188 protein-coding genes and 13 pseudogenes (1 of these 201 cut by a window edge) are annotated in these 230,686 nt (G+C 57.4%); 92 read left to right on the plus strand and 109 right to left on the minus strand.

What is annotated here, in order from left to right; genetic code table 11:
• The 4 genes from ACTF4R_RS16085 to ACTF4R_RS16100 all read right to left on the minus strand — a co-directional run.
• On the minus strand, positions 1-374 hold a 374-nt coding region (locus ACTF4R_RS16085; protein WP_440008874.1), incomplete at its 3' end, for a DUF2267 domain-containing protein.
• Between the two features lie 231 nt (positions 375-605).
• Complete coding sequence (locus ACTF4R_RS16090; RefSeq protein WP_440008875.1) at positions 606-1,463, minus strand: universal stress protein; 858 nt, start codon at positions 1,461-1,463, stop codon at positions 606-608.
• 222 nt (positions 1,464-1,685) lie between these two features.
• Positions 1,686-2,135 (minus strand): hypothetical protein, encoded by a 450-nt coding sequence (locus tag ACTF4R_RS16095; protein ID WP_440008876.1) that lies wholly within the window; start codon positions 2,133-2,135, stop codon positions 1,686-1,688.
• A 669-nt stretch (positions 2,136-2,804) separates the two neighbouring features.
• Complete coding sequence (locus ACTF4R_RS16100; RefSeq protein ID WP_440008877.1) at positions 2,805-3,122, minus strand: hypothetical protein; 318 nt, start codon at positions 3,120-3,122, stop codon at positions 2,805-2,807.
• 53 nt (positions 3,123-3,175) lie between these two features.
• Between ACTF4R_RS16100 and ACTF4R_RS16105 the strand changes: the two genes are divergently transcribed.
• Positions 3,176-4,333: a glutathione-independent formaldehyde dehydrogenase gene (locus ACTF4R_RS16105; protein WP_440008878.1), complete on the plus strand. Its 1,158-nt coding sequence runs from the start codon at positions 3,176-3,178 to the stop codon at positions 4,331-4,333.
• Positions 4,334-4,722: 389 nt separating this feature from the next.
• On the opposite strand, the pseudogene ACTF4R_RS16110 reads toward ACTF4R_RS16105, so the two are convergent.
• Positions 4,723-4,959, minus strand: a pseudogene (locus ACTF4R_RS16110) (nitric-oxide reductase large subunit); the annotation flags it as partial.
• Positions 4,960-4,970: 11 nt separating this feature from the next.
• On the opposite strand from ACTF4R_RS16110, the gene ACTF4R_RS16115 reads away from it, so the two are divergent.
• Positions 4,971-5,090: a winged helix-turn-helix transcriptional regulator gene (locus tag ACTF4R_RS16115; protein ID WP_440009305.1), complete on the plus strand. Its 120-nt coding sequence runs from the start codon at positions 4,971-4,973 to the stop codon at positions 5,088-5,090.
• A gap of 106 nt (positions 5,091-5,196) precedes the next feature.
• Here ACTF4R_RS16115 and ACTF4R_RS16120 read toward each other — a convergent pair whose 3' ends face one another.
• The 3 genes and pseudogenes from ACTF4R_RS16120 to ACTF4R_RS16130 form a co-directional block, all read right to left on the minus strand.
• Positions 5,197-5,805, minus strand: a complete 609-nt coding sequence (locus ACTF4R_RS16120) for a trimeric intracellular cation channel family protein (protein ID WP_440009307.1) — start codon at positions 5,803-5,805, stop codon at positions 5,197-5,199.
• A gap of 222 nt (positions 5,806-6,027) precedes the next feature.
• Positions 6,028-6,648 (minus strand): annotated as a pseudogene (locus ACTF4R_RS16125) (transcription initiation factor IIB); the annotation flags it as partial.
• A 49-nt stretch (positions 6,649-6,697) separates the two neighbouring features.
• The gene (locus tag ACTF4R_RS16130; RefSeq protein WP_440008879.1) at positions 6,698-8,335 is read right to left on the minus strand and encodes a potassium channel family protein; all 1,638 of its coding nucleotides are present in this window, start codon (positions 8,333-8,335) and stop codon (positions 6,698-6,700) included.
• Between the two features lie 257 nt (positions 8,336-8,592).
• On the opposite strand from ACTF4R_RS16130, the gene ACTF4R_RS16135 reads away from it, so the two are divergent.
• Positions 8,593-8,793 (plus strand): DUF8118 domain-containing protein, encoded by a 201-nt coding sequence (locus ACTF4R_RS16135; protein WP_440008880.1) that lies wholly within the window; start codon positions 8,593-8,595, stop codon positions 8,791-8,793.
• Positions 8,794-9,635: 842 nt separating this feature from the next.
• On the opposite strand, the gene ACTF4R_RS16140 is transcribed toward ACTF4R_RS16135, so the two are convergent.
• Complete coding sequence (locus ACTF4R_RS16140) at positions 9,636-10,055, minus strand: universal stress protein (RefSeq protein ID WP_440008881.1); 420 nt, start codon at positions 10,053-10,055, stop codon at positions 9,636-9,638.
• Positions 10,056-10,245: 190 nt separating this feature from the next.
• Between ACTF4R_RS16140 and ACTF4R_RS16145 the strand changes: the two genes are divergently transcribed.
• Positions 10,246-11,160, plus strand: coding sequence for a universal stress protein (locus ACTF4R_RS16145; protein ID WP_440008882.1), 915 nt, complete (start codon positions 10,246-10,248; stop codon positions 11,158-11,160).
• Between the two features lie 719 nt (positions 11,161-11,879).
• On the opposite strand, the gene ACTF4R_RS16150 is transcribed toward ACTF4R_RS16145, so the two are convergent.
• Entirely contained in the window at positions 11,880-12,125 is a 246-nt protein-coding gene (locus ACTF4R_RS16150; RefSeq protein ID WP_440008883.1) for a hypothetical protein, read from the minus strand.
• A gap of 699 nt (positions 12,126-12,824) precedes the next feature.
• Between ACTF4R_RS16150 and ACTF4R_RS16155 the strand changes: the two genes are divergently transcribed.
• A complete protein-coding gene (locus ACTF4R_RS16155; RefSeq protein WP_440008884.1) occupies positions 12,825-14,078 on the plus strand; it encodes an RNA-guided endonuclease InsQ/TnpB family protein in 1,254 nt (417 codons plus the stop codon).
• 24 nt (positions 14,079-14,102) lie between these two features.
• Here the strand turns inward: ACTF4R_RS16155 and ACTF4R_RS16160 are convergent, their stop codons facing one another.
• A complete protein-coding gene (locus tag ACTF4R_RS16160; protein WP_440008885.1) occupies positions 14,103-15,371 on the minus strand; it encodes a hypothetical protein in 1,269 nt (422 codons plus the stop codon).
• 217 nt (positions 15,372-15,588) lie between these two features.
• On the opposite strand from ACTF4R_RS16160, the gene ACTF4R_RS16165 reads away from it, so the two are divergent.
• On the plus strand, positions 15,589-16,146 hold the full coding sequence (locus ACTF4R_RS16165) for a helix-turn-helix domain-containing protein (RefSeq protein ID WP_440008886.1): 558 nt from the start codon (positions 15,589-15,591) through the stop codon (positions 16,144-16,146).
• 13 nt (positions 16,147-16,159) lie between these two features.
• On the opposite strand, the gene ACTF4R_RS16170 is transcribed toward ACTF4R_RS16165, so the two are convergent.
• From ACTF4R_RS16170 to ACTF4R_RS16195, 6 genes and pseudogenes are all read right to left on the minus strand, one after another.
• Positions 16,160-16,663, minus strand: a complete 504-nt coding sequence (locus tag ACTF4R_RS16170) for a halocyanin domain-containing protein (RefSeq protein WP_440008887.1) — start codon at positions 16,661-16,663, stop codon at positions 16,160-16,162.
• A gap of 326 nt (positions 16,664-16,989) precedes the next feature.
• Positions 16,990-19,506 (minus strand): efflux RND transporter permease subunit, encoded by a 2,517-nt coding sequence (locus ACTF4R_RS16175; RefSeq protein WP_440008888.1) that lies wholly within the window; start codon positions 19,504-19,506, stop codon positions 16,990-16,992.
• A gap of 155 nt (positions 19,507-19,661) precedes the next feature.
• Positions 19,662-20,108, minus strand: a complete 447-nt coding sequence (locus tag ACTF4R_RS16180; protein WP_440008889.1) for an ester cyclase — start codon at positions 20,106-20,108, stop codon at positions 19,662-19,664.
• A 1,755-nt stretch (positions 20,109-21,863) separates the two neighbouring features.
• A complete protein-coding gene (locus ACTF4R_RS16185) occupies positions 21,864-22,586 on the minus strand; it encodes a hypothetical protein (protein WP_440008890.1) in 723 nt (240 codons plus the stop codon).
• A gap of 252 nt (positions 22,587-22,838) precedes the next feature.
• On the minus strand, positions 22,839-23,078 hold the full coding sequence (locus ACTF4R_RS16190) for a hypothetical protein (RefSeq protein WP_440008891.1): 240 nt from the start codon (positions 23,076-23,078) through the stop codon (positions 22,839-22,841).
• Positions 23,075-23,294 (minus strand): annotated as a pseudogene (locus ACTF4R_RS16195) (DUF4177 domain-containing protein). Before ACTF4R_RS16195 ends, ACTF4R_RS16190 begins: the two are co-directional and overlap by 4 nt.
• A 317-nt stretch (positions 23,295-23,611) precedes the next feature.
• Here ACTF4R_RS16195 and ACTF4R_RS16200 point away from each other — a divergent pair.
• Both ACTF4R_RS16200 and ACTF4R_RS16205 read left to right on the plus strand, forming a co-directional pair.
• A complete protein-coding gene (locus ACTF4R_RS16200) occupies positions 23,612-24,652 on the plus strand; it encodes a DUF7972 family membrane protein (protein WP_440008892.1) in 1,041 nt (346 codons plus the stop codon).
• Positions 24,653-24,796: 144 nt separating this feature from the next.
• Complete coding sequence (locus ACTF4R_RS16205) at positions 24,797-26,776, plus strand: PAS domain-containing protein (RefSeq protein WP_440008893.1); 1,980 nt, start codon at positions 24,797-24,799, stop codon at positions 26,774-26,776.
• Between the two features lie 206 nt (positions 26,777-26,982).
• Here the strand turns inward: ACTF4R_RS16205 and ACTF4R_RS16210 are convergent, their stop codons facing one another.
• The gene (locus ACTF4R_RS16210; protein ID WP_440009309.1) at positions 26,983-27,288 is read right to left on the minus strand and encodes a MaoC/PaaZ C-terminal domain-containing protein; all 306 of its coding nucleotides are present in this window, start codon (positions 27,286-27,288) and stop codon (positions 26,983-26,985) included.
• On the opposite strand from ACTF4R_RS16210, the pseudogene ACTF4R_RS16215 reads away from it, so the two are divergent.
• The 4 genes and pseudogenes from ACTF4R_RS16215 to ACTF4R_RS16230 all read left to right on the plus strand — a co-directional run.
• A pseudogene (locus ACTF4R_RS16215) lies at positions 27,286-27,612 on the plus strand (AMP-binding protein); the annotation flags it as partial. The gene ACTF4R_RS16210 and the pseudogene ACTF4R_RS16215 overlap by 3 nt on opposite strands.
• A 102-nt stretch (positions 27,613-27,714) precedes the next feature.
• Positions 27,715-28,860, plus strand: coding sequence for an acyl-CoA dehydrogenase family protein (locus ACTF4R_RS16220; RefSeq protein WP_440008894.1), 1,146 nt, complete (start codon positions 27,715-27,717; stop codon positions 28,858-28,860).
• A 2-nt stretch (positions 28,861-28,862) separates the two neighbouring features.
• Positions 28,863-29,708, plus strand: coding sequence for an alpha/beta fold hydrolase (locus ACTF4R_RS16225; protein WP_440008895.1), 846 nt, complete (start codon positions 28,863-28,865; stop codon positions 29,706-29,708).
• A gap of 8 nt (positions 29,709-29,716) precedes the next feature.
• Positions 29,717-30,232: a winged helix-turn-helix domain-containing protein gene (locus ACTF4R_RS16230; RefSeq protein WP_440008896.1), complete on the plus strand. Its 516-nt coding sequence runs from the start codon at positions 29,717-29,719 to the stop codon at positions 30,230-30,232.
• Here ACTF4R_RS16230 and ACTF4R_RS16235 read toward each other — a convergent pair.
• Together ACTF4R_RS16235 and ACTF4R_RS16240 are read right to left on the minus strand one after the other, a co-directional pair.
• A complete protein-coding gene (locus ACTF4R_RS16235; RefSeq protein WP_440008897.1) occupies positions 30,229-32,181 on the minus strand; it encodes a 3-hydroxyacyl-CoA dehydrogenase/enoyl-CoA hydratase family protein in 1,953 nt (650 codons plus the stop codon). The two genes, ACTF4R_RS16230 and ACTF4R_RS16235, sit on opposite strands and share 4 nt — an antisense overlap.
• 248 nt (positions 32,182-32,429) lie before the next feature.
• Positions 32,430-32,615 (minus strand): annotated as a pseudogene (locus ACTF4R_RS16240) (phosphotransferase family protein); the annotation flags it as partial.
• 102 nt (positions 32,616-32,717) lie between these two features.
• Here ACTF4R_RS16240 and ACTF4R_RS16245 point away from each other — a divergent pair.
• Positions 32,718-33,932: an acyl-CoA dehydrogenase family protein gene (locus ACTF4R_RS16245; RefSeq protein ID WP_440008898.1), complete on the plus strand. Its 1,215-nt coding sequence runs from the start codon at positions 32,718-32,720 to the stop codon at positions 33,930-33,932.
• Positions 33,933-35,061: 1,129 nt separating this feature from the next.
• Here the strand turns inward: ACTF4R_RS16245 and ACTF4R_RS16250 are convergent.
• From ACTF4R_RS16250 to ACTF4R_RS16265, 4 genes and pseudogenes are all read right to left on the minus strand, one after another.
• Positions 35,062-36,321 carry an RNA-guided endonuclease TnpB family protein gene (locus tag ACTF4R_RS16250; RefSeq protein WP_440008899.1) on the minus strand — a complete coding sequence of 420 codons (1,260 nt, stop codon included), beginning with the start codon at positions 36,319-36,321 and terminating at the stop codon, positions 35,062-35,064.
• 2 nt (positions 36,322-36,323) lie between these two features.
• Positions 36,324-36,715, minus strand: a pseudogene (tnpA, locus tag ACTF4R_RS16255) (IS200/IS605 family transposase).
• 866 nt (positions 36,716-37,581) lie between these two features.
• Positions 37,582-37,767: a hypothetical protein gene (locus tag ACTF4R_RS16260; protein ID WP_440008900.1), complete on the minus strand. Its 186-nt coding sequence runs from the start codon at positions 37,765-37,767 to the stop codon at positions 37,582-37,584.
• A gap of 347 nt (positions 37,768-38,114) precedes the next feature.
• Positions 38,115-38,504, minus strand: a complete 390-nt coding sequence (locus tag ACTF4R_RS16265; RefSeq protein WP_440008901.1) for a hypothetical protein — start codon at positions 38,502-38,504, stop codon at positions 38,115-38,117.
• A 558-nt stretch (positions 38,505-39,062) separates the two neighbouring features.
• Here ACTF4R_RS16265 and ACTF4R_RS16270 point away from each other — a divergent pair.
• The gene (locus ACTF4R_RS16270; protein ID WP_440008902.1) at positions 39,063-39,434 is read left to right on the plus strand and encodes a hypothetical protein; all 372 of its coding nucleotides are present in this window, start codon (positions 39,063-39,065) and stop codon (positions 39,432-39,434) included.
• A gap of 345 nt (positions 39,435-39,779) precedes the next feature.
• Positions 39,780-40,922: a DUF1214 domain-containing protein gene (locus ACTF4R_RS16275; protein WP_440008903.1), complete on the plus strand. Its 1,143-nt coding sequence runs from the start codon at positions 39,780-39,782 to the stop codon at positions 40,920-40,922.
• 1,497 nt (positions 40,923-42,419) lie between these two features.
• Here the strand turns inward: ACTF4R_RS16275 and ACTF4R_RS16280 are convergent.
• Positions 42,420-43,040 (minus strand): glutathione S-transferase N-terminal domain-containing protein, encoded by a 621-nt coding sequence (locus tag ACTF4R_RS16280; RefSeq protein ID WP_440008904.1) that lies wholly within the window; start codon positions 43,038-43,040, stop codon positions 42,420-42,422.
• 310 nt (positions 43,041-43,350) lie between these two features.
• Between ACTF4R_RS16280 and ACTF4R_RS16285 the strand changes: the two genes are divergently transcribed.
• The 4 genes and pseudogenes from ACTF4R_RS16285 to ACTF4R_RS16300 all read left to right on the plus strand — a co-directional run bounded on the left by ACTF4R_RS16285 (position 43,351) and on the right by ACTF4R_RS16300 (position 48,992).
• Positions 43,351-44,628 carry an LVIVD repeat-containing protein gene (locus tag ACTF4R_RS16285; protein ID WP_440008905.1) on the plus strand — a complete coding sequence of 426 codons (1,278 nt, stop codon included), beginning with the start codon at positions 43,351-43,353 and terminating at the stop codon, positions 44,626-44,628.
• Positions 44,629-45,006: 378 nt separating this feature from the next.
• Positions 45,007-45,672 (plus strand): annotated as a pseudogene (locus tag ACTF4R_RS16290) (RNA-guided endonuclease InsQ/TnpB family protein); the annotation flags it as partial.
• A 189-nt stretch (positions 45,673-45,861) separates the two neighbouring features.
• Entirely contained in the window at positions 45,862-48,297 is a 2,436-nt protein-coding gene (locus ACTF4R_RS16295) for an MEDS domain-containing protein (RefSeq protein ID WP_440008906.1), read from the plus strand.
• Positions 48,298-48,659: 362 nt separating this feature from the next.
• Entirely contained in the window at positions 48,660-48,992 is a 333-nt protein-coding gene (locus ACTF4R_RS16300) for a DUF7344 domain-containing protein (RefSeq protein ID WP_440008907.1), read from the plus strand.
• A gap of 225 nt (positions 48,993-49,217) precedes the next feature.
• Here ACTF4R_RS16300 and ACTF4R_RS16305 read toward each other — a convergent pair whose 3' ends face one another.
• Positions 49,218-49,490, minus strand: coding sequence for an AbrB/MazE/SpoVT family DNA-binding domain-containing protein (locus ACTF4R_RS16305; RefSeq protein ID WP_440008908.1), 273 nt, complete (start codon positions 49,488-49,490; stop codon positions 49,218-49,220).
• Between the two features lie 298 nt (positions 49,491-49,788).
• Between ACTF4R_RS16305 and ACTF4R_RS16310 the strand changes: the two genes are divergently transcribed.
• The gene (locus ACTF4R_RS16310) at positions 49,789-51,561 is read left to right on the plus strand and encodes an asparagine synthase-related protein (protein ID WP_440008909.1); all 1,773 of its coding nucleotides are present in this window, start codon (positions 49,789-49,791) and stop codon (positions 51,559-51,561) included.
• Between the two features lie 80 nt (positions 51,562-51,641).
• Here ACTF4R_RS16310 and ACTF4R_RS16315 read toward each other — a convergent pair whose 3' ends face one another.
• On the minus strand, positions 51,642-52,178 hold the full coding sequence (locus ACTF4R_RS16315) for an NUDIX hydrolase (protein ID WP_440008910.1): 537 nt from the start codon (positions 52,176-52,178) through the stop codon (positions 51,642-51,644).
• A 458-nt stretch (positions 52,179-52,636) separates the two neighbouring features.
• Here ACTF4R_RS16315 and ACTF4R_RS16320 point away from each other — a divergent pair, with 458 nt between their 5' ends.
• The 4 genes from ACTF4R_RS16320 to ACTF4R_RS16335 all read left to right on the plus strand — a co-directional run bounded on the left by ACTF4R_RS16320 (position 52,637) and on the right by ACTF4R_RS16335 (position 55,731).
• Complete coding sequence (locus ACTF4R_RS16320) at positions 52,637-53,095, plus strand: MaoC/PaaZ C-terminal domain-containing protein (RefSeq protein WP_440008911.1); 459 nt, start codon at positions 52,637-52,639, stop codon at positions 53,093-53,095.
• Entirely contained in the window at positions 53,092-54,720 is a 1,629-nt protein-coding gene (locus ACTF4R_RS16325) for a class I adenylate-forming enzyme family protein (protein ID WP_440008912.1), read from the plus strand. Before ACTF4R_RS16320 ends, ACTF4R_RS16325 begins: the two co-directional genes overlap by 4 nt.
• 338 nt (positions 54,721-55,058) lie before the next feature.
• Positions 55,059-55,214 carry a DUF7563 family protein gene (locus tag ACTF4R_RS16330; RefSeq protein WP_440008913.1) on the plus strand — a complete coding sequence of 52 codons (156 nt, stop codon included), beginning with the start codon at positions 55,059-55,061 and terminating at the stop codon, positions 55,212-55,214.
• Between the two features lie 226 nt (positions 55,215-55,440).
• Positions 55,441-55,731, plus strand: coding sequence for a HalOD1 output domain-containing protein (locus ACTF4R_RS16335; RefSeq protein ID WP_440008914.1), 291 nt, complete (start codon positions 55,441-55,443; stop codon positions 55,729-55,731).
• Between the two features lie 409 nt (positions 55,732-56,140).
• Here the strand turns inward: ACTF4R_RS16335 and ACTF4R_RS21200 are convergent, their stop codons facing one another.
• From ACTF4R_RS21200 to ACTF4R_RS16350, 4 genes are all read right to left on the minus strand, one after another.
• On the minus strand, positions 56,141-56,389 hold the full coding sequence (locus ACTF4R_RS21200; RefSeq protein WP_473965271.1) for a DUF8059 family membrane protein: 249 nt from the start codon (positions 56,387-56,389) through the stop codon (positions 56,141-56,143).
• Between the two features lie 15 nt (positions 56,390-56,404).
• Positions 56,405-57,037, minus strand: coding sequence for a DUF5305 domain-containing protein (locus ACTF4R_RS16340; protein WP_440008915.1), 633 nt, complete (start codon positions 57,035-57,037; stop codon positions 56,405-56,407).
• A 99-nt stretch (positions 57,038-57,136) separates the two neighbouring features.
• Entirely contained in the window at positions 57,137-57,655 is a 519-nt protein-coding gene (locus ACTF4R_RS16345) for a DUF7970 domain-containing protein (RefSeq protein ID WP_440008916.1), read from the minus strand.
• The gene (locus tag ACTF4R_RS16350; protein WP_440008917.1) at positions 57,652-58,650 is read right to left on the minus strand and encodes a ParA family protein; all 999 of its coding nucleotides are present in this window, start codon (positions 58,648-58,650) and stop codon (positions 57,652-57,654) included. The genes ACTF4R_RS16345 and ACTF4R_RS16350 overlap by 4 nt, the downstream gene beginning before the upstream one ends.
• Positions 58,651-59,965: 1,315 nt before the next feature.
• Between ACTF4R_RS16350 and ACTF4R_RS16355 the strand changes: the two genes are divergently transcribed.
• Together ACTF4R_RS16355 and ACTF4R_RS16360 are read left to right on the plus strand one after the other, a co-directional pair.
• Entirely contained in the window at positions 59,966-60,391 is a 426-nt protein-coding gene (locus tag ACTF4R_RS16355) for an EamA family transporter (protein ID WP_440008918.1), read from the plus strand.
• A gap of 154 nt (positions 60,392-60,545) precedes the next feature.
• Positions 60,546-61,703, plus strand: a complete 1,158-nt coding sequence (locus ACTF4R_RS16360; RefSeq protein WP_440009311.1) for a glutathione-independent formaldehyde dehydrogenase — start codon at positions 60,546-60,548, stop codon at positions 61,701-61,703.
• A gap of 473 nt (positions 61,704-62,176) precedes the next feature.
• On the opposite strand, the gene ACTF4R_RS16365 is transcribed toward ACTF4R_RS16360, so the two are convergent.
• Positions 62,177-63,781: a BCCT family transporter gene (locus tag ACTF4R_RS16365; protein WP_440008919.1), complete on the minus strand. Its 1,605-nt coding sequence runs from the start codon at positions 63,779-63,781 to the stop codon at positions 62,177-62,179.
• 235 nt (positions 63,782-64,016) lie between these two features.
• Between ACTF4R_RS16365 and ACTF4R_RS16370 the strand changes: the two genes are divergently transcribed.
• From ACTF4R_RS16370 to ACTF4R_RS16385, 4 genes are all read left to right on the plus strand, one after another.
• The gene (locus ACTF4R_RS16370; RefSeq protein WP_440008920.1) at positions 64,017-64,805 is read left to right on the plus strand and encodes a hypothetical protein; all 789 of its coding nucleotides are present in this window, start codon (positions 64,017-64,019) and stop codon (positions 64,803-64,805) included.
• Positions 64,806-64,886: 81 nt separating this feature from the next.
• Positions 64,887-66,020 carry an aromatic ring-hydroxylating oxygenase subunit alpha gene (locus ACTF4R_RS16375; RefSeq protein ID WP_440008921.1) on the plus strand — a complete coding sequence of 378 codons (1,134 nt, stop codon included), beginning with the start codon at positions 64,887-64,889 and terminating at the stop codon, positions 66,018-66,020.
• A gap of 71 nt (positions 66,021-66,091) precedes the next feature.
• Positions 66,092-66,451, plus strand: a complete 360-nt coding sequence (locus ACTF4R_RS16380; protein WP_440008922.1) for a hypothetical protein — start codon at positions 66,092-66,094, stop codon at positions 66,449-66,451.
• Between the two features lie 358 nt (positions 66,452-66,809).
• On the plus strand, positions 66,810-67,196 hold the full coding sequence (locus ACTF4R_RS16385; protein WP_440008923.1) for a zinc ribbon domain-containing protein: 387 nt from the start codon (positions 66,810-66,812) through the stop codon (positions 67,194-67,196).
• Here the strand turns inward: ACTF4R_RS16385 and ACTF4R_RS16390 are convergent.
• Entirely contained in the window at positions 67,179-68,426 is a 1,248-nt protein-coding gene (locus tag ACTF4R_RS16390) for a DUF8073 domain-containing protein (protein ID WP_473965267.1), read from the minus strand. The two genes, ACTF4R_RS16385 and ACTF4R_RS16390, sit on opposite strands and share 18 nt — an antisense overlap.
• Positions 68,427-68,561: 135 nt before the next feature.
• On the opposite strand from ACTF4R_RS16390, the pseudogene ACTF4R_RS16395 reads away from it, so the two are divergent.
• The 7 genes and pseudogenes from ACTF4R_RS16395 to ACTF4R_RS16425 form a co-directional block, all read left to right on the plus strand.
• Positions 68,562-68,780, plus strand: a pseudogene (locus ACTF4R_RS16395) (anthranilate synthase component I); the annotation flags it as partial.
• 116 nt (positions 68,781-68,896) lie between these two features.
• A complete protein-coding gene (locus ACTF4R_RS16400) occupies positions 68,897-69,013 on the plus strand; it encodes a glutamine amidotransferase-related protein (RefSeq protein WP_440008925.1) in 117 nt (38 codons plus the stop codon).
• Positions 69,014-69,234: 221 nt separating this feature from the next.
• The gene (locus ACTF4R_RS16405; protein WP_440008926.1) at positions 69,235-71,808 is read left to right on the plus strand and encodes a GcvT family protein; all 2,574 of its coding nucleotides are present in this window, start codon (positions 69,235-69,237) and stop codon (positions 71,806-71,808) included.
• 341 nt (positions 71,809-72,149) lie between these two features.
• Positions 72,150-73,043 carry a tetrahydrofolate dehydrogenase/cyclohydrolase catalytic domain-containing protein gene (locus ACTF4R_RS16410; protein WP_440008927.1) on the plus strand — a complete coding sequence of 298 codons (894 nt, stop codon included), beginning with the start codon at positions 72,150-72,152 and terminating at the stop codon, positions 73,041-73,043.
• 231 nt (positions 73,044-73,274) lie between these two features.
• Positions 73,275-75,827 (plus strand): GcvT family protein, encoded by a 2,553-nt coding sequence (locus ACTF4R_RS16415; RefSeq protein WP_440008928.1) that lies wholly within the window; start codon positions 73,275-73,277, stop codon positions 75,825-75,827.
• A gap of 30 nt (positions 75,828-75,857) precedes the next feature.
• Complete coding sequence (gene ilvA / locus ACTF4R_RS16420; protein WP_440008929.1) at positions 75,858-77,117, plus strand: threonine ammonia-lyase; 1,260 nt, start codon at positions 75,858-75,860, stop codon at positions 77,115-77,117.
• 248 nt (positions 77,118-77,365) lie between these two features.
• A complete protein-coding gene (locus ACTF4R_RS16425; RefSeq protein ID WP_440008930.1) occupies positions 77,366-78,991 on the plus strand; it encodes a BCCT family transporter in 1,626 nt (541 codons plus the stop codon).
• Between the two features lie 206 nt (positions 78,992-79,197).
• Here ACTF4R_RS16425 and ACTF4R_RS16430 read toward each other — a convergent pair whose 3' ends face one another.
• The gene (locus tag ACTF4R_RS16430; RefSeq protein ID WP_440008931.1) at positions 79,198-80,448 is read right to left on the minus strand and encodes a serine hydroxymethyltransferase; all 1,251 of its coding nucleotides are present in this window, start codon (positions 80,446-80,448) and stop codon (positions 79,198-79,200) included.
• Between the two features lie 137 nt (positions 80,449-80,585).
• Here ACTF4R_RS16430 and ACTF4R_RS16435 point away from each other — a divergent pair, with 137 nt between their 5' ends.
• Positions 80,586-80,966, plus strand: coding sequence for a Rid family detoxifying hydrolase (locus ACTF4R_RS16435; protein ID WP_440008932.1), 381 nt, complete (start codon positions 80,586-80,588; stop codon positions 80,964-80,966).
• A gap of 437 nt (positions 80,967-81,403) precedes the next feature.
• On the opposite strand, the gene ACTF4R_RS16440 is transcribed toward ACTF4R_RS16435, so the two are convergent.
• Both ACTF4R_RS16440 and ACTF4R_RS16445 read right to left on the minus strand, forming a co-directional pair.
• A complete protein-coding gene (locus ACTF4R_RS16440; RefSeq protein ID WP_440008933.1) occupies positions 81,404-82,375 on the minus strand; it encodes a formyltetrahydrofolate deformylase in 972 nt (323 codons plus the stop codon).
• A gap of 327 nt (positions 82,376-82,702) precedes the next feature.
• Positions 82,703-83,902, minus strand: a complete 1,200-nt coding sequence (locus ACTF4R_RS16445; protein ID WP_440008934.1) for an alanyl-tRNA editing protein — start codon at positions 83,900-83,902, stop codon at positions 82,703-82,705.
• A gap of 254 nt (positions 83,903-84,156) precedes the next feature.
• On the opposite strand from ACTF4R_RS16445, the gene folP reads away from it, so the two are divergent.
• Positions 84,157-86,565: a dihydropteroate synthase gene (gene folP, locus ACTF4R_RS16450; RefSeq protein ID WP_440008935.1), complete on the plus strand. Its 2,409-nt coding sequence runs from the start codon at positions 84,157-84,159 to the stop codon at positions 86,563-86,565.
• Between the two features lie 78 nt (positions 86,566-86,643).
• Here the strand turns inward: folP and ACTF4R_RS16455 are convergent, their stop codons facing one another.
• Both ACTF4R_RS16455 and rdfA read right to left on the minus strand, forming a co-directional pair.
• Positions 86,644-88,602: an archaea-specific SMC-related protein gene (locus ACTF4R_RS16455; RefSeq protein WP_440008936.1), complete on the minus strand. Its 1,959-nt coding sequence runs from the start codon at positions 88,600-88,602 to the stop codon at positions 86,644-86,646.
• Between the two features lie 342 nt (positions 88,603-88,944).
• Entirely contained in the window at positions 88,945-89,550 is a 606-nt protein-coding gene (gene rdfA, locus ACTF4R_RS16460; RefSeq protein WP_440008937.1) for a rod-determining factor RdfA, read from the minus strand.
• A gap of 358 nt (positions 89,551-89,908) precedes the next feature.
• Between rdfA and ACTF4R_RS16465 the strand changes: the two genes are divergently transcribed.
• The 3 genes from ACTF4R_RS16465 to ACTF4R_RS16475 all read left to right on the plus strand — a co-directional run bounded on the left by ACTF4R_RS16465 (position 89,909) and on the right by ACTF4R_RS16475 (position 92,352).
• Complete coding sequence (locus ACTF4R_RS16465; protein ID WP_440008938.1) at positions 89,909-90,562, plus strand: helix-turn-helix domain-containing protein; 654 nt, start codon at positions 89,909-89,911, stop codon at positions 90,560-90,562.
• Between the two features lie 284 nt (positions 90,563-90,846).
• On the plus strand, positions 90,847-91,140 hold the full coding sequence (locus ACTF4R_RS16470) for a DdfA family disk-determining factor (protein WP_440008939.1): 294 nt from the start codon (positions 90,847-90,849) through the stop codon (positions 91,138-91,140).
• A 93-nt stretch (positions 91,141-91,233) separates the two neighbouring features.
• The gene (locus ACTF4R_RS16475) at positions 91,234-92,352 is read left to right on the plus strand and encodes a CobW family GTP-binding protein (protein ID WP_440008940.1); all 1,119 of its coding nucleotides are present in this window, start codon (positions 91,234-91,236) and stop codon (positions 92,350-92,352) included.
• Between the two features lie 143 nt (positions 92,353-92,495).
• Here the strand turns inward: ACTF4R_RS16475 and ACTF4R_RS16480 are convergent, their stop codons facing one another.
• Entirely contained in the window at positions 92,496-92,918 is a 423-nt protein-coding gene (locus tag ACTF4R_RS16480; protein ID WP_440008941.1) for a GlcG/HbpS family heme-binding protein, read from the minus strand.
• A 123-nt stretch (positions 92,919-93,041) separates the two neighbouring features.
• Positions 93,042-94,331: an L-lactate MFS transporter gene (locus tag ACTF4R_RS16485; protein WP_440008942.1), complete on the minus strand. Its 1,290-nt coding sequence runs from the start codon at positions 94,329-94,331 to the stop codon at positions 93,042-93,044.
• A 227-nt stretch (positions 94,332-94,558) separates the two neighbouring features.
• Here ACTF4R_RS16485 and ACTF4R_RS16490 point away from each other — a divergent pair, with 227 nt between their 5' ends.
• The 4 genes from ACTF4R_RS16490 to fdhF all read left to right on the plus strand — a co-directional run bounded on the left by ACTF4R_RS16490 (position 94,559) and on the right by fdhF (position 101,020).
• Positions 94,559-94,705 carry a DUF2080 family transposase-associated protein gene (locus tag ACTF4R_RS16490; protein ID WP_007543159.1) on the plus strand — a complete coding sequence of 49 codons (147 nt, stop codon included), beginning with the start codon at positions 94,559-94,561 and terminating at the stop codon, positions 94,703-94,705.
• Between the two features lie 3 nt (positions 94,706-94,708).
• Positions 94,709-95,938 carry an RNA-guided endonuclease InsQ/TnpB family protein gene (locus ACTF4R_RS16495; RefSeq protein ID WP_440008943.1) on the plus strand — a complete coding sequence of 410 codons (1,230 nt, stop codon included), beginning with the start codon at positions 94,709-94,711 and terminating at the stop codon, positions 95,936-95,938.
• 235 nt (positions 95,939-96,173) lie between these two features.
• Complete coding sequence (locus ACTF4R_RS16500; RefSeq protein ID WP_440008944.1) at positions 96,174-97,697, plus strand: NADH-ubiquinone oxidoreductase-F iron-sulfur binding region domain-containing protein; 1,524 nt, start codon at positions 96,174-96,176, stop codon at positions 97,695-97,697.
• Positions 97,694-101,020 (plus strand): formate dehydrogenase subunit alpha, encoded by a 3,327-nt coding sequence (gene fdhF / locus ACTF4R_RS16505; RefSeq protein ID WP_440008945.1) that lies wholly within the window; start codon positions 97,694-97,696, stop codon positions 101,018-101,020. Before ACTF4R_RS16500 ends, fdhF begins: the two co-directional genes overlap by 4 nt.
• 1,399 nt (positions 101,021-102,419) lie before the next feature.
• Here fdhF and ACTF4R_RS16510 read toward each other — a convergent pair.
• From ACTF4R_RS16510 to ACTF4R_RS16540, 7 genes are all read right to left on the minus strand, one after another.
• Positions 102,420-103,814 carry an orc1/cdc6 family replication initiation protein gene (locus tag ACTF4R_RS16510; RefSeq protein WP_433634223.1) on the minus strand — a complete coding sequence of 465 codons (1,395 nt, stop codon included), beginning with the start codon at positions 103,812-103,814 and terminating at the stop codon, positions 102,420-102,422.
• A 318-nt stretch (positions 103,815-104,132) separates the two neighbouring features.
• Complete coding sequence (locus tag ACTF4R_RS16515; protein ID WP_440008946.1) at positions 104,133-104,516, minus strand: hypothetical protein; 384 nt, start codon at positions 104,514-104,516, stop codon at positions 104,133-104,135.
• A 564-nt stretch (positions 104,517-105,080) separates the two neighbouring features.
• The gene (locus tag ACTF4R_RS16520) at positions 105,081-106,175 is read right to left on the minus strand and encodes an ABC transporter ATP-binding protein (RefSeq protein WP_440008947.1); all 1,095 of its coding nucleotides are present in this window, start codon (positions 106,173-106,175) and stop codon (positions 105,081-105,083) included.
• Positions 106,172-107,350, minus strand: a complete 1,179-nt coding sequence (locus tag ACTF4R_RS16525; protein ID WP_440008948.1) for an ABC transporter ATP-binding protein — start codon at positions 107,348-107,350, stop codon at positions 106,172-106,174. The genes ACTF4R_RS16520 and ACTF4R_RS16525 overlap by 4 nt, the downstream gene beginning before the upstream one ends.
• Positions 107,350-108,273, minus strand: a complete 924-nt coding sequence (locus tag ACTF4R_RS16530) for an ABC transporter permease (protein ID WP_440008949.1) — start codon at positions 108,271-108,273, stop codon at positions 107,350-107,352. The genes ACTF4R_RS16525 and ACTF4R_RS16530 overlap by 1 nt, the downstream gene beginning before the upstream one ends.
• A complete protein-coding gene (locus tag ACTF4R_RS16535; protein ID WP_433634247.1) occupies positions 108,270-109,286 on the minus strand; it encodes an ABC transporter permease in 1,017 nt (338 codons plus the stop codon). Before ACTF4R_RS16535 ends, ACTF4R_RS16530 begins: the two co-directional genes overlap by 4 nt.
• A 44-nt stretch (positions 109,287-109,330) precedes the next feature.
• The gene (locus ACTF4R_RS16540; RefSeq protein WP_440008950.1) at positions 109,331-110,989 is read right to left on the minus strand and encodes an ABC transporter substrate-binding protein; all 1,659 of its coding nucleotides are present in this window, start codon (positions 110,987-110,989) and stop codon (positions 109,331-109,333) included.
• A gap of 226 nt (positions 110,990-111,215) precedes the next feature.
• Between ACTF4R_RS16540 and ACTF4R_RS16545 the strand changes: the two genes are divergently transcribed.
• From ACTF4R_RS16545 to ACTF4R_RS16575, 8 genes and pseudogenes are all read left to right on the plus strand, one after another.
• Positions 111,216-113,255: a hydantoinase/oxoprolinase family protein gene (locus tag ACTF4R_RS16545; protein ID WP_440008951.1), complete on the plus strand. Its 2,040-nt coding sequence runs from the start codon at positions 111,216-111,218 to the stop codon at positions 113,253-113,255.
• Positions 113,252-115,084 (plus strand): hydantoinase B/oxoprolinase family protein, encoded by a 1,833-nt coding sequence (locus ACTF4R_RS16550; RefSeq protein WP_440008952.1) that lies wholly within the window; start codon positions 113,252-113,254, stop codon positions 115,082-115,084. Before ACTF4R_RS16545 ends, ACTF4R_RS16550 begins: the two co-directional genes overlap by 4 nt.
• The gene (locus ACTF4R_RS16555; protein ID WP_440008953.1) at positions 115,077-116,195 is read left to right on the plus strand and encodes a M24 family metallopeptidase; all 1,119 of its coding nucleotides are present in this window, start codon (positions 115,077-115,079) and stop codon (positions 116,193-116,195) included. Before ACTF4R_RS16550 ends, ACTF4R_RS16555 begins: the two co-directional genes overlap by 8 nt.
• 195 nt (positions 116,196-116,390) lie before the next feature.
• On the plus strand, positions 116,391-116,618 hold the full coding sequence (locus ACTF4R_RS21205; RefSeq protein WP_473965268.1) for a DUF8066 domain-containing protein: 228 nt from the start codon (positions 116,391-116,393) through the stop codon (positions 116,616-116,618).
• Positions 116,619-116,671: 53 nt separating this feature from the next.
• Positions 116,672-116,830, plus strand: a pseudogene (locus ACTF4R_RS16560) (IS200/IS605 family transposon protein TnpB); the annotation flags it as partial.
• A gap of 230 nt (positions 116,831-117,060) precedes the next feature.
• Positions 117,061-119,118, plus strand: coding sequence for a hydantoinase/oxoprolinase family protein (locus tag ACTF4R_RS16565; RefSeq protein WP_440008954.1), 2,058 nt, complete (start codon positions 117,061-117,063; stop codon positions 119,116-119,118).
• 2 nt (positions 119,119-119,120) lie between these two features.
• Positions 119,121-120,881 (plus strand): hydantoinase B/oxoprolinase family protein, encoded by a 1,761-nt coding sequence (locus ACTF4R_RS16570; RefSeq protein WP_440008955.1) that lies wholly within the window; start codon positions 119,121-119,123, stop codon positions 120,879-120,881.
• Positions 120,878-121,210 carry a cupin domain-containing protein gene (locus tag ACTF4R_RS16575; protein ID WP_440008956.1) on the plus strand — a complete coding sequence of 111 codons (333 nt, stop codon included), beginning with the start codon at positions 120,878-120,880 and terminating at the stop codon, positions 121,208-121,210. Before ACTF4R_RS16570 ends, ACTF4R_RS16575 begins: the two co-directional genes overlap by 4 nt.
• A 333-nt stretch (positions 121,211-121,543) precedes the next feature.
• Here ACTF4R_RS16575 and ACTF4R_RS16580 read toward each other — a convergent pair whose 3' ends face one another.
• The 3 genes from ACTF4R_RS16580 to ACTF4R_RS16590 form a co-directional block, all read right to left on the minus strand.
• Entirely contained in the window at positions 121,544-121,807 is a 264-nt protein-coding gene (locus tag ACTF4R_RS16580; RefSeq protein ID WP_113276468.1) for a hypothetical protein, read from the minus strand.
• Between the two features lie 116 nt (positions 121,808-121,923).
• Positions 121,924-122,577, minus strand: coding sequence for an AsnC family transcriptional regulator (locus ACTF4R_RS16585; RefSeq protein ID WP_440008957.1), 654 nt, complete (start codon positions 122,575-122,577; stop codon positions 121,924-121,926).
• Between the two features lie 73 nt (positions 122,578-122,650).
• Positions 122,651-123,703, minus strand: coding sequence for a S66 family peptidase (locus ACTF4R_RS16590; RefSeq protein ID WP_440008958.1), 1,053 nt, complete (start codon positions 123,701-123,703; stop codon positions 122,651-122,653).
• Positions 123,704-124,111: 408 nt separating this feature from the next.
• Here ACTF4R_RS16590 and ACTF4R_RS16595 point away from each other — a divergent pair, with 408 nt between their 5' ends.
• The 3 genes from ACTF4R_RS16595 (at position 124,112) to ACTF4R_RS16605 (ending at position 127,207) form a co-directional block, all read left to right on the plus strand.
• On the plus strand, positions 124,112-124,609 hold the full coding sequence (locus ACTF4R_RS16595; protein ID WP_440008959.1) for a DUF1214 domain-containing protein: 498 nt from the start codon (positions 124,112-124,114) through the stop codon (positions 124,607-124,609).
• A gap of 379 nt (positions 124,610-124,988) precedes the next feature.
• The gene (locus tag ACTF4R_RS16600; protein WP_440008960.1) at positions 124,989-125,474 is read left to right on the plus strand and encodes a DUF1254 domain-containing protein; all 486 of its coding nucleotides are present in this window, start codon (positions 124,989-124,991) and stop codon (positions 125,472-125,474) included.
• A 77-nt stretch (positions 125,475-125,551) separates the two neighbouring features.
• Complete coding sequence (locus tag ACTF4R_RS16605) at positions 125,552-127,207, plus strand: SulP family inorganic anion transporter (protein WP_440008961.1); 1,656 nt, start codon at positions 125,552-125,554, stop codon at positions 127,205-127,207.
• Between the two features lie 1,089 nt (positions 127,208-128,296).
• On the opposite strand, the gene ACTF4R_RS16610 is transcribed toward ACTF4R_RS16605, so the two are convergent.
• Together ACTF4R_RS16610 and ACTF4R_RS16615 are read right to left on the minus strand one after the other, a co-directional pair.
• Positions 128,297-131,131, minus strand: a complete 2,835-nt coding sequence (locus ACTF4R_RS16610; RefSeq protein ID WP_440008962.1) for an MEDS domain-containing protein — start codon at positions 131,129-131,131, stop codon at positions 128,297-128,299.
• Positions 131,132-131,610: 479 nt separating this feature from the next.
• On the minus strand, positions 131,611-132,921 hold the full coding sequence (locus tag ACTF4R_RS16615) for an MFS transporter (protein ID WP_440008963.1): 1,311 nt from the start codon (positions 132,919-132,921) through the stop codon (positions 131,611-131,613).
• A gap of 225 nt (positions 132,922-133,146) precedes the next feature.
• On the opposite strand from ACTF4R_RS16615, the gene ACTF4R_RS16620 reads away from it, so the two are divergent.
• The gene (locus ACTF4R_RS16620) at positions 133,147-134,385 is read left to right on the plus strand and encodes an MFS transporter (protein ID WP_440008964.1); all 1,239 of its coding nucleotides are present in this window, start codon (positions 133,147-133,149) and stop codon (positions 134,383-134,385) included.
• Here the strand turns inward: ACTF4R_RS16620 and ACTF4R_RS16625 are convergent.
• The 3 genes and pseudogenes from ACTF4R_RS16625 to ACTF4R_RS16635 form a co-directional block, all read right to left on the minus strand.
• Positions 134,382-134,552 carry a hypothetical protein gene (locus tag ACTF4R_RS16625; protein WP_440008965.1) on the minus strand — a complete coding sequence of 57 codons (171 nt, stop codon included), beginning with the start codon at positions 134,550-134,552 and terminating at the stop codon, positions 134,382-134,384. The two genes, ACTF4R_RS16620 and ACTF4R_RS16625, sit on opposite strands and share 4 nt — an antisense overlap.
• Positions 134,553-135,219: 667 nt before the next feature.
• Positions 135,220-135,786, minus strand: coding sequence for a DoxX family protein (locus tag ACTF4R_RS16630; RefSeq protein WP_440008966.1), 567 nt, complete (start codon positions 135,784-135,786; stop codon positions 135,220-135,222).
• 980 nt (positions 135,787-136,766) lie between these two features.
• Positions 136,767-137,078 (minus strand): annotated as a pseudogene (locus ACTF4R_RS16635) (IS5/IS1182 family transposase); the annotation flags it as partial.
• A 361-nt stretch (positions 137,079-137,439) separates the two neighbouring features.
• Here ACTF4R_RS16635 and ACTF4R_RS16640 point away from each other — a divergent pair.
• On the plus strand, positions 137,440-137,748 hold the full coding sequence (locus tag ACTF4R_RS16640) for a thioredoxin family protein (protein WP_440008967.1): 309 nt from the start codon (positions 137,440-137,442) through the stop codon (positions 137,746-137,748).
• Positions 137,749-137,770: 22 nt separating this feature from the next.
• Positions 137,771-138,523 (plus strand): plastocyanin/azurin family copper-binding protein, encoded by a 753-nt coding sequence (locus ACTF4R_RS16645; protein ID WP_440008968.1) that lies wholly within the window; start codon positions 137,771-137,773, stop codon positions 138,521-138,523.
• 126 nt (positions 138,524-138,649) lie between these two features.
• On the opposite strand, the gene ACTF4R_RS16650 is transcribed toward ACTF4R_RS16645, so the two are convergent.
• Positions 138,650-140,035 (minus strand): permease, encoded by a 1,386-nt coding sequence (locus ACTF4R_RS16650; RefSeq protein ID WP_440008969.1) that lies wholly within the window; start codon positions 140,033-140,035, stop codon positions 138,650-138,652.
• 179 nt (positions 140,036-140,214) lie between these two features.
• On the opposite strand from ACTF4R_RS16650, the gene ACTF4R_RS16655 reads away from it, so the two are divergent.
• From ACTF4R_RS16655 to ACTF4R_RS16665, 3 genes are all read left to right on the plus strand, one after another.
• On the plus strand, positions 140,215-140,595 hold the full coding sequence (locus tag ACTF4R_RS16655) for an SHOCT domain-containing protein (RefSeq protein WP_440008970.1): 381 nt from the start codon (positions 140,215-140,217) through the stop codon (positions 140,593-140,595).
• A gap of 14 nt (positions 140,596-140,609) precedes the next feature.
• Complete coding sequence (locus tag ACTF4R_RS16660) at positions 140,610-141,242, plus strand: hypothetical protein (RefSeq protein ID WP_440008971.1); 633 nt, start codon at positions 140,610-140,612, stop codon at positions 141,240-141,242.
• Between the two features lie 423 nt (positions 141,243-141,665).
• Positions 141,666-142,085: a hypothetical protein gene (locus tag ACTF4R_RS16665; protein WP_440008972.1), complete on the plus strand. Its 420-nt coding sequence runs from the start codon at positions 141,666-141,668 to the stop codon at positions 142,083-142,085.
• 131 nt (positions 142,086-142,216) lie between these two features.
• On the opposite strand, the gene ACTF4R_RS16670 is transcribed toward ACTF4R_RS16665, so the two are convergent.
• From ACTF4R_RS16670 to ACTF4R_RS16680, 3 genes are all read right to left on the minus strand, one after another.
• A complete protein-coding gene (locus tag ACTF4R_RS16670; RefSeq protein ID WP_440008973.1) occupies positions 142,217-143,239 on the minus strand; it encodes an LLM class flavin-dependent oxidoreductase in 1,023 nt (340 codons plus the stop codon).
• Positions 143,240-143,370: 131 nt separating this feature from the next.
• Positions 143,371-143,754: a hypothetical protein gene (locus ACTF4R_RS16675; RefSeq protein ID WP_440008974.1), complete on the minus strand. Its 384-nt coding sequence runs from the start codon at positions 143,752-143,754 to the stop codon at positions 143,371-143,373.
• Between the two features lie 261 nt (positions 143,755-144,015).
• Entirely contained in the window at positions 144,016-144,795 is a 780-nt protein-coding gene (locus ACTF4R_RS16680) for a DUF7847 domain-containing protein (RefSeq protein ID WP_440008975.1), read from the minus strand.
• Between the two features lie 384 nt (positions 144,796-145,179).
• Here ACTF4R_RS16680 and ACTF4R_RS16685 point away from each other — a divergent pair, with 384 nt between their 5' ends.
• Complete coding sequence (locus tag ACTF4R_RS16685) at positions 145,180-145,776, plus strand: hypothetical protein (RefSeq protein WP_440008976.1); 597 nt, start codon at positions 145,180-145,182, stop codon at positions 145,774-145,776.
• On the plus strand, positions 145,773-146,435 hold the full coding sequence (locus tag ACTF4R_RS16690) for a DUF2238 domain-containing protein (protein WP_440008977.1): 663 nt from the start codon (positions 145,773-145,775) through the stop codon (positions 146,433-146,435). The genes ACTF4R_RS16685 and ACTF4R_RS16690 overlap by 4 nt, the downstream gene beginning before the upstream one ends.
• A 291-nt stretch (positions 146,436-146,726) precedes the next feature.
• On the opposite strand, the gene ACTF4R_RS16695 is transcribed toward ACTF4R_RS16690, so the two are convergent.
• Complete coding sequence (locus tag ACTF4R_RS16695; RefSeq protein ID WP_440008978.1) at positions 146,727-147,344, minus strand: GAP family protein; 618 nt, start codon at positions 147,342-147,344, stop codon at positions 146,727-146,729.
• Positions 147,345-147,801: 457 nt separating this feature from the next.
• Positions 147,802-149,334: an MFS transporter gene (locus tag ACTF4R_RS16700; protein WP_440008979.1), complete on the minus strand. Its 1,533-nt coding sequence runs from the start codon at positions 149,332-149,334 to the stop codon at positions 147,802-147,804.
• A 1,186-nt stretch (positions 149,335-150,520) separates the two neighbouring features.
• On the opposite strand from ACTF4R_RS16700, the gene ACTF4R_RS16705 reads away from it, so the two are divergent.
• Positions 150,521-150,796, plus strand: coding sequence for a HalOD1 output domain-containing protein (locus tag ACTF4R_RS16705; RefSeq protein ID WP_440008980.1), 276 nt, complete (start codon positions 150,521-150,523; stop codon positions 150,794-150,796).
• A gap of 195 nt (positions 150,797-150,991) precedes the next feature.
• Here ACTF4R_RS16705 and ACTF4R_RS16710 read toward each other — a convergent pair whose 3' ends face one another.
• Both ACTF4R_RS16710 and ACTF4R_RS16715 read right to left on the minus strand, forming a co-directional pair.
• Entirely contained in the window at positions 150,992-151,126 is a 135-nt protein-coding gene (locus ACTF4R_RS16710; RefSeq protein WP_440008981.1) for a hypothetical protein, read from the minus strand.
• A gap of 91 nt (positions 151,127-151,217) precedes the next feature.
• Positions 151,218-151,673, minus strand: coding sequence for a hypothetical protein (locus ACTF4R_RS16715; protein WP_440008982.1), 456 nt, complete (start codon positions 151,671-151,673; stop codon positions 151,218-151,220).
• 215 nt (positions 151,674-151,888) lie between these two features.
• On the opposite strand from ACTF4R_RS16715, the gene ACTF4R_RS21210 reads away from it, so the two are divergent.
• A complete protein-coding gene (locus ACTF4R_RS21210) occupies positions 151,889-152,215 on the plus strand; it encodes a DUF8154 family protein (protein WP_473965269.1) in 327 nt (108 codons plus the stop codon).
• A 119-nt stretch (positions 152,216-152,334) separates the two neighbouring features.
• Here ACTF4R_RS21210 and ACTF4R_RS16720 read toward each other — a convergent pair whose 3' ends face one another.
• The 3 genes and pseudogenes from ACTF4R_RS16720 to ACTF4R_RS16730 all read right to left on the minus strand — a co-directional run bounded on the left by ACTF4R_RS16720 (position 152,335) and on the right by ACTF4R_RS16730 (position 154,736).
• Positions 152,335-153,132, minus strand: coding sequence for a DUF4396 domain-containing protein (locus ACTF4R_RS16720; protein WP_440008983.1), 798 nt, complete (start codon positions 153,130-153,132; stop codon positions 152,335-152,337).
• Positions 153,133-153,521: 389 nt separating this feature from the next.
• Positions 153,522-153,674: pseudogene (locus tag ACTF4R_RS16725) on the minus strand (ATP-binding protein); the annotation flags it as partial.
• 114 nt (positions 153,675-153,788) lie between these two features.
• Positions 153,789-154,736: a zinc-binding dehydrogenase gene (locus ACTF4R_RS16730; RefSeq protein WP_440008984.1), complete on the minus strand. Its 948-nt coding sequence runs from the start codon at positions 154,734-154,736 to the stop codon at positions 153,789-153,791.
• Between the two features lie 598 nt (positions 154,737-155,334).
• Between ACTF4R_RS16730 and ACTF4R_RS16735 the strand changes: the two genes are divergently transcribed.
• Complete coding sequence (locus tag ACTF4R_RS16735; protein ID WP_440008985.1) at positions 155,335-155,985, plus strand: helix-turn-helix domain-containing protein; 651 nt, start codon at positions 155,335-155,337, stop codon at positions 155,983-155,985.
• Here ACTF4R_RS16735 and mntA read toward each other — a convergent pair.
• Genes mntA through ACTF4R_RS16750 form a run of 3 tightly spaced genes read right to left on the minus strand, consistent with a single transcriptional unit; the run spans position 155,982 to position 157,180 of the window.
• Positions 155,982-156,416 (minus strand): type VII toxin-antitoxin system MntA family adenylyltransferase antitoxin, encoded by a 435-nt coding sequence (gene mntA / locus ACTF4R_RS16740; protein ID WP_440008986.1) that lies wholly within the window; start codon positions 156,414-156,416, stop codon positions 155,982-155,984. The genes ACTF4R_RS16735 and mntA overlap by 4 nt on opposite strands.
• Positions 156,417-156,446: 30 nt before the next feature.
• Entirely contained in the window at positions 156,447-156,932 is a 486-nt protein-coding gene (locus tag ACTF4R_RS16745) for a PIN domain-containing protein (RefSeq protein WP_440008987.1), read from the minus strand.
• Positions 156,929-157,180 (minus strand): hypothetical protein, encoded by a 252-nt coding sequence (locus tag ACTF4R_RS16750; protein WP_440008988.1) that lies wholly within the window; start codon positions 157,178-157,180, stop codon positions 156,929-156,931. Before ACTF4R_RS16750 ends, ACTF4R_RS16745 begins: the two co-directional genes overlap by 4 nt.
• 1,035 nt (positions 157,181-158,215) lie before the next feature.
• On the opposite strand from ACTF4R_RS16750, the gene ACTF4R_RS16755 reads away from it, so the two are divergent.
• Positions 158,216-159,184, plus strand: coding sequence for an NADP-dependent oxidoreductase (locus ACTF4R_RS16755; RefSeq protein ID WP_440008989.1), 969 nt, complete (start codon positions 158,216-158,218; stop codon positions 159,182-159,184).
• 6 nt (positions 159,185-159,190) lie between these two features.
• On the opposite strand, the gene ACTF4R_RS16760 is transcribed toward ACTF4R_RS16755, so the two are convergent.
• From ACTF4R_RS16760 to ACTF4R_RS16770, 4 genes are all read right to left on the minus strand, one after another.
• Positions 159,191-159,907, minus strand: a complete 717-nt coding sequence (locus ACTF4R_RS16760) for a helix-turn-helix domain-containing protein (protein ID WP_440008990.1) — start codon at positions 159,905-159,907, stop codon at positions 159,191-159,193.
• A gap of 106 nt (positions 159,908-160,013) precedes the next feature.
• A complete protein-coding gene (locus tag ACTF4R_RS21215) occupies positions 160,014-160,139 on the minus strand; it encodes a DUF8105 family protein (RefSeq protein WP_473965272.1) in 126 nt (41 codons plus the stop codon).
• Positions 160,140-160,364: 225 nt separating this feature from the next.
• A complete protein-coding gene (locus ACTF4R_RS16765) occupies positions 160,365-160,937 on the minus strand; it encodes a hypothetical protein (RefSeq protein ID WP_440008991.1) in 573 nt (190 codons plus the stop codon).
• On the minus strand, positions 160,934-161,302 hold the full coding sequence (locus ACTF4R_RS16770; protein ID WP_440008992.1) for a hypothetical protein: 369 nt from the start codon (positions 161,300-161,302) through the stop codon (positions 160,934-160,936). Before ACTF4R_RS16770 ends, ACTF4R_RS16765 begins: the two co-directional genes overlap by 4 nt.
• A 40-nt stretch (positions 161,303-161,342) precedes the next feature.
• Between ACTF4R_RS16770 and ACTF4R_RS16775 the strand changes: the two genes are divergently transcribed.
• Entirely contained in the window at positions 161,343-161,744 is a 402-nt protein-coding gene (locus ACTF4R_RS16775) for a hypothetical protein (RefSeq protein ID WP_440008993.1), read from the plus strand.
• Between the two features lie 41 nt (positions 161,745-161,785).
• Here the strand turns inward: ACTF4R_RS16775 and ACTF4R_RS16780 are convergent.
• The 6 genes and pseudogenes from ACTF4R_RS16780 to ACTF4R_RS16805 form a co-directional block, all read right to left on the minus strand.
• Positions 161,786-162,309, minus strand: a pseudogene (locus tag ACTF4R_RS16780) (PIN domain-containing protein).
• Between the two features lie 9 nt (positions 162,310-162,318).
• Complete coding sequence (locus ACTF4R_RS16785; RefSeq protein WP_440008994.1) at positions 162,319-163,053, minus strand: DUF7437 domain-containing protein; 735 nt, start codon at positions 163,051-163,053, stop codon at positions 162,319-162,321.
• Between the two features lie 368 nt (positions 163,054-163,421).
• Positions 163,422-165,146: an outer membrane protein assembly factor BamB family protein gene (locus tag ACTF4R_RS16790; protein ID WP_440008995.1), complete on the minus strand. Its 1,725-nt coding sequence runs from the start codon at positions 165,144-165,146 to the stop codon at positions 163,422-163,424.
• 1,703 nt (positions 165,147-166,849) lie between these two features.
• The gene (locus tag ACTF4R_RS16795) at positions 166,850-167,986 is read right to left on the minus strand and encodes a hypothetical protein (protein ID WP_440008996.1); all 1,137 of its coding nucleotides are present in this window, start codon (positions 167,984-167,986) and stop codon (positions 166,850-166,852) included.
• A complete protein-coding gene (locus ACTF4R_RS16800) occupies positions 167,987-168,301 on the minus strand; it encodes a hypothetical protein (protein WP_440008997.1) in 315 nt (104 codons plus the stop codon). It lies immediately after the preceding gene.
• The gene (locus ACTF4R_RS16805) at positions 168,294-168,689 is read right to left on the minus strand and encodes a hypothetical protein (protein ID WP_440008998.1); all 396 of its coding nucleotides are present in this window, start codon (positions 168,687-168,689) and stop codon (positions 168,294-168,296) included. The genes ACTF4R_RS16800 and ACTF4R_RS16805 overlap by 8 nt, the downstream gene beginning before the upstream one ends.
• 744 nt (positions 168,690-169,433) lie before the next feature.
• Here ACTF4R_RS16805 and ACTF4R_RS16810 point away from each other — a divergent pair.
• From ACTF4R_RS16810 to ACTF4R_RS16820, 3 genes are all read left to right on the plus strand, one after another.
• On the plus strand, positions 169,434-169,703 hold the full coding sequence (locus ACTF4R_RS16810) for a winged helix-turn-helix domain-containing protein (protein WP_440008999.1): 270 nt from the start codon (positions 169,434-169,436) through the stop codon (positions 169,701-169,703).
• A 45-nt stretch (positions 169,704-169,748) separates the two neighbouring features.
• Positions 169,749-171,104 carry a class I SAM-dependent methyltransferase gene (locus ACTF4R_RS16815; RefSeq protein ID WP_440009000.1) on the plus strand — a complete coding sequence of 452 codons (1,356 nt, stop codon included), beginning with the start codon at positions 169,749-169,751 and terminating at the stop codon, positions 171,102-171,104.
• A gap of 227 nt (positions 171,105-171,331) precedes the next feature.
• Complete coding sequence (locus tag ACTF4R_RS16820) at positions 171,332-171,574, plus strand: hypothetical protein (RefSeq protein ID WP_440009001.1); 243 nt, start codon at positions 171,332-171,334, stop codon at positions 171,572-171,574.
• Positions 171,575-171,696: 122 nt separating this feature from the next.
• On the opposite strand, the gene ACTF4R_RS16825 is transcribed toward ACTF4R_RS16820, so the two are convergent.
• The 8 genes from ACTF4R_RS16825 to ACTF4R_RS16860 all read right to left on the minus strand — a co-directional run bounded on the left by ACTF4R_RS16825 (position 171,697) and on the right by ACTF4R_RS16860 (position 176,612).
• Entirely contained in the window at positions 171,697-172,251 is a 555-nt protein-coding gene (locus ACTF4R_RS16825; protein WP_440009002.1) for a DUF7342 family protein, read from the minus strand.
• 718 nt (positions 172,252-172,969) lie between these two features.
• Entirely contained in the window at positions 172,970-173,311 is a 342-nt protein-coding gene (locus ACTF4R_RS16830) for a type II toxin-antitoxin system PemK/MazF family toxin (protein WP_440009003.1), read from the minus strand.
• Positions 173,308-173,682 (minus strand): MarR family transcriptional regulator, encoded by a 375-nt coding sequence (locus ACTF4R_RS16835; protein WP_440009004.1) that lies wholly within the window; start codon positions 173,680-173,682, stop codon positions 173,308-173,310. Before ACTF4R_RS16835 ends, ACTF4R_RS16830 begins: the two co-directional genes overlap by 4 nt.
• A gap of 159 nt (positions 173,683-173,841) precedes the next feature.
• Positions 173,842-174,969 (minus strand): hypothetical protein, encoded by a 1,128-nt coding sequence (locus ACTF4R_RS16840; RefSeq protein ID WP_440009005.1) that lies wholly within the window; start codon positions 174,967-174,969, stop codon positions 173,842-173,844.
• The gene (locus ACTF4R_RS16845) at positions 174,970-175,278 is read right to left on the minus strand and encodes a hypothetical protein (RefSeq protein WP_440009006.1); all 309 of its coding nucleotides are present in this window, start codon (positions 175,276-175,278) and stop codon (positions 174,970-174,972) included.
• Complete coding sequence (locus ACTF4R_RS16850) at positions 175,271-175,660, minus strand: hypothetical protein (protein WP_440009008.1); 390 nt, start codon at positions 175,658-175,660, stop codon at positions 175,271-175,273. Before ACTF4R_RS16850 ends, ACTF4R_RS16845 begins: the two co-directional genes overlap by 8 nt.
• Positions 175,657-175,995, minus strand: a complete 339-nt coding sequence (locus ACTF4R_RS16855; protein ID WP_440009009.1) for a hypothetical protein — start codon at positions 175,993-175,995, stop codon at positions 175,657-175,659. The genes ACTF4R_RS16850 and ACTF4R_RS16855 overlap by 4 nt, the downstream gene beginning before the upstream one ends.
• Before the next feature lie 92 nt (positions 175,996-176,087).
• Positions 176,088-176,612 carry a hypothetical protein gene (locus ACTF4R_RS16860; RefSeq protein ID WP_440009010.1) on the minus strand — a complete coding sequence of 175 codons (525 nt, stop codon included), beginning with the start codon at positions 176,610-176,612 and terminating at the stop codon, positions 176,088-176,090.
• A 282-nt stretch (positions 176,613-176,894) separates the two neighbouring features.
• On the opposite strand from ACTF4R_RS16860, the gene ACTF4R_RS16865 reads away from it, so the two are divergent.
• On the plus strand, positions 176,895-177,140 hold the full coding sequence (locus ACTF4R_RS16865) for a MarR family transcriptional regulator (protein ID WP_440009012.1): 246 nt from the start codon (positions 176,895-176,897) through the stop codon (positions 177,138-177,140).
• 335 nt (positions 177,141-177,475) lie between these two features.
• Here the strand turns inward: ACTF4R_RS16865 and ACTF4R_RS16870 are convergent, their stop codons facing one another.
• The 3 genes from ACTF4R_RS16870 to ACTF4R_RS16880 form a co-directional block, all read right to left on the minus strand.
• Positions 177,476-178,414, minus strand: a complete 939-nt coding sequence (locus tag ACTF4R_RS16870) for a ComEC/Rec2 family competence protein (RefSeq protein WP_440009014.1) — start codon at positions 178,412-178,414, stop codon at positions 177,476-177,478.
• On the minus strand, positions 178,407-179,294 hold the full coding sequence (locus tag ACTF4R_RS16875) for a hypothetical protein (protein ID WP_440009015.1): 888 nt from the start codon (positions 179,292-179,294) through the stop codon (positions 178,407-178,409). Before ACTF4R_RS16875 ends, ACTF4R_RS16870 begins: the two co-directional genes overlap by 8 nt.
• A 721-nt stretch (positions 179,295-180,015) precedes the next feature.
• Positions 180,016-181,020 (minus strand): hypothetical protein, encoded by a 1,005-nt coding sequence (locus tag ACTF4R_RS16880; protein WP_440009017.1) that lies wholly within the window; start codon positions 181,018-181,020, stop codon positions 180,016-180,018.
• Positions 181,021-182,016: 996 nt separating this feature from the next.
• On the opposite strand from ACTF4R_RS16880, the gene ACTF4R_RS16885 reads away from it, so the two are divergent.
• Positions 182,017-184,728: a hypothetical protein gene (locus ACTF4R_RS16885; RefSeq protein ID WP_440009018.1), complete on the plus strand. Its 2,712-nt coding sequence runs from the start codon at positions 182,017-182,019 to the stop codon at positions 184,726-184,728.
• Positions 184,729-184,829: 101 nt separating this feature from the next.
• Positions 184,830-186,167 (plus strand): DNA cytosine methyltransferase, encoded by a 1,338-nt coding sequence (locus ACTF4R_RS16890; protein WP_440009020.1) that lies wholly within the window; start codon positions 184,830-184,832, stop codon positions 186,165-186,167.
• A 10-nt stretch (positions 186,168-186,177) separates the two neighbouring features.
• Here ACTF4R_RS16890 and ACTF4R_RS16895 read toward each other — a convergent pair whose 3' ends face one another.
• The gene (locus ACTF4R_RS16895; protein ID WP_440009021.1) at positions 186,178-188,415 is read right to left on the minus strand and encodes a DNA cytosine methyltransferase; all 2,238 of its coding nucleotides are present in this window, start codon (positions 188,413-188,415) and stop codon (positions 186,178-186,180) included.
• A gap of 283 nt (positions 188,416-188,698) precedes the next feature.
• On the opposite strand from ACTF4R_RS16895, the gene ACTF4R_RS16900 reads away from it, so the two are divergent.
• Complete coding sequence (locus ACTF4R_RS16900; RefSeq protein ID WP_440009023.1) at positions 188,699-189,346, plus strand: hypothetical protein; 648 nt, start codon at positions 188,699-188,701, stop codon at positions 189,344-189,346.
• A 325-nt stretch (positions 189,347-189,671) separates the two neighbouring features.
• Here ACTF4R_RS16900 and ACTF4R_RS16905 read toward each other — a convergent pair whose 3' ends face one another.
• From ACTF4R_RS16905 to ACTF4R_RS16915, 3 genes are all read right to left on the minus strand, one after another.
• Entirely contained in the window at positions 189,672-191,783 is a 2,112-nt protein-coding gene (locus tag ACTF4R_RS16905; RefSeq protein WP_440009024.1) for a hypothetical protein, read from the minus strand.
• 2 nt (positions 191,784-191,785) lie between these two features.
• Positions 191,786-195,688 carry a helicase-related protein gene (locus ACTF4R_RS16910; protein WP_440009025.1) on the minus strand — a complete coding sequence of 1,301 codons (3,903 nt, stop codon included), beginning with the start codon at positions 195,686-195,688 and terminating at the stop codon, positions 191,786-191,788.
• Between the two features lie 66 nt (positions 195,689-195,754).
• A complete protein-coding gene (locus ACTF4R_RS16915; RefSeq protein WP_440009026.1) occupies positions 195,755-198,469 on the minus strand; it encodes a DrmE family protein in 2,715 nt (904 codons plus the stop codon).
• Between the two features lie 262 nt (positions 198,470-198,731).
• Between ACTF4R_RS16915 and ACTF4R_RS16920 the strand changes: the two genes are divergently transcribed.
• The gene (locus ACTF4R_RS16920; protein ID WP_440009028.1) at positions 198,732-199,442 is read left to right on the plus strand and encodes an HNH endonuclease; all 711 of its coding nucleotides are present in this window, start codon (positions 198,732-198,734) and stop codon (positions 199,440-199,442) included.
• A gap of 82 nt (positions 199,443-199,524) precedes the next feature.
• On the opposite strand, the gene ACTF4R_RS16925 is transcribed toward ACTF4R_RS16920, so the two are convergent.
• Positions 199,525-199,809, minus strand: a complete 285-nt coding sequence (locus ACTF4R_RS16925) for a hypothetical protein (protein WP_440009330.1) — start codon at positions 199,807-199,809, stop codon at positions 199,525-199,527.
• A 530-nt stretch (positions 199,810-200,339) separates the two neighbouring features.
• A complete protein-coding gene (locus ACTF4R_RS16930; protein WP_440009029.1) occupies positions 200,340-200,603 on the minus strand; it encodes a hypothetical protein in 264 nt (87 codons plus the stop codon).
• 231 nt (positions 200,604-200,834) lie between these two features.
• Between ACTF4R_RS16930 and ACTF4R_RS16935 the strand changes: the two genes are divergently transcribed.
• The 4 genes from ACTF4R_RS16935 (at position 200,835) to ACTF4R_RS16950 (ending at position 210,120) form a co-directional block, all read left to right on the plus strand.
• Positions 200,835-203,591, plus strand: coding sequence for a P-loop NTPase fold protein (locus tag ACTF4R_RS16935; protein WP_440009031.1), 2,757 nt, complete (start codon positions 200,835-200,837; stop codon positions 203,589-203,591).
• A complete protein-coding gene (locus ACTF4R_RS16940; RefSeq protein ID WP_440009033.1) occupies positions 203,584-205,461 on the plus strand; it encodes a 5-methylcytosine-specific restriction endonuclease subunit McrB in 1,878 nt (625 codons plus the stop codon). Before ACTF4R_RS16935 ends, ACTF4R_RS16940 begins: the two co-directional genes overlap by 8 nt.
• Positions 205,462-206,063: 602 nt before the next feature.
• Positions 206,064-208,775, plus strand: coding sequence for an AAA family ATPase (locus ACTF4R_RS16945; RefSeq protein ID WP_440009035.1), 2,712 nt, complete (start codon positions 206,064-206,066; stop codon positions 208,773-208,775).
• On the plus strand, positions 208,768-210,120 hold the full coding sequence (locus tag ACTF4R_RS16950) for a hypothetical protein (protein WP_440009036.1): 1,353 nt from the start codon (positions 208,768-208,770) through the stop codon (positions 210,118-210,120). Before ACTF4R_RS16945 ends, ACTF4R_RS16950 begins: the two co-directional genes overlap by 8 nt.
• A 292-nt stretch (positions 210,121-210,412) precedes the next feature.
• Here ACTF4R_RS16950 and ACTF4R_RS16955 read toward each other — a convergent pair whose 3' ends face one another.
• Together ACTF4R_RS16955 and ACTF4R_RS16960 are read right to left on the minus strand one after the other, a co-directional pair.
• The gene (locus ACTF4R_RS16955; protein WP_440009037.1) at positions 210,413-211,099 is read right to left on the minus strand and encodes a hypothetical protein; all 687 of its coding nucleotides are present in this window, start codon (positions 211,097-211,099) and stop codon (positions 210,413-210,415) included.
• 15 nt (positions 211,100-211,114) lie between these two features.
• Positions 211,115-211,780 carry a helix-turn-helix domain-containing protein gene (locus ACTF4R_RS16960; protein ID WP_440009313.1) on the minus strand — a complete coding sequence of 222 codons (666 nt, stop codon included), beginning with the start codon at positions 211,778-211,780 and terminating at the stop codon, positions 211,115-211,117.
• A 429-nt stretch (positions 211,781-212,209) separates the two neighbouring features.
• Between ACTF4R_RS16960 and ACTF4R_RS16965 the strand changes: the two genes are divergently transcribed.
• Positions 212,210-213,196, plus strand: coding sequence for an HNH endonuclease (locus ACTF4R_RS16965; protein WP_440009038.1), 987 nt, complete (start codon positions 212,210-212,212; stop codon positions 213,194-213,196).
• A gap of 221 nt (positions 213,197-213,417) precedes the next feature.
• Here the strand turns inward: ACTF4R_RS16965 and ACTF4R_RS16970 are convergent, their stop codons facing one another.
• The 5 genes from ACTF4R_RS16970 to ACTF4R_RS16990 all read right to left on the minus strand — a co-directional run bounded on the left by ACTF4R_RS16970 (position 213,418) and on the right by ACTF4R_RS16990 (position 217,424).
• Positions 213,418-214,665 (minus strand): hypothetical protein, encoded by a 1,248-nt coding sequence (locus tag ACTF4R_RS16970; protein WP_440009039.1) that lies wholly within the window; start codon positions 214,663-214,665, stop codon positions 213,418-213,420.
• 70 nt (positions 214,666-214,735) lie between these two features.
• Positions 214,736-215,134, minus strand: coding sequence for a PIN domain-containing protein (locus ACTF4R_RS16975; protein WP_440009041.1), 399 nt, complete (start codon positions 215,132-215,134; stop codon positions 214,736-214,738).
• On the minus strand, positions 215,131-215,328 hold the full coding sequence (locus tag ACTF4R_RS16980) for a DUF7557 family protein (protein WP_440009042.1): 198 nt from the start codon (positions 215,326-215,328) through the stop codon (positions 215,131-215,133). Before ACTF4R_RS16980 ends, ACTF4R_RS16975 begins: the two co-directional genes overlap by 4 nt.
• Positions 215,329-215,583: 255 nt before the next feature.
• A complete protein-coding gene (locus ACTF4R_RS16985; RefSeq protein WP_440009043.1) occupies positions 215,584-216,045 on the minus strand; it encodes a hypothetical protein in 462 nt (153 codons plus the stop codon).
• A 617-nt stretch (positions 216,046-216,662) separates the two neighbouring features.
• Entirely contained in the window at positions 216,663-217,424 is a 762-nt protein-coding gene (locus ACTF4R_RS16990) for an IclR family transcriptional regulator (protein ID WP_440009045.1), read from the minus strand.
• 136 nt (positions 217,425-217,560) lie between these two features.
• Here ACTF4R_RS16990 and ACTF4R_RS16995 point away from each other — a divergent pair, with 136 nt between their 5' ends.
• From ACTF4R_RS16995 to ACTF4R_RS17025, 7 genes are read left to right on the plus strand one after another with little or no spacing between them, the layout of a single operon-like run.
• The gene (locus ACTF4R_RS16995) at positions 217,561-218,850 is read left to right on the plus strand and encodes an ABC transporter substrate-binding protein (RefSeq protein WP_440009046.1); all 1,290 of its coding nucleotides are present in this window, start codon (positions 217,561-217,563) and stop codon (positions 218,848-218,850) included.
• Positions 218,850-219,566: an ABC transporter ATP-binding protein gene (locus ACTF4R_RS17000; RefSeq protein WP_440009047.1), complete on the plus strand. Its 717-nt coding sequence runs from the start codon at positions 218,850-218,852 to the stop codon at positions 219,564-219,566. The genes ACTF4R_RS16995 and ACTF4R_RS17000 overlap by 1 nt, the downstream gene beginning before the upstream one ends.
• Entirely contained in the window at positions 219,563-220,291 is a 729-nt protein-coding gene (locus tag ACTF4R_RS17005) for an ABC transporter ATP-binding protein (RefSeq protein ID WP_440009049.1), read from the plus strand. The genes ACTF4R_RS17000 and ACTF4R_RS17005 overlap by 4 nt, the downstream gene beginning before the upstream one ends.
• Positions 220,288-221,292, plus strand: coding sequence for a branched-chain amino acid ABC transporter permease (locus ACTF4R_RS17010; RefSeq protein ID WP_440009050.1), 1,005 nt, complete (start codon positions 220,288-220,290; stop codon positions 221,290-221,292). Before ACTF4R_RS17005 ends, ACTF4R_RS17010 begins: the two co-directional genes overlap by 4 nt.
• The gene (locus ACTF4R_RS17015; RefSeq protein ID WP_440009052.1) at positions 221,292-222,221 is read left to right on the plus strand and encodes a branched-chain amino acid ABC transporter permease; all 930 of its coding nucleotides are present in this window, start codon (positions 221,292-221,294) and stop codon (positions 222,219-222,221) included. Before ACTF4R_RS17010 ends, ACTF4R_RS17015 begins: the two co-directional genes overlap by 1 nt.
• The gene (locus ACTF4R_RS17020; RefSeq protein WP_440009053.1) at positions 222,218-223,909 is read left to right on the plus strand and encodes a thiamine pyrophosphate-binding protein; all 1,692 of its coding nucleotides are present in this window, start codon (positions 222,218-222,220) and stop codon (positions 223,907-223,909) included. The genes ACTF4R_RS17015 and ACTF4R_RS17020 overlap by 4 nt, the downstream gene beginning before the upstream one ends.
• Positions 223,910-223,957: 48 nt before the next feature.
• Entirely contained in the window at positions 223,958-224,206 is a 249-nt protein-coding gene (locus ACTF4R_RS17025; protein WP_440009055.1) for a PD-(D/E)XK nuclease family protein, read from the plus strand.
• A 5-nt stretch (positions 224,207-224,211) separates the two neighbouring features.
• On the opposite strand, the gene ACTF4R_RS17030 is transcribed toward ACTF4R_RS17025, so the two are convergent.
• Both ACTF4R_RS17030 and ACTF4R_RS17035 read right to left on the minus strand, forming a co-directional pair.
• Complete coding sequence (locus ACTF4R_RS17030; RefSeq protein WP_440009057.1) at positions 224,212-224,655, minus strand: hypothetical protein; 444 nt, start codon at positions 224,653-224,655, stop codon at positions 224,212-224,214.
• A gap of 66 nt (positions 224,656-224,721) precedes the next feature.
• A pseudogene (locus ACTF4R_RS17035) lies at positions 224,722-225,036 on the minus strand (LUD domain-containing protein); the annotation flags it as partial.
• A gap of 258 nt (positions 225,037-225,294) precedes the next feature.
• Between ACTF4R_RS17035 and ACTF4R_RS17040 the strand changes: the two are divergent.
• Entirely contained in the window at positions 225,295-226,032 is a 738-nt protein-coding gene (locus ACTF4R_RS17040) for a hypothetical protein (RefSeq protein WP_440009058.1), read from the plus strand.
• A gap of 107 nt (positions 226,033-226,139) precedes the next feature.
• On the opposite strand, the gene ACTF4R_RS17045 is transcribed toward ACTF4R_RS17040, so the two are convergent.
• On the minus strand, positions 226,140-227,531 hold the full coding sequence (locus tag ACTF4R_RS17045) for an ATP-binding protein (RefSeq protein WP_440009060.1): 1,392 nt from the start codon (positions 227,529-227,531) through the stop codon (positions 226,140-226,142).
• A gap of 844 nt (positions 227,532-228,375) precedes the next feature.
• Here ACTF4R_RS17045 and ACTF4R_RS17050 point away from each other — a divergent pair.
• Entirely contained in the window at positions 228,376-228,648 is a 273-nt protein-coding gene (locus ACTF4R_RS17050) for a HalOD1 output domain-containing protein (RefSeq protein ID WP_440009061.1), read from the plus strand.
• Between the two features lie 198 nt (positions 228,649-228,846).
• Here ACTF4R_RS17050 and ACTF4R_RS17055 read toward each other — a convergent pair whose 3' ends face one another.
• The 3 genes from ACTF4R_RS17055 to ACTF4R_RS17065 form a co-directional block, all read right to left on the minus strand.
• Entirely contained in the window at positions 228,847-229,452 is a 606-nt protein-coding gene (locus ACTF4R_RS17055) for a hypothetical protein (protein ID WP_440009062.1), read from the minus strand.
• Between the two features lie 132 nt (positions 229,453-229,584).
• Positions 229,585-230,082 carry a DUF8154 family protein gene (locus tag ACTF4R_RS17060; RefSeq protein WP_440009064.1) on the minus strand — a complete coding sequence of 166 codons (498 nt, stop codon included), beginning with the start codon at positions 230,080-230,082 and terminating at the stop codon, positions 229,585-229,587.
• On the minus strand, positions 230,075-230,686 hold the 3' portion of the coding sequence (locus ACTF4R_RS17065) for a nucleotidyltransferase domain-containing protein (RefSeq protein ID WP_440009067.1). Its footprint extends 63 nt past the window's final position; only the last 612 of its 675 coding nucleotides appear in the window; its start codon lies off the right edge, out of view; the stop codon is at positions 230,075-230,077. Before ACTF4R_RS17065 ends, ACTF4R_RS17060 begins: the two co-directional genes overlap by 8 nt.

Genomic DNA, 230,686 nt, shown 5'->3' on the forward strand with positions numbered 1-230,686 from the left:
CCCCAGCTCTCGTCATCCTCGCTCTCCGGAAGCTGGTCGCGTAACTGCTGGAAGTCGGACAGCGGGACCTGGGTGCGTACGAGATCCGTGATGACCTGGGCGTGGTAAGCTGCTTCCGGCCGGTCAGCGTTCTCGATTTCGCTGACGCGCGAGACGAACTCGCGCCAGTCGAATCGCTCGCCGTGTTCGTGGACGGCACCGGTCATATACCACTTGATCTCCATCGGGAGTGAGGCGGCGAGATCCTCGGCTGCCCCCTCCGGAATACGCTGGCCCAGGGTCATCAACGTCGCTCGAATCGCACGTACCGTCTCACCGGTAGCTGGTAGTTCGAGACGGTGCTGCACTTGGCCCGTGAACTCATCGTAATTCATGATTCTCCCTTCTCCTGAGGACCTGCTAGAGTATAAATCCACGACGTTCTGTCAACCGGACGGACGACGAGTGTATGCAGCAATTAACCTCCTCCCGCGCCTAAAGACGCGGGAATCCCGAGCGGTGGGAGTTTCAGGGCTGCAACCACGGATGCCGCCACTTCACGGGAGTACCCCATCCAAATGCGGAATTCTCTGCTTGAAGAAAGAGAAATTTCCGTAGCTACTGATTCACTCAGGCTGCCGAACCGTCATCATGGGAACTGGTGAGGTGCGCACTGTTTTTTCGGCAACGCTCCCAAGGAGGTATCGCTCGATGCCACTGCGTCCGTGGGTTCCCATTACGACGAGATCGATGTCGTGCTCTTCGACGTAGGAACGAATCCCGCGATAGGGGTTCCCGTGTTCTATCGCGGTTTCGACCGCAGACACGGATGCCTGGGTAGCTTGCTCCTCGATGGTTTCTACCGCTGACTGTGCCGATTCTTCGAGCGCATCAAGGATTGCACCAGAACCGACATCAGTTCCCATCGCCATCGTATCGATGACAGAGAGAGCATGTATGCGAGCATCGTAGGTGCTGGCAATATCGACAGTGGGGCCAATAGCGGCCTCAGCCCCCTCGCTTCCGTCGGTCGGGACCAAGATGTCGGTGTAGGGGTACGTGACTTCACCGTCGTCTTCCGCTTTGACCGTCAACACTGGCACATTCGATAGCCGGACGACCTTCTCGGTGACGCTCCCGAGAAGATACCGTTCGACACCGGTTCGGCCGTGAGTCCCCATGACGATGAGATCGATGTCCTGCTCGGAAGCGTACGTGAGGATTGCCTTGTGTGGAATGTCAGTACGGACTGCTTTTTCGACTGGGATGCCGCTCTCAGAAAGTTCGTTATAGGCTCTCGCTACGATATCCACACGCTCGTTCTTGATTTGGTCGTGCTGTGGGACATTTTCGAGTGTCCTGGAATCGGCCACACTTAGTGTGTGTACGTGTGCTTCGTAGCGTGTCGCTAGATCTTCGGCATAACCGACAGCCACCTGTGCACAGTCACTTCCGTCGGTCGGGACGAGGATGTTGTCGAACATGGGCAGATAGTAGTGGGTTTGTCCGGAGGCCACATGAAAGATAGGAGGAGATTGCCACAAGCGATCAGCCTTACGTTAAATATATAGTAGTTAAATATACTCAGATTGCTGAATGCATACTCTGTCTCTCGTATACTGTGACTACTAGTAGTTGAGGGGCTTGGTTAGACAGTGCTACATAGAAGGCGCGTACCTTGCACACCGCCTTTGCAAAAAACGGCGTTACCTACAGTCGTCCTCGTGTTCGGCGTTGTCAACGACGTCATCGTACGTGGTTGGCTGTTCGACCGCGAGCGCTACACGGTCTCGTGACTGCTTGGCGTCGTCAACGACGACGAATGCGACGTCTTGGCCAGGTGCTCGCGTCAGTCCAAGGTCTGCTGCACGGTCGAATGCGGCGACGCTCTGTGTCGATTGTGTGTAGGCGTCACGGGGCTTCGAGACTCGCTTCGTGATGACGAAATCGTCCGAATCGACGGCCCCACGTCGGAGTCGGTCAAGCCACGATTGCAGTTCAGTGCAGACCGCTTCTGAGTCTCGGTGCGCGTCAAGCGTAGTGATGAGTGCCATCTGTGCACGCTCGATGAGTGGTGGCGTGCTTCGTTGGCGACACTCGATGCCGCGATATTTGTACTCGTCGCCGTCGGCGCTGCTCCCGAAATACTTCGTCACTGCGCCGGCGTCTGAGTCGCGTAATGGGACGGACGCAATCCAGTCGTAGTGTGCTTCGTGTTCAAGCCGGATGTCGACCGCGCTAGAGATGCGGTCGGCCAGTACGTCGAGCGTTGTCTGGTCTGCACCGTCTCGAGGTGTTACCCAGACGCTGTCGACGATACCATGGACAACCCTATGAGTAAGTGCACGGAGCGGTGGCAGGTCACAGCGTGTAGTCGCTCTCCAGACTGGCAGAAACTGTTGAAACCGTTCACGAAACGAAACGACACTAGGGGTCTAATACCAGCCCATATCTTGGATGAACTGCATCGGGCTGCCTAGTCGGTGCATGGTGACTTACATCGACGGCGGCGCTCAGATGCAGATGCGGGAGTACAAGCGCCTACCCATCCGCCTGCGCTTACCGCATCACCACCTCCTTCCATCCACATACAACGTGGCGACTGACGTCGATAACCCCCAAATTACCGTGGCGATGCCCTGCGTAGACATACTGCAGTCACACGCGACCCCGTATGATCGATGTGAAAACGAGAGCGCTACTGCGGACCTGACGGGCGTCCACCGCCGCTGGCCGGTCTCGGGTGTTTCGTCGACGGTGCAGGCGACGTAATGGTCTTCGACACGTGTCTGCTGGCAGCTCCCCACTTCACTCTCATACACCTCTTAGACACGCTTGGAGAGCACTGTCAGGTGATGGCAGACATCTTTTGCATCGTCTGCCAGCTCGATACCCAGCGCCTCCAAGTCTGCCACCTCACAATCAAGCGCTACCCGACGCGCGGCCACGGCATCCTCTAGGAGGCCGCCATGGTCGCGATGCCACTCTCGCTCGGATATCTGGGTCTTGGTCGCCCGCTTCCAGTCTCTATGTGTGAAGACCACCGGTACGTCACCATACAGTGACTCGTGGCGGTCGTCGATGACGCTCTCGACGGCGGCTATACTAACCACTCCCTGTTTGTGTATCGCTATTTTCGCCAAGTAAATTTATAATGTTGCCTGTTGCCCCCTTACTGGGTTGTTAGAGAATGTCAATGAATGCCGTCGTATACCAAGGTGAGCATGAAGTCACTGTCGAAGAGGTAGACGAACCTGAGATCAAACACCCGAACGACGTTGTCGTCGATATCACGACCACAGCGATCTGTGGCTCAGACCTCCATATGTACGAGGGCCGGACGGGTGCAGAGCCAGGTATCGTATTCGGGCACGAGAATATGGGTATCGTCGAGCAGGTCGGCGAGGGCGTCAGCACGCTCAGCGAGGGCGACCGTGTTGTCATGCCATTCAACGTGGCTTGTGGCTTTTGTGAGAACTGTGAAGAGGGATACACTGGGTTCTGTACGAACGTCAATCCTGGATTCGCTGGCGGAGCGTACGGGTACGTCGCCATGGGACCGTATCAGGGTGGCCAAGCAGAGAAGCTCCGCGTCCCCTATGCGGACTTCAATGCGCTCAAACTTCCGCCGGGAGATGAGCACGAGGATGCGTTCGCACTGCTCGCCGACATCTTCCCGACTGGATGGCATGGAACCGAACTCGCAAACCTCCAGGCTGGTGACTCGGTCGCTATCTTTGGTGCAGGACCAGTTGGATTAATGGCCGCCTATAGTGCCAAAATCAAGGGCGCATCCGAAATCTACGTCGTCGACCGTGTCCCAAGTCGTCTGGATCTGGCAGAGGAACACTGCGATGCGACACCAATCAACTTCGAGGATGCAGATCCAGTCGAGCGGATCAAGGATGCTCACGGTGGTGGCGTCGACAAAGGTGTCGATGCTGTTGGATACCAGGCTATCGACGATGACAAGGAAGCCGACGACGCGTACGATCCTGCTCGGGAAAACCCAGCCATCGTTCTCAATCAACTGATCCAGACTGTCCGACCGACGGGTCAGATCGGTGTCGTCGGACTGTACGTCCCCGAAGATCCAGGTGCGCCCGACGAAATGGCTGCCCAAGGCCGTCTCGGCATTGATTTCGGAAAGCTGTTCGAGAAGGGTCAGAAGCTCGGTACTGGTCAGTGCAACGTCAAAGAGTATAACCGTGAATTGCGTGATCTTATCATCCAGGGTCGTGCAGATCCGAGTTGGGTTGTCTCTCACCGGACCAGCCTTGAGGATGCTCCAGAGATGTACGAACGGTTTGACCAGCGCGAAGAGGGCGTGACAAAAGTTCTCCTGGAACCGTAGCTCGGTCTGCACCCAACTCCTTTATTTATACGCTGAACAGGCGCAATGCCACGCCCTGAAGGGCGTGGATACGCGCTGTCACTTACTGAAACCTCCCACGACAGGAGCAGCGCCCGAGTTTCCAATCCAAACGTTCCAGTTTCAAGAACCACTATACAGCAGTAAGGTCAGGTCGGAACGGAGCGGATTCCGACCGACCGTTGGAGGCGGCCTGCCCGCCAACCCAATGAGACAATATCCAAAACGCAGACGCGGTGAACGCGAATCCTCGACGGGTTCGTCACAGTGCCCGTCGGTCGAACAAGCCCACGATAACTCTGAGTCCATCAACGTGTCAGCGACTCCCTGCTGGCACAAACAACAGAGGGGAGTCACCGACACCAAGGATAGGAGTACTTCCGGAGCAGCCCCATGCTCACGAGCGTGAGCCCGACGACGGCGACGACGAAGAACTCGAAGGCGCCCTCGACCCACATATGGACGACCCACCACCGCCAGAACTCCGTCATCACGATATTCGTCTGCGGGGTGTAGAGCATCCCGGCAACGAACAGCAGGCCGATGGAGCCGCCGGCGTAGATGATCATGTGGGCGAGGCCATACCGCGCTTCCCGTTCAAGCGGAGGAGCAAGGGTTCATCGAGAACCGCAAGGAGTTCGAATCGCCGGTCGCGAGTTATTACACGCTGACGGAGAAGGGGGATGCCCTCTGTCCCGTGTTCGAGTCGCTCGACGCCTGGGGCGAGGACTGGCTGTAAGGCGTGTGCAACCAAGGTAGCCAGCCGATGCCAACCCACTCGGGCGACTCGAACGACGAGAGAACCATGCTCCATCTGTCTCCTCCTCCCTTGGCTATTGAGCCTTCTACTCGCGCGTTAACCCCAATCGTTGTGCTGTCGGGAGCGACCACCCGTAGATGAGTGCACCAATTCGAGTTCCAACGACTATCACTGCACACACCGCTGCAGCGGTTCCGTTCGACCCGCCGGCAGTGACGACAACCCAGTATGTGCTGCCACCCAGCACCGCACAACTGGCGTAGAAGTCGTCCAGCAGGATAAACGGTGAGCGATCCAGTAGGATATCCGCAACGGCACCACCCCCGACTGCGTTGACCGTCGCGATCGCGACGACACCGAAGGCGGGGATGTCGGCCTGGGTTGCAACGATAGCGCCTGTCGTGGTAAACGCAGCGAGCCCGGTTGCATCCGAAAGCAATGTCAGTGGATGGCTGTCGGCTGACTCAAGTGCAGCACTCACCCCAAACGCCAGCCCGACACCGAGCAAGCCGAGGCCGATCTCGACGGGTGAGCTGAGTGCGAGCGGAATCCGATTGACGAGGAGGTCACGGGTCATCCCGCCAGCGAATGCCGTGGCGAGGCCGACTACGGTGACCCCGAACATATCGAACTCCTCGCGTATCGCCTTGGTTGCGCCAACCAGCGCGAACGCAATGATCCCAATCGTGTTCATCACGGCGAATGGATCAATGAACAGTGCGTCGACGATCTCCTGCGTCACTGGTTCAAGCCAGGCTAGTGTGTCTGATGAGCGCTTCGCCTCCGGTCTCTATCTCCGCCTCGCTACCGCGTCACGCTTCACGTGAATACCATGAGACGAAGGAGGTGCTCTATCGTCTCTTTCTCACGACAACCCACCCACTCAGAATTGATGGAAAATCTTGGAGGCGACGATTCAGATGGCCAACTCGCGCAGAGCATCTTGATGCGCTCGAATGGTTGGTGGCGTGACGCTCGCCGCCTCAGCGACTTTCGACTGCGTCAGCCGTCGGCCTTCTTCACGCCCTGCTTTGTACAGACAGGCTGCTGCGAAGCCTGATGGCCGGACGCCCGTCGCGGCACCTATTGATTCAGATTCTTTGGCCAATCTCCGAACTCGCTGTCGAATGGAGTCAGCGACGTCAAGTTCTGACGCAAGCTGGGGGACGAATTCGCTCGGACGAACCGACTGGGTCGGTAGCCCGAATTCTGTATTCAGCGTCTTGTACGCATTTGTAACCCTCGACTGTCCGACGCGGGCCGCATCAACGACCTCTTCAAGTAACCACGAGAGCCCGTTACACCGGCACGCACCGTAGACGCTGGCTGCGGCGATTGCTTCGATGGATCGGCCACGAAGCAGATCCTCGTTCTGGGCGCTCCGGAAGAGCTGACACGCCTGGTCGCGAACCGACTCGGAGAGTTCGAGCGCACTCGCAAGCCTGCGGACCTCGCCTAACCCGTGCGCGAGATTCCGCTCCGCTTTCGAACGCCACCGGCCTCGGTTCTGTTCACGGCGCATTCGTGCGAGTCGCCGTCACTTGGAGGAGAAGGGAGGACGGCCTCCCAGACGGACGTGTCCGGTCTTACTCTCCGAATTTACGTTCAAACGCTGTGATAGCGTCGTCGATGCCAGCGATGATGACTTCATCATCGGCGGCAAAGGTAAATCTCGATGGATCGAACTCAGTAATCGTCGTCCTGTTTCTGATGACTGCCACCACCGTACACCCCGTCTCTGTCCGAACCTCAGCATCGGCGAGTGTGGTCCCGGCCAGTCCCGTGGCTGGACGACGAACAATGCTTACTCGTTGATCGTACGCCAGTACCTCTTCGTCTTCGAACACTGTCGAAGCAAGCATACGGCCGCTAACCGTCGTTAGCGACTGCACGTAGTCAGCTCCTGCTCGATACAATTTCTGAACATTCTCATCTTCGTTCGCCCGCACCACGATGTGAAGTTCCGGATTGAGATCGCGAGCAATCAGAGTCGAAAAAATCGCTGTTGTATCGTCTGTGACAGTAAGGATCAGGGACGAAGCCTCTTTGATTTTCGCTTCTATTAATACGTCAGGATCACGCGCATCACCGACGATATCGACATTCTCTTTGGCATCGATGTCAAGAACCGTCAGCCGGGAGTTTAACGGGGCCAGCGTCTCGTATGCTGCCTGTCCGGCATCACCGTAGCCAGCCAGGATGATCTTCTGGGGAGTAAACTCGCGGACGGACGAAGCCGTCGCTTCTCGCAAGGCGTCTATCTGGTCTGGTTCTCCAGCCACGAGCAACCGAATCCCGGCATTCAATTCGGCGTGCGGATCGACTGGCGTTACAAATTCACCGTCGAACCATGCACCAACTGCGTTCACGCCGAATTGCTCGCGCAGTCCTGCCTCGGCGAACGTCTTGTTACAGAGCTCGCTGTTCTCTGCAACCGAGAGTTCAAGGAGCTCAAAATCATCACCGATGACTGCCCCTTCTTTGTCATCTGTCGTTACGGCCGTGGGCAATTCCAGAGCTAAACTCTTGCCCAGTAACTGGCGGGGCGAGAGAACTTCGTCAGCACCGGCCACTTGGTGATAGTGAGTCAATTCTGCGTCTTCGACAAGGGTTATTATACGAACGTCTGGAGTGATATCGCGCACTGCAAGGACGATACTCGCATTTGCATCGTCGGCAGCGTCGGCGACGACGGCAGTCGCCGACTCAATCTGCGTGTTTCGTAGTGAGGTGGTGGATTGTGGATCGCCGTAGACGACCCTGTATCCTGCTTCGTGGAGTTCATGTGCTATCTCAGAGTTGGATTCGATTAGAACGTAGTCGCGGCCCCGAGCGTCGAGTTCCATAATGAATGCCTCGGTGCGAGGGGTGTGTTCGCAGACGATGACGTGGTCTTGGAGTCCTGTGACCGCCTTGGGAGCGGTCGGTGTAAGCGCGCCACGAAGCCAGGGGACAGCGAATACATCGACTGCAGTGAGGATAAGCGCGATCCCGGCGAATTGCATTCCGATCGCTAGGAAATTCATTTGGGGGGTGCGCCATGGCGCATCTTCTCCATATCCTGTGGTAGTGAAACTCTGAACGACGACTTGAAGAGATCGATAGAAGGGTTGCGGACGATGCTCCCAGATGGCCATACCGGCATTATAGATGCCAGTGAGTATTAGGGTCGTTACAATGACCAGTGCAAGATAAGAGACGGTTCGACGAGTTTGAAACGGCATATTAGAGAATAGGTCTCGTCAGTAGATATCTGCATGGTCCCACTGGGACTGCGACGACGACGGACTCGGCACCTTTCTTCTTGTTGCTCGCACTCGTCGCGGTATCGACATGGAAATCCCTGGCCAGGTCGAAGTGACTAACGAGAGCCACAACGACCCCGCTGACCATCAATACGTTGTCTCGCTTGACGACGTGACCGGCGACCTGCTGGCGCACCTGCCCACACCACGTCCACCGCCACGCCCACTGCAAACACATGGCCGCCGTCGAAGACGCGACCGCCGACGGCTCCCTCGACGCCTTCCCCGCTGGCGACGACGAGAGTGACGACGGGGGGCGCATAACTGGCCCGCACGTCGGCCAGGACAAGTACGGCAACATCGATCATCGCTACTGGCGCTGCAAGCACTGCGGGACTGAGACGACCGACAAACGCGCGCTCGACGCCTGCTGTTAATACTCCGTCTCCCTCTCCTTGTCTGACTCGTCACCGGAGGCTTACAGATACTGCTGGACAGACACGCTCACCGAGAGCAGGACGGAGACAATCCCTGGCCGTGACGATTGCGAGAACATGCGAAAGAGATGGCTGGGCCTGCTTGACCAGGACCGGCGACACCGGCAGATGACGTTAGTATAATCTACTAACCAGGATTAGCAACGAGGTAAGCGTGCTACGCATCCGCAGTTCATATCCATCAGATGCCTCTAAGACGAAGGGAAACTGTTCAGAGCGTTCACAAAGACGAACGACTCTGGGGGTCTAATACCATGCCGGCTCACCACTCAGTTGCATCTGACAATCGCGTCGGCGTCTGGCCGCCCATGGAAGCACTGACCGACGTGAACGCGCAGATGCAGCCACACGAACCCGAGAAACTCCACACGACACTGCACTCCAAGACTCGATCGCCTGCCCGGTTCCCCATCCCTGTGTTGGCGATTGACGCCGGCGGCTCTCCACTACTGCTGACGCTGTCATCCACCCTACCGCTTTCCTCCCAACACACCGTCTCTACAGGCGGAGCAGGCCGAGTGCCTCGGGGTCACGCCCCGAGGCGGTTGACCGACGACTGTCTGGAGATACGACGCGATTTGTTCCCGGCTCATACGCTGCTCTGATTTGGAGAGAGCTTCCTCTGGCATACGACAGCGCCGACGTCTCGCCGGGATAAATATCGTGTAGCCGTTTGCGTCCCAAATTACATATTGTTTGTAGGTAGACTATGAGACTGCACTTAAGGTGCTCCAGGCAACTCCTCCTGTAATCAGCGAAATCGAGCGGCCGAAGTCGTTCGTTCAACGGACGATAACGACGGGAGTCGGTGCCCGCCGGGCGACAGTTTCGGCCACGTTTCCGAAAAGTATCCGATTAACTAGATCACGCCCATGGCTGCCGAGGACAACGATATCGAACTCCGACGCTCGCTCTACGATCTCCTGAGCGGGCTTCCCCAGGGCGACTGCTGTCCCAATTTCGATGTCATACTCGGCTGCAATCTGGCGGGCACTCTCGAACACGTCCTCGGCGCGTTCCTCCGCTGCTTCATCGAGGTCGTCCTTCATCGACAGACTCATCGCTTCGCCGAGGAATAGTGATGGGACACCAGCTACGTGGAAGACGGTGATCTCTGGATCTTCATATGCTGTAAGTGCGTGTTCGAGTGCGCGCTCTGCCATCTCCGACTGATCCATGGGAACGAGGATTCGAGTCGTCATACGTAACTCACGTCTTAAAGCCTCTTAACGCCTCACTCGATACGAGGTAGTTCACGCTGTCGTTGTTCCTCACGGTGGTGAGCAGCCGCTGACTGGTATCTACAGCCGCCGGCGGGTGTGATATTTTCCAATGTATCGTGTTCGTAGATACGGTCAAGAACTGTTCTTAGTCGTCTCGCTGTTACATCCGATGGCTAGGAGTAACAATCCGGGTCTACTTTGCGGTGGCGAGCGTAGAGGCTCTATGTTTGAGACGGTTCTCATTCCGTACGATGGGAGTCAAAGCAGTATACAGGCGCTCGACAGGGCCATTGCAACCGCCAAGCGCACAGGCGCGACCGTTCACGTTGTCTACGTCGTTGACCTCGACGATATCCCTGGTAGCCATGACGAGTTACTCGCCGACCACGGAGACGAACTCACAGTTGAAGAGACGGGACAGGATATCCTGTCCGATGCCGTCGAACGTGTAACTACTGCAGGTGTTACTGTCGAGGACACACTATTACGTGGTGATACAGCGACAGCGATTCTGAAGCACGTGGACACGATAGACGGTGACCTCATCGTTCTCGGACATCACGAAACCAGACGACTGCACCGCTTTCTTCACCGCAGCGTCGCTGAGCAAGTTGTGCGAGCATCGACCATTCCAGTGCTGACAATTCCAGAGAGCAGTGACGGTGCCGACTTGGCGTGGCAGTCGATTCTGCTGGCGACAGATGGGCGTTCAGGATCCCGCCGCGCCACGGATATTGCCTTCGAGTTCGCCGAGACGTACGGGGTGACGGTGCGAGGATTGTACGTGCTGGATTCGCGGTTTGCTAGGTCGACCCCGCTCCGGGGAGTCCTCGAATATGAGGCGCAGAAGACAGAACGAGAGTTGGTTACACGAGCGGCCCAATCCGGAATCGAGTTCGTCTGGGAGCAACGGGAAGGCAAGCCAGCGAAAGAAATTCTAGCAGCTGTCGATGACTACCGTGCCGATCTCGTCGTGATGGGGACACGGGGACAGACGGGCCTCGACAGACTCTTTATGGGGAGTGTTGCACGGACCGTTCTCCATGCGTCGTCGATCCCAGTATTAACTATTCGAACAACCTAGAAACTCACCGTCGCCGCTGGTCGTCCAACCGTCCGGGCATAAAGTCGCGTCAGAATCGGCGCTGCTCGAACCTGGTGACCGCTCGCCCCAGCGCCCCGACGAGTGGCTTACGGAGGTGCTGGTCGACACTACCGACGACTGACGGCTGCTACCACTGTCGATCTGCCGTTCAACGTTGAGATACTCTCTGCCAAGAATACGAGCTTCTGACTGCATTTCTTCAGACAGACATTTGGTTTCGTCTTTCTGTTTATCGATAAGGTTGAGTTCGTCGGAGAGATCAAGAACGTGCCGTGGGCCCGGGTATCCATTCAGTTCCGCTGGCTTCGCTAGCCCTCCAAAAACAGCACCTTTTCCAGCCTTTAGTGCGGCCACGTCTTCCTCAGAGAGGGCTGAGTACTTCCGCGTCTGCTGACCAGCGTACGGTGACTGATCGTCATCCGTGCTCGTTGCAGTCGCCGAGTTGCTTCCGAGGAGCAATGCACCAAGAGAACCAGTTGATAAAATGAAATTACGTCGTTCCATCCAAGGATTGTATTGTACAAGATTGACTTAAGTCCACTGTATTACTCCAAACAAAGGATAGGGCTGAGAAACGATTGTCACCTCGGTACCTCCTTCACCGGTACTAAGCGAATACCTACCCTTGATGACAGGCCGTCATCCCGTGGCACATTCGCGCTCTCTATTCAACTCGGCCTCATCAAAATAGCACCAATTTATAATTTAACGAGGTAATCAACTCTAAAAGCGGCTAAACTCAATCTTGTCTTTCTCACGCTGTTTTCATCTTCTCGCGGTATATCTGCTGTCTCTTCTTCGGTTACTTTGGTCTCATCGTCGATCAATAAATCTGTCAGCGGTATCTGTTCATCGCCCTCGTAGAATCGGATATCCATCGGCGTCTCCGTCTCCGGCGGCACCACGATCACGTCCCACTCAACCTCACGCAGGTCGCCGTCCATCTCGTACTCTGGAACGATGGGCGGTTTCACGTTTCGGTCGCCGCCGTCTGGGTAGGCGCTGGCGACGCGAAATACACGACAGAGACGAGTTGTGTATCACTAACGGTGGTCTAAGTCGACGACAGCCTTACCTGCTTCTCTATGCATACTGTCGTATAGCACTCCATACTTGCCGCGCTCCGGGAACGTTCTGCTAAGAATGACGGTATCGAGTCGGTGCTCACTGACGGGTTTTCCTATCGTGAGGTCGCAGTTGTGACGTTCTCGGGGGCCGTCGTGGAACGAGAAGAACCACACGACGTTAAAGCAGTGAGGGCTACGTTCGACCGTAAATCCTCGAGAATACTAACTGCTCGCTAGCGGACACGGCTTTCGTGCTTCCCCGAGGGCAGTGATGCGGACGAATCCACTTCCGTTTACCGCTCTAAACGGAAGTGTTGTCCCTCTCACCCCTGCCAGACATATTGGACTCCTCAATCCCTGTACCTCACGAAAATGGCGCCCTAGAATTTTATAAATCATATGCTGCGATATCAAATACGGCCACCTGGAGTTTCGACTATAGCGAGTTTAGACGGAGCACAGGAGAAACCCCACGGCTAAAGCCGTGGGATGAATCCGTACGCTCCGTGCCACAATCCACCGACGATGGCAGGCCGACTCCCAACCAATAAGTACCCATACGCCTACATATAAGATATGGACGTGCGGCGTACCGTCCCCGTTGCGCTCGACATGGACAGCGACGACGCCGCACTCCTCGAAGACACCGTCGACACCTTCCTCTGGTCAGCGCAATACGTCGTTGACCACGCCTTCCAAGGCGAGTACGTCACCACCAGCAAGACGACGCTGGACGACGAAACCTACGACGACGTGCGCGAGAAAACCGACGGATTCAATGGTGGCCTCGTGCAAGCCGCTCGGAACAAGGCCGCTGAAGCCTGTAAGAGCGTCGTCGCCCGCTGGAAGAACGGGAAGAACGCATCGAAACCCGCGTTCACCAGCCCGCACGTCGTCTACGACAAGCGTACCGCGACGTTCCACGATGACTACGTGAGCCTCGCCACGACAGACGGTCGCATCGAAGCTGACTACGTGCTACCCGACGAGGACAGTGACACGCCGCACTCCGACTACCTCTTCTCCGATGAGTACGAAACCACGGGTGCGGAACTGCACTCCCGAGACGGCGACTGGGTGCTTCACGTCCACTGCAAGAAGGACGTGGAGTCCAACACGTCAGAACAGGCAACCACTGAGAACGGAACGGTTCTCGGGGTTGACCTCGGCGTGAACACCCTCGCCGTCACCTCGACGGGCACATTCTGGACGGGCGACGAGTTCGACCACTGGCGCAGAGAATACGAGAAACGACGTGGGTCGCTCCAACAGTGTGGAACGCGATGGGCACACCAGAACATCCAGTCCGTTGGACGGAAAGAGGACGGGCGGTTCAAGCAGATGCTTCACCGCATCAGCAACGAACTAGTCCAAGAAGCGCGTGAGAACGGGTGTTCGGTCATCGCGTTTGAGGATTTGACTGACATCCGTGAGCGGACTGGTGCGTCGTGGGGGCACAAGTGGGCGTTCGACCGCCTGTACGACTACGTGGATTACAAGGCCGAAGAATACGGTATCAACGTGGAGCAGGTTGCCCCTGAAAACACGAGTCGGCGGTGCTCACACTGTGGATTTACCCATCCTGACAACCGCGAGGACGAGGTGTTCGAGTGCTTGAAGTGCGGGTATGAGAACCACGCAGACTACAACGCCGCGAAGAACATCGGGTTACGGTATCTCCGTCGCACCCAAACCGGGGGCGGCGGAGGCGCACCCTTGGGCGTGCGCTTGAACAGCGGGATGATGACCGTGAACGGAGGCTACTCTCCTGCCTCAGATGAGGCCAGAACGGGAGTCCACGCTGAATCCCACCGCTTTAGCGGTGGGTAGCTCAACAGTACAACATAGTCGTGGTCAATCACCGGCCGATGCCGACGTATCAGTTGGTTCATCACGTCGTCTACGTGGTTCATCACCGATGATCATCTGCCACAGTCGAACGACGAACGCCGCCCATGGGAGAGCAATGAGTGCGAAGCCAGCGACACTGAGCATCTCTGCGACGTTCGAAAACACCGGGAACGCCGTCGCCCAAAGAGCGAGCATCCCGAGATTGATGCTGACGACCCCTGCCCACGACGGAGCATAATGACTTGCCTCCACTGCGCCCTTCAGATCCACGAGTCCCTCTGAACCGTGGAAGGCATCAACGACGGTCGGCAGGAACGCCATTGCCAACTGGAGCATCCACCCGAAGACCAACCCGTTGATGGCCGCCGTTTCGATGGCTCGACCAGGGACGACGTCTGGAAACAGGAGCACGAGAGGTGCCCACGGAACCGGGAAGACGAGCCATACGTACGCACCGAGAATATGGCCGACTCGGGCATCTTTCGTACAGCCACCCGCTCGCTTCGTTCCGACGATGTTCGCCAACAGTGCAATCGTTCCGACCACGTAGATGGCGAGTCCCGTAAAGGTCAGCACGTGCATCGCCAACCACGGGCCCGAGACGAGACCGATCGCGCCGAGGGTCACGCCCCAGAACGTCACCCGCTTTAGACGAGGATAGCGGAGGTCAGTGCCTGCCAGTGCGGGAATAAGATGTAGCAACGTCGCAGCGACGATGAGGGCGAGGAACCCCCAGACGTTCGCGTGGACGTGCGCTTCTATCGAGCCGAAGTAGCCACCCGGACCGTGGATGTCGAGCAACATCCCGAACGCCGCAAAGATGCCGACGACGAGAAACCACGGTGCAACGCGATAGTAACGGCTCAGCATCGAGCCGTGCAAACCGGCACTGACGCGATAGACCGTGACCAGCAGAAGCGCCAGTGCGAACAGCACGATGGTCGCTCCCGTGACCGCTATGAGATTCGAACCGGTCGTCATCCCGTACAGGATTAGCGGATACCCCGCGTTCAGGGAGATCCACTGTAACCAGCGAAGTCGGGGCGAAAGACTGCTCGTCGAACCGCCGACGCTTCCGACGAGGTGGGGAAGCGCCCCGAACAGCGCCTGTGTCATCCCGCCGATGGTGACCAGGTGGATCATCACCCAACGAAGTCGCACGAGTGGTTCGATGAAGTCAATTCCAACGGCGAGTTTGCCGACCACGGCCAGTACCCCGACCGTCAGGTACAGTCCTGCCATAACGAAGAACGGATTGTTTCGTACTTGCATTCGTTTTGGAACCTCTGTAATCGTTTCTTGTCGCGGACAACGGACAATGGTTCGTGCGAACGGGTTGGTGGGATGCGAACATGTTTGGAACCGCCTCTTTGCACGTGTATCGCCTACGCGTTACTGACGGAGGAAACAAGTGCCACGAGCCAAATTCACTATCACCATTCCGGATGAGTCGTGGATATCTCAGATCTCGAACGACTATTCGGATTGTGTGTTCAAAGTCATCACTGTCCTTCCAGGGAGTGAATGTAGTGTTGCGCTTCTTGAACTGACGGCGCAAAATCCCGTGCCGATGCTCGCTGACATAGAGCATCAGGAGGACATCACGATGCTCGAACTACTCTGGAAAGACGAAGACGAAGCGCTATTACAAGTCGAGACATCGAATCCCCTGCTGTTAGATCCGATTCAGGAGATTGGGGTGCCGTTGCAAACCCCGTTTGAGGTCGTCGACGGCACCGCGAGTTGGGAGCTAACGACATCTTCGGATCGACTCTCTGCTCTCAGTGAACAGTTAGAGGCGTCGGGAATCCAATTCGATATAGACTACGTTCGAAGCATCAGCGACAGTGACGCCGAATCCGTCTTGACCGACCGCCAGCAACAGGTGTTACTCGCGGCCGTCGAACAGGGGTATTACGAGACGCCTCGCCGGACGACGTTGACGGATGTCGCGGAATCGATGAATATTTCGAAAGCCACGGCGAGCGACATCCTCCACCGGGCCGAGGGAAAGATCATCGATTGGTTCGTGGCGAACGCGGTATAGTGACTTGTACTCGTTATTCGACGAGGATACCGCCTTTCATTCCCGTCGACCTGTGCGGTTCACAGTAGTATCGGTACGTTCCGACTTCGTCGAACGTGTGTTCGAATGTGTGTCCTTTCTCTCCGGACATCTCGCTCTCGAATACACCGTCCGCTTCGACGACGTTGTGTGACCCGCCCTTTCCAGACCACTTCCAGACGACGGTCGTTCCGGTCGAGATTTTAATCGCAGGAGGTGTGAACGTGAATCCATTATTTGCATCCGCACCGACCGTCACGGTGATTTCGCTTTTACCAGTCTCGTCCACAATGCTGTCGTAGTTCGGAACGTTGTCGAACCAGTCTCCGAATTTGGATGCCGCTTGCGATGTATTGTCTTTCTGGCTGCTCGCTGAATCACTTTTGGCAGGTTCACTTTCGCTACTCTCACCGAGACAACCTGCAAGCAGGAGACTGCCACTGGCGATTGCGGTCGTTCGGAGCACGGTACGACGTGTTAGTTCTGCATCTAGTTGCATCGGACTCTATTGAGCTCTAATCGCTGCGTGCGTAGAATCACTTCTACAAACATGTTTGCACCGTTCTTCTCTGTTGTAAAGAGCGAGGAGAGTACCCGCACCGTTAGGTGAAACGCCTGTGGCCCGAAAATAGAGCTGAAACTGACATATGAACGTTAGTCGTGATCTATTCCACGGCGAGGACTGATATCCGCGCGCTTACCTCACTCGACCAGCTGGGCCTCGGGGAACTGATAGTTCCCGTTACTGATTTAGCCTGCAGCGTGTCTCCCTGTGAGATATCGATTCTGGCAACTTGCAGGCCGGGGAAGCACCGTAGTGGGTGGTCAGTCTTGGGGAGCGTCGCTCGTAGTGGGTGCGGCCGTCACGGTGGCAGGGACGTAGCGGTCCCAGAGGACGAGCAGGCTCGGTAGGACGAGGATGCTCACGACGAACGCCGTCGTCATGGCGATGACGACGATGGCGCCGAAGCTCTGGAGCTGGGGGTGGGGGACGAGCATAATGGTGGCGAACGCGCCCGCAGAGGTGAGGGTGCTGCCGAGTAGTGCGCCGCCGGTACCGGTGACAGCGGCGTCAAGCGCCTCGAACGTGCTCGCGCCGTCACGGCGTTCGTCGGCGTAACGGTCGCCGACGTGAATGTTATAGTCGACGCCGAGGCCGATGACCAGGCTCATTAGAAGCGCGGTCAGGAGCGTCAGCGGAATCGAGAGGACGTACATCCCGCCGATGACGAGGCCGAGGACCAGCGCGATGGGGATGGAGACGACCAGTCCGAGCGTGGCGCTGCCGTGCATGTACTTGAACACGACGGCGAGTGTCAGGACGATGGCCACGAGCGCGAGCGCCATCGTCGTGAGGATACCGTCGACGATCTCGCCGAGCACTGCCTCGTTGACGGCGAAGCTACCAGCGACAGTCGCGGTTCGTTCGTCGCCGTCTTCCATGACGTCGGCACTGTCGGAGAGTTGTGCGACGACTTCCTCGGCGTTGGCGTAGTCGGCGTCGAGCGAGAGCGTGACGAGCAGGGACTTGTATTCTCCATCGCGGCGTTCGACGACGCGACTTGCGACGTCGCTGTTGGCGGCGTAGAAGGCATCGTACACCTGTTCGAGGTTGCGGTCGGGGACGCCGTTGCCGTCAGTGTCGGCTCGCTGGAGCACGGCAGCGAACGACTGGTTCTGTGCGGCGACGGCCTGCATCGCTGTTACCGGCGACCGGACCGCGCGGGTGCCGGCCTGGTCGACGAGCAGGTCCTGCTGTCTGACGTCGTCGACGCCGCGTTGGAGGTCTTCGAGCGCATCGTCGCTGGTAACGTCGCCCTCTATCAGAATGGGTTCCTGGAAGGCGTCGTCCGCGCTTGCGGGCTGGTAGACGTCTTCGACGTGGTGGCTCTGGCTGGCGACGGGGTGGGTGTCCCAGCCGAGAGGGCCGGGGAGTTGCTGTTTCCACTCTGCGACCTCGCCGTTGCTCTGCTGGTAGCTCTCCTCGTCGAGGTCCATCCAGGCGAGGCCGCCGGCAGCACCGACGAGAACGGCGGCAACCAGAACGACGGGTGCGCCGCGTCGTGCGAGCACCACGGTTCGGGCGAGCACTGGACGAAGGTAGCGGCCGTGGCCGAGCGCGGCTTTGCCGCGGTCGATACCGAAGCGTTCGAGCATACCGTCGATGCCAATTTTCAGGGCAGGTACGACGGTGAGGAAGATGAGGAGTGCGGAGACGACGCCGAGCGTGATGGAGACGCCGAGGCTGCGGATGAGCGGCAGGGGGTTCGAGAGGTTCGCGAGGAACCCGATGGCCGCCGTGACCGTCACAAGGACGAGTGCGGTGGCGACGAGCGTGACGCCGCGACGCATCGGCGCGCGGATGCCCTCGTCGTCGCCGCGCTGTTCGCGGTAGCGGTTGAAGACGTGGAAGCCGAAGTCGATACTCAGTCCTGAGACCAAAACGACGGGGACGATGCTGACGGTGCCGGCGGCGACGCCGAGCCAGCCCAAGAGGCCGAACATCCACAGCACGGAGAGCACGACGCCGACCATGCCGACGACGACGTCGACCAGGTCGCGGTACGCGAACCCGAGGACGACGAGGATGAACGCTAGCGCCGCGGGCACGACCAGTTCTATCATCTGGCCGAAGAAGTGATCGCTGTAGGAGTTCCACGCGTGGGAGTTCACCACGAAGAATCCGGAGTCGGGCCGTTCAGACGCGCTCTCGTAGAGGGCTGCGCTTGCGTCGTCGAGCGTCGCGTTAGCGACGTCGGTGTCGAGTGCGACCAGCATTCGGCGGTCGGTCGCCGTCGCGTCTGCGGGGTCGTGGTCGGCTGGGAGGAACCGCAGCGCCCGCCGGTCGTTCGTCAGGGTTTGTTCGACTAGCCGTTCGACTTCGGCGGGACTCGTGTTCTCGAGTGCCCGAATCTGCTCGTCGAGGGACGCACTCTGGTTGCCCGCCGCGCGTTTGCCAACGAGGTTTGCGATACCCGTGACGCCGTCCTCGTGGAGTGCTGTGCTGATGGTCGCGTTCTCGTGTATTGCCTGCTGGTATCGCAACCCGGCTAGCAAGGACTTCTTCGAGAGGACATTGCCGTCGTCGTCCCGGACGTATACCATCTCGAACGTCCGGTTCGGTCTGTCGGTAGTCTGCGCGAAATGTTTCTGAATGTACTGTGCCTTCTTGACACGTTCCACGTCGTTGAACGCGTCGGAGTCGGCGCTGGCCTGACTTTCCGTGTCGAGCTGGGGAATCCCAGCCAACACCAGTGCCGAGAGGAGGACCATCACCAGAATCGTGATGCGCGTGTGGTCGGTGACGAAGTCTACTGCTTTCGTCAGTCTGTCGCGTGCCATAGTTCGCTTTACGACTCTATTCAGATAAGATACCTTTATAAATTGATATTTGTTGGCGGCCCGGAACCCGGACAACAACTCTATACATGGAACCCTCACCGACTGACAGAGCTGACGTGCTGAATACAGAGGATGGATTCAGCAGAAGTTTGTTTTCAGTCGCCCGTTACCCCAAGCTGTTCGAAGGCCTCTTGCATATCGAAGTAGACGCGGTGTTCTTGGATTTTGCCGTCTGCAATACGGTATTTGGACATTTCTCGACTCTCGAGTTCCTTCCCCGTCGGAGGGATTCCATCGAACTCCCCTTCATGTGTCATTGTTAATTCTGCCTCGTACATCACTAGGTCGTCGCTCGAAAGCATGTCGAGAATATCTATCTGAAAGGCGGGAAAGCCAGCCATGACCCCGCGCATGAACGCCTCCAAGCCGTCGGGGCCATGGACCTCACGTTCAGGTCCAGGGACTCCCTCCGCTGGCGCAGCTGGATCATGCATCACGAATGACTCCGAGACGAGGTCGGGAATCTTCGAGTACTCCTGTTCGTTCCACATCTCAACGTAGTCTCTCACGAGCTGTTCGGCGTCTGGTGTCGCTTTTGCCATAAAGTAGCTCACCCCTCCCCCCTACTACGGGATGTGGTACCATACCGTTATCCCATGAACAGCTGCCCACGGTGTGAACAGGATTCTGGTGAACTCAGGATAGTCCGTCGGTGAGTGCTGAAGACGCGCCGTGTATGCAGCACGAATTGGCGGTACACACAATCCACCAGCATGAGTACAGCTACGGGTGTCACATCACAACCAACCCGCGACTGAATGGACGGATCGCCATCGGCGGGCACTAACGACCCGACACACCCACGAAGACGTCCTCACTGACCGCCAGTTCGAACTCCTACTGGAAGCATGCTCAGACCTTCCAGAGCCACACGACTTCGAAGCGCGGTTCATCTGTCTCATCGCTGGCCGACTCGGGTTTCGGGCTGGCGAGATCGCGCACTTCCAGACCGGGTGGGTGAACTGGAACCGCCGAACGATTCGAATCCCACAACACGAACCCTGTCGGTGTGCATACTGCCGACGACAGGCCCGACAGGAAGCCACCCACAACGATGAGCTGTCCGTCGAGGATGCCATCGCGTCCCGCTGGCATCCGAAGACCGTGGCCTCGGCTCGGCTCATCCCGTTCGACCTCTCGCTTCGGCTCGAACTGTGTGTCGAACGCTTTGCTAACCGCTACGACGCGTTTCCCCGGTCACGGTCAACGATCGACAGACGAGTGTAGACTGCCGCGAGCAAGGCCGACCTCCCGAGGCGGGTCTATCCGCATTGCCTGCGAGCGACTGCTGCGCGCTATCACGCCTACAAAGGCGTCGCCCCGGTGCCGTTACAGGCGCTGATGGGGTGGAGCGACTTAGCGACCGCACAAAAGTACATCCGTATCTCGGGGACAGCGACTGCCGACGCGCTGCGTCGAGTTCACCACCGATAGGGACTCCTCACACGCCCCTCAGTAACGGCGTGACCGATACAGAGGATATGTTGGGCTTGTAAAGATTGTAGCCCTTTCACCCGTGTTTGTCTGGGTTACACAGCGCAGGAACATTTTGCCCCGGTGGCCCGACGTTCTGGGCATAAGAGGACGAAGCTTCACCCTGCTCTTGGCCTGTACGGTCTGTAATCCCGGGTATTCCTCCTGCTTCACCACATGCGTTCGCCTCTGCTGATGCCACGCCAGCGGTACCGCCCGTAAGCGCGACAAGCACCACGAGCGCTATGAGTATTTTAGTGGTTCTCATGACTTTCACTGGACAGGTGGTGTTTCCTATCCAGGTGAGGGTATCACTGACGTCTACATAACCAACGACGACTGTTGACGACTGTTTCTCACAGGTAACCGATAGTTCGTACGATAAAATCATTGGTTTGTAGAGTTGTCGAGACGATTCCAGCAGTACGTTCGTCTTACGCTGTTGGTGAATGGAGTCCCGTACCTATCATTTTCTGAATGGATGTGCTGTATTACGCATGGTTGTTGAGGCGTTACCTCATATCTGGGAGGAAACTCTGTGATAGATTCGCGCCCGCTATTCAGCACGGCTTCTGAAACCTATCACCGGTTGAGGATTTCAACAAGGCCCCGCTATCCTATTTGAGAGCCAACGACGGTGACCCCGGGCAGTTTGTCTTTCGTTGCGAGGGATGACTTCCCCCGGGCGAAAGCTATGAGCATCCAGCGATACGCTGTCATAGCCTTCTCCGATCTACGCTGAAGCAGGCTGAGTGTCCTGGGGTGTGACCCTGCGGCGAGCGCCCTCGTCAAGCGAGGAGGATGTCACCTCGGGAACGAACTGTTCAGAGTGGGAATCCGCCGTAGCGGAGATAGACCATGTCGAGAATGAGGAGTAGCTGGAAGAATCCCTGTACACCACCGAGCATGGCGTTTTGCCGTCCAATCGATGCGATGATGGACGGGTCCGGATGGTCTGACCGCATCTCCTTGTACATCCGGAGTTCGCCGGGCATCAAGAAGCCGAATCCCTGGATGGAGAGAATGGTTACGATGGCGAGTGCGATACCCAGGGACGGGTCGATCATCTGGAGGTGGCCGATAGTAGTTGCGACCCAGGCGAGTGACCCGATGGCTGCAGCCGCGAGCGGGAGTTGCCAGCGCCAATCGCTCCACGCCTCGAGTCGCCATCCCAGCAACAGCAATACTGGGATGAGATTCACCGCTGTGAACAGTGCGAGCCACGGCTCAGCGTTCTCGAAGAGCCCGAGGCGCTGTGCCAGCGTGAGTCCTCCAGCGATGGTGACTGTTGCGAGTGACGGCAAGAGAAACGCTGTCTTGGGCGTGAGGCGCTTGAAGAGGGCTGCGCTCTGCTCGTCATCCAGGCCGCCGATTACTGGCCCGAGGACTGCTCCGATGAAGATGTCAATCCCGGTCCAGAGAACGCCAGCCATGACGTGGACGTAGGTGTGCTGTTGTATTGATGCAACTGTCACCGCGTAGCCGAGCGCAGTGAATGGGATGACAATGACCGCTACCGCGAAGGCTGGGTTCGCGCGTTTCCCCATGCCTGCAATCGTCCCTCGAACTGTCGCTGCTGACATATGTATGTGTTTTTATAGTTAGGTTTTAATGACAGCTATTCGAGCAAATATTGCCAACTATGAGGAAGACCCGACTAGAAGCAGCCGGAGCTCTATTTCCTTCTCTAACTATTCTCTAGGTCTCGATGATAGAGTCCAACCGATTGACCTCCTCCACGGGCTTTATCCCGGGGAATCCCGGCAGGGGATTCCCGGCCCTGCTGGCCGTTTCAGGTTTCACCACCCATCCGTTCCGAACGTCGCCTGCTGGGTGTCAGCATCGCCTCGGCTGTTTTGTGGCCCGATCAATGAGGCCCCGTCCCCGCCCGAGTCATCGTCAACCGCCTTCTCACCCGAATCCGGATCCGTTCGAGGGTGACTCTCTCCGGCCCGCTCGCGCATCGTGTTGGCGGTGCTGACGTCAATATCTGTGTCGACGTTCGGATTCGCCTCACCGTTGATCGCATCGGTGCTCATGGCGACTTTTCTCCACTATCCGCAGACGACCGAGCAGGCCACTCGAACACGAGGTACTCGGTCCCACCACCGGAGTAGTCGATCGTCTCGACGAGTTGCCATCCCTCAGCGGCGAGTTCGTTCAACTCTGTCTTTGGGTCCTCCGATTCCTTTTTGGTTCCCCCCGGGTACTCTGAGCGTCTCGTACTCCCCGCGATTAGTCTTGATCTGACTCATCATTGATGCTTCTTTTCGTAGCTGTATAACGGTGGTCGCCCCGGGAGATCTCCATCTGTTGTACCCATATATGCCATCATAGTCGAGTATCCCGCCGTCAACGGGTGTCATAGTGGGCACAAACGACGGCCGACTCATCAGCTGCGATTTGGATAGGACGTGAAGCAAGGTGTGACAGAGACCGTTGGGGGTCCGATCCTTCTTCCCGAAGTTCTGATGGCCTCTCCACTCCGTTTCCATCAGATATCAGTGAGAGCAACTCAGAGCTGGAGAAACGGGCTAAATAATTATTGTATACGGCATTGAACGGTCAGTCTGTGTCTTCAACCAAATCAGAATCGGAATCCGCTGACACAATGGTGGAGCGTGGTGAGGACAACAGGTGGAAGCTTTGGATCCTAATATACGCGTCTCGGTGGACGCTCACCGCACTCTCCGTGGTCTTGCTGTTCGTCGTCCTGGTCTTAGTCATGCACAGCGGGCCGAGCACCCTCCAGAAAATTCTCGAAGCGGATGACGTGGCGACGCTGTTCAGCGCGATCGTCGGCGCGATCATCACGAGCGTGACGCTCATCCTCACGGTCACGCAACTCGTCATCTCTCAGGAGATCGGATCGATCAGCGAGCAGAGCCAACGACTGGAGTCGCAGAAGGACTTTCGAGAAGGCGTCGAGGAAACGCTCGGTCTGGACGTCAGTCCGTCGGAGCCCGCGAACTTCTTTCGAGCGTTGATAATCGCGACTGCCGACCAGGGCGAAACGATACTGGCGATGACCGAGAAGAACCAGTTCGATGGCGCATCCGAGATCGCTACCTTCGCCGAGGGACTGGTCACGCACGCCGAGTCGATCCAAAAGCAGTTGGTCGACGCGGAGTTCGGTTCGTTCGCAGTTCTCTCGGCGGTGTTGGACTACAACTATTCGCAGAAGATTCACGAAGCACGCCGGCTGCGCAACAAATACGGTGACCAACTGGACGGCGATGTCGTCACCGCTCTCGATAATCTTGTTGAGTCACTCCGTTTCTTCGGTCCCACCAGGGGGTTCTTCAAGACGGTGTACTTCCAGTGGGAGCTCATCGACGTCTCTCGAGCAATGGTCTACTCGGCGCTCCCCGTCCTGGGGGCCTCCGCGTACATGATTCTCGCCTTCGAGGCTCGTCAGGTGACGGGGACCGTCTTCGGTATCCAATCCGTCTACATCATCACGAGTGCCGCCTTCGCGTTTTCGCTCGTCCCGTTCGTGCTGTTGTTGGCGTACGTCATCAGAATTCTCAGCGTTCTCAAGCGAACCTTGGCCCCTGGATCGTTCGTCCTTCGCACGACCGACCGCGAAGAAGAGATTCGATGGACCGATTGAGTCACTTGCCCTGGCGAAGGCCTGCGACCGGAATCAGTCATCGCCGTCTTTCACGCAGCCCGTCCCCTGTCCGTCCCGTCAACGGAGGTCTTTTAGTCATTCAATTAGGGAAGCATTTTAGTCATTCTGTTAGGAAAGCCGATTATGGCTTTTGACCGGGTGACGGACTCCGAGACGCTCGCTGCACTCGACAGCATGGGGTCAGTCCACGAACCCGTCATGGCGAGTGAAATCGCCGACGCACTCGGCTGTACTCGGCGCGCCGCCTACAACAAACTTGAGGAACTTCACGACCGCGGTGCGATCCATGCTAAGACAGTCGGCGCCCGCGTGCGTGTCTGGTGGCGCCCTGCTGACTCCTCGACCGTGCATTCCGCATCGAAGTACCGGACGTTGTTCGACTCCATCAACGAGGGCTTTTGCATCATCGAGATGTTGTTTGATGAGGGCGATCCCGTGGATTATCGCTTTCTGGAGACGAATCCGGCGTTTGAGGAGCATACCGGGTTGACAGACGCAGAGGGTGAATGGATGCGCGACTTGGAGCCAGATCACGAGCAATACTGGTTCGACCGCTACGGTGACGTCGCCCAGACCGGTGAGCCAGTAACCTTCGAAGCAGCGGCCGAAGCATTAGACCGCTGGTACGACGTGTACGCATTTCCGTTTAGAGGGCAGGAGGGTCACCAAGTCGCAATCCTTTTCGACGATATCACCGAACGCAAGCAGACCGAGGAGGCCCTCCAGAAGAGCAAAGAGCGATTCCGCGCGCTGGTCACTGCAAGTTCTGACGTGGTGTATCGCATGAGCCCTGACTGGAGCGAGATGCACGAACTCGAGGGGAAAGAGTTCCTCGCTGATACAGACGAACCGGCCAGCGACTGGCTTGATAAATACATTCATCCGGACGAACAGCCGCGAGTCTTGGAGGCCATCGACGAAGCAATCAAGACGAAGAGCATGTTCGAGTTGGAACACCGGGTGGAGCAGGAAGATGGGAGCACGGGCTGGACGTTCTCGCGGGCGGTCCCGATGCTGGACGAGGACGGTGAAATCGAGGAGTGGATTGGGATGGCGAGCGACATCACCGAGCGGAAACAGCACGAGCGAGCCCTCGAGGAGTCGGAACGACGGTATCGGACGCTCGCCGAGAACTTCCCGAACGGAGCAGTCGGGGTGTACGACCACGAACTCCGGTACACCCTGGCCGAGGGCAGTGTCTTGGGCGAAACCCTGCCGAGTGCTGACCGTCTGGAGGGTGACCGGATGCCGGAGATCTTCCCGCCGGAGACGGTCGAGGATCTCGAATCGGTGTTTCGGACCGCCGTCGAGGACGGTGAAACCGGCAAGACGATGACCGAGTTCGGCGGTCGAAACTGGGAGGTGTGGGCAGCACCACTGCGCGACGCGGACGGCGACATCTTCGCCGGACTGAGCATCGCCCAAGACATCACCGAGCAGGTTGAACGCGAGCGGGAACTCAAAGAGTCGAACAAGCGGCTCGACAGTTTCGCGAGTTTGGTCGCCCACGAACTCCGGAACCCGGTCATGATCGGGCAGATGTACAGTACCGAACTTCCGGAGGACGCAAATCCGGAGGTGGTCGAGTACATCACAGAGTCGTTCGACCGCATCGAGGACATAATCGACCTCATGCTGGTCGTGACGCAGGGCACCGACGCCGTGCTCGAGAGCGCGCCGATGGCGCTGACGGACGCGGCACGCAACGCGTGGGACAACGTAGACACGCTCGACGCGACGGTGGAGTTGCTGGCGAGCGACTACACGATAGAGGCGGACGAGACCTACGTCGAGCACCTGTTCCGGAATCTGTTCGAGAACGCCATCAAGCACGGCGGACGGGACGTCACCGTCACGGTCGGCGAACTCCCGACCGGGTTCTACGTCGCCGACGACGGCACGGGCATCCCCGCCGCCGACCGGGAGGCCGTGTTCGAGACGGGATACACGACGGAAGCCAACCACGGCGGCATGGGGCTGGGACTGGCGTTCGTCCGCGAGCTCGCGAACGTGTACGGCTGGACGTGTTCGCTGACGGAGAGTGCCGCCGGTGGGGTACGAATCGAATTCACCGGCGTCGACTTCACCGACCGAAGTGACTGAACGTTTCGCAGACCGAACTCCTTGTGAAGTGACGTTCCATCCTCTCCGACCGTGATTCGTTATTCTTGCCCCATGAGTTGCTGGTTGTGTCGCGAAAGAAAAACCGAGTGCGTCCTCCGGCGGTGATGCCGTCATCTCCACAGTTCTCCGCTATTGAACTATGATCGTGACGGAATGAGCGACGCGTCGCACGTCGGTCGACGGCGTCACCGGAAGAGCCGATAGGACGTGCGACCCACGGCTACTTCCGTCCGTTGTCCGTCGGGGTCTACTGTCCAGACGGTGACCGTGACGACGCCCATCGAATCGCCGGGGAATGCGCGAGCGGTGAATCGGGTTCGATAGGCTTCGAGCCGGGCGAGTCCGAACCACTCGCGGAGCAGGCGAGTGCCGACGCCCGCGCTGAACATCCCCTGTGCGAACACGCTTGGGTGGCCGACGTCGGTGGCGAACGGTTCGTCGTAGTGTATCGGGGTGAAGTCGCCGCTCGCGCCGGCGTACCGGACGAAGATGACCGACGACCCGGCAGCATCGGAAAACCGCTCGACGGCGTAGCGGCACGCATCGTCGACGACGAGTTCGTTGAGCGACCGCCGGTGGAGGAGGGACCGGTCGACGAGAAAGAGACGAACCTCGACGAGATAACGGGTGAACTGGTCATCGCGGGGCCGAACGTGATGCAAGGCTACTACGAGCGGCCGGAGGCGAACGCGGATGCGTTCACCGAGGCGGACGGCAAGCGCTGGTTCCACACCGGCGATATCGGGTACTACGACGAGGACGGCTTCTTCTACACTGTCGACCGCAAGAAGCACATGATCAACACCGCCGGCTACAGGTCCAGAAGTTCCGACTCGAAGACAGAGGCTGACGCCGGTATCTTAACTACGGTGAGGTTTTAGAGAAGATACTAAACATTGGAACCCTAAGTCAGGACTATGAGTTTCCAACTCTCAGAGGAACACCGAGCCATCCGGCAGGCGGTTCGCGAGTTCGGCGAGAAGGAGATAGAACCCGTCGCGCGCGAACACGACGAGGAGCACAAGTACCCGCACGACCTCGTCGAGAAGGCCGCCGAGTACGACTTCGTCGCTCCGAACATCCCCGTCGAGTACGGCGGTGCGGGGATGGAAACGCTCTCGTCGACGCTCGTCACCGAAGAGCTCTGGCGGGCCGACCCCGGTATCGGGAGCGCCATCGGCAGCCGCGGATTCGGGTCGAACATGATCCAGAAGTTCGGCGACGAGTGGATGAAAGAGGAGTGGCTCCCACGAATCGCGAACGGCGAGTCCGCGTGCTGTAGCTGCATCTCGGAGCCGGCTCACGGCTCGAACGTCGCCGGCATCGAGACGGTTGCGGAGACCGACGGCGACGAGTACGTGCTCAACGGCAACAAGATGTGGATCACGAACGGCACCGTCGCGGACGTCGCCGTCGTCATGGCGAAGACCGACCCCGACGCCGAACCGCCACACCGCGGCATCAGCGCCATCCTCGTCCCCACCGAGACGGACGGGTTCGAGTCCACGAAGATAGACAACAAGCTCGGCATCCACGCCTCCGACCTCGCCGAGATCGTCATCGACGACGTCCGCGTTCCCACGGAGAACATCATCGGCGAGGAGAACGAGGGTTTCTATCAGCTGATGGACTTCTTCGCGTCCGGCCGCGTGAGCGTCGCCGCCCAGGCGGTCGGGGCCGCACAGGCGGCGGTCGACGAGTCGGTCGAGTACGCGAACGAACGCGAGCAGGGCGGTCGCCTCATCAAGGACTATCAGGCCATCAGCCACAAAGTCGCCGAGATGGCGACGAACGTCGAAGCCGCCCGGTCGCTCACCTATCGCGCGGCGTCCCAGGTCGAGTCGGGCGACGACGAGATGGCCACCCGGTACGCGAGCATGGCAAAGCTATTCGCGTCCGAACACGCCGTCGACGTCGCGGACGAAGCCATCCAGGTGCACGGCGGCGCGGGATTCGTCACCGACCACCCCGTCGAGCGCTACTACCGCGACGCTCGCATCACGAAGATCTACGAGGGAACGAGCGAAATCCAGAAAAACATCATCGCCGACCGCCTGTTCTAACCATGAATCACGAAGAATGGACGGACCTTCAGGAGCGGGCGGACGTCACGGTGGACGGTCACGACCTCGAAGTCGCCTACCGGGAGCTAGGTGACCCGAGCAACCCGCCGGTCGTCTTCCTCCACGGCATCCCGACGTGGTCGTTCCTGTGGCGGGACGTTGCGGACGCCGTCGCCGAGGACCACCACGTCGTCGTCCCCGACCTCCTCGGGTACGGGAACTCGTCGAAACGCGACGGCTTCGACCGCTCCATCCGAGCCCAGGAGGCGATGCTGCGCGAACTGGCGGACGCCCTCGACCTCCGGCGTCCGCTCACCATCGTCGCCCACGACATCGGCGGCGGCGTCGCGCTTCGGTACGCCAGCCACGAACCGGACGCCGTCGACCGACTCGTCCTCTCGAACGTCGTCTGCTACGACTCGTGGCCGGTCGAGTTCATCTCGAATCTGGGCCTCCCGTCGACTGCCGAGGCGGATCGGGCAGAGATCGAGTCGAAGCTCGATTTCGCCTTCGGAGAGGGCCTGCACGGTGACGCGGACGACCACCGCGAGTTCGTCGACGGCATGAAGGCCCCCTGGCTGAGCGAGGACGGGCAGGTGTCGCTCGCGCGGTGTGCCGTCGCGACGAACACGAACCACACCATGGAACTGGAGTACGGCGCCATCACCGCGGACGTCACCTGCCTCTGGGGCGCCGACGACGTCCTCCAGCCGCTCTCGTACGCCGAGCGACTCGTCGAGGACGTGACCGGCGACGGCGAAATCGTCGAACTCGACGACGCCTACCACTGGGTCGTCGAGGATCGAACAGACCGATACTACACAGAATTAAAACAGTGTCTTTCGTAGAGTGGGCCATGACCGCAGAGGAACCCGACTGGGAGTTCAAGGAGCGAGACATCCTCATTCTGCAGGAACTGGCGCGCGACCCGCAGATCTCTTCCCGCAACCTCACGCAAGTTCTCGCAGAGAAGTACGACATCGACGTGTCGCACGTGACCGTCAGCGAATCCATCCGGGAGATGCGCGACGCGGGCGTCTTTCGGGAGGCCATCATCCCGAACGAGGCGTACTTCATCTTCGCGCTGTTCGAGTTCAAGTTCAATCCGGAACACTTCGCGGACGAGTGGCGGGACGCGATGGAGTACATTCGGAACGACGAGAACACGCTCCTGTACTTCCTCTCGGACGGCGAATACCAGTGGAAGTCCGTGATGATGTTCCCGAGCAGAGACGCCGAGTCGCAGTGGATTCACGAGTTCTACAAGGAACACGGGGCCGTCATCGACAACCTCCGGAACTCCGTGGTGACTAACGTGCTGAAGTTCGGCACGAACCCCGAACTGTTCGAGAACCTCCCCCAATCGGACTAGTTACCTTCGAACTCGGGGTCGCGGTCTTCACGGAACGCGGCCGTCCCTTCGCGAACGTCCTCTGTCCCCATGAGCAACCCGAAGCCCTGACTCTCCATCGCCAGACCGGCGTCGAGCGCCACCTCGCCACCCTCGTTCATGACCGTCTTCGCGACCTTCAGCGCGATGGGCGGCCCGGACACGAGGTCGTCGACGAACTCGGCGACGACGTCGTCGAACTCTTCCTCGGGGACACAGCGGTTGATGAGCCCCCACTCTTCGGCGCGCTCGGCGTCGATACGGTTACCGCGGAAGACGAGCTCTTTCGCCCGCGTCTCACCGAGCATCCTGAGGAGGCGCTGCGTTCCCCCACCGCCGGGGATGAGCCCCAGTCCGATCTCGGGCGACCCGAACTCGGAGCCTTCGGTAGCGAGGCGGAGGTCGCAGGCGAGCGCGAGTTCGAGTCCCGCCCCCAGACAGAAGCCGTCCACCTTCGCGAGCGTCGGGCGGTCGAACTCGTGCACCGTCTCGAACGCGGGCGTCACGTCCATGAAGTCGGTCGGCGTGGCGTCGGCGAAGCCGCCGATGTCGGCACCGGCACTGAACGCCCGGTCGCCCGCGCCCTCGAAGACCACGCAGCGGACGTCGTCGATGTCCACGTTCGAGAGCAGATGGTCGATCTCGCCGAGGAGGTCCTCCGAGAGCGCGTTCAGTCGTTCGGGGCGGTCGAGTTCGACGGTGAGAACGCCGTCGTCGAGGTCGTGGTTCAGGTACTGGTAGTCGCGAGTACCGTCTGTTTCGTACTCGTAGAACCCCTCACCGGCGTCGCGTCCGGTCGCCCCCGATTCGACGAGCGTGACGAGGTAGTCGGCGGGATCGAACCGGTCGGCACCTGTCTCCTCGTGCAGCGATTCGAGTTTTTCCAACACCGCGTCGAGCCCGATTTTGTCTGCGCGGCGACACGGTCCCTCGGGGAATCCGGCACCGAGACGCATTCCGGTGTCCACCGCGTCGGCGGTGGCGACGTCGTCGCCGATGAGCTTCGCCGCCTCGTTCGCCATCCGCGCCTCCACCTGGAGCGTGTCGAAGTCCTCGCCGTCCGCGGGGTCGTAGTCCGGGCCGTCGCCCTCCTCGTAGTCGTAGTAGCCGCGTCCGGTCTTCCGACCGAGGTCCTCGGCGTCGACCTTCTCCTGGAGAACCGGCGGAATGGGCCGTCCAGCCTCGTTCCGGACGTGATAGCCGACGTCGAGACCGGTCAGGTCGGCGAGTTCGAACGGACCCATCGGATAGCCGCGTCGGTGGACCATCGCGGCGTCCGCCTGCTGGATTGTGGCATTGCCGTTCGAGACCATCCAGGCGGGTTCGTCCATGAACGGGCCGAGCACGGAGTTCACGACGAATCCGTTCACGTCCTTCCGGACGTAGATCGGCGTCTTGTCGATCGCCTCGACGAACCTGTAGGCGGTCTCGGCGGTCGCGTCGGTCGTCTCTTCCCCGTAGATGACCTCGACGAGGTCCATCTTTACGGGCGGGTTGAAGAAGTGCATCCCGACGACTTGATCGGGCCGTTCGGTCGCCTCGGCGATTTGCGTGATGGAGAGCGACGACGTGTTCGACGCGAGCACCGCGTCCTCCGGTGTGAGTTCGTCGAGGTCGCCGAAGATGTCCCGCTTCAGGTCGAGTTGTTCGGGTGCAGCTTCGATGACGAGGTCCGCGTCGGACACTGCGTCCGCGAGGTCGACCGTCGTCTCGATGCGGTCGAGAACCGTCTCGGGCGACTCACCGAGTCGGTCCTTCTCAGCGAGTTTCTGGAGGCTCCACTCGATGCTCTCGTATCCGTCTTCGATGAACTCCTTTTCGACGTCGCGCATCGTGACCGAGTAACCGGCCATGGCGACGACTTCTGTGATACCGTGACCCATGTTTCCCGCGCCGAGCACGGCGACGTTCTCGATGTCGTTCACGTCCATATACTATCCCTTCGGCTCTCCCATCATTAATCCCCACTTTTTACATTACGCTGTTAGGAAATAGCCAAGAGCAGATAGCAATGGAAAATAATTCACCCAGTGTCTGAACCAATGGTCGTCAGGCGACGGGATGGCGCCGTACGAACATCGCAGTGTCCATCGAGAGCACGACCGTATCGTCGTCGTTCAGGGTCTCGACGTGCGACTGGACGAGCCCACGGGTTCGGTCGTCCTCCAGCGGACGTTTCCGGTGGTCGGCGAACGACCACTGTTCGGTCGCCCCACTCGACGATCAACGTCTCGTTGGAGTGGCCGGCGGTGTGACGTTCGACGTCGTACGTGTTTGCTGGTCCGAGTTCGTCCGTGAGAAACGCTTCGAGAGCATCCATGTCGACGAGTCGACGGAAGTACTCGTCTCGACCTGTCTCCGGCATACTCTCCCCCTTCGAGTTCATTGTACGAATATGTATAGATTGTGTTTAACGATAGTGTCGAGTCAGAGCTAGTCTTTTTACAATGTAGGGGCGATGTGTGGTATGGAGTATGACGACTCCGACCGGGCGCAAACGTTCGCCGCACGGACGCGCGAGTTCATCGACGACGTCGTGATTCCCGTCGAACGTGAAATGCTCGGCGATGGACCGGTCGACGACGACACGATTCAGGAGTTGCGAGACGCCGCACGCGAGGCCGGCGTCTACGCTCCGCATCTCCCGGAGGAGTACGGCGGCCAGGGGCTCAGTTACCGGGACATGCTTCCGGTGTTCGAAGCGGCCGGACGGAGCCTCCTCGGTCCACCGGCGGTTCGCGTCGACGCGCCTGACGAGGGCAACATGCATACGCTCGAACTCTTCGGGACCGACGAGCAGAAGGAAACGTGGCTCCGCCCACTCGTCGCCGGCGAGGCGCGGTCTGCGTTCTCGATGACGGAGCCGGCCCCGGGTGCGGGGTCGGATCCCAAGATGATTCGGACGACGGCCGAACGCGACGGCGACGAGTGGGTCATCGATGGTCACAAGTGGTGGACGACGCAGGGGAGCGAAGCGGACGTACTCATCGTGATGGCGCGAACGGATCCCGACGCACATCCCTACGAGGGCTGCTCACTCTTCCTCGTCCCCACAGACGCCTCGGGCGTCGAAGTCGTCCGAGACGTCCCCCACGTCGGCGGGGCCCTGACCGGTATCGGGCACGCCGAAATCAAATATAAGAACGTCCGCGTTCCCGAGGACGCACTTCTCGGACAGCTCAACGAAGGATTCACGCACGCACAACAACGACTCGGGCCGGCCCGTCTCACCCACTGCATGCGATACTCCGGGATGGCCGAGCGTGCCCTCGATATCGCCAAGGCCTACGTGAGCGAACGCGAGGCGTTCGGAACGCCACTTGCCGAGAAGCAATCGCTCCGCTTCACGGTCGCCGAAGCCGAGACGCGACTCCACGCAGCCCGGACGATGGTACGCCACGCCGCACACGAGATAGAGACCGGTGGCGAGGCTCGCATCCCCGTTTCCATGGCGAAGGTGTTCACTGCGAACGTCGTCCAGGATATCATCGACGACAGTCTCCAGCTCTGTGGTGGAAGTGGTATCAGCAAAGACCTCCCCATCGCCGATTTCTACGAGAACGTCCGCCAGTTCCGCATCGTCGACGGTGCCGACGAGGTCCACAAGCGAACCATCGCCCGCGATGCCTTCGACGATATCGATTCGAGCGAGATTGATACCCTTCCGAACTATGAGCGGTGATGGAAGTAAAGGAACAAGAGGTTTCGGAGTGTTCTCCCTCGCGAATACAGATATCTGTCGTGATTTGTCGAGGTGAAAAGAAGCGGATACGAGCAGTCGAAGACGACTGTCGCGTCTGCGGGACGGCTGTGTCAAGAGGGTTGAAGCCGGGTCCATACCTCCGTACACTGAGTGCAGAGGTAGCCAGTGTAGCCATCGATGGCGTGTGGTGTAACGGGCACTTCTCTATCACATCGACCACATCTCATCGTTGCTCTCCTGTTCGCTCGCCCTGAGTCGTGCTCCGATACGTTTTGTCGGTCGAATCGAAGCGGTCGGTGACACAGGGGTTCATACTCGTCGTCCAAGTCGTGTGCTGATTCGAGGAGCTCGACGGGCCCTCGCCAGCAGTCGTGACGCTGTAACCGTAGTGAATAGCATACTTTTGTTCCGGAGTTTAGTGGACGTAGTTCACGATGACTGTGAGAGAACCCAGCTCGGCGAAGAGACCTCCACCGCAAGGGAGAGTACTGCGACATTACAACACTGGAGCGAGAGTTCAAGGGGTAACTCACTATCTTGCTTGTACCAGTCCATCTCGACTTAAATTCTGACGAATGATAATGGTTGTGGCCTGTTACCACACAACCATACTTTCTACTGGATATGGAAAAACAATACGGAAATAGAGATTGAGACAAGAATTCTATCGGGGTCGGACGTCCCGCAATTTCGAGGTTCACCCCCGAATTTAATCACCACTATCTTTCTTCGAGGAGAGAATCCCGCCGTTCACGGCGGGGAGGATGTCACCTCACAGCACCCACAGGGACACAGCTTCCACCCCCGCGGCTACTGCAAACAACACTCGACTACTGGTGAATGCGGCTGTTTCTGCGGTGTTTCTGCGGATGAACGGGGGAGCGCGTCTGCGCTCCCCCATTATTATGACGTTGTAATCGGGCTTCGCAACTCCGTGACTACTGCCATTGTATGGCGTGAGTCTGATGAACGTCTGGCTAGCCGTGATAAGGTGGAACACGATACCGATACAGTAGTACGGTCGTCACATGATGACATCCTGGGTCGAGTACTAGTGACATCCTCCTCGCCGTAAACGGCGAGGCGTCCCACGCATGGGGAATACCAGTCAGTCGTCGCTGGCAGAGGGTTCCGACTCTCGGAATGCCGTGAGTGTCATCTGCGCTGGTACGCTCTTCTCACGGTGAGTCGTGGCGGTATCACTACCGCTCCCATCCCGTGGCGAGTCATCGCGTTCCGCCTTGTCAAGCGGGACGCTCTCTCCCCACGGGTCAATCCGTCGTGCGATATTCGCGGAAGCGTTGATGTCGGCCTGAAACGTCGAAACGTGGCAGTCGTCGTTCGGACACCGAAACTTGGCCTGCTCGTCACGCCGACCGATACGGTGGCACGAGTGGCACGTCTGCGAGGTGTACGCCGGATTCACGTACTCAACCGGGATGCCTGCTTCCGTCGCCTTGTCCTCGATGCGCCCTTGGAGTCGGGCGAACGCCCACGAGTGAAGGCGACGATTCATGTACTTCCCGTAGTCAAGACGTTCTCGGATGTACGTCAAGTCCTCCATCACCAACACCGGATTCTCGAACCGCTTGGCGTACTCGACGGCTTGCCGAGACGCCTTCTCTACGGTGTCGGTGAGCGCATTCTGGTAGTGTGAGAAGCGGTCTTCAATCCGCCACTCGGATGCGTCACGCTCTTGGAGTCGTTTCAGGGTCATGTGCATCTCTTTGCGGAGATGCTTCGCTCTGCTTCCGCTACACACGAACGGGTCAGTCGGAGAACAGTCCTTGAGGGCACAGCCCGTGATGAGGGCGGTTTCTCCGATGTCTAAGCCGATGTGCGTGGCGTCACCGTCTGTTTCTGGTTCTTCGACCGGGTACTCGACGGTGACGTGTAGTACCCAGTTCTTCCGGTGCTTCTGAAGCCGTATCTCGCCCGCTTTCGCGTCCTCCGATACGAGGTCGTGCCAGAGGTCTTCCTGTTCGGGGTTGATGCGGAGCGGTATCCAGAAGTTCGTTCCCCGACCGGGACGGGGAACCCACCACGTGAACTCGTAGTCGCGTTCTTCGGAGTGGTCGAACTTCGCGGCCTGGTTCGTGAGCCGTACCGGGTGGCCGTCGTCCAACTCCTTGGCGTTGTACGTCTTGCGGAGTTTCGGGACGTAGTTGCAGAGAGCGGCTTTGGCCTGATACGGCAGGTCGTAGGGCGTCACGATGTCGCTCACCGCCGACATGGTACTCGCCCCGGCGTCGAAGGCCTCTTGCAGACCGCCACGGTACGTTTCGAGCAGGTCGTTCAGTTTCGACTGCTTGTGCGCGGTGGGTGGTGCGAACGTCGCCTGCAACGTCTTCGTGACGGTCGTGGACATCGCTACTGCTCCTCCACGTACTTCATGAGTACGTCGATACTCACTTGGCCGGTGGTGGCGAGAAAGTACCCCGGTTGCCAGAACGCCTTGTCGAGCGCCTGCCGAACTTCGGGGTTCTCGTCACGGATTTTGCGAGACGTGACGCCTTTGAGCGAGTTGATGAACTTGGTGAGGTCGGTCGTTGGCTTCGCCGTGAACAGGATGTGAACGTGGTCGGAACCGCCGTTGACGTTCTGGATGTTCACGCCGAAGTCCTCGGAGATGTCGCTGGCAATCTCACCGACGCGTTCTGCGATTTCGTCGGTGAGGAGGTCTGTACGGTACTTCGTGACGGTCACGAAGTGATATTGAAGCGCGTAGACGTGTGCGACCCGGTTTCGAGGTTGTACTTCATTTGGCCGTACTAATTTCTAGATACCCAATTCTAATAAAGGCTTGTAGTCGTGGGGTATTCGGCCTGCAACCGACGGTGGAATGTGCGGAAGTTGTCGGCTTCACGCCCGCCCTAAAGGGCGGGATTCTCGCCTTGAAAAAAGATAGCGGGTCAGATATGCCTGACGAGAGTACGTTGGGTGACGGTGATTCAGCGTTCCGGGATTGATTCGGTGATGAACCACCACGTCCACGATGGCTCCATCCCGAGGAGGACTGTGACTCCCTCAGCACGCAGTTTCTACCAGCCATGAGGGAGGTCAATACCGGGCGTGATACATTCACGCTCTGGATTGTGCACCAGTCACCCGACCCTGTTCAGTTCGTGGTGCATATTGACCGAATAGTATTTAGTGGCAAACTCCAACCTATCACTATGGAAACTGTATTCTCAGTTATCGCTATACTGGTCGGTATCGGGTTGGCCTACTCGATCTTCCGATTAATCTGGGATGACGAGATGCCCAACTGGATTGGCTAAAACCACATCGGCATGGGACGTTACCGCACTCTCATGACCGACACGGATCGTGAGTATATTCCCGGTGAAGGCGACGCTACTGACCACCAGCGACAGCAGTCAGCCACGCGAGTCCGCAACCGAATTCAAGAGGAAATCCCGCAGGATATAGATGCTCGTGGGGCAGCAAGAGGCAGGGAATCAGCGGACAGTATCATCCACGACGAAAGCTGTGGGTTTACTCGCCCTGCATCAGTATGAACTGCCCTCGTTCAGCAGGAGAAGCGTTTCGATGGGGGAGAGTCGGTCGCTGGATGTATTTTAACTCTCAGCGATGAGGGTAGAGGGATTGGAGCAGGGTGGGCATCTTACGCAGTATCTTCTTTTCTTTCTATCGAAACAATATCGTATGTTTCATAGTAGTTTTCTCCGTCTTTCTCGATAATCATGACGAGCGATGAGGGGTACCCCAGATCGATATCGACAACGGTTCCGTCTATGGATTGTGGTCGAATGGGGTGTCTAGCAACGAGTTCTTCGCTGTCGTCAGTCATGGATGATTGCTGTACGGAATTTCCATCGTTCATTCCACAGGAAATACCAGAACAGTGTGGGTATAGTATGCTAAGTTAGTTTGTTGTCTCCCACATTGTTTACTGGCTCAGAAACGGTGTGAACGGTCGTCCAGAGGATGACTGACAGCGGTGGTTCGCGTTGGAGGCGGACAGTCCGATGTCTAGGCTGAAGTACGTCACCCCCTGGCAGAAAATCCGATAGGTTACCGACGCACTTGACGTCCCCCAGACGCTCAAGCCCGACTCCAATACCGAAATCTACAGGCAGAGCAGGGTGAGTGCCTCGGGGCTCGACCTCGAGACGGTTCACTGCCCTTGGCTCCGTGTCAATCGCTGACCTGCTTGTGACGTTCGGTACGGCGATGCTGCAGTCGCGCCCACAGGATACTCGTCATCTCCACTATAGCTGTCACGCCGATCCAGCTCCCAGCTGCTACCACGGTCACAAGGTATGCGTCAGTCGGATCATGGACATCGAGTGTCCGATGGAACCAGAACAAATTCGCAATCGCCGAGCCGTGGATTGCGTGCATCCGTTCGGCAGCGGCCGGTGCAAGTTCGTAGATTGGTGCGAGTTTGTATATATCCGGGATCAACGCCCATATTCCTCCAAGTAGAATGAGTGTCCGCTTGAATCGCACCCGAACAGGGAGCGGTGCCAACAAGATGGTCATCCCAGTTGCCCCCACCGCAAAATGCGCAAGTGCTAGTGACATTGATTTCCCTCCTTCGTTATCAGGACCCTTCAGTACGCGTCGAGTACCGCCCAGTCTCATTGATTCCAGTCGTAGTAGTTAGAGCCTCGTCTTGCTGTAAGCAGGAATCCCAGCCCTATAGGGCGGGCGAGGATGTCACCGTGACGAATGCTGATGGGACGGTCGTGTTGAAGAAGGAGTACTGAAAACCGCTCTTCTTCTGGTCTGTAGATGATTGGCGATGGCAGCTAGGATATTCGGACGCCAGGTAAGAACGTCAGCCAGCAGGCTTACGTCTGTTTTCTCGATCGACGCAAGGTGTGCTTCTCGGCAGGCCTGTTGAAACCTTCAGGCGGTGATAGAATCATTCAGGCGTGCTGCATACACCGCGCGTATCTTTCATCGTTCTAATCGATACGGCGAGAAATTCGTGAAAAGAAATTTATGTCTATACTACTTCAACTGCGATATATGTCCCCTGCCCCCATCTCTCGTCGCACCTTCCTCACTGGTTGTACGGCATCGATACTTCCACTCACAGGCTGTACCACCCTCCCATTCGTCGAGAATCGAATCGATATGACGATACTCAACCATCACACCGAATCGCGCCAATTATCCGTGACTGCCCTCCGAGCAAATGAGCGAGAGTACAGTGACGCGGTGGCGTTTTCACGGGCCTACGAGGTTCCCGCGGATACAGCCAACAGCAATGGTATCGTCGAGGAAACGGACTTCCTCCCGAGTGCTGCCTACATCATTCAAGTTGACCTCGAAGCGGGGTTCGCCGACCAATCGTTCCACTTCCGTTTCTATCCAGATTGTACGGGCGGGTCTGAGCCAGATGGTGATGGGCGCCCCGAAGACGCGTTTCTTCTCCAAATACAGCGGAACGGGACGAACGTCCTTTTCTCCCAGAACACATGTAGCGACGATAGTTGGAAACTGTAGTCACACTGCTGTATTCGAGTGCGCGTCGAAGTGGTCAATACATCCTCTATATTCAGCACGCCGTTTATGATAGGTGCTCGGTAACTGGGTGAGTCGCTGCAAGATAGAACGAGCGAATGAAGCAGGCTCGCAGTCTTGAAAAGAAGGGAGTTTTGGTTGCTCAGTGCCGAGAGAATCTATGTCGGATTCCGGCTAAAGAGGTCAGTCAACAGTTTTCACCGCTGTTATATAAGAAAATGATATTTTACTACCATCATCTATTTATGAGGGATTGTCGTACGAGAGTGGGAGTTGGGTGGGAGTAGGGCTGTTGGACACCGCGCCAGAGAAAAACAGGTACCAACCATGAGTAACGAGACACACGATACGTCAACTGACTTAGATTCCGAATCGATGCGGGCAACCCGTCGGTCCGCGCTTCGAGGGGTGGGTGTCGCGGGATTACTTGGAATGGGCGTCGGCAGCACCAACGCTTCTCAGGACTCTGGCTTCTTGGGGTTGAACGCCCAACAGACCCGACAACAGACTAACGAAAATAATGATGCAGTCCCAGTCACGTGGGACAACTACACGCGCGCAGAATCTGACACGTACTTCCAGAGCTACGTCGACTTGGGCGGGTTCGGAGAATTCTATCACCATCGAAATCTCATTCCTATCGACGAACAGAACGTCATCCAGATGAATCGCGACACGCTCTACTCGGCTGGTGTTTTCGACCTGACCGAGCCGGTCACCATCACGAAACCCGATACCGGTGACCGCTACCAGCTGATGATAGTCATCAATCAAGATCACTACGTGACGGAGTCATCCACCACCTCCGGCGAGTTCACGTTGACACAGGATGCAATCGGAACGCGGTACTGTATGGTCGTATTCCGCACCTTCCTCGACCCCGAGGATCCAGACGATGTCCAGGAAGCTCGACGAGCCCAAGACGAGATTGCAGCGAAACAGGATGCGTCGGTCACGACCTTCGAGATCCCCGATTGGGACCAGCAATCACTCAAACAAATCCGTGACGCACTCATCACAGTCGGAGAAACGATGGACAACACGCGGAACACGTACGGCGAAGCCGACGAGGTCAATCCCATCAAGCATCTCCTCGGCACCGCAATCGCATGGGGCGGAATGCCAGAGTCAGACACGCTATTCCTGTGGCGAACTCCCGAGCAGAACGACGGCGACACGCCATATACACTCACCGTTGACGACGTCCCCGTCGACGGGTTCTGGTCGGTCACCGTCTACAACCGTAACTGGTATCTTGAGGCGAACAAGTATGACGCATACTCGATCAACAACGTGACCGCAGAGCGAGCCGATGACGGCAGTGTCACGATTCACTTCGGCGGCGACCCTGACCAACTGAACTTTCTCTACACGCCAGAGGGCTGGAGCTACACGATTCGACTGTACGATCCGCGCGAGGCGATTCTCAACGGGAGTTACCAATTCCCCAAAGCTCAGCTGGTTGAGTAAGGCGAGCGCGGATGGCAGCCGCATTGACCGCTGCTGACTGCGTCGGTGCACTATCGACCGTCGGCTCGGCTGCCGTCTCGTATCGACAGGGCTACCTACAGGAACACGTCGATGGGGGCGTTTATATTTCTCAGATGAAGTTCAGAGGTTGGCATCGACATTGTTCGTGTCGACGTGGCCGTCAGCGTACACGAGCAACAGATGACGGAAGCCATCAACGTTGGCGTCGAACACGCCGTTGTCGGACTTCATCAGCAGTCCACAGTTGTCCCGTCGTTGGCGCTGTCACCCCAGTAGGTAAGCGAGCCACCCGATTCCTGAACAGCGGCAGGAGCAGTTTCCAAATCGTCGATGCAGGTCAGTTGGCCGACCATCTCGTGGTCGGATAGCGATTCATTCGCAGTGTTCGTAGGAGATTCGCTCCTGCTAGATACACACTCTGTCTCATCTGAAGGGCTGTTTGAGAAATGGGGGGTCAACAACTCTTTGTTCATAGACCGACTAACGGAACTATGGCCATTTCGGATCACATGGAGGAAGTGGAACCGACGATACTCATCGGACTCGGATTTATCCTTTTTCTCATTCCCGAGCCTGCGACGTCCACTCTCGGTATCGGCCTAATGTTACTAGGTATTGCATGGTGGCTTCAGTGGGCATAATTTATAGAATTGCCCACTGGTGGATGCGTACTTAGAAAACCGTCGGTTTCTGAGTCGAGTACCAAAAATTCACCATCCTGTATTCTATCTTAACGCAGTATCGAATACAAACTTATTTTAGACGTTATATTGTAGCGACTATATAGCCGTGAAAATATCGTTCTCGAAGACGACTCTCCTTGTCGGACTTGTCGCTCTGTGCCTACTCGCGACGGGAGTGACAGCCGCTCAGTCAGAATCGAAACCGCGGGACGAGAACCGATTATGAAAGTTCTCCCCCGTCGTCGAGCCGCCGAATCAGGTTCATAATCGGCCTGAACGCCCGCTAATTAGCTGTGAAGAGAGGGTGAACTGGCAGCTAGGAAACGGCCCCGGCGGGACGGTATATCGGCTTAATCCGCTGATATTGCGGGAGAGACGCGGTCTGCGGATGCCAGTGGTGACTGACGTCACGCACAGTGACTCGAATTATCCGGGATTCAATCTTCATAATCGGTTCTCGTCTGGCGATTACAGGAATAGAAACGCGCACTTCTGGGCGCACACACTGACAGCAAAACCACCAGACGTAGTCGCCCTCGCTTGTACAGAAATCCTCACCCAGCCACTCAGCAGTCTCACACCCCTACTCTCGTACCATACTCCGGTTTCGAATACACTCTACAGCCTTTCTTCCGGGCGTGAACGCCGATTATGAACTGTCGTCGAATGACGTGCAACGCAGAACAGCGCCGTTCGACGGCCGAGCGGTTGTAACGGTGGTCAGGAGTCCGGCTCCGTGTTCGATGCTGGTCGTACCAGACAGGAGCGAACGACGTGGCGGAGATTACAGCGGTCAGCAGTAGTGGTTGTCGAGATATTGGATGATATCGTCGCTTTCGTAGAGGACTTCGTCTCGCTTGGTGTCGACGAGGAGTGGAATCTGGTCTTGGCCGTGCGCTCTCAATTCGTCGTACCGCTGCTGGTTCAGTATTTGTCCATTCGTTAGGAGTGTCCCTGCTGTTCGCGGGTTGTGGATGGTGAGGCTCAATCCGTTCTGGGTACAGAACCGCCGCACAGCCTGACAATACGGGCATTTTTCGGCCTGATACAGTTCGAGGACGGCGTCATCCCCGGGTGTCTGGTCTGGTGCTGGCGTTGTGGTGTGGTGTCCTGCTAGCTGGCGTGCGCTACGGATAGCCGGCCGTCCTTTCGCTGCCGTGAACGTAACGAGCGCGAGTCCGCCGACATAGTACAGGTTCGTCGAGAGCAGTGCCTGTGGGTCTCCCAGTAAGCCACTTACGGTTACTAGTCCGCCAATGAACAGTAGAAGTTCTGTGGCAATCTTCTCGGCCATCATCGTCGTGCTGGCACGGACCATCGTCGTAGTGGATAGGACATGCCGGGACCTCTTCTGCTTTGTCAATACAATTAACTTCCCAACCGGGATAGCCGCTTCCCATCGGTCGCCAGCCATCATCCGACCGCTGGACTGAGTGATCGTGATGGTTACCCTGAACTGAATTCGCCAAGTCCAGATTGTTCGTGGTCAGTGGCACGGAGCTTGCGGATTCATTTCACGGTAAAGCCGTGGGGGTTTCTCCTGCATTTCGTATAACCACCTGCTAGGACGTTCTGTAGCTTTCAATTTAGCTGCTCTCATGGTCATCCCGCCGTCGACGTCGCGCTTAGCCGCCCTATGTATGAGTAATTATGAATATTGCATTTAATAATATTTACTTAATTAAATACTAATACTACTACCCATTAATTAATAGTGGGGAACAATGAGCGAACTTACCCGACGAAACGCACTGAAAATCATCGGATCGACTACGCTGACAGCCACCGGCCTGACGAACGTTGCTAGCGCTCACCATCCCAAGGACGGAAGCAGTGGTGGTACAGATACAACCTCCGGCAAGATGCGACTGTTCAGCGAAGCAGCCGTTGACGGAGCACACGAAGCCGTCGCCCAAGGGGGATATGCCTACGTTGCCACGGTCACCGGGATGGCCGTCGTCGACTGGCGGAATCCGCGTCACCCCGAAGAAGCCGCACGTCTCGAGGCCTCTAATCCGGCCGGTGGTATCTTGGACGTGAAGGTCGATGGCGACCTCGCCAGTCTCGCAAGCAACGCGGGACCGGGAATCACACTCGTCGACATTAGCGATCCGCACAACCCGACCGAAATTGGATTCTACGACGTCGGACACGGGATCCACAATAACTTCCTCACTGGACAGCACGCCTACCTCACGGTCAACGAATCCGGCAAGACTCCGTTCAGCAAAGCACGCTGTGAGATCGTCGACGTAAGCAACCCCAGCAATCCGACCAAAGTCGGCGAGTATCGTCTCAAAGACCACTTCCCCGACTATGCGATGGCGGGCGTCAATCCGTGTCACGACGTCTACGTCCAGAATGGCCTGCTCTATCAGGCGTTCTGGGATGCCGGAACGATCATCGCCGACGTAAGCGATCCGAGTAATCCGACGACCGTCTCGCAATTCGGCGCAGCACCGAACGCTGACAGGCCGTATCCGAGTGATTCCCGTTTAGAGCGATACCTCACGCGTCCCGGCAATTCACATTACGTGCAGCCTTCGCCAGACGGTCAGTACGTCTATCAAGGCGCAGAGACATTCCCTAGCGACTTCGTCGACAATCCGGACAACGACGACTACGGCGGTATCAAAGTCTTCGACGTTTCGGACTACGAGAACCCACGGCAGGTCGCACGCATTTCACCGCCGGATGTGGACGCGTTCCGGACGTCCCACAACTTCGATGTCACGGAGAACAGAATCCACACCTCGTGGTATAATGGCGGTGTCGCCATTTTCGACGTCACCGATCCAGCGAATCCCGCACAACTCGGCCACTACGCCAGCGAAGACACATCATTCTGGACGGCGGTGCGAGAGCGTGGGTTTACGATAGGCAGCGACATCGGTGGCGGACTCGTGTTCCTGCACACGGACAACGGGGAACTGGGTTCACCCTCGTTCAGCGGAACGGGTCGTCCCGAGAATCCCGGTCTCGGGGAGTCTGACGGGGCGTAATTGTCACTGATACGGCGGATTACGTTCCGTCGCGCTCGCTCGGGGTCGAAGCAGGCTGGAGTCAACCAGTACTGATGTACGGCCCATTTATTCCTGTTCGAAAGCAATATACTGTCCAGGGTGCACGTCGTTCTCTGCTTTCAGGGATTGAGCCACTGCTGAGCGCGACGGTCTGACTGCGTCGAACGGTTCTGATTCCTGTATGCGATGACCCCACGTTAGAATATACTAACTCAAGAATCATATCTTCTACTCGGAACCGCTCACGCTCGGGATACTGATTCTCGCGGTCGTGTCGCTGTTCTTCCCGTTCGTGCAGGCGTGGCGGCAACGAAGCGTAGAATCTACCTGACGGCTCGGCCGCGGAAGACCGCTCTCCTCTTCGTCCGCCTCGGCGTGAACAACCTCGCCGTCACGAGTACGGGCACGTTCTGGACGGGCGACGAGTTCGACCACTGGCGTAGAGAATACCAGAAACGCCGTGGGTCGCTCCAACAATGCGGGACGCGATGGGCGCACGAGAACATTCAATCTGTGGGGCGAAAAGAAGACGGTCGGTTCAAACTGATGCTTCACCGTATCAGCAACGAACTCGTTGCTGAAGCCCGTGAGAACGGATGTTCAGTCATCGCATTCGAGGACTTGACCGACATCCGTGATCGGACTGGGGCATCGTGGGGCCACAAGTGGGCGTTCGACCGCTTGTACGAGTACGTCGAGTACAAGGCCGAAGAACACGGCATTGTGGTCGAGCAGATCGACCCCGAAAACACGAGTCGGCGGTGCTCACACTGCGGGTTTACGCACCCCGACAACCGCGAGGACGAAGCATTCGAATGCCTGAAGTGTGGCTACGAGAATCACGCGGATTACAACGCTGCGAAGAACATTGGTTTGCGGTATCTCCGTCGCAACCAGACTGGGGGCGGCGGAGGCGCACCCTTGGGCGTGCGCTTGAACAGCGGGATGATGACCGTGAACGGTGGCTACTCTCCTGCCGAGGAATCGGCCAGAACGGGAGTCCACGCTGAATCCCACGGCTGAAGCCGTGGGTAGCTCAAAGTGAGTACCGGTGGGTTTGTCCACGCCGAACGAACCTTCCGAGTGAGGGAGACGAAGAGACAGAGGCACGCTCCACTGTTGCTTTAGGAATCTACATACCGGACAGAAAGAGCACACGACCGACCAGCCTGCGCTACACTATTGAGGCTGCCGGGTCTTTCCTTGTATACGATGACCAACGACCCAGGTCCGAACGTGCCGAGTTCTAATACTCCTCACGCGGCCCGTTCACAGCACATCCCCGGACGTGCTGCTGACCGTTTCGAGTTCGAGCCCAACGTCGAGGAAATCGATCTCCATCACCACATCGCGGTCCTCTACGAGACTCCTCAACAGCAGTTCGCCGCCGTAGTGCCGTTCATCCGCGATGGCCTCGAACGCGGCGACCGATGTATCTATATCTACGATGACAACGACAGAGACGCGGTTGCGGCGGCGATGCGCGAGGCGGGCATCGACGTCGATGCTGCCGTCGCGTCCGGCGATCTCTCGTTTCACTCGAAAGACGATCCTTTCCTGCAGGATGACGAGTTCGATCCGGACGCCACTATCGACTTCGCAACCGAGACCATCCGTGAGGCGACCGAGGAGGACGGCTACGACGCAGTTCGCATAACTGGCGAAATGACGTTTGTGCTCGACGGTGATCACGACATTGACCAGATGATCGAGTACGAACACGCGCTCAACGACGTTTTCGGAACGCAACCCGTTCTCGGCATCTGCCAATACAATGTCACACGTTTCGACCCTGAGATACTTAATCAGATCATCCGCGCCCATCCCAATCTCGTCTACGACGGCACGGTCAGACAAAACTTCTACTACCTCCCGTCCGAGGAAATCGTCGGCGGGGAGCACTCACCCGCTGACCAGTCGGGACCATCGCTGCTCGATCGAGTGACGGCGTACGAGCAGCTCCAACGGCGCGAACAGGGGTTGAGCGCGCTCAGTAACGCGACACAGGAGTTGATGCAGCTCGACGCTGGTGACATCACCGACCGAATCACCGACATCGTCCGGGAGGTGCTTGACGTCACAGTCGCCTGGGTGTGGGTATATGACGAAACGACTGGGGAGCTCGAACTACAGAGCGGCAGTAGCAGGGACTACCAGACCGTCACTACTCTCGCCGACCGTTACGAAGAGCAGGCGTGGCAGGCGTTCGTCACGGGACAAACCGAAGTACTCGACAAACTGTCACCCGACATCAGCATTGACCCATCGCAACCCCAACTCCAGAGCGGGATTATCGTCCCATTTGGCAGGCACGGTGTCTTCTGTGCTGGGTCGAGTCATCCAAACGTTTTCGACGACCCGACGGTCGAGCTGGCGAACACCGTCGGGGCAAACATCGAAACCGCTCTGGACCGCGCCGACCGTGAACGGACGGTAGAAGAGCGGAACGAACAACTAGAACGACTTAACCGTATCAATCAAGTCATCCGGGAGATCGGCGAAGCACTGGTAGAGGCCGATACGCGAGACGATATCGAAGAGATGGTTTGTGAACGGCTCGCGGCAGCCGACCCATATCGATTCGTCTGGATCGGTGAACAAGACGTAGAGACCAATACCATCACATCACGGGCATCGGCAGGCGGCCACGACGGGTATCTCACCAGCGTCACCATCACGACAGATGGGAACGGGCCCACTGGACAAGGGCCAATCAACACGGCGCTGCAAACGCAGACCGTACAACACGTCCAGGATGTACTCGTTGACCCAGCGGTCAAACCGTGGCGAGAAACGACGCTCGCTCATGGCTTCCGCTCGTGTATCAGCATCCCCCTCGTCTACGAACAAACGTCCTACGGCGTTTTAACTCTGTATTCGGACGAACCGAACGGCATCGACGAGATGGAACGAGACGTGCTGGCGGAACTCGGCGAAACTATCGCCCACTCTATCGACGCTGCAGAGACCAGAGAAACGCTGCAGACGGATACCGTCACCGAGCTGACGTTGACAGTGCAGGGGTTGGATGACGTCCTCGGTTCTCTCGCTCGCGAGGTCGGCTGTGAAATCGAGTTTGACGGACTCGTCCAGAACGATGGCCCAGTCCACCACTTCTTTACGACCCAGGACATCGACTCGGATGCGGTGGTAGCAAGTGGTAGCCAGATCGCTGGAATCACTGACATCGAGCTTATCAGCGACGACGAGACTCGCTGCACCTTCGAGGCGACCGTTACCGAGCCGACGCTTGCCTCGCACGTCGTCGACCAGCAGGCTGCCCTCCAGTCGCTCTCGATCACCGACGATACCAGTACGCTCGTCGTCGACCTCCCACCTACTACCGAGGTCCGTAAGTTCGTCGAAACGGTTCGGTCGGTCTACCCCGGAACCGACCTCGTGACGCGCCATACGCGAAACCGGTCTATTGCATCACAGCAGGATTTGCGCGATACGCTCGATGACCGGTTGACTGACCGTCAACGGGAGATTCTGGAAATGGCTTACCTGAGTGGCTTCTTCGAATCTCCACGTACGCGAACCGGTGATGAACTCTCTACGGCACTGGATATCTCTCAGCCGACGTTCGCGCACCACCTTCGAGCGGCCGAGCGGAAACTCTGTGAACTCGTGTTTGAGAATGCGTGAGACCATCCGCTGTCAGACCGCTGGCACTGTTCCACATGCGCTCTCTCACTGGCGTTGTTCCGTTTGCCCGACTGACTCTAGATAGTGAGCCCCTCTTCGAGAGCAGGATTCAGATACTAGAAGTTGCTCTTTTCCAAATAGCACCCACACAGTACAGGTATGATATCCGGGGCTGATGAGAAACAAAAACGGTCGAACTCGCTTCCCACACTCTTTCCTGCTGTATCTGTTCGTTCACCGTCGATCGATCTCTTCTTTGCCCAACTGCATCAGCACGTATGGAACTCACTAGCTGAATGTGGGGATCCCACCACACGGACAGGAACCGTCGGCATCGAGATCAACAGGCGGTCATCCGCGTCATGAGCAGCTTCGACTCCCCGACGCAGACGTCGTTAGAGACGACCTTCGACGTTCTCGCAAACACGTACCGACGCAGACTCCTGATGACACTGCTAGCGCACGATTCACAGGATGGCAGCCTACGGATTCCAGCCGATATCATCGTATCGGACGAGGATATCGATCGACTCACAATCTCCATGACGCACGTACATCTACCAAAACTCGAGGACATGGGGCTCATCGAATGGGACCAGAACACCAACGAAGTACGAAAAGGCCCGAAGTTCGAGGAGATTCAGCCACTGCTGCAGTTGTTAGATAGCCACGCTGACGAATTTCTCGACGGGTAGCGTTGCGATTTCACCGTGGGTGTCCCTGGCGGTCTGTTGGGCGTCGGCGGCCCCCTCATCGCCGTGTCGTTGCGAGTGGCCGCAGACATTCCGATGTTACTCGCCGTGGCTCTTGCACAGTTTCAGTCGGTCTTTCTCGCGGCCGGGGCCACCGCCGGCTACGTCGCCCATCACGCTCATACGTGCGGTAGCGAGGATACCTCACCGTTTACGGCGGGGAGGATGTCACCAGTTAGTCTCCGAGAAGGCGGAATCGTCCTCGTGGCCGGCGAGGTCCTGGGTTTCGGACCCACCACCACCCATCGGCACCGGCTCAAAGTCGTTGAACGCCCCGTAGCGCTGCTTGACGACCTCCACAGAGAGGTTTCCCTCGTCGTCAGTATCCCAGCGGAGTTTGTCGCCCGGTTCGATGTCCAGACGTCGGCGGAGTGACGCCGGAATCGTAACCATTCCCCGGTCACTGACCTTGGTTTCTTCGGGGGCTTCCTCGGTTGTCATACTCGGCAGCACAGGCTCTCGCGTGATGCATGTTGCGCCTCATGTACTCAGCGAAAATCCAGGATTTTTATAGACGGTGCGAGGCGCAAACCCACGGCTTTAGCTGAGTGTGCGCTTGAACAGCGGAATGCTGAACGTGAACGGAGGCTATTCTCCTGCCGTTGCAAACGGTTAGAACGGGAGTTCACGCTGAATCCCACTCCCTCTAGGGGTGGGTAGTTCAAGAGCGACCGTAGATGGACGCTAAATAGTTAGCAACCGATGCATAACAATATAGAATAGTCCTGATTGGGAGACTATGCCCGGAATAACCGGTGGGACGGTCGACAGACGGTCGCTAGAGGCGATGGCGGACTCGATGGTCCACGAGGCCTGGTACGAAACGGACGATGTGATAGGCCGACGGTACGGACTCGCCACCGTCAATCACGGAGAGAAGGACCCGAATGGCCACACCGTCTGGAGTGCCGGGAGACGGAGTGGCGTCCTCCATGGCGTCATTTCGAACCGGAAGGAGCTCGGAATGAGCACCGGCGAGATCTTTCAGGCGGTGCTTGACCGACCCAACACTATCCTGCCGCGGCTTGCCGGCCCGTTCGTGCTCGCCTGCGCCGACCAGCGGGGATCGCTCGTCGTCGCTACCGACAAGTTGGCGACCCGGCCGTGTTACTACGCGGCAGATGGCGGCTTCCTGTTCGGAACGGAACTGAAGGCGCTCTTGACGCGACTTCGGGACGTCCAGCTGAACATACAGGCAGTCAGTGACCTCCTGTTGACGGGGTCGGTGATGGGACGAAAGACGCTTCTCGCAGAAATCCAGTCGCTCGAGCCGGGAAGCTACATTCAATACAGCGACGGAGTGGTGTCGCGGGACCGGTACTGGACGCCGGCATTCGGAACCGCTCCGGAAGAGGGATACGTCGAGCGGACCGTCGACCGTTACCGCGAGAGCGTCGCGAACGTAGTCGACACGGTTGATGGCGACCTCGGACTTTGGCTCTCCAGTGGGCTCGACAGCAGAACCATGGCGTCGGTCATCGCCGACGAGGTCGATTCGTTCACCGCGTTCACGTACGGATCACACTGGGGGAAGGACTGTGCGGGCGCGGAACAGGTCGCCGATATCCTCGACGTTCCGCACCACGTGAGCGAGTACACGCCTGAAGGCTGCGTCGACGCGATAGAGAACGGCGTCGAACTCGTGGACGGGATGAACCAGTGGTCGTATTACGTGAACCTTCCCGCGGCGACGTCCGATGTCCCGTCGAACGCTGACGTTCTCTTCGAGGCTTGCGCGCAAGGGGAGTTCTTCGGCGAAAACTACTTCTCCTTCCGATGGGATTCTCCCACCGAGACGCTGTACGACCTGAAACGCCAGCTATCGGCACAGGACGTGCAGGCGTTGCTGACCGAGGATGTCGACCCGAAGCGGTCGTTCGAGACGTTGCTGGAACGAAGCGCACAGCGGGACGGTAAATCGAGGCTACTCGACGTCAACTGGCAGCTGTACGCGAACGGGCACTTCCGCGGCAACAAGCTCTACCGAAGCAAGGCCGGAACGAGAGTTCCGTTCTCGCACGGGCCGTTGCTCGACCACCTCGCCAAGCTACCGGTGCAGGCGTATCAGCGACCCACTGTGCCGCTGATAGAGAGCGACATCCCCTACGGAATATCGCCGCTGAAGCTGCAGGTCATGCGCGCCGTTGGCGGTGACGTCAATCGGATTCCGTACGACAGGACGGGATTCGCACCCGCCACGTCGAACATCGCACACGCTATCGGGTTCACGACCAAACAGGCGAAGAAACGGCTACTCGGCGCGCGCGATACCATGCAGGGCAAGTGGTATCGCGACCACCCCGAGATGAGATCGTTCCTCGACGAGTTGCTCGATGCGGCCTGCGACCGCCAACTGTTCGACGGCGATGTCGTCCGGGACTACCAACGAGCGCACCTCGACGGTGAGACGGACAACATCACGGCGATTTCGGCCATCACGACCCTCGAGTACTGGAGACAGACGCAGCTCGAACAGCAGGACACGGCGAAGGTCACGGTCACGGCGAAGTGACCGCCGGGACAAATTATCGCCAGTAGGTACGGCATTTCCTTTTTGTGCTTCCACTGATGCCGCTTCCCGGTGGTTGAATCCTAATTCAACGCCGCCTTTGCGTTTTCGAGCCACCACTGAAGATTCTTGTACGCGCTCGGCCAACTCGTGAGCAATCGGTCGTCAGCGGCCTTGAGTGCTTCAGGCGTCCAGTATCGAGCTGCAGCCACTTCGTGAGCAGCCTGAGGCTTCCCGTTGACATTCGCCGCGTCGACAGCGTACGCGAGATACGTCTTATGGATTGTTCCGAACTTCGGGAACGTTCTGGCATCGAACAGCACGAGGTCGTCGGGATCAACTGACACCGTTGTCTCTTCGTTGAGTTCGCGTGCGGCTGTCTCGTCGGGGTGTTCACCGGCCTCAACCATGCCACCTGGTGTTCCCCACAGATTGCGGTCCGGGACGTTCACTTTTACGAGCAAGAGTGATTGTCCATCGACCACTGCGAGCCGCGCTGTCGGAATCGGGTTGTGAAAAACATTGTCGTCACAGGACTTGCAGTAGTAGTAGGTTGGTGGGTCAACTGGTGAGAGACGGTCTCCACAGCGCGGACAGAAATCCGGCGGTTCGTTGACCATAAGAGGGAATGCACGACGAACAGGTTAATTCTATCCGACCCCAACAAGTGCTAACTGGGGTGGGAGATAGCAAGACCAATGCGTCGCTCGAAATCACCTCGTCGAAGCCGGACTACTCGTGGATGTGACGCATTTTGGAACCCACTGTTCACTGAGACTGCCCTCGGAGACTTTCCCAGTCTTCGACTGAAGCAGAGCGTTGTTGTCGCACACTGTTTTCCCGTCACTTTGCGCCAAGATGAATTAATGTTCTAGTTGAGTGTCGGGGCGTGCCATGCTCGCCGTCCCCGACGCTACCGCCAAAACGTACGTCCGCTCGGAGCGTGGACCACTTCGTACCCACGCTCTCTCGCGAACCACCCGACTAGAAGAGAAACTACGACGAGGCTGAGCGCTTATCCTCAACAGATTACTGGTGCACATAGATTTATCAGTGCTGAAAGGGATGTATCGCGACTATGGGTGATGCTCTGCTCGCAGGATTCTATGATGAAATCGATGTGGGTGAAACGGCGACGACGATTGGTCGGACGCTCACCGAAAGCGATGTAACGAACTACGCGAACGCCACGGGTTGCTGGTTACCGATTCATACTGACCGCGAGTTCGCTGCAGAAACCACGTATGGAGAACGTGTTGTGCAAGGAACGTTCCTGCTCGGGTTGGCAGAGGGCTTGCTATACTCGAACGAACCGACTGGCATTCGCGCAAACGCGGGCATGGACAACATCCGCTTTCACAATCCTGTCTTCATCGGTGACACAGTCCACTTCGAAGCAGAGGTCCTCGAGAAGACCGACCGTGGCGACAGCGCCGGCATCGTAACGCTCGGAATCGAAGGGAAGAACCAGGACGACCAGACGGTCGTCGAATATCAGACGAACCTCCTGATGCAGACCTCGAATACAGAATCATGACTACTTACGACCACGACTATCAGACGGACGAACCGCATACGGGACTGTTCCACTGGTATCTCGAACACCGAGCGGTAACACGTCCCGACGAACAGGCCTACACCTACTCACCGCTTGGACTCGTCAACGCCACCGACGAGACAGCAACATGGAGTGAGTTGAACGAAGAAGCTGGCCAGCTCGCGGCCGACCTCGCCAATGAAGGTGTCGACCCAGGCGATTTCATCGCGACGCTGTTCCCGCCATCCCCACACTACGCAGTGACGTACTTCGCGGCCGCAAAACTCGGCGCGACACTCGTCCCGCTTGACCTCCGGGGGACGCCGACCGAACACCAGTACGTTCTCGATGCTACCTCACCGGCGGCATTCATCGGCGCCAGACAGTTCCGGGAGACGAACTTCGAGGCCATCCTCGACGACGTCACGGCGTTCAGCGATATCGAGACGACGTACTGGCTTGCTGAGGGCTACCGCGAGAGTCTCCCCGATCAGAGCGAGTATCAGTGGACGATCGTCGACAGCGACGGCACGGTCGACCGTTCGACGACTGCTGGCTGTACAGACCCTGATACCGCGTTGCTTGTCGTGTTTACGAGTGGGACGACGGGCGACCCGAAAGGTGCCGTACTCACCCATCGTAACGTCGTCTTCCAGGGAACCGCTATTTCGTCGGTCTGGGACGTCTCCGAGGACGATACGGTGCTCGTCCATCTCCCGATGGATCACGTCGGCGGGTCGACGGAACTGATGGGGAGTGCTATCGTCGGCGGCTCCGAACTCGTCTTCCTCGACGCATTCGATCCAAGTGCCGCACTCGCTCAAATCGAGGCTCACGACGTCTCAATTCTTGGGAACGTTCCGGCGATGTGGGGGATGCTCTTCAACGACGAGAACTATGCGGAGACCGACCTGTCGAGTCTTCGCGTCGGCATCGTCGCTGGCCAGGCCCCCTCCGAGGACATCCTCCGTGGGATGGCCGAGGCGGCCGACACGGCAGTCACCGGCTGGGGCCTTACGGAAACAGGCGGGTTCGTGACCCTCACCGGTCTTGAAACGCCGGTCGAAGAGATGCTCGAGACGGTTGGACGGCCATTCCCTGGCTTCGACGTCCGGCCAATTGACGACGATGGATCGTTTCTCTCGGCTGGTGAAACGGGGGAACTCGTCGTGCGTGGCGATGGCGTGATGGAACGCTTCCTCGCGGACGAACACAACGAGGATGCGTTCGTTGCTGAGGAGTGGGCGCGGACAGGCGACCTCGGCTCGCTGGACGACGACGGACGGGTGCGACTCCGTGGCCGGAAGAAGAACATGTACATCTCCGGCGGGTACAACGTGTATCCGCCAGAAATCGAAGACACCCTCACAGACCATCCCGACGTCGCCCAAGCGATGGTCATCGGAGTACAAGACGACGAATGGGGTGAAGCAGGGCACGCATTCGTTCTTGCACGCCCAGGGAGTGAACTTGACAGCGACAGGCTTGACGAATTCGTCGACGACCACCTTGCCGACTACAAATGCCCGGTCGACTACACGATCGAGTCAGAACTTCCGCTTACGTCTCTCGGGAAGATCGACCGACAAGCACTCCTCGAAAACTATGATTTAAACCCCGTCTAACCATTGACATCCTCCTCGCCCTAAAAGGCGAGGATTCCCCGAAGGGGATATTCAGGTTGCGCGTTACTGGTTCGCCACGTTACTGACGCGTCGAGCAGTATCAAGCGTGCTTATTGTTTCCACCATTTGGTCCATACTAACTGTTGACGCACCATAGCAGTAGTCACTCCAAATACCAACTTTACATTTGTCGATACCGTAGCTTCTGGCAACACTCGTCCACTTTTCAATCAAGGGTGAGTAGTTTTCTTATAGGTAAATATCATATAACCACTCAACAACCGTAGTTGGCCGTAATTGCCACAAGACATTTGATAGTTTGATTACCTGTCGGCTATATGCCAGAGTGCCAGAACTGCGGTTCGTTTGTTACCGCCCGGTATGCCCGTGTGTTCACGCCTCCAGATGTTGAGCGTCCCCGTGTCTGTCCTTCCTGCAATGACAAAGTCCGTGACGGCGCAGACATCCGTGAGACACGAGCTCCGCGCTCCTGATCGGCTGTTCTCGTGTTTCAGCTGCACAGTCAACTGAAACCCGGCCTCGCTGAGGTGCCGGTGTACTGCCTGCGGGAAAATTCAGCAGCGGTTGAGAAGACTCTTGTAGTTGTTTAGAAGTGCAGTTGGTTTCAGATTTGCTAGTTCTTTTTGTAGTTGGTAAGTGTCGGGTGCAAACGTCTGACAGGGATTAATGTATTATAAGTAATCAATACAGGAGATAGTAATGTCAGGAAGTTGTACAACAGCGGCCACAGCTCAAACGTACCGAGCCCACTGCGATACGTCGAATCACGAGTCGATCTGCACCACCATCTGTAACACAATCGCTACAGCCGAAAATAGCGACGTCGAGGACCTTGATTTCGTCCTGTACGATCACTTCGACCCTGATGCCATCCAAACACTGACTGCCAACAGTCCTTCGACAGCGAACTGGGAATTCACCATCACCATTGACCACTATCATATCACCATCCACAACGACGGCGAGATAATCGTCGAAATCCACGAGTAGGAGATATCCGCTCTACAGCCCGTTCGCGTTCAATCATTTGAACATCTCTCGGGAAACCCATCGGGCGAGGCTCCGAGAGAGACCCTTCGGATTGAGTTCTCTCCTTCTCCCTTCTATTTAAAGAAAGGTTCACGGCTAGAGCCGTGAGTAGCTTACGAGCGCTTCCACAGCACGACAGCAACGAGCAGTGCACCACTAAGGAGGGCTAATTTCCGACTCATACGGCATATAAACATCAATACGATAACACATAAAGGTTGTATTCTACTATGATGGTATGTCATCTTGTTGAATTGAGACAGCTTCAGCGATTGCGAGGCAAAAGCCGGGGAGAATGTAGATTATATACCGTCGACAACTCTTGGTGCTGAGGACGCAGGAATACTAGGCGATGGGGGAGAGAATGTCGTCAGTCGTCTACTGGGTGACTGACAGTCGGGTCACCGTCAGTCCGATCGCTTAGTTGTAATGTTGTCTTCGACATCAGGCTGAACGGGAGGGTTACGAGAGTGAGGCTAAAGAAGAAAGTAGTAGCCAGGGTGAGGAAGAGCCCTGGTTCGTTAGCAAACAAGATGATACTTGAGAGTCCCCACTGGCCAGTGATGAAGAGGACGATGACCAGTGTTTCAAGCGTGTCTACTATGTTGAGAGTGGGTATGACGAAGCATGATGATTACAAGGAAAGAGAGGAGACTGAGATGACTGCACTGTCGGTATCGATGGCGAAGTCAACCAAGTCTTGGAGGCTTGCCGCCTCCGCTTCCGGCCCGTCCAGCGTTTCGTCGGGCAAGCGAATAGCGGTAATCCACTCGTCGAAGTCACTCCTGTCGTCGTTGTACGCGAGACGGTCTCGCTCGGCGTCAGACAGCGAAACGGCGTCTCGACCATGCACAACAATCAGCATGGCAAGAGCGCTCAGACTGGCGAAAAGTAGTAGCGGGCCGCCGATGGCGTGCAATGGTCCGGACGCTGCTGGCACCTGAACGACGCGTGTGTTCTCATGTTCGTTCGTGACGGGGCCGTTCCACGACACTTGGTACGTACCTGTTCCGAGTCGGATCGGGATCTGATACTGTTGTGTTCGGTCGACCGGTTGTCCGTTGACGGTTCCGCTCAGGTGGACGGTGACGTTGACGAACGTCTCGACTTGGCCAGCGGACGCGCCTAACTCGCTCTGAATCTCCGAGCTTTGATTGGCTACCTGGGGGATGTTGATGGCGACTGGGACAGAAACGGTGTCGCCGGGCTGGACGTTCGTGGCGTTTTTCTTTTTGAGGGACTGGGTGGATTGCCAGTGGGTGGTCACCAAGGACACGGTCTATCCACAGCAGTTCCTATATCACGATGTGGTTTACAGGCTAGTTTTGATAGCGTTGAGAGTATGTGGAAGAACGCAGGGAAAGTACTAGCCAATAACGCCGTATCCTTCGTCACGCATCAGTTCAGCAACGGCCTCTGGGTTCTGAAATGCAAATAGTAGTGCTGCCTCTCGAGCATCCGTCTTTGCGACCTCATCGACATCGAGCTCGTTCGCAAGTTGGTCGCGGAACGATGGTTCGTCGCTGGCCACTTGACTCCTGACGTGGAGTTCGATCCGCTTGTCTCTCTCATCTCCGACCTTGCTACGGCGAACGTAGTAGGGATATTGCTCCGACGCTGAATCCCCAGCTGGCTCTGACCCCGACTTATTATCTGATTCAGTGGAAGCTTGCTGTCCTGCAGTCGTTCTCGACTGCTCAGTCTGGTCTCCCGACGTCTCTTTCGACGATTTCTCCCTGCTTGAGGGAGTCGTGTCCATCCCTCCTTCGTCCTCGACGTCGTTCTGGTCCTGATCTGGGTCCGCTGTTTCGTTTGGCTCGTCAGTATCGTCGTCTCCACCTCCAAAGTCAAGGTCGCCGGACCCGGACTTGAACGACCCCGTCACGCCTCAGTCACCTCCATTTCCTCCCGATTGCGGAGATCGAAGGTTCTGGTATCCCAATCGTCAATATCGAGTTCGAGCACCGGATCGATGTCGACGTCGAAGGTATCGGTCGCGACAAACGCTGCAAGCTGATAGAGCTCCGTGAGTGTCTCGACTTCCCGGTCTCGAACATCGCGAACACCGGGCTTGCTGCCTCCTCCGCTGCCATCGTCGTCGATTGTTTTCCAGCGCTCCTCGATGACTTTGAACGCCGACCCGCGGGCTTCCCACATATCGTCCATCATGCTTTCACGGTCGCCGATGACGACCGGAGTATCGAACGCGTCGCTATTTTCGAAACGGCGTAGATACTGTCGGTGGGCGTTCGTCCGACGGACGCCCGACGGAACAACGCATGAAAGGCCGATGCCGATATCGAGGTCGGTCTGCATATTCCCGACGAGGTCTTCGAGGCCGTCGAGACTCAGACTACCTTTGCCAGCCGGTTTTACGGGCGCAACGAGCGTCCGCATCGCGTAGATAGCGTTGTACAGTAGATCTTCGGCCCGGGCGTTCGGGTCGATGAGGATGGCGTCGTATTCTTCGTTGAGACTCTGTCTTTCCCATAGAAGCTTGTAGAGGAGTTCGTAACGAGGGTACTCGCCCTCGCTGATGTTCTTCATCCCTGTTTCGTAGGAGATCTTCTGCTCGAGGTTCGACGTGAAATCTCCAAGCATGTCGTGGCTTGGCACGACGTCGACGCCTTCGTCGCTCGTCTCGATGAGGTTCTCGAAGGGTCCGTCAGGCATCTCCAGGATATGCTTGACGAGATTGTCCGCTTCGGAGTCGCTGCGGTGTTCTCCGAGATCGAAGAGGCTTGTCAAATTGCCTTCCTGCGGATCGAGGTCGATAGCCAGCACATCGAGGCCCATTCGTTCTAACGCTACAGCCAGATTGGCGGTGAGCGTCGTTTTATACGTTCCACCAGATTCTGAATAAACGACGACGGTTATCATCTTGATTGTCTGTACCTGGCCCCTATTACATAAATCTGCGTCAGACATCTATTACAGACGCCTGTTACAGACACCTATTACAGGCGTCTGCAGCACTAGTCTGCCCTGGTTGTGTGTGATGAATCCCTGTACTAACTGTATGTACGGATAGGCTGTACCCCATCTCCAACCAGTTTGTCTGTACCACCTTTCCATACCGGATATCCGGGACTGTTATCTATGACATGAATCTGTAGCGTCTATCTGTGACAGTAATCTGTAATCGATAGATGTAGTGGATTGCTGTAGTATCTGCCACAGATGTCTGTGAAGAGCTGTAGAGAGATGTGATTTCTGTAGCAGAAATCTGTAATAGAGACTCCAGCGGAATATCTGTAACGAATATCTGTAATAGGTTATCGGAGAAGGAGGGTTGGCTCGCTCGGATTCTGGACCAGTCGTGAGGAGATGAGGCTGGTTGAGATTCAAGTAACGTCTGGAATCTAATTCGACCGTATTGCTTGCCAAACAGGTGTATCGATGAGGAACCGTATCCTCGATTCGGAGTGACGTCGCGGAAGACCTGTTCCCCTCGTTGATCTCCAGTGTGCAATAGTTGTCATTCACTTCTTGCAACTGGAGTGAACTCAGGACATGGATTCGTATTAACACCCCCATCACCCCATTCCCCGTACTAGTTCACCAGGTGGAGGCTCACACTCCATCAACTGTATCTCGCTATATGAACGAGGATGTTGAAAGGGTGAGACTACTGCCGAATAGAGCGGCCAGAATGCATGATTACAGTCGAGAAGTGGAAACAGGAGTCTCCAAATTAGCGTCACTCGGCCAAGTCATATAGATTTTTCAACTGGTGTCGGCGTCAACCGACGATAGAAATATGCTACCGCTCGGAATCAGGGCTTTCAACGCTACTACAGGGGTTCTACCCGATGCCCGTCGGGCTTCAAGCAACGTGTCCTCGGCGGTCACATCGGCGACTGCTCGTGTTCGCCTGTCAACTCAAATTTGAATATTCGGCCTTGTTTAGACGCGGAACAACAGCCTATTTATTTAGCCAATGACGCCGCGAATCAGCTACTCAGTTAAAGTGCGACCGTAACGAGACAACATCTATCGGATTCCGATGGTGCTCCTGAGTCTGTGTCAAACTGAGACGCAAATTGGCCGAGAAGAATTGTTCAGGTTCCTCGCACATATCAACATACCCAGTGTATGAATGCCCTAAGTACACTCATACTTTAGCAGCGAGTGTTTAAACACCAGTCATAATGAGCATGGGTTTTCTTTAAATGGCGATACGAGATCATCATTGATGGGATTTACTGAAATGGATTCAGGGATTTTGTTCGGCTTGATTACAATGACGTCATGGGGGATTTGGATAATCTTAGGCAACGCTGCGTCGGAGTCCATCGATCCGAGGACTGCCGCCGCGATCTCGTATCTCGTAGCGGGTCTTCTTGCACTTGGATTTATCGTCGTTTCAGATGCATCGCTCGCCGTTACTGCGAGAGGAGGGCTGCTTGCTGGCGCGGCTGGATTGTTCACTGGAACCGGCCTCATTTCGATGTACATCGGATTCTCCCGAGGGTCAACGACAATGGTCTCTACTCTCGGTGCCATGTACTTCGTCGTAGCGGCCATCATCGGGATGGTCGTTCTCGGAGACGATGTTACGATAGCAAAAGTTACTGGAATCGCGTTCGCAGGTCTCAGTATCGTGTTAATCACTCGATAGATTGGCTTTATGTGATGGTCGCCCGTGAGTCGGTACTGACTATATCACACATTTTATACACCTGTATAAATATATTATTTTATGTATTTTGTGTTTCGTCCAAAGCGATAAGTGGCAGGGAGGGCACCGGTAAGTGGGTTGTTTCCACATGGGAATGAACGCCGTTGTTTATCAAGGCCCCCACGACGTCGGGGTCGAAGAAGTAGAAGAACCGGAGATCGAACATCCAAACGACGTGGTCATAGACATCACGACGACAGCAATCTGTGGGTCGGATCTCCACATGTACGAAGGCCGGACGAACGCAGAACCGGGCATCGTCTTCGGCCACGAGAACATGGGGACAGTCGAAGAAGTCGGCGAAGCCGTCTCCACCCTGGAGGAGGGCGACCGCGTCGTCGCACCGTTCAACGTCGCCTGTGGGTTCTGTGAAAACTGCGAAGAAGGGTACACCGGATTCTGTACGAACGTCAACCCAGGATTCGCGGGCGGTGCCTACGGGTACGTTGCGATGGGGCCCTACCAGGGCGGGCAAGCCGAGAAGCTCCGAATTCCGTACGCGGATTTCAACGCCCTGAAGCTCCCGCCCGGTGACGAACACGAAGACGCGTTTGCACTCCTGGCGGACATCTTCCCGACCGGATGGCACGGACTCGAACTAGCGAATTTCGAACCTGGCGATTCGGTCGCCATCTACGGAGCAGGCCCTGTCGGCCTGATGGCTGCCTACAGTGCTAAAATACGGGGGGCCTCCGAAATCTACGTTGTCGACCGCGTCGAAAGCCGTCTCGACCTCGCGGAAGAGCACTGTGACGCCACGCCTATCGACTTCGAGGAGGCAGATCCGGTCGAACAGATCAAGGACATACACGGCGGCGGTGTCGACAAAGGTGTCGACGCTGTCGGCTATCAAGCCGTCGACCCCGACAAGGAAGCCGACGACGCCTACGACCCGGCCCGCGAGAATCCGGCCATCGTCCTCAACAATCTCATCCGGACGGTCAGGCCGACCGGCGAACTCGGAATCCCTGGCCTGTACGTCCCGGAGGACCCCGGCGCTCCGGACGAGTCCGCCGCACAGGGACGGCTCGGCATAGACTTCGGCCTCCTGTTCGAGAAGGGACAGCGACTCGGAACCGGCCAGTGTAACGTCAAGGAGTACAACCGGGAACTTCGAGACCTCATCGTCGAAGGACGTGCCGACCCGAGCTGGATCGTCTCTCACCGCGTCGATCTGGAGGAAGCTCCGGAGATGTACGAGCGATTCGATAATCGCGAGGAAGGCGTCACCAAGGTACTCCTGGAGCCGTGACATCCTCTCCACCCTGGAGGTAAGGGTTTCTCCAGGCACTTCCGTACCGATCGTATTCGAGCAGACACAGGGGTCCTACCGTCTCGTTCTCGGGTATTTCCGGCAACCAGTCTCACGCAACCCGAACGGTTATGACTGTCACCACGGTACGTTGTTGTATGTGCCAGTATTGTAGCTTTAATTTCCACGATGGGTGGACAGCGCTCTTGGAGTACGACGACGTCTACCAGACGGCTACCGGCTCGAGCGACGCTACCCACGGGTTCCACGAATCGTGGTCGGACCTCCGTGAAGAGGTTTACAAAAAGGAGTAGACTCCTCGGGTCGGTCGGAATTCGGGACGCTGGAGGCGTCTCGAACCGCATGGTTCGCTGTCCTTGTTTCTGGCAAATCGCGATTAGAGTCGACGTATCTGGAGAGAGGACCCCGAATGGGGATCGTCGAACGAGCCAAAGATAGTCGCTACAGTGGCTTCAGTCGTCGTCTGCGTTCGCGGTTAACGTCGACGACCGATCACCACTCGCGGTCGAAGGTTGGTCGGCGTCCGTCTCTAGTACTGGCCTGAGGCGCTGGAACTCGAGGCACATACCGACGATGGCGACGACGCCGATGACGGCGAACGGACCGCCAGTGATAATGGCGGAGGAGCGCAGCGCATCGATACCCCCACCGACGATGAGTAGCGACGCTAAACCGCCCATCAGCCCGCCCCAGAGTACGCGGTTGACGGTGGAGGGGTGCTCTTTGCCGCCGGTCGTGAGCATGCCGAGTGCCAGCGTCGAGGAGTCCGCGGAGGTGACGAAGAACGTCATCACGAGTAACATGAATACCAGTGACAGCAGCGAACCCAACGGTAGATTGGCGAACAGCGGGAAACCAGAGACGGCAACGCCCTGGTTCGAGATCGCCTGTAGCATCGGCGCAGCGCCGGTGCGTTCGAGATAGATGGCCGTCCCACCCATGGTCAGAAACCACGGTACTGTGGCGACAGTCGCACCGACCAGGGCCGTCGCGGTTACCTGACGGATGGTTCTGCCACGGGAGATGCGCGCAACGAACAACCCGCCAAACGGTGCCCACGAGAACACCCACGCCCAGTAAAACACCGTCCAGTTACCGACCCATTCGCCGGTACCCGTGGCGTTCGTATAGAGGCTCATCCAGAGGAACTCGTTCATGTACTTGCCGACGGCTTGTAGCCCGGTGTTCATGATGTAGTTCGTCGGCCCGAGCAGAAACGTCGCGAGACACAGCAGCGCGAAGGTGTACATGTTGAACAGCGAAATCTTCCGGATACCTCGCTTGACGCCGAGGACGACCGAGATAGTGAATCCGATGGTCATTCCCGTGATAACGAGGATGGTGCCGCCGTCGCCGAGAGTCACGCCGTAGTTGTATTCGAGGCCGGAGAGGAACTGGCTGCCGACGAATCCGAGCGTGGTCGCGATACCGCCGATGGTCGCGAACACGGCCAGGATGTCGACGACTTTCGCCAGTGTGTTATCTAGATTATCGATCCCGAGGAACGGCGCGAGCAGCGTCGAGACGCGCATCGGTGCGTCCCGCCGGTGTGCGTAGAACGCGATCGGGAGTGCGATGACGAGGAACGGGACCCAGTACGAAATCCCCCAGTGAAACAGCGTGTACTGGATTGCACCAACTGCAGCAGACTGGGACTGCGATTCCGCACCGACGAGCGGGGGGACGGTGTCGTAGTGGAAGATCGCCTCGGCCGGTCCCCAGAAGACGATACCCGCGGCGATGCCCGCCGAGAACATCATGGAGAAGAACGCGGAGGTGCTGAACTCCGGCGATTCGTCCGGCCCGCCGAGTTTGATATCGCCCCAGGGTCCGAGCATCAACCACAGCGAGAACGCGACCATGAGGAACATCGAGAACACGTACACCCACATGAATTCGGTCCAGAGGTACTCGTTGACCGCTCCCATCGCTTCCGCCGACGCTTCGGGATTGAGGAAGAAGACGACGATCGCGATCAGTGATACGCCGAATCCAACGGTGAACACACCGGTATCTAACTCTTCGAGGAAACCCTCGACGGTTTTCCCAACTCGCATATGCCCTTTACTCACACGTACCACTGGTGAACGTTGGTGGGGCATATACAGTCCCTTTATGAGTCGGGCGAGGGGGCAACGTCAGGCCTGGTTTCTGGAGTGATTCGCGGATGACGGCGACGACGGCTGTTCGCGACGGTGATAGCCGTCTCTGCTACGTCGGTCGCCGGTATTCGTACCCGCGTCGACGCTCGATTTGCCTATCTATTTCACTCGTTAGACGCGAGAAGCCCGTATGGACGACCGAAAACAGGCCACGTTCGGATCCGACGGAGAGTTGCGGACCGACGACACGACCAACGAGGGAGGCGACGAGGAGGAAGCGGCGACGAACGACTTCGGCGACGAACGCGGCGAGAACGAGACGAAGTCCGGGGCGAACCGGTATGCCGTCTCCAGTCTGCTCCAGAAGGCGGTCAGACGCTCTGACGAGGAGACCGCAGCGTGGGCCGCCTGGGAACTCGTGCGGTCGGGCTACGCGTGGAACTTCTGGGATCGAGTCAACCTGTACGTCGTCGAGGACCTGCGCGCCGGTCACGAAGTAGTGCTCACGATCAGTCGCTACGAGGAACTGGCGCGCGAGCGCTGGTCGGAGGACTCCTGGCGGGGGCGACTGTGTGCGGTGCACGCCGCGCTGGCAGCGGCCAGGGCGCCCTCCTCGCGCGAGTCCGCACACGCGGACGATTACTTCGACGAACTCTCGACCGAACGAGCCACCGCACGCGAGGAGGGTCGGGAACCGCGCTTCGACCACCCGGCCGACGACCTCGAACCGGGCGGGAAGTACGACGTCGCGTTCGACCAGCACACGTACGAGGGAAAGAAGCGCGGCCGCGGCGGCGCCTTCTTCAGGACTCACGGAGCCCGGGTCGGCCCCGAACAGGAACCGGAACTGAGTCGCCGGTGGCGACTCCGGAGTATGAAGCTGGAGAGTCGTGACTACACGGACGAGCAACTGGCTCGCGCCGTCGCACCGGTCGACGACGAGAACAGATGGTCGGGTGACGGAGATCGCGATGAGTGACCGCCCTCTAGGGGTATCTTATATGAATGTTAAATATGAATGGTGAACCGTTTTTGTGTAGTGGGCGTTGGATGTGAGTGTATGTCACAGTGGGATCAGTCCGAAGTCCAATCCGTGAGCGCGGACATAACGGACAAATCGAACGCGCTGCCAGCCGAATACTTCACCGACCCGGACGTCTTCGAGATGGAGAAAGAGAAGGTGTTCGGGCAGTACTGGATTTACGCCGGTCACTCGAACTGCATCTCGGAGCCCGGGGAGTTCTTCACCCGGACGGTCGGCGGACGGCAACTGATCATCGTCCGGGACCACGACGGCGACGTCAAGGCGTTTGACAACGTCTGCGCGCACCGTGGGTCGAAAATGGTCGAGGACACGCCGATGACCGACCCCGGGAACGCGAAGCGCATCAAGTGCCCGTATCATCTCTGGACGTACGACCTCGACGGTAACCTCCAGAGTACGCCGAAGAGCTTCGAGGAGGCCACTCTCAACCCGGATCTCGAAGACGAGGAGGTGCACGAGTTCGATTCCAAGGAGAACGGATTGAACGACGTCCACGTCGACACCATCGGCCCGTTCATCTTCGTCAACTTGGACGACGACCCGATGCCGCTCGAAGAGCAGGCTGGGTCGATGAAGGAGGATCTGGAAGCGTTACCGCTCAGCGAGTACGAACACGCTCGCCGGATCGTCTCGGAAGTCGAGTGCAACTGGAAGGTGTTCAGTAGCAACTACTCCGAGTGCGACCACTGCCAGGCGAACCACCAAGACTGGGTCAAGGGCCTCCAACTCGCCGAGTCGGAACTCGAGGTCAACGACTACCACTGGATACTTCACTACACCCACAAAGAGGACGTCGACGACGAGATGCGGATTCACGACGAGCACGAGGCCCAGTTCTACTACTTCTGGCCGAACTTCACGGTCAACATGTACGGGACCGCCGACGGCTACGGAACCTACATCATCGACCCCATCGACAAGGGACGCTTCCAACTCATCGCCGACTACTACTTCAAGGACGCCGACCTCTCCGAAGAGGACGAGGAGTTCATCCGGACGAGTCGGCAGCTCCAGGAGGAGGACTTCGAACTGGTCGAGCGCCAGTGGCAGGGCCTGAAGACCGGCGCGCTCGCACAGGCACAGCTCGGGCCGAACGAACACACCGTCCATCGGTTCCACCAGCTCGCACAGGAAGCGTACAATTCGTAGTAGCGCGATAGAACGACTCCACGGTCTCCCCCAGAAACGCAGGCATCGTTTTCACACGAATCACACCAATCATGACCCACCAAACACAGGCGTTCTACGCCGTTTCTTGCCCGGAGTGTGACGTCCAGATAGAAACCGACACTCCGAACGAAATCGTAGAAATGTATCGGAGGCACAGCAGCGTCACCGGCCACGACGTCGAGATAGAGCAGGCCGAAACGAGCTTCGCGGACGACATCGACGGTGACGAGATCGAACCAGTCATCAGACAACTGCAGGAGCAGTACCGAAACGGCGTCCCCATCGGCGTCGTCGCGGCGGTGATGAACGATCGCGGTCTGTCGCTCGCAGCGACCCTAGACGAAATCCACGAACGACGGATGGACGGCGGACTGTACGAACCACAGGACGACCACCTCGCCGTGGTCTGACGGTCGACGCTTTTCTCTCGTTTTCACGCGGCACAGCGCGGAAGCCATCCCTTTACTGGTGGGGGAAGCACGTCAGCTCTACGGCACAGTCCACCGACACCAGCGGGGCCGACTCCTGTGGGGCAGAACTACAACTTCCGCGGGTGTCGGAGCCTCCACGACAAAGGCACTCGCCCCGCGAAACGGGCCCCAGCGTAACTGTCGGGGCGAGAAAGCCGCTTCGTATTGGACCGCCGACACCCCACTTCTCGACGCATCGTGGAGGAAGCCCGAAAATACGACTGCTCGTATGCCACCGTCGAAGACGTGATTCGAGTTCGAGAGCTGGGGAACTTACGAACCGTCGTGAAAACGCCAGATGGACAACTGGGCGTTCCGAGAGTTGCAGGAGATGTTGGCCTGGAAGGACACCGAATATGGAGTTCGTGTCGAGGACGTGAATCCTGCGTCCTCCTCGCAACCCTGCTCGAAGTGCGGGCAGCAGTCGAGTACGAACCGTGGTTCGGACGGCTGGTTCGAGTACAACGAATGTAGGTGCGAGATGGATGGCGACTACAACGCTTCCAAGAACATCGGGAAACGCCCGTTAGCTTCACCCGAGGGCGAACGTCCCCTGAGGTTGGGCGACGGTCATCTCGGCCTCAAGAGCGGGACGCTGAACCTGAACGGCGATTACGTACGACGCTCTGTCGGCAGAAGGGGGAGTTCTACGCTCACGTCCACCGCTTTAGCCGTGGGTAGATGACGGCGTATCCGTGACGCTCTGGCGGATACGATCGGCGATTTCGGCCCGCGAGATTCTGCGGTTGCCCCGCTCCGACAGTCGGGCGACGACGAGGTCCAGCAGGTTCAAGCGCTCCAGCAGTTGCTGCGCCTGGTCCCGTTCGATGTCCAGTTTGCGCTTGACCTCGTGTAGCGTTCGCGAAGATTCGACTGCGTCGGCCAGTTGCTGAACAGTCAGCCCGTCCGGGAGTCCGATCCCGTCGGCGACGACCGGCCGGTTGGCGATATCCTCGACAGGGTCGTCTACGCCCATCTCCATCCCTGCCGCCGTTTCGTCCGGCCGTCGGTCGACGGGGGACGAATCGGAGTCCGTCTCCGTCGCTTCTGCGGCGTTCTCGTCCGGCGACAACGAGTCGTCACGATCGTCTCGCTCCGGTGGGGCGACGTCCTCGTCGTCGGAACCGGAGACGGTATCGTAGGAACTCGGTTCGTGTACGTCCGCTTCGGTCATGTAGCGCCGCACCGTCTCTGCCGCCACGTCCATCTCGATGACGTCGGCCATCTCGACGAACGTGTCGCAGGATTCGTAGATCTTTCGCAGGTATTCGGTATCTTCGTACGGCGGGAGGTCCTCGTTTCGCGCCGCCTCCACCTCGCGCTCCTGCTCCGTCCGCTCCTCGATGGCGGTGTCCCGTCCGGACTCCCGGTGGACGTCCTCCGTTCGTTCGTCCGCCGATTCTTCGACGACGTCCGTTCGCTCGTCCGATTCCGTGGAGTCACCGCCCTCGTTTCGCTGCGTCGCTCCTCTCTCTGCGGTCCGTGGTCGTCTCGTCCGGTCATCTGCGGCGACCGACACCACGGACGTTACGAGAATCGTCCCGTCTTCGACACGAGCGCTCTCTCCTTCGACTGACACTCGGTCGTCGTCGATTCGGTCCGCCGTCGGAAGCGTCGACGCCGGAAAGTCGACCTGCAGTCCACCGTCATCCTGAATCCGCGCCATCGTCGGAGACGGGTCGTCCACCGCTTCGCCGCTTAGTGCCGAACACAACGGAACGGCGATATCGACGGTCGCGCGCAGCTCCTCGTTTGACTCGGACTCGTCGGGGCGGGCCGCCTCTACGCGCTGTATCTCAGCGTGCGCCGATTCGTAGCACTCGAGTGCTTGAGATAGTCTATCAAACGAGGTGCTGATTCCCATGGTAACTATCTGCTTCCAACCTGCCCCTTGGAGAGCATATAGGTACATCATGAATCATCCACATATTCAAATACCCCCTTCTTCCGACACGAGTCCTGCGCGACAGCGAGATGTCCTGTTCCAGCACCCGGGCCCAACTTTTTTCATCTGTCTGTAAGCAGGAAACCCGCCCTTTAGGGCGTGGACGTCACTAGAACGCTCGTTCGAGACCAGGACGAGTACCACCTTCGCGTGGAGGCGGGAATCGTAGACGACTCCGACCCCGACCGTGAGTACGACGAAACGCTGGACAAAGCGCGGGCGCTCGTCGCTGCTGTCGACGAAGCACTCGGTGAACGGGCCACGTTCGCCGTCGAAACGTCGTCGAACGTGAGCGGAGACGATGATACTGGTAAGAAGGAATGAAGCTGCACGCTCAGCGAGAGTTGGATTCCAGCAGTGCCGATCGAACAGGAGGCTGCGGAGAGTAGGTTACGCGATTCCCTCCCGGCCTAAAGGCCGGTTTCCCTCGGTGATGAAAGATGGGCGTCCGGCACGCGGACCGCTCACACGTTGGTGGACAGTTTCATCCCGAGCGCGTCCTCACCGATGCGGGCGAGCAGATGGTCGAGAACTGCTGTTCGTCAATTGCGCGTTGAGTGGCCGTTGAGAGACGAATCGCTGACTAGCTTCCTTCACAGTGATATCACTGTTATTTCGTCGGTCGTTCGGGCCGGCCATCGTCTCTTGTCTGTCCGGACTTCCGACGGAGAGCGAGGACGGGGAAACTCGACGTGTTTTATCCCGTATGGTTTCGGTAGTATGAGAGTGCTCGGCGATAATTATATTTGTACCCATCCTGGATTACCCATCGTTATCTATGAACACGGACCAGAGTCTGCCGAGAGAAGCAGACACGGTTATCGTGGGTGCCGGCATCGTCGGATGTAACGTCGCGTACCAACTGACAGAACTCGGGAGAGACGACGTGGTCGTCGTCGACCAGGGGCCGATGCCGACGACCGGCGGGTCGTCGACGCACGCGCCGGGTATCATGTTCCAGACGGACGAACCGAAGATTCTCTCCAAGTTCGCACGTTACAGTCGGAACCTCTACTCGGATCTCGAAGGAAAGGACGGAGCGCAGGCGTACAACGAGGTCGGAGGGATAGAAGTCGCCCGAACCGACGAACGGATGGACTACCTGCAACGGCGCGTCGAATGGGGGAAATCCTGGGGAATTCCGGACCCACAGATTCTCTCACCCGAAGAAGTCGAGGAGAAGCTACCACTCGTTAACAGCGACGTAATCAAGGGAGGATACTACTCGCCGACCGACGGACAGGTCTCCGGCGTCGTCGCCTGCGACGCGCTGGCCCGGAAAGCGATGGACAACGGCGCGAAGTTCGTTCCCCACACCCGAATAGAAGACGTCGATACGGACCGTGATGAGGTCCAGACCGTAGTCACCGAGAACGGGACGGTCGAATGCAACGAAGTCGTGATCGCGACGAACATCTGGGCGCGACAGCTAGGCGAGAAGCTGGACGTCCACCTCCCGGTGACGCCGGTCGAACACCAGTACACGATGACCGAGTCGCTCGACGAACTAGCTAACAACGCGACGGACATCACCGACCATCCGCTGTTCGAGAACTACCAGAACGTCTCCGGCGAGAAAGCAAAGCGCCTCCTCGTCGGACCTGACCGTCCGATTCTCCGCGACCAGGATAACGCGCTGTACTTCCGGACCCACGGTGACGCCTACGGAATCGGTTCGTACAACCACGAGCCAATCGTCCCCGACCCGGAGGACCTCGGCGGCAACGATCCGGACGGCGAGCAGGGATCGGTCCACGAGTTCACGGACTACCACATGAACAACGCGACCCATCCCGACCGGCCGGACAAGTCCCCCCGGCAAGCTAGCGACGAACTCCTGCCCGCTACCGAGGGCACAGAGCTCGAACACAAGTACAACGGGATGTTCGCCGAGACACCGAACGGCCTGCCCGCAATGGGGCCTGTTCAGGGGTACGACGGGCTCTGGGTCGCTGCGGGCATCTGGGTTACTCACGCCGGCGGGGCAGGGAAGGCCCTCGCCGAGTGGATGGAGACCGGCGTGCCACGGTTGGACGACGAGCGCATCGACCTCTCGCACGCTAACGTCAACAGGTTCGACGCCCACGAGGGGAGCTGGGACTTCACCCGAGACATCGGCGGCGAAGAGTACCGTATCGTCTACAACATCGTTCATCCCAAATGGGTGTGGACGGACAAGCAGCGCGACATCCGGCGTACGCCGATGTACCACGCTCACGAGGATCTCGACGCCGAGCTGTGGGCCGAGGCCGGCTGGGAGGAGCCACAGTGGTACGAATCCAACGCCGATCTGTTGGCCGAGTACGGCGACCAGATTCCCGAGCGAGACGACTGGGAGGGTAAGTACTGGTCGCCAATCGAAGGTGCGGAGACGCTGAACGTCCGCAACAACGTCGGCCTCCACGATATGACCTCCTTCAACAAGATGGAGGTCGTCGGGAGCGACGCCGGCGAGTTCATCCAGTACCTCTGTACGAACGACATGGACATCGACGTGGGCGACGTTCGTTACACCCTGATGTGCAACGAGGGGGGTGGCGTCCGTGCGGACATTACCGTCACGCGGACCGACGACGACCGCTATCTCCTGTTGACGACCGGACGTGAAGTCGGGAACAATCACGTTGCGTGGGTACGCGAGCAGTCGCCCGACGACGTGGTCGTCAACGACGTCACTTCCAGCCTCGCTGCGATGGTTTGTACCGGTCCGAACGCCCGGAAGGTGCTTTCGAAGGTGACCGACGTCGACCTCTCGGACGAGGCGTTCCCGTTCTTCACGAGCCAGCAGTTTTTCGTCAAGAACGTACCCGTCACGGCGCTTCGCGTGTCATACGCGGGCGAGCTCGGCTGGGAACTGTACACACCCTCCGAGTACGGCGAACAGCTCTGGGAACACGTCATGGAGGCCGGCGAGGAGTACGACATTCGGCCGTACGGTAACGGGGCGCTCGACGCGCTCCGTATCGAGAAAGGATTCCGGCTGTGGGGAGAAGACCTCCACACGGAACACAATCCCTACGAGGCAGGACTCGGTTGGGCCGTCGATCTCGACACCGACTTCATCGGTAAGCCAGCCGTCGCTGCGGCAGCCAACGGCGATAACATCGAGCACAAGGTCGCCTGCCTGACCCTCGACGACGAGGACGCGACAGTGCTGGCCCATCGACCGGTACTCGATGGCGACGAGACAATCGGATATCTCCACAGCGCGGAGTACGGATACAGCGTTGGTGCCTGTGTCGCGTACACGTATCTCCCACCGGAATACGCCGAGCCTGGTACGAAGGTAGAGATTCTGTACGAGGGCGACCGGTACGCGGCGACCGTGCGAGAAGAGCCGCTGGTGTCCTGAGCGAAGAGGCTCTCCCCTCGGTACACGCCGCTGCATCGACGTTCCGAACCCGACCGGGAGAACCGACGGCGCGGCCGCAAACGTATCGCCGCCTTCGTTTGGGACGTCGCACCGGCGGAGCGGGCTGTATCGCTCTCGTCTCGCTGTGGTTGAACACCCTAGATTAATTAGTCCACCGTGAAACGTTACCAATCGCGACGCTGCGAGCGGGGAACAGCGCCAGCTGTCGACTGTGGCCGAGCATCGGCTGTAACACGACGAGCGACTGCTCGTCAGCGACCGATGGGCCGACGCTCGACTACAGCTCCCGGGCTCGCGGAACTGTACTCGACTTTCAGAACATGACTCGAATTATCGACGGAAACGAAGTCGGAAATCGGATCAGGAACGAACTGGAAGGACGCGTCGATACGCTCGAACAGCAGGGTGTTACGCCCGGACTGGCGACGGTCCTGATGAGTGATGACGGTGCGAGCGAGACGTACGTCTCGATGAAACAGCAGGCCTGTGACGAGATCGGAATCGAGAGCTATCACCACGAAATCGATCCGGATACGTCGTCGGACGTACTGATGGACCGAATCGATGCATTGAACGAGAATCCGGGCGTTCACGGGATTCTCGTGCAGATGCCGGTCCCGGACCACGTCGACGAGCAGGCTGTTGTCGAACGAATCGACCCGATGAAGGACGTCGACGGGTTCCATCCGGAAAACGTCGGCAGACTCGTTGCAGGAAATCCTCGGTTCAAACCGTGTACGCCCCACGGCGTCCAGAAGCTGCTCGCTGCGACGGACGTCGAGACGGAGGGGAAAGACGTCGTCGTCGTCGGCCGGTCCGATATCGTTGGGAAGCCGATGATGAACCTCCTCGTCCAGAAGGCCCCGATGGGCAACGCGACGGTCACCGTTTGCCACTCCCGGACGACGGACCTCGCGGAGAAGACGAGGAACGCGGACGTCGTCATCGCGGCAGCCGGCGTGCCCGAACTGGTCGACGGAACGATGCTGTCGGAAGACACCGTCGTCGTGGACGTGGGCGTCAGCCGTGTCGACGCAGACAACGAGAGAGGGTACGAGATCGTCGGCGACGTCGAGTTCGAGTCGGCCAAGCGGAAAGCCTCGGCCATCACGCCCGTTCCCGGCGGCGTCGGCCCGCTGACGATAGCGATGCTGCTGTACAACACGGTCAAGGCGGCGGGCCTGCAAACCGGCGTCGACGTCACTCTCCCCTGACTGCGTTCGGCTCTGACGACCGTGACTACTCCCACGACTTCAGTCGTGGGCTTTCTCCTCGCTTTCGGGCAACGGAACGTGACTCGAGAGTGTCATCTTGTGGTTCGTATGTAATGGAGCATATGATTAGTGGATTTTCGGCTACTACCCTCCTCTGAGCGGCGTTTCCGTCGTTTCGTTTAAAAGGACCGTTGCACTTATGAGACGGACCGGACGATTGAGGTGTGTTATATGAGCACGGATAGCGTTCCAGGGCGCGCCGAGACGGTCGTCATCGGCGCGGGTGCCGTCGGTTGTAGCGTCGCGTACCACTTGACCGAACTCGGCGCAGACGACGTCGTCGCCCTCGACCAGGGGCCACTCCCGGTCACCGGAGGGTCGTCGACGCACGCGCCGGGAATCATGTTCCAGACGTCGCCGTCGAAAATCCAGACGAAAACGGCGCACTACACGAGCCGGCTACTGAAAGACGCCGGTGTGTACGACGAAGTCGGCGGTATCGAAGTCGCCCGATCCGAGGAGCGAATGGATTTCCTCCAACGTCGCGTCGAGTGGGCGACATCGTACGGGTTACCGGAGCCACAACTGCTCGAACCGGAGGAGGTCGTAGAGCATCTCCCGCTCCTCGACGAAGACGAGATTCTCGGTGGATACTACTCCCCGACCGACGGCCGGGTATCCGGCACCGATGCCCTCCAGTGGTACATCGAGCAGTCGTCGGCCGACTTCTACGGACACACCGAGGTGACGGATATCGAGGTCTCCGGCGGCGAAATACAGGCAGTGGAGACGAACCGCGGGCGAATCGAGTGCGACCGGTGCGTCCTCGCGACGAACAACTGGGCGTACCAGACCGGACAGATGGTCGGACTCGATCTCCCGATCGCCCCCGTCGAGCACCAGTACGTCGTCACCGAGCCGATGGAGGAACTGCAGGGAGGCGACTCGACACCTGGCGATGCTACGGCCGGTCTCGATGTGCCCGGCGACCGGAATATCACGGAGTTCATGGCGCAACCACCGGACCGACCCGTCGGTCGCGACCAGGACCACTCGCTGTACTTCCGAACCCACGGTGACGGGTACGGGCTCGGGTCGTACAACCACGAACCGCTGGTGGTCGACCCGGACGAGATGGGGAAAAACAGCGACGAGAGCCAGGCGTCGGTTCACAGCTTCACGGAGAAACACTGGACGAAGCCCACCCACCCGAACAGGGAGACATCGGCCAAGCAGGCGTTCGACGAACTCCTCCCCGCCACGCAGGACAAGGACTTCCGCGTCACCGAGAACGGTATCTTCGTCTACACACCGGACGGGATGCCCGTCGTAGGGGAGACGCCACAGATAGACGGACTGTGGACTGGACTGGCGATCTGGTGGACGCACTCGGGCGGCTACGGCAGGATTCTCGCGGAGTGGATGGAGAACGGCGTCCCACGGCTACCCTCGGGACCCGTGGACACGGGCTCGATTCACGTCGCCCGGTTCGAACCCCACGCCGGCAACAAGCAGTACTTCATGGACCGTGGCGGGTTGCGGTACCAGCAGGTGTACAGCATCGTCGAGCCTCGCTTCCAACCCAGCGAACACCGGGGACTGCGAGAGAGCCCCTTCCACCAGCAGCAGGCGGAACTCGACGCGGAGTTCTACCAGAGCGGCGGGTGGGAGACAGCACAGTGGTTCGGCTCCAACGAAGACCTGGTCTCGAAGTACGAGGACCGGATTCCAGAGCAAGAAGGCTGGCAGGACGTCAACCGCTCCCCCATCGAGGCCGCCGAACACCTACATACCCGCGAGAACGTCTCGATGTACGACATGACGTCGTTCAGTTCGATCATGATAGAGGGGGAGGACGCCGGAGCGTTCCTCCAGCGGATCTGTAGCAACGACATGGACATCGGCGTCGGCCGGGTTCGCTACACCACGATGCTGAACGAGGGCGGCAACGTACTCGCTGACCTGACCGTGGCTCGTCTCGGCGAGGACGAGTACATGGTGACGACCGGCGGTGGCAACTCGCCCGGCATCCACGGATCGTGGATCGAACGTCACGCTCCCGACACCGTCTCGGTCACCGTCGAGGAGTCGGCGAAGTGTACCGTCGGGCTGTGGGGGCCGAAATCCCGGCTGTTGCTCCAGCGCGTCACCGATGCCGACGTTTCCAACGACGGCTTCCCGTACTTCGGCTGCAAGCGCATCTTCGTCGGCGACGTGCCGGCGATAGCGATGCGCGTCTCATACGTCGGCGAACTCGGCTGGGAGCTGTGGGCGCCCGCGGAGTACGGTCGGAAGCTCTGGGAGACGCTGTGGGAGGCCGGTAGCGACCTCGACGTCAGACCGATCGGCGACGGCGCTCTCGAATCGATGCGTCTCGAAAAGGGATTCCGGCTGTGGGGGACCGACATCGACACGGACGTCAACCCACTCGAAGCTGGTCTCCCGTTCGCCGTCGATCTGGACACGAACTTCATCGGAAAGGAAGCGCTCGCCGAAGCCAAGGAAACGGGTATCGACAATCAGGTAGCCTGTCTGACGCTCGACGACTCGACCGACATCATGCTGAGCGGTCGCCCGGTCGTCGCCAACGGCGACGCTCGTGGCTACGTCCAGGCGGGCGGCTTCGGCTACTCGGTCGGAGAGTCGATCGCCTACACGTACCTGCCGAGCGAGTACGCGGACGCCGGAACGTCGGTCCAGATCCAGTGTGAGGGCGAGACGTACGACGCCACGGTGAGCGACGAACCGCTGTTCGACCCCGGGCGGGACAAGATACTGCGGTGAGACCACAGCGCTGACAATCACGTTTTGAACATGAGTGACTGTAGAGAACCACGAGTTCGGTACGCCGACATCGAACAGGCACACGACAGACTGGACGACGACACGATCGTCAAACGGACGCCGGTCGAACGAAGCACCTCGCTCGGCGAGATGGTCGGCGGCGACGTGTACCTCAAGATGGAGCATCTTCAGTGGACCGGGTCCTTCAAAACGCGCGGGGCGTACAACAAAATTGCCCGAGCCGTCGACGAGGGCGTCGACGAGTTCGTCGCCGCGAGCGCCGGGAACCACGCGCAGGGCGTGGCGCTGGCGGCCACCAAGTGCGGTGCGGACTCGACGATCGTCATGCCGAAGAACGCCCCGCAGGCGAAGATAGACGCGACCCGCGGGTACGGGGCCACCGTCGAACTGGTCGGACAGGACTTCCAGGACGCGATGAATCACGCCCAGTCTCGGGCAGCAGAGAGCGACGCCGAGTTCGTGCACGCCTACGACGATCCGCACATCGTCGCCGGACAGGGCACGCTGGGCGTCGAGATGTACGAGGACTGTCCCGACGTCGACACCGTCGTCGTGCCCATCGGCGGCGGCGGGCTCGTCAGCGGTATTTCGACGGCCATCGACCATCTCTCGCCCGAGACGCGAGTCGTCGGTGTTCAGGCTGACGGCGCCGCCACCGTCCACGAAAGTCTCGACAAGGGAATTCCGGTGACGCTGGACGAGGTCGACACGATTGCCGACGGTATCGCGACCGGTGGCATCTCCGACCTGACGCTGAATCTCATCGAGGACCACGTCGACGAGGTGGTCACCGTCACCGACTCCGAGATCGCGAACGCGATTCTCCTGCTGCTCGAACGGGCAAAGCAGGTCGTCGAAGGTGCCGGTGCAGCGTCGGTCGCGGCGATTCTGAGCGACGACCTCGACGTGCGCGGCGAGACGGTGACGCCCTTGCTCGGCGGCGGGAACCTCGACATGACGATGCTCCAGACGGTTCTGATTCACGCCCTCACCGACCGTGAACAGCTCCTGCGACTCCGCGTCAAGATAAACGACGCGCCCGGAAAGATGGAGGAGATATCCGGCGTTATCGCCGACCACGGAGCGAACATCCGCACAGTCCGTCACGACCGCTCGGTGGAGGACCTGAACGTCGGTGAGGCGTATCTCGTGTTTCAGGTCGAGACGAGCGGTGCAGAACACGCGGCGTCGATTATCGACGCTATTGAAGCAAACGGATACGTTGTGGAAGACATCAACCGTGAACGCACGCCGGTCAGTACATCGTAGTGCTGACGCCGTGAACGGCTTCTTTCACCCGGATAGACGGAATCTCATGGTATAATCTATGTCTCATTTCCGGGTCTTTATACGTGATACTGAGCATACCCTGGATAGGTAGAAATGCCATGCTCACCCATAGCACAATAAAGGCCAAGCGACCGACCGCTCACGACCACGGCATGAGCGTCGGCGCGACGGCGCGGACACTAACCACAGGCCGCCGTCTCGACGGAGCAAGAAAGAGGTAAAGACCGATGGCACAATCGGAATCAGACGGATACGTGACGCAGTTCCTCAGCGAACTCGACACACCCGTCTTCGTCGTCGGCTTCGTCGTAGCGCTGGCCGCCGTCATCTCTTTTGCCACGATGCCCAAACTGGCCGGGAGCGCAGTTTCCGACGTGAACACGTTCCTCTGGCAAAACGTCGGCTGGATGTACCTCATCGCGATGTTCATCGTCGTGGCGTTCGCGCTGTTCCTGGTGTTCGGTCCGTGGGGCAACATCAAACTCGGCAAAGAGGACGAAGAGCCAAAGTACAGTTTCCTGTCGTACTTCGCGATGTTGTACTCGGCGGGCATCGCCGCGGGTATCGTCTTCTGGGGACCGGCCGAGGCGATCTTCCACTACGACACCGTCCCACCGTTCATCAGCGCTCAACCACAGAGCTCGGCGGCCGCCATCGGCGGAATACAGTACAGCTTCTTGCACTGGGGGATATCGGCGTGGTCCGCGTACGCCATCATGGCACTCCCGATCGCGTTCTACGCGTACCGACGGGACGCACCGATGCGCGTCTCGACGGTGCTCGCGCCGATCGTCGGTGTCGACAATCTCGATAGCAAATGGGCGAAACTAATCGACATCCTGGCCGTGTTCGCGACGCTCGGCGGCATCGCGACTACGCTCGGATTCGTCGGCAGCCAGTTCTTGACCGGTATCGAGTACACCACCGGTATCACCCTGGGCGATACAGGAACGGTCCTCGTCATCACCGGACTGACAGTCGCGTTCACGCTGTCCGTAGCGCTGGGCATCGAGAAGGGAATCCGTCGCGTCTCACAGTTTAACCTGGCCCTGTTCGGGCTCGTCATGGGGCTGGCGTTCATCCTTGGACCGACGGCGTACATCATGACGAACACGACAGAAGCAGTCGGTAAGTACATCAACCAGTTCGTCGCGATGAGCTTCTACACGAACGCGGCTAACGACACGAACTGGGTCGGCAGCTGGACGATATTCTACTGGGCCTGGTGGTTCTCGTGGACGCCGTTCGTCGGACTGTTCATCGCTCGCGTTTCGCGCGGTCGGACCATCCGTCAGGTCGTCACCACCGGTGTTCTGGCGTCCACCGCGATAACGATTCCGTGGTTCGGAATCATGGGCAGTACCGCCATCAAGCTACAGAATACCGGTCAGGCTGACATCCTGGGCGTCATTAGCGAGTACGGCGTCGCCGGGTCTGGATATCCGTTGTTCGAGGCGCTGCCGTTCGGCACGATACTGAACGCCTTGTTCCTGGTGTTGATCACGACGTTCTTCGTCACCTCCGCAGACTCCTCGACGCTGGCACTCGGCATGCTCACGACCGGCGGGGAACTCGAACCGTCGACGCTCAACCGCGTCATCTGGGGCGCCCTGGTCGGAGCTCTTGCGTCGCTGCTGATGGTCGTCGGCGGAGTCGACGCCTTACAGGCAGCGTCCATCATCACCGGCGGTCCGTTCGCGATCATCACGCTCATCGCTATCTTCTCGATGAGCAGGACGTGCGGCGATATCTGCCCGGTGTTCTTCGAATCCGAACAACAGGAGGACACGATCAGCTCCACGACACAGATAGAAAGCCAGGAGATACACGCCGAAAGTACGAACGACGACTGACGTACAACCGAGGCCGCGTTCCCGGAGTTACGCGCGAATCGGGTCCCCTCCTCTCCGTCCCCTGCTGACTGCAAGCCGGTCGTCTCTCGTACCCTCCGGCGCGAGACGACGAAGGTACCCTCCAACCCGATTGACTCACAGTCGTCAGAACAACGGCGACTGCCGCCCCTCGTGCAAAAGCAGACGGTATCTCGACCGTCCGAGAGTTACTCGTAAACCGGGAACTTCTCGCAGATTTGGTCGACCGTCGAGGCGACCCGGTCGTGAACGTCACCGTCGTCGGGGTTGTCGAGCACGTCAGCGATGAGTTCGCCGACCGTTTCTATCTCCGCTTCTTCGAGTCCGCGCGTGGTGAGCGCAGGCGTCCCGACCCGGATTCCGCTCGTGACCATCGGCGAGCGCGTCTCGCCCGGCACGGTGTTCTTGTTGACGATGATGCCGACGTCGGAAAGCAGCGTCTCGGCTTCCTTTCCGGTGATGCCGGGGTGGGACTCGCGGAGATCGACGAGCAGGAGGTGTTTGTCGGTTCCGCCGCTGACCAGCGAGAGGCCACGATCCGTGAACACGTCGGCGAGCGTCTTCGCGTTCGTCACCATCTGTTCGGCGTAGGACTCGAACTCGCTCGTTTGCGCCTCGGCGAATCCCACAGCTTTGCCGGCGACGTTGTGCATCAACGGGCCGCCCTGTGCGCCGGGGAACACTGCAGAGTCGACGTCGTCGGCGTACTCCTCGTCGCAGAGGATCATCCCGCCACGACCGGCGCGAATCGTCTTGTGCGTGCTGCCAGTGACGAACTCCGCGTGGTCCATCGGCGATGCGTGGACCCCGGCCGCAATGAGGCCCGTCACGTGAGCGATGTCCGCGAGGTGGTACGCCCCGACCGCGTCCGCTATCTCGCCGATCCGTTCGTACTCGAACTCGCGCGGGTAAGCGGAGGACCCGCTCACGACGAGGGCCGGATCGAACTCCTCGGCCTGTTCGTGGAGGGCGTCGTAGTCGATGTACCCGGTCTCCGGATCGACCTCGTACTGCTGGACGTCGTAAAGTTGTCCTGAGAAGTTGACGTCGTGGCCGTGCGAGAGGTGGCCGCCGTGCGACAGCGACAGCGAGAGTATCTTATCGCCAGGTTCGAGTACCGAGAAGTACACTCCCATGTTCGCCTGCGTACCGCTGTGGGGCTGGACGTTGACGTGGTCGGCGCCAAACAGCGCCTTCGCGCGTTCGATGGCGAGTTCCTCGGGGGTGTCGACGTACTGGCATCCGCCGTAGTACCGATTGTCGGGGTATCCTTCGGCGTACTTGTTCGTCAGTACGCTCCCCTGTGCTTCGAGCACGGCTTTCGATACGTGGTTTTCGGACGCGATCATCCCGAGGGTCGATTCCTGACGCTCGCGTTCGTGATCGATCGCCTCGGACGTAGCCGGGTCTATCTGGTCTAGCGACTGCTCGAACGCCATATCGGGATGTGGATTATCGACAGTAAATATCTTGCGTGCAGTCGCCACGGGAACTCAATAGGTAGCGATATCGATACGATGCAGAGTGAGTCGCATCGAAACCGAGATTTAAGACATCGGGACCGGTATCGGCTGGTGTGAAACGCATCGTCAACACCGACGACGCCCCTGCAGCAGTCGGAGCGTACAGTCAAGCGACGACGAACGGTGACCTGGTTTTCACTGCCGGCCAGCTCCCGCTGACGGCCGATGGGGAACTCCGTGACGACGCCTCCGTCGACGAACAGACCCGGCAGTCGCTCGAAAACGTCCGGGCGATACTCGAATCGGAGGGAGCGTCGATGAGCGACGTACTCAAGATGACCGTGTTCCTCGACGACATCGACGACTTCGAGGAGTTCAACGAGGCCTACAGCGAGTTCTTCGAGGAGGAGCCGCCCGCGAGAAGCGCGGTCGAGGTCGGTCGAGTGCCCAAAGGCGCGGCGGTCGAGATCGAGGCGGTGGCGGTGACCGAGTAACGTCGGAACTCGGCCTCCGCTGACTACCGGACTCCGTCGGCGGCGCTCGTTCAGACGGTCCTTCGAACGGCGGGAGCCTGACGTCCGGTTGGACATCGCGGCTATGTTTTCGGCGGCGGAACTCGTCCGCGTGCATAGTGAGTACCGAACGCGCTCCAACGACCATCCCCCTCTGGCAGATGCGCGGTCGACGGGTCGTCTCGGCGAGTCGACTCCGGCACCCAGTTGCTTCACACTGATATCATTGTTACGCGAATCGGCTCGCTTCTCCTGTCGACGATGCCCTCGCTCCGCGCAGTCACTCGTCCGTCACGGCAGAGAAACGTATCCGGCCGGAACCGTCTTCCTGTCGATACAGAAGAACGTGAATAGGCGACGATTCCGCTCCCGTCGCTTTGCAGCGGGAACTGACGGCGGGTCGGGGACAGTATCGCGATTCAGTCGTCTGCACTGACCGTCTCGTCCAGGTCGCCGACGACGAACTCGTCGACGTCGATCGGACGATCGGGAGTCTGTCGGTCGAGTTCCTCGGGAGCGCCGAGCTGGGCGTCGGTCTCCTCCGGGTTGTGGAGCGTGGTCTGGCCGCGGCGGACGGTGATTTCGTCGTCGATGTGGAGTTTGATCGCCTCGGTGAGGGCCTCGGCTTCGAGCGGCTGACCGCGTTTCTGGAGGTCCGTCTTCGTAGCGCCGTCGGGGACGTTGAACGCCCGCTGGGTGATGATGGGTCCCTGGTCGAGGTCCGTGGTCACGTAGTGGGCGGTGACGCCGGCGATGCGGACGCCCTCTTCGACGGCCTGACTGTACGCCGACGCACCGGGGAACGCCGGTAGAAGGCTCGGGTGGACGTTGATGATGCGACTCTCGTAGCGGAAGACGACTTCCGGAGAGAGGATACGTATGTAGCGGGCCAGTGCGATGAGATCGATATCGTGGTCGTCGAGCAGGTCGAGCAATCTCCCTTCGTCGGGAGTCCCGCTCTCGTCGCCGATGTCGTGGAAAGGCACGTCGTACTTCGCCGCGAGCGGCTGGAGGTCGTCGTGGTTGCCGATGACGACCTCGATGTCCGCCCCGAGGTCGCCATCGACCCAGGCCTCTAACAGGGCTTCGAGGCAGTGGCTCTCCTTCGTGACGAGCACGGCGATGGACTGAGTCTCGCGGTCGGCCGGGAACCGTACTCGTACGTTGACCCCGAGGTCGTCGCCGAGGTCGTCGAGGTCTTCTCGGAACGTTTCCCGGCTGGTGGCCATCTCCGACGTGTCGACGTGTACGGTCGTCCTGACGGTGCCCTCCTGCGCGGCCTGGTCGAGCCCCGTGATGTCGACGTCGCGTTCGAAAAGGAAGGCGGTCATCTCGACGACGATATCCGCGTCGTCGCCGACGACCGTTATCTCGGTCGTTCCGTCGGTCATACTATCGGCCTCCAGTCAGCGCCGTCGTTCGTCGGACACGTCTCCTGTCGCTGCGGTCCGAAAGCCGTTGTATGTGCACGTACTGGTTCATAGTCCGTCGAAACGGACGGTTCGCGCTCTGCGGGATTCATTACGGACGCCGCTTCCGTTCCCGCAGTAATCAACCTTGTTCCTCCTGAAATCAGCCGTATACGATGTGTTTTGCCATTCCAATTTAGGTAATATTGTTAACATTTTGGGTGAGATACGGTAGAGAGAGCAGCGGTTTCCGAACGAGGGTAACCGTCTCGGCCGTTCGAGCGCCGTCCGAGATGAGATCGATACCGACTACTCGCGGAGATACTCGACGACAGCCTGGGGCGTGTCGTCGAGACCTCCACCCTGAGCGAAGGTCGAACCGCCCCCTCCGCCACCCCCGAACTTCGACGTAACGTCGTCGACGACGTCGCTGGCGTCCGTGGAACCCGTCGTTCCGACGACGATGAACGAACTCCCGTCGACGCCGGTGAGAGCGACCACGTCCCCAGCGTCCCCCGCGAGGCGTCTGACGTGGTCGGCAACGTCGTTCGGGCCGACGCTCTCGACTTCGCCGACGACCCAGTCTTCGCCGTTCTTCGAGACGGAGTCCTCGACGAGGCTCTCGAGACGCCCTTCGAGCAGCCGTTCGTGCAGTCGGTCCACCTGTTCCTCGAGTGACGAGTTCTCTTGGACGAGACTGGTGGCGCGCTCGGGGAGATCATCGACGCTCGTGTCCAGGACGTCCGACGCCCGTTCTGCGTTTCGACGGGTGTCGATCTGCCTCTGTACGGCGGCGGGCCCGACGGTGTACTCGATTCGAAGAAGGTCGGCGCCGGGGTTCGAGACGTCCAGCACCGTTATCGGTCCGATCTCGCTGGTGTTTCTGACGTGCGTACCGCCACACGCTGCGATGTCCCAGTCGTCGATTTCGACGATTCGAACCGTGTCGGACCACTCGGTGTCGTCTGACAAGTTGAAGACCACGTCGTCTCGCTCGCGTGCGCGGTCGACGTCGACGTCTCGCCAGTCGACCGCACGCCCGTCCCAGACGACTTCGTTGACCATCCGCTCGACCGTGAGCGGGTCCACGTCGTTCGGGTCGCGATCGGTTTCGAAGTCCAAACGAGTCTTCTCCGGTCCGATGTCGAATCCGCCGTAGCCGTGGTCGTCGAACAGTTGTCGTCCCGCTCCGTACACCAGGTGGCTCGCCGTGTGCGCTCGCATGCAGTACGTCCTGAACTCGTCGTCGATGCGGGCCGTGACGGTGTCTCCGACTCCGAGCTCGGGTTCGGTACCGAGGACGTGGCGCGTCTCCCCCTCTTGCTTCTGGACGTCGGTGACTTCGGCACCGTTCAGTGTCCCGCGGTCGGCAGGTTGTCCGCCGCCTTCCGGATAGAAGTACGTTTGCTCGAGCGCGATTGCACGGCCGTCGATGGACTCGACCGTCGCTTCGAACTCCGTCACGTACGGTTCCACAGCTGATAGGTTGTTCTTCGCGTCGGTGCTCATGCCCGAGATTGTCGGAACACGCTGCAATAAACCGTGCGGTGTTACGGATTCAGGACTGTGTTTCCTCCAAGGACCCGTCGGGAGCACGCTTTCTCGCTCGACATTCACGCTTGCTTATACGATGTGGAGTGGGTGGCGAGAACGTTCGCGAACGAGAGTCCCAGCCACGCCGTAACGCGGCGATTACGGGAGATTGGGTTTCGAACCGACGAACGGACGGTACATTAATGGCGATATCGGCGTGGAAGTCTGGTATGGAATACCACGAGGCGGTCAACTATCTCGAGAGTCTGGACCGCTCTCGCCCGAAGCTGGGAACAGAAACGACCGCAAGGATGTTGTCCACGCTCGAAAATCCACACGAGGGTGTCGACTACGTCCAGATAGCGGGATCGAACGGGAAAGGTAGCACTGCCCGAATGCTCGAGTGCGTGCTCCGGAGCGCGGACCTCGACGTAGGACTGTACACGTCGCCGGACCTGAACGACTTTCGCGAACGAATCCGCATCAACGGTCGCAAGATACCGAAAGCACGCGTTTGCTCGTTCGTCGAGGAGATTGAGCCGTGCGTCTCACGTCTTCGTGCCAGCGGGGACGCTCCAACGTACTTCGAGGTGCTGACCGTACTCGCACTACGATATTTCGGGACTAAAGACGTCGACGTCGCGGTCCTCGAAGTCGGCATCGGAGGGCAGTACGACGCCACGAGCGTCGTGAACCCGGTCGCCAGTGCCGTTACGAGCGTGAGCCTGGAGCACACTGGAATCCTCGGCGAGAGCATCGAGGAGATAGCGTACGACAAGGCTCAGGTCACGCCAGCGGAGAGACCGCTCGTGACGGGAGCCGACGACCGGGCGCTCGATGCTATCCAGGCCGAAACAGAGGTCGTCACCGTCGGCGAGTGCGAGGCCGACGTACTCTCCTGGGAGGGCGACATGACGTCGCCAGTCGAAACGTCCGTCTCGATATCGGGTCCGGACTGGGACGTCACGACGAATCTCCCCCTGATCGGCCAGCATCAGGCGACGAACGCCGGAATTGCAGCGACGCTCGCCCGGCAAACAGCGGACGTCGAGGCCTCGACTATCGAACGCGGACTTCGGAGAGCACGTTGGCCCGGTCGATTCGAGGTCATGTCGACCGACCCGCTCGTGATACTCGACGGCGCTCACAACCCGGCCGCGTGCGCGACGCTCGCCGACCTCGTCGACCGGTACGAGTTCGACGATATCCACCTCGTATTCGGTGCGATGAAGGAGAAAGACCACGTCGAGATGGCTGCGGCACTTCCCGACCTGGACGTGCTTCACCTCTGCCGGCCGAACGTGGATCGGGCCGCATCGCCCGAGACGCTCGCAGGGGCGTTCGACGAACGAACGACGCACGCCGATTCGGACAGCGCCGTCCTCGACTCGGTCGAACGAGCGCTCGACTCCGCCAGCGACGACGACTGCGTCCTCATCACCGGCTCGCTATACGTCGTCGCCGAAGCGCGCGACCGGTGGACACAGCACCAGATTCCCAAACGGACGGACACGCCCGCCGCCGCGCGGTCGATGCTCTCAGACGTGCACGTCCCGGGCAACTTCGCCGAACGCGTCGCCAGGGACACCGTCTCCCGGACCTTCAAAACGCACCTACGAAAGGAACAGGCTGCACGCCTGAAGCAAACGATGCAATCGATCGGCGGTACGTGTCTCATCTCCGAGATAGACGCGACCAGCCGACACGTATCGGTCGTACTCTCCGGAACCGTCGCCCAGTACGAACGGCTGGTCGACACGATAGAAGACTGCGAGCCGGGGCTTTCGTACATCACGCACCAACTCCACGACGTCACCGACGACGGAGCCGACCGGTACCCCTGGGACGCCGATACGGCGATAATGGGCATCCTGAACGTCACCCCGGACAGTTTCTACGACGGCGGCAGGTACGACCGATCCGACGACGCCGTGCGGCGAGCCTGCGAAATGATCTCCACGGGCGCAGACATCGTCGACGTCGGCGGGGAGAGCACCCGGCCAGGAGCCGAGCCGGTCACCGTCGACGAGGAAATCGAACGCGTCGTCCCAGTCATCGAACGCATCGCCGACGCGGACGTCCCGATATCGGTCGACACCAGGAAGGCGGCCGTCGCAGACGCCGCCCTCGAAGCGGGCGCAGATATAATCAACGACGTGTCCGGCCTGGCGGATCCGGACATGCGGTTCGTCGCTGCCGACCACGACGCACCGGTCGTCGTGATGCACAGCGTCGACACGCCCGTCGATCCGGACCACTCGGTTACGTACGACGACGTCGTTGAGGACGTCGTCCACGAACTCGGTGAACGGGTGCTACTGGCCGAACGGGCTGGCCTCGACCGCGATCAGATAATCGTCGATCCCGGTCTCGGGTTCGGAAAGTCCACCGACGAGTGTTTCGAGCTGGTCGACAGGTTGGAGGAGCTACGCGCTCTCGGCTGCCCGATTATGGTCGGTCACTCCCGCAAGTCGATGTTCGAACGCATCGAACGCGACGCCAGCGACCGACTCCAACCGACGGTTGCCGTCACCACGATGGCGGCCGAACGGGGAGCGGACGTCGTCCGGGTCCACGACGTCGCCGCGAACGCCGCAGCAGTCCGTGCAGTTCGAGAAACGAACGAAGCGAACAGGTAGGTGACGCTGGCGGACGCGTAGCGGCGTTACGAGCAGGGGAACAAGTGGGCGAGTCGCAGTTCTGTCGCGGGTTCGCGGTTAGGTTTCGGCTGTGAACGACGATGACGTGCGAATGCAGGGGTACGTGTCGTCGAGTTCGCCGGCTTCTGCTGGCAGAACTGCTGCGACGACGTAGTCAGCGTGTTGCTCGAAATGCGTCAGGAGCCCACGGATGCGATCGGCGTCAAGCATCTCGACGGCGTCAACGACTACTATCGGAATCTCCGTCGCCACCTCGTGGGCGAGATATCCTGCGAGCGCGACGACGAGGCTGACGACTTCGCGTTCGCTTTTGCTCAGCGTGTCGATCGTATCTTCGTAGGCTGCCCCGTCGTCTGTCGACCGAACGACGTGCAGTTCGAAGTCGGTACGAGAGTGTGTCTTCCCATCCGCGCCGGTGAGGCGCTCGATCCACACGCGCTCGACGTTCTCGTACGCCAATCTGTCTATCACCTGCTGCATCGATTCGTTGAACGCCGTAACGAGGTCTCGTTCGATGGTTTCGATCCGGTCGCGCTGCTCTCGAAGCCGTGTGGTGACGGACTCGCGCTCGGCCTCGAGATCGTCACGCTCGGCGATGGCGGACTCGATCTCTTCGATCTCCGCTTCGACGTCCTCGAGTTCGTTCTCCAGCTGTCCGCGTTCGTATTCGAGGCTGCTCACTTCGCCGTGTAGTTCGAGTAGCTCCTCGTCCCCGTCATCGGCTTCCTCGGCCTTCGCCTGCAGGTTTTCGATGTCGTCTGTGAGCGACGACCGCTCACCTTCGAGTTCCTCAAGTCGCTCTTCCCGGCGTTCGATCTCTGCTTCGATGGAGCGTTTCCGTTCCGAGATCCGTTCGCGTTCCTCGCGCCGCTGCTCTATTCGGCGTTTCTGGTCCTTGAGAGCACTAATCCGGTCGGTGAGGGCTCCGCGCTGGTCGCGTTTTTCCTCCAAAATCTCCTGGACGACCCGGACCTGCTCGGTTATCTCCGACCGCTCGACGGTGTTCCCGCACGTCCAGCACGTGACCGTTCTGGACGAGGGGTCCAGTTCGCTGACGATGTCGTTGGACTTCATCTCTTCGGGGATGTCGTCCTCGTCGTCCAACAGCTGTGCGTTCATCTCTACGATCGGGCTGAGCGCGTTGATCGTAGTCGATAGCTGCTGTTTCTGGTGGTGAAGTTGCTCGATTTTGGTCTCGATTGCGTCGATGTCACGCGACCCTTCGGACGGCTGGAGTTCCGTCGTCTGCTCCGAAATCTCTTCAAGCTCGTCCCGGAGCGAAGACAGCGCCTCGGTCTGCGTCTGAATCCGATTTCGAACGGTCTCCCGCTCCCCGCGTTTCCGTCTGAGCTCGTCTAGCACCCCCTCCTCGTCGTCCGGCGAGGCGTCCGACTCCCTCTCCGCTATGGCCTTGCGTTTCACGTCGAGCGACTCCTCCACCGCTTCTATCTCTCGTCGCAAATCGTTGGCCCGTGTCCGAAGCGTGGGAAGCCGATCTTCCTTCCGACTTAACTCGTCGAGACGGCCGTCGATGTCGTCTTTTCGGGACTTCAGGCGGCTGATCTCTGCTTCGATTGCCTCCGTGTCGACCGGCTTCATCAGAAGCTCGTAGAGATCACCGTCGTTGACGACGGCCTGCCGAACTGGGTTCGTCTCGTCAAGTGCTACGAACAGTTCACAGAGCTCCCCCAGGTCGGAAAACCTGTTCGCGTCGCTGACGACTTGTCCGCCGTCTCGTGCAGTTAGTTCGACGTGGTATTCGGCGTCGGCGGTTTGGAGACGAACGAATCCCTCTCTGGCATCGCTCTTCAGTTGCGGATCCGGTCCTCCGAGGACGGCAGCGAGTGCGCGCAGAAAAGAGGACTTGTTCGACGCGTTTTTTCCCGACAGGAGCGAGACTCCCGGGGTAAACGATACCTCTGCCTCGGATATTCCACCGATATTGCGAATTTCGATAGTGAGGTCACCGAGGTCGCTCGGAGGCCGAGCAGTTGAATTAGCACGTTCGTCGGGCATAGTAGGAGCTGTATCGGTATGGGGCGGCGTTTTCCACTATTGGAAAGTTCATCCCTCGGCAATATTTAATCTTGCGTCCGACTCCCCGCTCGTAGATTTCCCAGAGATGCGTAGCAAACACCGCGAACACGAGACACACTGCACGTATCCCCTCTCGCCGTTTCCCTCGGGTTCCCACGCTTAGTTCCCTGGCAAGCGTGTCGAGATCCGTGAGCAACCTTCCTACCGGAGAGCTGGTGTTAGAGGTGCTCTACCGACTCGGCGATGTAGCGTCGCAGATGGGAGTGACATCCTCGCCCGCCCTCAAGGACGGGGTTTCCTGCTTACAGCAAGATGACGAACTCAATTGCGAGATGAGTCGCACCGACAACCGCCCCGGTCGACTAGCCGGGAGAAGGGGTACTCTTCCCCGCACTCGGTGCAGGCCACCCGGAGACTCAACGTCACGTCCACGTCACCGATCGTCAGGGCGCCGGCAGAACGGAGTCGGTCGATGGTTCGCTCGGTGATGAGCTCCGTCCGGGACATTAGTTTAAAAACGGTGTTTTTCGCGTCTGTAGGCGTCAACTGCGAGTCATTGGATGTATCGACATTTAGACACTCTCGGAGGTGAGTTCGGACGGTCTGATAGCTGACGAAGTCTTCGATAACCGTCTCCGGGTCCACTCCTGCTCGTCTAAGCCGGTCTCTCACCTCTATCTCCGTGCCCGAACTCACGGTGTCCGCGGTGAGAAGGCGAAACGTGTGCTCAGCGTCGCCGTCTACGACCTCGACGTCGCCATCGCGCATTGCGGCCTCGAGAACCCGCTGGTTGAAGTACTCTTCGAGGTCTCGAAGGCTCGCCCCAGAGTCCTCGCGTCGCTCCCGGAGCTGTTCGTCGATGCTATCGAGGGTTCGCTTCTCAGAGACGCGATCGATCTTGCACGCCCGATCACCATCGCCGGTCATTGGTCATCCGTAGGACTCGAAGCGGGACGTTTTTTCCGATGTGCCGGTGGGACGGTCGCGTGCCCGTCGGGAATCGCCTCGAGGTCGAACCCCGCGGCACCAACCTCGCAAGTTCCGTAACGCAGTCTCCTAAGGGACGGCCACTCCGGACGAGCGAGCGTTGCTGCACTGAAGCGGTTCTGACGAGAACGATTTACATCTCGTGTAGGTCGAACGCCCCGGTGGCACAGTTACTTATACCTCCCCGTAGAACTATTGCGATCATAGAGACCGGTTGAATGAGGCCCTGGACGACGATATCAGACCGACAGAACACGCGATAAGAAGGTAAGAGAAGTAGAGACCTACTAGGAGGAAGATGACGATAACAGCCAAAGCGTACATAGAACACGAGAACCTCGCTCTTGTCCCCACGCTGCGCGAGATCGAAGATATAACTATCAGAGTAGTCCACCAAGCGACGACAGATCCAGAGTCGGATACGTTCCCGTTCGTGATCGAATGCGACGATAACGAAGCGCTCGAGAACGCGCTCGACTCGGACCACACGGTGACTGATTACGAACTCATAGACAACAATTCCGGCATCCACATATACTATATTGGACACGCTGACGATACGCTGTTACTGAGTCCCGCTCTGACCAGTGTCAATGGTTTCATGCTGGATGCAAAGACCAAAGACAGGGGATGGCTCGTCCAGATACAGTTGCCGAGCCGGGAAGAACTCCACTCCGTCTGGGAGTTTGCGGAAGAAAGGGGAATTGACTGTAGCTTGATAGAGATACACGAAAAAAGAAGTGAAGGAACCGACATCTCGTTCGGATTGACTGACGAACAACAGGAAGCGCTCGAGGTAGCGTACAAGAGCGGTTACTTCAGCGAACCGCGCGAGAAGTCCCTCAGCGATATTGCCGAAGAGATCGACGTCTCCTCTACGGCAATGGGCGGTCGTTTGCGGCGAGGGATGCGGAACTTGGTTTCGGCCACGCTGATCGACGACGAGGAGTAACGCGTTTCCCGTTACTCGCGTTCGGCGGGAGAATGGGTTCTGAGGACCTGTTTGAAGCGAAGATTCTCCGGGGCCGGGAGAAATACCCGGCGACCATTCCTGAAGAGGCTGGCAATTACTCGCAAATTACCAGCCGAAGTCTCGGCTATCCGCGACCGGCTCACCGATATCGAGAGTCGAAACTCGAAGACATCGCCTCGGTTGATTCTAGTTACGCCTGCGTACTTAAACACCGGTCATATTCCACATTAATGGTCATGCAGCTAAACCTCGATTAACGGTATATGAGTAGTAGTACCACGGGTGCCACCGCCAAACAGTCGACCCATCACCTTCACCACGAGTGGAACGACGAAGGATGGATGAGCGACCAAATTGTCGAAGCAGTCGCGGCGTACGAAAACGAGGACCAGGACGAACTTCCGCCCCTGAGCGACAGTGTCAACCCGGCTGCATTAGATACATTGTTCGAGGCGACTGACGACGACGCCACGATGGCAGGGTGCGTAACGTTCTCCTACTACGGCTACACGGTGCTCGTCCAGAGTAGCGGACAGGTATTACTCAAGAGAAAGTAATCGAGGGAGTACCACTCGCTTCGAACGTGTATCCGAAGAGCCGATTCCGAACTGGGAATATCTAACTGAGCTGCTTGATAGACGTTCCTTCCTATGTCACAGAACGAGAAGACGACCGAGTCAGTATCGCCCTCGCAGCCAACTCCGATCACCGTCGTGAGCGGCCCTCTCGGAGCCGGAAAGACGACACTCGTCAATCGATTGCTCCGAAACCCCGGGGGACGGCGGATCGCCGTCATCGTCAACGATATGGGCGAGGTGAACGTCGACGCATCGCTCATCGAACGGAGGACCGACGAAGGAGTGATCGACCTCTCGAACGGCTGTATCTGCTGTCAGCTACAAGACGACCTCGTCGAGGAATCGACCCGATTGGCCCGCGAACGAGAGTTCGACCATCTCGTGGTCGAACCGTCCGGAATCTCGGAACCCCTTCCGGTAGCCCGAGCCCTGACCCAGGAGAGCGCCAGTTCATCGGACCAGTACGATTTGGACACGATGGTCTCGGTCGTCGACGCCTACGGATTCTGGAAAGCGTTCGACCCCGACGAAGGGCTCCCAGATGCCGCACCAGCTCCCGAACGACCCCTGACTGACGTCATGATCGACCAGATCGAGTTCTGTGACGTCCTCCTGCTCAACAAGTGCGACATGGTGCCCGACGACGACGTAGAAACGATCGAGACCGTGCTCCGGGAACTCCAACCCAGAGCGACCATCCACCGGACGACCTACGCCGAGGTCGATTCCGAAGTCGTCCTCGATACGGACCGGTTCGATTTCGAGGACACCAAGCGTGCGCCGGGCTGGAAGCGCGCGCTCGCGGACGGGAGCGAAGGCGACGACCACGACCACGATGGTGCTTCGGCAGCCGAAGTTCACGGTGTCGAGTCGACGGTCTACGAGCGCGACCGGCCGTTCCATCCCGGACGGTTCGACGCTTGGCTTGACGACTGGGACGGAGACCTGATCCGCGCCAAGGGATTCACGTGGGTGGCGAGCCGCCCCGACGAAGTCCTCGGGGTCAACCAAGCTGGTCCGTCGGTCCAGGCCGGCCCCATCGGCGAATGGGGGGCCGACGAACCGGCGACTCGTCTCGTGCTCATCGGTCGGTCCCTCGACCCGGACCGGCTGGCGGCCGAGTTGGACGACTGTCTGGTAGCGGACGAAGAGCGCCAGAAGACGTGGCATGACGACCCTTTCCCACGGTAGAGGAGTTCGTCGACGTGGGTCGGCCCGCTGTACAGGTGCTTGGGACGTCCGCTTCTCCACTAACGCGAACGGAGTAAGGCGAATAAGCAGCGTCGCTCCTGCCGTTCTCTCACGGTCCGAAAGAAGCGAACGGGGTCGGCTAGCTATCGGGCAGCGGTTTCCTCGAACGCCTCGACGCCGGCCTGGGCGACCTCCATGTCCTGATCGACCTGCCCTCCGCTGACGCCGATTGCGCCGACGACTTCGCCGTCCCTCGTCAGCGGATATCCGCCGCCGAAGACCACGATGCGGTCGTCGTCAGTGGTCTGCAGTCCGTACAGCGACTCGCCTGGTTGCGACGGCCCTGCCAGTTCGTCGGTCGCCATCTCCAGGGCCGCCGAGGTGTAGGCCTTGTTCCGGGAGATGTTGACCGATGCGAGCCAGGCGTCGTCCATGCGGTGCTGGGCGATGAGGTTCCCCTCCGAGTTGGCAACCGTTATCACCATCGGGTTCTCTATCTCCTGTGCTTTCCGTTCAGCCGCGTCGATAACATCCTTCGCAGTCTCGAGCGAAATCGTCTGGACCATCCATCTTTCAGCAAGACCACGACGAGGGAAAACGTCCGGCCAAATATATACAAGGCATTTATGGTCGACGAGTGACCGGTGTTCGTCGAGAGACGATGCCACCGAGTGTTCGGCACTCCGACTTCAGTCGGACGTGGTCGGCGACGTATGTTTGCTCCCCTGGGACTGTTTGACGCTGTTGATCCGACGGCGCAAGAGTACCGTACAGAGCAGTCCGACGAGGAGTGCGACGCTGACGATGTAGAACGACGTCTCGTAGCTTCCGGTCGCCTCGACGATTCGTGCGACCAGCATCGGGCCGGCGACGCCAGCGAGTCCCCACGCGGTCAGCGTGTAGCCGTGAATCGCGCCGAGCTCTTTCGTTCCGAACAGGTCTCCGAGGTACGCCGGCAGGCAGGCGAAGCCGCCCCCGTAACAGGTGATGATGAGGAACAGGAGGGACGCGAACAGCAAAACGTTGGTTATGCGGGGCATGAGGAGGAACGCGGCGATCTGGATGGCGAAGAACACGCCGTAGGTGGCCGTTCGCCCGAGGTAGTCCGAGGCGCTGGCCCAGGCGATGCGACCGCCGCCGTTGAACACGCCGATGACGCCGACAATGGAGGCGGCGGTGGCCGCGTTAGCGCCGGTGATAGCCTGAGTCATCGGTGACGCCACCGACAGCAGCATGATGCCGGCCGAGATGTTGATGAACAACATCAGCCACACCAGATAGTACCGCGGCGTCTTGAGCGCCTCCCTGGCGGTGAGCTGTTCGAGGTCGGTGCTGACGGTCACGCCCTTGGTGGCGTCGTCGATTTCGCTCTCGTCCATCCCCTCGGGTACCCAGCCTTCCGGAGGCTTCTTCAGATAGCTCGCGCCAGCGACCATCAGGAGCGTGTACCCGACGCCCAGGGCGAAAAACGCCGTCGAGATGCCGGCGTACTGCATGATCGTGTTCGCGACGGGGCCGGTTATCAGCGCGCCGGCGCCGAAGCCCATCACGGCGAGTCCGGTGGCCATTCCTCGCCGGTCGGGGAACCACTCGACGAGGGTCGAGATGGGAGCGATGTATCCGAGACCGATTCCGATGCCGCTGAGGACGCCGTACGTGCCGATGAACATGGGATAGCTGCCCACCTCGACGGCCACGCCGGCACCGAGGGTACCGAGACCGAACAGCGCGGCCGCCGCGAGTCCGGACAACCGCGGTCCGTGCTTCTCGACGTACCGTCCGAGGAATGCGGCAGAAATGGCGAGGAAGACTATCGCGACGGTGAACGCCATCGTCACGTCCGATATTTCCCACCCCAACGAGTCACGCAGCGGGTTCTGGTACACGCTGTACGCGTACACCGATCCGATCGACAGGTGGATTAGTACCGCCGACAGTGCTATCAGCCATCGATTTTTCTCTGACTGGGTGTTCGTCACAATCTGTCAAATGGAAACTGCCGAGTTAAAAATTTTGACCAGTGGTAGAGAATTTTAACTGGACTTAGGCGCTAAGTCCCCTTCCTCAAGGAGCAACGCAGGGAGCGAAGCAACCGAGTAGCGCAATAGGGAGGAGATACAGCGCTGCATATTTCTCAAACACCTACGACACCCGACCCACAGGCCCATCGCTTCCTTTATGTCTATCCATGGTCTATACATCAGTGATGGATAGGTTTGAAATCGAAGGCGAGGAAGTCCTTGACGGGACTGCAAAACCGTCAGGCAATAGCGCCCACGTCATCGTTCCCAAACGCTGGCGCGGAGCCGATGTGAAAGTCGTACGCGTTTCCGAACCCGATTCAGACGAGTAGACCATGCAGTACAACTACAAGTATCGACTCAACCCACCGGAGGCCCTCCGCGAGGAACTCCGCCACCACGTCGATACTTGTAGGCAACTGTACAACCACGTCCTCTACCTGCTCAACGAGTCTGACGACATCCCTGCCCGCTACGAGGTGCAGGGACAACTACCCGACCTCAAAACGTGGTGGGACGACCTCGGAGACATTCACTCGAAAGTCCTCCAGATGGTGGTCAAGCGTGTCTACGACAATCTCTCCACGCTCAAAGCACAGAAGGAGAACGGACGTGCCGTGGGTATGCTCAAATGGAAACGACCTCGGGATTATCGGTCGCTCACCTACAACCAGTCCGGCTTCAAACTCAAGAATACGAGTGGTCGGCCTGCCTTGTCGTTGAGCAAAATCGGTGAGATTCCGATTCACCTTCACCGAGCCATCCCCGAGGACGCGAGTATCAAACAGGTCACGGTCAAACGGGAACCAACGGGCGAGTGGTACGCCACGTTCGGCATCGACGTGGACAAAGACACTCCCGAGAAACCTGAGACGCCGGAGCAGGTCGTTGGCATCGACGTGGGGATTCTCAAGTACGCACACGACACCGATGGATATGCCATCGGGAGTCCCGACTTCGGCGAAGAACGTGACCGGCTCGAACGCACTCAACGCGACCTCTCACGGAAGAAACACGGTTCCGAAAATTGGGAGAAGCAGCGGAAGGTCGTGGCCGAACGCTACGCAGATCTGAAGCGAAAGCGGCGAGACTTCCTCCACAAGTTATCGAACTACTACGCCCGCGAGTACGACTTGGTGGCCGTCGAGGACTTAGACGCGAAAAGATTGGTCGAACTCCCCGGTAACTCACGAAATCGCGCAGGTTCGGCGTGGGGGACGTTCCTCAGAATGCTCGAATACAAGTGCGAGCGTGAGGGAACACACTTCGTCGCGGTTGACCCGAAGGACACGACGAAGGAATGTGCATCCTGCGGTGTCAAGACGGACAAGCCGTTGTGGATTCGTGAACACTCGTGTCCGTCGTGTGGATTTGAAGCGGATAGAGATGCGAATGCGGCGTGGAATATTCTTTCTCGCGGTCTTGAAGAAGTAGGAGTGGTTCACTCCGAATCAACGCCTGTGGAGACTGCGCTCCCTGTGGATACACCTGTATCTGCAAAGCGCGTCGTGGAAACAGGAAGCCCCACCCTCAACGAGCGAACGGCGACAGCCGTGAGGAAGTAGGGTGGGGTAGCTCACCAGTTCTAAACGATCCGGCTCGTATCGTATGTCAGCAATCAAATAAACTGTGGGATAGTCGTCACTCTGGGCACGGCCGAGGATCCCCTGCCCCGTCAAGCTGTCCGATAACTGTACGATCGATTCCCGATTAGCTATACAATATTTTTAGTTTGTTATTTAATTTTACAGTTCGATGTTTGGAGTGGTTTTTTACCATCCGACTACGTGGTGTGTGCCGATGTCAAACGACAGGGGAACCGTCGGCCGTTCGCCGGTCATCCGCGTCACGGTGGACGTGACAGCTGACCGGGGAAACAGGGTACTCGACGCTGCTCGCGATGCCACCGATTCGATCCCCGTCGTACGGACGGGAACGACTGGAATCGGAGAACTCGAACCGCTCGTCATCGCGACTGACGGGGGCGAGACCGCCTTCTTCGCATCCCCTCGCCCGTCGACAGTTCGTGACCTCGCAGCCGACGTAGAAGCGAACGGGCTTCCGACCGACCGCGCGGATGCCATCGTCGAACACGCTCCAGGGGTGGCGTCGCTGCCGGTTCCACCGGACAGTCCGTTGGCGGTCGGTCGACGCCGCGTTCTCGGTCCCTGCGGATGGGTCGACCCGCTCGACCCGAACGAGTACGCGCTCGTCTCGCCCGAACGAGACGCCGGCGACATCGCGGACCTCGGACTACTCGGCCGCGGGAGAGGTGACGCCACCGCCGACGAACCCGCCGCCGACGCGTGGAAGCAAGCGCGCCAGACAGACGGTGAGCCCGTCGTCGTCGTCAACGCCAACGACGCCGACGACCCATCGCGGACGGACCGGACGCTGCTCGCCGGCGCGCCGATGTCCGTCCTCGACGGGATGGCAGCTATCGCCGAGTACATCGGTGCCACGGACGCGGTTATCTACCTGAACGAGACCGACACCGGACTCCAGCGGCGCGTCCACCGCGCCGTCGAGGCAGCCGAAGGGAAGCTGCCGGTCGTCCCCCAGATCGTCGTCGGCCCCGACGAGTATCGCGCCGGTGCGCCGACGGCCGCACTCGAATCGATGGAAGGAGCAGACCGAATCGAACCGCGCCGTCAGCCACCGACACCTGCGACGTACGGACTCTACGGCCGCCCGACGGTCGTCCACACGCCACGGACGGTCGCCCAGGTACAGTGCGCGCTCCGCGACCCAGACGCGTACGACTCAGACGCTGCCGATCCCGGCACCCGACTCGTGACCGTAACCGGCGACGTGGCCGCTCCCGCGACCATCGAGCTAGCATCCAGCGACAGTCTCGCCGTTGCACGGGACGCCGTCGATATGGACGGGGACTTCAAGATGGCCTGCGTCGGCGGCGTTCTCGGCGGAATCACCCGCAGTTTGGATATCACGGCGACCGCCGGGTCCCTCGACGCGGCAACGCTCGGGACGGAAGGCGTCGTCGAACTGTTGAACGACGAGCGTTGTGCGGTCGCGACCGTAGGCGAGCGAGCGCACTTCGCGTCGACGGAGAACAGCGGCCGATGCGTCCCCGGCCGAGAGGGGACTCGACAGCTCACCGATCTGTTGCGCGATATCTACCAGGGCTCGTTCGAGACGGACAAGATTCGCGAACTCGGTCGAGTGATGCGACGTTCGAGTAACTGCCAGATCGGAGCGCATGCACCGCGTCCGGCGCTCACCGCGATAGAGGAGTTCGAACCGGAGTTCCAAGCACACGTCGATAGCCGCTGTCCAAGCGGCACCTGTTCCGAAAACCTATGAGTACTGACGACCCACTTCCAGGAGTTCCAGATCTCGACGATCCACAGCACCAGACGTCGGTCACGGCGGAGTTCGAGACCGGTACAGCGAACGATTCCGAGGCGGGAACGGACAGCGAGACGCCAACGACGCTGACCGTCAACGGAACGTCTGTCTCGGTACCGCCGGGGTCGACCATCATCGACGCGATGCAGGCCGTCGACGACGCCACGGTGAATGTCGAACCGGGCGCCGATGGCGTCGAGAAAGACGCCGACGTTCCCGCGTTGTGTTACTACGACCGAGACGGGGACGGGAGCGACGAAATCGGACCGCGCAGCGAGTGTCGTACCTGTATGGTCGAGACGGAACGACACGGGCTGGTTCCGTCCTGTTCGTTCCCGGCCGAGGACGGACTGACGGTCGAGACTGACACACCCGACGCCGAGGAGAGTCGCAGCGTCAACCTCGACCTCGTGCTCTCAAATCACAACCTCCGGTGTACGACCTGTAACGGCAACGGTCGCTGTGAACTTCAAGACACAGCGATCAGCGAAGGCGTCGACCACCCGCGCTACGGCGTGTTCGACGACCGCGACGAGTACGAACCCATCGACGATACCTCGTCGTTCATCCAGATAGATCGCAACAAGTGTATCCTCTGCAACCGGTGCGTCGAGAGCTGCAACGACGTCCAGGTCGAGGGCGTCCTCCGCATGGAAGGGCACGGCGAGGACACCCGCATCGGATTCCAGTCCGACGCCGAGACCATGGCCGACTCGGAATGCGTCTCCTGTGGGCACTGTGCCACCGTCTGCCCGACCGGTGCACTCACCGAGAAAGGTATCGGCGGCGCCGGGACGCTTCCGCTACCCGGCTTCTCTCAACGGAATTCCGTCGGCACGGTCATCGAAAGCGACGACGCAGAGACGCTGGACGACACGGCCGCCCCGAACCGCTCGCCCGACCCAGGTGGCACCGTCGGTGTCGACGCGGACACGACCGCCGATTCGGGCGACGTGGCAGGTGTCGCTCGGTTCATGACCGGAGCGAAAAAGCGCGCAGCGGACCTCGCTAGCGAGTACGGCCGGAAGGCGATGCTGTTCGGCGAGCACACCGCCGAGAACGTCGCGACGAAAACGCTGTCCGAAGGACGCCTCTTCGACGTCGCCGACGCAGTCAGCAGCCATCGACTCGACAACGTCGACACCGAAGAGACCACCTGCGGGTTCTGCGCGGTCGGCTGTCGCTTCGAGATGTGGGGCAAGGACGGCGACGCGCTCGGCGTCCAACCGGTCGCCGACCCCGACACGGCACCCGCCAACAACTTCTCGACCTGTGTGAAGGGCAAGTTCGGTCACGAATTCTCCAACAGCGACGAACGTCTCACGCAGCCGCTCGTTCGCAACGACGACGGCGAGTTCGAGACGGTGAGTTGGGACACGGCCCTCGACTACGTCGCCGAGAACCTGGACCGAATCCAGGACGAACACGGTGTCGACGCAGTCAGTTGCCTCGCCTCATCGAAGGGGAGCAACGAAGAAGCCTACCTCGTCCAGAAGTTCGCCCGCCAGGTGCTGGGGACGAAGAACGTCGACAACTGCGCTCGCCTGTGTCACTCTTCGACGGTGGCCGCACTCCAGCAGACGCTGGGCTACGGCGCCATGACCAACCGCATCAACGAAGACATCGGGGAGGCCGATGCCTACCTCATCACCGGGTCGAACACGACCGAATCGCATCCAGTGCTGGCGACCCGTATCAAACAAAACGTCCGCGACGGCGCCGATCTGGTGGTGTTCGACCCGCGCAAGGTCGGTATCGCCGAACACGCCGACCAGTACACCCGGACCGAGCCAGGTTACGACGTCGCCTGGATCAACGGCCTGATTCGATACGTCATCGAACACGACCTCCACGACGAGGCGTTCATCGAGCGCAACACCAAGCGTTTCGAGGCGCTCAAAGAGAAGGTCCAGCCGTACACGCCGGAAACGGTCCAAGAGCTGGCCGGCGTACCGGCGGACGAACTCCGCGCTGCTGCAGAGACGCTGGCCGAGGCGGAGAACGTCGTCTTTGGCTGGGCGATGGGAATGACCCAGTCCAGCCACGGCACCCAGAACATTCTCGCGCTCGCGAATCTCGCGCTCACGCTGGGCCAAGTCGGTAAGCCGGGCGCTGGCCTCTCCCCATTCCGCGGGCAGAACAACGTCCAGGGTGGTGGCGGCGACATGGGAACGCTCCCCGGAAGTCTGCCCGGCTACCAGGACCCGTCCGACGAAGACGTCCAGAAGAAGTTCGCGGACGCGTGGGGCGAACGCCCGCCCGAAGAGCCCGGTCTCAAGGTGCCGGAGATGTTCAGCGAGGTCCACGAAGGCAACCTCCGAGGGATGTACATCGTCGGTGAGAATCCCGCGCTCTCCGAGCCTGACGTCCAGCACGCCGGGGAAGCCCTGCGGACGTTGGATTTCCTCGTCGTTCAGGACATCTTCATGACCGAGACGGCGGAACACGCCGACGTGATACTTCCCGCAGCGACCTCGCCGGAGAAACACGGCACGTTCACCAACACGGAACGCCGCGTTCAGCGCGTTCGACCGACCGCCGACCCGCCGGGAAGCGCACGTCAAGACTGGGAGATAACCCAGGAACTGGCGAGTCGCCTCGGGTACGACTGGGGCTACGACCACCCGCGGGAGGTCATGGACGAGATCAGCGATCTCGCCCCGATCTACGGCGGCGTGAGCTACGACCGGCTCGAAGAAGGCGAGGAGCACGGCCTCCAGTGGCCCTGCTGGGACGAGGACCACCCCGGTACGCCGTATCTCTACGACTACGAGGACGGGAACTTCAACTTCGACGACGGCCTCGCTCGCTTCGTCCCGGCGGACGGCGGTCGTCCCGGCGAGGTTCCCGACGAAGAGTACCCACTCACGCTCACCTCCGGACGCGTCCTCTACCACTGGCACACTGGACAGCTCACACGTCGCGTCGAAGGACTCATGGGCCACGTCGGCGAGAGCTTCGTCGAGATACATCCTCGGACGGCTGACCGGCTCAGCGTCTCCGATGACGAGTACGTCCGTGTCGAATCCCGCCGGGGCGACATCGTCGTCAAAGCACAGGTGACCGACCGCGTCGGCGAGGGGACGCTGTTCATCCCGATGCACTTCGCCGCCGGCGCCGTCAACAAACTCACGCAGGAAACGTTCGACCCGCAGGCTGGCATCCCCGAATTCAAGGTCTCCAGTGTCCGCGTCGAGTCACTCGGTCCTGAAACCGACGCCACCGTGCTCAAAACGCCCGACGTCGGAGGTGCCAACGACGGTCATCGACAGCGATAACGTGGGTAGTACCACGGTAGTCTAAAGGCGGAGCAGGCCGAGTGCCTCGGGTCGTTCGAGAGAGCTTCACGCTCTCGTGATGACGAGACGCCGTCGGCGTCTCGAACCACGTGACCCCGAGGCGGTTCACCCTCGCTAGAGAATCACCGTGTGACGAACTCGTCCTTCCTCCACCCTCTCCCCCCATCTTCGAAGTGTAACACCAGAAACGGACGTGCCACGAAATCTCGGTCTGATTGGAGGTGAGGAGGCAGTAGCCGGCGATGAGGTACAAGCGATCAGGGGCTGTTTACTACACGATTGGCTTTATAACCGAAACTTATAAGTCTATGTCTATAAAACAATACCCGCAAACTAAGTTATTACTTAGAATTGGAGGGGTGATAGTGGGAGAGATATCGGCGTGATGGTGCTCTCGGCCTTCCAGGGTAGAGTTACACTTCGATGATGGGGGGAGGGGAGCGAACCAGTGGCCGACGTTGTTACAACATAACGAGAGGCGGGTTTGTCCCTCTCTCCGGCTACGATCGACAGATCGAGCAAAAGAAAAACGAGATGAACGAGGACACCCATGGGAAAAGAGAGACGAAAGGTACGGTCTGCCTGCGTCAAACGACGATTCAGCACACGGTACTCTCACAGAACGTTTAACTATGCTCGCAAGTCGAGGCCGACCACGGCTATCGCGAAGCTCCCCTATTGGTGACAGAGTAAGTAATCACCCCGGAGCGTGAGAGATTCTACGCGTTCAGCTGTGTGGAAGCTGTGTTCGAGGTTGAACGAGAGGTGTTACACTTCGATGACGGGGTGAGGGGTGGTTTGGTGTGGTATATCCCCACGATGGCTGTTGAAAGCAAGAACAGAACGTATCACAACTACTGGACGAGTAGCTAGTTACACTTCGATGACGGGGGTGGTGTGGCCAAAAAGTGCATGCAGGCATCGCGGTACGTCCCCCAGTTACACTTCGATGACGGGGTCGGCCTTCCTCCTCGGTAGCCGAATAGCTGGAGAGTAATTCCTCCCAGGTCCTCCGGACCGTCGAGTCACGTTCCATCGAACGCTCCCCTCCCTTGCGAGGGGTGAGGAGCGCATATACACTTCGATACAGGGGTCGGCTAGTAGGCACACTGTCTTACAGAACGGACGTGGTGAATGTACACTTCGATGCAGGGGTCGCTTCGCTCTTGGTTACACTTCGATGGAGGGGTTGGAAAGCCGGAGAAAACGCTCTGCTGGAGCGTGTGAGTAGCGAACCCGGTTTTCGACACCACGATTGTTCGACGGCAGATACACTTCGACACTGGGGTGAGTACCGATAAGAGAACCGATGCAGGTGCTGGCAGAGTTAGTCAGTTACACTTCGATGCAGGGGTTCTAAGGGCTCGTCGTCCGTCGATTATGACCCTTTGAACTGCTGCATCTTCGTTTTTGCAATGGTCTTGAGGTGGTCCGTTTCGCTGGCGATCGCCGACAGACGGGAGTCCTCTGCGAGCAAATCGAGAATCGGGCGAGGGTTGTCGGAGAAGGAGAACTCCATGTACATCCCTTGTCCCCGGCCCCGGCTTTTCCGCTCGGCGTCCACGATTCCGTACGTGTTGAGTTCCTTGACGTACTTGATGTAGGTTTCACGCGTCATCTGGTCGGCATCCAGCAGTTCGGTGATCCACTTGTAGACCTGATATCCAACGGGACTGGGGACGGACGTGGTGGCATGATCAGTGTGGACAGCGACGGCCGCCGTTGCGTACAGTGAGATTTTCTTTTGCGTGGAGAGCCCTTCTATCTGGGTCAGCATCCGGTCTTTATCGACTTCGTCCTGCGAATCTCGGACGTGTGATTCCGTGACGACGTCGTCGTTTTGTCGGTCAGCGAGATCGCCAGCTTTCCGGAAGAGATCGATGCCTTTGCGAGCGTCACCGTGGCTCTGGGCAGCGAAAGCTGCGACGAGAGGGATGACGTCGTCACTGAGAGCGCCATCGCGGAAGGCGTCACGGCGATGTTCGAGGATTTCACGGAGTTGGTTCGCGTCATAGTCGGAGAACGGGATGTCTTCGGGATTGAACGAACTCTCCGACCGGCCGTCGACGTTCTCCATGAATTTGGGATCGTTCGTCAGGGCAGCGACGGACACAGTTCCCTCGATAGTGTCCGTTTTCCCTGCCCGCGACAGCTGATAGAGCAGCTTCGAGTACGCGGGCTCGTCTTCGCGACCGACGAGGAGGTCGATCTCGTCGAGGATGAAGATAACCGAGTCGTAATGCGTGTTGACGAGCTCGTAGAGCCGGTCGTACTTCTGTTCGGTCGAAACCCCGGTCGCTGGAACGCCGGTGTCGACGCCGACGTCTTTCGCGATGTTCTCCACGAGTTTGTAGACTGCACGGTCGAGCGTCGTAATCGGCTGGCAGTTGAGACTGACGACGCCGAAGTTGATATTCTGGGATTCACAGAGTTCGACGATTTGCTCGCAGACGGCTTTGATGATGAGCGATTTCCCGGTTCCTGCTGGCCCGTAGAGGAGCATGTTGGGCGGGCGTTCGTCGCGGAGAGCGGGTTTGAGATAGGCGACGACGGCCTGCAGCTGGTCGTCCCGGCCGACGATGCGCTCTTCGTTGATGATGGTGTCGGGTTCGACGAGATTCCGGTTTACGAAGACGGAGCCTCCAGAGTCTTCTTCGAGGAGTTCACGAATGGTTTGTTGTCCGGAGTCGTCGTCTACCGGCGAATCTGCTGCGGTGTCCTCCGGGATATCAGAGAGAGCATCGTCGGGAGGCGCTGTGTCATCGCCTGGCATGTACATACCAACTAAAACAAAGGATAAAAAACTACCTATGTCGAAGTCTATCCATCCAGAAATCTGGTCGTAACCATCTCTAATGCACGACCAATAAAAGGAGGCCGGGACCGTGACCGAAGTATAATACGAGAATCCAATAACGGGAATTGTTTACACCTTCTCCAGTAAGGATAGAAGGGTATCCAATCAGGCTCTGTAACTGCACTTACGGAAGGTGTGATTCAAGAACATAGGATGGTTCCGGCCAGAGTTCTCTCCCACGTCAGGAACTGAGTGCACTAATGATTCAGGGGATATCCATCCTATCAAACACAATTATGACTCTGTCTCGGCATCCTGTTTGGCGGATTGCCCGGTTTGGCCACCTTGCTTGCGGATTTGGCGAACAAGGTTGAGATGGAGGAGGTGGAGATGCATTCCGATACCAAAGAGCAACAGTCCCATCCCGACGAAGATGAGCGGGAGGAGGACTGCGTTGACGGCAGCGGCAACACTGTTGAGATTGGCGGGCAGCACTGCGACCACAGATAGTATGAACGCACCGATAATAACGCCAAGCCCAGCCTTCACAAGCTGTGAATACCGTCCAATCCGCTCAATTCGCTCCTCAATATCTGTCTGGTCCGTCGCCGACGAACTATCAGCCATCTCTACCAGTCTCCTGTAGGGTGGTCTTAGTGGCAGTGAGTTCTGTCCCATCGTCGGTGGTCGTCATGGTGGGTTGACGTACAGGTGTTCGACACTAGTAGCTTGTTGCCTTGACCCGACTGCGCAGGACGTCCACGGAGTCATCTGCCTATACGTGAACGCGGACCACACTGGTGCGGACTACGTACGCTGGGCGACGGATGTGACTGCCACCACGGTCGGAATCCCGCTCGACACCGGCGTGCCCATCGCCGCTGCCCTGACGGCGTCGTCCCGTCGGAGGCCGCAGAGTCAGGCACCCACCCCAATCGTCAAATCCGGAGACACCCGTGCTCTACGTAATGGAGAATTCGCGGACACCAATCAATTCCGGCGAGGAAGTTGCGCTCGATCACCTCGAGCAGTACCTCGACGCAGCAGATGATGACGAGACCCGACGGCTGGCTTGCGTGAGCGTCTCGTGTTGCTTTCGCCGCCCCCATGGATCAGTGACGGAGCGTGGACGAGAACGATAGCAGCGATTGTGATATCACTCGAGACCAGGGGTGGTTCGTGGTGGTGAAGAATTCGGGGATCACGAGCCAGTTCGTTCGAGTGCCCCGATCGGACCGATCGTCACTGGTCGGTTCGGAGTCGCTTCCGTTCGGCTTCCGTGCTGTACTCGTCGACGGCCGGTTGCTGGTCTCCCGGATAGAGGAGGCACCGCACCGAGTGTCCCGGCGCGACCTCCACGAGGTCGGGATGAACCTTATCGCAGGCGTCGAATCGCTTGTGGCAGCGCGGGTTGAACGGACAGCCGCTCGGCGGATTCGCGGGATCGGGTGGTTCGCCTTCGATGTCGATCTCGCGCGGCTTGAGTGCTTGTTCGTCGGACTCGACGACGGGAATCGCCGATAGAAGTTGCTCCGTATAGGGATTCAACGGGTTCTCGAACAACGTTTGGCTCTCGGCAATTTCCATGAACTTGCCGAGGTACATCACGCCGATTCGGTCGGCGATGTTCTTCACGAGACTCAGATCGTGACTGATGACGAGGTACGTCAGGTCGAGTTCGTCCTGTAGGTCTTCGAGGAGCGAGATGACCTTCGCTTGTACGCTCACGTCGAGTGCGCTCGTCGGCTCGTCGAGGACCACGAGCTTCGGATTGAGAACGAGCGCCCGGGCGATTGCGACGCGCTGCTTTTGACCGCCCGACAAGCCGCCGGGATACCGTCGTTTGAACTCGATCGGGAGATCGACCTGGACGAGCGCATCGTTGACGCGCTCCAGTCGTTCCTGCTTGGACCCGATTCCGTGGACTTTGAGCGGATCGGCGACGATGGCGCCGACTCGTCGGCGAGGATTCAGTGACGATGTCGGATCCTGATAGACGACCTGGAGGTTTCGGCGGACGGGTCTGAGGTCTCGATTGGAGAGCGTGGAGATGTCCCGGCCGTCGAAGACGATCCGGCCGTCCGTCGGATCCAACAACCGGGCGACGGTCTTCGCGAGCGTCGTCTTGCCACAACCGCTCTCACCGACGACGGCGAACGTCTCGCCCGCCCGCAAGTCGAAACTGACGCCGTCGACCGCCCGGACTCGCTGCTGGGACCCGCCGAACCACCCCGATGAGACGGGAAAGTACTTCTTCAACGCTCGGACCTGCAGGAGCGCGTCAGTCGGGTCACGGCGCTCGTCAAAACTGGCAGTCGCCGTCTCATTCGAAGTCATCGTGACCGGTCCTCCTGGCTGTACGCTTCGGGCGAGACGTCGGTCGGCTCGGCGTCCGCGTCGGGACGGTCGTCGCGGTCCGATTCGGCCGGGCGACCGTATTCGACCTCCGCGTCGCTGATCGACAGCGCCGTGTCGAGACTCATCCCGTCCTCGTAGAGGTAGCAGGCGACGTCGTGGTCGTTCTCCCCGACGGTGAATCGGTCGGGCGGATCGACGTCGCACGTTCCGGCCATGTACGCGGGACACCGTGGATGGAACCGACAGCCGGACGGCGGCTCCGTGTAGTCCGGAATCTGGCCGGGGATTCCGGCGCTGTCGAAGGTCGTGAGCTTCGGAATGCTGTCGATGAGCCCGGTCGTGTACGGATGCAGGGGGGCGTCGAACAGCTCTTCGGTCCGGCCCGCCTCGGCGATGGTCCCCGCGTACATGACGTAGATGCGGTCGGCCAGTTTGCGAGCGACGCCCAGGTTGTGCGTGATGTACAGCATCGAGAGGTTTTGTTTTGCGACGCGTTCGGAGAGCAACTCTAGGATCTGCTCTTGGACCGTGACGTCGAGTGCGGTCGTCGGTTCGTCGGCGATGATAAACCGTGGGTCGTTGAGCAACGCCATCGCGATCAGGACGCGCTGGCGCATGCCGCCGGAGAGTTCGACCGGGTATCTGTCGAGGATTCCCTCTGCGTCCGGTATCTGGAGCCGTTCGAGCATCTGCACGCAGCGGTCTCGAATCTCGTCGTCGTCCACCCCGGGCCCACGACCGAGATACTCCTTGAGCAGCGTCCACCAGCTGACGTCCTCCTGGCCGTGATAGGTGATCACGTCCGCCATCATCGAACCGACGGTGAACACGGGACTGAGGTGCGTCATCGGGTCCTGAAACACCATGCTCATCTCGTCGGCTCGAACGCGATCGTGGCGGTCCGGATCTCTCAGGAGTTCGGTTCCCTCGTAGCGAACCGACCCGTCGACGATTTCGCCGGGTGGCTGTGGCAACATTCCCATGATCGTCTCTGCGGTGACGCTCTTCCCGCAGCCGGTTTCCCCGACGAGCGCCACCGTTTCGCCGTCGTGGACTGTTACGTCGACCGCGTCGAGCACTTGCTGGCGGCCCTCGTACGTCTCGAAGTGGACGGTGAGATCGGAGACGTCCAGCAACGGGGCGTCGTCCGCCATCATTCCACCTCCACGTCGAACATGTCCCGGAGGCCGTCGCCGAGGAAGTTGAACCCGAGGACCGCGAGGAATATCGCCAGTCCCGGGAACGTGGAGTACCACCAGTAAGCGGGGAGGAACTCCCGACCTTGGGCGGTCATCGTCCCCCACTCCGGCGTCGGTGGCTGCGCGCCCAGTCCGAGGAATCCCAGCGCCGACCCGACGAGAATCGCGTACCCCATGTCGAGGCTGAACTTCACGGTGACCGGCGCGAGGATGTTCGGGAGGATGTCCCGGGAGAGGATTCGCGGGGTGCTCGCGCCGATTCCGCGGCTCGCTTCGACGAACGTCTCTTCGCGGACCGACAGTACCTCACCGTACACCAGCCGTGCGTACCACGGCCACCAGACGACCGCGATCGCGATCATCGCGTTCGTCAAGGTCGGCTGGAGTGCCACGCTGACGGCCAGCGCCAGCACGAGCGGTGGAATCGAGAGGAAGACGTCCGTTACGCGCATCAACACGAGGCCGATTCCTCCCCCGAGGTAGCCCGCGAACAACCCGATAGGGACGCCGATGGCGATCGCGATCGAGAGGACGACGAGGCCGAGGATCAGCGAGATGCGCGTCCCGAAGATGACGCGGGACAGGATGTCCCGGCCGACCTGGTCGGTGCCCATCGGATGGTCGAGACTCGGCGGCTCGAACGACTGGGAGAAGTGGACGGCCGGTTGCCCCTGATAACCCGCGTCCGCGGGATACGGGGCGATGTACGGCGCGAACACGGCGAGGGCGACGAACGCGAAGATCACCGCGAGCCCGAGGATCGACATCGGGTTCTGGCGGAAGCGGTACACGACACGGTCCGCCTTATCGAATCGGTCTCGGAGTCGTTCGATGCGTGTCGTTGCTGCCGATAGAAGATCGATGCCTGTGCGTGTCATAGTTCCTCACTGAAGCGGACGCGCGGATCCAGATATCCGTACAGGACGTCCACGAGGAAGTTCGCGAGGAGGAATGCGACCCCGATGACCAGCGTCACCCCCACGATGGCGTTGATGTCCTTTTGCAGGATCGCTCTGACGCCATAGGCCGACATTCCTGGCCAGCCGAAGACGATCTCGACGAGGAACGCCCCCCCGATGAGGAACCCGTAGTCGAGCCCGATGATGGTCAGCGTGGACGTGAACGACCGTTTCAGGATGTACTTGTACGCGATGAACTTCTTGGGAATGCTGTGGACCCGCAATCCCTCGATGTAGTCTTTGTTGAACTCCTCGAGGAAGCTCGAGCGCGTGATTCGCGCGATGTCGGCCATCGGTGCAAGCGACAGCGTCAGTGCTGGCAAGAACAGATGCCAGGCGACGTTCACAAACGCGTCGGGATTGAGCGTCATGACGCTGTCGACGAGGTAGAGCCCGGTGATGCGCTGTAACTCGACGTCCCCGATGCGGCCGGTCGCCGGGAACCAACTGAGTCCAAACGCGAAGATTACCTGCAGGACGATCGCGGACCAGAAGCGAGGGAGCGACACGCCGAAGAACGCGAAGCTCCGGCTGGCGTTGTCGGGCCACTCGTCTTTGTGTTGGCCAGCAACGACGCCGAGTGGAACGCCGAACACGATGGCGATCAGCATCCCGACCGTGGTCAACTCGACCGTTGCGGGGAGGAACTGTGCGATGTCGGTCGCAACGTTGTTGTTCGTCACGAGCGACTGGCCCATGTCCCCTCTGAGTAACCCAGTCATGTACTCGACGTACTGCGTCCAAAGCGGCTGGTCGAGTCCCATCTGTCGGCGCAACTGTGCGACCGCTTCGTCGGTCGCACGTGGCCCCAACGCGAGCCGCGCTGGCTTGCCGGGTATCACTCGCGCGATGACGAAGATGAGGACTGAAACGCCGAAGAACACGGGAATCGTCGATAGCGCGCGACGCAATAGGTAGCGACGGTAGTTCATGCTAGGTTCTCTGTGTACAGTCCCCGGAAGGGGGCGGTGGCGAGCTACTGACTCTCCGTGTAGCGTTCGAACTGGTGCGTGTAGCCGTTGATGCCGTTGTTCGTGAAGCCGTTCACCCGGTTGTTGAACGCCCATCGTGAGACGTCATTACAGACGAACAAGGCAGCTGCATCCTCGGCGAGAATCTGCTGCACCTCCGTGTAGGCTTGCTCGCGCGTTTGATCGTCGAGCGTGGTTCGTGCTTGCGTGAGCAGCTCGTCGACCTGGTCGTTCTCGTACTTCGAGCCGTTGTTGTACGTGTTCGTGTTGCTGCTGTGCCACATGTTGTATAGGAGTGCATCCGGGTCCGCGTACTGGATGAGGCTCCACAAGGGGAACATCTGTGGCGACGACTGGATGTTCGACGACTGCGAGACGATACTCGTCCACGGAGCTTTCCTGACCTCGAATTCGATGCCGAGGGGATTGTAGTTCGACTGCATCAGCAGTCCGAGGTTCCGCTCGGTGGTGAGCCCCGACACGTACGTGTACGTAATCGAGATATCGTTCGGGTTGTAGTCGGACTGCTGGAGTTGCTGGCGCGCCTGCTCCATGTTCTGGGTGTACGACGGAATGTCATCGGTCGAGTACTGCATCGCCGATGGCAGCGGGCCGACCATCTTCTCGGCACCGACGAAGACGTCGCTGAGCGCCGTGTCGTAGTCCAACGCGTACGCGAGCGCTTTCCTGACGTTGATATCGTCCAGCGGTTCGACCTGGGTGTTCATGAACACGAAGAATGGCGCGAACGTCACTTCGTTGCTCACCGAGATGTTCGAGTTGTTACCCAGCTGTTGGTAGGTGTCGACCGAGAGCCAGACGTCGGTCATGTCCGCTTGGCCGTTGTTCATCATCCCGGTTATCGTCGACACCTCCATCTGGAGTTGGGCGACGACGCGTTCGTAGGTGTTCCCATCGGGCCACTGTCCCCACCAGTCGCCGTGTTTGTTCATGACGATGCGCTGGCCCGTTTGATGATTCTGCAGCGAGTAGGGGCCACTTCCGGCGTCGTTCTGCTCGAGCCATTGCGTGCCGTAGTCGCCGTGGTCGCCAAAATCACCGTCCTGCTCGTTGGCCGTGACCTGATTTCGGTTCACGACGAACATCCAGGGGAGTGTGGAGACGAACGGCGCGTACACCTTCTGGAGCGAGAGTTCTACCGTCGTTTCGTCGACGGCGGTGGCGCTATCCGGGGTGAGGACGCCGTCCCACATCCAGGATGGGCCGCGCTGCATTCGCATCATCCGTTCGACTGAGAAGACGACGTCTTCTGCCGTGACGGGGTCGCCGTTGTGGAATTGTGCGTTGTCTTGGAGGGTGAGTGTGTAGGTTTTGCCGTCGTCGCTGACTTGCCAGTCTTGTGCGAGTCCTGGTTCGACTTCCGGCGGGAAGGAGTTGCTGTAGCCTGCGAGGCCATCGTACAGCGTGTGGCTGATGATGCCTTCGAGTTCGTCGCCGGACTTCATCGGGTCGATGGAACTCGGTGCGACGATGGTCGCGTACACGAGGTCGGTACCCGATTGGTCGGATTGCTGTGCGAGTGTGTTCGTGTCGTTCGAGCCGTACGCTCCCACGTGCCCACTGAATAACGTCGCCGCTCCCACTGCGCCGCTTGTCTTGAGGAACTTTCGTCTCTCCCAGTCACCCTTGGTTTGGGGTGGCATACCACAATATCCTTCGATGAATGATTATTTATTTCTTTGCACCAGTACCGCCCCGGACGTTGAAAATAGTAAGTTAATGGCGGATGATTCGGCTATTTATTAACCTATTCACGACCGAATTGTTATGGTCTATTCCCCGAATCGGTTCCTTTCGTCGAAGCGGAGCGAGGTAGGAACTCAACTTTATATACGTCGACGAAGTCACTAGTGCGGGGCATGATAACACATGACGGAACGACTGGCGGTCGATATTGGCGGCACGTTCGTCGACGCCATCACCTACGACCGCGAGACGACCGACATCGCACTCGAAAAAGCATCGACAACGCCACACGCGCCGACGGACGGCGTCCTCGATTCGATCGATAAAGTCGACGCCACCATCCCCGAGACGGAAGCGTTCGTTCACGGAACCACCCTCGGCATCAACGCGCTTCTCGAACAGAACGGCGCGAAAACGGGCATCATCACGAACGAAGGATTCCGAGACATCCACGAAATCGGCCGAACGAACGTCGCACGCGACGCGATGTACGACATCCAGTACGAGAAACCCGAACTATTGGTTCCGCGGCGGCGAACCGTCGGCGTCCCCGGACGAATCGACGCCGACGGCGACGTCAAAGAACCGCTCGACGAACAAGCCGTCCTCGACGCCGCAGACCACCTCTTCGACGACCACAGCGTCGACGCCATCGCCGTCACGTTCCTCCACTCCTACCGCAATCCAGCCCACGAAACCCGCGCACAGGACCTGATTCGCGACGCCTACCCCGACCGGAGCGTCTCGATATCGAGCGACATCACGCGCGAGTACCGCGAATACGAACGCACGAGCACGGCCGTCCTCGACGCCTACATCAAACCAATCTTCGAATCGTACGTCGACGACCTCGACGCCGCCCTCACCGACGAAGCGTTCGACGGTTCGTTCTTCATCACCCGCTCGGGCGGCGGAACGCTCACGGCCGACAGCGCAAAAACTGCGCCCGTCCACACCATCCTATCGGGACCAGCAGGCGGACTGATCGGGGCGGCCTCCGTCGGCGATGCCACGAACCGGGATAACCTCATCGCCGTCGACATGGGCGGCACCAGCCTCGACGCCTGCGTCGTCGAAAACGGCGCGCCCGCCGTCGAGTACGAGGCCGAACTCGAACACGTCCCGATGATGATTCCCGTCTACGATATCCGAACCATCGGGGCCGGCGGCGGCAGCATCGCGTGGCTCGACGGTGACCTCCTCAAAGTCGGCCCACAGAGCGCCGGCGCAGACCCCGGCCCGATCTGCTACGGGCGCGGCGGAACCGACCCGACTGTGACCGACGCCGCGCTCGCACTCGGCTATCTCGACCCCGAGTATTTCCTCGGCGGCGAGATGGACCTTTCCGCAGACGAGGCGCTCGCCGGCATCCGTGACCAGATCGCCGACCCACTCGATACGTCCACGACCGACGCAAGCGAAGGAATCTTCCAGGTGACGCTCGCGAACACCATCGGCGCGATCCGCGAGATAACCGTCGAGAAAGGCCTCGACCCCCGCGACTTCACCATGCTCTCGTACGGCGGTGCCGGCTCCATGTTCGTCCCCTTGCTCGCACGCGAGATGGGCGTCCAAGAAGTCATGATTCCGCGCGCTCCGTCGGTCTTCTCAGCGTGGGGAATGTTGATGGCCGACGTCGTCTCAGACGTCGCACGGACACACACCGCCGTCCTCGACGACCTCTCCGAACAGGCGGCCGACGACATCTTCGCCGACCTCGAAGCCGAGGCCGCGGAGACGCTCGACGCCGAGGGCTACGACCCCGAACGCCAGCGCTTCGAACGGTACGTCGAGATGCGGTACTTCGGTCAGGAACACACTGTCGAGGTTCCGGCCGACGACCTCGAGTCAGTCGCCGACCTCGGCGAGCGATTCGAACGCCAGCACGACAGCCGGTACGGCCACACCATGGACGACCCCCCGCAAGTCGTCCACTTCCGCGTTCGCGCCATCGGCGAGAACGACAAACCAGCACTCGAGCAAGTCGACGCATCGTCGAGCGGTGACCCATCGCCGGCTGACACCCGGGAGGCGTACTGTTTCGCACGCGAATCCGAAACGTCGTTCGACGTCTACGACCGCGAACAGTTCGCGCCGGGCGACCGAATCGACGGCCCGGCGGTCGTCCAGGAACCGACGACAACCGTCGTCTTCCATTCCGACCAGACGGCCAAGGTCGACGACTACGGCCACATCATCATCCACCAGGAGGCAGAACAATGAGCGACACCGGACCGGACGCGGACGTGACAGAGACAGCCGTGGACGCCGCGACCGTCGAGGTCGTGCGCAAATACCTCACCTCGGCTGCCACCGAAATGCAACGGACCCTGATCAGGACCGCCTACAACACCATCATCTACGAGATCCTCGACTTCGGCATCTCACTGTACGACGCCGAGACGAACCTGATCGCGGATTCGCCGGGACTCCCCGTGTTCCTCGGCGCGAACGACTACGGCCTCCGCAAGAGCGTCGACCACGTCGGCGAGCAGAACCTGAACCCGGGCGACATCGTCCTCGTGAACTATCCGTACTGGAGCTCGACCCACACGCTCGACGTGCTCGTGTTCATGCCAGTGTTCTACGACGACGAACTCATCGGCTACGCGACGAGTCGCGCCCACTGGCTGGACCTCGGCGCGAAAGACTCCGGGTACGTGCTCGATTCGACTGACATCCATCAGGAAGGAATCATTTTCCCGGGGACGAAGGTCTACAAGAACGGCGAGCCCGACGAGGAGATCCACGACCTCATCCGGTTCAACTCACGGATTCCCGACAAAGTCATCGGCGACCTCAACGCCCAGGTCGCGGCGCTCCGAACGGGCGCAACTCGCCTCCAGGAACTCTACGAGAAGTACGGAACGGACGTCGTCGAATCATGCATCGAGACGATCATCACCCACGGCGAACGCTCGGCGCGCGACGCCGTCCGAGCGCTCCCCGACGGGTCGTGGACCGGCGTCGACTACGCCGACGGAATCTACCGCGAGGAAGACGACCTCATTCGGCTCGAAGCCGAGGTGACGATCGACGGGGAGTCGTTCACCGTGGATTTCTCCGGGTCGTCCGACCAGGTGGACGAACCGCTCAACATCCCGATCGGGATGACCCAATCGATCTCGAAGCTGTGTTTCAAGACGGTGACGACGCCTGACGAGGACTCGAACGCCGGTCAGTACGAACCGCTCGACGTCTACGCTCCGGAGGGCAACCTCTACAACGCGACGTATCCCGCGCCGACGTTCACTATCTGGCCGGGACTACTCGGTATCAACGTCATCTACGAAGCGCTCGCGAAGGCGCTCCCCGAGCAGGTGCCGGCGAGTTCGGGCGGGGACGTCTGCGACATCATGCTGTACGGCGAGCACCCCGAGACGGGCCGCCAGTTCGTCGAAGCGAACAACGAGGGTGTCGGCTGGGGTGGGTCTGCCGACCACGACGGCCAGAACGCGCTCATGCACATGAGCGAGACGATGGTTCGGAACATCCCCATCGAAGTGTTCGAGAACAAAGCCCCCATCGAGTTCGACCGGCTCACGTTGCGCCAAGACTCCGGGGGTGCGGGGAAGCATCGCGGTGGGCTCGGCATCCAGCGCGACTTCCGTTTCACGCACCCCGTCGGTGCGCTCTCGATCGTCCAGAAAACGAAGACGGAGGGATGGGGACTGGCGGGCGGTCACCCCGGGGCGCGCAACGTCGTCGCGCTCGATCTTGAAGACGACTGGCACGACCGGGTGGAGGTGCTGGTCGACAACGACGACCTCTACGTCGACGAAGACGATGACGACGTAGACCAAGGCAACCGCAAGTACGCGGGGATGTTCCGCGGGACGTTCCAGCCGGGTGAGGTCATCTCGAATCGGTCGGGCGGTGGCGGCGGCTACGGTGACCCGTACGAGCGCGACCCGGAGGCGGTCCGTGAAGACGTCCTCGACGGGTACGTCTCTCGAGGGGCGGCACGCGCCGAGTACGGTGTCGCGGTGACCGATGAGGACGAAATCGACCGGGACGAAACGGAGAATCTGCGGAGACGGACCGATGACTGACGCCGAATCCCCGTTCGAGACGCGGCTTCGGGCGTGTCAACAGCGTCTCGCCGACCGAGGGTTCGACGGGGTCGTGCTCTTTCCGAGTCCGAACCTCTACTACGTCTCTGGGTTCCGTGAGGAGCCGAGCGAACGCCATCTGTTCCTTATCGTCTCCCGCGACGACGCCGCGTTCGTCGCACCGGCGATGTACGACGACCAGATTCGTGCGGCGTCCCCAATCGAGGACTGCCGGACGTGGCAGGATGGGGAGGATCCGATGGCGGTCGTCTCCGACATCGTGGCCGACTTCGGGCTCGCCGATGGGACGGTCCTGCTCGACGACCGGCTGTGGGCGCAGTTCACTCTCGACGTCCAGTCGGCGTTTCCGTCGGTATCGTTCGGGCTGGCGAGTGAGGTGCTCGACGCGTTGCGGATGCAGAAAGACGAGTACGAACTCGGCCGGCTGCGGGACGCAGCCCGTCTCTCGGACCGGGTGAGCGAGGCGATTCGCCAGCTCGGACCGGACGCTATCGGCATGACTGAACGCGACCTCGCCATCGAAATCCGGCGTCGGTTGGTTGCCGAAGGTGCCGACGACGTGTCGTTCGAGACGATCGTCGGATCGGGGCCGAACGGCGCGCAGCCGCACTATCGGCACGGCGACCGCGAGATCGAGCGCGGCGATCCGGTCGTGCTGGACTTCGGTGGCGTGGTGGACGGGTACCCCGGTGATCAGACGCGGACGGTGGTGTTCGCTGGTGAGCCACCGGCGGGGTTCGAAGAGGCGTACGAGGCCGTGCTGGCGGCGTTCGAAGCTGGCGTCGACGCTGTCGAACCCGGCGTGCAGGCACAGGCGGTCGATCGTGCGGCGCGGGGTGTGCTCGAGGAGCGGGGGTTTGGCGACCAGTTCCTCCATCGAACTGGCCACGGAATTGGGCTCGAAGTGCACGAGGCACCCTACATCGTGGAGGGGAACGAGACCGAACTGGCGCCGGGAATGGCGTTCAGCGTCGAACCGGGCGTGTACGTGGCGGACGAGTTCGGCGTGCGCATCGAGGATATCGTGGTAGTGACCGAGGCGGGCTGTGAGCGACTCAATGATTCGTCGAAGTCGTGGCGGGCGCGCTGACACGTAGCGAGCAGAAGCCCACCCCTTCACAGTTGCTCCGAACGTCGATATGCGTGCAGCTTTCCAAGTAAACCAAGAAACAGTAGTTAGATACACGGCTTCTTTATTTAAGGTCACCTCTGGAGCCGATGAGCAATGCAGAGCGTGAAATAAGCAGAGATAAATATTCTATATATAGAAAGTTAAAGGCGAACTATGTCCGGTTGGTCTCCGCCATCAATTCCTCGCACGTGGCTTGTCGGAATTGGCGTCCTGTACGTACTCCTGCTCGGCTACTCCGTCATGATCATACAACAGCTACTATCTGTCGTCTGGCTTAGCGTGCTGCTTGGGGTATTGTACCTGTCCTGGCGGTTCGTCGCCGCTGTGGAGGCTATTGCTGACGCATTACAACAGATCGCTCATCAACGGAATCAAAACTGAGAGATACACGCGCTGTATTCAGCATGACGTTTTCGACAGTAGATTGATAACTAGTCGGGTCCCTACAAGAATACGCACGGCCCGTGCGCCTCACGTGGGACGACCACAACTGGTCGGAGCTATCACGCTCTCCCGAGAGGTCAAGTCCCAACGAGGAGCGCACAAACCGGAGTACCGGCGACAGAAAACTTGTCTCCGTGGGTGCGGCATAGCCAACATCCCCACCGGAGGAATCCCACGGCTGGAGCCGTGGGAGGATGTCAAGAAGGGACGGTGGTTGCGTCGGGACTGGTGGCTCGCCCTCCGGGGTAGATCGGTGTGCTTTTCGTTCGTGTTATCGCATGTTTGTCTACGATTTTCTCCCTTCTGTGTTCGTTTAGTTCGTGAGACGGCGTTTTTGGCTACGAAAAGTTTAACCTCGCCCTCGTTGGCATGGGATAGCATGGCAGACAATGGTGCGCGGGTCGCAGTCGACATCGGTGGAACCTTCACCGACTTCGTCGCCGCCCGCGACGGCCAGCTCGAACTCACCAAAGCGTCGACGACCCCGGACGACTTCGCCGACGGCGTCCTCGCAACACTCGAAAAGAGCAGCCTCGACCCGACCGACGCCCAGCAGTTCGTCCATGGAACGACGGTCGTCATCAACGCCATCACCGAACGCGACGGCGTCGACTGCGCACTCATCACGACCGACGGCTTCCGCGACGTCCTCGACATCACGCGCGCGAACCGTCCCGGCATGTTCGACTTCCGGTATCAGAAACCGGAGCCGTTCGTCCCACGCCGACACCGGTGGGAAGTTGCCGAACGAATCGACCAGGCCGGCTCCGTCCTCACCGGCCTCGACGAATCCGACGTCCGCGCCGCAGTCGAAGACATCAAAAAAGCAGGCATCGACACCATCGCCGTCTCGTACGTCAACGCCTACAGCAACCCCGAACACGAACGTCGCACGAAAACGATCATCGTCGAGGAGTACCCCGACGCCTACGTCACCCTGTCGCACGAACTCACCCAGGAATACCGCGAATACGAGCGCACGAACACCGCGGTCCTCAACTCGTACGTCCGACCAATCGCGGACGCCTACCTCGAATCACTCGAAGGCAGCCTCGACGACCGCGGACTCACCGCCAGCAAGTATGCGATGAAGAGCAACGCAGGCACTAGCGGGTTCGAACACGCCAAACGAACGCCAGTCGAGATGGTCGAGAGCGGGCCGGTCGGCGGCGTGTTCGGTGCCGCACACCTCGGCGACCGTATCGGCGAACGGAACGTCATCAGCTTCGACATGGGCGGCACGACGGCGAAGACCTCGCTGATCGAGGACGGCGAGGTGGACATCGAGACCGACTACTGGCTCGAGAGCACCCCGAACTGGGAGGGCTATCCGCTCAAAATCCCTGTCGTCGACATCATCGAGATCGGCGCCGGCGGCGGCAGTATCGGCTGGATCGACCAGGGCGGCTCGATCAAGGTCGGGCCGAAGAGCGCCGGCGCCGACCCCGGCCCCGCCTGTTACGGACGCGGCGGGACCGACCCCACCGTAACCGACGCGAACCTCCTCACCGGCCGTCTCAATCCGGAGTACTTCCTTGGCGGCGAGATGCCCCTCGACGTCGACGAGGCGCGCGCCGCACTCGAACCGATCGCCGACGAGTTCGGCGTCGACGAACACGAGGCCGCACACGGCATCCTGCGCGTCGTCGATTCGAACATGACGAACGCACTCAAGCAGGTGAGCATCCGCCGCGGACACGACCCTCGCGAGTTCGTCCTGGTCGCGAGCGGCGGCGCGGGACCGCTCCACGCCGCGACGCTCGGCCGTCGACTCGGCGTCAAAGAGATCGTCGTTCCGCGCGCGCCCGGACAGTTCTCCGCGTGGGGGATGCTGATGACCGACCTACGGAAAGATTACGTCCGGACCGACGTGATGGCGTTCGGCCCCGCCACGGCTGCCACCGTCGACGACCGGTTCGCCGAATTGACCGAGCAAGCCCGAGCGGCGTTCGATGCTGAAGGAGTCGACCCCGAGGAACTCGAACTCGCGCGGAGCGCCGACCTCCGGTACGCCGGCCAGGAACACACGGTCACCACGCCCCTGCAGGACGGCCACGACGGGATCGACGACCGGACGATGACGGCGACGCTTGAGCGGTTCCACGAACTGCACGAGAAGACGTACAATTTCCACCTCGACGACCCCGCGGAAGTCGTCAACCTTCGGTTGACGGCGACAGCGGCGGTCCCACGGCCAAGCATCGAGCCGGTCGACCGAACCGGCAGCGTCGACGACGCCCACAAGGAGACGCGGCTGGTCGATTACGGCGCAGACGGCGAACACGACGCGCGCGTCTACGAGCGCGAACGACTGCCGGTCGAGGCAGCCATCGACGGCCCGGCGATTGTCGAAGAACCGGCCTGCACGACGCTCGTCCATCCGGACCAGCGCGTGACCGTCGATGACTACGGTACCCTCCATCTCACCGAGGCGTAACCATGTCAGAAACCACATCATCAGACGTCGAAACCGACATCGACCCCTTCACGCGGGAAGTGATCGCGAACGCCCTGCAGAGCGCGGCCGAAGAGATGTTCATCAATCTCGGCCGGACCGCCAAATCAAGCGTCATCTACGAGACGCTCGACTACGCCTGCGGCCTCGTCGACCCCGACGGGAACGTCGTCGCGCAAGCGAACGGTGTTCCGGGGTTCCTCGGGACGCTCAAGTACGGCGTCGAGGACGTCGTCGACAAGTACGGCACGGACGGGTTCGAACCGGGCGACGTCGTGTTGGTCAACGATTACTCCGGGGGGACGCATCTGAACGACGTCGCGATGGTCGCTCCGGTGTTCGCCGGCGACGACATCGTCCTGTTCACGGCGTCGAAGGCGCATTGGACCGACATCGGTGGGAAAGATCCGGGGTCGTGGACGACCGACGCGACCAGCGTCTTCCAGGAGGGGCTGCAGCTCCCGATGGTCAAACTGTACGAAGGCGGTGCTATCAACCAGCACGTGCGCGACATCATCGAGGCAAACACGCGGATGCCGGCGATGACGCTCGGCGACATGCAGGCCCAAGAAGCCTCGATGGACGTCGCGGCCGACCGCGTGGGCGAGGTCATCGACAAGTACGGCAAGGCGACGGTCCTCCAGGCGATGGTCGAGTACCTCGAGTGGGGCGAACAACTCGTTCGCGAGGAGGTCGAGGCGCTGCCGAATGGAACGTATACGGCGACCGACGCTATCGACGACGACGGCATCACCGACGACCCAATCCACGTCGAAGTCACCGTGACGATTACCGACGATGCGGTCGAGGTCGATTTCACCGGGAGCGACGACGCGGCGACCGGCCCCATCAATTCGCCCTACGCGGCGACGGCCAGCATGGTACGAGCGTTCTTTCAGGCGCTCACCCTTCCCGACGCGAACACCAACGAGGGCTTTTTCGCTCCTCTCGAACTCACCGTGCCCGAAGGGACGGTGTTCAACGCGACCAAGCCTGCGGCGATTGGGACGGACTGGGAGTCGTCGACCATGGCGGCCGACCTGCCCTGGCAGGCGCTCGCGCCGCACGTTCCGGAGAAGCTGGCCGCCGGCCACTTCATGAGCGTGTGCGCGACCATCGTCGGCGGCCACGATGACCGCCACGACGAGGACTTCCTCGTCATCGAACCGCAACCCGGTGGCTGGGGCGCGAGCGACGGACGCGACGGCGCGGACGTGCTCGTCTGCGTCGGCGACGGCGACACCCTCGAGATGCCGGTGGAAGTCATGGAGACGCGATTCCCGCTCCTGTTCGACCAGTTCCGACTCAACACCCCACAGGAGACCGGTCACGGCGAGTACCGCGGCGGCAGCGGGCTCGTCCAGGACTACACGGTGTACAACGAGAGCGGTGCCTTCCTGACCGCGTCGTTCGGCCGGTCGAAGCATCCACCGTGGGGCGTGAACGGCGGCCAGGACGGCAACGGCAACCACATCGAGATCGTCGCCGCCGACGGCACCAGTGAACGCCACAACAAGGTCACCACCTACGACCTCGCCGACGGCGAAACGGCACGTCTCGTCACCAGCAGCGGTGGCGGCTACGGAGACCCGCTCGACCGAGACCCCGAACGGGTGCTGGACGACTACCGCGACGACTACGTCACCGCCGACATCGCCCGCGAGGTGTACGGTGTCGTCATCGACGAGGACGACCAGACCGTCGACCATGCAGCCACCGCGAGGCTGCGAGAGGCCGGTCGATGACTCACGTAGACGTCGTTGATCTCTCGGAGAAGTGGCCCGACAGCGCCGGAACGCCGCTACCGCTCGTTCGACTCGAGGAGCCGCGGCTCGAAACGGGAAGTTACCTCATCGAACCCGGCGAGCGCGTCCCTGAGACGGGCACCACGCGCCACGACGGCGACGAACTCTCGGTCGTGCTCTCGGGGACCGTCGTCCTGGGCGTCGACGGTGCGACGTCCAGGGTCGGGCCGGAGACGCTGATACACATCCCAGCGGGCGTCGACCATTTCAGCGAAAACCGGGGTGACGAGCCAGTGCGGCTCCTCTACACGATCCTCGGCGAACTGTGAGTGACCGGAACGGTCGGCTGTCGTCCGTCCCGCTTGATTCGATCGAGCTGTAACATTTTCTCCAGATAACCGTTTCCTCGCCTATTTGAGCGACACGCTAAACCAAAGTGCCAACAGCGGGTTCTGACGGTCGTTCACGCATCGTACGCGCTCCCAGCGGCGATTAAAAAGCCAATCATAGCAGTGACCATAGCGACCGCTCCAATTCCGACGGCACCGATTCGGAAGAGGTCGCCTCCGAGTCGGTTGGCGGTGAGCAACAAGAAAACCGCAGTTATGGCGCCGATTAGCGCCAACGTGCGACCGAACCGACCAAGATCGATACCCGGTTCGCTAGACACGGTTGAGTACCTCACGAAGTACGCCATTGTACTCCTCATCGGTCGCGGCGTTACCGAGTGAGTGGATCGACTGGCAGATCCACATCCCTGCAGTGAAGCTGATGAACGCGACCATGGAGATCACTCCCACCTCTCCTTCGACAAACAGTCCCGAGACGACCGCACCGATGAACCCGAGCCCCATAATAACGTGTGTGATAATTGAACGGAGGCCGAAGTCGGCGAGTCGCACGGAAAGGCGTGCTCCAACAGGCATGTCTCAAATGTAGGCTGCGGTATATTTATGCTCTTCCAACAGGCGTTGTGTGTTGGATACACCCTCTCTATCTCTAAACAGCGCGAGAATCCTGCCGTTCACAGCGGGCGAGGATGTCAGTCTTCAGGTGAGGCGGTGCCGTTGGTGAGGGGTTTGTGCCACGCCTTGTAGGTTTTCGTCACGGGGGCAATCTCGTACTCGGAGACGAGGCCGTTGCCTTGGAACTTCGTCCGGACGTACTCTTTGATGTCGGAGAGCGTTGCGTGCCACGTCCGCACCAACAGGTCGTGGTCGCCCATGTACTCGTCGATTTCGTAGATGAGTTCTTCCTGGATGATTTCGTCGATGAACTCGGTCACCTCCTCGTTCGTTGCTGTCGTATCGAAGCGCAGCCGGACGTCCGCGTACGCGAGTTCTGCGCGCTGTAACACCATCACGGCGAGGATGTCGATGGTTCCCTCTTCGATCAGTTTCTTCCGTCGGCGGCGAGCGGCAGTCCGCGATAGCCCGACTCGTTCACCGAGTTCAGTATCCGAAATTCGGCCGTGGGTGTTGAGTTCCCGATAGATAGCGTAATCAGTCTCGTCGAGGTGTTCCTGAAGAATCTCCCGCACCTTTTCGTTTTCAATCCAGTCAGGAGCGCTCGGGTCGGTCCCACTGGTGTCGCTCATACCGCTTCCACCACGACCAACCAGAAAAAACGCCGTGCTTCCCCACCCCCCGGCCGATCCCAAGCTAGATGATTTTCCTTTGATCCGGAGTGATATCACACTAAATGCTACCAGAAGTCGCGTGCTGCAGACAGAGGGTACAGTCAGTACGATAGGTACTGTTAACGTCGTCTCAGTCGAAACTGATTTCGTTGGCTTTCGGATCGATTGTTACAGTTCCACCGATCGGAACGGGGACGATCGGATTTGTATGACCAAAATCGACATTGAGCACGACCGGTGCAGTCGGATTATACATAGTGAAGATATCGATGATAGTCTGCCGTACTCGTTCTCGATAGTCCTCGCGATCGTCTTTCGATCGGTCGACGAGGTGTGAACGTGCTTTGATCCGACCGACGAGCAACCCATCGAACCGTTCGAGTAATCCTCGCTCGCCCATCCCCAGGAGCATCCGCTGGACAACCCCAGGCTCGGGTAATTCCTCCGAGGTTTCTAATAATAACACCTTCCCGTCGAGTGCTTCAGGCGACGGAACGTGCTGATTTGCGGCCAGTTGTAGATACGTAACTTCGAGATTGCCGCCCCAGGTTCGTCCCTTGGCGAAAGCTTGGCCGCCGTGCCACGACCACCCGGGGTTCCCGTCCATTTCGGGAGACTGATCAAGATTCTCGGGATCGTCCCATCCCAAATCTTGGTCTGTAAACTCGGGGGCGGGCTGAATTGGTCCGATCGAATCGTCGAAAAAAGCCGACCGAAGTCCAGACTCTAAGTACTCGGGCAGCGGTCCCGGAATGGCGAACTCGGTGAGTACGTGCCCGCCATAGTACGAGACGAGACCGTGGTTCCAGAGAAACTGTGCGAGATTCGTATTATCGCTGATGCCGTAGAATCGCGTCGGATTCTCCCGGAGTAGCTCTCCGTCCAGATGGTTAAGAACCCTGATCTGGTCGTTCCCACCGATTGTTGCGATCACACCACTAATATCCGGTGCTGCGAATGCTTCTTCAATATCCTCCGCTCGCTTCTCGGGATGGGCGTACAGGAATTCATCATCCTTCTTCGCCGTCGGGAACTCGACCGGTTCGAGATCGAACACTGAGCGAATTCGTTCGAGACCTCTCTCGTAGACGTGCGGGAAGGTCGCCGCAAGCCCAGACGCAGGAGCCACGATCGCTACTTTATCCCCTCGCTCGAGAGGCGGTGGAGCAATGAAGTCGGTCATATCTCTCGTTCCTTTTACCGTCAGTATATCCTTGGGTCACATGAAACGCTGGGTTGGATACGCGCCCTACTTCTTGCACGGCCAATTCAATCTGACAAGACTCTATGAGATGGAGCGTGTTGCACAGAGAGGATCTACTTCACGAAGCAGCTTCGAAACTGTAGGTTACGAATGTCGGCTCTCACATTACGTATATAGATGGTATGCCTTTCGGCGAGGGAAATCGACACGCGAATATCACGTCATATCAATCGTCTCGGTATCATCGTCGATATAGATGGTAGTCCCGAACGCCTCTGAGCGCTTTGCAACAGTCTGGAGGATCTCACGGGCTTTTTGACCGGTTGCAAGCGCCGGTGTGCCGCGCTGCGGAGTATCAGGACCACCGGTCAGGAGGGCTTGATCGACATGAATGTCTGGCAAGTCCTTGCGCCGACGGGGGATTTCAGAACCGACTGGTTGACCCGAGCCGTCATGGCCGACTTCGGCTATGCGGGCCCTGACTCGCCCAAATCACACGTCGCTGGGTTCCGATTCACTGACGCGAGCGGCGACCCATTGGACGGGTCGACGCGGTACACCATCACGTTCAACCTCGACAACCTGCCGCCGGTCACCGAATTCTGGTCAATTCCGATTTACGACGCGCAGGGCTACTTCGTCGAGAACGAACTCGACCGGTACAGTATCAACAGCTTCATGCTCGAAGAAGGATTGTTGCACACCGAAAACGACGAACTGGTCATCTACGTGCAGCATGAGAAACCGGACGACCCCGAGAAGGTGAAGAACTGGCTGCCAGCCCCCGATGGAGGCATGCGCTTTGCGGCCCGGTTCTATGGTCCTCACTGGTCGCTGGTCGATGGCTCTTATGACATGCCCGAGGTCGTCCCTACGGAGGAGTGACGACTTCTAACTTCATCTCCAACCAGACAGATCCTCTGTATTCAACGGCCTAGTCTTGGCGGAGTTCTGGTAGTTCGATCAGCTACTGGTGAATAGAACGCGCGAATGAAGCAGGTGTCCGATCTCGGAATGGGGCGGGTTGAGTTGCTCAGCGCCGAAGAACCTCTTTCCGATTCTGGCTGAATTGGTCGATCAACAGCTCTTACTTCCATTATATTAATATTTTATGTTATTTTACCATCATCTCTTTATCAGAGGTTGTCGTACGAGAGTGGACGTTGGGTAGAGCAGTGCTGTTGTGCAACGAATGAGAAAAGGAGAGGCATGAGCCATAACCAACGAAACACACGACACGACGGCTGACGCAGAATCCAAAACGATGCAGGCAACCCGCCGAACCGCGCTTCGCGGAGCCGGCCTCGCCAGCTTACTCGCGATGGGCGTCGGCAGTACCAGTGCCCACCAAGACACGCCGAGCCAGACCACCAAACAAGCCGAGCAACAGACGACGGACAAGACCGATGCAGTCCCAGTGACATGGGCGAACTACCCACGCGCCAACTGTCATGCTTCCTTCGAGCCAACCGTCAACAATGGTATATTCGGACAGTTCATACATGAAAGAAATCTTGTACCTATCGGTGCAAGGAATGAGTTGGGTATCGGGGAGAATCGTGACACGCTCTACTCACTCGGGGTGTTCGATCTGACCGAGCCAGTCACCATCACGAAACCAGACACCGGTGACCGATACCAGTCGATGAATGTACAGAATGAGGACCAATATGTGAAGATGTCCGTCACCGACCCCGGCAAGTACACGATAAAACAAGACCTGATAGGTGGAAATCTGCTAAACAATTAATTTAAAAAATATAATCATTAATGACAACAAAACGTTTAACGAATCGGATTCGTCGACGATTCTCATCAATCCTCCCGGTGCGAGAGTGGCTTCCACAGTATGACATGGCGTGGCTTCGTCTGGACATCGTTGCGGGAATAACCGTCGCAGCAGCGGTCATTCCCGAAGGATTGGCATACGCATCGCTAGCGAACTTGCCACCGCAGACAGGCTTGTACGCCGGACTAATGGCTGTCGGTGTGTATTTATTTCTCGGCACCTCTCGGCAAGTCATTGTGGGACCGACCTCAGCACTGGCGATTTTGCTCGCGAGTGGTGTCGGATCAGTTGCTGCCGGGAACGTCGCTTCGTATTCGTCGCTCGTCGTCGTGACGACGTTGCTTGTTGGTGTCGTTGCAGTCATCGCGTGGACGTTCCGATTGGGCTTTCTTGTCCACTTCATCTCAGAGACAGTACTCACGGGATTTTCCGCCGGAGCAGCATTGTACATCATGTCAACGCAACTTGGGAAACTGTTCGGAATCGAGGGTGCGTCGGGCCCATTCTACCAGCGGATATGGTACACTATCTCCCATCTCGGTGAGACAAACCCCGAGACACTAACCGTCGGCATTGCCGGCATCACGTTGCTAATTCTCGGTGAGCGGTTGCTTCCGCGCGCCCCGAACGCACTCATCGTCGTCATCCTTTCTATCGTGCTCATGGCAGTGACAAATCTGGAAGCCCGCGGCGTTGACATCGTCGGATCGATTCCAAGCGGTCTTCCCTCGCTGACGGTTCCGGCGATTCCCGATATTTCGACATTGAGTGCCCTCACCCCGATCGCCGTCGCATTGTTCCTCCTATCGTACGTCGAGGGCATCAGCGCAGTCGAGACGTTTGCCAGACGCCACGACTACCGAACCGATCCGAATCAGGAACTGCTGGCCGATGGCGTCGCTAACCTCGCTGCTGGCTTCGGTGGCGGATTTGTCGTCGGCGGCAGTATGTCTCGGTCGGCACTCAACGACGCCGTCGGCGGCAAAACACAACTCACGAACGCTGTTGTTGCTCTCGTTCTGGTCGTCGTCCTGCTCTTTCTCACTGGCGTGTTTAGGACTCTCCCAGAAACGATACTCGCAGCAGTTGTCATCGTCGCCGTCAAAGCCCTTATCGATACGACTGCACTCCGTCAACTGTACCACGTGAGCAAGAGCGAGTTCGCCATCGCGATGGCGGCCTTGCTCGGAGTTCTCACAGTCGGCATGCTCTGGGGTGTCTTCGTTGGTGTAGTCCTCTCGTTGCTAGTCACGGTTTCCCAGGTTAGCAATCCATCGACACACGAACTCGGTCAAATCGCCGAGACGGATCATTTTGTCGCTCTCGACCTGAATCCGGCGGCGACGACCCTCCCAGACGTATTCGTCTACCGTGTCGAAGCCGAGCTGTTCTACGCGAACGCGGATACAGTTCGGTCCGATTTTCTCGACCGTCTCGCAGAACGTAACTCCGTCGAATTAGTCGTCTTCGATCTCACATCATCACCGACGGTCGACTTCGGGGCTGCACAGACGCTGGAGAAACTCCAGCAGAAACTCGAATCACGTGGAATCGATCTCCGTTTCGCGGGGGCGGAGTCCGACGTGGTACAGATGTTCGAAACGACGGGACTCGCGGCGAAGGCTGGCGGCGTGAACCCCGAGGAATCGATCGCTGCCGTCATTGACCGCTGGAGGGTGGAGCAATCGTCCTGACCAGATAGAACAAGCGTCCACGCGAAAGCCCTGCCCTCAACAAGGAGGTCAGTTACGACCGAGCGAAGTAGGGTAGGGAGTTGACTCACGCATACGGGATTCATCTCACGACTGAAGTCGTGGGCTTTCTCCCTGCGACAACTGTATTCGCGTAGTAAACTTCGCATGTTTTCAGGCACAGGAGGCGGTCACTCGTCTGTTTCCGGCACATGCCGTGGCAAGAACGTCGACGCGATAAGCAGGAACAGCACGAACAGTATGAGAAGGAGCAGCGCCGCCTGTTGAGCGTCGAACATGCGGCCTCGAAGATGCCTTCGAGCAACTTACGGTATAATAGTCGTCTTTTTCGGGGTGGTGAGCGTCGGATTCAGTTGACATCTGTGTCTCCGGGGCTGTTGACTCCCGGCGAGTGATATCACTCGCGTCGGCCTGCCGTCACGTCCGATGCAGCATCGAGCGTTCCATCACGCAGTGCATCAATGATGGACGGCGACCGGCATTAATCGACCTCGTTGCTGCGGTCAGAAATACTCCTTTCTGGCCTCGTCGAAACCCTCAAGCGATGATGGTTTCAGGCGTTGTGCTGAATAGAGGGCGCGTATCGGTCACAGAACGAGGCAGAAGTCGTTTGGTCTCGAAGACGTAGCTCACGAGTCGATATTTCTCAACCATCTTGATATGCGCTATCTCCGAGGACCGGAGGGGTTTTGTAGCAATAGCAGAAAGAGGGAGTAGACGGCACGGTCAGGCAGCTACCTTTCAGCTCACGTGGTTTCCACGTGTAGTTACCGCTGGCTGGCCTACCCCGTCTCTCTAACAACGACGAGCGCCTGCTATTCCATAACCAGAAGGTACCGAACCGAGAGCGTGAGGTTCCCACGTCTATCTACCTGGAATTTCGTAACTAATCGGGGCGGTGAAGACACCCTCTGTATTCAGCACTCCGATTCCATCACCAGCTAGGTTGGTTATTCTGTTACTGATGAATACAGGGTGTGTATCGTGTAGTCACTGTAGCACTCAAGAATCTACAACCACGAACCAGGTACGGCTGTAGACAGAATAAAGAAATCGTATTACCAGCTACCGTCACGTAACGTTGCGGAACTCGAACCGGGCACCACCAGCCTCGCTTTCAGTGACTGTAACGTCCCAATCGTACACCTCGGCAAGTTTCTGGACGAACGCCAACCCGAGGCCGGTCCCACCGTTGTCCGCGGCCGTGGTGTATCCCTCGTCGAACACCGTGTCGCGGTCCTCAGGCGGGATACCAACGCCGTCGTCGGCCACGTAGAACCCGTCATCGAGATCGCCGACGGTGACGGTCACGTCGCTCCCACCATGTTCGACGGCGTTCTCGAGCAGGTTCCGGAACAGGTGGCGGACGTACGTCTCGTCGATCCGTATCGTCCGGTCGAGGTCGACGTCGAGCGTCGCGTTGAGCGTCTCCACGGTATCCCACGCCTCGCGGGCCACGTCCGCGGGGTCCACCGGAGCGCACTCGTCGACGGCCTCGCGACCCCGGGTGAGTAGCAGCAGGACGTCGATCATGTCCTCGATGCGGTCGAACGACTCGGAGATGTAGCCAACCGCCTCCGGGGCTGTGTCCTCCGGAAGTTCGTGGCAGTACATCTGGCCGATCATGGTTGGATTCCGAAGTTCGTGTGCGAGCAGACTCGCAAACGATTCGAGCCGGTCGGTCTTCTGCTTGAGTTGGGCTTCCCGGTGATTGCGTTCGAGTTCGTAACTCACGCATTGCCCCATCAACTCGAGGAACGTCTCCTCGGCCTCAGTAAACTCCACATCTCGGGGTGACAAGTCCGTGAAGCAGATAGTGCCGTAGGCCTCATCGCCGACGGTCAGTTGTACCCCGGCATAGCATTCGAGGCCGAACTCGTGGTAGAGGGCATCCCCGTCCCAGCCCGCTTCCCCGGCGTCGGTGGCGGTGACCGTCGACCCGGTGTCAACGACCCGGCGACAGTAGTTGTCGGTCAGTGGCGGCGTGAGCGTCCCCTCATCGAGGTCGGAATGAGAGCCGCGCATCTTCGTGATTTCGAACGACTCTTCGCGCTTGCGGGTCAGCATCCCCACGGGAAGGTCGAACCGTTCACAACCCAACTCCAGCAGCTCCGCGATCTTCTCATCGGTCGAGAGGTCGCGGTCGGCCGTGATTCTGTACAGTTCCTGTTGATCCTGCTTGTGTTCGCGGTGCTCGAGTTCGTAGCTCACCCATTGGCCCATCAACTCGATGAATGTCTGTTCAGCTTCCGAGAACGGACGGTCACGTGAGTTCGCACTTCCGAACCAGAGCGTTCCATAGGGAGTGGCGCCGCTCATCACCCTTGTGCCGAGATAGCTCGTCAAGCCGAACTGTTGGTGAATCGTGTCCTCAGCCCAGTCGGTGCCACTGACGTCTGCCATCGCGACCGGTTCGTCCTGCTTGATGGTCTGCCGACAGAAGCACCCAACACCCGGGTCGGTCCACAGTTCTTCGTCGGGGTCGACATCGAAACCGATGCCCTTCTCTAGGCGGAACGGGCCGTCCCACGATGGAAGGTGATTCAATCCGGCCATCTCGACACCAAACTGCTCACGTCCCACCTCAAGTAACTGCTCGAGTTTCTCCTCGAACGACGAATCGGGATTGGATGTGATTTCGTAGCACTTTCGGAGGCGCCGCTCGCGTTGGCGGCGGTTGAGTTCGTAGCCGACCCACTGGCCTATCAACTCGAGGTACATCCGGTCCTCCTCGGAAACGGATACCGTTTCGGTATCATCGGCGGGGACGAACGCGAGTGTGCGGTCGGAACCGCCGTCGACCGGGATGTACGTGCCGAGATACCCTTCGACGCCGAACTCCTCGTAGACGGGGAGGTCGTCGTAGCCCTCGGCGGCGGGGTCGGTGATGTTCGCGGCCGCTTTGATGTCCACGGCGGCCTGACAGTACGTTTCCGACAGTGGGAGTTCGCCGCCGACCGTGTAGTGCTCGTGGTCGCCACTGGCGTATTCGATCTCCAGATGGTCGTCGGCAGGGTCGACGCGGTTGAGGAATCCGAAGTCGATGTCGAACTGCTCGCATCCGAGGTCGAACAGGGCGTAGAGTTTCTCCTCGAACGACCGGTCTTGACTTGCGGTGATGGTGTAGAGGTCCTCCAAGAATCGGTCGCGCTGCTGGAGTGCGGTCTTCACCTCGGTGCGCTCGCGAAGCGTCCGGAGCATCCGCTCGTTCTCATGGGCGAGGTCATCGTCGCCGAACAGTTCCTCGGGCGGCGTATAGTAGAAGTTGTGGCAGGCCGCCCCGTCGTAGACGAGATGGGGATGGGTCCGAACGATGTTATTGATGACCTCCGGTGTAAACAGGTCGCGGTCGTACTGGCAGATGGCGAACACGTCTTCGGTATCGAACAGATCGTTGATCTTCGACTCGTACTCAATCAACTGCTCGACCGTGGTGTCGTGGGCCTCAATCCACGACATCTCGGCGACGAGCCGAAGCGCCTCGAAGTCTTCGGTGGCTTCGGCGGTCGCGTCGGCGTAGAACTGAATCATCTCGTCAGGGTCGAACGACCCGTCCCGGAGGTAGGTCTCGTCGACAGTGTAAAACGTCAGTGCTCCCGAATCGAGCGCGGCCTCGACGTCGATGCCGGCGTCCTGCAACGCCGTCCGCACTTCGGTTTCGGTGCTCTGGTCGACGACGTACGCAATTTGTTCACCTTGGTCGAGGCCATGGCGAACGAACGGAATGGCCGCCTCGAATTTCTCCGCGGGCCTCTCGTAGATTTGTGCGAAGTGATCATTGCAGTCGTGGCCGTCGAGGTCCTCGACGGGACCGTGGAACTTGGGGCTCGACCGGAACGCCTCGAGCCCGGTCTGGAGCGTTACAGGATCGTCCGTGGTGGCGGTTGGGGGTGCATGCTCACTCATGGAGATTCCCTTCCTTTACTGTGTGACCGTAACCCCCCTAGTTCTCCCATTCTGTGTCCCATTATGTATGAAGCCAGTGCCTGGGTCAGAAAAAGGTTACTGTCACACCAGGGGTAGTTTGTGATGAGTACATCCTCTGTATTCAGCACCCGACTCGTGTCAGCCAGGGAAGTTTCAACAGGGGCCAAACACGGTGGCCGGTACCTGCTCTCTCCCGTTGGCTCCGAGCCGATAAATGCCGACACAACTGCCGTACTAACGGATAGCCGTACGGCGTCAATCCCGAACTGTGTCCCGAAGGCGGCGACGCCGCTGAGACGTGCGTCACCGACTCAATCCCATGGACTGAGACCCAGTTGCTCCCATACATTGGGGCGAATGTGACGCTTGCGCGATAGCGGCCCCCGTCGCTGTCCAGAGAGCGCAGAAGCGGCCACAGTCTCATCTTCGCACAGGGCGACTACTGTTAACGAACGGGCTCAATCTGCAGGCTGGACAGCTGTCGATTCTGACTGTTCTTGTCTCGTCGCTCGAATCGCCATGGCCACAAATGCCACCGCAGCAGCGCCAGCACAGCCCGCAGCCACCCAAAATGCAACCAGCGCCGAAGTTGCATCCCAGATCGCCCCGACTGCCAGCGGCCCGATCAGTTGCCCGATCTTCCACGAGATTGACCGGAGCGAGAAACTTCCGGCAACAGCGTCAAGTCGTTCTCCCTCTTCGACGAACAGCGTCATGCTGGCGGGCAGCCGAATGCTGTCACCGACTCCAAGGATGCTATAGGCGGCGAACAGCCCGAAGAACGCAGGTGGGAGCACCATCGTTTTCCCGGCTGCCGACAGGGAAACAGCGGAAAGGATTTGGGTAGCAGACCCGGCTAACGGGATGAAGATGATCCCGACCGCATAGACAGCTGCACCTGCGAACACGAACTTGTAACGGTGCTCTGCTTGATCAACAAGGGTTCCCATGCGGCCTTGGAGCACGGATTTCGTGAGTTTCCCGCCGGCGAGAATTCCGCCGATAGCTAGTGGATTGATGCCAAATTGTGTTTTCGCATAGATTGGTAGGAAGATGATGACGGCCATCTTAGCGATGCTAAACCCGAAGCGGAACGACACAAGTCCACGAATGGCTGGGCGTTTCAGGAGTGCTTTGAGCGTGTTTAGGCCAGATGAGTCTGTGGCTTCCGTTTGCTGACCGGGATTGTCTCGGAGATACCGATAGACGGAAAGCGTGGCGAGAGTGGTGACAGCGATGAGGACAGTGTAGGTGGTTTGAAAGCCATAGGTGTAGAGGAGGAGTCCGCCAAAGATAGTGCCAGCGAGACTGCTAAAGGCAGCCACCTGATTGTAGCTGCCGAGCCAGAGACCACGTTTTCCGTCGGGGCTGATTTCGCCGACGACGGTGCTACCGGTGATCCAGAGAAGGCTGGCGCCGATGCCTTGGAGGGCACGGAGGATGATAACGTGTTCGACAGCGGTGACGAAGGTGAAGCCGGTGAAAATGGCGATATTGAGGAAGAGGCCGGCGAGGAGGTAGCGTTTGGAGTTGCCGGTGTCGATGACCCGCCCGAGCGGGAGTACGATGAGGAACTGTGTGAGGGCGAAGACAGTTCCGAAGAGGCCCTCGACGGTGCCGGTGGTTTGGAAGAGGTCGGCGTACATGGCGAGGGCGATGAGGATGGTGGAGTATGCTTGGCTGCGGGCGAAGGCAGTGCTTGCGAGTGCGATGAACTCTTTATTCTTGAAGAGTTCGAAGAGTGAGGTAGCGTCGTCTGCGTTGGTCACGGTGGCTCACCCCTAATAGCCGCCCAAATATAACCCTAATTACAGAAAGAATCTCATGGGTGAGACAATTCCACCCAAACAAGTGATAAGCACCGTGCGTCCAGCATGTCGCTGTTCAGTGCAATCCAGTTGGAAGGCAGTGTTTGCCGCATGGCTCTCCAATTTCTGTCTTCAGGAAGTAACACCAAACGGTTTGATGTTGCTCCAAGAAGGGGTACAGAGACCGTGAACGACCGACTAAACACAGGAAGGTCTCGACATGAGACACTAGGCCTGCTCATCGGCTTTTTCTTGCTTTCGACAGCGGCCGCAGCCTACGAAATCGCCCCGGCGAGCGTACTGCCGCTGATTCAAAAATCGATCGGGCTCGAGGCGAGTACGGCGGGCTGGCTCGTCAGCATCATGTACGCGACTGCGGTCGTCACTAGCGTCCCCGCCGGCATCGTCCTCGACCGCTTTTCGGTCCGTAAGGTGATCGTCTTCGGCACCGGCGCACTCGTCGTTGCAGGTGCTTGGGGCTGGCATGCAGCCACTGCCGGCGCGTATCTCTGGCTACTCGTCTCGCGCGTGCTCGGCGGCCTCGCGTACGTGATCTTCTGGAACGCAGGTGCGAACGTCGTCGGCAGTGCCGTTGCACCGCGATATCGGGCAACTGCCGTTGGTGTGTTCACCGCGAGTGCACCAGTTGGATTCGCACTCGGTCAGTTCGGCAGTCCCCTCGTCGCAAACGTCGCCGGCTGGCCTGCGATCTTTCCGCTGTATGCCGCCATGGGCGTCGTCGGCGTCACTATTTTCTTGCTCGCGACCCGTCACCACGTTCCCGGCGTCGATGCGGCTGCGCCGGACCGGACGGCGCTGCGCGAGTTATTCACCAATCAGGCGGTCTGGATCGTTTGTGTACTCTGCTTTCTCGCCTACTCGCTGTACCTCTTTATCAATACGTGGCTGCCGAGTTACCTTATCAACAGGTTCGGCATCTCGTTGGCGGCGAGTGGCCTGCTGACCGCGCTGTTCCCGGCGATTGGAGCTATCGGACGGTCAAGTAGTGGTGTGGTCTCCGAACGGGTTTTCAGCGGGAAACGTCGCCCCGTTGTAGTGTCGTCGTTCATCGTCGCCGTACCCGCTGTCGTCGCCTTCGCGTTCGTATCGCGGCTTGAGCTCGTCGGCGGAGCGGTGGTCGTCGTCGGCTTCGCTATCCAACTCGTCACTGGACTGCTCTTTTCGTACATCGTCGAACTCGTCCCGCCGGCAGTGGGGACCACAGCTGTCGCGCTGCTGACGAGCGTTGGTCTGTTCGGCGCGTTTGCCGCACCTATCGCCGCCGGCACCATTATCGATCGTGCAGGCTACAGCACGGCGTTCCTCGTCGCCGGAGGAGTCGCCTTTATCGGTGTCCTACTGGCGTTGCGCGCGCCCGAGCCCAATCGAGAGCGCGCATCTCGCCCCGCCCACTCCACTGATTAGGTAGCAATAATCCGGGCGATCCAGACGATCGGTATCACCGGGATGGCCAATCCGGTGACTAGAAGCACAATAGCGATCACCACTTTCTCGCCGCGACTCGACTCATGCCATACCGACTGCCACATATCATCGATCGCTTGTGCCGTTCGCTGGATGATTCCGACCATACCTGGTGCTGAGGGTATAGAGACGGAAAACCTCACGGGCTGCAGAGGATTAGTTGACCCCCTTTCGTAGCCTACTAACCAGTCATCAAGCTGGAACACTCTCCGGGCGTCTCATTACTCGGCGACAGTCCTCTCGATTCCCGTAATCTCACAACCCCGGGTGTTCTCGCCGTCCCACTGACACCCACAAACCCCGGGACGGGGGTGTGCCTCACCGCCGACCACGGTCGTTTGCAGTAACGCCGGTCGATATCACTTACGTCGCCACTCTTGCTATCGTTTTTCCTTATTGTTGCTGCTCTTGTAGCGACGGCTGTTCATTCTGCCAGTGGATTGACTCCAATACAGTTGGTAACTGTTGGAGTCGTTGATCAAGCACTGCAAGTGGACGTAAATCGAGAAACGCGGCCTCGTACCGATCCATCGGTGTGTCTTCGTAGTTAAGCTGGAGATGGCTTGGTCCCAGGTCTGATGGTCGGCGTCTTGGTGGAATCCAAGCATGAGATTCCGTGTCGGTTCCACCCAGTTGATGCGGTAGTATTCATAGTCGACGCCTGCCGGATACCAAAACCGAAGCTCTAGCCGTGCAGTCTCGACCTCATACGACTCTCCTAAGAACGCTGCTGTCTCAATATCCGTGATTGATCAATTCGAAAGACGGACGTGCTCATCCGAGCACGTACCGCAGTGCCGGGTAGCGCTCGACGAGTGGCGTGCCGTCGACCTTCTGCTGCTCGATGATGCTGTCGAGACCGAGGATGCGGCCCGCGCCGAACGCCGCGACGGCGAGGAACACGAGCATGTAGGCGAAGTCGCCGTTGATGAACCCGTGTTCGACGCTCCAGTTCCCCAGGTAGAACGTGAGCATCATGAACGCACCGAAGAACGCCGCGAGGCGGACGAACGCGCCCACGAGCAGCCCCAGTCCGATGAAGAACTCACCCCATGGCACGGCCACGTTCACGAAGTCCACGAACCAGGGGGTCGTGCCCATCCAGTTGAACAGTCCGGTCGCGGGGCTGGCCGCCGGGACGTTCGTGAGATAGCCTGCTGCGTTGAATGGTTCGGCCGCCGCGATCTTCGTCCATCCCGAGTAGAGGAATGCATAGCCCATCATCAGCCGGAGCGCGAGGACGAACCACGCACTAAGACTGTGTGCCCGACCGCGGACGGTCAGGCCGCCGAATTTGCTCTCGAATGTGTTTGCTTCGGGTCTGAGTTCTTTTGTTGCCATTGCCGGTCACCTTACAGCTAACTATTGGACGGAAGACGAGGTATACGCACCTAGTTATTCTCATAATACGAGAATGGCTGCCGATCCAACATAGAAGCTGGATAGTATGAGCCGCAGCAATTGGCATTCAGATGCATCATACTGTCAGAGGAACCCGGATTCGTTATCCACTACTAAGTTAGTATAGCATACTAACCATCGCTTCCTGTAGTATCGCTTCACGCGCCTCGGAACAGTGGAGAAGACAATATTGGGCCTTGTTTAGATGTGGACCAACAGCCTGTTCTCTTCGCTACTGACACCATGAATCAGCCGCTCAGTTGAACTGCGAATTACGCGTTGTTGACTGTTGTAGTCTCCAAATACGTTGGTAGTGGCTCGCTGTATAATCCCTGACACTCCTTTTCCCCAGATATAGCTCAGTAGTTTTATCAACACTTCGCTGGCTGCATCACTTTATGCAAACCCGCCGAACGATTTTGAGTGCCCTCAGCTGTGGTATTACTGGTCTAGCTGCCGGGTGTGTAGAATCCATCAACCCTCTGGAATCTCCAATCAAACTGGCTCATATCAGCATCACAAATCTTAGTGACTCCTCACACGAGTTCGAAATCCGTGTTCGACGAGACAACAAGACGGTTCACAAGTCAACCCACCGCCTTGAAGCGGACGGCGGATCCGTTTCGGGAAGCGCAGAACGCTGTCGCTGGATGGATGTCCCCGGTACGTATGTCATTTCGTGCAGATTGGAGGATGGCAAGTGGGTATCTCAGTCTGTTGAGGAGGGAGTGAGTGGTCATCCCGACTTTGCCCTCGTTCAAATACTCTATGATGGATGGGATCGAGAACGGCTTGCATTTTTTATCGAGCCCGGAAGCGCAAGCGCCTCTCAATCTGAAGAGAACTGCCAGTTGGCGGCTTCCCTAGAAGAATAAGCAGCGACGTCGATTCGGTCAAAAAGCACACTGTACTGACCGACGTTAGAGAGCGAGTTCGACATTTCTCACGGTGGCTTTTAGAACGGGGTCTCGAAACTGTCCGAACCACGTTCGTGCTCGGAGCGTGTCGCCATACCGCTGTTTGAGAGCGAAGAAGACTGCCTCAACGATTGATCGCTGGGAATAGATGTCGTCGTCATGGCGTGCATTATGTGCTATATCAGGCGGCCAGAACTCTCGATGCTTGATTACTGGTTGGATGTCGACTTCTCGAAGTTCTTCGCGGGGATAGTCCCAGTCATACCCCTCGCCAGCGGTAATTGTCTGTATCCGGTCAAGGTTCTTCGACCGGACGCTTGCGCACTCCAGGGTGCCAGCTGCGAGTCTCCCGCTGATGACACTCGGTACCGTCGGCCTCGCCGTGGCTCCCTCGGTGATATACCCCCGTCGTCGGCATCGCCGGCGTCGTTTGCTGGGCACTCGGCGCACTCGTCTTTGTCGGCACAGTCGGCGTTCAAAGCTCGTCGGGACAAGCTCGAACACTCGGAGTGAATCGGTCACAACTTTGTTGTCTCCCCGAGCCCGGAGTAGGCGACTCGAACACCCATCCCAGGGATATCTCCAGTAGGCTTCCTTCGAATCCAAAATCTGCGACTGACTCAGCTTTCAGATGTTAACAGAAATGCGCAAAAGGCACAAGACCATACTATCCACTATGACCGAACTACTCCTCTTTACGCAGGAGACGTGCGGTGCGTGCGCAACGCAGCGAGAGAAAAACAAGGGCATCGAGGACGAGTTCCCTGACGTCAAGTTTCGAGAGGTCGACATCCAGAAGGATCTGGAAACGGCCGAGGAGTACGGCGTCCGGAAGACGCCCACGACGCTCGTGTACGCGAACGGCGAACAGACAGCCGAGTTCATCGGGATCGTTGACCGGGACGACCTAGAGGCAGCTATCGAGAATGCAAACCAGCAATCGACCGGACTCGTACAACGGCTCGCCAACATCGTACACGGATAACGGAAACCAAATAACTCAGACCATGAACTACAGTAGACGCCAGTTTCTGGGAGCGCTCGGCGCCGGCACAGTCGCGACTGCGGGACTCACCCGGCCAGTCGCTGCACAGGAGACCCCAGTCGTCAAGATGGGGAACAACTACTTCGACCCGATCGGACTCTACGTCGACCCCGGCACGACCGTCCGCTTCGAGATAGCGGCCGGAGCACACTCGGCAACGGCCTACGAGAACCGGATTCCATCCGACGCCAGCGCATTCGATAGTGGGGTCATCTCGTCGGGAGGGTTCGAGTACACGTTCGAAGAACCGGGTACGTACGACTACTACTGCATCCCGCACAAGTCGGTCGGGATGGTCGGTCGCATCGTTGTCGGCAACCCCGGCGGTCCAGCCGAAGAGAGTCCGATTCCGGACGGTGACGTGCCCGAGAGTGAAGCGATCGTCGAACAGGGCGCGATAGCGTATGGATCCAACACCGGAAGTGACGGGAACTCCGATGACGGAATGATGGGCCCCGGGATGGGTTCTGGCCCTGGAATGATGAACGGCCGAAACGGTGGATGGGTTGGCGGGCTGCCGTTCGTCGGCGGGGCACTCGGAATGCTGGGGCTGGTCGGCGGACTCCTCTACTGGGCACTGGGTCGAGGTGATGCACCTCCCGAGAGTGACGATTCCGCGATGGAAACCCTCCAACGTCGTTACGCACGAGGTGAGATCGACGAAGAGGAGTTCCAGCAACGCCGTGAGCGATTGATGAAGAATCAAGAGAATTGAAGCCTATCGAATGCCAAGTGGAGCTCCACGTACGTTGATCAGCCGACCGTGAACCACGACACCCCGCCCCAAATGTGAACCAAAGACGGTTCTCTGTGCAGCTGTGCATCTTCGATGAAACGGCCATTAGTGGTCGTGGCCCTCCATCACCATCGGATGTCCAGTGGCGTATGCGTCGGGATTCTCCTCGAAAGTCTCCTTGCAGGTCTGTGAGCAGAAGTAGTACGTCTCGTCGTCGTGTGTCGCCGCTGGCTCGCTGTCGTCAGTCCGCATGCCACAGACCGGGTCACGGTACTTTCCGGGCGCACCGAGACCACGGCGGTACACGTACAGGAGAAACCCAGAGAGTGCGAAGGCGATGAGGTTGAGGTAGAACGTGTAGTTGAGTTCGAAGTACGTCTGTTCGGTCGCCGTCTCCCCGCCAGCCAGATCCGGAACGATACCGAGGGTATCGAACAGCAGTTCCATGAGGAACCCAGTGAACGCCATCGTGACGAAGAAGACGGCGAGGATGTACAGCATGATTTTCCAGCCGTAGTACTTCCGGTAGACGTTCAACACGGGAATCGTGATGAGGTCGGCGTAGACGAACGCGATGACGCCGGCGAAGCTGATCCCGCCGCCCCAGAGCGCGACGGCGAACGGGACGTTGCCCATACTGCCGACGAAGCTAATGACGGCGATGGCGACACCCATAATCGCGTTCTCGGCGGTCACGAGCAGGCCGTCGCCCTGGATGAACAGGGTGTTCCAGACCCACTGGGGGACGAAGACGATGACGAACCCGGAGACGAGAAAGCCCGCGACGACGTCCTTCCAGATCATCGACCACTCCTTGCGGTACTGGTTCCCGACCTTGTACCAGCCACCCCACGACCGCAACTCCTCGCGCCACCCGCCACGACTCGACGTCGCCTGGCGGTAGGTCTCCATGCAGCCCTCCGAGCAGAACTGCACTGTCTCCCCGCCGTCGGTCGTGAGCGTGTACTCCTCTCTGCCCTCCATCCCACACGTGGGGTCCTCGGTGACGCCCGCTTCGCGGTCGCGTTCGTTGAGCGTCTCTCGAACTTCGTCGAAGAGGGTCTCGGGGAGCGTGAGGTGGACGATGACGGCCATGACGGCGATGAGTATGAGGCCGCCGAGCAGTTCCGCGACGAGGAACTCCCAGCCCAGCAGAATCAGGATCATCAACCCGAGTTCGACGATGAGATTCGTCGACGCGAACATGAACGCCAGGAAGTTCACCGCGTGTGCCCCTTTCTTGAACAATCCCTTCCCGATGGCGACGGCCCCGAAACTACAGCCACTGCTCGCCGCCCCGAACGCGGTCGCTTTGGTGAGGCCGCTCAGGTCACCATCACCCAGAACCTGCGCCATTCGCTCCTTGGAGACGTAGACCTGGACGAGACTCGTGATCGTGAGGCCCATAATGATCGCCCACGCCGCCGTCCAGAGGAATCCCACACCGATACGGAGAGCTTCGAAGACTCCCTCGTTCATCGTCACCTGCATACATGTCCTATCGTAGGGACCATCTATTGCAGTTGTCCCTTAGTATATCACTCCTCAACAACTCCTTCACTATGTATTCGAAAGCTGAATTCCTATACACCAGATATTTCTAAGGCACAATCGCATTGAACCCTGAACACGTACGTGACACTAGAGACGAACTCACGGAGGGAACATATATGACAGAAAATACGGACGACACACGGCTGGTCACGATTCTCCTCATTATCATCGGTGCGTTCGTCATCTTCCCGATGTTCTTCATGGGTTTCGGGATGATGGGGTTCGGGCCAATGATGGGCGGCATGTGGGGCGGTGGAATGTGGGGCGACGGAACGATGCCAGGCTGGATATTCATCGTCGGAACCGTGATGCAACTTCTGTTCCTCGCTGCCCTCGTCGGCGGTGGCTACCTCCTCTACAGGGCTGTAACGGGCAGTGAGAGTGACTCAGGCCAGGCGCTCGAAGAACTCCGGCTCGCATACGCTCGTGGCGAACTGACCGACGACGAATACGAACAGCGACGAGAGGCACTCAAACGCGACACGGAATCACGATAAGACTGATCTGAAGAATGACGAGGACATCCGACCACCGCCACAACACGGCGCAACCGTCTCTCCCAGCTTGGCTCGACCGATATACGACGTTGGGGCTGTACGGACTACTCGTTGGAACGGGACTCTGTCTGGTCGCGTTCGTCACGAATCCAGTACCTGACCCCTCGTTCCCGTGGGCGACGCTGCCGGAGTCGCTCCGACTCCCCTTCGAGCAACCGCGGATCGAGCACTGGCCAGTAACGTACACTATCGGCATCTGGCTGTGGATTATTGGGTTTCCGGCGTTGTTCCTCGCTGGCTCCAGACGATTCGGAACGCGGACGCCGTTCGGCTCAACGATATGGCTCGCTGGGCTTCCCACCCTGGCGATGCTTGGCTGGACGACCTACTGTCGGTTCTTCTGGCCGAAACTCCATCCGCCGACCTGGAATGCTCCCTCCTACACGTTCGTTTGTTGGCTGTACTGCTCCTCGTACGATGTGGTCTGGAGCAACACTGCCTATGTAATCGCGCTGTTCGGCATCGTCGCGACGCTCCTCGCAGTGCGACGCCAGAACGGAGATGGGTATGCCCTCCTTGGATTCGGGCTACTGGCACTCCCCCTCGGATTGCCAGCTGTGTACGAAGGATATCGCCGGACAGCATGAAGATTCACACAGATACTGTAATAGATGTGTTACCTATCCACAATACACTTTTTGCCGGTGCTGATTACTACCATCATCAATTCACAGAGAATCGTCGTACGAGAGTGCGAGCTGGGTGGGGGCAGTGCTGTGGACACCGCGCGAGGGAAAAACAGGTACCTACCTCAGTTCCCTGAGGCCCAGCCGGTCAAGTGAGGCGAGCGCAGTGATAGCAGGCGTGCTGGCCGCTGGCGCCTGCGTCGTCGCAATGTCGACTGTCACCTCATCTGTTGTCTCGTGTCGACGGTCGTGCTGAACTCACCCTCTGTATTCAGTAGCCCCACCCGTCATTTCCTGAGGTTTTCAACCGAGTCAGATTTCTGTATTCTGCTGTTATGCCAGTGCGAGTGGTTTTATATATCAGAAAAGCATACTGAGCAGACCATGGACATCGAGAAATGGCTCTTCGCCGCACTACTGGTATTACAAGCCCATTTCGCGGCATCATACGTTGTTCCCTTAGACGAACAGGCTCAGGGTGAGTTTGGCGGGTTGTTGCGGTGGGTTTGGCCATGGAGCGGTGGCGACAGTGGATTCTTGGGTGAGGTCACGGTGGCTTCCGGTTTCCCGCTCTCCGGATTATTCCTCGCCGGGATTGCGGCCACGCTCTTTTTCCTCGCAGCCTTGGCCGTGGTAGAGATCGGGATGCCATTCGGCTGGTGGAGAGTACTAACTGGGGGTGGAGCCGTCCTCTCGTTCGTGCTGATGGCGGGATTTTTCGGAGCCACGAAGGTGCTACCAATGGCGCTCGATCTGTTCGTGTTATGGGCTGCTGTAACGGATTGGCTTCCGTCCACTGTCTGACACAGGTCACTCTTCCCATGCAAGGATTGGAGATATGTGCTGTCCGGAGGTCTATGGACGAATCATACGATAATGCCAAGGCCAGATACCGTAGAACTCCCCAATTAGTCCTCAATTTCAGTACGCCGCTTCTATGTAAGTCCGACCCCGTCGGCTAGTAGCTCGTGGGAACGGAGCGCGTCGTCGTGATTTGCAACGATGTGCTGAATCATCACCTCGTCGACGCCGACACGTTCTGTGAGTTGCTCTAGAAGACCGGCGAGCGTCTCCGGGCTTCCGGAGATTGCACGCGGCCACTCGTCAGAATCGAGTGTCGCAGGCGTTGGTTCGGGCACTCCACCGAGTTCGTCGATGGCTTCCTCGATAGACGGTCTCGTTCCGACGACGCCACGTTGCATACGCTTGTACGACGCTTCGGCCACTGAGCGAAGCCGTGCTGCATCCCTGTCGGTCTCGGCACAGACTGCATTCACTGCAACTATCCCCTGTGGCTCGTTGACGCCGCCAGCCAGCTGTGACGACTGGAAGTGTTCGCGGTACTCCTCGAACGAGTGAGTGGCGAACTGTGGTCGGATGAACGCGGCGAAGCAGTACGGGAGTCCAAGTTCGCCAGCGATAGCCGCGCTCGATGGACTCGATCCGAGTACCCACGGCACGGGAGTATCCCCATCCGAGCGTGGAATCTTCAGGTCGCTGTAGGGATGTCCATCGGGGTAGTCGTCGTAGAGGTGGTTGACGACAGCCTCAATCTTCTCCGCGTGATCCTCGTCGGGATTCTGAACGTGCCGGTCCGTCCCAAGTGCGCGGTCGGCGGCAGGTGATCCATTCGCCCGTCCAAGGCCCGCGTCGATTCGTCCGGGAGCGAGCGCGTCTAGCACGCCGAACTGTTCAGCAACCTTGAACGGACTGTAGTGATTGAGCAGCACCGCCCCCGACCCCAGTCGAATCGAGTCTGTCTCCGCGGCAAGATGGCCGAGCAACACTTCGGGCGTCGTGCCGGCGATGGAGTCCGCCATGCCGTGATGTTCGGCCACCCAGAATCGTGAGTAGCCGAGCCGTTCAGCCTGCTGGGCGGCCTCGACGGTGTTCGCATACGCACCACTGGCGGTGCCGCCGTCGGGAACAGGGGACAGGTCGACGACAGAGAGATTCACATCCGAGTTCAGAGACTGCGAGAGATAACGGTTTGGTTAGTCGCTGTTCATCCGTGAGAGATGAATGGATTCCGAGGGAGATACCTACGGTACCCGCTTCAAGGCAACTGGATATAGCTCGAGTTACGAGCTCAGTTTTTCCGTAGTTCATCAAGAGCGAGAAGCACATACACCAGTCCGACGAGGCGCGTGCCTACGTACACCCATGGTTTCCACTCGCACTTAGAGGCGTCAGTGTACGCTAGCTCGGCCCCGTAGTCGACATAGGACCGTGGGTACAGTAGTGCGAGGATTCCGATAACGCCGAGGAACTTCTTGAACGCAGAATACGAGGTGTCGTTTCGCCACATGAGCACCAAGAAGAGAAGTCCTTCACCCCGTGCACCGGGAACAACCCATGGCTCCAACTCACAGTCGTCAGGATTGTCGAGTGCAATCTGCTCGGCAACATTGATGAGCGCTTCTGGTGCAAGAAGTTCACTGATGCTGATCATCGAGAGTATCTTCCGGAACATACTATGGCCTTGTTAGCCGTCCAGCACAATGAACCCGTGCGCTACCCACACTCCGTCGGCTAGCATGCTCTTTCCGCTCTCACAAGCGCTCTGCTATCGTTCGCACTACACACTCACGGACGACCCATGGTAACACGAATCACCTAAATTTGTGAGGCGGATGTCCTTCCCTCCTGCACTACTCGGTCGCGTTGCTCCTTGAGGAAGGGGATCCGTCTCGTAATTTAGGTGAGAAAATCTGTGGTGTGGTCGCGATTCTGGTTAGGCGGCCGGACGGCCAACGGTGGAGTCCTCGCTGATTGTTTTACCGCGTTCGTTATCGTCGCGAGTTTTGAGTTCGGTGTACGCCGTCGCGAGCACAGCGGTCGAGAAGACCGTCGTAATCGCGCTGGCGGCTTGAGCGAACACGAGGGCGACGATGTCGCCAGTGAGGCTACCACTGGCAAGGTCGCCGAGCCCGAAGACGGCGTTGACGAGCGCCGTGAGGAGTAACACTGCCACGCCCAGCGTGAAGAGGCTGAAACGGTAGCCGCGCGTCAGTCTCCAACTACTGCGGAATGCCGTGATGAAGTTCTGATCTTCGACGGCCACGTAGACGGTCCAGAACGCCAACGCCACGAGCAGGAAGATGCCCGGAATGATGAACGCAACGAAGCCCAGTGCGACGATAATCCCGAAGACAATCGCCCCGACGACGACGTTGATTGCCGCCCAGCCTATATTCCGCGTGAAGTACTCTCGGGGGAGGCGTTCGGTCTCGTCGCTCACGAACACCCGAATCGCTGCAATACTCACAACGAGCAATCCAATGCCAAGCACTAGCGAGACGACACTAGCAACTACCGGCGGGACGAGCAACGTCGGATTCGCCTCGACACTACCTGGCGTAAACTGCTGGCTCATCATCCATTGGCTGACGCTAATTCCCAGTAGTCCGTTGACCAACGAGATAGCGAAAATGACACCCATGAGAACGAGGCCATTTCGCTCAATCGTCCGCCGGTAGCCCTGCTTGACAATGTTTGTGACGTTAATTGACATAGTCAACTGACTATACGCTGCTGATGATGATATACATAGCAGCTCATTCTTATCACCGAAGAACTGCTGCTCCAGCGGGTAGCGTCGAATTAGAACGTCCGCCCGCTACCATCGGATGGGAAAGCACCGAGACGCCGCTGTACAGCACCATCGATTGTATTTCAAATTCCGCAACATCTCGTTGCGTTCCTGCTCGTCGATGTCGCGTTAGCGTAGACGATTTTTACACTGATATTATGACTTTCGTCAGCTGACTTCTCTCTCTCTTAGGTGTGTAACCGTTAGAAGTCACGCGGATACCAACCGACAATATATGAGTATGTTTGAAAGTATTAACAACAGGTTCTAACCCCAGCGAGTTGTGGCCCGAAGAGGGGAAAGGGAATGAGTCACTCACTTCCAGAGGAGTGGTTTATCAAGGATACACGAGTGAATGCAGCGATTGCATGGGTATTCGCAGTCATTTTCGTTGTAATCGCCGTCGTGAGTTTCTTGCAGATACTGTTCGTTGAGATGGTGATGGCCGCTCTTGCAGCCTTCGTCGCTATCTCACCCGCCGTCGTCTACCGATCGTGGACGCGAACCGTTCCGTGGCCACTGTTGGTTGTTGCGTCGCTGCCACTCCTGGTCGGAACGTTTCAGCCGATATTATTCGAGGAACTCGTGACCGGTGTGAGCGTTGCGATTCTCGCGATGCTCGTCGTCGTCGCACTCGAACTGACGTCGGCGGTTCGAATGACGCCACGGTTCGCGGTGTTTTTCACGGTTATTGCAACGCTCGCGACTGCCGGATTCTGGGCTGTGGGTTCGGCGGCTTCGGCGGCGTATCTTGGTACTACGTTCGTCGAGACAAACGACGAACTCATGCTGATTTTTACCGACATGCTCGTTGCGGGAGTTCTTACTGGACTTCTCTTCCGATGGTACTTCAGGCGTCGACTCGCCGCAAACGTTGAACATCAATCAGAGGGGACGACATGAGTTTTCGCACCCGCGTCCATGTCTCAGGTCGCCGGAAAGGACAACTGGTACGACTCCTTCAGTTAGCAATGGTTGGCATCCTGGTCATCGGCTTGTGGCGTGAGAACGCCGGTATCGCCGTTAACGCCGGTGTCGGCCTGCTCGTCACGTTCCTCCCAGCCGTGTTGGAGCGTAATTACAGCATCACGATGAGCGTTGGCATCGTGCTCTGGATCACAGTCGCGATGTTCCTGCACGCGTTTGGGACCTTATCGTTGCCTGCACTGGGATTTCTGAGTCCGTACCAGTCGACGTGGTGGTGGGATCATATGACTCATGCACTATCGTCATCGCTGGTCGCCGGGGCGGCATACGCAGTGACGCGAGCGCTCGAGGAGCACACGGAGTACGTTACGATGCCACCGAAGTTCATGCTCGTCTATTTGTTACTCTTCGTCATGGCGTTCGGCGTTGTCTGGGAGCTCATCGAGTTCTACATCGGCGTCGTGTCGACCCTCCTCGGCGGCGGCAAGGTTCTCACCCAGTATGGACTGGACGATACGATTCTCGACCTGATTTACAATTCAGTCGGCGGATTGCTTGTTGCGCTCCTTGGGACAGCATACCTGACTGATCTCGCTGACCAGCTTCGAATGCGAATCGAATCCACAGATCATTGAGCAACCCACCCCTTTAGGGGTGGATTTTCCTGCATTTCGCATAATACCTCCTGTCTGGAGATGTGGAGGAGTCCGGAAGCGGACGACGATTTAGGAGACAGACGATAGTCGTGATGATGCGACGAAAGGGACGAGGCCACCGACAGCGGTGAATAGGAATGATAGTTATGTGAAATAAGATATGGAATCAGGTTAATAGTATTCGTCGGTAGGATTTCGATTCTCAAACAGTAGTCACTACGTGAGCGTCCCAACCCGTGAAAGTCGAGGTGGGCTTTTTCGGCAGTTCGGTCACCCCGTGAGGTTGTTAATCGTCATACCGATGAAAAACAGGATTACGATTTCGTTGATAACCCACGAGTTCGTGTTCATCCACTCGCGTGCTTTCGGCAGGAAGGCTTCCGCCCGTTCACCGAACGCGAGCAAGGTGAGTGATGGAATCGCCAGAATCAGAAGCGTAATTCCGATAAACGGGAGGGCATCCGTCAATGGTGCCCCGCGCGCTGCGAGATACGATCCGACGGCGGCAGACGTGAGGATGTCGGTCGGGAAGAATCCCAGTAGAAGGAACCCAAGTCGGAATGAAAACCGTGGGGTCGCCGTTGTGAGTTTTCCCATCCACTCGGGTGGCTCTGCCTCTTCTCTCGTCCGGAAGGTGTGTACCATCGCCACGAGGAGCAAGACGAGAATGATACCATAGAGTGTGTTATTTCCTGTCCCTTGTCCGAGTGCGCCCCGACCAACGACGTAGAAGAAACTGGTGACGAGGGAGATCGAGAGTGCGGCGCCGAGGATGTATGCGGCAGAGTTCTGTCGCCAATTTTCACTCGTGGCGAGGAAGATAGGACTAAGAATTTGTGGACCCGCAATCATCACGAACGCCAGTGGAAGAATCTCGAGAACACTCATGGTTTGGATTCCCTAAATATAGCTAGAGCCTGAATTGGAAGAGTATCATGCATCTTCTTTTAGCCACCGTTCGCTGCCGTCGTATCCTCCAGATTATACGTAATATCAGTTGGTCGTTTTTTTTCTCGCCAATCGTGAGTCCGTAGCAGTGGTGGTCAACTGATTAGTGGAAAAAGGCGAGAGATTGTTCACGGCGGTCCCGTTCCACCTTGCCCGTCCAACCCATCCTTATCGAGGGAAAAGAATCGTTACCGTGTCCAGTTTCACGGATGGTCACCACCACTGGCGTATAGAACGAGTCCGATACATCCCAGATGACTCTGTTGCTGTTCACGTTCGCTGACCCCGCTCACCCTCGTTATTACGGATTCATTTCACGACTGAAGTCGTGGGCTTTCTCCCTGCGACAACTGTATTCGCGTAGTAAACTTCGCATGTTTTCAGGCACAGGAGGCGGTCACTCGTCTGTTTCCGGCACATGCCGTGGCAAGAACGTCGACGCGATAAGCAGGAACAGCACGAACAGTATGAGAAGGAGCAGCGCCGCCTGTTGAGCGTCGAACATTGCGGCCTCGAAGATGCCTTCGAGTAATCGTCGTTGTGGAGGAGTGAGTTGGTTCAGGAACTGTTGTTGTGTGGCTTCGGTCGCTGTCTCTACTGCATCTTCGAGCGCTATCACCAGATCATTTCGTTGCTCCACTGAAACAGTCACGTGTTCTGCTCGTAGTACTCTATCGACGACACTCCCATAGAACTGTCCGAGAAAATACGAGCCCACGACTGCTGTCCCCATGGCATATCCTATCGAACTGCTCACGTTTAGGACCCCGGATGCCTCGGCGGAGTCCGCGGTAGGGATAGCCGACATCGTCATATTAGTGATCTGTGCTAATATGAGTCCGACACCGACTCCATAAATCGCCATTGGGATAGCCATTCTGCTGATCGTCTGACCGGGGCCTGTCTGCTCGTACAACAGCACCAGTCCAAAGCCTATACACACGATGCCGACCTGGATAAGCGTCTTTGGCGAGATGAACTTACGCCAGCCGGGCGTAAACGCCGCAAAAAGGACCGACGCGAGAGAGTACGGTAATAATGCCAGCCCAGTTTCAAAGGCGGTGTACCCGAGTACGGCTTGGAGGTAGACCGGGAAGATGAAAAAGAAGCCAGCCGAGATTATCGATCGAATATTGTACGTGATCACACCGGATAAAAAAGAGCGGTTCGTCAGTACATTCAGCGGAACGAGCGGCGACTTCCCAGCACGTTCCAGTCGGCGTTCGTACTGAACGAACGCGGCGAATGCGAGGAGGCCCCCTCCAAGAAACCAGATCGCCGGCGATGTCCCAAACGGATTGAACTGCAGCTCGCCGACGAAGAACGGCCGCCGTTCAACTAACCACCCATACTTCCCACTGAGAAGGAATCCGGTGACGAGCGACGTCGAACCGACGATGGACAGAGCTGTCCCACCTCTATCCAGCGAACTGCGTGTCTCTGACAGTGGACTCGGACTCACATACCGAACAAAAAAGAGAATCGCCCCCACACCGATGATTTGGAGCGTAAATCCCCACCGCCAACTTGCATATGTGGTTAGTGCTCCACCAATAATCGGTCCAAGAGTTGATCCAACCCCGCTCACGCCAGCCAACAGTCCGAATGCCTTCGCCCGATCATCGTCTTCGTAACTGACTCTCAATACAGTGTATGTCAGGGGAAATAACACAGCGGCCGCAGAACCCTCGATGAGTGGCCAGCCGATATAGAGGATCGTCGTATTCCAGCTAATCGCCGCCACCAGCGTCCCACCGGCATAGACGATGAGTGCGACTGTCATTACACGCCTACTACTATGCCGAGACGGCAGCGTACTGGCTGGGAGAATCAGCGCAGCTATCACCAGCGAGTAGAGTGAAACCGCTCCTTGAATCACGGTGACCGTGGTATCAAACTCATCCACCATCGTGGGGATCGCTACGTTCATCAGGGATGCGTTGATGACTATAATAAACGTCGTCAGACTCACGGCGATTGCTGGGCCCCAGTATTGAACTCTCGTCTTTAAGTCCGTAGCGAGATTGGAACTCCCCTTGGAAGTGGACCCATCTGGGGGCATACAGCGGTCTAACACTTTGACCCTCAAATAGCATGGACGTAGTTAGCTACCGAGAATCACGTAGAAAGCCGGCCCTTCGGGACGGGGAGAATGTTTATTCGGTTCGTCAGTGGCTGATGGTCGCTAGGTTCTCACTCCTGACGGAAGCGATTGTATAACCAGGCGACGGTGTAGCCGGTGCTGAATCCGTCGAAAAGCGCCCAGATGGCCCCAATAACGATCCCAGACCTGGTTTCGCTATCTTCTTGAGGCGAGAGACTCCCGTCGTTCACGACGGGCGTGAATCGCCGCACAGTAGAGTTACGTGTTCGGTGACCGGACTGGGTGCTGACCGACGCAAAACACCCAAGATACTCCCGAGTCAGCAGGGCAGAACCACGCCCCCACTGCCGGATCGGGATACCGGCGGCGTGGCCCCGCCAGCACCCCGTCGGTGTGCAAACGGAAGTTCCCAACACAGCGGGCCGCAACTCGTGGGACGCCTCGCCGTTTACGGCGAGGAGGAGGTCACAGCCACGGTATATGTCAGCGAACAACTGTTCCCACCGTTGCCCCCACCCTCGTCGAGCAGTCAGACCGATGATGGCCACCCCAAATGACCAGAATATCCCACATGCTAATCCAAAGGCCGATGGGTTGAGGCGTGTTGGTGATTCTGAAGCCATCAACACTGCTACAACGTCTGCGTGCAATCGACGGCTAGCTGGTGTGAGCGTCTCCTGTTGCTTCCACCGGCCCCATGGATCGGTGGCGGAGCGTGGACGAGAACAACAGCTGGGATTGTGATATCACTTGCGACCGGGGGTGTCTCGGGGTAGTGAGCGACGGTTTCACTGGACACCTAGTGTCCCAGGGGCTGCTGACCCCCCGGCGAGTGATATCACTCCTTTTCTTATCTGGATACTTCTCTAGACTCATCGGGAATTTACCTTCATCAGTTAGCAGTGCTCGTGTTCAAATGCGACCTGAAGGATGTCAACAAATAGTCTGTTTGGAATATAGTGTTCATCGAGCAACACTCTTATGCACGGCAGGGACTAATAGAGTATACGCAATGGCCGCTACAACTGCCAAGAAGCCGGTTGACTGTACATATGGTTCTTGTGCGAGCGTAGCCGTGATTGAAGCGCTCGAACAATACAATGGCATCGACCCGCACGACACCGAGTTCCGACTCTACGATCTGATCGCCCCTGACGCACTCGATACGCTCTTCAACTGCCAGCAAACCACCGGTCTCTCTATCGAGTTCGACATCGACGACGTCACCGTCTCCATCTCGCAGGCTCACGACGACATTCAGGTCCGAGTCATCGACCCCCTCGAATAGACACCGCCTGCCGTTCACACCAACGAATCCAGTCGAATCCTTACTTTGTGACTCTGTCCAGAGAAACGTCTGTTTAGAAGTCGCTCATCGATGCCCTTTCGATGTGTTGTGACTACTCATCGATGAGCCTGCGTTCTATTGACGAACGCTGACGCTACGGGCACTCGGGCGAACGCTGTCGTCGTCTTTCTTCGATTAGTCGCCAGCGATGATGGTGACAACCGCGTCGTCGAGGCGGTCGATGAGGTCGGTCGTCACATCCGTCGGCAAGTCGTCGACCGCTTCGAGCGCGTCGTGCAGGCGAGCGTGCACCGCGTCGAACGCAGTCATACTCTCATCGTCGCCGTAGTCGATCTGGTAGTCGCCCGACGGAGTTCAGCGGCGAATCCATCGTTAGTGAGAGAACGAAGAGCAGCGGGAGTTATCCATCAGCATCGGCGTCGGCATCCACACTGTCGGCGTCTGCGTCAGCATCAGTGGCATCTGAATCAGTGTCGCCGTCGCCGCTGTCGGAGTCGCTGTCACCATCATCGCTATCAGAGTCACTGTCACCGTCGTGGCTATCGGAGTCAGTGTCGGAATCACTGTTTGAACGCGTTTCCGAACCGGCGTGGGCAGGCCTCTCATCCGGTGAAGACGGTGTTTTCCCGTACTCAGCGCCAAGGCTATAGAGGACGATCGGCGGACAGATGTATGAGGCAATTGCCAGCACCACGAAGAGATGGTCGACGACGACAAGGAGCCCAAATGCAGTCAGTGCCGCCGCTGACGCTGCATGGATTGCGGTGTGAGTGTACCCACGGTAATACTCCCACAGTCCGCGCAGCCATCGGGTTGCGCCTGATGCTGACGTCCTTTTCATTGCTGTCAAAGCCATACGGACGGTTCGAGATGCACAATGAAGAATCCTTATTCAGCCGCTAGTGATAGGTCTACCGTCTGCACTAACCCTTGGAGAATTACGAGACAGAGGAATTCGATACCGTTCAAAACATGATTTTCCACGCTAATCTCGATGAGTGAGAAGTCTGACTCGAGTGATCTCACCAACGCGCTTGCGGCAGCCATTGACGCGTTCAACGAGGAAGGATTATGGCATCCCCACATACGAAGCAGCGATTGATCCCGATACCGACTGGAAGACACAACTCACGAAGCCTGTCGGCTACTGGCCGCTGTCGATCAGATCGACGGACAGGGTACAACACGGCCACTATCGAGTTGTGCTTTGGTGCGACCGAACGCTCTCTCGAAGCATACGTCTTAGCCGAAGGTGGCGACGAGCTGGACGACTTCCACGACCATACCTATTGCTACGACCGTGCAAGTGACCTTGGTCTCCTCTCGACTCGACAACAGACGATCTCCGGCGGTTGTACGACACTAACCGAACAGACAGTTACTATGGGAAGTAAGTAGCTATGTTGACCCTCAAGCGGTGATTGTTTCAGACCTCGTGCTGAGTGACAGGCGCATGTCCAGCAGTGAGTTCGCAAATATATTCGCGTTCAGGGACTCGAATCGATTGGGACCGGTACTCAATCGGCGGTCGAACCTTGTCCACCACTTGAACTCCCACTGGCGCTGCCATCCATCTCGGCGGGGTTGCCCATCCCCTCCTTGATCCCGGCGGTGATGAGCGCGACGTTAACTGGATAGGCGGCAAAGAATCCGATAGTCAGCGAGAACAGCAGCGCCGTCCAGAACAGCGGCGTCGTCCAGCTAGCATCACCGGCGAGCAGGAGGTCCGTACCGATGGCGACGATCTCCATGATGGTGATGCTGGGTGTCTCGCTCCAGATAGCGTCCCACGTCGCTTCTTTGAAGCCGACACCCTCCTGCATTAGCGGGCCGACGGTGAGGGCGAACCCTCCGATGAACGCCAGTGTGAACGTCGCTGCGACGACCCAGAGCGTCGAGAAGCTAAGGATGATAGTTGTGGCGGTGATACCGATGACCTCGCCGATCCCACACCCAGAGTAGCAGTGCGAGGTCGAGCGGAATCCCTGCTTCCACAGCGAGTCACTCTGGAGTTGCGTTCGCCCCGTGTACCAGTAGACAATGAGTCCGAACGGCCCTGAATAGGAGACGACGAGCGACCAGACGAACTTCATTAGCGACGGAATGTTCTGGTTGCGCTTCTCGAGATCCCACCAGAGCACACCGAGTGAGAGGAGGTTGACGGTGAGCCAGATTCCCAGCGTCCACCAACTAGCGAGAATCGGCTTGATGACCGACCGCGCAGGAGCGAACGCGTGCTCGATCTGTCTGGCCCAGTGGACTGCCCACTCAGGAACGGGCGAGCTGGCCAGTGCTATCAGCGCTGATTCAGGCATATCTCTACATAGGGCCTGAGCATTTTTTCGGGTTCTGGCTTGTAGACCAGAGGGAGAGAGGAGCGCAGTCTTGGTTTCCAAGCCCAATACTCACGAGTAGTATCCGAAGGGAGAGTGAGTTCAGGCATTCGTCCTTCTGACTGCAAGTCGCTCAGATCGTAGAAAGTGGTGCTACAGAAGGAGACGAAGCTGTTTCAGCGACGGTTGTTGTAGTGCATCTTACTCGACTCCAGTCCCCCCGATGCCAGTGATATCACAACTCCGGGTGTTCTCGTCGTCCCAGTGACGTCGACACCACCCCCGGCCCGGAGGTGTAACGTACCACCGACCATGGTCGGTGGCGGGAATACCGGTCGAAATCCCGTGCTGATTCCCGTGTCTAGAAGTTCACTCCGCTCAAGACCGGCGAGACTGCCCTCTGCCATCTCGCGTGACGTGTGCTTGCACTCGCCTGCGACCAGTGTTCCATCACTCGCGAGGCCGACTCCATCGAGCTCGTGTTGCTGGTGCCAACAGTAGCCGATTCCCTGGTACGTTTTCGGTTCGGATTGCGTAGTCTGTACAGAGTGGATTCGTAGCATTCAGCATTGTGGCAACGACTCAGCAGTGCTCCCTCATTAGCAGGAGACACTGTTCTTTTCTGCGAACAACGTACATCACTCACCTACGACATCCAGCACTACCTTGCCGGTGAGGCCACTTCCTTCGACCATCTCATGAGCCTCTGGTACTTCTTCAAGCGGTAGGACTGAGTCGATAACAGGTTCAAGCTGGCCCCGCTCGACGAGATGGCGTAGCGCGTCGAGCGGACGTCGGTCGCGTTCAAGAAACAGCATTTGAATTGTGAGATTCTTCTGGTACGCAGTCCCCCATGCACCCTCCGGTTCGAGGATGGTGACCATCCGGCCATGTGGTTTCATAATGTCGGTACTCTCGACTAATGTCTCCCCGCCAACTGTGTCGAAAACAAGGTCGACCGATTCGTCGAATTCCGACTCAATTACATCGACAAAGTCCTCGGACTCGTAGTCGATAGCGCGAGTCGCACCCAGGTTCTCAGTCTGCTCGACAGTTTCGGGGCTCGCCGTCGCAATCACCTGTGCTCCGGCAGTAGCAGCTATTTGGACTGCGTGTGCCCCGACACCGCCTGCTCCGTGAATCAACACTGTCTCGCCGGCCGCGACATCGCCGCGAGTGACGATTGCTTCCCAGGCGGTTGCCCCTGCGAGAGGTAGCGCCGCCGCCTCCGCGTGCGAAAGATTCTCGGGCTTTCGAGCGACGATTGTCTCATCGGCGACGTGATACTCGGTATAACTCCCTTGTTCGCCAAATATCTCCGGCGTATAGAACACCTCATCATCGACATCAAAGTCCGTTACTGCTTCGCCGACTGCTTCGACGACGCCCGAGACGTCGTACCCGATGACCGCCGGCGGAGAGATGCCGGCCCACGACCCGGCTTGCCGAATCTTATAGTCGACAGGGTTGACCGACGAAGCGTGAACGCGGACGAGAACCTCAGTCGGCCCTGGCGACGGTTTTTCGATCTCGCGCTGTTCGAATACGTCAGTATCGCCGAAATCAGTGATGACCATTGCCTGCATGCTAGACGATACCACCACTGTGGCAGTATAGGTTACGCCCATGATACAGACCGATAACGCATACCTCCGTCTTGAGGCGGCGGTCAAGCGGTAGGCCCAGTGGAGCGAACGACATGTTCCTCTACTACTGGATTTCCACAACAATATCTACAAGAATGGGTGGGTTTGTTGCTATGCGATGGAATCGGTGAGATGCCGACCCGAACCACAAGGGACGGTGAACTGCGGCGGTTCACCCGGCGATGACACGGATTCCAATGGGTCTCGTTGACCGGGCCACAAGGCAGCCGAGTCGATGCTGAACCCCAGCAGGCGACGCTCGGAACGGATGCGTCGTGAAACCTGAAACGGCCAGCAGGGCCGGGAATCCTCTGCCGGGATTCCACGGGCTTTAGCCCGTGGAGGAGGTCAAATCGCCACTGAACACTTTCCCAGTTCCCTGTTGACCGTATTAGCTGGGAGATTTTCGAGTGAGCCCAGCGACAGGCCGGTGTGACCAAATACGGCCCGGAGACGGAGGCAATCACTGTCTCGCTAATCTGGGGAATCACTGACAGAGCCGCTAGTCTCATGTAGTCCATACACGATTATAGATGAGATGGCGGTCATCGTCGAACTCACCCTTGACCCAGAGGGATTCCCACTTGGACAACTACTCACCGCTGACCCGGGTCTCTATGTTCGCTTCGAGAAAGTCGTCCCAATCGGCGACCAAGTAGTGCCGTTGGCTTGGGTCTGGGGTAGTGACATGGACGCGTTCGACCAACGCGTCCGCGCTAGCAACCACGTGATGTCCCTCGAACATCTTGGTCAGACCGGCGACCGCATGCTATACGCGATCGAGTGGCAAGTTCCACCGGATGCCTTTTTTGAGGCGCTGATCGACAGTAACGGCAGTATTCTTGATTCGTTCGGGCATAGTGATCAGGATTGGGAGTTCCAGCTGCTGTTTCCGACGAATGACCAGCTCTCGGCGTTCCACGATGCTTGTCGTGACCGCGATATTGTATTCAACGTTACTCGTCTCTACGAGTTAAACGACAGTGGTATCCAACAGGACGTCCACGGGCTCACAGATAAGCAGCGAGAAGCGCTCAAAAAAGCGCTTGACCGTGGGTATTTCGCGTTGCCGCAACAGGTGACGCTGGCCGAGCTCGCCGCTGAATTCGATATTAGCCAGCAAGCGCTTTCGGAGCGCCTCCGCCGCGGCACTGAAGCAGTGCTTCACTCCGTCTTTGGTACTGACTAGACATCCCCGCTGGCGATACAGTCGATGAACTCCTGTCGTTCTCGCTGCCGGTCACTGGCCGTCTCCTCGTACTCGTCTGTAATTTGCTCGCAATAAGCGTCAACGGTCGCTTCATCCCCGACAAGAAGGATACCATCACGAACAGCAGCATACTGAACTTCTGTGGGGAGCCGCTCAATGTCGCTCACGTCCACGAAGCCGTCGGCGTATGCCTGTACGTCCGCGTCGATGCGATTCCGATGGCGAAACCGCTCACGAGCGTCGAGATCATCCGGAAATTGGAGCGCAAGATCGACGTCAGACGACGCTGATGCAGTCTCACGGGCGTATGAGCCGAACAAGAGCGCAAAGACAACCGCTGTCTGGCCGAGATATGACCGCAAACCAGCGAGATCCACAGTCTCGATATCCGGGTCGCCCGTGGTCACCATACCCGCGTGTTTGAGAGTCGAGACTGAGAACTAGACTGCATCATCTTCAGATTCCAGTAGTTCAATTCCTTGTTCGACAACCGCATCGGTGATGAAGAGACTCGCCTCTGCTTGGAGTGCCCGCATATGGGTTGCTGCCTCATCGAGAGTCAGCATGCCTCGGTGGTAACCAAGCGCGATAATACCGATTGACCCATGAACCTCGATATCAGACTGTTGTGCAAACTCTCGTGCTGCCAAGTCGTCCGTGAGCAGGACGAGATCTTCCTGGTTGTCGGCCACTGCAAGAGCAGCCCGTTCACCAGCATCCAGCTCAGGTGTCTGATCAATGGGCTCATCGACAGTGATCCGTTCGAAATCGAGCTCCGACAACCGATCCGGAAGACCGCCGGCTTGGAGTTCGGCATACACCGTCTCAGGCACAAGAAGACGGTCGAGCGTCGTAAGTAGGTCAAGTGCGTCGATTTCGGCAAGATGAATAAGAGGGCCTGTATCCGCGACCGCAGCAGTCGTCACGCGTTCAATCCCCAGTCGATGTCCTCTTTGACGGCTGCTGACTCACGGTCTGCTCGCTTGACTTTCTCCAATCCAACGAGTTCGACTGCCTGTTCTCGCGAGAGCTCGCCATCGACGTATTTCCCAAGGACAACGTTCTCCCAGAGATCGATGATGCCACGTTCGAGCGCCTGCTCGAACACCTCCGACTCGGACACTCCTCGTGCATCAGCAATTTCACGCACACGGTCGGAGAGGTCAACTGCCATACCTGATTGTACTCGCCGCATCACTTAAACACCATCCTCACTGCGACTTCCACAGTCACGGTCGACAAACAGAACTCATTGCTGCCTGTATAACCGCTAAGACAGCCGCTGCTACTAGTGATATCACAACTCGGGTGTTCTCGTCGTCCCACTGACGCCAACAACACATCCCAGGGCGGGGTGTAACGTACCGCTGACCACGGTCGTCTGCGGTAACACCGGTCGAAATCCCGTTCTAATTCCCGTGTATAGAAGTTTAATACAATTATATATACAGAAAACCTTTTACGGATAGTGACTTTAGACATCCGTACGACAGCCATTGGACGGCCTTGCTTCGATGTCCCGCTCGACATTGGCACCAAACGCGATGCTCGGGCTGACGCAGGGGAGCTCGACCATGACGTGACGAAGACCAGTCTCAGAATTGAACGTGTGTGTCCCGAGGACCGCTTCGGGGCCAACTCGCACTCGTGGAATGGATCGTCACCTGAATGTTCGGTCTTGACCTCCTCCACGCCCTGACGGACGTGGAATCCGACCATCGGATTTCCGCCGAGTGTGGCGTTCGAGGTTCCAACCCGCACTCAGCGGGAACCGGCGACACACCGGGGGAACTCTCGTTTCCTCCCTCATATAGGGCTGTGGCCCGGCCAATGAGACCTCATCGAATACCATGTCATCGCCGTGCGAACCACCGTTGGTCCGCCACCCCTTGTGGTTCGGGGACGGCATCTCACGGTATTCGTAGCACTTCATGCTATGCAGGGCCACACAAACACGATTACGGTCGAAATCTGCCCCGGTCACCGGAGGGAGATGGTGTGCCGGGCCTACCGCTTGACCGCCGCCTCAAGACGGAGATATGCGCTATCGGTCTGTATCAGACCTTCTTAGCGACTATAGCTGTCCTTGGTGGTGTAGCCGAACGCCAGCCGACCGATATTCGTATCGTTCGTCTATAGCCAAGATACTAACTAGCCAGAGCCAAACAAACGACTATTCTCTTTACTTCCCTATCAACAGACGCAACCGATGACTGACTCGATGCACGCCGTTCGCTATCACGAACTTGGTGACGAAGAGGTTCTCGAATACGAAATGGCCCCGATCCCCGAGCCCGAAGCCGATGAGGTTTTGATCCGTGTCGAAGCCGCAGGAGTGAATCCTATCGATTGGAAGACTCGAGACCCAGAGAACGTCGGACTTGGACAGAACGTCCGCAACGCCAATGAGGACGCCCCCTTCCCGATTACACCTGGCTGGGATGTGTCCGGTAGTGTGGAAGCACTTGGTGAGGACGTCAGCAGTTGGGAGGAGGGAGAGGAAGTCTACGGGATGCTCCGCTTTCCGACACTGGCCGGCACGTACGCCGAATACGTAACTGCGCCTGCCGATGAGATCGCTCGAAAGCCGTCCTCACTCTCGCATTCCGAAGCGGCTGCGGTTCCGATGGTATCACTGACGGCCTGGCAGGCGTTATTCGACGCAGCAGACGTTTCTGACGGTGACCGGGTGTTAGTGCATGCAGCTGCCGGTGGTGTCGGCCATATGGCGGTACAGTTCGCGCACGAACACGATGCACACGTCATCGGAACTGCATCCGGAAGTAACGAAGCGTATCTCCGGGATCTCGGTATCGATGAGTTCGTGAATTACCGCGAGGAGAATTTCGAGGAGGTGTTGGATCCCGTCGACGTCGTGATCGACCCGGTCGGGGGCGAAACGCTCACCAAGTCGTTCGAAGTTCTCACTGACGGTGGAGTGTTGGTGTCGCTACTCCGCGAACCAGAGCAAGACAAGGCCGACCAGTACAATGTTGATGGGGAGCTCGTGTTCGTTGAACCAAACGCGGAGTACCTCAACCAGATCCGGGCTCTAATAGACGACGGCGATGTAAGCCCGCATATCCGAGAAACGCTTCCACTCGAAGAAGCTGCTGAAGCCCATCGTCTCGTGGCGAAGGGCCATGGACGGGGCAAGGTGGTCCTCACTGTAAACTGAATCCTCTCACGGGCTATCCACGAAGAGTTTCGCTAACCACGCTTCTGCGCGTTGCAGTCGGTACTGGAGCGTCGATCGTGGAATATCGAGGTGGTCTGCGAGTTCTGCGGTATTAATCTCGCGCGGGGTTTCATAGTACCCCTGTTCGACGGCGGTCTCGAGAGCATGCCGCTGCTCGTACGGAAGATCCACAAGCGAGAGTACATCGTCTTCCCATTCCGTGAGTTCGGACAATTGGGTGAGTTGGACATCAATTCCGTCCGTCAGATCTGCACTCAGTGATTCGTAGAACGGTCCAGCACGGATTTCAGTTGGTGAGAGCACACGCCAGACGTACCTATTATCTCGACGCTTGGCTTCAAACAGGAGCCCAGTCCCGAAGTTCTCGATGGCAAGGTGGGGGACTGAGTGACAGTCTTCGATCGCTACCCCATGAGTATACACCGTTCTACTGGTCGGGGTCGAAGTGAGCACCTCATAGTCCCACTCAGTGGAGCAGGTTTCGTCGGTGAGACATTCATTGCAGTCGGTCGGATCAAAGAGCACATCTTCTAGTTGATCGAGAGCGTCCGCTGGACCGATGACACGGTCGATTCTCCAGATGCTTTGGCTCGTCACTGAGAAATTAACCGTTTTCGAGACCAAGCGTTCATTTTCGATGAACGTGTTCATCACAGGGTCAACATCGGGCTGATAGAGAAGTTCGATTACGAGCTCGCGCATTGGGTTATCTCACACTATATGCTATGTTTGTAAGGGGGTTGCGCCCGACCACGGAGTCAGTTAAATCCGAAATCAGGCGACTGAATTCCACTCGCTACCCGCAAGCTCACCGCTTCAGCGTGGATGTCTGATGGAGCTCACGGAATGCCTGTGCATCCGCCACTGATGCTGAGAGCGACTGGTCCGGCCCCACGTCCATCGTGACGGGGCCGCCACACGCCGGGCACTCCATACCGCTACCGAGTACCGCCGCCGCTTTCAATATGTGGAGGCAGTGTGATTCAACCACATGGTCGTCGGGGCTGTTGCCGTAGCAAGACGGACATGGTCAGAGAACGGGTTTGAGAGCGTCTACAGGCGGAGCAGGCCGAATGCCTCGGGGTCGTTCGAGAGAGCTTCGCTCTCTCGTGATGACGAGACGCCGTCGGCGTCTCGAACCACGTGACCCCGAGGTGGTTCACTCTAGGAGCGCCAGCAATTGCGCGACATAGGGGCTGTTCTCCCACCTCCGATGCGGGCTAATCGTCACGATGAGTGTTCGTGCCTCCTCGTGGGTCATGTGGTCGTTGCGGGCGTAATCACAGAGCAGCCGCGGTGTCGGGACGATACGCGGGCCCTGTAGGACCGCATGGATAAGCGCGAAATTCGTCCCGCCGAACTCGTCGGTCAGAAACCCGTCGACGTCGAGGGCATTCGCGAGAACGATGCCGTCGGTTTCACCATCGTTGAGGCCGAACGTCGGCCGCGGTTCGGGCGTGTCGCCTCGCTCGTAGGGATCGTCGACCGTGTAGTGGGTGCGAGCGGCGAGGACGTTGGACGCTGCAGCGCCGTGGATGTCCTGGTATTGGGCCATGTCGCGGAGCTCTGCAAGGACTTCCGGTGGGACGGAGACGTCACACGAGGTGAGGAGGTACTGGAGGGGATCTGGAGCGGTGCCAGTGTCGTAGTCGGCGTCGGCTCGTGGGACAGCGAGACTGACGAGTGCACTGGTGTCGGCCACGACCGTTCGGAGCTGCGGCCGGCCGCTCATCGCTCGGCAGCATCGTCGGTGTCGACCGCCGTCGCATCCCCGTCGTAGATGTCGACGTCGTCGGGAGCGGCGAGATCGAGTGGTTCGTCCTCGAGATCCGCCTTGAGGAGGCGAAGGCGCTGGGCGGTCTCGGCGCCAACTAACTGCTTGACCGTCTCGAATTCGAGCTGGTCGTCGTAGTACTTCGTCGCCACTAGCTCCTGGAACGTCTCGCTGTCGGCGGTCTCTGCGATGTACTCGCGGATCGCCTCGACGAGGACATCTGTCCGGTCTTTGTCGAAGAGGTCGGCAATCGCGTCGAGACGCTCGACGAGGTACTCCGGAGACTGGAAGTGGACCCGTCGGAGCTCGTCGCTCGCACTCATTCTATGTGCAAGTTCTGCACATAGCCAGATAACAGTTTCGGTGATACACATAGCGTGCCCGTATCGACTACTGATAGTGGCGTGTGTCGCGCTGACGAGCGCTGCCGCTACCGGCGCTGGGACGACCATCGCTGGCAGTGGTCGGCAACTATTCGTTCGTGATGACGGCCACGTACTCATCGTCGAGTCGGTTGATGAGGTCAGCAGTCACGTCCGCCGGCAGGTCGTCGACCGCCGCAAGGGCGTCGTGGAGATCGAAATACAGCGCATCGAATGCCGGCGTGTTCTCGGCGTTGGCCTGATCGAGTTCGTAGTCGCCGCGACGCAGTTCCGTGATGTACGTGTGGCCGGCGTGCTTTGCCCGCGCAATATCTTCGAGCCAGTGGACGCAGTTATGCCGCCAGTCGTCTCGCAGTTCGTCGTCTGTAGTCTTCCTTGCTAGATCGGTAGCAATCAGAATCAGCGACGTCGATTACTGTCTCATCAGATGAGCCGCATGGAATCTCCCGGGTCATCCCCGATGATATCTGCTACTCCGTATACGGTGATTGCGTTCATATAGCCTTGTGCAGTCACGGCGTTTTCAATTCCGTTTCTGGCCGGCTTATCATCGGTGAGTACGATGACGCTGACCGGTCTCTCACGTACTGAATGGCGAGTCCAGCGAGAATTGTATCGGCCTTTTCGATTTCGTGCTCAGCGCATCCAGTTTCACTTGCGATCGTTCGTCTCGCAATATCGCTTGCTGCAACAGCATCGCCATCCGTCGGTGAGGGGGCAGTAATAATCTCGGCCCAGCCCTCATCAAGTGCAGTCCGAACGCGGTCGGTCTCTGTGCCGCCGAGTTCGCCAACAACGCGTTGGGGAAGTTTGAGGACGACACCGGCATTCTGAACTGCCTGTCGGAACCGGGCATACCGTGGGTTCGAGGGATGACCAATCGCAAAGAAGATATTTGCGTCGACAAGGACATCTGACTCGGCGGCAAGCGGCGTCTCTCGAGTCATCTTCGGGACTCACTCGTCGCGGTCCGGCGGTTGCGCCGGCGTTGTTTCTCTCTCGTCAAGATTCGGCAGTGTCATCTGGTCGTGGACATCTGGGAAGAGATACGTAAAGTACGGATCGTAGTCACGGCCAACCGCGAGTGCCGGCACGAGGGCATTCACGATCATCATCGCTTCCGTATCACGCACTTCAATATCGCTTGCAACCATTCGCTGGGTTGTGTTGCCGGCGAAATGCAGGCCGGCACCGCGAAGCGCCGCAACAAGTTTGCCGAATCCATGACGGTCGACAAAGTATGCGATATCCCCATCGACTTCCTGGAGTGCGAAGGCATGCAGCACGGTGGGCGTGACCACGATTGGGAGGTGCTGTTCGATAAGGACGATAGGTTCAGCAGTCAGCTGCTGGGGACGCGTCGACTCGTCGCGTTCGATGAGGCCAAGGTTGACGAGTTGGTCGACGTACTCGTAGGTCGTCGATTTCGAGAGGTCGAGCCCATCCATGACGTCTGGTGGTGCAACTGGCCCCCAATAGCAGACGTACACGTACACGCGAGCGAGCGCTGGCCGGTTGAGCAGTTCGACGATCGTTTCTAATCCAGGCGCGTTCTCAGCAAGTGCTTCTGGTGTGAGTATCTCCTCGTTGAGTGCGTCAGTCGGTGGCGGACCAAACGCATCAATTCCCCCGTCTGGAAGAACACGGTCAGGATTGGGCGTCTGCGTCATAGCCGTTAGTTCGAAGTCCATGAACTTCAGACTACCGGTGAGAGCTCTGAGAATCCGTTTGGTCACCGCACCAACCTCTCAATCCAGCACCATTCCCGTCCATAGTAGTGTTATCACAACCCCGGGTGTTCTCGTCGTCCCAGTGACGCCGACACCATCCCCCGGGATGGGGGTGGAACTCTCCGCTGACCACGGTCATCTGTGGTAACACTGGTTGAAACTGTGAGGCCGTGCTGAATAGAGGGCGCGTATCTTGCAGAGCGAGAGGGAGAGATTCGACGTCGCAGACGGGCGACCGTGAGTATGAGCTCTCAGTTCAGTCTTCAACGAACGGTCGCACAGAGGCCCCTCTCTCACGGAGCAAAGCGACCGAGCAGGGGCGGCGGAGTTCAGGTATCCCTGTTCAACGGTGAACGGTCGGTGAGAAGGGCACCCGCGCTGAGTCCGAGTCCGCCCACGAACGCAAGTGGCGATCGCCAATCGTGCTTTTGCGTGGACGAGAGTGATTCATCTGACGTGTGCCACGATGCTGCGTTTGAACTCCTTCCTGCTTCCTGCGTCAGAAGATCGGTCTCCTCAACAGCAGAAGTAGACGCTGACCGTGAGGGAGGAGACGTCTTCAAATCCGTCTGGTCTGCACCGCCGTCTGAATCGTTTCTCACCGTTCTCGCTCCGTTGTCCGGAACGGATTCCCCGCATTCAGTGGCTTCGAATTTGTAGATATACCCATCAAGCATCGGTCTTTGGATGAACATGAAGAGATTGTTATTAGCGATGCTGGGAGATGAAATCAGCCAACTTCTGTTAGGGATGCCAGCGACCCAGTGTTTCGTGCCTGTTTTTGCATCCAGTGCATAGATTGCATCGCTCTTCTTGTAGTTTCCTGCGAAGTACACTGTCTCATCGGTAACTGTCGGCGCTGCCTCGGCCTGAATGGGCGTTTCAAACCGCCAGAGTTCCTCTCCGGTGGACCGATCGAAGGCGTACAACGCACTGTGGGAATCGTAGTAGTCGCTCTGACTCATAGACGGTCCGGGGAACCACCCCTCGGTGTACGAGTGAGTGAGGACATATACGCGAGATTCATCGACTGCAGGGACGCTCACGTGCGGATCCCTATCGACAGTAATCTTGGTTTCCGAGATATCGCCAACGGTGTATGTTGTCGTTGGCGATGTCCCGCGTATGGGGACGGGCGAACGCCATTCGACACTCCCGTTCGTTCCGGAGAGTGCATAGGTTGAATAGGATGGCTCCTCACCGGACGTTCGGCTCGTCACGTAGAGCGTGTCAGCGGTTGCAGCGGTACCGATAATCTGGTTCAATGGCTCTCTTTGCCATCGTTTCTCGCCCGTCGTAGCATCGCGGGCAACGATAAATGCCGTGTCCGAATCCTGATCCCAAGACCTACGGTACATCGTATTTCCGGCGACGCCTACCAGCGTTCCCGACTCGTCGACCTCCCAAATCGACCGCCCTGTGTCCGCATCGAGAGCACCGCGATCAAAATACACTCGCCCATCTGTCGCCTCGACAGTGGTTGTTGAGGAGAGGTTCGACCGGTGCCACTGGATTTCGCCCGAGGCGGCATCCAGGGCGTAAATTCCAGCGAGTCCGGTGTGCGTCTCGCTGTTGTTTTCTACCGCTCCTCCACCAGCAAAGTATACCGATTCATCAGATACGACCGGCTGTGACCGAGGTGCACCTACTGGAACGGTCTCCCCTGATTCAGTACTCGCTTGCTTTCGTCTCCACAGAATTTCACCACTTGCCATGTCGTACGCGGTTATCCATCCCTGACTGAACTCTATAGAGGACACAGCGGCAGAATACACGACTCCATCTGCAATGACTGGACTCTCAGAAGTAAGGTCTCCTGAAACGTCAGGGGTACCGTGCGACCAGTCCGTCTCCAGGTAGGGACCCGTCGGTCCCGCTGCCTTCGTCGCTCGTGTTCTGCCGGCGGTTCCCTGAGATGTTGGCCATGCGTCTTCTGATGCAAACAGGTCGTCTGACTCGTGGGAGGCGGCGCTCCCTCCGCCGCTACCAAGTAACAGGCTACCAGTTACTGCGCCAACCGTCTGAAGGAAGCGCCGTCGAGTAGCTCGGGCCATATTTCCGAATTGTAGGCATACGTGATGCTCTTTGTGTTAATCCCGGATTTATATAAATAAATAATTCGCCACGTTAATCGTCTCCTAACTAACGGCAGAGTACGGCTCTAAAACTGACGATTAACTGAACAGGGAAAATCATCAACTCGTATTCCTCCTGTACAAATCCGATGTGCCGAATACACCGAGTAAGAAGACTACGTCCAGCGTGTATCGTCTTCCCGATCAATATCACCAGCGCTGAATAGATTCTCTGGATTCAGCACCCGATTCGTGTCAGCCAGGGACGTTTCAACAGGGCGACTGAGCCTATTCATCCGACTTCTTTTTCCTCTCTCCTATCGTGCTATTGTACTCTCGATCCGGCATCGCAAGCCCACTCGTCAGTATATTCTACTAGCCATCGGTCACACTGGAAGACGCTCCGGCCATCTCATTACTCGGCGACAGTCCCCTCCATGCCAGTGATATCACAACCCCGGGTGTTCTCGTCGTCCACCTACGTCCTTCACCACCCCATGGTGGGGCTGTCATTCTCTACTGACCACGTAGTTGCACCAGTGTCGGTGTGGGACTCTCCACTAATTGCTTTGTATAGAAATTTAATCTAACTATCTATAAGAGCAATCTTTATACGGCTCGTGACGCTAGACGTCCGCACGACACCGATTGGAGTGACGGACGACCACTGGGAGTCCGGAACGGTACTCTCTTTCCCCTCTGCGTGTGGTTTCTCGTTCTGCGTGCAAGCGACGGCTGGCTGGCATGAGCGCATCGTGTTGCTTTCACCCGCCCCATGGGTCAGTGGCGGAGCGTGGACGAGAACAACAGCAGTGATTGTGATATCACTCGCGACCGGGTGTTTCGAGGTCGTGAGCGTCGAGTTCACTGGACATTCGGTGTCCCGAAGACTGCTAACACCCGGCGAGTGATATCACTCACGTCGGCCTGCCGTCACGTCCGAGCCAGTACTGAGCATTCCATTACGAAGTGCGTCACTGACGGACAGCGACCGACACCGCCGAATCAAGACTCCGTCTCCGCGGTGAGACTACTGCTCACGCCATTGAGTCGGTCGACGACTCTGCCTTGACGTTTCGTTTGCCACTGTTACTGTACGCAACGGTCTGGGTGACGTTGACGATCTCGATCGTGGCGTGGTGACTGTGTGCTCTCCCGCGGAAGAAAATGGGCTGCTATCAGTCCGAGCCAAGAGTATCACACGAGTCAGTACTCTCCGTATCGAAGCGCAGTACCGTGCTTCTCGGTTGTCGTGCGTCGCAGCAGGCGTCTCGCTACTCTGCTCCTGTCGTCTGTTGCTCTTTGGATCGCTGACGCCGATACAGAAACACGAGCAGACCGAATCCGATGAGTACGGCAAGTACTCCCGGAACAAGATAGACGATGTTCGGCGCGCAGTGATCCGGACCGCCGGCAACCATAGTGCACATCTGTCGCTGGAACGCATACCAGACCCCGATACTACCGCCAACGATACCGAGAACGCCGAATCCCTGGCCCAGACGGCGCCACTCCATACTCTCTCGGTCACTGTGAGCCAGTATAGGTCTTCGTAAGGAACAAACAGTCGTTTGACCGAGCGACACATCGTCCGTCTCGGCTACTGGTCGTGAGACTGCAGTGCTCTGGCCGGCGCTGTCGCTACTGGCTCTGGGGTGACCATCGTCAGCGATGGTCGGCGACTACTTGTTCGTGATGACGGCCACGTACTCGTCGTCGAGTCGGTTGATGAGGTCGGCCGTCACGTTCGCCGGCAGCTTGTCGACTGCCTCAAGCGCATCGTGAAGGTCGGCATGCAGTGCATCAAACTCCGTCGTATCCTTGTCATCGGCTTGGTCGAGTTCGTAGTCGCCACGCCGGAGTTCCGTGACGTAGGTACGGCCGGCGTACTTTGCCCGCGCGATATCTTCGAGCCACCGGACGAGGTCATGGTGCCAGTCGTCTCGCAGTGCATCGTCCGAAGCGTCCGTGTCGGCGCTGGCCGGCTTCCAGGCGTCGAAGTCAGTGACAGTGTCGGCACGCTCCGCAACAGACTGAGCGGTGTCTAGCTCCGTCTGCAGCCGCGTCTGGAGATGGTTCTTACTGCTATAGTACGAATCGGCGGTCGGCGACGGATTCTCGTAGAGCTGGTCGGTGACGAGGTCCGTGTACGTCTCACGGATATGCTCCTCGCCGCGCTCCTGCTCAGCGTCCGCAACGCGATCGGTGAGATGCAGGCAGTACATATCGACAAGGTTGTCGATGGTCTCCTGTGGCACGACGCCGTTCTCGAAGGCCTGTGAGCGAGCAAGGCCAGTCAGGATACGAGCGGCGGGCCGATGGCTTGCCTTCAGCATGTCTTCGCCGACGCGGCTCGGGTGGATTTCGAGGTCGTCGTTCCAGTAGCCGCCATCCTCGGGGTTCTTGACCGCGTCCCGCAGCGTCTCCCAGTCAAGCTCGGGGCCGGGTTCAGCGAGGTCGTCGGGCGTGACCGTGAGATAGTACGCGTCAGGGTCGTAGTCGTCGACCGGCTCGGCTGTCTTAGTCTCGAGATCGAGGTCGTCGACGGTGGTCTCGCCCTTCGCGAGTGCTCGGAGGTCTTCGACGGAGACGCGGCCGTGCTCAATATGGGCTGGATCGAGATCGTCGAACTGCTCGCCGAACGCATCGTCGATGAGGCTGCGGACGAGGCTGCCCTGTGAGCAGTCGTTGAGCGCGGCGAGTGCGTCCAGTTGTGCGTCACCGTGGCTATCGGTCCAGAACGTCTTCTGGACGTCCTTCGGTTGGTGGTCCGCAGTGGACTGGTGGGGCTGCGGGCTGGAATTGGTGGTGACCACCATCTATCGCTCACCTCGGGGTGGCAGGCCGACATCCTCGGGCTCGAGCGCTTGCAGCCGGCGGTACAGTGCGGGGATACCGTCGGTGTCTGGGTCGAAGAGATCGTGGCGGATCAGCCATGTGCGGGCGGTCATCGGCGACACATCGAAATAGTCGGCTGTGCCGGCGATCGTCTCCTCCTGCTCGTAGACTGCTTGGAGGCAGTCGGGGTCGCGATACGGCGGCTGGTCGTCGCGGGTTGTCGTGGAGTTGGTCTCGGACTCGGGAGGGCTGTTCTGTCGGTCGTCCACTCCGGAAGTGGTGGTGTTGTTACTCATTGGCGTCCACCTCCGCTGGCGTAGGGGTGTCCTCGGTTGGCGGTGAGGAGAGCCGGGGGAGATGGGCGATGGTGGTGAGTATGCCGATACTCTGGGTGGGCGTGTCGCTGGCGGGGATTTCGATGACGGTCATCGTCGACGTCAATGAGTCCGGCGCTGTGGGCGTGCAGTGGTAGTGGGCGCGCTCGGTCGTCTCGCGGGCGGTCGTGGTGAGCGGCGGGCCGCTGAAAATCAGCCCCTCAGACGGGGGGTGTGTGGTGTCGGCGACGGTGAGGATCGTCGGCGGACGTTTGGTGGTAGTGATGCGAACGCGGTCGCCGGGCGACAGCGCGTCGACGAGCGCGCTAGGGTCGCGTAGGGCCAGTGGCTTGGGGACGCCAGTGGTCATCGGATGTCACCGCCGTTGGGGGCGGTAACGGCTTGGATAATGGCGCGGGTGCGCTGCCACGCATACTCGCCGTCTGGACGCCGCTCGTATTTGCACTTCACCTCTGTGTCCGGTTGCGGAAGTGTGCGTCGCGGCTGTGTGGTGGACTGCTGGTTGGTGCTACTGGTGCTACCGTTGTATCGTGTATCCTGTGGGTGTTCTGTCATCGTGCGTGGCGGGGAGCACGCTGACCCATTGCTGAGTCACTCGGGCGGACGTGTCCGGCGGTATACCTGTGGGTATACCCGAACAGTTTTGCCGGCCGAGCAAGAAATAACAACTGAGGGTTCGTCGGAGGGAGCGGGTGCTGGCACACCCATTGACCTCCGACGCGGTTGTCCTTTCTTGGCGCTGAAGGTTGCTTGGTGTAGCTGTCTGTGTGTCGACCGTACCGGGTCGAAGGCGGCGGCGTGCGCGTGCGCCTCTCGAAGATATGCGCAGACTATTCTTCATTCTGTTCTGATGCAGTCCTCGGTTAGCGTTGGCTTCCTCCGCCGGTACCAGTCACGATTGTATTTCTCGAATCCCACTCGCATCTATATTGGTCCACTCACTAAACGATTGGGGTATACAGGCCTTCGAATGAGGAGATACTAATCGAAGTCGGAGATGACCTGTTAGGACTTTGCATAGCTTTTTAGCCAATGCTATTCGAACAGAGAGTACCTACTACTCTCTATGAGAGCACGTATCGCCTGGCTCCGGATGAGCGACCTCGATATCCTCGAATTCCTGAACGGGCATTCGCTCGCGGACTACGAGGCCCCGCCAACAGCCATTGCTGTCAATATGGATCTTGCGGAAGGCACAGTCTGGAACCGAGTGCGCGTACTGAGGGCTGCTGGTCTCATCGACCGTACTGACGACGACCGTGGCTATTACCGGATCACCGGTCTGGGTGAACGCTATCTTGCCGGCGAGCTCACAGATGATGAACGCGAGCAGTTAGAAGCGTTCAACCCGGCAGACATCTGATTCGGTACACATTTTGTGCGGGGGAATTCAAGCTAGAAGATATCGATGCCGATCGAATCCACTGTCTATCACGTCCTGCTCGCGATGCCCTCCGAGATCGACGCAGAACGGCAAGCCGCGAAAGACGTCTTGCTCGATTGGAATGCATCGACTGGCCGCCAGCAAAACATCCATCTCGCACCGGTTGACGCTAATCACGTAGACGTGAGTCGGTCTGACCTCGCCGACGAGATCGATATTGTCCTCGGCGCGTTCTGGACCACGGTCGGCGATGGCCCGACTGGCGGAGCAAGCCTCGCTGATACAGTGAAACGGCTTGCGATTGAGGACGACCTGCCGGCGATGATCGGGTTCTCCGAGCGCGACATTCCGACGAATCAGCTGGACCCAGACCAATACGAACGCCTGCAGGACTTCCGCGACGAATGCCGGGCAACAGGCTACTTCACGTATGTCGACCGGGCGGAATTCGAACAGCAGCTCTCGAACGCATTAGCGCGAACAATGGATCAACTGCTCTCGCCGTCCGACTCAGCTTCGAATAGGGCTGACGATCATGAGGGGCCGAGCGAGTATGATCCTGAAGTCGACCACGAACGGCTTCAATTGTCGGCGGCGATGCACCGCGAGCAGGACGAACGGAATATCGATCGGATTGTCGAACGGCTTCAAGAGAATGGTATCGATCCGCCGTACTCCGTCCTTGACGCTGGCTGTGGCTATGGGACCGTCACGCAGTCGCGCTTTGGCGATGATGACCGCTTCCGGGTCCTTGCAATCGATGAGGCCGAGGACGTCCTGGAGGTCGCCACAGACCGGTATGCAGCGCCGAACATTGAGTATCGCTGGTTGGACGTGAACAACCTCGGTAAGGCCGACCTCGGACCATTTGACATTGTGTTCGCCAGCTATCTCTTCCATCATATTGCCAATCAGGAATCGGTGCTCTCGCTCCTCTGGGAGCACGTTCGCGACGATGGCGTCCTCGCGATTCGGAGCTGTGAGGACGGCCAGCATATGCATTATCCCCCGGAGGACGAGATGGACTGGATCGTCGACAAGACCGATGAAATCCCCGGCAGTAGTGACCGAACACATGGGCGGCGACTCCCAACCCACCTGAAACGCCTCTCACCACCTCCTGAAGATGTCTGGCTAGATTTGAAGAATTACCATACTGTGGGACGGGACAGCGGCGAGCGCCGCGACTACTGGGACGTCTTTCACTCAAACCGCCTCCACTACGCGAAAGTCCGCGCAGAACGCGACGACGCAACACAAGAAGACAAACAACTGTATGAGACAATGGCCGACCGAATGGACCGACTCGAAGACACAATCATTGGGAACGAACACGTGTTCGACGTCAAGAGCGTCCCTCTCGCAGTCGCAGTGAAATAGAGAGCTGACATAGGTCTCGGTTAATGCGTTTCACTGTTGCTATCGCCCTTCTCTTGTCGAACACGTTCATCTTTAGACAGCGAGGAAACCCCGCCGTTTACAGCGAAGAGGATGTCACGTATGCGTTATGAACCGTCTTCGAACTCTGTTTCTCCTGTCTCAGTAAGGCGGTCTGGGAGTCGAGTCAGGCAAATTTCGAGGAAACTCACTGGGGCTTCCACTTCGATATGGCCCGGCTCGTGAATCTGTCCGTGTTCAGATTCCTGCTGGAAATGAGTCGTTCCGAGGTCTGGATGGTCGTCGTCTTTGTGCCATCCGAGGCTTACTGCAGCATCACTCCAGTGGACTCGCTGGACATCGGTATCGTCCCGTGGTCGCCACGTTACTTCGAGTGTAGCGTCCTGTCGTGGAAATTCTGCTCCAAGGAAGACTTCGATATTCACTTCTCCGATTACTGTCCGCGGCCGTAGACGGGAGGGCTCGTATCGAACGTTTGAGACGCCGGGTGTGTTCGCCAGACGTTCTTTGAGACGACGAAGTCCTTCACGTCGAGTATAGCCCCGACCACCAGCAAGAAAAATCACGATATAATCTATCCTTCCTGCGATTGTGTTCCTGCAGCGCTATTGTGGATTGAGGTGTCACCGCCGAGTGTGGTGAGTGAACTCTTGAGGCTGATCGCTAGCTGGAGTGCTTCCCGGATCTCGATGTTGTACTCCCACTCCTCCACAACTTCGAGTCGCTCACGACGGTCGTCGCCCGAGAGCTCGTCATCCCCGACGCTACGCCGGAGGTCGTCGAGCGATTCGACCTGGTACGTCGATTTCCAGGTGTCGATCTCGTCGCCAATTGCCTGGAGTTCTGTGGTGAGTTCGTCCATCGAATGCGTTTCGGCGAGCTCGCGGACTTCCCGGAGGAACTGCGTGACGCCATCTGGCTTGTAGCAGGTGCCGTCCTCGGTTTCCACCTCGGTGAGTTCTCCCTGCTCGACCAGCCGGGTGAGGTATTTCACAGCTGTGTCTCGCGAGACATCGGCCTCTTCAGCGATCCAGCCTGCATTCCGTGGTGTCGTCCGGGTAACCGCAACATGCTGAACGCGCTCGGCAGCGTCCATCTCGTCCGGCCATGCCGGATTCTTCGTACTCATTAGGAGTGTCTTCACCCTGCCCCAACTAATAGTTTAGCACTAGCGCGGATTATTTGGCACGACCATACGTGTTCGTCATCCGTCCTCCCTGTAAGCCGGAGTGATATCACAACCCTGGGTGTTCTCGTCGTCCAACTCACGCCGATACCACCCCCGGGACGGGGGTGAAATGTACCGCTGACCACGGTCGATTGCAGGACCACCGGTCGAGATCACATCTGATTCCCGCGTATAGAAACTTAATCTAATTATCTATTAGGACAATCTTTATACGGCTTGTAACGCTAGACGTCCGTACGACACCGATTGGAGTGACGGACGACCACAGGGAGTCCGGAACGGCACTCTCTGTCCGCTCTGCGTGTGGGTTTTCGTTCTGCGTGCAATCAACCGTTACTGGACGTGAGCGCATCGTGTTGCCTTCACCCGCCCCGTGGGTCAGTGGCGAAGCGTGGACGAGAACAATAGCAGCGGTTGTGATATCACTCGATACCGGGGGTGTTTCGGGGTGGTGAGCGTCGAGTTCACTGGACACTTGGTGTTCCGGGGGCTGCTACCACTCGGCGAGTGATATCACTCGCGTCAGCCTGCTATTACGTCCGATACAGCACCGGGTGTTCCATCACACAGTGCGTGATTGATGGATGGCGACAGGCACCGACGGGCCGAGACCTAGTTGCTGTGGCCAAAAATACTGCTTTCTCTAAATCGGGAAGAATTAGGAAGCAAAGAGATACTCGGTGATTTCGGCGGCAATCTGTTCAACTGTCGTTGACGTGAGCGTGCCCTGGTATCGATCATGGTTGAGGTCGTCGTGACTCGGTGAGGTAAGTCCCCAGGGAACGATAGCACTCTCCTCGGGCATCCCGCCATATTCCCAGTTCTTCTCAGTGAGTTCGACCGTGTGGTCGTACCAGGACTTCGTCGTGAGCGTCACCGCAACATACTGCTCGCCATAGAACGGATGTGTCTCGTCGGAGACGACCATCCACGGGCGAGGGGCTTCGCGGTCGTTGAATGGATCGTCGCCGAAGACCACATCGCCTGGATCATATTTCATTTGTTCTCCTCGCGCTTCTCGGCTGGATACTCGTCGGCTGCGTGGGCCTCCCATTCGTCGGGGTCTTCCTCACCGAGCTGGTCGTTGAGAGCCTTGGTCGACTGGCGGAACGCTGTGAAGTTGTTGAGACGCTCCTGATCATCAGTGATCGCCCAGTACGTGCCCTTGTGTCGAACGAGATTTCGGTCCTCGAGCCGGCTGAGAACAGTGCCAATCGTGTTCTTCTTCACGGCAGTCTGCTCGGCGATCTCAGCAGGCTTGAACGCACGGTCATCGTTCGTGGCGAGGAATCGGAGAACACGCTCGCCGTTGGTCATGTCTTCGAGTTCCTCACTGCTTTTCTCTTCGAAGTCCTCGATATCGATTGACATGGATGACAGTAGTGGCTGTGCTGGTATAGATGTTACCCTGTTAGTAACGTTACTACTGTAACAGCAGGGAAAGCAGTTGAGTAGCATTGGTCGTGGCGTTGTATCGCGCTGACGAGTGCTGCCGCTAGCGCTGGGGCGACCATCACTAGCACTGGATGCCTACTCGTTCGTGATGACGGCTACGAACGCGTCGTCGAGTCGATTGATGACGTCTGCAGTCACGTCCGCTGGCAGATCGTCGACCGCTTCGAGTGCGTCGTGCAGACGATCATGCACTACGTCGAACGCAGTCATACTCTCATTGGCGGCATGGTCGGTCTCGTAGTCGCCACGACGGAGTTCAGTGGCATACATGCGGCCAGTGTGTTTTGCTCGCGCGATATCGGTCAGCCAGCGGACGATATCACGCCGCCACTCTTGCCGTCGCTTGTCATCGTCGTCGGCGTCGTCAGTCGGTTTCCAGGCGTCAAAGTCGGTGATGGTGCCGGCGCGCTCAGCGACAGAGTGGGCGGTGTCGAGTTCTGCCTGGAGGCGGGTCTGGAGAGCATCTTTACTGCAGTAGTACGAGTCGGCAGTCGGCGACGGGTTCTCGTAGAGCTGGTCGGTGACGAGGCTGGTGTACGTCTCGCGGATATGTGCTTTGCCGCGCTCCTGTTCGTCGTCCGCAACGCGATCAGTGAGATGCAGACAGTAGGTGTCGACAAGGTCGTCGATCGTCTCCTGTGGGACGACACCGTTCTCGTACGCCTGTGAGCGAGCGAGACCAGTAAGGATGCGGGCGGCTGGTCGGTGGCTTGCCTTCAGCGTGTCCTCGCCGACGCGGCTCGGGTGGATTTCGAGGTCGTCGTTCCAGTAACCGCCATCCTCGGGATTCTTGACCGCATCCCGCAGCGTCTTCCAGTCAAGTTCGGGACCGGGTTCGGCGAGGTCGTCGGGCGTGACCGTGAGATAGTACGCGTCAGGGTCGTACTCATCAACCCGATCGTCTGTCTCGGTCTCGAAGTCGAGTTCCTCGACGGTGGTCTCGCCGTTCGCGAGCGCCCGGAGGTCCTTGACGGAGACGTGGCCGTGGTCGATGTGGGCGGGGTCGAGGTCGCCGAACTGCTCGGCAAATGCGTCCTCAATCAGGGTGCGGATGAGGCTGCCCTGCGAGCAGTCGTTGAGTGCGGTGAGTGCGTCGAGCTGGGTGTCGCCATCGCTGTCGGTCCAGAACGTTTTCTGGACGTCTTTCGGCTGGGGCTCTGACCTGGAGTGCTGTGGTTGGGTGGTCTGGGTGGTAGCGGTCATCTATCGTTCACCCCTGGGTGGGAGGCCGACGTCTGCAGGGTCGAGCTCCCGCAGTTGCTGGGCGGGACTCGTGATGCCGTCCGTGTCGGGGTCGAAAATGTCGTGGCGGATCAACCACGTCCGGGCGGTCCTATAGGAGATGTCGAAGTGGATGGCTGTCGCGGCGATTGTCTCCTCCCGTTCGTACACTTCCTGGAGGCGGTCAGGGTCGCGATACGGCGGCTGATCCTGGTCGTCGTCCGACGTTGTCTGAGAGTCTTGTGGGTCGTCGTGGGTGTCGGAAGCTCCGGAAGTGGTGGTGTCACTCATTGACGTACACCTCCGCTGGCGCCACCGTGGTCTCGGTTGCTGGCGTTGAGAGACGCTGGAGGTAGGCGATGGTAGTGAGCGTGCCGATACACTGAGTGGGCGTGTCGCTAGCGGGGATTTCGGTGACGGTCATCGTCGATGAATCGGACGCAGATGGCGTGCAGTGGTAGTGGGCGTGCTCGGTCCGCTCGTGGGCGGTCGTGGTGATCGGCGCGACAGCCAAAACGAGCCCCGGATACGGGGAGTGTGTGGTGTCGGCGACAGTGAGGATTGTCCGCGGCCGCTTGGTGGTAGTGATGCGAACACGGTCGCCCGGCGACAGCGCGTCGACGAGCGCACTGGGGTCGCGTGGGTTGAGTGGATTGGGGACGCCACCGGTCATTGGGAGTCACCGCCATTGGGGTTGGAGATAGTTTGGACGGTGGCGTGGGTGTGGTGCCAGGCGTACTGGCCGTCCGGCCGACACTCGTAGCGCGCAAGTCGCGTCTGAGTGTGGTCGTACTCGTGGTAGTAAGTGTATTCGAGCCGATAGCAGTCATGGCACGGCGTCGCGAAATACAGGACGTGCTCGCCCGGTTCGGGACCGCGCGGCGTGAGTTCGGGCGTGCGGTGGGTGTGCTGGTAGACCACGCCCGTCAACGTCCGGTGTTTGGTTTCGACTTGGACCGGATCGGTCTGAGTAAGTGATTGGATGACGCCGTCGTCCTCGCGCGTCACTATTGCTCACCTCCCACGGTGTGGCTCGGGAGGTGGTCGGGTTGGGTGGTAGGCGCTGTCGCTATCCAGAAGGGGCGTGCATGCGGGGGCATTCAGGCACGCACCTCGCGTGGCTGGCCGCCCTCGTCGGGTGTAGTATCGCGGTAAGCGTCGACGTCGATGCTATCGAGGGTTTCGAGGAGGTGCCTGTAGTGCGAGTGCATCTCCTCGGGAGACTCATCCGGTGGAGTGGAGGGGAGTGTTCTGTTGCCCGTCTTCGTCGTGGTGACCGAGCTATAGAGGACGGTGTCGTCGGGAATCTGGAAGCCGTTCTTGCCGTAGTCGATGTGGAGGCGGCGTTCGAAGAACCGCCGGCAGTCCCCGGTGGCGTAGATGCAGTACAGGTAGGGCTGTTCGTCGCTGGTCTTCCTGTGAATCTGCCAGCCCACACGGAGCTCGACAAGGTACGCCCGCGTGATTTCATTATTGGGCGTGTTGTCGGGGATGGGTTGGTCGGCGTCTTCGTTGATGGTTTGGTCGGTCGGCTCGAGGCGGTGGACTGGTTCAAAGACCGTCTCGCCGAGCGTCGCTTCGACCGAGAGCGCGCCACCGTTTGGCTGCTCGTCGAACGACGCCATCACTTACGCCCTCCCGTGGAGGTTAGCTGGTAGTCGATGCGCTTTTCACTCGCACACGTGATTGCACTCATGCTTCGGATACCATCCCGAAGCGCGGGCGGCGTCCCTAGCGCCGTCCGATTTCTGTTTCGGCGTCCCGCGCTTCCTATTCCCTAATCTATCAGCCAGGCCCTTAACCGTTACTATGTAACGGACGATAGACCGGACAAAAGTAAAGCAACTGTACAACTATCAAGGGGTACATTTGAAGGGACAGCCCTGTAACGATACATTAGTTACAAAATGGCGAATAAAGGCTTCGACCCCACGAAACAGCAGTCCAAAGTCCTCAATGTTCTTCGCGATGAATACCAGGTAAACCCTCGCCGTATTCGCGATGTTACCGGCCTCGAACGTCAGCGTGTCAATGATGCGCTCAGTGCACTCGAAAACGCTGGCTGGATTGAAAAGCAAGCACGAGGCCTCTATCGGCTCGTCTACGATGGTGACTGCTATGTCGAACAAGAAGTCAGATGCATCGATGAATAGGGAGGGGTAAGCAGCGTTAGGGATTCGAACCCTGATCCTTGCCGTGAGAGGGCGCCTCAAGCATCTTATAAACACCTGATGGCTTGCCCTCGATCCTTCATCCCGTGTCGCCTGTTTTCGTCCGTGTAGGCGTCTCTAAAGGGTTCGAGATTTATATAACACGGTGGAATTGCCGAAAAGGCAATCGAAGTTCAGTGGATTCCATCCCAAGTCCATGCCCATCGAAGGTAAACAGCGACAAGGCGTTTTGGATGGCGCGTCTAATGTCGTATTTCCGGTCGTTTCTTATCACTTGACCTTTCTACATTTTCCAGTGCAGTAGCGGCTCTAAATTCTTAGAATTGATGTGGGTAGCCTGGGACAGTTGATGCGTCGAAATTACAGAGGTCTGAGGGACTGACTACGGAGTCACCTATATGGTCTGGGTTTGTCGAGTAGTTTTGTTGCGTCTTGATTTTCCAGTCGGTTCCATTGGTTGTGGCGACGATGTGTCCGTGGACTGCGGTCCAATACACTTCGCACCCATGGGATTTAGCTTCATCTAAGAATGTCCGTGTTGGGTGGTCATACCGTCCATCGTGATGTTTATGCGCGCTGGATACGAAGACATAGTCTGGTTTGCAGTGGTCAAATAGTGGTCCATAATTGACTGTTCCACTCCCGTGATGTGGTGCAACTAAACAGTCGATGTCCTTTGTTTTTTTACTCTCCACCACCCAACCAACGCCTCTTCTTTCGATATCCGCGGGGAACAGAATATCGTTGTCATCATATGATAGGATTAGACATAAGCTGTTGTCATTTTTACTGACCCACGTATCTGGAGTCCCGGGTGGAGACACAGTATACAAACTAGCGTTGCTTCCATCTACGATACTCGATTTAACTTTTTTCGACAACTTAGATGGTACATACCCTTTTTCCCTAACTTCATCCATAATCTCTGCAATTCCTCGGCTCACTTTTGGTTTTGCCATCAGTTGAGTCGGAAAATAGACCCTATCTACTGGGAGCTGGGAGAGTAATTCTTGATTCCCAAAGTGATCCTTATCAGAATGAGTTCCAAAGAGCTGATGGATCGTCTGTGACTCCGAATTCCCCTCAATTATTCTTGTTATGTACTTCCGGAGATATTTGGTTGCGGACTTGTCTAGGTGTTTGCTGAGGCCAGGTCCTCCTATATCGACGACACCGACATTATTATCAGGTGTAACGAATAAATTGCTGCTTCCTAATCCGACATTCAAAATATGGGCTTCAAGGGTCTCAGTCACGGTCTTCACCCCCTTTAGAGGCCAACTGTGAATGCTCTTCAAACCATTCTATAGTCTCTTTGACCGTAGCTTGAATCTCTTCTGTGCGTGAGGGATTTTTGATTAATAATATTGTCTCGTCCTTGTTGACGACGACATCATACGTATCATTAATCGATAATTCCTCAATGGGTTTAATATTTTCAGTCTTGAGTTGGATTTCATTCACTACTTTAGAGTCTTTATATACAGATATTCGCACGACATCTTCTTCCATCTTCTCTATAGTAGCTTCTATCGTATGGTTCTGCGTGTCGGGTTCAATCTCCTGACGGGGATAAAATAAATGACCTTCAAGCGTCTGTGTTGGTAGATTGGGGAGACGATCATCCACTACTTGAGCATGGGCTGTCTTATACATTTTATAGATTGACGGATTACTGTGTGTCGCGAGATCTTGTCGTCCAATTGCTTCGTTGACCTTATCTTTCACTTGGTTTGTCTTTGTAAAATCTATATCTTGCAAAATATTCAGAGAGCAGTCATTTCGTTTGAGAGCATTTTTTGCTAACTTCCGGAGTCCATTCGTATCGCCGGCAGGCACTGCCTCAGGTTCCTCTTTTCCATAATCAATAACAAGAAAAATCTGCCCGCCTTGTTCTATTTTTTCTAGATAACCATCGTCGACGAGCGAATTGAGCAACCTTGTATATTGCAACGATTTTTCGAGCGCACCTACATTCTCAACATACGTTCCAACATTCTTCGATTGCTCAACGGCAGATTCAAGCTCATTCCGAGTAAATTCTCCTAGTCCAATAAAAAACGCAACCGCTGAGGCTACTCGCTTCCGGTGTGGAGTAATTTCCTTCCACGGTTTGCGATCTGAATCCGGGGGCATACCTCTACTCTGAATTTTCGCCCATCATATCTAATATAAACTACGATTAACTTAGACACTCATAAATTATTTAACAAGAACTATCCAGCACGTCGCAATTGCGCTGATGTGGCTCACGATGATGCACGGCGATGGCGTTCACGCCCTTGACCTGGATGACTGCGATCCGAACGAACAGTACATCAAAGTCTGTCACCGACTGGAAACCGGCACGCCGATCAAGAACCAACGTGAGTGTGAACGAATTATCGCTCTCACGGATCAGGTCTGTGATGACGACTGGCTCGAAACTAGGCGACTGACAGTTACCGACGAGTACGGGCGAAACCGTTGCTAGCCTCGCGGGAAGGACGAATAAGATGACGCTGCGCGCCTTCGCTCAATGAGGCTGATTCCATATACTCCGTCTCCTAATTCAAAGCGAATAGTAAACAACCGGTAGAACAGCCACCGCTCTTGATTGAACAGATGGCATGTATTCCCGAGAGCTAAAAGGACAAACCATTTGTATCAACCCTAGAAGATTCTCCATAACTCATGCCCGAATGGACCTCACGGCTAAGGGCTATACTCTTTGTCAGTGGTCTGCTTACCATCCTTTTATGCAGTCTAATTCTCTCTTTCTTGCTTTTCCGGCCTCTATTCGGCATCCCCTACCTAGTTTTGGTGGTGCTCGGGGCTTTCACTTATTCGCGGAAACGATTCTTATCTCCGTCTTCAATTAATTCAGCGCGAAATCGAGCTTCAGGAGAGGCTCATTGGGGAGATAATTGTACTCTTTTCCTATATACTCGTGAAGAGTCTCCGGATTGATTGCCGATATGCCGTCTCTATTACTCACATCCAGACCGGATTGCACAAAGAAGATCATTTCTCCGTTCCTAGTATATTCCGTATAGGACTCTGGGCTAAGACTTGCTGAGCCCGTCTTGACTTGTAGATATCCTGCTATGGATGTGCCATCTTCCTCCTTTCGCATTTCACACTCAATTTCTGCCTGAGAATTACTGGTGCTGGATTTAATTATCCTCCATCCTTCCGACTGAAGATAGCTAATAACGATATCTTCTGTTTCGCTCGCTCCCAGAATATCGAACACGCGATCAGTATCCGCCCTATTGATTTTCTTAGCGATTTGCTTCCGATCAAACGAGCTATCAGAATCCAAGTCGCCCTGCGAATGAAGCGCTTTTATGACCTGTTTCGACTCCTTAGTAACCCCAGAATTCATACGATTCAGCGCCCCGAATCGACCGGAGAACTTTCGGCGAACATAACCCGGCACAAGTGAATACGGAACATCTACCCAATCAACTTCTCGGAAGTGCTGGAGGTCACGGCGATCATATTCTTTTTGCTTCTCACCAGAAAGGTTAGCCGCCACCCGCCAGTCGTTCGTCACCTTACAGAGCGCGAAATGATTCTGCTCATTCACCCACACGTAGTCCCCGACCTCTATCCCCTTGAGGATATACCGGATCGCGGCAGTTAACCGACCGTCCTCATTCAGCCGCGTTCCTTTTTTCCCTTGGCTGGTCCGCCGCTCGTATACCTCCTTGTGATGCTCGTAGACCTCTTCGATACGCTCGTAGTCCTTCTCGTTGTTGAGACTCCACCCTACCCCAACTATCGATTCGCGTTTACAGAAATCGAATGGTTCTGATTCCGGATCTGCAGCTCCGGGATTGAGTTTCATCCCGTACACTGAGAAATCTAAGTCACTCATATCTGCCCTATCAAACCAGCGATACTTGAAACTCCCTCCATTCAGATACCGAGTTTGGTCGATGTTCTCTAGGTAGAAGTCCTTGACGTGTTCGTAGTATATCTGGAGAAAGGCATCAATCGCTTCTCACGTTTTGACTGATTAACTGCCTGGCTTGTAGCCATACATGTATTTCACGAGTTCCCTGTTAACGTCTTGTCCAACTTACACCACGTGGAGAAACGATGTCTTCTAGGTAAGCGAGCGTACACAAGTTCTTCAACGATAACGTGCCAGAAACCACATGAGAAGTCCCCGACGGACGTTCGCTGAATCGCTGCTCGATTGGTACGAGGAGAACGGACGCCACTCGCTCCCGTGGCGCGCGGACGAACGGACCGCATTCGAAATACTAGTCGCGGAGATACTGCTCCAGCGGAACACCGCCACGGCCATGTCAGGATCGTACCCATCTTTCACCGCTCAGTATCCGACGCCGGGGTGCATCGTCGCAGCACCGTCGGCCGACATTGCGGAGCGAATTGACCCACTAGGTTACACTGAGACAAGTACATATCTGCCTACTCATTGGTGTTCTCCAGTAGGTACTGAGGTACCTTTGTATGTACCTGAGTAAGTACCTAGCCGTGTACCTGGAATTCTACTGCCGAGCGCGTATACTTTCTGATTTCCAGGGTATAGCTTAAATCGTATGGCTGATTTACATGCGGTGCCGAAATCATGCTCAAACCATTGGGCATCTCCTAAGAACTCCAGCCTAGGCTAGAGGAGGTCGAGAATCAAGTCACAGACTTTATGAGAGAAGAACAAACGATCAGAGGAACGAGTCACATCTGTTTTCCGTAGTTTTGGTTTCCGGTGGCCGGCTACTCCCCTATCTAAAGAATCGGGTGACACGATATTGGAAGAAAAATATACCACCTCACGAACCAGTAAAGGCCCTAAGCTAAGACATAACTTCTATTAGGATCACGCTTTTCAGGAAAAGTAACTATCATGAAAACTGGTTCCGCGGTCTCTACATCAAAAAAATTCGCTAGCCAATTTCTTGCTGCTGATTCTCCAGGGGAAGTCACCGAAATTGTGGAGGAGCTGGAATCGAACCAGAATCTGGACTGGAAGCCACTGGGTGATGAACCTAATAATTACGGGACGGTTCAGACCCAAGCAAGTAATCCGATGCCCTGCTTCGTTGAGTTGAAAGCAAACGCTGACGACGCAGTCCTCATCCGCGGTTTTAAAGAAAACGCCCCTGAAGACGCAGATCCGGACGACTATGAGTCGATGAAGGAGGTCGCTGACGAATTTGAGCCCGAAAATTCCGATATCAACATCATTGCTGATGGAAGTATCCCGACTGAAGACAACGTCCTCAATCTCACAATCCGGGACAAGGGATGTGGGCAACCACAGGACAAATTCGAGGATACCTTCCTTGGACTTCACACGCCCGGCCTCATCAAACAGCAGTACAGTTTCACGCAAGGACAGTACGGGATGGGGGGAACGGGTGTTCTACAGTTCTGTGGCGATCGACACGTGGGGTGCTACAAGTTCGTCGCGTCAGCCTCTCATGAAGAGAAAGAAGACTGGTCGTGGAGTCTGATTCGACAGAACCGAGACGAAAACCAGTACGAATATTGTGTTCTTGATGGGGAGGTACCTACCTTCGAGGGTGAATTTGGTGAAGAGCTGTCAGAGAAGGCCGGCGAAGACCCCAGCTTCGGTAATCAGGAATTCGGGTCGTTCGTCAAGGTCTATGATTACCGGCTAAACATCTCGAAAGCAGACATCGCGGGACAGGAGCCGTTCCTATACAAATTCGAACGGTACGTGGTGAATTCCCCGCTGGATATCACACTGACAGAAACCCGGTATAAATCGACCTCGGTCAACGAAAACAGAACGCGAGGATTCTGGCCCTCACTCAAGAACGGAGGTCACGAGGAACTCTTGGAGGGCATCGAGACGATCTCGTACGATTTTGACAGAGTCGGCTCGGAGATCCTTGGCGAGCGGGATATGCGGATAATCCTGTTCAAGGATGAGGATCGGCTGGAAGAGGTTGAAACGACTTCACGTGGGAAACGTCGGTTCGTCCAAGCCGCGAGCGGGAATAAAGACGCGGCGACTCGCTCTGGCATTCAGAGAGACCACGCTGTGATGTTCACGGTCAACGGGCAGACACACGGTGATCAAGGGATCTCGTTCCTGAAGAACCGATGTGGGTATTCGAAAATCGCCGATGACGCGGTGGTCATCATGGGATTTGATGACTTCGCCAACCCTGACATGTCGGACCTCTTCAAGCCGACGAGAGACAGACTTCAGGATGGAAAGCGTGAGACCCAGTGTCTTCTCAACGGCCTCGAGGAAGCTCTCCAGTCGAGCGATATGCTGAGCGAGGAGGAAGAACGGCGCCGTGCGAAACGGAGCAGCGAGGATTCAGAGTTCACCCCAGAGTCGTTCGAGCAGTTCGTGAACGAGAACCCGGAGTTTGCAGAATACGTGAATTCAGGCACGAAGATCAGTGGACCAACCCTTCTCCCCGGTGATGAAACCGAAGACGGAGAGGACGGGTCTGGAGAACTGGGGGCGGAAGAAGGTACAGAAGGTGGGGACGGCGACCGCAAGCGGACGGAAGAGCCGAAACTACCGACATACCTCAGATTGATCGACGAGTATGATCCAGACGGTGACCATACTTTCTGGGATGAGTCGAAGGGCACGATGGAGATTGAGGTTCCGGTCAACAAGCCGCAGAAGGTTAGATTCGGGACGGACGCTCAGGCGGATTATCTGGCCCGCAGTGCCCTCGGTGGTGATCTGATGCTCTCCAATTCGGATCTGAAACAATCGGTTGAGCTCAGGGATGGTGTTCTCGTCCTGACGCTTGCACCCGAGACGGACGCCGAGGAGGGGGACGGCGACTTCCTGACGATTCAACTGACTCGGCCCAAGGCGACTGAAGAAGATATCGACGAGATGAGTATCGATGTCGACCCGGCGGAAGAAGAGGAATGGGAGGAGGCAGTTTACCGCGCCCTTACACCTGAAAACGCGCCTGAGGATACTGTCGCTGATCCGAGCCCGCTCTACGAACACCTGCAGGTAGCATACGTTGCAGAAGCGGAACCTGACCAGGGTGGTGTTTCTACAACGACAGAGGACACCACCGGAGACGAGGGGGCAGGTTCAGGAGAATCTGGAGAAAGTGAAACTGGCAAAAAGCGGAAAGGTGGGCTTGACATGCCGCAAATACAGCTGGTGAACCGGGAGGACTGGGACTTTGATCCGGATGCTCCTGATTTTGACCTGACAGACCTAGATATCCCCGAGGAGGAGATCGACTATGATGTTGCGAGGAAGTTTGACGAGACAGTGATTGCCCGGATAGAGCCGAGTATGGATGGGAGTGTGAGTGGGCTTACGATTACCATCAATATAGATGCGGCACCACTCCGCTCGTTCATCAAGAACAAGAATATCAAAGACAGCTGGAAGCCGAAGGTAGAGAATCAGTACAGGAATGCGGTGATCTTCCTGACGATCAGTCAGTACCGAGAACTCCAAGACCAGCGCGGGGATGAATTAACCGAGAAGGAAATTGGGGTCACTGATGTTCTGGAGGACTGTATCAACGGCATGGGTCAGATCATCATGCCAATCCTGTTTACCTCCGACGAAATCGAAAGTATGAGTGAGTAAGCGCGAGGACTGTCCCTCACTCAGTATGCACTACTCTAGTCCACTATCTGGGGCTCGCAGGTGTCGAGTTTCCTTTCGAGCCTCCACTGCGGAGGTAATGTATGTCTGACCGTCCAGTCGCGATTGATCTGTTCTGTGGGGCGGGCGGCCTTTCACAGGGACTTACGGACGCAGGATTCGATGTGCGCTGGGGTCTCGACAGCGACGCGGACGCTATCACGACCTACAATCACAACCATGAGGGGTATGCGCTGGAGCGAGACATCCAGACGTTCTCTCTAGATGGGAGTGAGATCGATATCGATCCGGAAGAGGATGAAGTCCCCGAGGATGAAATCGACGCTCTTGAACTTGAGCCGGGTGAGGTCGACCTGATTGCCGGTGGGCCACCGTGTCCGACGTTCTCGAAAGTCGGGCGGAGTAAAATCAGGTCTTTCGACGGAGAGACGCCAGAAAGAGACGAACGCCACGAACTATATCAGAATTTTCTCCGCCTCGTGGATCATTACCGCCCGAAGGCGTTCATCATGGAGAACGTCGAGGGAATACTGAGCGCGGAAAACGATGAGGGAGAGCAAGTCGCCAATATCATCAAGAACGAGATGGCCGAGTTGGGGTACAGAGTTGAGGCCGTCAAGGTGGACGCGGCCAACTTTGGCGTTCCACAGCATCGGACGAGGGCGTTTTTTCTTGCGAACCGACTCCACACACCGAATCCCGACCTCACGCAGTGGCGGACTCACCGTGAGCCGATCAGAGAAAAAGAAAAGCAGCTCCATCGACCGGGGAACAGGAATATCGATGGCGATCAGACGACGGTGACCGACTGGGGGGTGGAACCAGAGGATCGATACGGAGAGGATGTCGAGAAGAACACCACGCGGAGACCCTGGATTACTGTGGCGGATGCAATTCTCGACCTTCCACCGGTTTCTCCTGGCGGGGAGATGCCACCGAAGGAGGCGACGAAGTACACTATCCCGCCGGTCTCAGAATACCAAGAGTGGGTTAGAGACGTCGATGAAGAACAGGAGGGACAGACGCTGTACAATCACCGCAGTAGGGGACACAATCTCTATGATTTGACGCTGTACAAGCTTCTCGGCGAAGGGGTGGGGTGGAATATTGGCGAGGTTGGCCTCGATCTCCAGCCATATCGAGAGGACATCTTCGCTGACAAGTACAAGAAACAGAATCCAAAGGAACCCGCGTCGACGATTGTGGCGCATCTCCAGAAAGACGGTCATATGTTTATCCACCCCCGTGAAGCACGGTCACTCACGGTACGAGAAGCGGCCCGACTGCAGTCGTTCCGTGATTCATTCAGATTCCCCGTCGCTCGGACAGCAGCATTCAGGCTGGTTGGAAACGCCGTTCCGCCGAGGCTCGGCGAAGTAATCGGAAAGGCGGTTCGCGAGGAGGTGGTTGACGGGAGCTAAACAGAGCGAGTTAATCGTCTGATTCGGCAGGCGCCTGTGAATTCTGTGCCGTAGTGCTGGCTGATTTCTCCGTGGTTAGCTTCTGCGCGATAGCGCGACCGATCTGTTCTGCAATATAGGGTGGAACCGCATTCCCAATCTGTTCGTACCAGTCTGTGAATGAGCCGAGAAAGACGAAATCATCGGGAAATGACTGGATTCTCGCAGCTTCTCTGGGAGTGATTCCTCGGTTCCGTTTGTTGCAGGGGTCTTTGATGGACTGGGTGTAGTACTCGTGATAGTCAGGGAGAATGAAGCTATTGGCGTCTTTCCTGAGGTGGGCGACGATGGTTGGACAAGGTTCATCCCACTCGAGCATCCGGTATTTATCGGTGAACCGGGGGTTATCTTCAGTCCCGATGTCGTAATCGATCAGGTCGCCGTGTTCTGATCCGTGAATGACATCGGCACTATCCATCCCAGGTTCCATGACCTCGTCGAAGAGCTTGCGGTCCTTTGGTTTAGGATGCTCTCGAGCCTGGTGATTATAGACAAAGCCGACATCGCCCTCGAGGTCTGCATTCTGGAAGAATTCACTCTTGGGGCCGGGAATCTGGCGAGGGACAACATTCCCGCCTTCACCACGCTTGAGACGTGGCAGACCTGAAAGCGCCTGCCGGATGGTCGGCGTCGAGTCTGTCCTACCTGTGATGAACTCCTCGAGCACGTCTTCAGGGTCAAGCGTGAGAGACTCGCTGTCTTCTCGAACGCCGAAGATGATTACGCGGTTTCGGTCTTGGGGCAGTCCGTAATCAGAGCAGTCTACCAGATTGACGGTTGCTTCATATCCAATCTCTGCAAGCCCCTTCAAGACCAGTTCAGCAACTTCAATTCCGGTGTCCTCGATCTCGTAAACCATGCCCTCTACGTTCTCGATCACGATGACCTCGGGCCCAATATCGTCGACAACATCGATGTAGCTCTGATAGAGCGTGGCTCGAGGGTCGTCGAGAACACTGTATTCCTCCTCATTCGAGAGTCGCGACCGATAGCCCGCGAGGGAGAGCGCCTGGCATGGTGGACCGCCAACCACGACGTCGATATCCTCCTCGGTATTCTCAAAGAAGCCCGAATCAACGGTCTCCTGAATGTCCTCGGTTCGGACCGCCTGATGTGGAATCTCTGAATGATTTAGGCGATACGTGTCGGTCGCGTGGACAGACTGATCGACGGCATAGCGGACATCGAATCCGGCGGCTTTCATACCAGTGGAGAACCCTCCCGCACCTGAGAAGAGGTCAACAACAACGGGAAGAGAAGAGTCGTTTGGCTCATTCTGCTTTCGGATTCGGTAAGGTAGAAGGAATTTCCGCACTGGACAGGCGCTTCCACAGGACTCTCCGCCAGCTCGAATCGCGTGTGCGGAGAGAACGCGATGGAGAACAGGTAGCCGCCTGTCCGAAAAGGTTTCCTCCACCAGCTTTCGCCGCGATTCACCTCTTGAATACTTTTCTAGGGGCAGAATCCCCAGCGAACACAGCAGAATGTCAGTTCGGGGTGAGGTAGGCCAAACCCGCTTCTCGAAAGCTGTCAGTAGCAACCACCATGCGTCACTCTCCGAGATGCCGGGCAGACCAGATAGAAAGTCGGCGAGATGCTCATACTGTAGCTTCGGTAAATCAGTCAATGAGACACCCGCCGTCCGCTCAGAATCATCGATCTGCTGGAGAAGAGAAAACAACCGAATACCCCGTTCACGGTTGAATCCGGACTCTCCACAAAGTGATCCAAGCACGTTCAGGAGTTCGGCTTTACGCAGGGCTGCAATTTCGTCCCAGTCCCCGACGTCCGTTCTGAGGCCACTGACCAGTTCTCGCCACCTGTGTTCGCGATACCTAGCACTCGGGGGTCGTCCATTGGTGGCCAGACAGACTGCAGCTACCGCGTCAAGGGGATCATTACTACCACAGAGTGGATCTCCACAACACTCCCCCTCACCGTCGGGTAATTCAGCGAACTGTTCGAACCGGCAAGGGAATTTGTTACCCTGTTCGCCTGAACTTCGCTTTCGAGACAGAATTTCGGGGGTTGCAGACGGACACCCCACGGGGAGGTTTCTTTGTTCGCGTATAGATTCTGCTGCAAAGAAATCAATGACGATATCGATATTTCGAACTACCAGATCTCGGTGATGCTCACGTTCGGCATCAGTCACCTGGCGAAGTTCCGAGGGGAGATTCTCAGGGACGAACTCTGCCAGATTCGACATAGTCCTGTTTGACCAAGCCCTATAATGAATCTGATGGATGCTCCCTAAATTTCGGTGTGAGTCAAAGTCCTGAACTGGAGGCCTTGGTGCGGGCGCGATGGAGCACTGTGACCATGGATACAAGAGGTGTGCGAGTCATAGAGTACTGGTAATGCCTCGCGAACACCCAAAACTGCCATTCGGGCGAACGAGGACATCTGCTTCTATCCTGAGGGAGTTAACAAGCCCGGAGGTCAGTGAACGAGCACTCGATCACTTGGGTTGTTCATGCCCGTCGTCAAAGATGGATGAGTTTCTCTCGATGCTCCCTGATATTCTGGTCTGGCTCGAAAATAACGGCCGGGTCTATCCTTGGCGAGAAACAACCGATCCTTGGCACGTTTATTGCTCGGAAATTCTCCTCCAGCGGACCAGAGGAGATCTAGTTGCAAATGTGTATGACGACTTCTTTGGCCGATTTCCGGATGCCGAGGCTCTATACTCTGTAGCGGATGACGAAATCCGAGAGATTATCGCACCCCTAGGGTTCGGAAACCAGCGGACGAGAACTCTCCGTGAGGTCGCGACACTGGTACATGTTGAGTACAATGGGAAAGTTCCGGATTCTGAAGAAGAGCTGAAAAAGCCATGGCGAGTTGGGCCGTACTCCGCGCGAGCAACGCTGGTTTTCGCCTTCAATCGTCCCCTTTCTCTCGTTGATGCCAATTTTGCCCGAGTACTATCCAGATTTTTTGATTGCGAGTTGTCAAGCCAGCCGCACAAAAGTGACTCAGTATACCGTGTATTTGACGGGGTGGTACCCAGAGAACCGGGCCTCGCACGGTCGTTCAACCTAGCACTTCTCGACCTCGGTGCAGAGATCTGTACGCCGTCGTCTCCTGACTGTCAGGCCTGTCCACTCAGTGCCGGATGCCGTTCTTCCCGCATCTAGATCGAGAATTCACCACCTGCTGGTCAAGAGATTGTTCCCCCGAATAACGAGCAAGTACGAGCGGTCGACAGGCTCTGTTACCTGTGTCCAGATTCGGGACGTGAGTGAAACAGCCCTCGGAAGACGATGAAAAGGCAGATCAAAGCGGCCCCCATATCTGTTCGGTGTACCATGCGATGCAACGCCCACTCTGAAAGCCTTCAAGCGGCACATTGACATTACGAACGTCGCTGTGCGCAAGTTGCGGAAGTAATTCAGCGTAGTGCCCAATTCAACGCCGCCGCGTGTGGTTCCGACTTACTGGTCTCTCTAGCCAAGCATCCCATCAGGAATCCCCCTCTCGGGCGAGCTCCTCAGCCAGTTCCCAGTACCCCACGAGATCCCGGTTTGCCATCCGTTTTGAACCGAACAGGAAATCTCGGCCGAGATTACGATTTAGATGGCTACAGGAAACCTCGGAAACGAACATACAATTGAAGCATTTCGACCCGTCACGGCTACAGACCGGATCATACACACAGTTATTTCCGCCTTGGTAAATCTCGTCGAGCAGGTCATCTAGACCTGATTCAACGAGCGCATGCATTCCACCGAGGCTAAAATCAGTCCGCTGGTTAGTGTAAATAATAAATGACAGCGACCGAGGAAGCAGGTACTCCGAGATACTCGTTCGCTCCATTCCGATGAGTGAGGTTGCATACTTCAGGACTGCATGCGAGAACGAGTGAACCAGATGGTAGACGTGGTAGCTGATGATCTGCTGTGGATCATCGACTGAAATGGTGTCGTACTCAGGAATTGGCGTCATATTCTCGGCCAGCCAACCCCTGATTTCCTCGGCTGACCAGTTATCGAGCGGTTCTGTCTCGATCGAGGATCCCTCCACCACAGCCCAGTCATTGACCGTTTGTCCTGTCCAGTTCTCACGAACAGGAACCGCCCGGGACTCTGGCATGCTGCTTTGCAGGATCTGCTCGTGAAGCATGTCCCCCAGATCGGTTTCCTGCCGGCTGTTCTCGAGCAACCAAGATATTACCACCCGTGGTCGAAGCTTGAACCGTACCGCCTCGGTTCGAACCGTATCTACAAACACTGGCGTTGTAGACGACTCAAGCTGGCCGTCGACCAGTTCTGCATCCTCAGCACCGAACGATATGAGACGGGCTTCATCTGGGTTACGCCCACCACGGCTATACCCGAATACGACACTCGTGATCGGGAAATCCTCGATAAGACCAGCGCCACTGATTCCGAATCGATCGATCTTGCGCTCGACCTTAGCAGCCTGCTCTTCAAGTGATTCTCGCTGTCGCAGATCGACTTCACCCCGGTCCAGAATAACCTCAGAGGCTTGCCGCGTCCGGAGTTCGTTGGTAATGTTCAGGTGCTCATAGATCTCTTGGACCGCATCGGTTGCATACTGATATTCGGCACGTGAGTCCGAATTGAGCCCGGCCGTTAACTTGGGCGTGAAGCGCTCAACTCCGTCCCTGATACTTTCGCCACCCGAATCCAGCTCCTCCAGTTCCCGTTCAATATCCTCTGCAGCGTCATCAAGCCCCTTGGCTTTGAGGCTATCACGCATTTCTTCGAGTTCCTCGCGTTCGGTGTCCTTTTTTGATTGCTCGATATCGATCTTGCTGACCGGATCGTCGCTGAGCCCGAGGTACTTGGCGAGCACCGCAATAGCCTCATTTGGAGAACTGAGACGGTTTGACCCTGTACTCGAGACGCTGACAAGGTTGAAATAGTGCGGCTGATAGACGTTGCTCCCACGGTGGACGTTGAACGACAGGAAATCTTCTTCGAGATCGCAGTTGCTCCCACACTGCTGGCTTAGTTCTTCTCGGTTCCCGCAGTTCATGCAGACCCAGCGGAAATTCTGCAGTCGCTGACTGCCCTTTGTGTCGAGTCGCCACCGTTCACTGTTGCACGTGCAGGGACCCGGTTTTCGATAGGGTTGTGACTTTTGCGACGGGGCAAGGGATTCGATAGACCCGCATTCATGGAATCCGACAAATTGTTCCTGTGAGATTTCCCCGTCACAGTCGGATTCATCGCATTTCATCTCCTCATTCTGATATGCGAGCTGATTTGGTGACTGATAGAAGTGAGCGCGGCCACACTCCTCACAGGAGAGCAAAAGCGGGAAGAATTCAGTTTTCACCTTCGTTGGCTTCAGCAGCTCGTATGAATCGGCGAAATCGGGGAATCCGGTAGTGCCGAGCGAGTCATCTTCCTTGTTCCATTGACGAACACGCCGGATTACCTGTTCCCCGATATACTGTCGGTCGAGTTCATCTGCCGCTTCACCACGGATTCGCTTGACCCGGTGAATCCCGAACCCTCGATCGTAGTCGAAGGTACTCTGGGGAAGATGATTGAAGAGTACCTGCGCCTTCCCCCGCCCCATGTAGTTATCGTCGTTCTCGGCCATCGTTATCGCCCCTCTAGCGTCTCGAACAGGGCGTTGTTATGCCAGTCGTCTGGAAGCAACTTGATCTCCGTATCGATATCCCGTAAGCTTCGCATTGGCCCATTGGTAAGAGCCTCCCCAGCGAACTGCGTACGGGCACCTTCCAGCGTCGCCAGCATACTGTCCAGTTCCTTCTCCAGCATCTCTTGGAAGGTATCCGGGATCTCGCCTCCCAGATGCCGGCCATAGGACAGCTCTAGCAGCTCAAGAACATCGTCTTGACCAGTAATGTGGGTCGACCGGTAGTCGTCCGTGTCCTGCACATTGTCGTTTCGAATTGCCCTAACAAATGGGCGAACGTCGTCCGAGAACCAGAAATGGTCTTCAGTTTGATACATCCACTGGTTGTAGAGCCATCCAAAGAACATCCCGGCGATCGTTTTCTTGACGCTATTCTGGCTCCACCGGTTGACAGGGACGGGCTCGACGAGCCGGTCGAGGAACTCGTGATACTTGTTGAACATGTGGTAATGGCTTTGGTCACGCTCACGGCTCGGATTGAAACACAGAAGGACAAGACCAGGATGCTTCCGGCCCGCACGAGAACTCGACTGGATATATTCTGCCGTCTGCCGCGGCATCCCGAAGAACACCATGTAGTTGAACCGATCAACGTCAACACCGTGACTGATCATATTGGTCGCGGTGATCATATTCAGCCGTTCGCGGAAGTCATTCGGAGGATCCTCGAGATTATTCAGAATCTCCTCGACGTCATCGAATAGCGTATCCCCGGTCAGCTCTTCCGAGAGCGGCGTTCGTAGTCCATCACTGCGAAGATAGTCCGCCATCTGACCGTCAATCGAACGCACGAGAGGGTTCTTCTCTTTCTTGCTAATCGTGTAGGCAAGACTGGTCTCGTACAGTTTCAGAAGCTCAAGGAAGTCTTTGCTTGACGAGATGTTCTCAAATGAGAGTTCATCGATCAACGGATGCTGACCGCTACTTTCCCGTATCTCCTCTCTCAGCGTCTCAATTTCACGCGTGTAGTGATAGAGCAGATCGATAACAGCGTTGATATGCGTCTTCCCGTGCGGCAAAATGCCACAGAACTGCCGTCGAGTCGTATCCTCGGTCTTGGCGTAGAAATTCTCCCCAAGGAACGGCCCCTCCGTAGGGAACCGCTCTGCCTTTCGGAGATACAGCTGCTTTGTCTGCTTCTCGTATTCCTCGATAGTTGCTGTCGCACCGACGATTTTGGTTCGCTGAAGCCCCTGCTCTTGCTGATAGGCATCCACGAACGTCTCGTAGTGACCATCAAAGGTCCCCAGTGACTCCTTGAGCAGGTGTAACTCGTCCTGAATCTGGAGCGTCGGAGAGATATCCGTCGGCGTTCCAAACGGTGTCTCCTCTAGAGGAATCAAATCCTCCTCCGGATCAAGTGATCCAGCATTATCGCTATGGCAGGCGTATTTCTCGGTACACTCCCCGAGACTGGCGAATCCATGGTCGGGACACCAGTGCGTCATCTTCCCGCCATAGAGATGGGCGGATTTCCGTTCGTAATTCACCGCCGCGATCTTGTCGATCGTCCCAACAACGAAGGTCGGCGCGTACCGATAGAGCTCGTTGTCGACGACGTGAATCGGCAGTTCGTCGCGATCGAATATCTGGTATGCTCCATCTATATCAAGCGTGCGTTGCTGCCAGTCACAATCCTCTCGGTCGTTTGTACAGCAGTGGGAGAGGCGGAAATCGTCGGTCACCTCGACCTTGACGGGGGCGTCACAGAACGGACAGGCCGAGATGACCTTGGCCTCTTTTCGCTTGTCTTCTTTCTCCTTGTACCGGTTGTACATCCGGATATACTCATCATCGCTATCTGGATTCTTAGCGTAATTTGAGAGTTTGTTCGGGGTGTTTGCAGAACCGACCAGATACCCCAGACTGAACCCCATCTTGTCGTCACCACATAGTTCAGGAGCCGTCGTCCGGATCACCTCAGCATACATCAGCAGCTTGGCCAGTCGCTGCGTTTGCTGAAGGGAAAGCAGACGAAGCGGGAACCGGGTCCAAGCACTTACTCCATAGTTCTTCCCCCGGAATCGATCGAAGAACGCCCCGAAGATGCCGAGACCGAGGTATGCTTCGGTTTTCCCTCCACCGGTCGGGAACCAGACGATGTCGACGAGATCGAGAGCGTCCATCTCATCACCACTGTAGTTTTCTGCTGCTTCCCTCTCCCGCCAAGTGACTTCGCTCCACTCATCATATTCTCGACTGACGAGGTCAGGAAGGACCCGAAGAATGAACACCAGTTGGAAGGGACGCCAGCCCGGGAAATCCTGCGCTTCCCCGAACGTCTGGTTCATCAGCTCGAACGACCGCACAACATGCCCGTCCATTTCCTCATCTTCAAGATCAGCACGGAGACACTCGATCGCCCTCTCGACTCGCAAGATCTCCTTGTGGAATGCCTCCCGGTCTTCATTGAAATCCTGCCTGTCGTCCTCCGTAAAGTCTTGTTTTTGCTCGTAGTGATTCGCCAGCGCCTGATCGTATCCGCGATTCTGGTTCTCCAGATAATCCCACATCTCATCACGGATTTTCTCCAGCGCCTCCAGTCCGCCATTCTCCAGATCCTGCAGCGTCTCGAATGTCAGGTCAAGATCCCGCTTCATGTCCTCACCCATACGCGGGACGTACCGTCTCTGGCGGTGCACCGGGAGGTATTCAGTCCGAAGATGCGAGCCATCGTTAGGATCCGGCCGGGATACGACACAGTTTGTCCCACGGCCCGGAAGAGACCGATCGTAGCGGAAGTCATCCTCGAGCCGTTCGAACGTGAAATTGCGGAACTCCCCAGAACCGGCCTCGATATCAGCAGTCACGTCGAAAAGTGTCGTATCCTTGTCCATCGTGTGGTGGAGGCTGCCTTCGTCATCTCGTGGGTCACCAGACGACGTGTTTTCGACGGTTAGAATTGCCCGTGTCCTCCCCCTGTCTGTCCTCACAAATTCGATATCGACAGAAATCCCCCAGTCAGGAAATACACGTTCATCCGATGGGCCTGCAGTAATCCGTTGAAGTAGTGCGTCGTACGCGTCTCGGTTTGCTTCCTCGGTATCGTGTTCGAGAATCCCAGACGGGAAGTAAAGATCGCCCGTGTACTCATCCGAGTCGATTTCTGCGTTGGCCGGGGCTCTAGGTACAGAGCCAAGGTCCACGGAGCGGTCAATGAACCAGTCTGACCGCCAGAGCGGGGGGCTGTCGGCTGCTTGGTCAACCTCTTCGAGTTCATTCCCGATCGAATCTAGGGTGCGGGAAATGACCGGGTCCGCCTCGTCGATCGAAGGTGAAATCCGGCGCTGCTCATCAAGAGAGGGGACCGGAATCGCTATTGGGTCCGTGGTGAACTGGTATCGATGGTAGACTCGCCCGAAGCGCTCATAATCGACGTCTTCTTGTCCAATCTCGCTCTCATCATCTCCTTGGACGGAATCTTCCGTTGCTGTAGTACTGGCCGCATCTGCAGTTTGCTGTTCGAAGGAAGGGAATGTTCGATAGTAGACGTGCCCCGAGATGGTGACATAGATCTCGTCGGTTTCCTCGGGATCGACGATAAATTCGGCCTGGATCGCGGATGGAGCGAGTTTGCTTTCGAGCTCATCCGACAGATCACTGTGTTCGGCGTCTTCAGCTGGCGCCAGTGTCCCTGCAAAGTACTTGTCGGATGGTTTGTCGACGCGGGCGATCGCATCCGATTCTTTCCGGGTCCCAGTCCCGGTCACATGGTCAAGAACCCGTCCGCCAATATATCGAGAGAGCTTCGTCTGATCTCGATAGGCGTCATTGCCAACGTCCGTATGCTCTGGGGCGAAGTGTGAAAACTCCCGGACGGCATCTGGAGTGTGTTCGCCAGACATGGACCTAGGAATCCCAGGGAACCCTTATAAACATTTCACAATTATTATTATGTGTTGGTTTAATTACTAATCAAATACGCGCCCAAGATCACGACTATTCACCTCAAACGTGTCTTCCGAGACTCGCTTGACACGCCGATACTCAACAGCATCCTGTAGATCTCCGACCCTGATATTGAACTCCTCGAACAACCACGTATCACCATCCTCAGCCGACCCAGCACTGAACAGAATCTTGTCCAGGTGATGTCCGACCCGGCGATGAAGATCTCTGATCTCCTCGAGTGAAGCCTCAATCTCCATCGCCATCTCCTTATAAATATCGACGTCGTAGATTTCACCCAGTGCCTCAATGACCTGATAATTATCCGGCCCGATCGCTTCTTTCGTCACCCAGCCTCTCACGGCGTGGTACGTTCGACTGGCCTCAGGCACGTCGTTTTCTTCGGCATAGGTCTGTAGTGCAGAGGCCATGTCCGTGTGAGAAAGATCGTTTTCGGCAACGATCCGCTCCAAGTTGGTCCGCCAGTATTCCAGCATTTTGCTGTACTTCTTGAACTCGGGGACTTCGGACCGGATCTTCTCAACGACGTGCTCGAAGATGTCGCGACGAGACTCTCGCTCAGTGATTAGTACCACATCCCCTTTCTCAAGTGCATTTGCCGCTCTCCGGCGGCGTCGCTTCTTTCCCGTCTTCTGTTCGTCATATACCCAGAGTAGCCCGTTCGGCCGCTCGAAAATACACGCACCGCCCGAGAGGGACACTTTGACTGCATCGACGGTTCCCTCTCCAGACGACGAAACTGTTTCACGTCCCTCATCGACCGATTCTTGCTCGATACCATTATCGAAATACTCCGCCGCATTACGAAACGCGTCTGAGTCTGGCCTGAACGTGTCTGGATCGACCTCCGTGTTTTCCTCCACTACTGAATCACTGGTGCCGACACTTGTCGAGGGGTTTCCTCCAACACCCTGTTTGCGTGTGGTTGAAACCTCGTCTTCTGAACCGTCGTCGAGTGAGTCAGACTCCGACCGGCTACTGTCGGCCTCCATGTCCAGAGGTACCGGTGCCTGTCCCTCTTCGGGGAGGTCAATATAGGCTTCAAGGTTGCCGAGGCTGACACCGAGCTGCTCGAGGGTATGTCGAAGTGTGGCCGGTCCACATCGCTGATCGACAATACGCTGGAGTTCCTCGAGCCAATATTTGAGCCGGTCAGTTTCCCATTCGTATGATAGATAGGTCTGTTCCGACGTCACACCAGACAGTACCGCCGGTCGATGGCTCTTTGTTGGGACGCCAGGGAATAGCAGGCGATCACCCATCGGGATTGTGTGCGTATTATACAGCGAATGGAACTGGATACCAACATCATTCAGTTCTTTCCCCGAGATGCCAGCCAGTTCAGACACGAACGACCGCAAAAGCGAAGTCTGTCTGTTCGTCGATGTGAGCACCACCAGCGACTCATCATTCTCGATGGCTAAATGCAGTTCACGGACGATTTCGTCTGCCTTCGGATTCCGATTGACGAGCTGCTTTCGCATCCGTGATAGCTCATCACATGCATCTTCGAGCATGTTACCGGCGCCGGTGACGTCGCTTTCAAGTGACTGGTAATTTTTCCGAACGTTGTCTATCATCTGGTCCAACGTCGACCCAGCACCCCAGCCGCTTTCGAAAGCCATGATATCATCATGAAATTCGACAGATGTCGGGAGAGTACTCAGATACGAATAGGCGAAATACAGATCTCGCATTGCGTGTGAAACCGAGCGAGGAAACGTACTTCGGCGGTGCCGCACATAACTGGCGACATCTTGGATTTTGCTATAGGCATCAGTAGCAGCTGGCTGCAGGTCACCGTAGGTGAGTTCAGTCACTTCTCGGTTAATTCTGTTGATGATATTCCGCAACACCGGTATCGAGGCCTCAAACGGGGAGTTTTGATCGACGTTCTCCGATGTGATCGACCTCGGTTTAAACGATGACTTCGGAGACTCGATAGCAAGTACATCTTCACCAGCCTGTTCCAGTACCGAATGGCTATACCCCCAGAACAGGGCCTGCTCTGACGGCGACTTCTCCGCGTTCTGATCTTCTAGACGTTCAAGATGTCTGTGACACGGAGTATCGAAGAGATAGAGGAGCGGGATGTCTCTCTCAGACGCGTGTTCTTGATACTGTTCAATGATACTGAAATCATCGAGTAGCTTAGTGGTTAGATCGAGGACGATAGCGGAAAGCGGTAACTCATCTTCAGTCGGAAAATCACCAGCGATCTTCCTGCCGAGCGTGGAGTGAACGACAGAGACACCTCTGTAATCGCCGCCCCAGTTCTGTGGTTTGTGATGAGTAATATAGGAGAGTTTCCGCCCATCCCCGGTTTTCACCAGCGGGGCAGTAAAATCAGCGAGAGATTGAATGGGAGCTCCGGGAAGTGACTCACCAATCCCGACATCGAAATACTGCTCACGAATCCCTGCCCCTGAGCGATTGCTGATGAAAAGCGTCGGCGGTGGATCATAGCTCTGGTAGCCCACCGCGAGAAGAACGGGAAGCTGGAGATAGGTCGGCGCAGACGGATAGATTAGCGCCAAGTCACGCCCCTCGTCTGCCGCCTTTCCTGCTGCGGCAACATACGATCGATCGAACCGCGTAAGTGCGACCTGCTCATCCCGATAGTGGAGCTTCCCCAGCTCATCAGTGACCAGTACAGGTGCAATGTTGTCATCTATCTCTATCAGATCGCCTCGTTTTGAAGTCCCGCCTGTCGACATTCTATAGTCTTAGCAAACGGACACCTGTACTAATAAAATGTGGTCGCGTATATCTCACAGTATATAAAGGCATAGATACAAGTTCGCTCCCCAACAAGGTTTACTCCGTAACTGAATGGCATACTGGAGATATATCTGCAATGCGGGGACTCGTCCTGAGTGTTTGCGACGACAGATAGTTGGGGATACGGACTACCACAACGTTAGCCCCGGCGATGTCATCCTCCTCTACGATTATAGCGAAAACGAAATCTACGGGCCCATGACAGCGGTCACAGGCTGCGAAAAATTTATCATCCAGAATGCGTGGGGGGAGACCTACCCCTATCAGGTCAGAGTGATTTGGGAGGATCTCTATCGAATTAGCTCGAGCGAATTCCCCCAGATCGAAAATAACGAGACACTTTCGTCGGAAGCGTTTCGCGAGATCGTCAACCGCTTAAACCAAGAGGGGGCCCGTCTCATTATCCCGGAATGGGGATCTCGGACCGCAGCACTTGCTGAGGATACCGTCGCAAAACCCGATACTGCAGAGATTGAGGAAGCCAGAGAAGAGTTGATCGCTCGTCTCGAGGAAGAACCACCAGACACAGAGCCTGTAGAACACACCACCAGCAAACAGATCGCCCGTGAAGAGGCCTTCCGACAAACCGTTCGTGAGGCCTATGAAGAGCGTTGTGCATTCTGTGGGATTCGGCGCGAAACACCAGATGGACGGCCCGAAGTTGAAGCCGCTCACATTCGCTCGAAGACGGAAGGAGGGCCCGATGATATTCGGAATGGGATTGCCCTGTGTAAACTCCATCACTGGGCGTACGACAACGGCTGGTTGTCCGTTACCACCGATTATGAGATCTCAGTAAGCGAGGCCCCGAGTCAGGATGGGTATCAGGAATTCAAGAAACTGGCTGGGGAGAAAATCTGGTTACCCGATGACGACCGAATGTACCCCGCGTTGAAGTACCTTGAATAGGTCGCGCTGCTAGTTCCCCTCTGTAATCAGGGCTAACGACCAACAACGTTCGAACACGGTGTATTCACAGCCGCTCATCTAGTTACGGCTCCGCTCCGCGCTCGGTAAGAATGCCTGTGTGGTACAGCATTGCCTTCGGTTGGAAGAAGGTCGGCGAATGATAGGTGTTACCGTCGTGTAACATCTGTCTCAGAAATTCATCATCGGGTACTGACACCCGACTGGGAACGTCTCGGTCCCCCGAATGAACAACTCGACGGTTGATGCATCCTTTAGCTTTGCCTGCCGAAATCTTCGTGTCCTTATCGCTAAACTGGATATTGTCAATCAGTTCGCGCACTTCACCCCACAAAATCTCGCCCTCCATCAAATCCTTGAATTTGCTGTTAACAGAGTCAAACGTTACGACATCAGGATCGTCTAGGAAGGATTATCCGTGAGCGTCAAGCGCCCAGTCCGATAGCGATACAATATCATTTTCTACCCAGAACTCGCCTGTCTCTTTGGGATTACCGTAGCTAGGATTGATTCGGTAGAACCCATGCTCATCAATTGTGGCACGAACCTTCTTCCACCACGTTTGATGCTTGAATACTACCGAGTTGCATAAAAAGACACTCAGATACCAAACGAAAATATTGGGTTAGTGAGAGGATGGGACTATCCTCCTCAAGACTGCTGTATTCTGCTGAAGTAGTGTCTAAGGCATATCTTTAGTATGGGACGAGAGGTAACTGCGATTTCTCATCATAGTGTCGTAGAAGGCAGTGAATCTGTTACAGCCCTATGCCAGATTCTCCAAGAACCGGGGAATATGCCTCTCAACCCGACCTCGGTAGCGTCGTGTGGCAAATTCACCAGAAATAGACGGAACAACGACAACCAGAAGGTGGAGTTTCACGCAATAATCGTGGCGTCCTGTTGAACCTCTCGATAGATGTCCGGGTGCCCCCTGATTTCTCCATCCTCAAATTCCAGCACAACGACCCGAGCTAAGTCGCGGAGTTTGTCCTCAACAGCCAACCGACCCTCATCACGATCGTACTCTGTACTGAGGTTCTCAAGGATGTCATCAATCGTCAGCCAGAGGTCGGATTTCTCTCGTCTGAACGCACGGATGTAATAGGCATTAGCGAAGATGGTGAAGTGGCTGAGCATCATTAGGCCAAGCTCCTTACGACGCCATGACTTGGCCGGCACGAGGCTCGGAATAGGCATCGGGGCTGACCCATATTTGGCCTTGACGAGCAGCCTACAACACTTGCAGATCAATCATGGATGAAGATGGTTTCTGCAAGTCACGCGGTGGACGATCGCATTACTGGTTGTAGTCAGTGAATATAGAAAGTTAAATAATGGTATAGGGGTATTGGATTGAGATACTGAAAGCAGATGGTACGTATAGATCAGCTGACCATCTATGAAGATGCCTTCGTTCTCAGCCAGTGGTCTAAAAGAGTATCCTCGATCACTCCCTCAACAAGTGACTCTGCAAGCAGTCAATCACCTCAAGATACCCAGAGTGGTGAACGTAATAACGATTCGCTAGATCCGAAACCTGACGAAGAAATGGGGTCTGTCACTGGCCGTATGCCGGTTGTTAATCCTTCCGATATATTTTCGAGCGCACGTGATAAATTTGACCATGAAAGTCATGTGAAGACGCTCGAGCAACAAATTCTTGGTGCAAGTACCCCCTTTCACATCGGCCTCTTCGGGTCGTGGGGAGCCGGCAAATCCACAATAGTTAATATATTGATACAGCGAATCCGTTCCAGTCAAACAAAAAAGACCAACGGTCGACGATATCAGTATATTAAGACCTGCGAAATTGATACTGAAGATTTCGAAGATTGTATCGCTGTCTCGGTTAACGCTTGGAAGCATGCAAACTCGTCAGTACGGACTGATCTCCTCCTCGACCTGAATCAAGCACTGGCTGACGAACTGGATCTGTGTTTCAGCCAAACCAGCCAAGAGACAGCACACACCTCAGAAGTACAGGCGGAACTAGCGGCTACTGAAAACTCCGATAGCGAAGTCGAAACTACTGATAACTCCCTCCGTGAAATAGTTGGTGACACCCTCTCCAGTAAAAAATCCGCATTCATGGCATGGCTACGGTCACTGAGTGATTCTACGGAGAAGAGCGCAGCTCGATCACCGGAGAGTGAGTTACTTGAGGATCAAGTCCGGCAGACAGATGACGGAATTCTGAATCAAGATGAGATAGTCCGGACACTATATGACACCTACAACGAAAATGAGATTACCGACCAGGGGATCGTCGATACCATTCGGGCAATTAGTCCAGCGTTGACCCGGCTTTTCCTGATTTATGGGATAGGGATAGCGTTGATGTATTTAATCATTGTCTATCTTCAGACGCCATCGGCAGGAGTTCTCGGAGTTATTTCACAGGTGTTCAGCTCTATTACTATACTTGGCGTTGTCACGGCTATCTTTGCTGGGATGGTGTCCGGCGGTCTTATGATCGCAAAGACCGCGTTAAAAGAATTCAGAGACTCAAGCCAGATAGTAGAACGTTCCTTAAAAAATCCAAAAGATGGCTGGTCAGGCGCGTACGAGGAACTCTTCAATACGATTATCCAGAAAGCCAACGAACGCTATCAAGAAGAGTCCCAGAACGGTCAAGAACTTGACCGCATCGTCATCGTCGTTGACGACCTCGACCGATGTGACAGCGAAACAGCCTACAAAGTCTTGATCGCGCTAAAATCATTCCTCGAACACGAGAAGTGCGTCTACATCATTCCATGTGATGAAAAAGAACTCTACAACCATCTTGCATCAGCGAATTCGGGTGAATACCTCTCGAACGTTAATAGCCGCCAGCACTTCCTCGAGAAATTCTTCGAAACCGAACTCCATATTCCCGATCCCTCCACGGAACAGATTCACGAGTATTTCGACCAACAAACCACCACCCTCCAGTCTTCCCCACAGGTCACCGCCGACCTAGAGGTTGATGACGGACCTCTGTCGGAGCAAGGGTTCCAGATTCCCGTCACTGACGACGTCATCGATGTCTTGCAGTCTACGACGTTGTCAACACCACGGCGCGTGAACCGGCTCTTAAACCAGTATACGACACTGGCAACGCTCGTGCAGGAGCGTGACCGACGGCTCGGTAACGAGATTAATGGTGATAGGCAACAAGACGGAGAGCACCAGGAGGACAGTGAGGAGTGGGAATGGGAATGGCCCTTCATTGCATGGCTGACCGTGGTGCAGGAGGACTTTCCACAATTCCACCAAGAGTTGCAGAGTGATCCTGCCCTGCTTGACGAGATTTACGAGACCCGTGGAGGATTGCACCGTCGGAATACAGTTGGGTCAGTTGAGCAGACGACGCAAGTGTTCGACTCGATTGGGGTGCCCACGGAACGTCGGCTGAGCCTCCGGAGTTTCCTGGTCAATACCACTGATTACGTGGTTGATCATCCGACTCCATATCTCCGTCTGCAGGGTGGTGAATCACCAGTCAGTGAACGGTACAAAAATCGGTTGACCGAGGATCGGCTTGCTGGGCTAGTTGCGCTCTTCTCGCAGGGGCTGGAGAGAGCCGAAGAACAGGATTTTGCTGATCAAGATGACCCATCGCTTCCAGATAATCTCGAGACATTCGTACAGGTGGCAACTGACCAGTTGTCGACCGAAGAGCGACAGAATGAAGCCATTCAAGCAGTGGTGCAGCTAATCTCGGAGTACGTGAACAAAAGTGATAATCGACATCGGAATCTGGCGTTCCTCGACGTAGCCGGAGAGCTAAGTAGTGAAATGATTCCAGCACTGGAGGAGACGGATTCGGACGAAGTGATGGCGCTACTAAAACTGAACGAACTCGCTGATTTCCTTGAGGCACTCCCCTCAGACCATCCGCAGCGATTTGCGAAGCTGTACATTGAGTCAATAGTTGGGCCTGATGGCATACGAGAAAGGCCGTTTGAGGGGTTGCTGGAATTCGACGGGCCAGAAGATGTTCATAAAGAAAAACTCGCAACGGAATTCCAACAGGCGTATTCCCGCGGCATTCTTGCCGAGGGTGAGTTCGCACGTGCAGTTGCACGGATACGCAACGAGAATGAGGAATTATTCACAAGGGAGCTGATCAGCTTTTATGGTTAATCCTTGGCAGCAAGATGAACTTTACCTAGTTCCGGCAGCCAACACGGAAGCTATGGAACATTTGAACCGGTTCACAGTTTTTCCAGCGGAGGAAGTTCCTAATGAAAATTTCCCGTTTGATGATTCGGCTTTTTGTCCTGAGCGACCGGTCTGGGGGATTCGAAAATCAATAGCTGAAAAATACGGGTTTGACAATCGCTTCGATCAGGAAACCGTGAGGGAAATCGATGCGGTGCTTTCAGAGAACGCATCAGAAATTGTCCAGTGTCTGGAGGTCCGCATGGAAGATGCCACTTATGTTGGCAATTCTTTCTCTCTTTCTGATGCTATTTCCGCGATTCGTCAAGAGGTACCATCTCAGCTTCCTATGGGAATACATGAAGATGTTCTACAGGATTCACTGTTGCTATTCTATACTGGAGGCGAGTATACAGTTGCGGCACAGCTTACTGGGGTCAAGTATAGTCCTCTTGAATCATTTTTACTGATCGCTTTGAAGAACGTGACTAACCCTGCTTTGGTGGAGTCACGCGCGAGAAAACTTGAGGATCAATTGCGGTTCCGAGAAGTTGAATACCCATATCTCCTCCTTTTATCTGACGTCGATGATAGAGTTAATATTAATAGCCGAGATTTGGCAGAAGTTCTTGGACATGACCGAGATAATATTATCTCATTTACCCGGTTCACGGACCCTGAACGATCAGTAACATTAAATGAATTTGGAAGCTTTTGGGATTTCATTAACCGTTCCAGTAGTGACATCGCTGATTTTGGCCGGTGGCTTTCTGAAGAAGAGCCGTGGGATTCAGGACTGTCACAGCCTCCCACAGACTCAGATAAATATGATAGGAGTATTTTTGGTCGACCAGAAGGACCCGACGTACCTGATGTCGCACCGTTTGGCGAGTACGGTCGGTTAGCGAGTGTGTTATGTGATTCTCGGCTTGCGGTTGTCTGTGGACCACCGGCATCCGGGAAGGAAGCCGGGCTCAGGGTGTTTGCGGATGAATGGTTTGATTCAGTGCTGACCCCCCTCGCGGGGGAATCTGACCGCATACGGCGGTCGTCGTTCTACTCGAATATTACGCCAGCGGAGTTCATCGAGGGGAGAAGTAGTGGTGGAAAGGCGGATGGGGGGCTGCCAACTGGGCCGTTTGGTCAGCACTGCAATGTCGCTGCAGCCGATGCTGTACAGGCCCGGTCTAAGGGACAGACACCACCGAAACATATTCATATTATTAAGGATTTCACAGCTGTAGAGCCTGCCACAGCGTTCGGGCCAGTTTGGGAGTTACTTCCGGAGAGTGGACGAGGGTCCAACACTCGTGTTCGGCTCCCTCAGACTGGTTTCCCGTTCTATATTCCGGAGAACATGTATGTTATCGGGATAGTCGACAGCAGTGAAACATTGCTTGGAGACTTGCCAGCGAATGTCCGACAACGTTTCAGCGTCTTCAAGGTTTCCCCCCAGCCAGACCGCGTCAAAAATATCTACGAAAACCCGCCTGAGGATCATGAGGTATCTGGGCAGGCTCAGGACATACTATCGAAATCACTCGATGCACTGGAAGCAGTGAATGACGCACTAAGAGAAACGCATAGGGACCGCTACCGTCTCGGCTATACAGTGTTCACCAGACTTTCGCCGGGAATGCGGCCCCTTTCATCCGAAGCAATCGCAAATCAGTGGCAGAACTACATCCTCCCGTACTTAAATGGAACCCTTGATGGCGAACTGGACGACCTTCTTTATCGGCTTGGTGAATCGTTCGCTGTTGACGATGCTGAGGTTCGGTCACTTATCAATAATGCCATTGCCGATGAGGATGCCCTCGAGAACCTACTTGAAGGGTTCTCAACCTCGTAATTTTATGACTAATAAAATATTATAATTTGGACGGCGTGATTACTTTGTTGAGTATAGTAAAATCCACAGTGAAGCCGTGGTGCGGTCGAAGACCCAGTTTCTCATCGTAGGAACTTAGTACTGCTGACTACTGAAAAATGTGGCATGGAACTTACGGATGCATCCAACGGCTAAAACCGTGAGCTTTCTCCTAATATCCGTGTAACGCCCCGAAGGTGCCTGAGACAGCTGCCAAGTAGATCTCGTTGTTGACTATATGAGTGCGATGTTTGCGTGCGAATACCTGATTGAGGATTGGGATCTCGAAATTAACCGCTAAAGAGGTTAATGATCACTTTACTAGTTTTTGACTTCGACTATGTTACTCCTCATACCGCTGGTTCAGTCCTCTTGTAACACATCTAACCAGGCGTTTGATTATCAAAGATAAATGGATATGATGGGGAATTTAATTGTGTGCTGGGATTGCTCAGTAATTGTCCGAATTTATCCCGCATCGAAATCACCTGTGAGCCCCGGAAATAGGGAAAAAGGCCTAATAACAGCGAGACTTCCAATCGGAAAGGAAAGTTTCAACCAAGCGTATCCTTGGTTATATATAAATGGTAAAGCTCTACTTTCATCCTGTTAACGAGGATTGGCATCCGCATTTTCAGTCAACAGTCGAGACGCCGCTAGATTTATCGGATGCAGAGGGTCTGCCGGATGAACTTGACCACCGACAGGAAGCGCGTGTCTGGGGGACGACGTACGAATCGAAGAAGGCACGATACCACGAGGAAATTGAGGAGGGCGATATTGTCCTGTTTTCCCGGGATGGTCGATTCTTCGCAGGCGGACGTATTCAGCATTCATTCAGGAGCCAAGAGTTCGGACAGTGGGCGTGGAATAACCCCTCAAGCGAACTCGTATACACGCTAACGGACTTCGAGGAATTTTCGATCCCAACACAGGCGGTCACAGCCCCACTCGAGTATAGCGAGGGATACAGAGTTCAGGGATTCATGCGGCCAGTAAAACGTAGGCAAGACAATTTACGTTCAAAATTTGGGTCCATCGAGAAGGCAGTCGAGTCAATCAAAGCAGAGCATACACAGACGAGCGTAGATGGCGGACAGAAAGCACTCGCCGAAAACCACGAAACAGAAGACTCGACTAATGCGGGAAATGAGGACGACGCAGCGAAGGATCTGGTCGATGACGAGTCTGTAACGGCGACTGCGCCATATTACTGGGTGAACCAGAGTCGCGAAGAACTCGAGAACGAGTATCTTCAGGCGCCTCGGACTGATTTTCCGAATTACGACCTTCAGAAACTCGAGCAGGGAGACGTCGTATTCAATTACGTCGACGGCGAAGTCGTAGGGTACTCAGAGGTCACGCACCCAGCGTATCTTGTCCACGTAGACGGCGAAGAGAAGCGGCGAGTCGATATCGATGTGCATCTTTTCGATAACCCTGTCCGCTTTGTCGATGCCGTTCAGTATCTTTGGCGTGAGGACGTCCGCCTTGACCGATACTATCCAGTCAACCATGCCGGTATCAACCAGCAATATCTCTTCAACTTGAGCGAGAAAGCAGGCGACTACTTACTGGAAAAAGGCCAAGAAGACACAATACAAACGCTCAACAATCCAGATCATCCGCTCGTCACTCAGATCCAGGACGAACAGCCGACGGTCTACAAAGCTACGTCACCGCCGGACTACTGGTTGACGGCGTATGAACACGCTGCAGTCGGCTTGGAGGAGAAGGATCAGGAGCACTGGTCGAATATTGACGCCGGCGATGTCGTCGTCTTCCACTCACGTGAAAGCCCAAGTCGAAGCGAACTCGACGACCAGGAAAGTTGCCTGCTTGGTGCCGGTATTGTCCGAGCGACAACCACCAAACCCGACGATAGAATCTGGTGGCACGACGAGGACAACGACGGCCCCGAGGGCAAAACCTTCTCTCGACTCCTCACCTTCGAACGACTCTATCTATCCGGCGACTTCGACGCTATCGATCATACCAAAGATCTCGCGGCGAAAGCACCTGCCACGATCAACGGTGATCTCGAAGCTCTCACCAGCAATGCACTCGGTTTCGCGGAGGCGGACGACATCTGCAACCAAGCGTCCGGCAGCGGCTTCCCTCGCCACCGCGCAATCGAGACGCTTGGCACACCCGACGACCATAGCAAGGCACTCGCAGTAGTGGATGCACTCGCCAGTCGCGTCACGGAAGTACCCCCGATTGCGCTCCACAAATCCTTCGACGGCCACATCACCAACGATAGCACCAAGATTCTCGAAAAACTCCACTTCCCGAATGGTCAGGGCGAAGCGATTCTCGCACAGGTCGAGGGCGCACTGCGCTCCGGCAAACACGTGATCTTCACCGGACCACCAGGCACGGGCAAGACCGAGATCGCTCGCCGTGTCGCCGACTACCTCGCAAGGGAATACCCATACCTTTACTCGGGGTCGCAGGTGACGACGGCGACGTCGGACTGGTCGACGTTCGATACGGTGGGTGGCTACATGCCGAATGAAGACGACACCGACGCTGGCAACCACCTCGAGTTCACGCCCGGCCTTGTCCTCAATCGCTTCAAGAAACGAACCACCAACACACAGCGCAATGACTCGCTGGTGATTGACGAGCTCAATCGCGCGGATATCGACAAAGCGTTCGGCCAACTGTTCACCGTTCTGTCCGGCCAGCCCGTCCAACTCCCCTACACGAAAGACGGCGCAGAAGTCGAACTCGCACCCGTCGACGACAACGCCACCGCCCAGCCTCACGAGTACCACATTCCCGACTCGTGGAATCTGTTTGCGACGCTGAACACCTACGACAAGACGTCGCTGTACGAGATGAGCTACGCATTCATGCGGCGGTTCGCCTTCATCCGCGTACCCGAACCCGACCTCGCTGGCCTCGACGACTCCGAGCTCCGGTCGCTCCTCGAGGACTACGCAGACGTCTGGAGTCTCCACACAGTCGACTTCCACATCGACGATGGGGTTGACCCACTGCTTGACATTGGCCGTGTCTGGCAGGCTGCAAACGGCGCAATCGACGACCGCGCAATCGGGCCGGCCGTCGTCCAGGACATTCTCTCGTATCTCGCCGAAACAACAGCCCTCGACTGGCAGCACCGACTCACACAAGCAGTTATCAGCTACATCCTCCCGCAGCTCGAAGGCGTCCCGCAACGCAAACGCGTCGTCACCGACCTCGCAGCCGTCGACCAGATCGATCAAGACCTACTCGACACTGCGTCACGCGACATGCTCCAAGTGGCTGCCAGTCAGGACGATGGATAGGGAGACGCTGCTCGACCAGTTGACGGAGGACATCCTCACCTATGTCATGCACGGGGCATTCCCGGAGCGAGAATTCGCAAGCGCGATCAAGCCCGACGCGCTCGACGAGCGGTTCACTGAGTACGAGCTCCTGCTGGACCTCCACTTCATCCTCTCACCCGACGTGATCGAGTTCGTCGAAGACCTCCCACAGCGTGTTCGCAACCTCCAGACCGACACTGAATCCGTCACCCGGACAACCCGCGGCACGGTCGACGGGAAGATCAACTGGAGCGCCACGATCAAACAGCGCTACACACAGAACCCCGGCGACCGTTCGGTCTTCGTCTGCGACAACCGCACCGAAGACTACGACACCAGCGAAAACCTCGTCTTCAAGCGACTCATCGCAATCATCCACGAAACGCTTCGCGAGGCCGAAGACTACCTCAAGCAAGACTATGCCTGGGTGAACGACCGCTGGGACACCACCCTCATCAACCATATGCGGCGCATCGTCGAACAGAACGTCCACGTCCGCCGCATCCGCGACCCGAAAGCCTACGAACCAACCGACCGGATGCTCAACACCGCCACCGAATCACGGCAACCCATCTACCGCGACGCCGCAGCACTCCTCCAGCAACGCCGCCGACTATTCAACGGCGACCGCGACCAGCTAGAAACACTGCTCGCTGAGACAGCGATCACGCCCGACGACGACGAAACCCTTCTTGAGCTCTTCGTCCTCTTCCGGTTCATCGCCACGCTCGAAGACCTCCACGAGACGAACGCCCAGTTCGAGACCATCAAAACCGACCGCCAGGAAATCGCGCAACTCACCAACGACGATGGCACCGAGATTGCCGTCTATCACGACAACTCCGCTCACGACCGCGGTCTCTCATTTCGATCAACGCCAGACGGTGACCAGAACGGATTGTCTCGGACGGAGAAAGTCCACACAACAGGCTTCAACATCGCGAACAACTACTTCCAGGACCGAGAATTCCAGACGCATACCGGCCGGCCCGACATCATCGTCCTCGAAATCACGCACCCTGACGGCGACCAGGACTACCTCATCACGGAAGTCAAAAACAGCACAAACACTGGAACTATCCGCCAGGGTATCAAGGAGACGCTCGAATACCTTGCCTTCCTCCGCCAAGACGATGAATTCGTCTATGGTGATGATGCAGTCACTGAGGACTATTTCGGCGACGGCTGGAACGGGCTCTTGGTTATCCAAGATCTCGCCGAAGAAACAGCATCCCTCGATGAGCAGTACGACAATGAGATTAAAATCTTACAGGCTTCAGAGGCTGCCACAGCGCTTGAGACCGTCCTCGAGCAATTTTTCTGAACGACTGCCCCCTGAGTTCTCACCGTTGACACGACCCATCTCGTAGTAGTGCTGTCGTCGTACCAGCGTACTCTTTCGCCGGCGATATCGATGTTGCCGACCTCTGTTTACGATATGATGGGCGAGCCGTGGATGGCTTTGTTGATGATGGCCGACGTTCACTGTGAAACGTGGGAATCACGGCCGAGTCGTCGCACGGTGGATTAGCTCTGCTGTGCCCATTGCTTGCACTCACCCTTTAGGGTGGGCTTCCGCTAGCGCCGTGTCAGATCTCTTGCCGACGGCCAGGTTCTTAGAGTTGGTTGAGTTGTGCGTCAAGGAACTGGTGCAGGGTGTCAAGGGCATCCGCTGGTAGTTGCTGCTGCTGGAATACTCCTTTGAAGGAGTCCTCGAAGCTATCGTCCGAAAGACGCTCTAGTACTCCCTCGATACGCGCTGCAAGTTTCTCTGGGTCGCCACGATGGAGATGGCGCTCAATTCGATCGAAGTCAGCTCGAAGGCTGATGACCACGAGATCGCGTGTGTCTGCGAGCCGTCCGCTATGGAGTTTGAGGGCAAAGAGGAGCGCAGGCTCGGAAATCCGACCCTCTAAGTCTGGAGCAACGTCCAGTGACGCTACGATACTATGCTCGTGGAGATACCGATAGGACCACTCGGCGTTAGTTTGTCGACACCGCACTGCACCAACCAGCGCGTCGAACTGTACTGCGTTATCGCCGACCGGCTTCTTGTATCGGACAATCCGTCCCTCGTAGATGTTCGCCACGTCATTATCGAACTCCTTCTCGTATCCGAGGTCTCGGAGCAGGGTATCATACTCTTCCAGTAGCCTCTCTGGAAGGACCATGTCGACATCGGTCGTAAATCGCGTTTGGAAGGCAGAAACTGCCCAGCCACCGACGAGGACGTAGGGGAAGTTCGCCTCTTGGATCGCTTGATGGGTGGCGATGAGTTCGTTTTGACGCTCTTGAAGACTCATATGGATTTCCTGGAGTTAGTCTGCGGATGTCGGCTGGTGATGGTGTGCGTTGATGTCGATGTCGTGCATCTCGGCAATCATCTCCAAGGCTGGCTCATACGCTGCACGGTTTTCCGTCATCTGCTCAACTGCATCATCCAAGGGAATGACGGGGTTCCCGCCAACCCACTCGATTTCGATGCCGTCCGGTTGCGGGAACAAGACGTAGTGAACGTTACCATCGACGTCACTCCTCTCTGGACGGGTGTCGATGGTCGTCTGGATGCCGAACCGCTGGAAGAAGGCGATCCAGCGTTCGATATCGCGCTCGTGGACCTGAATGAAGACGGGGTAGTCGTCGTGACTCCGTGCGATTTGATAGCCTCCCTCTGTCCAAACGTATGCCGCGTCAATCTCAGTATATGCGAACTCCATTCCAGCAAAGTGAGGAATCACGTACGCATCCTCCTGAGAGATACTGTCGCGGCTGTACAACGCAGCCATCATCTCAGCGTACTGCTGGCGCAACTCGTGATCGACAATCTGCACTCCATCATCGGTATTGGCGATAATACCAGCATCGTCCAATCGCTCAACCCAATCGTACACCCATGAATACGATGTATCGACCTTGTTCGCGATTCTATTGACTGAATCACCTCGCTTCGCTGCTAAGACAATCTTCGCAGCAGTCGAATCCATGAACTCAGTCATCGACATGCGTAGCGTCCGTAGTTATCTCTAAAGCGATAACCTTACAAAAGACTTCCCCTGCTTGCGCGGCAATGAGACGGGGCTAGCAATGCGAAAACAGTCAAATGGCGGAAAGTAGATGCTAACTCATCGAGTTAATTCGGCTCTTCCTGCCGATGAGAGTCCCAGCGATTGACACGGCATTGGAACAGGTCTTGAGCCGGCGTTTCTGATGCGGTCCTCCTCGAGTAGCCTTAGTACGAAGACACGAGGATAGTAGTCTACGCTACTGTTGCATTCGCCTATTCAGCCATGAATTTCGATGGGCAGGAGGATTGTTGTAGTCTAATTCAGCTCAATACAGTTGACCAAGTCTAGGATCGCATAGTTCGTCTATCGGGGAAAAGAATCATCACCTCTCCCTGTCACAATTTCTGCATGCCTTCGGATCGGCTCCGTAGTATCGTTCCGATGTTTGGTGGCGGAACGCAGTATGTTGAAACGCTAGACGCGATTCTTGATTTCGTTGAGGCGCATCAGCCGACGTCGGATGAACTCGTTGGCTGGCACCGTGGTTTATTCCCGAACGTGTCGAGTCGAGACTCGATTATGCGACGGGCGAGTTATCTCCAGCAGGTCGGGTTCCTATACCAGGCAAACGATCATTGGGAACTCGGTGACGCTGGTCGGGAGTACATTGAGCAAGGTGAGGTGGCGACGCTGCTCCGGATCATGTGTGATCGGAACGTCGGACTACGGAGTCTCTTGTATGCGTTGGTTGCTGGTCCGATGACGCTTGCAGAGGTGAGTGACCAGCAACTCGACACACATCCTGAGTTAGGGTGGAGCCGCGGAGAGACGGACATGGCGACACAGCGAGTGAATTGGCTGCGGAGCATGGGGCTCGTCGAGAAGCGCGGCGACGAGTACGCGTTAACGGAGGATGGCCTGCAGTTCACTGAGAGTGCGGTGGAAGAGTGGGCTGACTCAGACTGGACACCGTCGGTGAACGATGCTGGGATGCGTGCTGGGACGTACGAAGCGACTGTCCACGCCCGCACGGTCGATCCGGAGTTCCGTGCGACAGTACTGTCCCGTCACAACCGAACGTGCCCGATTTCTGGCGTGGATCATTCCAGCCTCTTGGACGTGGCGCATATTCTGCCGTGGAGCGACTATCCAGAACACAGGGCAGATCTCTCGAACGTATTGGCCCTCAGCAAGACACATCACGCGGCCTTCGACCGGGAACTATTCACGATTGATCGAGACTACCGGCTGCGCGTGAATCCAGAGTTCGAGACTGAGAGTGACGTGTTACAGCGGACGATCATCAACCGTGACGGGGAGCGAATCTCGATCCCGGAGGAGAGCCTGAAGCCACAGTACGTAACCCAACACAATGCCTCACTTGAGTGGGTGTGAAAGCGGATACCAGCAGTAAAACCCGGCTGCTCAGCCAGATGGAGAGACAGTTACCCTAGCCGAGTAGCGAAAACGCTGATTCGTCTACAGGTCCTTCGGTGGTGCTGCGTGTTCACGCTTGCTCTTTGTACAACTCACGAGACCGATCTCCATACCGGGAACAATAACGCTGGACGGACATAGGTCCAGGTGGTGATTGCCTGGGGAAATCCACTACCGCATTATTTTGTGACGGTGTCGTGGTCAACTGGGTGTTCCAATACCCACTTGTTGGTGAGTACGGCGTTTTTGTCGTCTGTCCCGCCGTGTGTGAGTAGTCCGATGTGACGGAGGTGGTATTTGATCTGGAAGTGGATGCCCGATTTGTACACGGTTGGGTCCGTAAGCACTGATTCGTTGATGTCGCCGTCGGCGGTGAGGACGTCTCCCCGTCTGGATTGTGTGAAGAACACTTCGACGGAGAGTGGTTGGTTGATGCGGCAGGCTTCTCGGGCTACGGCGTCGATGGTTGCAGGTTTGATGCCGCGCTGATGGAGGCGTTCGAGTGCTTCAATGATGAGCCGGGTTGGGTCGTACTGGATGGCGACTGAGCGGGCGAGTTGTGCCCAGCGGGGAGCGAGGTCGGTGAACGGTGTTGACCGGCCTTTCCACGAGGCGAATTCGTCCAGTGCGGCATCGACGCTCCCGTGTTGGTCGCGGGCGAAGCGGACGACTTCTGCGCCGAGGTGCGTAAGTGTCTCTCCATCAGGTCGGTTGTCGACGAGACCGAGGAGGATTGCCCCGCGGCGGCCGCCTGATACGCTATTGATCACGTGCTCGGAGTAGATATCAGGTGTATCGCCATCTGCTGCGAGAGCGAGTGCGTAGCCGAGGTAGTTCTTCGGATGGTTTACGGGGAAGCTGCCTTCGGTGAGTCGATGCGTTGTGGCTTGGAACCGGATTGCGTCGATAGTGGTTGAGAAGTCACCGACGCCGGTGACGCGAGCGGGTTCGACGAGCGTTGCGTCGTGCGCGCTTTCGACGCCGATAACGCCGACGTTCAAATCGCGTGCGAGGGCACGTGCCTGGTCAGAGATGCTTTGGATAGGGGCGGCGACGTACCCGATGTTGATTTCGGACAGGTGGCCGTGGGCCTGGTTGATGCCGCGACGGATGTCGGCGGCGCTCGGGTCGCTGTTGTGGCCTTTCGCTTCGATTATAGTGACCGGGGTTGTTGCGGCGTCGGCGTTCAGGACTTCGAGAGCGGGCATTCCAACGCCGAGGAGGTCAGGCTCACCGTCTGCTAGGCGAATCGTATTGTACGGCGCAAGACGTCGACGTAGATCCTCGGGGATTTCCCATCCACCCCACGTTGGTTTGGTGAACTGGGTTTCCGTGACAGCGTAATGGTCTGTACTCGTGTCGAGATCAGGGTAGAGGGTGTCCTTCGCGGCAGCAAGAACAGTAGGTTCGGTGAGTGTAGCTACCATTTCTACAGTCATTCTCAACCAGTAGTCATTAAACTAGTCTATCACCTGTTATCGAGTCGAAGAGTGTAGTTCAGCTCTTGCGGTTGAGGTTTGTTACATCCATCATCTCGGTGAGGAGACGCGTGTCGAAATCGCTGTCTGCGACGAGAAGCTCATCCCCAGTAGAGCGTGCGGTCGCAGCGATGAGCAGGTCGCGAACTGCCATCCGTTCACCGTCATCCATCAACATGTCCTGCATCCGCGCCGCCTCCAATGCAATCTGCTCGTTCAGGTCCACTGCTTGAACACCACCGAACTGCTGGCGGACACCGACGACATCGGTCTCACCGCTCCCGACCATTCCGCTCACGACCTCGAATACACAGAGTGAAGATGTCAGGTAGGGTTGGCCACGGTTTTCGACGGCCTCAACGACGTCCGGGACGCCCTCCAACATGTCGATAATGACGGAGCTATCGAGGAACGTCACCGCTCGAAGCTCTCCCGCGACTGTTTTACGGCCGCCCGCACTCGGTCGGCATCGTCCTTGTCCCAGGCGCCGATGTCGATGGGTTTCTCACTCTGCGCGAGGCGTTTAAGGAGTTCATTAAACGTCTCGTCATCCCGTTTCAAGCTCTCTAACATCTGTTTCGTATCGTCGGAGACCCTGATAGACGTACCCATGTGTATACAGACTGTATACAGACATAATTAGTTTACGCCAACCTGCCGCTTTCGTCGCCAGACAGAAATCGCATAACGGTTAGCCGCTATTTTTCGAATAATTATTCTGCGGATGAAGGCATGTCGATGTCGTGCATCTCGGCAATCGTTTCCCAGGCTGGTTCGTACGCTGCACGGGCTTCTGTCATCTGTTCAACTGCATCCTCCAAGGGATTGACCAGGTTCCCGCCGACCCACTCGGGGTGATGTCACCGATCAGAGCCAGTCCGGTATTGGACGATGGTCATAGTTCTCAATCTCGTCAAGTGTGACCGGTTGATTGTCTGCGTCGGGTAGTTGGAGGTCAGCTGCTTCATACATGTCGTAGAGGAGGCCGATCTGGTCGTAGAGGTTAGCCTGTTTGAGCAGGCTGATTCCGTATTCTGTGACGGCAAAGTACACGCGCGGAATGCCGTTCGGGACGGGTGACGTGTCCGGCTCAAGTTTTGCGATAATCGGCTTGTCTCGATTGTGGAGGTCGCGGAGATGGTCACGGATGGTGCTGTCACTGATCGTGTTTCGCGCCGCAAGCTCTTTCGAGCTCAATGCACCAGTTGGGCTGGCAAGGATCTGCTGAAGAAGCCGCAGCTTCGTCGGGCTTAGAATATCTCTGAGGTCCTCAAGCCGGTGTTCATTCAATTCGTGGCCTGGAACATCCTCCGGTGTGCTTGCGGCCATACACGTACGTTGTAGCGCCACCGCCGTATGTTTTGCGACGGCTGTCGACAAAGACATGGCGGCAATCATTACGACGCTAGACCCTCCAACGAAAACCGTGCCTGACGACGAAGCCCCATCTCACATTCAGGACATGCCCCGTCTTGCTGACGTAGACCTCATTTATGTGTTCGTTGTCCTTGGCTGCGAGTCTCTCCGCACAGTCAAGCTAGCACTCGACCAAATACCTGCCGATACTATAGTAGCTGTGTTCGTCGCTGGATCGAATCGGAATCTCATCGAAGATTGCTTGTGAATTCGGTCGTTGCTGAGCGCATAGCAACAGCAGGGGAACTCCATCAAGAACTCGCCCATATTATGTCCCGATCTACCGACACCATATCAGCGAACAAGCAATAGGGACGATAGCCTTGGAGCGGGAAATAACAAACCTGCTGATGAATGGTTCACGCTGAATTCCATGGATCAGGGTATCCGCTACGCTGTTGCGCGCGAGAAAAATTCAGCGGATGAGGCCGCGGTATAGACCGCCACCCCTCAAAATACCTCCTTTCCACAATATAATACAACGTATTTATGACGGGGATTATCTATTGGGGTGTTCGCTGGGGAGAAATCTATGAGTATTGGAGGTTGATTTCGATCTCGTTAGCTGCTCCTAAGAGAAGTTCCGGGAGTTGTTCCTGAAGTCGATTACCCTGGATCCGATTTGCGGGGCCTGAAACGCTGATTGCTGCTAAGACGTTCTCTTGTTCGTCTGTAATTGGAGCGCCGATTGCATTGAGACCGATGACGGATTCTTCAACGTTGGTCGCATAACCGTGGTCGCGAATTTGTTCTATTTCGTCGAACAGCTGTTCGTGCGTTGAGATAGTGTGTTGTGTTTGTGCTGGCAGGCCGTGTTCGTCGAGAATTTCGTGAATTCGACTATCGGGTAAGTGTGCTAGAATCGCTTTCCCCGCTGCGTGTTGATGTAGATATGTGAGTTGCCCAATGCGGGCGTAGGTTTTGACTGAGTGTTCGCCAACTGCTCCGTAGAGGTGTATCCCGCGTCCGTATTCTTCGGTGATGAGCCAGGCCTTCTCGCCTGTCTGTTCTGCAATTTCATCTACTTTGGGCTTCGCCACCTGGTAGACTGGTTCTCGATCTCGGGTGTAGATACCGAGGTCGAGGAATCTAAGGGCGATTTCGTATGTTTCGCCGTTCTTTCGTACGTAGCCTCGTTTGCGGAGTGAGGTGAGATGCTTGTGGACGGTGCTTTTCGCCAGTTCGAGGTCGGTCGCGAGTTCTGTTATTCCGGCTCCATCTTTCACTTTAAGCTGTTCGATGATGTCGAACGCTGTTTCTGTGGTTTGAATCCCCGTCTGCTCGTTAGCCATGGGTTCACGTGTCTCTCATGGTCTCTAAAGTATGTTCGCCTCAAGGAAATATACCTCATCACTACTCTTCATTTGAATTAGACCCTAACTTTTATGAATTACTATTCACTCAGGTGCTGATGGATTAGGTACGAGAATGACTGACATACCCCACGCTTCCACGAACACTCGACGGCGGTTCCTCAAAACAGCGGGTGCAGCAAGCGCCACAGTATCGATCACTGGCTGTATTAGCAGTAACTTCGGCGGCTCAGGCGGTGACAACGGCAGCACATCGAAACTCAAAATCGGCCTGACGCGGTCCTCGTCTGGCGATTACTCCTTCGCGTCAAAAATGGGTTTCAGAGGCCTCAAACTCTGGAAGAACCGGGTAAACAAGAACGGCGGCATCAAAACGCCAGATGGCAAGAAGAAAATTAAACTGGTCTATTACGACGATCGGAGTAATAAACAACGTGTCCTTCGATTGTACAAGAAGCTACTGAACGAAGATAACGTGGATGTTGTCTTCGGGCCGTTCGGTAGTACCTTGACAGCAGCGGCAGCATCGGTTGTGAACTCAAAGAATAAATTCCTCCTCTCATGGAGTGCAGCATCGCCCGAGATCTTCGAACAAGGGTACGACAACATCGTTTCGGTGAATCCGACAGCCCCCCAGATCACGAAGGGCGAGATTATGGGGATGAGCAGTGCCGGCGTGAAAGACCTGGCAGTCATCCATCTCAACAAGGAATTCCCCACCTCACAGGCAGAAGGCATCAAACGATACGCGAAGGAGAACAATATCAACATCGTCCACATGGAGAGCTTCCCGAGCTCTCAGTCGGACTTCTCTTCGACACTGAACTCAATCAAATCGAAGAACCCAGACGCGTTCTACCCCGTCGCGTACACCGATACGCTGGTGAACATTGCGAATCAGATGAAGGCGAGCAACGTCATGTTCCCGTGGACGAGCATGACGTACGCGGCGGATCCGGCGTTTCATAAAGCGCTGGGGAAAGATGCGAAATACTTCTTCGGCCATTCAATCTACCATCCAGACTTCAACTACGACGTCACAGGTGGTCTCTCACCGAAGAAGTTCTACAAGGAGTTCAAGAATGCGTACGACGACCAGACACCCTCGTATATCGGCTCACTCGGATATGCGGGCGGGTACATGCTTGGGCGGTTCGCCGAAAAGGCAGACTCGCTCACCACTGAGGGCCTCAAGAAAGCCGCAGTAGACCTGTCAGGCGACGTGACAACCATTACAGGCAACTACAAGATCAAGGAAAACGGCGTCCAAACTGGGTTCCTCTACACCGCCACCCAAAACAAGTCAACGAGCGGCGAGCTCTATGATAAGCTCGAGGTTGTCGCTCCTGACGAGGCCGCGACAGGAAAGCCGAAATACCCGATTCCAGGCTGGGATGAGCGGTGATGCTGGAGACAGAAGGCCTCACTAAGCAGTTTGACGGACTCACCGCTGTCGATAACGTTTCAGTCACGGTTGAGGAGGGCGAGATAGTCGGTCTGATGGGTCCGAATGGCTCGGGGAAGACCACCTTTACCAACTGCGTCTCGGGCGTTCATGAGCCGACTGCTGGACAGGTTATGTTCAAGGGGACCGACATTACCGAGCGTGCCGTCTTCAAGAATGCACGAGACGGGATTGCGCGGACGTTCCAAACACCGCGTGTCTTTCAAGATCTCACCGTCTTAGAGAACATCGAAGTACCGCTCCTAAACACGGATCGAGACCTCGAGGAGATCGAAGCAAAGGCGCGCTCGAAGATCGACGCCGTTGAGCTCGAGCACGTCATTATGCAGGAGGCGAGTGACCTCAGCGGTGGACAGAAGAAGCTCCTTGAATTCGCCCGGAATCTCATGCGGGAACCGGAACTGATCCTCATGGATGAACCGTTTGCGGGCGTCCATCCCGAAATTAAGAAGACGATGTTCGACCGCATCCAGGCACTCAACGACAACGGTGTCTCATTTATCATCGTCTCACACGAAGTCGATTCACTGTATTCGATCAGTGATCGGATTGTCGTCTTCGATCAAGGCGCTCAGATCGCGAGTGGGCAGCCAGTTGAGATCCAGGAGAACGAACGCGTTGTCGAAGCATATCTCGGCCACGATATCACTGCATGATCAAGATCAGAAGCGTGCGAGCTGGCTACGTACCAGGCATTGACATCATTAACGACCTTTCAGCGTCGTTCGAGGAAAACAAGATTTCGAGCATCATCGGCCCCAACGGTGCTGGCAAAAGCACCTTGCTAAAGACGATCTACGGGTTCGTCAAACCGCATCAAGGCCGAATTGAGTACAATGGAGAATCGATCACGGGCAAAGACCCTTCAACGATGATTCGCGATGTCGGATTCGCCTATATCCCGCAAGAACGAAGTGTGTTTCCAGACCTCACCGTTGAAGAGAATCTCGAATTAGGCGCTTGGACAATCCGCAACGACGATGCCAGAGTGGATGGCGCGATCGATGACGTCTACGAGCAGTTCCCCGACCTCCGCATGAAACGCGACCGACGCGCAGGAACGATGAGTGGCGGCCAGCAACGGATGCTAGAAATCGGACGCTCGCTGGTGACCGACCCAGATGTCGTTCTCATCGACGAGCCGTCCACGGGACTGGCGCCGAAACTCGCGACTGACGTCTATGATTCGATCGAACAACTCAAAGAGCGCGGCGTCACCGTCATCCTTGTCGATCAGAACGTGAAGGCGGCCGTTGAGTACGGTGATCATCTTTTCGTGCTTGAACGCGGTGAGGTCGCTGCTGAGGGTGAGAGTGAACGTATGGACAGCGAAATTCGCAGCGTCATTAGCGATTGGATCTCGACGGAGGCGGTCTCATGACGTCACAGCCACTTGTCCAAAATATCGGCGACTCGCGACTCAAGCAGGCGATTGCAGTTATTGGTCTGCTCAGTATCGTGGTGTTAGTCGTGTCACCGTATATCGGCCTTTTCCAGCCGTCATTCCTCTTCTATCTCATGTTCTGGGTAGCGATGACAGTCTCCGTCCATCTCGTCTTTGGCCTCACTGGCTACATTCCGTTCGGCTACTTCGCATTTTACGGCATCGGCAGCTACGTCACCGCAATGGCGTACATCCATCTGAATCTACACATGATCGGAGCCGTCTTTGCCGGCGGCATAGCAAGCATCATCCTCGGCGTCCTATTCCTCCCGCTGTTCCGGCTTGATGGGATCTATTTCGCCATCGCGACGTTCGCAGCTGCCTGGGCAATCCGTATCGGCATCACACTCACGCCAGAAAGCATCACAGGCGGAGCAACAGGATTGTACATTTCAGAGGCCTACAATCCCGCTCTCGCCTACTATGCAATGGTCGTCGTGACGCTGACAGTCGTGGCGACGACAGTCTGGCTGCTGCGGTCGCGCTACGGCACTATCCTCCGCGCGATTCGTGATGACGCAACCGCGGCCGAAATGAGCGGTATCAATCGAGCACGAATGCGGTCGTACGTCTGGCTACTGAGCGTCTTCTTCCCCGGTCTGCTCGGCGGCATCGACACTTGGAATACAACAGTTGTCTCGCCGGAAGGCAGCTTCGACGTCCTCCTCAGCGTCAAACCAATCCTCTATGCGCTGTTCGGCGGCGTCGGCACAGTCGTTGGCCCAATCATCGGGTCAACATCACTCTATCTCCTCGATGACTTCATCTGGTCCGCACTCCCCTTCGGCAGCTATCTCGTCACCGGACTTGTACTCATGCTGGTCGTACTGGTCTTCCCCCGTGGGTTACTTGGCGAATTCGAGTATCGAGAAGACCTCTTCGGGGAAGACGGCGCACTGCGATTTGATGGCTCGACATCCAAAGGAGGTAACGACTAATGTCACTTGCAACAGCACTCATCAACGGACTCATCATCGGACTCATTTACGCACTGATCGCCAGCAGCCTGAACCTCGTGTTCGGCGTCATGCGAATCGTGAATTTCGCCCATGGGAACATCATCATCCTCGGGTCGTATACGGCCTTCTGGATGTGGGAACTCTACCAGGTCAAACCACTCACCAGCATCCTGCTTGTCATCCCACTATTCTTCGTCCTCGGCATCGGACTTTACTATCTCACAGTCCCCCGTCTCCTCAACGCCGATGACACAGAGTCGATGTCGTTCCTCGCCTACTTCGGGCTGTCAATCGTCATGATCGCGTCCATGCGAATCCTCTGGGGGCCACGGTCACGCGGGATTCCAAATCCGTACGCGGACACATTTCCGCTCTCAATCAACGTGGGCGGGATGACACTAATCACCTCGCGATTGATCGGAGCAGCGACCGCTATCATCATCCTCGCCGGATTGCTCTGGTTCCTCTATCGAACCTACTACGGCAAGGCAATCCGAGCGATGATCCAGAACAGGGACGCAACAAAATTCCTCGGAATCAACACGCACCGTGTTTCAGCCCTCACGTTCGGCATCGCGCTCGTAATCGCCGGCATCACAGGCGTGCTCCTCACGCTCATCTATCCGGCCTTCTCCCCAACAGCCGGCGAACACTACACACTCATCGCCTTCGCCATCGTCGTCCTTGGCGGCCTCGGTGACCCAATCGGAGCGATGGTTGCTGGCGTCTTCTTCGCCGTCGTGGAACAGGTTGCAATGGAGTTCCTGCCACTCACCGCAAGCCCCATCATCGCATTCCTCGTCCTCCTCGTGGCGATCATGGCGCGGCCAGAGGGACTCCTCACCGTCGACGACCTCCGCAGCCTCCGCTATCAACTCTCGCCAGCGACCCCTGAGGAACACTCATGAATACGAGCGAACGCATCATCGACGTTCTCGAAGCGCTCGACGTCGACCAGATATTCGGGTATCCCGGCGGACGGATCATCGAACTGCTCGACCATATCCCCGAGTCATCAGTCGACCTCGTGCGTCCACGCGACGAGCGTGAAGCAAGCGTGATGGCGGAAATGAAGGGACGCCTCACAGGCCAGCCAGGCGTCCTCGTCGGACAAGGACCATGGATCGGCAGCCTGGGAACGATCGGACAGATGGAAGCCCGACTCTCCTCGTCGCCGATGGTAGTGCTCACTGAGGCGAGCGAACGCGGTGACTACTCGACACTCGCACCGTACCAGCAAGCACGAGGTGACTATGGCGGTCTCGACCTCTCAAAAATCCTCGATGGCGTCACCAAAGAACACTGGTCACCACGGTCCCCAACCGAGACAATCCGAAGCGTCCAACTCGCATTCAAACATGCCGTCGGAGGACGGCCAGGACCGACGGCGGTCATCCTCGACGGTGATGCAGTAACCGAAGACCTGCCGACTGATCCAATCCCACCAGTGTGGGATGATTGCGAGCAGACACGGACGTGGAATTCCCGCCCACCGGCAGCTGATCTCGCGGCAGCGACACAGGCGCTTGCTGCAGCAGACCGCCCCGTGATAATCGCTGGCAACGGAGTGCATGCTGCACAAGCCTACGATGAACTTCAGGCAACTGCCGAAGCATACGACGCCGTCGTCACAACGTCCTACCTCGGCAAATCCACGTTTCCCGAAACACATCCGCTCGCAGCAGGTGTCATCGGATCATTTGGCCATGAACAGGCGAACCAAGTCGTGAGCGAAGCCGACGTCTTGCTGATCGTCGGCTGTCGGCTAAATCCGATGGACACGAACTGGCAGGCACCGTCGTTTATCCGCCCGGACGAACAGACGCTGATCCACGCCGATATCGATACCCGCAATGCAGGCTGGGTGTATCCAGCCGATGTCGGCCTGATCGGCGACGCAGCTGAAAGCCTTCGTGAACTTCACGAAGCCGGGGACAATGAGAACGACTGGGCAAGAGACCGTGCAGCAACAGCAAAAGAATCGTTCCAAATTCCTGAGGTCGAGAGCGATAGTGCTCTGATCGCGCCACAGCGAGCAGCCAAGGAAATAGAGAAGGTTGTTGACGAGAAGACGATTGTGACTGCAGACTCTGGGAACAATCGCTTCTGGCTTCTTAACTATCTCCAGACACCGGCTGTCCGCACATACTTCGGAAGTGGTGGTGTGGGCGGTATGGGATGGGCAACGCCAGCTGCGGTCTCAGCTGCGCTCACAACCGAAAAAGACGTCATTGCTGTCGCCGGTGATGGTGGATTTACGATGACGATGACCTCCGTCGAAACAGCAGTTGAACAGGGAGTCGCTCCCACGTTCGTAGTTCTGAATGACACGAGCCTCGGGATGGTTCGTCAAATGCAGGACGAAGAAAACGATATCGCCGGCGTCGAATTTCACGACACCGATTTCGTCCAAGTCACCGAAGGATTCGGTGCATCCGGAATCCGTGCCACGACACCGGCCGAGCTAGCCGACGCCCTCCAAGAGGGAAAGACCGCGTCTCGTCCGACTGTGATTGACGTCCGGATTGATCGTGACGTCGATGTCGAGACGCTGCAATCGTCATTCTATGCCGCGACTGGAGGCCTTCACGAATAGTCACCGAGAGTTATGCGTCCATCTTGTTGATCCGTCTGCTGCCAAGGATTGCGACGAAACCTTATTGACTACAAGACTGACTCGCTCGCCAATCGCGATGTCGACGAACTGGCCGAGCACTACTGGCCGCAGCTACGAGTGTACGCCTGCGCGCTGCAGCAAGCCAACCCAAAGGCCGAAGTCATGTTGCGGCTCGTCTTCACCGACGGCAACGAGATTCACACCGAGTTTCTACGAAACGGTGATGTTAGCCATTATCGAGCGAAGTACGAGGAAATACTGAAGGACAGGTCGTGACTTGTCTACTCGGCGGTGATTGGTGGAAGAGCAAAGCCAGCGACTCGAACCGGTATCGTCGAAGCCACTGTCTCATCAACGAGACGCAAGTCTTCATTCGTTGTTAGCTGAAGGAGAGTATCGGGAAAGGTTCTGTTCAGAATCCCTTGAGTGCTAGTTGCGACTGCAAGACCGATTGGATGGTCACCGACACCATAGAAGTAGCCGATTTCGAGTCCGAGTACACGGTCATTACTTCGATATTCGCTTTGTAGTGTGGCAAAAGTCTCGGTAAGCCAGACCCATCGTTCTTTTCTGTGTTCTTGAGATCCAGCCCTGATTCCAGGAGGATGGTCACCGGCGTCTTCAGGATTCAGAAGCGGATCAATAACAGAGTGTAACGCATTTGCTGTATCTTCAGGAGCACTATCGGCGATATATGGCTCTGGTTTGTCCGCTGTTTCACTCATATTTCGCTGTATGCAATAGTGGACGATAAAGATTTAGAGCAACCCGCAAACTCTCCGGTGACACAGTCGATGTGCCCTTGGTTCGTCGGCGAACTGCTCGCCCAGTTCCTTACCAACGTCCATACTGAGTTCGTAATACTCTTGCTTGTAGCCGAAGCTTCCCGCCATGCCACAGCACTCGACGTCCGACGTCGTCACGTCGAACCCGAGATCGGAAAGAACCTGTGTAGTATACGTCTCAAGCCCGAGTGTGCGCTGCTGGCAATGGCTATGGTACGCAAGCCGTTCACCATCGGCGTGACGGAGGGACTCCATCCGCGACGGGTCCTCGTGGAAGAGGCCGTAGACGTACTCCAGGATCTCGTAGCTATTCTCTTCGAGCGTACGCGTCTGCATGGTAGAGCACTACTTCGCGGACAGGGTCCGTCGGTTCGACGTTCGGCCCAAGTGCGCCAAGTGAGTCGGTGTCTTCCGGCACGCCGTCGGGGATGCACCGACGATGGACGCAAAGTCATGTCACGGCTCATCAACTTCCTCGGGGGCTTACCGCTGACGCCCCGATTCTGAGCTCTCTCGGTATAGTAGGCTTGTAAATGCAGCCCCGGTTCTTTGCCGGACAGCGAAAAGAAGGCCAATGCTATGAGCGAGTTTTCGCTGAAAAGTCAAGCGAAGTTCGTCCTCGGAAAGAAAGCACTGAAGGCGGGATACAAGCGCTACGGAATCCCTGGCGCGGTCGCCACCGGGAGTGCTGCCGCTCTTGGGTACGTCATCGTCAAACGTGCACTCAAATCGAGTACGGAGAGACAAAACGTTGCATCCGTTATTGATGTCCAAGCCCTTCAGTCACAGATCAGTGCAAACGGACTCGACACAATCACAGACCGTGAGACGTTGGACGCGGTCATCAACGAAGAAGAAGCCAACACAGAAATAGAGATTGCGGACGTCCAGACCGAAGCCGCGGAGGAAACCGACGAACTGGATACAAATCCGCCTGAAGGAAATGAGGACGGCAGCCAGCAGTCAGCAGCTGCTGGGTCGGATGCGAGCGCATCCACCGGCTCGATCACCGAGGAAACCAACGACTCGCCGTCGGCAGCCGAGCCATCAGAAGCAGCCGGACCTACGAGCAGCGACGATGATATCTCTCCTGAGACGGAGAACGACAGCGAGAATGGTGGAGTCGAGCCGTCGCCTGGTGAGAAGAGTGACGCCAGTGCGGCCGCTGGCTCGGACGCAAGCGCATCCACCGGCTCGATCACCGAGGAAACTAACGACTCGCCGTCGGCGGCGGAGCCATCTGAGGCAGCTGGCCCCTCCGAGAACGAGGACACTGTCCACCCTGAGTCAGACAATCAGGATGAAACCGAGTCCTGATTCCGTGACTTCGTATACTACGATGGTTCTGCCCAGTGCGTTCTGGAAATAGGAAGCTCCACCCTCACCGAGCGACCACAAGCGAGCGAGCAGGGCAGAGTAGTTCACTAAGTGCCTTGAACAATATCACTGGGGTCAAACAACGAGAGATCGTCACGGTCATTTGCGGCGGTTCGAAGCCCGTCTGAAAAGCCAGAGCGGCTAAAACAACAGTAGTGGTATGTTGGCTCCGTCCCGTTGTCTGGCGTCCAGCGGATTTGTGCTGCACTCCGCTCAAGATCGGCGAGATCGCCCTCTGTCATCTCGCGTGACGTATACTTGCACTCGCCTGCGACAAGCGTTCCATCACTTGCGAGGCCAACGACATCGAGTTCATGCTGCTGGTGCCACCAGTAGCCGATTCCCTGGTACGTTTTCGGTATCAGTGAGGGAAGCGCATCCTGGCAGATGATTTCGAACATCGACCCCATGTAGTCCGTGAACGTCGGCGCGACCAGTTGCTCGTACGCATCATCGCCGAGCTGGACAAGCTGGTCCTCCTGGCCATAGACATATCGAAACCAGAACCGGAAGAGCGGTTCTCGCAGTCGATACCGGCTCTTCCGTGTCGAATTCGGATTCGCCGTCACGGGAATATCGCGCTCAACCAATCGCAGCCGCCGAAGTTTCGAGAGATACGACCCAAGCGTGTTCGAATCGACGCCAGCAAAATCCGCAATTTCGTTTGCCGCCCGCTTGCCAGTCGCAATTGCACGCAGAATCGTATAGTAGGTCTGTGGCTCGCGAATCCCGAACTCCGTCCGTAGCAGGAACTCGGGCTCATTATGCAGGACGCCATGTTCAGAGAGAACATGCGATTGAATGTTTTCTGCCAGTGACTTCGACGGTGTGAGCGCTCGCAAGTAGTAGGGTGTTCCACCGAAGACACCCCACGACTGAATCGTTGTCTCTGGATCAGCACTCGGATAGAACTGCCGGGCATCCGCCAGCGAGAGTGGCGGTAAGTCAATTACACCTGTCCGGCGACCATACAGCGGGCTGCCACCGCCGAGCACTTTCTCTTCCATCACGCTAATCGACGATCCAACCAACACAAGCGTCATCCCCGTCTCCTCGAGATGCATATCCCAGACCCGCTGAATCTTCGACGGCAGTGCATCGTCCGACTCAATCAGATACGGAAACTCGTCAAGAACAACAGTTGCATCCTCTCGGCCAAGTGTTCGGAGGAGCGCTTCCCAGTCACGCTGGATGTCATCTACAATCGGAACGACATCGCGCGCTGTCTCAACAAAATTCGCAAGCTGTGCGTCTGGCGTTTCCTCCGTCGCCTGCCAATAGACCGCCGTCTCTTCGTCGCGTATCGCCTCGCGAACGAGCGCGCTCTTCCCCAGCCGACGCCGACCATATACAACGATCAGCTCAGCCGTCTCATTTTGGAACCGCGACCGTAACATATCGAGCTCCGATTCGCGATTCACAAACCGCGGATGTGCCATACAGCGACTACACGCCGGTGATAGATAGTAGTGCCGATTATCTAAATCGTGATTTTACTAATCGTGATTTTACTAACGGTGCCCAGATTTCAGGATTCTCGATACATGCAACCTCCGCGCTCGCTAGTATGTTCTGCTAACCTCGGGGTGGCGTGAGAACATCGGGCCCCTCACTCATCCCGATCTCACCGCGAGCGGTGATATCACAACCCCGGGTGTTCTCGTCGTCCAACTCACGCCGGCACCACCCTGGGAGGGGGCTGGAACGCATCGCTGACCACGGTCGGTTGCAGGAATACCAGTCGAAATCCCGTTCTAATTCCTGGGTATAGAAACTTAATCTAATTGTCTATTCAAGCAATCTTTATACGGATTGTGACGGTAGATGTCCGTACGACAGCCATTGGAGTGACGGACGACCACCGGGAGTCCGGAACGGCACTCGCTTTCCGCTCTGCGTGTGGTTTCTCGTTCTGCGTGCAAGCGATAGCTAGTTGGCGTGAGCGTCCCGTGGTGTTTTCACCGGCCCCATGGATGGTCGCAGAGTGTGGACGAGAACAACAGCGGTGATTGTGATATCACTCACGACCGGGGGTGTCTCGGGCTGGTGAGCGTCGAGTTCACTGGACACTCAGTGTCCCGGCGGCTGCTGGCACCCGGCAAGTGATATCACTCTTTTTCTTATCTCGATACTTCTCTCTAGACTCATCAGAAAATCACCTTCACTGGTTAGCAGTGTTCGCGCTAAAACTTGACCGGAGAGATACCAACATATAGTCCAGAGACTATAGTACAAACTAAACAACACTCTTATGCACGACAGAGACTAAAGCGAGTACAGACAATGGCATCTACAACTGCCAAGAAACCGCTTGACTGCAGATATGGCTCTTGTATAAGCGCAGCCGTGATTGAAGCGCTCGAACAATACAACGGCATCGACCCGCACGACAGCGAGTTCCGACTCTACGATCTGATCGACCCTGATGCACTCGATACGCTCTTCAGCTGCCAGCAAACCACCGGTCTCTCTATCGAGTTCGACATCGACGACGTCACTGTCTCCATTTCGCAGGCCAACGACGACATCCAGGTCCGAGTCATCGACGCCGAATAGACGTCGTCACCTGCCGTTCACACCAACGAATCCAGTCGAATCCTTACTATGTGACGCTGTCCAGAGAAACGTCTGTTTAGACGTCGCTCATCAGCGCCCGTTCGATGCGGTCTGAGTACTCATCAGGGAGACTGTGCTCTATTGGCGAACGCTGACGCTACGGGCACTCGGGCGAACGCCGTCGTCGTCTTTCTTCGATTAGTTGCCAGTGATGGCGGCGACAACGGCGTCGTCGAGCCGGTTGATGAGATCGGTCGTCACATCCGCTGGCAGGTCGTCGACCGCTTCGAGCGCGTCGTGCAGGCGAGCGTGCATCACGTCGAACGCGGTCATACTCTCATCGGCGTGGTCGATCTGGTAGTCGCCTCGCTGGAGTTCAGTCGCGTACATGCGGCCAGTCTGTTTTGCCCGCGCGATATCGGTCAGCCAGCGGCCGAGATCACGTTGCCACTCCTCGTGCAGGTATTCATTCTCGTCATCTTCGTCGACGTCAGTCGGCTTCCAGGCGTCGAAGTCGGTGATGGTGCCGGCACGTTCGGCGACAGAGTAGGCAGTGTCGAGTTCCGCATGGAGGCGTGTCCGGAGACCGTCTTTGCTGCAGTAATATGAGTCGGCGGTCGGATTCGGATTCTCGTATAACTGGTTCGTGACGAGGTCTGTGTAGGTCTCGCGAATGTGCTCCTCGCCACGTTCCTGCTCGTTGTCCGTGACGTGATTGGTGAATTGTCGCGTCGAGTGGGCCTCTATCTCGAATTCCTCGAAACGCCTGAGACAATGCCGTACGCTGACAGCACTGACGAACAACTGTACGGGCCCGCTTCCTCTTGGTCACACCGACCTGAGCCCTCAGACTGAACTCTATCGTCCTCTCTCCACTTGGTGACCGCCGCGATCAGCCGACGTCGCTGGCAACGTGGCCGATCGAATAGAGTCTTCTCACCCTGTTTCATCACAGCGACACTCATGGCCCTGCGACGATCGCCCGACGACAAAGGCATGAATCTCTCGGGCGAGTGCATATATCGCTTTGGCACGGTCCGCTGTGGCGAGCCCATCCTGGTAATATGTTTTTGCTCGATGGTCGCGCCAGAGATCTGCGAGATCGTCGGCAGTTGATTCGGCAAAGACGCCCGCTGTGGCCGCTTCTCGATACACACCCGCATGTGTTCCCGGAAGATTATCCGGCTGCATCGTCCCTCGCTCAAGCAGTCGGAACTCGACTGTCCGTTCAATCGCGACGAACGACGCCTCGATGACGAGTGTGTAGTAGTCTGCATCTTGGAGCGCCTCGGCACCGGCAAGCAATCGACACGCCTTCCGTAGCTGCAGGAGTGCTGCATCTGCAACATCGAGTCCCGGTTCGATCGTGGTGGGTCGCCGGTCAAATGCGGCCTGTACGTCGTCGATAAGCTGTTCGATCTGTGTACTACTCATTGGTGAACACCCTCTTCCGGAGTGACTGCAGTTGATCACTGCCGTACACTGTAATTCCCTCCGTGAAGATTTCGCGGAGCTGTGATCCGGCTCGCCGTGCGCTCTCCGCCGATTCGACGTACGGTTCAAATTCAAAACGTTCCCCCTCGAATCGTTTCTCACCGAGGTCGGCAACGACGTCTGTCACGATACGTCGAGCACTCGTCCGGTCGCCGTCAACGACGACGAACAGATCGATATCGCTCTGCCGATCTGCCTCGCCCCGAGCGACACTGCCAAAGACAACGATGCCGAGGATAGTGTCGACATCGTCAGCGTCAGCGATCTCTTCTTGAACGTGGTCTATGAACGCTCGCACCGGTGCATGGAATTCTGACTGTTCGATCGCAAGGACTGGATCATCTTTCCGGAGGCGCTCCGGATTGATAGCGACATAGTTTCGCTGTGGTGTCTCTCGGACCCGAACGGCACCGATACTGTCGAGCAGGTTGACAGCCCGCCAGACCGTCGACCGAGTGACGTCTGTCGCGTCAACAAGCTCGGGAATTGTAAACTCCGATTCATGGGCATCGGCTAGCAGCCGGAGGATCTCGTCTGCTGCCCC

The organism is Halomicrococcus pelagicus, assembly GCF_051917725.1.
Classification (GTDB): Archaea; Halobacteriota; Halobacteria; order Halobacteriales; family Haladaptataceae; genus Halomicrococcus.

Coding starts and splice junctions, on each gene's coding strand:
- ACTF4R_RS16370 (WP_440008920.1), top strand. CDS start 64,017: ATGGACGACCGAAAACAGGCCACGTTCGGATCCGACGGAGAGTTGCGG.
- ACTF4R_RS21205 (WP_473965268.1), top strand. CDS start 116,391: ATGTCCGGTTGGTCTCCGCCATCAATTCCTCGCACGTGGCTTGTCGGA.
- ACTF4R_RS16960 (WP_440009313.1), bottom strand. CDS start 211,780: ATGGATTCGACTGCTGCGAAGATTGTCTTAGCAGCGAAGCGAGGTGAT.
- ACTF4R_RS16375 (WP_440008921.1), top strand. CDS start 64,887: ATGTCACAGTGGGATCAGTCCGAAGTCCAATCCGTGAGCGCGGACATA.
- ACTF4R_RS16490 (WP_007543159.1), top strand. CDS start 94,559: ATGGATAGGTTTGAAATCGAAGGCGAGGAAGTCCTTGACGGGACTGCA.
- ACTF4R_RS16845 (WP_440009006.1), bottom strand. CDS start 175,278: ATGAGTGACACCACCACTTCCGGAGCTTCCGACACCCACGACGACCCA.
- ACTF4R_RS16825 (WP_440009002.1), bottom strand. CDS start 172,251: ATGAGTACGAAGAATCCGGCATGGCCGGACGAGATGGACGCTGCCGAG.
- ACTF4R_RS16530 (WP_440008949.1), bottom strand. CDS start 108,273: ATGACACGCACAGGCATCGATCTTCTATCGGCAGCAACGACACGCATC.
- ACTF4R_RS17030 (WP_440009057.1), bottom strand. CDS start 224,655: ATGAGTGAAACAGCGGACAAACCAGAGCCATATATCGCCGATAGTGCT.
- ACTF4R_RS16440 (WP_440008933.1), bottom strand. CDS start 82,375: ATGACCGACGGAACGACCGAGATAACGGTCGTCGGCGACGACGCGGAT.
- ACTF4R_RS16510 (WP_433634223.1), bottom strand. CDS start 103,814: ATGCCAGGCGATGACACAGCGCCTCCCGACGATGCTCTCTCTGATATC.
- ACTF4R_RS16720 (WP_440008983.1), bottom strand. CDS start 153,132: ATGCCTGAATCAGCGCTGATAGCACTGGCCAGCTCGCCCGTTCCTGAG.
- ACTF4R_RS16705 (WP_440008980.1), top strand. CDS start 150,521: ATGGCCGCTACAACTGCCAAGAAGCCGGTTGACTGTACATATGGTTCT.
- ACTF4R_RS16940 (WP_440009033.1), top strand. CDS start 203,584: ATGGTTAATCCTTGGCAGCAAGATGAACTTTACCTAGTTCCGGCAGCC.
- ACTF4R_RS16685 (WP_440008976.1), top strand. CDS start 145,180: ATGAGTCACTCACTTCCAGAGGAGTGGTTTATCAAGGATACACGAGTG.
- ACTF4R_RS16090 (WP_440008875.1), bottom strand. CDS start 1,463: ATGTTCGACAACATCCTCGTCCCGACCGACGGAAGTGACTGTGCACAG.
- ACTF4R_RS16805 (WP_440008998.1), bottom strand. CDS start 168,689: ATGACCACTGGCGTCCCCAAGCCACTGGCCCTACGCGACCCTAGCGCG.
- ACTF4R_RS16230 (WP_440008896.1), top strand. CDS start 29,717: ATGACCGCAGAGGAACCCGACTGGGAGTTCAAGGAGCGAGACATCCTC.
- ACTF4R_RS16645 (WP_440008968.1), top strand. CDS start 137,771: ATGAACTACAGTAGACGCCAGTTTCTGGGAGCGCTCGGCGCCGGCACA.
- ACTF4R_RS16520 (WP_440008947.1), bottom strand. CDS start 106,175: ATGACTTCGAATGAGACGGCGACTGCCAGTTTTGACGAGCGCCGTGAC.
- ACTF4R_RS16660 (WP_440008971.1), top strand. CDS start 140,610: ATGACGAGGACATCCGACCACCGCCACAACACGGCGCAACCGTCTCTC.
- ACTF4R_RS16170 (WP_440008887.1), bottom strand. CDS start 16,663: ATGCAACTAGATGCAGAACTAACACGTCGTACCGTGCTCCGAACGACC.
- ACTF4R_RS16330 (WP_440008913.1), top strand. CDS start 55,059: ATGCCAGAGTGCCAGAACTGCGGTTCGTTTGTTACCGCCCGGTATGCC.
- ACTF4R_RS17050 (WP_440009061.1), top strand. CDS start 228,376: ATGGCATCTACAACTGCCAAGAAACCGCTTGACTGCAGATATGGCTCT.
- ACTF4R_RS16770 (WP_440008992.1), bottom strand. CDS start 161,302: ATGAGTGCGAGCGACGAGCTCCGACGGGTCCACTTCCAGTCTCCGGAG.
- ACTF4R_RS16595 (WP_440008959.1), top strand. CDS start 124,112: ATGAATGTCTGGCAAGTCCTTGCGCCGACGGGGGATTTCAGAACCGAC.
- ACTF4R_RS16305 (WP_440008908.1), bottom strand. CDS start 49,490: ATGACAACCGAGGAAGCCCCCGAAGAAACCAAGGTCAGTGACCGGGGA.
- ACTF4R_RS16245 (WP_440008898.1), top strand. CDS start 32,718: ATGGAGTATGACGACTCCGACCGGGCGCAAACGTTCGCCGCACGGACG.
- ACTF4R_RS16815 (WP_440009000.1), top strand. CDS start 169,749: ATGCCGATCGAATCCACTGTCTATCACGTCCTGCTCGCGATGCCCTCC.
- ACTF4R_RS16790 (WP_440008995.1), bottom strand. CDS start 165,146: ATGGCCCGAGCTACTCGACGGCGCTTCCTTCAGACGGTTGGCGCAGTA.
- ACTF4R_RS16570 (WP_440008955.1), top strand. CDS start 119,121: ATGTCAGAAACCACATCATCAGACGTCGAAACCGACATCGACCCCTTC.
- ACTF4R_RS16835 (WP_440009004.1), bottom strand. CDS start 173,682: ATGTCAATCGATATCGAGGACTTCGAAGAGAAAAGCAGTGAGGAACTC.
- ACTF4R_RS17020 (WP_440009053.1), top strand. CDS start 222,218: ATGAATACGAGCGAACGCATCATCGACGTTCTCGAAGCGCTCGACGTC.
- ACTF4R_RS16665 (WP_440008972.1), top strand. CDS start 141,666: ATGGACATCGAGAAATGGCTCTTCGCCGCACTACTGGTATTACAAGCC.
- ACTF4R_RS16205 (WP_440008893.1), top strand. CDS start 24,797: ATGGCTTTTGACCGGGTGACGGACTCCGAGACGCTCGCTGCACTCGAC.
- ACTF4R_RS16900 (WP_440009023.1), top strand. CDS start 188,699: ATGGATGAGTTTCTCTCGATGCTCCCTGATATTCTGGTCTGGCTCGAA.
- ACTF4R_RS16890 (WP_440009020.1), top strand. CDS start 184,830: ATGTCTGACCGTCCAGTCGCGATTGATCTGTTCTGTGGGGCGGGCGGC.
- ACTF4R_RS16130 (WP_440008879.1), bottom strand. CDS start 8,335: ATGCCGTTTCAAACTCGTCGAACCGTCTCTTATCTTGCACTGGTCATT.
- ACTF4R_RS16905 (WP_440009024.1), bottom strand. CDS start 191,783: ATGGCCGAGAACGACGATAACTACATGGGGCGGGGGAAGGCGCAGGTA.
- ACTF4R_RS17040 (WP_440009058.1), top strand. CDS start 225,295: ATGAGCGAGTTTTCGCTGAAAAGTCAAGCGAAGTTCGTCCTCGGAAAG.
- ACTF4R_RS16475 (WP_440008940.1), top strand. CDS start 91,234: ATGTCACAGAACGAGAAGACGACCGAGTCAGTATCGCCCTCGCAGCCA.
- ACTF4R_RS16990 (WP_440009045.1), bottom strand. CDS start 217,424: ATGGCTAACGAGCAGACGGGGATTCAAACCACAGAAACAGCGTTCGAC.
- ACTF4R_RS16410 (WP_440008927.1), top strand. CDS start 72,150: ATGACTCGAATTATCGACGGAAACGAAGTCGGAAATCGGATCAGGAAC.
- ACTF4R_RS16385 (WP_440008923.1), top strand. CDS start 66,810: ATGGACAACTGGGCGTTCCGAGAGTTGCAGGAGATGTTGGCCTGGAAG.
- ACTF4R_RS16860 (WP_440009010.1), bottom strand. CDS start 176,612: ATGGCGTCGTTCGACGAGCAGCCAAACGGTGGCGCGCTCTCGGTCGAA.
- ACTF4R_RS16430 (WP_440008931.1), bottom strand. CDS start 80,448: ATGGCGTTCGAGCAGTCGCTAGACCAGATAGACCCGGCTACGTCCGAG.
- ACTF4R_RS16515 (WP_440008946.1), bottom strand. CDS start 104,516: ATGGGACAGAACTCACTGCCACTAAGACCACCCTACAGGAGACTGGTA.
- ilvA (WP_440008929.1), top strand. CDS start 75,858: ATGAGTGACTGTAGAGAACCACGAGTTCGGTACGCCGACATCGAACAG.
- ACTF4R_RS17000 (WP_440009047.1), top strand. CDS start 218,850: ATGCTGGAGACAGAAGGCCTCACTAAGCAGTTTGACGGACTCACCGCT.
- ACTF4R_RS17005 (WP_440009049.1), top strand. CDS start 219,563: ATGATCAAGATCAGAAGCGTGCGAGCTGGCTACGTACCAGGCATTGAC.
- ACTF4R_RS16235 (WP_440008897.1), bottom strand. CDS start 32,181: ATGGACGTGAACGACATCGAGAACGTCGCCGTGCTCGGCGCGGGAAAC.
- ACTF4R_RS16840 (WP_440009005.1), bottom strand. CDS start 174,969: ATGACCGCTACCACCCAGACCACCCAACCACAGCACTCCAGGTCAGAG.
- ACTF4R_RS16360 (WP_440009311.1), top strand. CDS start 60,546: ATGAACGCCGTTGTTTATCAAGGCCCCCACGACGTCGGGGTCGAAGAA.
- ACTF4R_RS16995 (WP_440009046.1), top strand. CDS start 217,561: ATGACTGACATACCCCACGCTTCCACGAACACTCGACGGCGGTTCCTC.
- ACTF4R_RS16880 (WP_440009017.1), bottom strand. CDS start 181,020: ATGAGTGACTTAGATTTCTCAGTGTACGGGATGAAACTCAATCCCGGA.
- ACTF4R_RS16945 (WP_440009035.1), top strand. CDS start 206,064: ATGGTAAAGCTCTACTTTCATCCTGTTAACGAGGATTGGCATCCGCAT.
- ACTF4R_RS16650 (WP_440008969.1), bottom strand. CDS start 140,035: ATGCAGGTGACGATGAACGAGGGAGTCTTCGAAGCTCTCCGTATCGGT.
- ACTF4R_RS16300 (WP_440008907.1), top strand. CDS start 48,660: ATGAGCAGCTTCGACTCCCCGACGCAGACGTCGTTAGAGACGACCTTC.
- ACTF4R_RS16185 (WP_440008890.1), bottom strand. CDS start 22,586: ATGGGGAAACGCGCGAACCCAGCCTTCGCGGTAGCGGTCATTGTCATC.
- ACTF4R_RS16425 (WP_440008930.1), top strand. CDS start 77,366: ATGGCACAATCGGAATCAGACGGATACGTGACGCAGTTCCTCAGCGAA.
- ACTF4R_RS16690 (WP_440008977.1), top strand. CDS start 145,773: ATGAGTTTTCGCACCCGCGTCCATGTCTCAGGTCGCCGGAAAGGACAA.
- ACTF4R_RS16750 (WP_440008988.1), bottom strand. CDS start 157,180: ATGGCAGTTGACCTCTCCGACCGTGTGCGTGAAATTGCTGATGCACGA.
- ACTF4R_RS16275 (WP_440008903.1), top strand. CDS start 39,780: ATGAGTAACGAGACACACGATACGTCAACTGACTTAGATTCCGAATCG.
- ACTF4R_RS17010 (WP_440009050.1), top strand. CDS start 220,288: ATGACGTCACAGCCACTTGTCCAAAATATCGGCGACTCGCGACTCAAG.
- ACTF4R_RS16315 (WP_440008910.1), bottom strand. CDS start 52,178: ATGGTCAACGAACCGCCGGATTTCTGTCCGCGCTGTGGAGACCGTCTC.
- ACTF4R_RS16590 (WP_440008958.1), bottom strand. CDS start 123,703: ATGACCGACTTCATTGCTCCACCGCCTCTCGAGCGAGGGGATAAAGTA.
- ACTF4R_RS16480 (WP_440008941.1), bottom strand. CDS start 92,918: ATGGTCCAGACGATTTCGCTCGAGACTGCGAAGGATGTTATCGACGCG.
- folP (WP_440008935.1), top strand. CDS start 84,157: ATGGAATACCACGAGGCGGTCAACTATCTCGAGAGTCTGGACCGCTCT.
- ACTF4R_RS16500 (WP_440008944.1), top strand. CDS start 96,174: ATGTCAAACGACAGGGGAACCGTCGGCCGTTCGCCGGTCATCCGCGTC.
- ACTF4R_RS16540 (WP_440008950.1), bottom strand. CDS start 110,989: ATGCCACCCCAAACCAAGGGTGACTGGGAGAGACGAAAGTTCCTCAAG.
- ACTF4R_RS16535 (WP_433634247.1), bottom strand. CDS start 109,286: ATGAACTACCGTCGCTACCTATTGCGTCGCGCGCTATCGACGATTCCC.
- ACTF4R_RS17045 (WP_440009060.1), bottom strand. CDS start 227,531: ATGGCACATCCGCGGTTTGTGAATCGCGAATCGGAGCTCGATATGTTA.
- ACTF4R_RS16325 (WP_440008912.1), top strand. CDS start 53,092: ATGACTACTTACGACCACGACTATCAGACGGACGAACCGCATACGGGA.
- ACTF4R_RS16265 (WP_440008901.1), bottom strand. CDS start 38,504: ATGTCACTAGCACTTGCGCATTTTGCGGTGGGGGCAACTGGGATGACC.
- ACTF4R_RS16580 (WP_113276468.1), bottom strand. CDS start 121,807: ATGCCTGTTGGAGCACGCCTTTCCGTGCGACTCGCCGACTTCGGCCTC.
- ACTF4R_RS16735 (WP_440008985.1), top strand. CDS start 155,335: ATGGCGGTCATCGTCGAACTCACCCTTGACCCAGAGGGATTCCCACTT.
- ACTF4R_RS16850 (WP_440009008.1), bottom strand. CDS start 175,660: ATGACCGGTGGCGTCCCCAATCCACTCAACCCACGCGACCCCAGTGCG.
- ACTF4R_RS16190 (WP_440008891.1), bottom strand. CDS start 23,078: ATGAGCACCGATGCGATCAACGGTGAGGCGAATCCGAACGTCGACACA.
- ACTF4R_RS16810 (WP_440008999.1), top strand. CDS start 169,434: ATGAGCGACCTCGATATCCTCGAATTCCTGAACGGGCATTCGCTCGCG.
- ACTF4R_RS16800 (WP_440008997.1), bottom strand. CDS start 168,301: ATGAGTAACAACACCACCACTTCCGGAGTGGACGACCGACAGAACAGC.
- ACTF4R_RS16885 (WP_440009018.1), top strand. CDS start 182,017: ATGAAAACTGGTTCCGCGGTCTCTACATCAAAAAAATTCGCTAGCCAA.
- ACTF4R_RS16920 (WP_440009028.1), top strand. CDS start 198,732: ATGACAGCGGTCACAGGCTGCGAAAAATTTATCATCCAGAATGCGTGG.
- ACTF4R_RS16220 (WP_440008894.1), top strand. CDS start 27,715: ATGAGTTTCCAACTCTCAGAGGAACACCGAGCCATCCGGCAGGCGGTT.
- ACTF4R_RS16335 (WP_440008914.1), top strand. CDS start 55,441: ATGTCAGGAAGTTGTACAACAGCGGCCACAGCTCAAACGTACCGAGCC.
- ACTF4R_RS16980 (WP_440009042.1), bottom strand. CDS start 215,328: ATGGGTACGTCTATCAGGGTCTCCGACGATACGAAACAGATGTTAGAG.
- ACTF4R_RS16160 (WP_440008885.1), bottom strand. CDS start 15,371: ATGCAAGTACGAAACAATCCGTTCTTCGTTATGGCAGGACTGTACCTG.
- ACTF4R_RS16630 (WP_440008966.1), bottom strand. CDS start 135,786: ATGGCAACAAAAGAACTCAGACCCGAAGCAAACACATTCGAGAGCAAA.
- ACTF4R_RS16445 (WP_440008934.1), bottom strand. CDS start 83,902: ATGAGCACCGACGCGAAGAACAACCTATCAGCTGTGGAACCGTACGTG.
- ACTF4R_RS16970 (WP_440009039.1), bottom strand. CDS start 214,665: ATGGTAGCTACACTCACCGAACCTACTGTTCTTGCTGCCGCGAAGGAC.
- ACTF4R_RS16455 (WP_440008936.1), bottom strand. CDS start 88,602: ATGCCCGACGAACGTGCTAATTCAACTGCTCGGCCTCCGAGCGACCTC.
- ACTF4R_RS16950 (WP_440009036.1), top strand. CDS start 208,768: ATGGATAGGGAGACGCTGCTCGACCAGTTGACGGAGGACATCCTCACC.
- ACTF4R_RS16730 (WP_440008984.1), bottom strand. CDS start 154,736: ATGCAGGCAATGGTCATCACTGATTTCGGCGATACTGACGTATTCGAA.
- ACTF4R_RS16600 (WP_440008960.1), top strand. CDS start 124,989: ATGCAGGCAACCCGCCGAACCGCGCTTCGCGGAGCCGGCCTCGCCAGC.
- ACTF4R_RS16310 (WP_440008909.1), top strand. CDS start 49,789: ATGCCCGGAATAACCGGTGGGACGGTCGACAGACGGTCGCTAGAGGCG.
- ACTF4R_RS16350 (WP_440008917.1), bottom strand. CDS start 58,650: ATGATAACCGTCGTCGTTTATTCAGAATCTGGTGGAACGTATAAAACG.
- ACTF4R_RS16695 (WP_440008978.1), bottom strand. CDS start 147,344: ATGAGTGTTCTCGAGATTCTTCCACTGGCGTTCGTGATGATTGCGGGT.
- mntA (WP_440008986.1), bottom strand. CDS start 156,416: ATGGTGACCACGGGCGACCCGGATATCGAGACTGTGGATCTCGCTGGT.
- ACTF4R_RS16270 (WP_440008902.1), top strand. CDS start 39,063: ATGACGATACTCAACCATCACACCGAATCGCGCCAATTATCCGTGACT.
- ACTF4R_RS16680 (WP_440008975.1), bottom strand. CDS start 144,795: ATGTCAATTAACGTCACAAACATTGTCAAGCAGGGCTACCGGCGGACG.
- ACTF4R_RS16105 (WP_440008878.1), top strand. CDS start 3,176: ATGAATGCCGTCGTATACCAAGGTGAGCATGAAGTCACTGTCGAAGAG.
- ACTF4R_RS16390 (WP_473965267.1), bottom strand. CDS start 68,426: ATGATGTACCTATATGCTCTCCAAGGGGCAGGTTGGAAGCAGATAGTT.
- ACTF4R_RS16555 (WP_440008953.1), top strand. CDS start 115,077: ATGACTGACGCCGAATCCCCGTTCGAGACGCGGCTTCGGGCGTGTCAA.
- ACTF4R_RS16565 (WP_440008954.1), top strand. CDS start 117,061: ATGGCAGACAATGGTGCGCGGGTCGCAGTCGACATCGGTGGAACCTTC.
- ACTF4R_RS16820 (WP_440009001.1), top strand. CDS start 171,332: ATGGCCCGGCTCGTGAATCTGTCCGTGTTCAGATTCCTGCTGGAAATG.
- ACTF4R_RS16250 (WP_440008899.1), bottom strand. CDS start 36,321: ATGTCCACGACCGTCACGAAGACGTTGCAGGCGACGTTCGCACCACCC.
- ACTF4R_RS21215 (WP_473965272.1), bottom strand. CDS start 160,139: ATGGAGTGCCCGGCGTGTGGCGGCCCCGTCACGATGGACGTGGGGCCG.
- rdfA (WP_440008937.1), bottom strand. CDS start 89,550: ATGACCGGCGATGGTGATCGGGCGTGCAAGATCGATCGCGTCTCTGAG.
- ACTF4R_RS16180 (WP_440008889.1), bottom strand. CDS start 20,108: ATGGCAAAAGCGACACCAGACGCCGAACAGCTCGTGAGAGACTACGTT.
- ACTF4R_RS16930 (WP_440009029.1), bottom strand. CDS start 200,603: ATGATGCTCAGCCACTTCACCATCTTCGCTAATGCCTATTACATCCGT.
- ACTF4R_RS16470 (WP_440008939.1), top strand. CDS start 90,847: ATGAGTAGTAGTACCACGGGTGCCACCGCCAAACAGTCGACCCATCAC.
- fdhF (WP_440008945.1), top strand. CDS start 97,694: ATGAGTACTGACGACCCACTTCCAGGAGTTCCAGATCTCGACGATCCA.
- ACTF4R_RS16875 (WP_440009015.1), bottom strand. CDS start 179,294: ATGCCCCCGGATTCAGATCGCAAACCGTGGAAGGAAATTACTCCACAC.
- ACTF4R_RS16795 (WP_440008996.1), bottom strand. CDS start 167,986: ATGGTGGTCACCACCAATTCCAGCCCGCAGCCCCACCAGTCCACTGCG.
- ACTF4R_RS16915 (WP_440009026.1), bottom strand. CDS start 198,469: ATGTCGACAGGCGGGACTTCAAAACGAGGCGATCTGATAGAGATAGAT.
- ACTF4R_RS16655 (WP_440008970.1), top strand. CDS start 140,215: ATGACAGAAAATACGGACGACACACGGCTGGTCACGATTCTCCTCATT.
- ACTF4R_RS16895 (WP_440009021.1), bottom strand. CDS start 188,415: ATGTCGAATCTGGCAGAGTTCGTCCCTGAGAATCTCCCCTCGGAACTT.
- ACTF4R_RS16785 (WP_440008994.1), bottom strand. CDS start 163,053: ATGGACTTCGAACTAACGGCTATGACGCAGACGCCCAATCCTGACCGT.
- ACTF4R_RS16935 (WP_440009031.1), top strand. CDS start 200,835: ATGGTACGTATAGATCAGCTGACCATCTATGAAGATGCCTTCGTTCTC.
- ACTF4R_RS16760 (WP_440008990.1), bottom strand. CDS start 159,907: ATGCGCGAGCTCGTAATCGAACTTCTCTATCAGCCCGATGTTGACCCT.
- ACTF4R_RS17060 (WP_440009064.1), bottom strand. CDS start 230,082: ATGAGTAGTACACAGATCGAACAGCTTATCGACGACGTACAGGCCGCA.
- ACTF4R_RS21210 (WP_473965269.1), top strand. CDS start 151,889: ATGGCATCCCCACATACGAAGCAGCGATTGATCCCGATACCGACTGGA.
- ACTF4R_RS16150 (WP_440008883.1), bottom strand. CDS start 12,125: ATGGACGGCGACCTGCGTGAGGTTGAGTGGGACGTGATCGTGGTGCCG.
- ACTF4R_RS16575 (WP_440008956.1), top strand. CDS start 120,878: ATGACTCACGTAGACGTCGTTGATCTCTCGGAGAAGTGGCCCGACAGC.
- ACTF4R_RS16465 (WP_440008938.1), top strand. CDS start 89,909: ATGACGATAACAGCCAAAGCGTACATAGAACACGAGAACCTCGCTCTT.
- ACTF4R_RS16625 (WP_440008965.1), bottom strand. CDS start 134,552: ATGGTCGGAATCATCCAGCGAACGGCACAAGCGATCGATGATATGTGG.
- ACTF4R_RS16400 (WP_440008925.1), top strand. CDS start 68,897: ATGGGCGTCCGGCACGCGGACCGCTCACACGTTGGTGGACAGTTTCAT.
- ACTF4R_RS16755 (WP_440008989.1), top strand. CDS start 158,216: ATGACTGACTCGATGCACGCCGTTCGCTATCACGAACTTGGTGACGAA.
- ACTF4R_RS16925 (WP_440009330.1), bottom strand. CDS start 199,809: ATGGAGGGCGAGATTTTGTGGGGTGAAGTGCGCGAACTGATTGACAAT.
- ACTF4R_RS16610 (WP_440008962.1), bottom strand. CDS start 131,131: ATGAGTGAGCATGCACCCCCAACCGCCACCACGGACGATCCTGTAACG.
- ACTF4R_RS16120 (WP_440009307.1), bottom strand. CDS start 5,805: ATGAACACGATTGGGATCATTGCGTTCGCGCTGGTTGGCGCAACCAAG.
- ACTF4R_RS16640 (WP_440008967.1), top strand. CDS start 137,440: ATGACCGAACTACTCCTCTTTACGCAGGAGACGTGCGGTGCGTGCGCA.
- ACTF4R_RS16140 (WP_440008881.1), bottom strand. CDS start 10,055: ATGACGACTCGAATCCTCGTTCCCATGGATCAGTCGGAGATGGCAGAG.
- ACTF4R_RS16415 (WP_440008928.1), top strand. CDS start 73,275: ATGAGCACGGATAGCGTTCCAGGGCGCGCCGAGACGGTCGTCATCGGC.
- ACTF4R_RS16715 (WP_440008982.1), bottom strand. CDS start 151,673: ATGGCTTTGACAGCAATGAAAAGGACGTCAGCATCAGGCGCAACCCGA.
- ACTF4R_RS16700 (WP_440008979.1), bottom strand. CDS start 149,334: ATGAACGTAGCGATCCCCACGATGGTGGATGAGTTTGATACCACGGTC.
- ACTF4R_RS16545 (WP_440008951.1), top strand. CDS start 111,216: ATGACGGAACGACTGGCGGTCGATATTGGCGGCACGTTCGTCGACGCC.
- ACTF4R_RS16380 (WP_440008922.1), top strand. CDS start 66,092: ATGACCCACCAAACACAGGCGTTCTACGCCGTTTCTTGCCCGGAGTGT.
- ACTF4R_RS16405 (WP_440008926.1), top strand. CDS start 69,235: ATGAACACGGACCAGAGTCTGCCGAGAGAAGCAGACACGGTTATCGTG.
- ACTF4R_RS16910 (WP_440009025.1), bottom strand. CDS start 195,688: ATGTCTGGCGAACACACTCCAGATGCCGTCCGGGAGTTTTCACACTTC.
- ACTF4R_RS16145 (WP_440008882.1), top strand. CDS start 10,246: ATGGCTAGGAGTAACAATCCGGGTCTACTTTGCGGTGGCGAGCGTAGA.
- ACTF4R_RS16955 (WP_440009037.1), bottom strand. CDS start 211,099: ATGAGTCTTCAAGAGCGTCAAAACGAACTCATCGCCACCCATCAAGCG.
- ACTF4R_RS16295 (WP_440008906.1), top strand. CDS start 45,862: ATGACCAACGACCCAGGTCCGAACGTGCCGAGTTCTAATACTCCTCAC.
- ACTF4R_RS16280 (WP_440008904.1), bottom strand. CDS start 43,040: ATGGCTGGCGACCGATGGGAAGCGGCTATCCCGGTTGGGAAGTTAATT.
- ACTF4R_RS16135 (WP_440008880.1), top strand. CDS start 8,593: ATGGCCGCCGTCGAAGACGCGACCGCCGACGGCTCCCTCGACGCCTTC.
- ACTF4R_RS16320 (WP_440008911.1), top strand. CDS start 52,637: ATGGGTGATGCTCTGCTCGCAGGATTCTATGATGAAATCGATGTGGGT.
- ACTF4R_RS16355 (WP_440008918.1), top strand. CDS start 59,966: ATGGGATTTACTGAAATGGATTCAGGGATTTTGTTCGGCTTGATTACA.
- ACTF4R_RS16675 (WP_440008974.1), bottom strand. CDS start 143,754: ATGTTCCGGAAGATACTCTCGATGATCAGCATCAGTGAACTTCTTGCA.
- ACTF4R_RS16225 (WP_440008895.1), top strand. CDS start 28,863: ATGAATCACGAAGAATGGACGGACCTTCAGGAGCGGGCGGACGTCACG.
- ACTF4R_RS17015 (WP_440009052.1), top strand. CDS start 221,292: ATGTCACTTGCAACAGCACTCATCAACGGACTCATCATCGGACTCATT.
- ACTF4R_RS16285 (WP_440008905.1), top strand. CDS start 43,351: ATGAGCGAACTTACCCGACGAAACGCACTGAAAATCATCGGATCGACT.
- ACTF4R_RS16155 (WP_440008884.1), top strand. CDS start 12,825: ATGGACGTGCGGCGTACCGTCCCCGTTGCGCTCGACATGGACAGCGAC.
- ACTF4R_RS16830 (WP_440009003.1), bottom strand. CDS start 173,311: ATGAAATATGATCCAGGCGATGTGGTCTTCGGCGACGATCCATTCAAC.
- ACTF4R_RS16260 (WP_440008900.1), bottom strand. CDS start 37,767: ATGACTGACGACAGCGAAGAACTCGTTGCTAGACACCCCATTCGACCA.
- ACTF4R_RS16550 (WP_440008952.1), top strand. CDS start 113,252: ATGAGCGACACCGGACCGGACGCGGACGTGACAGAGACAGCCGTGGAC.
- ACTF4R_RS16710 (WP_440008981.1), bottom strand. CDS start 151,126: ATGACTGCGTTCGACGCGGTGCACGCTCGCCTGCACGACGCGCTCGAA.
- ACTF4R_RS16765 (WP_440008991.1), bottom strand. CDS start 160,937: ATGAGCGGCCGGCCGCAGCTCCGAACGGTCGTGGCCGACACCAGTGCA.
- ACTF4R_RS16365 (WP_440008919.1), bottom strand. CDS start 63,781: ATGCGAGTTGGGAAAACCGTCGAGGGTTTCCTCGAAGAGTTAGATACC.
- ACTF4R_RS16495 (WP_440008943.1), top strand. CDS start 94,709: ATGCAGTACAACTACAAGTATCGACTCAACCCACCGGAGGCCCTCCGC.
- ACTF4R_RS16985 (WP_440009043.1), bottom strand. CDS start 216,045: ATGGCCGCAAGCACACCGGAGGATGTTCCAGGCCACGAATTGAATGAA.
- ACTF4R_RS16525 (WP_440008948.1), bottom strand. CDS start 107,350: ATGGCGGACGACGCCCCGTTGCTGGACGTCTCCGATCTCACCGTCCAC.
- ACTF4R_RS16175 (WP_440008888.1), bottom strand. CDS start 19,506: ATGGCACGCGACAGACTGACGAAAGCAGTAGACTTCGTCACCGACCAC.
- ACTF4R_RS16865 (WP_440009012.1), top strand. CDS start 176,895: ATGGCGAATAAAGGCTTCGACCCCACGAAACAGCAGTCCAAAGTCCTC.
- ACTF4R_RS16965 (WP_440009038.1), top strand. CDS start 212,210: ATGCCTTCGGATCGGCTCCGTAGTATCGTTCCGATGTTTGGTGGCGGA.